The organism is Nostoc sp. MS1, from assembly GCF_019976755.1.
Taxonomy (GTDB): Bacteria; Cyanobacteriota; Cyanobacteriia; order Cyanobacteriales; family Nostocaceae; genus Trichormus.
The window spans coordinates 6,874,916-7,105,601 of sequence record NZ_AP023441.1; the positions used below are offsets into that span (position 1 = coordinate 6,874,916).

Here is a 230,686-nt window from a genome sequence, read left to right on the forward strand (position 1 = left end):
AGTATGGGTTTGCTGAGTGGCTGGTTAGCTTTTATCGTTATTACTGGAGCATTGTTAGTCACGCCCTTCTTTTTAGAACGGGTTAAGGAATATCCCACAGCAAAAGCTGGGTTGCTGTTGGCTGTTTCACCTGTGTTGAGTGGGTTAATAGCTCCGGTTGCGGGGATACTGAGCGATCGCTTTGGCGCTCGTCGTATTAGTATTATTGGGTTGAGTTTGATGATTGGTGGCTGTTTGGCAATCAGTACCTTCGATGCGCAAATTACAGAGTTTGGTTATATCTCGCGTTACTTTATCTACGGTATAGGTTTAGGTTTATTCCAAGCACCCAACAATACAACAGTCTTAGCCTCTGCACCCAGAGAACGTTTAGGCATTGCTTCTGGCTTACTTTCCCTCTCACGCACCTCTGGCGGTACAGTAGGAGTTCCGTTGATGGGTGCAGTGTTTGCGGCAGTTATCGGTAGTGTTGCTGGGGGTGTAGATGCAGCAGTCGCCCCTCCAGCAGCAGTTGTTGTGGGCTTTCAAGTAACATTCCGCCTAGCAGCAATAATTCTATCTGTTGCCGCTATTGCCTCGGTTATTAGGTTACGGAGTAGTGATAAAGACTAGGATGATGCTAAATGGGATTTTCAAATAAACTTAAAGCGAGAACAAAATCCATAATAAAAATTGCTACCCAAGTAGTGACAACAGCAGTTTTTGCTGACTCACCTACTTCTTTAGCTCCTCCTTTTGTAGTTAACCCCCAACTACAACCATTAATAGAAACAATAGCTCCAAAAATTAGACCTTTTAACACAAGAATGTATAAATCAGATGGTTCTAAAAAATCTCTTACTGAGTCTAAAAATACTTCTGGCTCAACATGATAAAGTTGAACCGCGACAAAAAGACCACCCATTATCCCAGTCGTTAAAGCAAAAATTATCATAATGGGCATCATGACACAGCAAGCAATGACTCTAGGTAGTATGAGATAATCAACTGGGTCAGTTTTTAGCATATAAAGCGCATCAATTTGTTCTGTAACTCGCATTGCACCAATTTCAGATGCAAAAGCAGAGCCTACTTGTCCGGCAATAATGCTAGCAGTTAAAATTGGGGCTAACTCTCGGCAAAATGCTACAGCAAAAGCTCCTCCTACAGTATTTACAGCGCCAAATTTTACTAATTCTCTGGCTGTTTGAAGAGTAAAAATCATTCCCGCAAATAGATTAACAAGCAACACGGGAGAAATAGAATTTGGACCTGCGGTTTCCAAGTGTCTTAAAATTTCACGATAGTAAATTTTTCCTTGAACTATATGTACTAAAACTTGTCCCAAGAGGAATATTGATAAAAAACAGCGTACAATCCATGAGTTCTCTAGTTTTCTTTTTGGTTGCAACTTTACTATCCTTAAGGTAAAAGTTTTTGATAATTCTTACCTAAGTTTATTTATATATAAATAAATAGACTTAATCAGCTTTGCATTAACATTAAATCAGAATAATCATGAGAAAATTCTCAAAAAGCCTTAAATAAAACCAGCTTTTAATAAGGATTTATACCATTTCACAAAAAATATGATACAGATTCAAATGTCCAAACCTATGCTAAGTCTGGTTTTATGAATTTTGAATTTTGAATTGGTATTAGATATGACTGGCAAATTAGAAGGTAAAGTTGCATTTGTTACTGGCGCTTCGTCGGGTATTGGTGAAGCAACAGCGATCGCCCTAGCAGCAGAAGGGGCAAAAGTAGCAATTGCCGCTAGACGTAGCGATCGCTTAAATAGTTTAGCAGAACGGATTGCTACTAATGGTGGTCAGGCATTGCCACTGGTAGTTGATGTGACAGATGAAACTCAGGTAAATAGTTCTGTAGAGAAGGCGATCGCCCAATTGGGTGGGTTAGATATTGTCGTGAATAATGCTGGGATTGCCGTTTTGGGCAACATTGACACAGGTAATCCTAGCGAGTGGAGGCGATCGTTTGAAGTCAATGTTTTTGGTGTTATGTATGTCACAAGAGCTACTGTACCTTTCCTTAAACAGCAACAATCAGGGCATATAGTTAATATTTCCTCAGTCGCCGGACGCACCGCACGGGCTGGAGTTGGTGTTTACAACGCTACCAAATGGGGTGTAAATGCCTTTTCTGAAGCTTTGCGTCAGGAAGTGCATAAAGATAACATCCGGGTAACAATTATCGAACCCGGTTTAGTAGATACGGAAATCAACGACCTAATTAGCGACCCCATCGCTAGACAACGCTCAGAAGAACGACGCAAAGCCATCACACCATTGCAAAGCGAAGATATCGCCGCCGCCATCCTTTACGCCGTCACCCAACCCCCGCGTGTGAACGTCAATGAGATTTTGATTAGACCGACTGGACAGGATATTTAATCAGTTGACAGTTGACAGTTGACAGTTATCATTTGTTATTCTCCCCCTACTCCCCCCACTCCCGGTTGGTGAGCGTAGCCGTTCGCTTTAGCGTCTCCGCAGGAGAACCACATCTCCCCTTACTCCCTCATCCCAATGCTACGATCTGGATAGCTTTATACTGACCCTATCTTGAATGGCTTCTGATTTTGCTGCTTCCGTGATTCTTGATACAGCACTTTCTGTATCTGGGTTAACTGATTATCTGCGCTTGCTGTTGGAACAGGATGAACAACTACGGCAGGTTTGGGTAGTGGGGGAAGTTTCTAGTGCTAATAATCATCGCAGTGGGTTATTTTTTACTCTACAAGACCCTGATGGTACAGCAGCAATTAAGTGTGTTGTTTGGGGTGGTCAACTAGCCAAGCTTGCTCAACTGCCCGTTGTAGGTGAACAATTAATCGTGTTGGGTAGTATTCGCCTGTATCCGCAAAGAGGAGAGTATCAATTAACAGTGTGGCAAGCTTTGCCTGCTGGGTTGGGTTTACAGGCGCTACGTTATCAACAACTGAAAAATCGGTTGCTGGCTGAGGGGTTGTTTGATTCCCAAAGAAAGCGATCGCTTCCTATACATCCGCAAACTATCGCCGTTGTCACTTCACCGACGGCTGCGGCTTGGGGTGATATTCAAAAAACTCTTAAACATCGATATCCAGGGTTACACGTTTTATTCTCTCCGGCGACAGTGCAAGGTGAACAAGCACCAGAATCTATTGTCAAGGCGATCGCACGGGTGGAGCGAGATGGACGCGCGGAGGTGTTAATCTTATCAAGGGGTGGCGGTGCGGTTGAGGAATTGGCTTGCTTTAATGATGAACGAGTAGTCCGTGCGGTGGCTGAGTGTTCCATTCCTGTAGTGACGGGGATCGGTCATCAACGAGATGAATCTTTGGTAGATTTGGTGGCGGATGTTTGTGTACATACACCAACAGCCGCCGCCGAAACAGTTGTACCCTCACTAGCAGAGTTATATAATCAACATCGCCAGCGAGTCGCCGCTTTACACGAAGTTTTACTTTATTCCCAAACCACGGCAGAAAATCAACTGCAAACATTACGCCACCGTTTGCAAAATCTGCGCTTAGATAAGCAGTTGCAACAAGAAGCACAAAAATTAAATTGGCAGCGTCAGCAATTGTTACAGTTAACCTTGGGGCGATCGCAACAAGCCAAGCAACACCTAGAACTTTTACGACAAAAATTAATTAGCCTTGACCCGAAAGCTTTACTACAGCGTGGTTATGCAGTGGTAAGAAAAGAAAATGGTGCGATCGCCCGGACTGCTGCTGAACTGGCTGTAGGGGATGAGTTGCTAATTCAATTGGGAGAAGGTGAGATTAAAGTCAAAGTGATATAGAAAATAAATTTAAATTATTTTTATTGACAGAAAATGCCAACTTGGCTCAATTGCACGCGAGAAAATAGTATTCTGTATTGTAAGTAACTGTTTGGTGATTAATTTTTACCGATGAATTAATTTTTGGAGGAGAAATATGGCTATGAATTTTCCAGGTTCTCACTGCAAAAAGCAAAATTAAAAAAGCTGAATATTAAGCAATTTGCTGAGGTTAGCTTTTTTGCTTGATATTAATGAATATTAAATAACTAAATATATAACAGTAAAATACTGACAACAAAAGACCTGTACCTTATTGAAAACCATCATGAGATACAATATTTATTCTTCTCAGTCTAGTTTTCAGAATACAATTACTACTGAACAATTAAATCAGGTAATAGAAGCAATTACTGAAGGTAGATATTCTTGGGCTTGTGTTTTAATTTTGCGATCTGTTGGCTACAATCCTCTCCACTTTATACCCCAACGGACTTATAGTCGCTTATTAAAGGAAAATAAACAAGTCCCAAGCAATCCAGCAAATACAGCAGAATTAAGAATAGCTTGTGGACAGTCCACATCTACCGATATTGGGAGAAATAACTAAAATAATCTAATAGTAATTTGAAAAAAGAATGTAACAGATATTGGGGAGGGATGTACAGATGTACGTCCCTATTTAATGGAAATGTTATCATCCTAGAGCGTAACTGAGCGATCGCTTTACTTGTTCATCATGTGATCGCTTTTCTCATTTGTCGAAAGCGATCGCTTAATGGTATGAGTAGTGGTATGGTGGACTTAATTTATGTATGCCAGCTAAAGATATATTTCATAATACAGTTAAAACAGCCCTCGAAAAAGATAAATGGACAATTACTGACGAGCATCTATTTATTCAAGTAGAGGATATTGATTTTTACATAGACCTAATAGCAGTAGAGATAAAATCTTTTTTAGGAGCTTCAGACGTAACTGAATTTCACCTAGCTCTTGGTCAATGTCTTAACTACCGTTCAGCATTGAGGTTGACCGAACCTGAGCGGATTTTGTATTTAGCCGTTCCAGTAGATGTTTATAATGAGTTTTTTAGTCGCAAGTTTATTCAAAGAATAATTGCTGAATATCAGCTAAAATTACTAATTTTTAATCCAGAGCGAGAGGAGATTGTTATATGGAGAGACTAAATTATCGAGAAATAGTCCAAAACATTCTGAAAAGCCATGCCCAAAATCGCTCAAATAGTCAGACAGAAGTCAAATTATTATTTGATATTGAGCGCGTTGGGCTTTGCCCCGCCGCAGGCATCGCTATCAAGTTATAAATATTGGTTGGCAAGAACTAACGCGAATATTTGGTTGTATTATTTACATCGAAATTAAAGATGGCAAAATTTGGATTGAACGCGATGGGACGGAAATCGGAGTTGCTAATGAATTAGTAGAAGCTGGAGTTCCTAAACAAGATATAGTTTTGGCTTTTAAAGCCCCATACAAACGAAAATTTACTGAGTTTGCTGCTAATTGAAACTTATCTATCAAGCGATCGCACTCTTAGAGACTATTTATAAAGTAAATCTTAAGTAGGGTGCGTTATGGCTTTAGCCTAACGCACCATCTAATATGGCGGTGCGTTAGACGCTTTTATCATATTTTTCATGAGAACCTATAGCTAAAGTCTGCGCCTAACACACCCTACAATAATTTTATTTTTACTGTATAAATGACCTCTTAAAGCTGTATCTTTGAATTTCAGTTGTTGCGTTTCACTTTTCCCTTACTATATGTCGTCGTTGATGCCATTGCCTGCATTTTTTAACGCTAATACAGTGTGGGAGCCAATATATCCGGCTCCACCTGTGACTAGGATGGTTGACATAATTAGGGCTTGCTGAAAAAGTCATTTCAAAGGAAGAGAAAAATTGATTAAGTAGTCAGTCCAGAAAAAAGATAAGTTTTTGTTGTTTAAGGTTTAATGAAATATCAGTTTCGATAATAGAAGAAGTAAAAAAAGACTCAGTTTTGAAAAATAGGCAAAAAAATACACAAAAAAGCCGTAATAGCAGAGTAGAAAGATTCATAACTAAAAAAGTTATGGCAATAGCGGTGAAAGAAGTATGAGGAAGTTTAGCCATAACTCTACCAAGGCTAAATCTTCGTTTACCTTGTCCAAACTTGCCCTCAATACAATTACGAATCCTTTCGTCATAAGCGGCTTGTTTCTTCTTTTCAGGGCTGACATTTTGGGGGGGTCTACCTAGTGGTGGGCCACTAATTCTAATTCCCCTTTCTTGACACCAAGCTCGATTCTCCCTCGTCCGATAAATCTTATCAACATGAACTGATTCAGGATAATATCCGGTGTAGTTTTTGTATGCTTCTACTTGTGATTTTAAGTCTCCTGATTCGTTAAAGTTGTCCCAACTAATATGGTCTAAAAATACATAGCCATCATAGTAACTAGCTGAAAACTTAGCCCCAAACTCTACTGTTCTCCCGGCTTTACCTCGGATAATCGGACGAATGTGTGGTTGGTTTAAACTGACAATGCGGTCTTGTATACTAATTTTTTGATTTTCATATAACCATAACTGTTGACGATAAACTTCTGCTACTACTAGCAACATCTTATATTGACTGTTGCTCAGTTTTAATAGTGACGCACCTAAATTTATTAGCTGCTGAATATGAGTTAAATTTCTGTTGATATATTGCAGTTGCTTTCTGATAGCTTTCCTTCTTTCTTTAACTGTTGGTTTTCTTTTCTTGGCTACTGCTAAATAATCCTTTCTTGCTTTGTTTCTGTAGGTTCTTGGTTTGTTGATATTTCTTACTAATAAGGACTTATATAATGTATCTATGATTGTTTCTGTTTGCTTTCTGGCTTGATTTAATAATCCTAAATCTGTCGGATAACTTATGTCTGCTGGCGCACAACTAGCATCTAATATTAATTTTCCTCTATTGGCTGGCTTACTTTTTGAATCCTCGACCTCTGGCTTTTTTGCTCTTACTTCTACCTCCTGTTTATTTTCTAACATCTTCCTGACTATTTCTTGATTGATTTTATTGACTAATTCTATATCTATCCTTTCTCTAAAATGAACTAGCATTGACGGGTCAAATGCAGATTCATTACTATATGCTGACATTCCTATAAAGTATTGCAGATACGGGTTCTCCCGAATTTGTTCTACTGTCTCTCTGTCACTTATTCCTAATTTTTCTTTAATTATTAATGCTCCCAACGCCATTCTAAATGTTTTGGCTGGCGCTCCCATTCTTGCTGAAAATATTTCTGCGTACTCTGCTTCAAATTTTGACCAAGGTATCATGTTCGCCATGATTACCCATCGGTTATCTGACGCTAGTTTTCCCCCAAAGGGTAGTTCAAAGTTTTCTGCTGCTTTTTCTTGCTTTTGCGCTCTTCGATACATTTTAACGCAACTTGCTACAAGGATTTTTACTTATCTTACCCTTTTTCTTTTCACCTTATTTTTCTTTCCTGACCCTGAAACTCTTCATTCTGCTATCTTTCGCCCTTATTCAGCCAGCCCTAATTAAGGGTTAGTACGTAAGAGTTATAAAAATAAGATGATGCAATGCGAATGCAGGTGGATGCAATGCGAATGCAGGTGGATGCAATGCGAATGCAGGTCGGTGCAATATGAATACAGGCTGATACAATACGAATGCAGACAGATGCAATGTGAATGCAGTAGGTAAGCATTGCTCACCCTACTACCTCAACTACCACGCAGTCGAGATTCACTAAGCAGGGGATAAAGAAGAAAAACTAGTGACTATGGACTATTGACTAAAAACTAACTTCTTTCGTTAAAATAGCGGGACATAGCACTGTCGAGGCAAGGCATAATTTCGCCGCGACTGCTACCAAGGACGCTGTAAATAGGACGGGGAGCAACCCAGCCAAATTCCTGTGCAGGTAAAGTTACCAAACTACTAATACTTACACCAGCTTGTTTTGCTGCTAGTTTAGCTAAATCAGCCCAAGCGATCGCACTTTTGTTAGCTAAATGCCACAAACCGCTTTCACCATCAATTAATAAATCTAAACTAGCATGAACAAGGTCTGGTACATAAGTAGGTGAAACAACCGCATCCTCAGCCGCAACAAAAGTATTCCCAGCACTCAGTTCACGTAAGGCAATAGTGACAAAGTTGTAGTCATCCCACGGGCCAAAAAAGGCGCTGGTGCGAATTACTAAAGATGCGGGGTTAGCTTGTAATACTAATTTTTCTGCCAAAACTTTGCTGCAACCATACACATTGAGCGGGGCAACTGTATCAGTTTCTACATAAGGATTAGTCACAGCACCGTTAAATACTAAATCAGAAGAAAAGGTTAACAAAGCTGCATTATGTTGAGCGCAAGCAGTAGCTAAGATTTCCGCACCTTCAGTATTAATTTTTAAACAAACATCAGGTTCGCGTTCTGCATCATCTACGCGCACGTATCCCGCAGCATTTACAACTCCCCAAGGTTTTAATTGAGCAAGTACCGCATTTACAGAAGCCGCATCAGTAATATCCATTTCTTGGCGTGTCAACAAGCGATAGGTAATACCCCGCAATTCACACAACCGAGCAAAAGCTTTTCCTAATGTACCTCTCGCGCCAATAATTAATAAAGGACGGGGAGTAGGGAGTAGGGAGTAGGAAGTAGGGAGTAGGGAGGATGTACACTTTTCCCCATTCTTTATTCCCCACTCACCACTCCCCTGATTAAAACAACTGACGGCTGGATACTCTAAACGTTCTGGTCGCCGCCACCATCCTGGTATTTCCAGGAGTGGGTGATTGGGTTGACGACCAGCAGCTAAATCAGCAACTAATTTAGAGATCGCAGTTGGTCGGGGATTTGGGGAACGCAAATCAAACACGCCTGCTTCGTAGTAACCAACTGAGCGCGTTAATAAGCTATTCCAATCGTAACTACCTAAAAGCGCCCAAGCTGTGACAGCACGAATATCTACACCATCATTTTGTAATCTTTGAGCAGCATTCCACACCTCATTAAACCAGCGCAGTTGCTCCTCACGGGTACATTGGAGGTGAACTTCGGTGATGGCTAGTGGGAGTTGGTAGCGTTTCCAAGTTTCTTTAAGTAAAGTGTATGCGCCTGCTGTTCCTTCAGCACAAACCCTAACAGCTTCTACATCTGCGTATCTATCTTTGCCATTACCACCATGTGTCCAAGTTGGATACTTTTCTAAATTTTCATCCAGAAAGCGCTCACTTGTTAGGTAATGGTTAATACCAATAATATCTGGTGGACAATAACAATTTTTGGCAGCCGCCTCTAGTTCCGTCTCACTGATACCGCAGTTACACAAATATTCCCAAATAAAATGAGTCTGATTGATGCGACCACACAATAAATCAAAGCTTAACCAACGGCGCTCATTTTCAAACTCTGCTTGATAAGCTAGTTTTGGTGTAGTGTAAGTTTTACCCAAATCCTCTGTTTGCACAAGTTTAGCATCGGGGTTAACTTCGCGGATAGCTTTCATTGCTAGTGCGATCGCTTGACACTCCCCTAACAAAGCCCGAACAAAAGTTAAAGGGTCTCGTCCATGAGGATACCAGTGACCATACATCCCACTAAACCGTGCTGTTGTCAGTGGTTCATTGACAGGCGTGTAATATGTTACCCAAGGATATCGCTCCGCCACCGCACGAGCAAACACAGCTAACTTCTGCGGAAACTCTGGGTCTACCAAACTAGTGTCACGGGGGCCACTACCATGATGCACTAATCCCACAATTGGAGTAATGCCGAGTTCTTTTAACTTCTCTAGCCGTTCATCCGCCCACGACCAATCAGCAGTCTCCAAACCATTAGGTGCTATCTTCTCCCACAACACCGGGTAGCGAATTTTCTTAATCCCCAGTTCGGCAAACAACTCTAAGTCATCCAAACGCCTTTCATGACCGTTGCGCTCTAACTGGTCAAAATACTCATCACCCACACGATTAACGGTACACTCGATACCAGCCCACATCTCTAGAGAATGTTTTGTATTGAGGTCAGAAGTCATAATTTATAATTTATAATAGTCTGCGACAAGGCTTGCGCCTACATAATTCGTAATTAAGAAAGGCTAAGTACATCTAGTACAAAATCTCAATAAAATACTCTGCGTTCCTCCGCGAGAACTCCGCGTCCCTCTGCGTTTAAAAAACCACTTATTAAACCCGCAAAGCAATAATTCATAATTCGCAGTTAGGACTCCTAATTACGAATTACGAATTACGCATTACAAATTACTTAGGCTTTGACAGCAATTTGCTTATACACAGACAAAGCCTGCGCCACACATTGATCCATGTTGTAATATTTGTAAGTTGCCAAGCGTCCTACAAAATATACTCCGGGAGTGCTATCCGCTAAAGTTTTATATTGCTTGTAAACTTCCTGATTTTCAGGACGAGGTACAGGATAATAAGGGTCGCCCTCTGCTTGAGGATATTCGTAAACAATGCTAGTTTTAGCGTGTTCCTGCCCAGTTAAATACTTAAACTCAGTTACACGAGTATATAAGTGTTCATTGGGATAATTAATAACTGGTGCAGGTTGGAATACTTGGGTATTGTGAGTTTCGTGCTTGAACTCCAGTGAGCGATAAGGTAACTTACCATAGCGATATTCAAAGAACTCGTCCACTGGCCCGGTGTAAACCATCTCTCGGCAAGGTATCGCTTTTTCAATTTCCCGATAATCTGTATTCAACATTACCTTGATGTTCGAGTGATTGAGCATACTCTCAAACATCCTGGTAAATCCATGCAGTGGCATTGCTTGGTAAGTATCGGTAAAATAGCGATCGTCCCGATTTGTACGAGTAGGTATTCTAGCAATTACTGACTTATCAAGTTCTGAAGGATCAAGTCCCCATTGCTTCCTTGTGTAATTGCGGAAGAACTTTTCGTATAGAACTCGACCAACTTTGCTAATGACTACATCTTCTGAAGTATTGATGTATTCCTTGGGTTCAGCCAGTGATTTAAAGAACTCCTCCGCCTCAAATGAATTGAGGTTCATCCCATAAAGTTTGTTGATAGTATCCAGGTTGATGGGGATGGGAACCAACTGTCCATCTACGCTGGCAAGGACACGATGTTCATAAGCACGCCATTGGGTGAAGTGGGACAGGTACTCAAAAACATCGCGGGAGTTGGTGTGGAAGATATGCGGCCCGTATTTATGGACGAGAACACCATGTTCATCGTAATGGTCGTAGGCATTACCGCCAATGTGGTTCCGCTTGTCTACAATTAGTACCTTCTTACCATCAGCTGCTAAACGTTCGGCAATTACACTACCAGAAAATCCAGCACCAACAATTAGGTAATCGAAGACAAAATCTCTAGTGATGATATTAGGTGCTTGTTTACCTGTAACTGCACCAGTAGAACCATTTTTATCTTCTTTATTATCAGTTGCGATCGCTGAATCTATCAACTTAATCATTGATGCCAAAGTCCGATCCCAAGAAATCTTTTCTAAAAAGGTATCAACTCGACTCAGCCAACCTGATGCGACATTATCGTCCTGCATTGCCACCTCGGCGGCTGCAACGAACTCATCAACTGTGTCGGCAATACGTACTAACTTCAAATCCCCGTAAGGACGGACTACATCGCGGATGGAAGTAGAAACTACAGGCGTAGCGGCTGCAAGATACTCTGGAGTTTTGGTAGGACTAATATAGCGAGTTGATTCATTACGCGCAAATGGCAACATCGCCAAGTCCCAACCTGATAAATATTTAGGTAGGTCTTTATATTCCTTACTACCAAGATAATGAATATTGTCATTTTGAGGCAGAGTTGCGGGATCAATTTTCACTACTGGCCCAATAATTACTAAATGCCAGTCGGGACGCATTTCAGCAATTCCCCGCAACAGTTCAATGTCCATCCGCTCATCAATGACACCATAGAAACCCAGCCGGGGATGGGGAATATGAGCTTGATCTTCTGGTTCTTGCAGATTTCTGGCTTTGGCAAAGTGCGCTACATCTACGCTGCTGGGGAAAGCATAAACATTGGGATGTTGATTAACTTTACTTTCGTAAAGGCTTTGTCCCCCGGTAAATACTAAGTTGGCACGGCGGAATAACTCTGCTTCGTATGCCTTCAATTTAGGTGATGCACCTTTAAAAGCAGATAACTCATCCATGCAATCATAAACGACAGCTTGGGGTTGCCAATGGCTTGTAAATGCGATCGCCATTGGTGTGTAATACCAGCAGATATAATTGCTAATTTTCTGTTCAGCTAAGAAACCATCAACCAACACCCGCAAATCTGCATTAATTGCTTCTTCGCTCAAACCTTCTGTAAGATGTGGTACAACCACCACTACACCGCTATCATCTTGGCTAATATCTAACCAGCCTAAAGGTTCTTTGCTAAAAATTGGCTCCTCAATAAAATATACTCGTCTTCCTTGAGCGCAACGACTCAGAATGTGTTGTGGTCTTTGGTAAACGAACTTCCATCGTAAATGAGATAGACAAACTATATCAGGTGTCTCTAAAAAACCTTGAGATTTTTGTTGTTTCTTCTGCTCAGAAGATACACTTGAAGATGACAATTGAGATAATTCTGGCACATTAGATTCACTAACTTTTGTAGATATTATGTGCTTGAATCCGTTACCGTTAATGTCAGATTTGCTTTGTGTCATATTGCGTTCGGTTACAAGTATATATTGGGAAAATGAAGTGAAAATTTATCAACAAGTCTGATAAATCAAAAGAAAATTTTTACCTTATTGACAGATTCCGATTTAAAAAAATCGTTAAATCTATTACGATATGATTGATGAGAAGTTACTAACAGTAGATAGTATTGTATATCGCCAGAAAACAGAGCTTTTTGTCTATCAAAAGCATTCTTGCTCATATAATAAATAAGCTGTTTTGCTTATTTATGTATTTGATGTTCTATTCTTTATTGCAAAATTCAATTTTGATATCTGCAATTACACTCTCAAGAATATAGCATAACACTTTTCACGGTATAAAAGTTGCGAGATAATTTAGGGCATAGAAAATTGTTCCCTATCCCCTACTATCAGTGGCTAGGCAAAAAAATCCCTAAGATTAATGAATCTAAATAAATATGCCTAAACGCAACTATATATTGGCTTGCTTTAAATTTAGTTTTCTTCTAGTTCATAAATTAAAAGACTGCAAAAAGTAGCTAAACTGATGCGAATTATCGTTTAAAGAGTAATTTTGTTAAATGACTAACCATTAACCAGATAAGAGAAAATGGTAAGTATAGTGAAAATTGTTGCTCGTTCTCCAGATGATACTTCAAACTGAAAATATCATGGTGCTAGCAATGGAGAAAACGAGCATCTATTCTGACCAAAATTCAAGCAACTTATTAACGAGATTCTGTTCCTTGATTAGGCAGACCAGGTGTTGTCACAGTACCACCAGCCGCTTCAGGTTCAGCACCTTGACGAGTATCAGTACCAGATTCTTGACCAGTCATCCGATATCTTTCATCAAGAGAGGTGTCACCATCTTCTGTAGTTGGCACAGTGGTTTGGGTTCCAGGATTATCTTCTGGGTTATATTTAGCATCATCTTGACGATTATCGGGAGGAGTTTTAGATGTCATAATTATTTAATACCTTTGTAATTCGGTTATTGTATAAGAATAGTTTTTTACTACCTTTAATTTGACTACCCTGAGATAGAAATCTTTCTATAACTTCTTTCACAAAAATCTTTACTGAAGATAATTATCTTAAGTAAATGAAAGCACTAAATAAGTTAATAATTTAATTGCAAGATACCTTGGTAAGAATTTAGCATCCAAAAGTTAGATTGAAAGAAGCAGAAAGTAGTCACGGTGAAACAGATTTCACACCAAGGTATAAAAGAAGAACTAGGATCTTAACTCTTGACGCAGCCTGGCTAAAGACCCCGCCTCCGCTAATAGAACTTTATAAGAGGAAAATAACTGTTGACTATGGACTGTTGACTATGGACTATGGACTAATGGCAACTGACAACTGACTAAAGTGCTAATATCGCTCTACACTAAATATTGTCCTTACTGCAAACCTGCATTAATTCAGAGATACTGTCCATGCTAGTCCTGAAAACAACCGCCCCAGAATTTTACAGCAAATTCCAAGCCTTAGTGAGCGATCGCCGAGAAGCAACGGTTGATGTGAGTGGTACAGTACGCGATATCCTGGCTGATGTGAAAGTGCGGGGTGATGCCGCAGTCAAGGACTACACCAGTCGTTTTGACCATTACAGCCCAGATTCTCACCATTTAAGTGCAGATTTCATTGCTGAACAAGCTGCCAAGTGTTCTGCTGAGGTGAAAGCAGCAATAGAATTAGCAGCAGAACGTATTACATCTTTTCACCAAAAACAACTACCCCAAGATATAGGTTACACAGATGACACAGGTGTAAAATTGGGCTTAAATTGGGTAGCTCTATCTCAGGTAGGAATATACGTCCCTGGAGGACGCGCCAGCTATCCTAGTTCGGTGCTGATGAATGCCTTACCCGCCAAAATTGCCGGGGTAGAACGGATAGTAATGACCGTACCCATGCCTGGAGGAGAAATCAATCCTGCTGTCTTAGCGGCTGCCCAAGTCGCTGGCGTAACAGAAATATATAGTATTGGTGGGGCGCAAGCAGTTGCCGCCTTAGCCTATGGCACACAAACCATTACCCCAGTAGATAAGATTGTCGGCCCTGGTAACGCTTACGTTGCTGAAGCCAAACGCCAAGTATTTGGGACTGTAGGTATTGACAGCATCGCCGGGCCTTCAGAAATTTTAGTTGTCAGCGATCGCCAAAATAATCCAGAATGGATTGCCTGGGATTTATTATCGCAAGCCGAACACGACCCCAGCGCCCAATCTATCCTAATTACCGATGATGAATCCTTTGCCCAAGAAGTAATCGCCGCAGTTGAGCAAATTCTCACTACCCTACCCACCAAACAAGTAGCAACTAGCAGTTGGCAAAATCACGGTGCAGTCATTATCGTTAACGATCTGGCTGAAAGCATCCCCTTACTTAATCAACTAGCCCCAGAACACGTAGAACTATGCGTAGATAATCCCCAATTATTAGCTAGTCAAATTAAATGCGCTGGTAGCCTATTTTTGGGACGCTACACCCCAGAAGCGATCGGCGATTATTTAGGCGGCCCCAATCATGTCCTACCCACTTCCCGTTCTGCCCGTTTTGCTTCCGGCTTAAGCGTTTACGATTTCCTCAAACGCATCACCTACTTGGAATGCAATCAAGCCGCATTGCAGAAAATAGGACAAGCAGCCGTCACCCTAGCCCAAACCGAAGGCTTACCAGCCCACGCAGGTAGCGTTGCCATCAGGTTACAGTCCTAGCTTGTAGTAAGGACTTTAGTCCTTTAAAAAATTTACTCAATACAATCTTTTTTGTACAGAAGTAGAAGGAGAAAGCTAAAAAGTGTAGTTTTTTTCCTTCTACCTTTTTATTTCCGCTCTTTACATCAATTTTTCTTATATATAACTTCAGTTGAAATATAGTTATTAACTATTTCTTAAAGTAAGATAGGTAAATTTACTAACATATCAAATTAGGATAAAAAAGATTGTTAAATATTTCTAAACTGTTTCATTAATTCAAAATATAAAATTAATCCGCCTCTGCAAATGTAAAGAAATATCTTACTAATGGTAGGAATTTATGAATAAACATAATTCGATTGTCAGAGGATAAAATTTCCAGGCTATTGTACTAGTATTTGCAATCACCGTACAAATACCAAATATCGTAGATGAAAATCCTGTTACTTTCTTCCTATTGTTAGATAAGCATCAGGTTTTCTGTAACTTTATGTTTAGTAAGAGGTAATACTTATGACTAGTTACGAGCAGATTTTCAACTCAAAACAAACCCTAGAAGAAACATTAACACCAGAAGAAGCCGTTGCTGCGATCGCAGTTGTTACAGCCTTGGCAGATTCAACCGTTGAACAGATAGATGCTGAGAGTTTAGCTGCTATTTTGTGGCAATTTGAGGTCTTTGCTGAATATTCAGAAGAAGAGATTGTGGAAATAGTTGATGAACTCATCGCCATTTCCCAAGAAGAAAGTATTGGTGCTTTGTTTAACGTAGCAAGTCAAACCCTTTCTGATGAATTAGTTTGGGATGGTTTCGCGGCTGGAGTTATTATTCTCTTAGATGGAGAACAACTAGTGATTCCCCAAGATAAACAGCCTTACCTGAAAAAACTGCAAGCAGCATTAAAATTAGAAGAATCAGAAGCCCAAGAAGTTATTCAAGAGATAACCTCAGCCTTCCAAGATACAGAAGATGAAGATGATTTCGATGAGGAAGGAAATACTCTCATCGTAGAAGATTATAGCGAAGAGGTTTATGAATCACCTCTGGGTAACTTCTCTGTACCCATTCCTGTTGATGCCGAACAAGGAGGGAAAATTCAAAGTCAAGAAGGCGTAGTGGGCTTCTCAGATGACTTTGGAACTCTATTGAGGATTGATTATTATCCCATCCCTCCAGAACAATTAGAAGAACTAGACTCCACAGAAAAACAAGAGTATCTCCGCTCAATTATGGTTGAGAAGTATGTGCCTCAAGCAATTTTACAAAATCTACCAGATGCGACAATTAAACATACAGAATATCAAGAACAAGGGGAATTAGACTATTATTATGCCCTGGTTGATATGCCAAATGGTTCAACAATTTCTCAGCAAGATAACAATGGAACTATTACTAGATTGAATGCCTATCGAGGTTTAATTTCCTTTATTCAAGATGATTTTTTGTATATAATTAGTAGCCAACGTAGCTTTTTTAATGGTGACACTCCCGATTCTATAGAAGAAGAAGCAGAAAACATTAAAGAGAGTATTTTAGAGTTTGTAGAAACGATAGAGTTTAGTTAGTGGCAAAATAAGACTTAATTTAATATATGGAGTTTCCAGTACATTCCCTTGTATTTCAGGGTATGCAGGATATCTACCTTACAAGAATCATCCCTTGATTCAGCAACGCCAGAAATAGAAACAAGGTAGCACAAATAACTGCGCTACCTATTTTTGTTTATATTCTCATTGCAAGAAATCTTTTAGCAGGATGATTCAAATTTGATTGCAAATACTTTTGCACCTATCCCTACTATATACACTGTGGACGGTAAGTTAATTAAATCCGCGCCAACATTGGCTCTGATTTTGCTGTGTTGACACTGTTCGATTCTAAATCAGTGCTGTAGATTTCACAGGAGTTATTAGGACTCTCAATCAACTTGACTTTATAAAGCTTGGCTCCTATTTCTTGAATAGGCGATCGCAGTAAATTACTAATATACAAAGCGATATTCTCAGCCGTCGGCACAACTTCGGCAAAGTAAGGAATATCCTTATTTAAGAATGTGTGGTCGAATGGTTCCACAACATGATCTTCAATCGCCTGATTCAAAGCACCTAAATCAACAATCATCCCGGTGCGTGGATCAATCTCGCCCTTAACAGTCACTTCTAAATGATAGTTGTGTCCGTGACCGTGAGGACGCGCACACTTACCATAAATTTCCGTGTTGTCTTCTTGACTGAGATTGGGATGAGCCAGCCGATGGGCGGCGCTAAAGTGAGTGCTAATAGTGAGGTAAGCTTCCATTCCGTTTCCTAGATAATCTGCCCAAAGTTCAGGATGTTCAAACAACTGTACGCGGACTAGAGGCAAGTGAGGTACTAGTCGCTGCCAGATAACCCGTGCGATATTTTCTGTGGTTGGCAAAGTCTGCCCAAATTCTGCCCAGATATCGTTGAGATAGGAAAAGTCCAGTTGGCTGGTAACTTCTCGCTTGATGACTTGTTTCACATCCGACAAGTTCAACACCATGCCATATTCATCTAATTCTCCAGCTAGGGAGATAAATATGACATAGTTATGTCCATGCCCAGGAAACCGAGAGCAAGCGCCAAATTTCTCAATATTCTCGGCTTCACTCAGTTCTGGCAACCAATAGCGGTGGCTAGCCGAAAACTGAGCGCGGCGATTTACTATACATTGCATGAGTACACTGGGAGCAAATTTTAAATTTTCTTAATCTTTCACTGCTACCAGCATAAACTAATTTTTTAGTCATTAGTCATTCGTCATTAGTCATTTGTGTAGAAATTTTTCGCTATTGACTATAGATGATTGCCGTACTGTTATCTTCCAAAAAATAAAAATAAGGTGTTGTTGAAACTAGCTTTGAAGGTTTCTTAACGATGCCAGAGGTTGCTGGTTGCTAATTGTACTTGACCAAGCGATCGCAAATGTTCGGCTACACTAGGAAAAACAATTAATGACAGGGAATCTTATCTAACCCCTATTGACTACTCACAGAAGCCTGTGCTTCACAGTGCAATCTCGTAGCGATGCGGAATAATTCTTGACCAGTGTGTAAATAGCGATCGTCATAATTTAAGGGAAAATAACCCAACTCTTCCAACCCATCTGCTACTTGATTGAGGCTGTAGTAAAGATGGGCGGCGGCTCTAGCCATACTAGGAGGATTAGGACGGGAACGAAAAATAGTTTGGGCTTGCTTTAAGTCTTCTTTACAAGTGACTAAGTATTCCTGAAAGGTATCTAACAATTCATCATCAAAGGGATCTGCGGCTAGTTCTTCTATTTGTTCTTCTAAGGAACTGAGGATGGTACAAAGTAAGCGGTTGACTGGGTGATAAACCAAGCGTAGCCACTCTTCTACCTGCTCATCTGCATCCTTACCACTTTTGCGCCTTGTTTTGTAATGTTCTTGGGCTGATGTAGCGCGTTGTTGACGCTCACTATTTAATCTCTGTGATTGATCCCGTAGCCCTTGGTCATAATTGAGGCGACTTTGATTGTCGCCTAAAACTTCGTATGCAGCGTTAATGCGAATAATCTGCTCTTTGTCTGCTGTATCCTGATTACTATCGGGATGGAATAATTTCACCAAGCGGCGGTAAGCTTGCTTAATCTCCGCTTGGCTGGCGTTGGGACTGACTTTGAGAGTGTCGTAATGATTTATGTCTTTCTTAGAATCGACCATTCATCCAAATTATTTTTAGCTAATGCTAGCTGTTGCCTTCGCCTCTAGGTCTTGGAACAAAGGTGTACTTAAGTACCTTTCGCCAAAACTAGGTTGAATCAACACAATCAAGCGTCCTTCATTTTCTGGACGTTGAGCGACGCGAATGGCTGCACACAAAGCTGCACCACTGGAAATTCCAGATAGTAAGCCTTCTTCTCTGGCTAAACGCCGACCATAAGCGATCGCTTCTTCATCGGTGACGGTAATCACCTCATCTATTAATTGTAGCTTGAGGACTTGGGGAACAAAACCCGCGCCAATTCCCTGAATTTTGTGTGGGCCTGGTTTACCTCCTGACAATATTGGGCTATTGGCAGGCTCAACTGCGATCGCTTGGAAACTAGGTTTACGCGCTTTCAAAACTTCTGCTACACCTGTGATCGTACCACCAGTACCCACTCCAGCGACAATCATATCTACCAGTCCATCGGTATCTTCCCAGATTTCCTCTGCGGTAGTTTCCCGATGTATTTTCACATTCGCGGGATTGCGGAACTGCTGCAACATATAGGCATAGGGCGTACTGTTCACTATTTCCTGCGCTCGGCGAATGGCTCCACTCATCCCTTCCATTCCCGGAGTCAGTTCCAATTCTGCCCCATAAGCTCGTAACATCGCCCGACGCTCACCACTCATGGTTTCCGGCATCGTTAAAATTAGACGATAACCCTTAGCTGCGGCTGCCATCGCTAAGGCAATGCCTGTATTTCCCGATGTTGGTTCTACCAATACCGTCTTCCCAGGAGAAATCAGTCCCTCCTGTTCCGCCGCATTAATCATACTCACCCCAATTCGGTCTTTCACAGACGAAGATGGGTTCATACTTTCCATCTTCACAAGAATCTGTGCCACACATCCCTCCGCTTGAGGAATGCGGTTCAATTGTACTAAAGGTGTACGACCAACCAATTCTGTAACGTTACGAGCAACCCGCATATTTTTTTCCTAATTTAGTTAATGGTCATTTGTCATTTGTCACTAGTTACTAATCATCTTGGCTGATGCACAGTACCTATTATTTACTCCCAAACTATGGACTAATGACTAATGACTGTTGACTAATGACTAAATGTAATACATTACATCCAAATGCTTGCGAGCATCTCTTTTTTCACAAAGATCCTCAAGGCTATATTTTTTCAAAACAGCATTTGCCGCCTGACGCGCCTCTTGCCAAATTTCTTCTATAACCGAACCATCTAATGTTTGAGACTTGACATTTTCCTCACCAGCAATTGCTTCTAACCCTTCTAAACATTCCAATATATCAAAAATGCTAATTTTTCGGGGTTCACGAGCTAAAAAATAACCTCCCCTTGATCCCCGTTGACTTTTGAGTATACCTCCACGTCTCAAAGTTGCTAATAGTTGTTCTAAATAGCGATCAGGTATATTCTGTTGAGCGGCGATTTGTCTAATTTGCATAGGTTCGCCACTGTGGTGATGTGTTGCCATTTCGATTAAGGCAAGGATGGCGTATTCTGATTTACACGATAGTTCCACAAGCAATTTTTAATAAATAGTGTTTAGTCTTAACTTTCTCCAGTATACTCCGGTTAAGCAGTGGGGTTTGTGTTTCCCCGCTAATCACAGCAAAAAACCCCGTCTAATAGCGGGGTTTTTTGATTTAAAACTTTTTAGTGAGTTATTAACACCTTAGAAGGTGAAGGTAGTTCTCAGGGTTCCAATAAACGCATCGTCATTGTTACCATTCTGGTTCAGGTTAGTAACCCAGATTACACCAGGAGTGATGGAGATGTTATCAGATACGCGATATTTGTAGAAACCTTCAACTTGGTAAGGAACATCATTGTTACCACCAGATGTTCTACCCAAAGAGTATGGTTGAGCGCCTGCGAAGATACCGAGTACGTTTCCTCTCTTACCAAAGTCAGGTAAGGCGATACCAGCACCGTAAGTCCAAGCTTCTCTATCATCACCAGCACCACTACCTACGACATCAATGTAAGATACGAAGCCACTAATTGATAGATTATTGCTGGGTCTAAACGCAGCAGACACACCGTAGGCATTGATAGAGGATGAGTTGGCTAAAGAGTTGGCAAAGGAAGTACCGACTAAGGGTATATTATTTTCACCACCGCCTACGAGATCCCTGCCTGGGCTAAAGAGATTGCTGCCTGCTCCTCTATAACTGTGAACGTAAGTAGCAGCTAACGCTACGCGATCGCCTACACTAAAGTTCAACTGACCTAAAGCGGAGTAATCACCGTTGAATAAACCTGAACCAGTTGTTTGACCATTGATGGGATTAATGCCACTCGGACTATTAGCATCAGATGCCAAGTAACCAACTGTTAAAGAGCTAGGTCTTAAGATACCGCCACCTTGACCAAAGGGTATGTTGAACGCAATACCTGCGCCACCACCAATACGGTAGATGGGGTTTTCGGAAGAGAAGGTGGATAAAGCACCGTTACCGCCGTCGGTTTTGTCAAAGAAATAGGGGTTATTGACAGCAGCATAATGACTATGACGACCACCAGCAGCAGCTAAGTAAACTTGAACTGGGCCGATGGGAGCTTCATAGGTCAATTTGTCTATCTCAACAGTGTTGTTACCTGTGCTATTAACTTGGAAAGTTTGTAGTCCTTCTCCAGTACCAGTAACAGGGTTATTATCTGCCCCTATAATGCTGCTGGCGTTACCAGAAGACAAACGAGTAGTTAAAACATCTCTGCCAGTGAAGCTGGTTTGCAAGCCTAAACGAACTCTGTTTTGGAAAACAGTGTTGTTGTTATCACCTATGTCGCCACCACCAAAAACATCGGTAACAGCAAAGATAGCTTCACCAACTAGTTTGGTGGTGGTGGAGAATTGGTTAGCTTCCAATTCTGCTGTGCGTGCTTCTAATGTATCAACACGACCGCGCAGCGTTGCTAGCTCTGCGGAAAATTCTTCTTGTAAACGTTGTAAAGTGGCTAAATCTTGCTTAGTTACTAGGTCAGCTGTTGCTGTTGCAATCAACTCATTGACGCGATCCAAACAAGCGTTTAAACCGGCAGCAAATTCATAACGGGTTAAAGCACGGTTTCCGCGATATGTACCGTTGGGATAACCAGCGATACAACCATAGCGCTCAACCAAGGATTGCAATGCTTGGAATGCCCAGTCAGTAGGTTGTACATCAGAGAACTGAGAAACTGATGTTACCTGGCTTTGAGTTGTACCTCTACCTTCGCTACCGTAACGGTCAACTTGGTTGATAATCTGGGTTTCGCTGGTTGTTGGGGCTGCTTGAGCCACAATTTCTGGCTGTTGTACTGCTACTTCAGTAGGTACTACTGTGTCAGTTGTTGCTACTTCTGTGGTTGCGTTTGTCGCTGCGATCGCTGTTGACGAAACTAACAGTGTTGCGCCTAAAACAGCTGGGCTAACCACCAGGGATTTCCACAATATATTAGACATTTTGCTTTTCTCCTCACACCTTGTATAGATAATTGTTCTTGTTGCAGCTACTCTCAAAAGTGCGACATCTTATTTGACTCTTTTGATGAGGCATAGTTGCCACTTTTACAATTTTAGTTTTTGCCAAGCTAATAACTAATTAACTTAATCTTAAAAATTAATGCAATCAACTTATGCAAAAACTTACCCATATAGCTGATTATTATAGAGCATTTCAACGGTATGACAAGTTAGGAGCGATCACCTTATTAACTGTCACACTTATTTCTATATATATACCAAAAGAGAGTATTCAATTCCTGACTTCCTATGTATAAAAAATTATGTACTTTTTTATATATTTACTTTGCAGTTTATTAAAAAGCATTAGTTAATTTGTGAAATCTCAGTTGCCAGATCAAAATCCTTTTGTGTCAAACCGCCTGCGTCATGGGTTGTCAGCGTAATTTTGACTTTGTTATAAGACACCTCTATATCTGGATGATGTCCTGCACTTTCTGCTGGTTCTACTAGCTTATTGACAAATGCGATCGCTTCGACAAAATCTTTAAACTTGCGGGTAGTCTCCAACTTGGAACCCTGTCGCCTCCACCCAGAGAGTTTACTGGCTTGTGCTTCAATTTCCGCATCACCTAATAATTGTGCCATTGCCGAAATCTCCTACATTTATTACGCCAGAGCGTGTCAGTTGTTTTTATCTCTTTCTACCACTGATCATCCCTACATAAAACTATCCGCTCTGATTTAGATCAGATAATCTAAGTCAGAGCGGTCTAGCGGGTCTTCAGGTTGCAACCAGACTGCCGGAAGGAACTCCGTGCTTTAGCCTAGCTTTTGGAGCTAACTTAGTCTCAAAAAGACTAAGGCTAACTTTTAGAGAACAGCCCCGGCACACAGCCGGCTAACTGCAACCTGATGACCCATGCTTATACTACTTTCTATCATGGGCATCACCTCCTTGTTGCCTAAACGGTCTTAGTCTCAAAAAGGCAGAGAATTTATCTCTGGGTTTTCACCTTTGACCAATATAACATAAAAAATTAATTAGTCCATAGTTATTAGTCATTAGTCCATAGTCATTGGTCATTAGTTTTTATTTTCATCTCCCTCATCTTCCCCACTCCCCACTTCTCAACAAAAAACCCCCACCTTTCGGCGGAGGCTCTTAACACAATGGCAAGCTATGAATCTTAAATCGTGCTTAGAGGGCATTACCGCGAGGTAATACTTCTTCGGGGAATACAAATTTTTCGTGAGGCTGGTCTTGAGGAGCCATCCAAGCGCGGATACCCTCGTTCAGCAAAATGTTCTTGGTATAGAAGGTTTCAAATTCTGGGTCTTCTGCCGCACGTAACTCTTGGGATACGAAGTCATAAGCCCGGAGGTTCAATGCCAAACCGACAATACCTACAGCACTCATCCATAACCCTGTTACAGGTACGAACAACATGAAGAAGTGTAACCAACGTTTGTTGGAGAAAGCGATCCCGAAAATCTGTGACCAGAATCGGTTAGCTGTCACCATTGAGTAGGTTTCTTCTGATTGGGTGGGGTTGAAGGCGCGGAAGGTGTTTGCCCCTTCGCCGTCTTCAAATAGGGTGTTTTCTACTGTTGCACCGTGGATGGCACAGAGTAGCGCTCCACCGAGTACACCCGCTACGCCCATCATGTGGAAGGGGTTGAGTGTCCAGTTGTGGAAGCCTTGGAGGAATAGTAAGAAACGGAAGATGGCAGCAACACCAAATGAGGGTGCGAAGAACCAGCTTGATTGTCCCAAGGGGTACATCAAAAATACGCTGACGAATACCGCGATGGGTGCTGAGAATGCTAGTGCGTTGTAGGGTCTGATACCTACTAGACGCGCAATCTCAAACTGACGCAGCATGAAGCCAATTAAGCCGAAGGCTCCGTGTAATGCTACGAATGTCCATAAGCCACCTAGCTGACACCAACGGGTGAAGTCGCCTTGGGCTTCAGGTCCCCACAATAACAATAGGGAATGTCCCATGCTGTCTGCGGGGCTGGATACTGCCACTGTTAGGAAGTTTGCTCCTTCTAGGTAGGAGGATGCTAATCCGTGGGTGTACCAGGAGGTAACGAAGGTTGTGCCGGTTAGCCAACCGCCTAGTGCGAGGAAGGCGCAGGGGAATAATAATATTCCTGACCAACCTACGAATACGAAGCGATCGCGCTTTAACCAGTCGTCTAGTACGTCAAACCACCCTCTACTGGGGGCGCGTCCTACTGCGATGGTCATTACAAAAAATCTCCAAAATATTATAAGTTCGGGTTTGTCTGTAGATTGGCTTGGTATTGCCTTCTACAAACAGACAATTAACTAGATTGTCAATCTAGTTTACAATTTTTTACTTACTCTAATAATTCTAGGCGTAAATCACTAATTTTTCCAGTGAATTTTGGAAAAATTTTAATCTTTCGATACATAAAGGGGTGAAAGACAGTTGACAGTTGTTCTCCCCTGCTCCCTCATCTCCCGGTTGGTGAGCGTAGCCGAACTACATCTCCCCCACTCCCTACTCCCCAATCCCCAATCCCCAATCTCATGACGCTAAAATGAGTCCTACAGTTATATGTAATTCCTGCTAAATGTTTACCATCGACTTAACCATCAAAAATACCGCCTTCCCTGTAACAGTACAACGTAAGACAGCAGAGGACGCTGAGGCAGTTTATCAGTTGATTTTGGCTGCTATCCGCTCTGGTAATCCTGATATTGTGGAACTCAAGTGTGAAGGCAAGACAGAAAAGAAAATTGCTGTTCGCGCTAGTGAAATTTCTGGAGTCCAAATTACTCAGAAAGATGGTGTTACTACAAGCAGTGGTAGAGCGCCTGGATTTTTTGCCCTAGCTGGTGAGTAACCCAAGGTGCAAACATGGCGGACATGGGCATTATCGTTAAAGATTTAAGTTTTAGTTGGCCGAGTGGTGAGACAGCAATTCAATCTTGCTCTTTGGAAGTTCCTCAAGGTGAATTTTGGATGCTTCTCGGTACTAATGGCAGTGGCAAATCCACTTTACTCCGTCTCTTAGCAGGGCTTTTGGCTCCTCAAGCTGGTGAAATCGGCATTTTACAACCCGTGGGTTTTGTCTTCCAAAACCCAGATCATCAATTGGTGATGCCAACTGTTGGGGCGGATGTGGCTTTTGGTTTGGTAGAGGAAAAACTGCCAACGGCTGCTGTTAGAGCCAGAGTAGAGGAGGCGTTGGGGGCTGTGAATTTGAGCGCCCTGCAACTACGCCCAATTTATGCCCTCAGTGGAGGACAAAAACAGCGTGTAGCTATTGCCGGAGCGATCGCTCGACGCTGTGAAGTCTTATTATTAGATGAACCTACAGCCCTACTCGATCCAGATAGCCAACTGGACTTGGTGGCCAGTGTCCGCCGCTTAGTCAAAAGCAGGGGACTCACTGCTTTGTGGGTAACACACCGCTTGGATGAGTTGAACTACTGTGATGGCGCTTTTCTATTAGAAAAAGGCCGTTTAGTAGACCAAGGTGAACCCGAACGCCTTAAGCAGCGTCTCATGGAAGCCCATCAAGAGGCTTCTTGAATTGGGGAGCAGAGGAAGATGAGGGAGATGAGGGAGAAATTATTAACTCCTGCCTAATGACTATGGACTGTTGACTAATGACTAATTAATCAATAATTTCTGACAACTGCAACGCGCCATTAGTGGCGCGTTTGTTGTTATTAGAGCTTTTTTCAAAAAAACTTTGCAAACAAATCATATTTTTAGATCATCTGTAACATAGTGTTACAAGCGGTGCTTCAATTACTATAAAAGTTATGAATGGATCTTGTTAACTCTAGAAAATTGTGATTGAAAACCATGCCCCGTTCCCTAATCCCAGCCGTTTTATTAGTAGACGGCTACAATATAATTGGCGCTTGGCCTTGCCTGAAAAAAACCCGTGATAAAGATGGACTAGAAGCGGCTCGCTGGCAACTTGTAGAAGCAATGACAAGTTACAGCTCGTTTGTGGGCTACGATACTCAGGTAGTTTTTGATGCCCACTATCAAAATACTTCTAGTAATAAGGAAATCATTACAGAGCTAGTTTCAGTTTATTACACAGATTTTGGACAAACGGCAGACACATACATCGAAAAGATTTGTGCGTCTTTACGTGCCGAAATTGCACAAGCCCGCATTTCTCGCGTAATTGTTGCCACATCAGACCGCGCACAGCAATTAACGGTACAGGGGTACGGGGCTGAATGGTTGTCAGCAAATCAACTGTGTGGGGAAGTGGAAGCTACAGTTTGTCGGATGCGACATAAGTATCAATCCCGTAAACAATCTAAAAGTAGATTTTTGGCTAGTGCCATTGATCCAAAAGCACGACAGAAACTAGCCGAGTTACGTATGGGCATTTGAATAAATGCTATCACTTATAAACCTCTAGTGTCTGGCTAGAGAGGGTTTTGGCTGAAATTATCTAGACAATTAAGGCATCAGAAAAAATTTTGCAAAAGTACTTGCCATTTCCTATTTGCTGCGCTAAGATTATTAATCGTGAGAGCAACGTTCCTCAGTAGCTCAGTGGTAGAGCGATCGACTGTTAATCGATTGGTCACTGGTTCGAATCCAGTCTGGGGAGTTTTAAAAATAAAAGTATTGATTGTTAAAAATCTTAGTCGCTTGATTAAGGATTTCTTTTGTGCAATCAGGTGTACTATGATGCTTGTGTTAAGGTGATATTGGTAGCATAAGAGAAACTGCGATCGCAAATGCAATAAGCATCCTTGCGACTTTTTGGTATAGAGTGGGAGCCACTGTATAGATAACGCCAGAGCTAAATACTTAAATCTCTAGAATAAAATCAAAGTATACCCAGTTTCATATAAAAACTGATGAAAAGAGAATAAGGCAAAGTTTTGAAGGCTTTCCCTTCTCCTTTGGCTTCTCTTATAATGCTCTGATTGTCATCCTAGAAGTGAATAATTCCAAGCACTCACAGACACTATGGAAATTAAAGAAATCAAAAAACCCTTCAAGCCAAAAACTCAAGACTACGAAACTAAGAACTTTCAACACGTAAAAATACTAGACTGCAACCAACCAGTCAGCAGAGTAATTTTTGAATGTTGGCACTGTAAGCAAGGTTTATTAAGTGAGGTTGAAGGGGTATCTCCTCAAGTTCTAGAAGTAGCTTGTCCTACTTGTGGTAGAACAGCAATTCGATTAATGGCTAACAAGGTAATTTCAACAACTGCTATCCCTTCACCTTGGAACTGAGAATAATTGTAGAAAACTCCCTGATTTTAAAAAGGGGAGTTTTGTATTGGCTGTGGAAGTGGTAAATTATTAAGCTTATTCGTTAATACAAATGAACTATATATTAAATTTTATTTAATGTAACCTGAGTTTATATGGTTATTTTTAGCAGCGTGAAAGCTTTACTTTTTTGACATGGAGAGTTTGAGGGAAAAACAAACTTGATAGACAAAGTATTGTAAAGTTCTCAAGAGATTGTTTACATAAACTAATTATTTGATATTTATCGGTTCAATTAAAATCAGGTAAATATCGTTAATAATTAGTATTTTTTAAACCTTGATGAAAGAAAAAACGAGATGGCAGAGATTATCGACTAAAACTACGGACATTTTCTTTCAGCTTCACAAATCGTCTTATTTTGTTGAAGGTGGAATAGTTCTTCTGTTGGTTTTAGCAACTGTCATCCTCAATTTCCGAATGATTAAGGACGGACTCAATGGTCATGCAGATATCAAATGGCATCTGACTTGGATTCAGCATTTTTCTCGACAATTGGCTGAAGGGATTTGGTATCCTCGATGGCTAGCCGGAACCAATTACGGTTATGGTAGCCCCACTTTTGTCTTTCAGCCGCCTTTGGTTTTTTACCTTGGTTCGTTGCTCAAATTCAGTGGGTTGGATGCTCAAAATACTATTATTTTTCTGTTTTCTCTAGCGCTTTTTCTTTCGGGTTTAACTTTTTATATTTATGGTCGTAAGAAATGGGGGATCTTTGCGTCTCTCGTCGGAGCTTTAGCTTATATGACTGCTCCTTATCTAGCTTTTGATATCAACTGGAGAGGGGGACTTGCATCCATATTTGTACAGGCGTTGATTCCATTAATTTGGCACTCAACAGAACAATCTTTGTCCTATTCAAAATCGAGATTAACTTTGGCGATCGCTTGGACAGCGACAGCTCTAACCCATGTACCTAGCCTATTGCTCTGTGCAGTTGTTTGGCTACCCTATACTTTATTAGCTCTGTTAAAGAAACCCTGGAAATCTGTAGTTTCCACTCTGATAACTGCTGGTATTGGTTTAGGGATGGCATCTATATTCTTATTGCCGGCCGTTGTAGAAAAGTCCTTGATTAATACTGAGTTCATGAAAGGAGAACATGGAGGAATTGCCGAAACTCTAATTGGCGGAGGAATCAAGCTTTTTTCTTCTAACTTAATCGCCTATATTTTTGTTCATCAATCATTGGCGATCGCAATCTTCACTATCATTGCTTTTATTGGCTGCCGTATTGGTGGAGGAAATGGCCGGGAAATTTGGCATTGGCTAATTTTTGCAATAAGTCTAGCATTTCTCACAAGTTCCTTATCCGAACCTATTTGGCAATCTAGCCCAACCTTACAAAATATTATTTTTGCCTGGAGATTGTTAGCAATTTTTTCCTTTGTTGGAGCAGTTTTGTGTGCTGTAACAGTTAGAGAAATTATTAAGCTCCGTCCCAGCCGCAAGCTTGTACTATCTTTGGGAATAGTTGGCGTTCTTTTAATGAACTTTAGATATACATATCAACTATCACGCCAATTTCCTACCCTGCGTAACCCAGGTAGAGCCAATATTGAGCATCTCAAACATATTCAAACAATTATCAACGATCCCTATACAGATAAACTCAGAGATTACAAAGGCTACATTCCTTTACTCAAAAATGGTTCCCCATCTCCTAGCCCAGTCATTGGCGAACCACAAATTTCTATTGTTAACGGTCAAGCCCAAACTCAAATCGAACAGTGGAATAGCTATGAGCGATTATTCAAAATAACAGCAGCAACACCTTCAACTATTAGAGTACGAACATTCTACTACCCAGCTTGGCATCTGTATCTCAATCAAAAGCCTCATCCAATTGTTATGTCTGATGATGGAACTATAAAATTTACACTAGAGCCAGGGTTGTATGAAGTGGTGTTACGTTATCAATGGACTCCTGCTTTTATTGCAGGGGTTATTATTAGCATTTTAAGTGTATTTTTATTGACAGGATTTGTTGTTCTGATAGGTTAATAAAATTACAATTTTCAAGGAAACCCAAGACAAATTTATATATAAACGTATTTACTTTCTTTTTCTCGTTGGAGCTAAAGTTAATTTAGGTGTAGTTAAATGTTTAATAATCGTTACCTTTTTAATTGTAGTGGCGATTATTGGTAAGGTTGTGACAGGTTGGGCTGTGTTTGCTTGACTGTTGGTGTGGGGATGATCCCTAGAGGTGAAGTTGGGTTAGTATTTGCTGGTATTAGTTCAACTAGTGGGGTTTTAGATAAGCCTTTGCAAGCTGCAACCATTATTATGGTGATTTTGAAAACCTTCTTAGCTGCGCCTTTATTACGTTTTGCCTTTAAACAACCTGGAGAGCCAAAAGAATTGGAACAAGCTGATTTACTTAGGTAATTATTAGATGGCAATTACTCATTACCTATTTTCATATGGTTTCCAGTTGGGGTTAGTAAGGCTAGTTAAAATGTGGTCTTGCCATTTGCCATTAATTAATAAATAATCTCTAGCGTAACCTTCTACAACAAAACCCAATCTTTTAAGTACATTACCACTGCGCTGATTGTGGGGCATATAATTGGCCATAACTCGATGCAGATTTAACTCTTGGAATACATAATCAGTAGCGCCTTTTAAAGCTTCTGTCATATACCCTTTACCTTGTTTAGCCTCTGCCAGGCTGTAGCCTACATAGCAAAAATGGGCAGCACCTTTAACAAAGTTACTAAAATTTATAGTGCCAATAATTTCAGTTGGTTGCTTTTTGGGAAATATGAATAACTTTAAAGATTGGTCGTGAATAAACTCTAAAAAATTATTTTCAACTTGATAATTCCAATATTCTACTGTGAAAAAATGTTCAGCCCAAGTAGGGTAATATGGGGTTAAATAAGCTTTATTATCAATAAAGTATTTAAGGATGCTGGGGATATCTTCTTGTATACCTATACGTAATAGTAGGCGATCGCTTGTAATTATCGGTAGTTCTGACTTCATAACCTAGATGGGCAAATGCTATACCTTCATCTATGTTAAGAGTTGCGATCGCTTTCTGGTAAATATTAGAATAGCAAATAAGTAAGTCGTGGAGAAAATTTATAAGTATGTAACAAAGAATTAAGCAGAAGAATAAGAGTTAAATTTTACACGTTGCGTACTGTAGTTTCCCTTTTCTCCTCTATTTTGAACTCCATCAATGACAGCATAGGCAAGGTCTAATTCATCCTCAAAACTTTGAGAAGCTAGTTCATTTTTTTTCAGGTGTTGCCACTCCAATTCAATTGGATTCATCTCTGAGCAATATTTAGGTAAAAAGAAGATGTACAAACCCATCTCTTCCCACTTTGTCCATAATTGCTGAACTTCTTTGCACCGATGTATCGGGCCGTTGTCCTGAACGATGACTCTGATACGACCTGCTTTTTGGGCTTCAAGTGCTTCAAGCTCCATCATTTGAATATAGGATTTGCGTGAAACGCCACCAATCACTAGACCGTACACAAAACTAATTAGGGGTTGAAGAAACCCAATAATACTTAACCTTCGACCCCGACGCTTACTCTGCTCCAGGCGTTTTTGCTGACCTCGGAAGTAGTAACTGTAACTGGGTTCACTCCAGGCACAAAACCCTGATTCATCCATATACTTTAAATCGATTTCTCCAGCAGCAGCAGATAATTCCAACATCTCTAAGTCTGCCTGTTTGATTTGCTGCAATACTTTGTCTTGCTTTCCTTTGTGGCTTTTTCTAGTTCGCTTCCAAATGACCCCCTTTTTTTGAGTACCTGCCTTAACCAGTCAGGACTCAATTTCACGGAGCGTTCTTGCTCTAATTTTTGGGCTAATTGAACACTATTATATGTACGTGGTTCTTGCTCCAAGCATTTTTCTAAGAACGCCATGTCAGCTTCTGCCCACCTTGATTTTCCTCCCCGCCCTGCTTTCTCCCACAGTCCTTCTAGACCTTGTTTTTCCCATCTATGCAAAACTTCTCTTACTGTTTGGGCAGTCCAGTCAAAGTGATCTGCTATCTTCTCTACGTACCAACCATGTGCGCTTAATCTGATCACTTCGGCTCGGTCTTTCACTTTCTGGGGTACATCTGCCGTTCTCAGGTTGAACAAAATTTTATCTTGCTTAGGAGTCAGAAATACCCTTAAACGGCTGCCCATATCCCTGTTACCTTGGTAGACACATTTATGTATTTACTTATCTTTACACACTTTGGTTTTTTCACCTTGTTCTACTTACCTACGATTCATTGACATTGACCTGTTCACAGCCTTGCTCAATTGCTTCGCGCATCAACTGTAAGTCATCAGCAGGAATAGAACCAGCAAAACGCAACAATTCCTGCCCAGGAGTACCCTGGACTGCTTCTTTTCTCAAAGTCCTGGCAAATTCAAGCACCTGCCATTGCTGATGTTGTGGCATCGTTTTTAAATGCTTGATGACTTCATCAATAATGGAAATGTTCATTTTACTCATTCCATATATTCATCAATTTCACATACTCGCTTTCTATTACTCATCTTCTCCCTCTCCTTCTTCTATTTCTACTTCTTCTAGAGACTGCCCATGTTTACTGAGTAAACGCCAAATATCGTTGTAAAAGAAATGATCAATAGTTTGAATATGTTGTGAGAGTAAAGAGTCCGTAAGCATATTTGGTCGAATATCACAGTAATACACACCGTCCAATGGATTTAACCTAATAGTATAAGCTTTAAAATGCCCTGACAAAAAGGTTGTATTAATACCATATCGATTCTCTTGTCTCGTTTTCTTTCTTTGCACATCATTGAGAAAAATGGCAATGTGAGGTATTTCTGTACTAGTTAATTTGTTGTATAAAAACTTATCGACAAAAATCTTGTCAATACGATCCTTGCTTGAGGTTTTCACTGAACCAATAATTTTGAGTTCATCTTCTTTACTTATCAATAAATCGTGTTGATAACTGGTGTGAAATAGGATGTCACCACTATCATCTTTAATTGGAACTTGAACTGTCCCTGCCACGCAATCTATATTTAGTGCAGAAATTATGAGGCGAATTAAACGCTCAAAAAGATCACCATTTATCTTGCGAGCTTGATTAGATTTTCCCGAAGGTAAAGCATCAAGAACAGCACCAATAGATTGCTGAATAGTATAAATGGTAGAAACTAAAACCTGTCTTAATTGATTATTAGGTAATTTTCTATCTTTTAACTGTTCCAGAGTTTCTAAAAACTGAACAGAAATATTTTCAAAGACATCTGCTTCAGACATCAATAAGGTATTAATTGGGCGTGTAATATTGTAGTAGCCATCTTCTTTGTACTGATAAAACTGGTAATAAGTCTCGTTTTGAGAGACTATTTTAGCTTGTAAACCTGTCTCAATAAACTGTAAATATTCTATGCAAAAGTTTATATAATCTTTAATGGTTTGAAAACGTTCTTTATCGATTGCATAATTAACTAAATTCTTTAAGTTCATCGTATAGACTCTCTTCTTTCCGCATTTTTGCGATCAAAAGCAATCCATTCTTCTTTTGTCATGCGCCGAACATTTTCTATGCGTTGAAACGCCCAATCATTGTATTCCATATTCAGATCACAGCCCATCCAACGTCGATTTAATTGTTCGGCGACCACAAGAGTAGTTCCTGAGCCTGAAAATGGATCAATAACTAAATCGCCTTCATTAGAAGAGGCAAGAACCAATTTTCTTAATAGCTCTTCAGGCTTCTGAGTAGGGTGAGGTGTTGTCTCACCCATACCATTACAAGTTGTAGGAATCTCTATCACATCTTTAGGTTTTGCACCTTTTGGATTAGGTAGCCAATTGTCACGCTTTTTTGTTGCGCCTTTTCCGTAAGCACTTGTTTTTGCCTGTGGATGTGAAGGATATTTTAACGTATGCGCTCCATAAGGGATTCTGACATCATCAATGTTTATTTTCACAGTATTAGATTTACGAAAATGTATCAAGCTTTCGTGTGAACGACCCCAATCACTACCTAAATTGGCTTTATTTCTATAGTGCCAGATGAGCCAACGACAACCTTTAAAATACTTTGATGCTGGATGTTTCAGGTCGGCTAAAATTTCCGAAAATCCACAAATATAAAGAGAACCTGTAGATTTTAGAACACGCGAAGCCTCTTTAATCCATTGAAGTGACCACTCAATGTACTGCTCTTGATTTTCAAAGTTATCCCAATCGGCTTTCTTGATGTTGTAAGGTGGATCAGCAAAAATTAAATCGATGCTTTCAGACTCAAGAGATTTCAGCCAATCAATTGAATTACCTTGATATAGTTTTCCATTAATATGCGAATATTGAAGCTGGAACCCTTGGGTTAAAGGTTGTAATACCTGCTTGCTAATTCGTTGTTTGTTAGCCACCACCTCAACAGGTAATTGTGCAAAATTTAAACTTTTATTAGAATCGACCATGTTTGGTTACGTTCAGCCATTGCTATAAACGCCTAAATAGAAGATTATAATATAAACAACCAGCTTCTATTTATCAGAAACTACGAACTAATAATATGAACCTTACTCGCGGCGACTGTGGCTTTCTCCCTGGCTGCTTCCACGTTCTCGGCTTTGGCTAAGGCTACACCCATGCGGCGGTAAGGGTGTGCTGTGGGTTTACCAAATAGTCTGATGTCTACATCTGGTTCGGCTAAGGCTTCGGCTACTCCTGTAAAGGCTACTGCAGCTAATTTTTCTGATGCTAAAATTACGGCACTGGCTGAAGCGCCCAACTGTTCTATTTTGGGAATGGGTAAGCCTAAAATTGCTCGTAAATGTAATTCAAATTCGTTCAAGTTTTGCGAGATTAATGTCACCATTCCCGTATCGTGGGGACGGGGTGATAGTTCGGAAAAGATTACTTCGTCTTTGGTAATGAAAAATTCTACGCCAAATATACCAGCACCACCTAAAGCATCGGTGACTTTTTTGGCTATGTCTTGGGCTTCTATGATTTTATCTTCACTGATGGCGGCTGGTTGCCAAGATTCTTGATAATCGCCTCTTTCTTGGCGGTGTCCGATGGGTGAACAGAAAATTGTGGGATTATCCCATTGTTTAATAGTCAGGAGGGTGATTTCGATTTCAAAGTTGATAAATTCTTCAACGATGACCTTTTGACTGTCACCACGAGAATTAGCGATCGCATAATTCCAAGCTTTCTCTACTTCGTCTTTTGTCCCTACTACCGATTGTCCTTTACCAGAGGAGGACATTACAGGTTTAACTACGTTAGGAAAGCCTATTTTATCAGAAACTGCAATCAATTCTTCTAAGGTGACGGCGTAGCCATATTTCGCCGTTCTAATACCTAATTCCGCATGAGCTAATTCCCTGATGCGATCACGGTTCATTGTATAGTTTGTAGCGGCAGCCGTGGGAATTACAGTGATGCCTCGTGCTTCAAACTCCTGTAATTTCTCGGTTCTTATAGCTTCAATCTCTGGTATAATAAAATTGGGCTGATGCTTAGTTACTACCTCCTCTAGATCATCAGCACTAAGCATCGATATGACTTCACAACAGTCAGCGACCTGCATAGCTGGGGCGTTGGCGTAGCGGTCAACGGCTATGACATAATTTCCCAAACGTTGAGCCGCAATGACAAATTCCTTGCCCAATTCCCCTGACCCCAATAACATTAGTTTCTGGGGTAGCTTAGTCGCCTTAATCATGCACCTATCTCAGCTAAATTCTAGATTCTAATCATCTTCAACCAAATGGTTGAATTTAGCTCCACGTAGTTGTAATTCTTTACGTTGCTGCTTGGTTAAACCATTACCAATACCTAGCTGACATTCTTCCACAAGGGCTTCTAACCAAACAGTTCCGTTGAGGGTTGCGCCTCTTAAATCTGCTTTTCTTAGGTCAGCTTTGGTGAAATTAACAAAAATTAGGTCGGCGTTTAATAGGCTGCTTCCTTGTATGTTTGCTTCTGTTAAGTTACCGCGAATTAAACTGACATCATCTAAGTTTAAATTAGACAAATCAGCCCCAGACAGATTCGGAAATTTCATCTCTTTGGGATTTTGCAGAAAGCGGATTACACAATCAATGTTCTCATCATTCAATCGAATTTTAGACAAGAATTTGAAACGACCTAGACCTAATTCTTGGAGAATTTGCAGGCGTTGCGCTGGACTCTGTTCTAAAAAATGAATGGACTGAGAGCGGAGTTCTTGGTCTTGAGTATGAGGATTGATCATGATCATTGTTTTTGGCACTATATCTAACTATTTGGATGCACGGCTAAAGTTATCAATAGCCCGATGAACAGCAGTAACCTGAAAACCTAGTCCAACTTCCACTCAGACAAAGAGTAACATCTGATTGTAAATAGTAAGGCAAACTTTTGGTAAACTCAGTAGCAGAGTTTTTAAAGAATTGGCTTGCTTTGACAAGTAGAGCATTTTTTAACGCCGTGTGTGGTAGTAGATTCTGCTTTTGAGCTATCATTTTGCTCTCACCCATTCTCGGAAGACTCTATCTCAGCTAATTCCAACCAGCGTTCTGTGGCTGCATCAATTGCCCCTTTGAGCGCTTCAATTTGGTCGTAGAGTTTTTGTACTTGAGTATAATTACCGGGAGAGACTTTAGCTAGTGCTTGCTCGGCTTGGGCTTTTTCGTCCTCTAAGGCGGCAATTTTGCCCTCTAGCTGGTCAAATTCCCGCTTTTCCCAATTGGAAAGTCTACGCTGCTTTTTGGTTTCTATATCTTTAGTTTGCGATGTAACTTTTGTTTCTGGAGAATTTTTTGTCTTTTCTTTAGTGTTGGCTGTTGTTTGTTGAGCTTCTTCGGCTTTTTTGTAATCTAGGTAGACTGAGTAATTACCCGGATATTGTCGCAGGTTGCCACCCTCTTCCAAGGCAAATATTGTATCAACTGTGCGGTCTAAAAAGTAGCGATCGTGAGATACTACAATAACACAACCATTAAAGTCTTCTAAGTAATCTTCCAATACCGCTAGTGTTTGCACATCTAAATCGTTGGTTGGTTCGTCTAAAATTAAGACGTTGGGTGCGCTAATGAGAATACGCAGGAGGAATAAGCGACGTTTTTCACCACCTGATAATTTATGAATTGGCGCGTACTGCTGATTTCCTGGGAATAGGAATCTTTCTAACATTTGGGACGCAGTAATTTTTGTACCATCAGCTATTTGGACAAATTCCCCTTCCTCTTTAATGTAGTCAATCACGCGCTGATTTTCATCTAAAGCTGAGAGTAATTCCTCTGAATGTTGGTCGAAATAACCGATATGAATGGTTGAACCAATGTCTACATTACCGGAATCTGGTTCTACACGCCCAGTAATAATGTTCATTAAGGTGGACTTACCTGCGCCGTTACCGCCAATGATGCCGATGCGGTCTTCTGGGCTAAATTCGTAGGTAAAATCTTTAATTAAGGTGCGTTCATTGTAGGCTTTGGAAATGTTACTGATGTCGATAACTTTCTTGCCAATGCGACGGCCGACTGTGGAAATATCTACTTTACCTTGAGCTTGTTTAAACTGGGTTTCGCGCATGGCGTGGACGCGCTGAATACGGGCTTTTTGTTTGGTACTTCTGGCTTTGGGGCCGCGCTTAAGCCATTCTAATTCTCGCCGCAATACTCCCTGATGTTTGCGTTGCGTACTCACGGCTGATTCTTCGGCTAAGGCTTTCTTTTCCAGGTAGTATGAGTAATTACCTGCGTAGCTGTAAATATCGCCTCTATCGATTTCGATGATACGGTTGGTGACTTTATCTAGGAAGTAGCGATCGTGGGTGATGAGGAATAATGCACCACGAAAGCGGTTAAGATAGCTTTGTAACCACTCTACAGATAAAGCATCAAGATGGTTTGTTGGCTCATCCATGAGTAAAACATCTGGATCAGAAAGCAAAGCTGTTGCTAAGGCGATGCGTTTACGATAGCCACCAGATAAACTCCCAATGAGGGCATCAAAGTCGGTAATTCCTAATTTGCTGAGGATAATTTTAGCGTTGGTTTCTAACTCCCAAGCGCCTGTAGCGTCCATGCGTTGCATGACAACAGAAAGGCGAGACATTAATTGGCTATCTTCTGGGTAGTGAGCGAGTTTATCTGATAGTTCTTCATACTCACGTACTAGGGACATTTGTTCGCCACTGTCTGCGAAAATCTGTTCTAAAACTGTGTGGTTTTCATCTAAGTCTGGTTGTTGGGGAAGGTAAATTATTTTGGAACCGGAGTTAGTGATAATTTGTCCACTATCAACAGGTTCTAGTCCGGCAATCATTTTTAATAAGGTTGATTTACCAGAGCCATTTGTACCTATTAAGCCAACTTTATCGGTAGCATCTAAACTAAAGCTAGCATCTTTTAAAATTTCTTTAATTCCAAAGTCTTTTTTAACTGATTGTAGGGTGATGATGCTCATGATTTTAAAAGATACTTTTTAGCTCACGCAAAGACGCGAAGGCGCAAAGGAAGGTTGAAGAAGGGTTCTAAGTGTTGTGAGGAATATTTGGGGAATAAGAGGTACGTTTATTAGTTTAGCGTACCTCTGATTATGGCTGGGTTTTAAACGAAAAGGTCGAGGGGTAGGTGTCCATACATTTCGTTGATTCCTCCTTCGTAATATGATTGGCATGATACTAGAACACCACGGTGATGTCCGGCGTAGGAATCGAGGTAACACAAGCCATTTTTGCCGTTTAATTTGATGTAAACTGGCCCTTCAACCACAGGTAAATCGATGGGAACTTCATAGCCTAAAGCATGAGAATAGGTTCGCATGGCTAGTAGTCCTTCTTCGGCTGTGTCGGCGCAAATTCCTAATATTTGATAGTCGGAAAGTTTGGTGATGAAAATTAAGGCGCGACGCACTGATTCTTTTTCTGAGGGCTTAAGAATCGGGGCGATATCTAAGCAGTTAAATTTGTTAAGAACTTTTTTTGCGTCGGCAATGGTAAGATTGGGATGGTTAGGAATTGTCATAGATTACTTAATTATGAACTGTGGTTGTGTTTGTGTGCGAGTAGGCAAATTACAACTTAATTTTGGGTGTTTCCCCCCAGATTGAAAATGAAAGGAACATTATTTGGAGATTCTCCACCCATAACTAGCACTCTTGGCATTTGAGCGCCGCCAGTTTTCCAAGCTTCTATGGCTTCTTTTTGCAGCACTAATTGCCCACCTTGAGCTTTGAGCGTTTCTGCTAAAAGTCTTTGGGCTTCTGCTTTTCCTTTGGCTCGATTAATTTCTGCTTGCGCTTCTTGTTCAGCTTCTCGCGCTACATAAACGGCTCTTTGAGCGCGTTGTTCAGCGATTTGTTTTTCTTCTACGGCTCTGGCAAATTCAGGCGAGAAAGTTAAGTCAACCACGCTAGTATCTAATACTATTATTCCATATTTATCTAAGCGATCGCCTAACGCATTATCAAAGTCTTCCTTTAATTCACTACGTTTAGTAATTGCTTCTTCTACTGTTCTTCTCGCAGCAGCAATTTTAAATGCTTCTTGCGTTTGGGGGGCAATAATTTTTGAGACAATATTCTCTAAGGTTCCTTGCTTTCTTCTCACATCAACTACCTGAATGGGATCAAGACGAAAGTTAATGGCAAATCTAGCAGACAAATTTTGCAAGTCTTTAGTAGAACTTTCTGCTGGCACTTCAAATTTCTGTACAGTTAGATCATACACATCAATCACCGAGATGAAAGGCGGTTTCAAGTGAATACCCTCCATTAAAGCACCATCCCTAGCCTTACCTAAGATACTCAGCACCCCCGCTTGTCCTGGGTTGATAATAATAAAGGAATTTAACCCAACAATCACTAAAATTGCCACTAAAATTCCTAACGCAGTAGTTCGCCAATTATCTTTAGTCATTAGTCATTAGTCCATAGTCATTAGTCATTAGTCCATAGTCATTAGTCAACAGTCCACAGTCCATAGTTTTCTCCTCATCTCCCCCCACTCCCCACTCCCTACTCCCTACTCCCCACTCTGTGGTAATATCAGATGCACACAACTTTCAACGGCTGTGGCTATAGCATCTCCACCTGAACGGGTATTAAAAAGGCGTAGACATTCGGTTCATCCCCTCCAGCGCCTATTTGACTACGGACACCAGTATCGTCAACAGATGTGGTTGGCGACTGGTTGCTCGATTTTAAACAAAATTTTTGATTTGGCTCCACCTGCTTTAATTGGTATTGCGGTGGATGTGGTGGTTAAGCAGCAGGATTCTATCATTGCTCAGTTGGGAGTAAAAGATATCCTTGGGCAATTTTTAATTGTGTCACTGCTCACAGTCATCACTTGGATACTAGAGTCATTTTTTGAGTATCGCTATAAACTGTTCTGGCGCAACTTGGCGCAGAATATCCAGCATAACCTACGTTTGGACGCATATAAACACCTTCAGGAGTTGGAGTTAGCTTATTTTGAGGAACGCAGCACAGGTGGTTTAATGTCCATCCTTAGTGATGATGTTAACCAACTAGAACGTTTTTTGGACGTGGGAGCCAATGATATTATTCAGGTCATCACGACTATTGTAGTCGTTGGTGGCGCATTCTTTGTTCTGGCTCCTGGCATAGCTTGGATGGCGATTTTACCCATGCCTTTTATTCTCTGGGGTTCGGTGGCTTTTCAGAAATCTCTAGCACCGCGTTACGCCGATGTGCGGGAAAAGGTGGGGTTATTGAATGGACGTTTATCTAATAACCTGAGTGGTATCACCACAATTAAAAGCTTTACGGCGGAGGAGTATGAGGTAGGACGTTTAGAAATTGATAGTTCCGCTTATCGTCAAAGTAACACAAAAGCGATCGCACTCTCGGCGGCTTTTATTCCTCTCATTCGGATGCTGATTTTAGTCGGCTTTACTTCCCTACTCGTATTTGGGGGTTTGCAAACCGTCGCGGGGAAAATGTCGGTAGGTGCTTATAGTTCGTTGGTATTTTTAGTGCAGTTGCTACTGTGGCCTTTAACTAGGTTAGGTGATACCTTTGACCTTTATCAACGGGCGATGGCTTCTATTAACCGTGTAATGGAGTTGTTGGATACACCTATCACAGCGCACACGGGAAATATTGCTTTACCTGTGGAAGAGGTACGCGGTGAGGTTGAGTTTAAAAATGTGACTTTTGCTTATAAAGATAGATTACCTGTGCTGAAACATCTATCTTTGACGATACCCGCAGGCAATACAATTGCGATCGTGGGTTCGACTGGTTCGGGTAAAAGCACTTTAGTTAAGCTATTGCTGCGATTGTATGACGTGCAGGCAGGGAAAATTACTTTAGATGGGATCAATATAGAAGATTTAAGATTACGTGACTTACGTCGTAGTATTGGTTTGGTGAGTCAGGATGTCTTCTTATTTCACGGCACGGTGGCTGAGAATGTAGCTTATGGTACATTCGATGCAACGCAAGAGGAAATTGTCACCGCCGCGAAGATAGCTGAGGCGCACGAATTTATTACCCGCCTACCCCAAGGTTATGAAACAATTGTCGGGGAAAGGGGACAAAAGTTATCGGGAGGACAGAGACAAAGAATTGCTATTGCACGCGCGGTTTTGAAAAATCCACCAATTTTGATTTTAGATGAAGCGACCTCGGCGGTAGATAATGAAACAGAAGCAGCTATACAGCGATCGCTAGAACGGATTACAGTAAATAGGACGACAATTGCGATCGCTCATCGTCTTTCCACAATTCGTAATGCCAATTGTATCTATGTCATGGAATACGGACAATTAATCGAGTCAGGAAACCATGAAGAGTTGTTAGAGAAGAATGGAGTTTACGCTAGTCTGTGGCGAGTACAGAGTGGGTTGAGGTGAAGTGATGTTAGCGGTAGGCGGCGTGCTGAGTTGTGACTAAGGCGAAAATGACTATTGACTGTTGACTATGGACTAATGACTAATTATGTTTGGTAATACTAAGTCGGAAACAGGGAATAGTAAGTGGCGGAGTGAGTTGGACAGATTTGTTAAAGAAAATCAGTCAGAACTAGCGGCGCTTTTTTGGGCTTTGTGGTTAGAAAATGGTAATAGTCAAGGTACTATTGGCATTGATTTACAGCCAACACCACATTTTGTTTATTGCCCTCAAGAAGCTGTAGAAAAATTAAACGAGAATGTGGAAAATAGACTCCAGGAACTTTTGGGAATTATTGAACATAATCAACCAGAAGTAGAAGTTTTGATGATTGGTATTGGTAAAGGTGAAATTAAGCTAATTCAGTTTGCACCAGAACCAGCACCACAGATTTGTTTTGAACAAACTGGGAAGGATGTTGATAGTTTATTGCAACTACTAGAGCAGCGACTTAGTGAACAGATAAGTTCTGTTTAGTCCAGTATTTGCCAAATATAATAAATTAAAAACCTCGGTTTGTGAACAACCGAGGTTTAAGTATATGCTAGCTAGCTGTTTTGATCAACGTTTTTATCTATGTATTATTAAAATGTGATTTATAATTTCACTCAACTATCTTGGGAAATATAGCTGAGGTGAGACACTCAAACAAGTTCTAGCTATGGATATATAACCATTTGCCATAGCCTCAGATTCTTACTTGACTGGTTTTTCAGCCTCGGTAATTGCCTGCTCTAAAAAAATCTTTGCATCTTCAACCTGACCACTTTGCAAACAACCATAGACAATTTTGTTCCATTCCAGTAGAGCCGAAAGTTTTTGTTGAGAAATTTCGGGTAATTGTGATGGTGCAACTTTGGAATAAAGACGGATATTATTCACCTTGTTATCTCCTTGTGTAATTTAGTTTCCTATCTTTATATTTCATAATTACCTATTTTATCGACATCTTCTTAAGACAGATAGATTAAATTAATAGTTTCTTAATTTTCTATTCATTTGAGAATTGGCAAAAAAAGTTATATATAAATATATACGTAGATTGTTCTATTCCCAATTAGGTAAAAAATATTATTAATCTATGACTATTAAAATAATTAGTAAAAATTTTAGTCTTTAAATATAATCATTTTTTTAGATTTATTATATAAATTAATTGACATTTTTTTTACTCAAGCTAACTCAACATTAAGTGAACAATAGTTAAAGAAGATAAATTGAATCGATGCAGGCAAGTCAGGTACACCACCAATGCGACTTTGACTAATTTTTTCTGCTTATCCTGGCTCTAAGTGTAGCGCGATCGCAGGACAAACGTTCTCTAAAAGTTCGCTTTGATAAGCTGACAAACCTTGTGCTTGGATGAGTGTAATCAGTGGCTCAAGATTCATGCTTAGTTTACCTGTGGCTTCGCTTTGGCAGTAAGCTATTAGTTATAGTCAAGTAAATATTTCTTTTTGAACACGAGGCATCTGCTTCAGAACACAATGGTTCTACATCAAAACAAGAACAGTCTAACTTCAAACGGAAACGTTGTCGTTTAGAACAGAAACATTCTCACTTAAAACGAAAACGTTGTCGTTTAGAACAGAAACGTTCTCACTTCAAACGGAAACGTTGTCGTTTAGAACAAAAACGTTCTCACTTCAAACAAAAACGTTGTCGTTTAGAACTAAAAAAGTCTCATGACAAACAGAAACATTTTGGTTTGGAACATGAAACTTGGAGATGAAAGCTTGATTGATGAGGTTGGGAACTTGAATTTTACTATTGTGAGTTGAGGCGATCACGTACATATACTAAATGGTTACGTACCATAATAGTACGGTGATGATGAACTCCAAACCTTAATTCACAAATCTCTAAAGCCTTTTGAAATAGGGGTTCCACCTCCTTGTATCTGTGTTGAGAGAGATAGAGATCCGCTAAATTGTTGAAGCTACTGGCCAAATCTGGATGTTTGTGTGGGAGCAGGTTTTGCCTTATGTTCAAAGCTTCTAAATGACAAGCCTCTGCTTTTAGATAACAGTTTTGTGATTGATAAACTATAGCTAAATTATTTAAGATAGTAGCAACGTCAGGATGTTTCTGACCCTGAAGGCGTTGTCTCATTTTTAAAGCTTTTAGAAAAATGGACTCAGCATCTGTGTACCGTTTTTGGGAACTATAGAGTAAAGCTATATTGTTCAGGCTAGTAGCAACGTCTTCATGTTCAGTTCCCAGTAGGCCTTGTCTCATTTCTAAGGCACTTATATGAAGGGCTTCAGCTTCGCTATATCTGCCTTGGTAACGGTAGAGTTCCGCTAAGTTGTTGAGACTTTGCGCCACCTGAGTATGTTCTTGACCGAACAGGTATTGCCTGATTTGCAAACTTCTTAAGTACAAAGTTTCAACTTCACTGTATCTCCCTTGAAATTTGTATATTAACGCTAAGTCGTTGAGAATAGAAGCAAAATTAGGATGTTCTTCTGCCAGTCGCTTTTTACTGATTTCTCGACACTGTTCATACCAATGTGCAGCTTGGTCATACAATCCCTGACCATTGTAAAACAAAGCATTTCCGACAAAAGACCAAGCTAAATCATCATTGCTGACATACTCGATGAGATGATTTGCTACTTCAGCGATATGAGGTATGTTTACAGAGATTTTTTGAATTTGCTCACGATTGGGAGTTTTAGGAATATCTTGAGCGACCCCTACCATTATCCTGCAAAGCGCTCTCTTAAACTCCTCCGCCTGCTCTAAATCTTCCAGCTTATCTTTGAAAAACTCCCGCAACAGGGGATGCAGTTGATAAACTCCCTCACCTTTATGCTGGAGTAAATGTAACTGTAACAACTCACGTCTAGCTTTTTTCCAATCTTGAGCCTCATCATTTATTGTTACCCTCTCTACCAACTCCCAAGGAATCGGAGCTAAGGCAAATAAACTCAAAACACAGCCTAAACGTTGAGCATTTTCTCGCAATCGTCGCCAACTCATTTTAAAAGCATCAGCAACACCCCATTCAGTCTTCATTTCTTGTGGAACTTCTTCTAAAGCCTCATGCTTCAAACGCTCATTTTTCAAGTCTTGCAGCATATCCTTTAGGAGTAATCTCTCATCCCCTAACAAATAACGCCCGACTAATTCCAAACCCAAGGGCAAATATCCCAACCGCTTACAAAGTTTTCTCGCCACTAAAGGTTCACGCCGCAGCCTTTCTCTACCCACTATCGATTTTAATAACTTCATTGCCGCTAGTGGTGTCAGCACATCTAAATCTAATCGCACTATCGGCGACTGTAATTTTTCCCGCGTGGTTATCAACTGCTTAAACCGGGAAGGAACAGACTCTAAATAACATCTAACTTCCTCTCTATAGTTAGTGACGTTATCAATTACGAGTAAAACCTCACCCTCATGCCAATTTCTCAGACAGTATTGGACTCTCCCAACTAAATCTAAATCATCTGGGATGCTTAATTTGAGATAAGTACGGGCAAACTGCACCAGTTGCACCCCCAGATCCTGCGGTGCGGACAACCAACAAATTCCACCTTGATAAGTGAGGCGTTGTGAATAGGCATATCGCAAAGCTAGTTCTGTTTTCCCGACTCCACCCATCCCCGCAATAGCTGCAATTATTGCTACCTGTTGATTTTCCTGCAACAGTTTATGGAGGTTTTCCAATTCCGCTTCACGTCCGACAAATTTTTCTCTAGGTACAGCGAGGGGAAGATTATGATGAATTTCCGTTATCGGTCGAGTTTGGGGAACACCGTTATATTTGGCTGTTAGGTAAGCCTTTAATGTTTCTAGCTTTCCGCGTGTAGAGGTGGCTAACTCAGGACAACTTTGAGCAAACTTGTCATACACCTCAGTCATCCGCTTTTTAAAAGCAGCCGCACCAATATTAATCTCACTTGCTAATTTCGCTTCACTCTTACCTGAGTTTTCAACTTTTAACCTAGCTAAAAAGGCTGCTGTTTGCTCTGGGGATAACTCATGAGTAGCAGCTTCTTGTCTTAAAAACTCATCCCATTGCATAGACAGTCTGAAAAAATTTTACTTGATTCTACTTATCTTCTACTTGGTTTCTACTATATCTCTATTTGTCAGGAATTTCCGGTTTTAAGCGCAGAAATACTATGAAATTAGTAAATTTTTCTTAGGTTCACATTATGAATCCTGTTCTCACAAACTCTACCAATTCTCAAGTATCTACACAAACCGCACAGTTAGTTACCACATCTTCCCCAGCAATTGAAAAGCCGTCTGCTTGGATGCGCGAGGGTTACAGTCCCACAGAAATCATCCTCGCCGCAGCAATTTTAACTTCTTTGTTGATGGGAGGAGTTGCAACTGTAATTATGGCAATGACTGGGTTAGTCAAAACTGTAGCCGCAGAAACGGTAAACCAAGCCAGCCGAAAAACAAAATGATTTAGCATTGTAGAGACGTTGTATACAACGTCTCTACATTAACTGTTCAAACATCCTCTAATTTTGTAATGGCAAAACTGCAATTAATTCAGAAAATCTCGTAAAGTCAGTTGTGTTATGAGTGAGTAACTGAGGAATGCCATAAACTAACATTGTGGCAACAATATTAGCATCATGAACTTGTTTACCACCAATAGGAATTTCTTCCATAAGTGCCAATAACCTTTCTGTGACCTGAGAATTATCTTCAGCAATTAGAAAGCGGCTTTGGAAATATTGGATATCCTCAAGCACTGTTGCAATGGGTAGTGCATTAGTAAATTGTTGAGGACGAGTGAGAGTAGCTAAATATTCCCTGATTATTTGTCTGCTAATCCACAACTCAACCCCTGCATCATAAAAACTTTGGATAGTCTCCATAGTCACTTGATGAAACGGGGATTCACTCAGACTAGCATATACTAGGGTATTGGTATCTAAAAAAACAGGTCTACCGTCCCCAATCATCATACATATCCTCACGTCTTAAAGATAAATTCTCAGGCCAAGCACCACAACTATGCACTGGAAAGTTGAGAGGTGGACGCTTTTGTTTACTCTCTACTTTCTCACCTAAAGGTTGTTCATCAATTACTATTACTACCTGATGTTCACCCTCTGGAATATCTAAGGGTAATTGGGCTGTAATCTTACCATCTTTTGTGACTGTGGCGATTGTTTCTATACTTTTCATCTCATTCTCCTAACACTGCTAATACAGATTTTGGTAATAACTTATCTTTAAACCAAATGATTCTTGCGGGGACATTATCTAACTTAACTCCGGCTTTTTCTAAATTCAATCTTTCGGAAATAGCCAGAATCAAATTATCACAACCAGAACGCCGTACTTGCGAGAATTTCTTTTGTAAATATTCTGGTCGCCAATAACCGACAATTTCTAATAAAAAGTCTCGTCCATCAGGATGAACTAAGCGGAAATCCGGTATCATTACACTCCCTGGAATGGGAATTAAATCTACTTCTCTTTCTAATACCCAGTCAGTTTTTAAGGCATCCCATTTATCAGCAAAGGATGCTTCTAGCATACTATCGTAGGGTTTTCCTTTGGAGTAGTGGGATACTAAACCGCATTCGGAATTGAGGGTAAATCTACCTGTTTTCCAGGTATCTGTGTAAATATCACGGGTTTGTAATGTGGCGGCTAGACTCCATTTGGTGACGTGAAGTAATGCGGGGATAAGTTTAGCGATCGCTAACCCATATCTTGTACTAGCATGAAATAAGCTCGTCGGCCCGTCTACGGTAATTGTAAACCCGTGGTCAGCATCTCCTTCAATATAAGCCATTAATTGAAATAACTTCAAATAGCGGAATAATAGTTTATATTCCCCAGGAACATTGCGATGCGCGTTTAATATTAACTTACTGGCTTTATAAAAGATTCCCTGTACCTGAGATAAATTATATCTGTTTAATATATCTACTGCTGTGGGTACATCAAAGTTTGTCAAAATTTTATTTTCGGCTAAGTCGGCATAAAGTCCATCTTGTACTTGCTGGATTAAAACTTCCCGTTCTAATTCTTTGGTTAATTCATCAGCTATTTTGCTCAAAGTTAGTGGTGTTGATTCCCGGCTGGGTGCAGATTTTGCCGCCAAGGAATACACCCTTTCTCTTAATATCTGTGGTTCTAGAGGACTCACCACTTCAAATGTACAGAAGTTGCTTTTGATAATATAAGCCAAACCCCGTTTGACTCGGTAATCTGTTGCGTCTCCTTCTAAATCCAAAAGCTGACTTTCTAAAAAACCTTGAGTTTTGCCTTGTGCTGCTTGGAAACAGGCAATTAATTCATTAGTTAAATCTATAGTTTTCTGGTCAATCTTCAGTCTTTTTGGTATTATTTCTTCGCCGTTTAGTCGGTGGCTTAGTAGTTCCGTTGGTAGCATTTCCCTGGTTGTTCGCTTGTGAATCGACTGTATAATTTATCTCAATTTGTTCGGCAGCTTTAGCTGTTGTTTCTTTACCACTGCCGTAAATAACTTGTAGCTTTCCTTGTCTTTCCTCACCTCGTCTTCGCGCAGAAGTATTTTCTTCGCTGGTGTCTTCTGCTATTACTTCATATAAAATCGCTTGTTTATCTTGAATATTTCCCTTACGTAAAACTCTCCCCAAACGTTGTATATATTCTCTAGTTGAACCTGTGCCAGATAAGATAATAGCAATAGAAGCGGCAGGCACATCAACCCCTTCATTCAAGACATGGGAAGCAACTAAAGTATTATATTCACCTTCGCGGAACTTGGTTAAGATTTCGTGGCGTTCTTTGACTGGTGTTTGATGAGTAATGGCGGGAATGAGTAAATCTTGAGATATTTTATAAACGGTGGCATTATCAGCCGTGAAAATTAATATTCGTTCTGGATAATGTTTGGCGAGTAAATTAGCTAAAATTCTTAACTTACTATCAGTACCTAAAGCGATTTCTTTGGCTTCACGATGCGCTAACATAGCTCTACGTCCAGATTGCGATCGCGCACTCATTTGGACAAACATTTGCCAGCCTTGGATACTTCCCAAGGATATCTTTGCTTGGCGTAAGAAATCGTTGCGGGTTTGAATTAACTCGTTATATCTTTCTCGCTCATGCTGTGATAATTTCACCTTAATTTGCACAATTTCGTGTTCAGCTAACGCCTTCCCCGCCAAATCCTCAGCACGTTTGCGATATACTTCTTGTCCGATGAGGAAATTCAAATCAGCGTGTTTCCCATCGGTACGTTCTGGGGTGGCGGAGAGTCCCAGGCGATAGGGGGCGATCGCATATTCGGCAATCACTTTGTTAAAATCTGTGGGTAGGTGATGACATTCATCAAAGACAACCAAAGCATATTGATTACCCAAAGCTTCGGCGTGAATGGCTGCACTATCGTAGGTAGCTACCAAAATTGGCGACTTATCCCGCGAACCACCACCTAATAACCCCACCTCAGCATCGGGAAACGCCGCTACTAAATGTGCATACCATTGGTGCATCAAATCTAATGTCGGTACAACAATCAGGGTACTACGGGGTGTCGCCTGCATCGCCATCTGCGCCAGATAAGTCTTACCCGCAGCCGTCGGTAATACAACTACTCCTTGCCTTCCCGCCAGTTTCCAAGCTGCTAACGCCTCACTCTGATGGGGGTATGGTTCCATTTCCATACTCGCAACCAAATCTAAGGGGAAGAATTGCTTGGCTTCATCGATAAAGTCTACATCCTCGGCTTGTAGTGCTTCTACCACAGCGCGGTATTTCATGGCGGGGATGCGAAATTTTTCTACCCTATCATCCCATGTAGCAAAGTCCATCCAGGCTTTGCCCCGTGGTGGTGGATGTAAAATGAGTGTACCGCGATCGTAAGTTAAGGTGGGAGTGCGAGGCATTGGGAAATTAGGAACTGGGTATTTTGGATTTTGGATTGAACAATCTAAAATTTAAAATCGTAAATCCAAAATTTGACGGGAGACTGGGGAAGTTATTGTATGTGTGGTAATTTATCTTGAGTAGTTGATAGCCAGTCCTTTGATTACTAATAACCTAAAAAGGGGTGGATTATATAAAGGTTCAGAGAACTGGAAGAAAAATATTTTAATAATAGTATAATTTATTACTAACTACGTAGTTGGACATATTTAAATTTGATGGGCGATATCAATCCTAGAAATGTTTAACTTTTGACAAATCTTTATCCTAATTACAAATTTGAGTCAATTTTTAAATAAAGTTATCAATCATATTTAATTTTTCATATGTACAATAGTCGGCAATTATCTTTATTACTACTTTAGATAGATTCTATATCTAAAAATGTTAGTCCTTGATTTAGCTAAGGCAAAATAAGTTTGGAGCGATCGCATCATTTTGTCAATTTGGGGAAATAGTGCTTTAGCTACAGGTTTCAAAGGAGAAGCCATATTGAAAGGAATACGTCCTTGGGTTGCGCCCTATGCTGTGACATTTTTAGCAGTTAGCGGTGCTTTGTTATTGACTCTATTATTTAAGCCACTACTGACACCAACTATTTTTTTACTATTTTTCGCGGCTGTAGCCGTTAGTTCCTGGTATGGTGGCTTCAAGACGGGGCTGTTTGCTACTTTTCTATCTATTGTATATGTAAGTTTCTTTTTCTTTGAACCAGTATTTTCCCTATCAATAGCCAGTACAGGCAACAAAATACGCTTAGGCTTGTTCATCCTGGTGACAACGTTCATTAATTGGCTAAACTCAGAATTACGTGTTGCCAAGCAGCGTTTAGAACAGACTACTAAGCGGCTACAATCCAGCGATACACGTTTTAGAAGGTTAACCGAGTCCAATATTATTGGCGTAATTGTAGCTGATATAAATGGAGCGATCGCCGAAGCTAATGACGCTTTTTTGCAGATGGTAGGCTACACACGGGAGGATTTACTGGGGGGGTTGATAAGATGGCAAAATATGACACCCCCAGAATATCAAGAAATTAGCGATCGCTCTATTTCTCTACTACAAACTTTAGGTGTATGTCAGCTTTTTGAGAAAGAATACATCCGTAAAGATGGTAGCCGTGTTCCAGTATTGATTGGGAGTGCTTTTTTAGATGAGCGACAGCAACACATAATTGGTTATGTGCTTGATATGAGCCAGCAGAAAGCTGCACTAAAATCGACTCAACAGTTATTAGAAACACTAAGTCAACGAGAAGACGAGCTACGCTTAATTACCGATTCTGTACCAGTTTTAATTTCCTATGTTGATGCCGAACAACGTTACCGTTTTAATAACAAAGGCTATGAAGAATTATTTGGCATTTCTGCATCAGCAACTTATGGCAAACATATCAAAGAAATACTAGGTGAATCTGTTTATCAGCATACTTTGCCTTACATAAAAACAGTCCTGTCAGGAGAAAAAGTAACTTTTGAAAACCAAGTAAAAGATAAATATGGTGTAATTCACGACGTTAGCACTACTTACGTTCCCCGTTTTAGCCAGTCTGGGCAAGTTGAAGGCTTTGTTGTTCTAACTACAGACATTACTGAACGCAAACTAGCAGAAAAAGCCCTCAAAGACAGTGAAGCAAGATTACGGACACTTACAGAAAAAGTCCGAGTGATTCCTTGGGAAGTAGACGCTAATACTGGGAATTTCACTTATGTAGGGCCGCAAAGTGTAGATATTCTAGGCTATCCTGTCACAGATTGGTATACAGATAATTTTTGGTACGAACACATACATCCAGATGATAGGGACTGGGCATTGCAATATTGCTATGAATCCTCCCTAATGGTGGATAATTACGAATTTGAATATAGAATGTTGTCGGCAGATGGCAAAGTGGTTTGGTTGTACGACATTGTAAATGTGGTGCGGGATGGAGAAAAACCACGGCTGCTGCATGGTTTTATGATTGATATTAGCGATCGCAAACAAGTAGAACAAGAGCGCGAACAACTCCTAGCCCGTGAACAAGCCGCCCGTAGCGCCGCAGAAGCCGCCAACCGCATCAAAGACGAGTTTCTCGGTACACTCTCTCACGAACTCCGTACCCCCCTCAACTCCATACTAGGTTGGACACAGCTACTAAAAAACCGCACATTTGATAGCAATACCACCACCCTAGCCTTAGAAACCATTGAGCGTAATAGTAAGTCCTTAGCCCAAATTATTGAAGATATTTTAGATGTCTCCGAAATTATTCGCGGCCAACTCCGTCTCAATACTCAACCAGTAGAATTGATCCCACTGATAGAAGCCACAATTGATAACCTCACATTAGCCGCCCAAGCCAAAGATATTTATTTAGAATCCCAATTCGACTCGACCGTAGGGGTAGTAATGGGTGATGCCAACAGAATACAACAAATTGTTTGGAACTTACTGACCAATGCCGTTAAATTCACACCCGCAGGTGGCAAAGTTACCATACAGTTACAACACCTAGATCACAGTATTCAAATTCGCGTCAGCGACACAGGGTTAGGAATATCGCCCGAATTTCTTCCTTACGTCTTCGAGCGTTTCCGTCAAGCCGATGGTTCCAGCACGCGATCGCACGGCGGACTAGGATTAGGATTAGGATTAGTCCGTCACCTAGTAGAACTACACGGTGGTACAGTCCAAGCCGAAAGCCCAGGAATTGGACAAGGGGCAACTTTTATAGTTAATTTGCCGAGGAAGTCAATAGTCAATAGTCAATAGTCATTAGTCATTAGTCAGTTATCAGTTTTTCTCCCTTACTCCCCCATCTTCCCCCACTCCCTCATCTCTCCCTACTCCCCACTCCCTACAGACGTTAGAAAAGCTTCCACTTCCGCCACTGTGGGTTGAGATGCGATCGCACCTGGTTTAATGGTAGTCAGCGCTCCTACAGCACTAGCATAGGTAACAATGCTTTTTGCTGTCTCTGCATAGTTCAAGCTCTTGATACCATGTTTACTTAGTTGGTGAATAAATCCTGCGAGAAAGCTATCTCCTGCGCCTGTGGTATCTACTACAGGGATGGTAAAAGCGGGTATTTTTCCTTCATTCTCACCTAAACAATAGGCACAACCATTTTCCCCATCAGTTACTAATACTCCTTCGATTGAGCCTAAACGGTAAGTAATAGCGCCTGGGTCTGTTGTATCAAATAACCATTCCGCTTCCTCCTTGGCAAGTTTGAGAAAATCGACGCGCTTGAAAGTTTCCTGAATTTTTTGTCGAGCAGTATTCTCATCATGCCAAAATACAGGCCGCCAGTTAACATCTAGCACAATCTTCAAATCATACTGTTCAGCCAGTTCTAAGGCGCGGTGAATGGCTTTTTCACTCTCCTGGTAGGCTAATTCCAGAGTACCTAAAATGAGGAAATCCGCGTCTCGAAACAATGATTCTGGTATTTGCTTGGCTTGTAAACGAGTATCGGCAAATTCAGAAGTATCATACTCACCGAAACCAGCAAAAGTGCGATCGCCTGCTTCATCCCGCACCACATAAACTTGCCTTGTTGGTGCAGTAGGATGACGCTGTACACCCGTTGTATCTACACCTACCTCTTGTAATAGCGCCAGCAGAGCATTTCCTGGCTCATCTTCACCAACAGCACCAATAAATCCGGCTGGGGTTCCCAACTTCACCAAAGCACAGGCCACATTCGCAGGCGCACCTCCTGGATAGGGTGTCCAAGACTTCACCTCCTCCAGCTTTGACCCTAATTGATCAGCTAAACAATCAAATAGAACTTCGCCGAGGCACAAAACACGGGGATTACTCATCTCATTTTAATTTTTCACGGGGATTGCTCATCTCATTTTAGATTTTTAGCTTTAAATTAGAAATCTTTTATTCAAAATTAAAAAAGCTAGATATTACTAGTGTTTTTGAATACATAACTTTATATAAAATCATCATAGATGTATTTCCATTAAGTATTAGTGCAGAATAGCGAAAACTCCAGCACAATAAAATTAAAAGTTTCTTCTTAAATTCCAGTGACTTACAACTCAACAAATTGTTTTTAGTGTGGTGTGGTTAGTGTTAACCCAAAAACATCAAGAGGTGTCATTATGGATGCACATAAACTCCTAGATTTATATGCAATAGGAGAGAGAAAATTTCATAGAGCAAATCTGCATCAAGCTAACCTTTATGCCGTCGATTTAAGTGGTGCGAACTTTTCCGAGGCTGATTTAAGTGGAGCTAACCTCAGTCAAGCTAATTTGAGTGCTTGCAATCTTAGCCGTGCTAATTTAACTGATGCAGACTTAAGTGGAGCTAATTTGAGTGGTGCAAACTTAAGTGAAGTAAACTTTATCGGTGCAGACTTAATTAGAGCTAACTTGAAAGAAAGTAATCTCAGCCGAGCAGATTTACGAACTGCTATCTTAATTTTAGCCAACCTATCTAATGTCAATCTCAGCGAAGCGGAAATGAGTGGTGCTGATTTAAGTGGTGCTAATCTCAAAGGTGCAAATTTGATTGGTAGCAATGTGATGGAAGCAGAACTAAAAGGTGCTAACTTCTTAGGAGCTACGATTACAGAGCAAGAAATTACTGGTAGAGTCTTGCGTTTAGGTATTTCCCATCGGTGGGTAACATGGGCTGGTTGTCCTTAAAACAGTAGACAGTGGACAGTAGAAATAATCTGATAACTGTCAACTGTCAACTGATAACTTTAGTACACCAAGGGAGTTACATTGCGCATCTGGCGTAAAGAGTTGATACAAGCTGGACAGTCACAACCAAACAATTGAATGGCTATATCGCTCTCTGCTTCATTGAACTCCAACATAGGAGCATCTTCTTGAGTAAACTCTACTTCCTGCTGATAGTTAGGCACTTGAGCTAAAACAGAAGCTCTCATACAGACCAATCCTACCTTATGTTTATTTCTGATACAGGTTAGTTTGTCTGTGTTTTTGACTTCTGGCTCAACAGCCTGTGCTTGATTGACCATAACGGTCATAGATAAAATTGAGGCTATTAAAACGGGGCTAGAAATTAAGGCTAAGATAAATCTGTTCATGGGTTTCCTTGGAAATAAATTCTGACAACTCAGAATAATCCGATTAAATCCTACACTGATACTGATTGTCCATCAGGAGATTATGTTGCCTAATCAGCACTTAATTTTGGGATATGCGAGGAAGATGTAACAAGGTTGTAGTTATTTATTTATCATTAATATAAGCAAATGTATATATTTAGAGAATGTTTGGAAAATTGAAATATATACTAATAACCCCCTCTCCAAACCTCTCCCCGTAGCAGAGAGAGGCTTTAAGACCCCCATTCCCTTGTAGGACATGGGAAGTAGGTGGTTGGTCTTGAAGATTTTGAGGTTAGCAATGATACTTTTCAAAGATCCTCTTAACCTATGATTGTTAGCGATCGCCAAAACTCATCATCAAAGCGTTGAACTAATTACATAAAAAATGCCTGCAAATGCAGACATTGATGAGGCTTTCTGTCACTGTAATCGGCTACAATCATGTTTGAATCATGATGCTTTCATTTTGGCTTAACCCTATTAATAAATCAATCCTAATCACTAACTATTTTAGACATAAATTATGTAATTATATCCTCATATTTTAAGCATTTATTACGAGTGAATTAGGTAAATTGTATTAATAATTGCCTAAGAATAATCATTTTTAAATATGAAAGCTCATCTAACTATTTCATTTCAAAACCTAAATTTTTCATTATTCATATAGACATAAATACTAGATTTAGGTCTACATAAACTTGTTCATCAACATAATTTTTCCATTATAAAAGTAGAGGTGGTCAGGTTAACAGCCCCAGAAATTCCCAGTTCTGGGGTTTTACTTTATTCAAAAAAAACAGAAATACCTATTGCTAAACTGATAATAGATAATGGAGAAAAATAATTACCAATTACCTAAATCTAAAAACAACATAATTGAACTAGTCTATTTATATCGCCGGGGTGTATAGACTGAGATATTACCATCACTACGTTCAATAATCCGAGTTTGCGTAGAACCAACAATGATAACAGTCCGCATATCGGCACTATCTGCTGCTAACTGGTCAAGAGTAATTACTTTAACACTTTGTCCTGGTCTACCAACATTCCTTGCCAATACTACCGGAGTCGTAGGTTTTCTATATTGCAATAATATATTTTTAGCTTCTGTTAATTGCCAAGTGCGATCGCGAGAAACAGGATTATAAAAAGCAATCACAAAATCCGCTTGGGCTGCGGCGGCAATACGTTGTTCAATAATTGACCAAGGCTTTAAGATATCAGACAAAGAAATTGCACAAAAATCATGTCCCAAGGGTGCGCCAATGGTGGCGGCTGCGGCCTGCATGGCGGAAATTCCTGGTGCAACATGAATATCGATACTATCCCATTCTGGTTTGTGGTGATAATCAAGGACTTCAAAGACAGCCGCCGCCATTGCATAGATACCAGGATCACCAGAAGAAACTACAACAACATATCGCCCAGTAGCAGCCAAATCAAGCGCCATTGTCGCCCGTGCAATTTCTTCGCGGTTGTCGGACTCATGACGTTGCTTACCATCAGCTAGAGAACCAACTAAATCTAAATAGGTTTTATAACCTACTAAGTCAGTAGCTGAGGTGAGTATTTCCTTGACTTCAGGCGACATCCACTGTAAACCGCCAGGGCCAGTACCAATAATGGCTAACCTTCCCCTTGGTTGACCGATGGTGTTGGGGTCGATGGGTTGGGGGGAGATGGCGGCGATATGAGATGGGGGAGATGTGGTATGGCTAAACGCCACGCTCCGCGTTGGCGCAGCCTCTCGTAGAGAACGACTAGCGGTAATCGAGCGGAGTCGAGATTCACCAACCGGGGATGAGGGAGAGGGGGGAGAGATTAGTTGACCTTGTGTAGCGGTTAGGGCTATGGCTTCAGGGAGGGTATAACCTTGTGTGAGTAGGCTTTCTAGTTGACTGGGTGTGAAAAAGCGGGTGGGTACGCCGTAGGTATCGGCTATAGCTTGAATTGCTGGACTGGAGGCGATCGCTATAGGCGCAAATACTGCGGCGATAGATGGGGGTGCGAGTTGTGCGTCGGCGAGGAACTGCTGTATTGAGTCTACTGTAACAGATGGGTCGGTGATGGCGATCGCTACAGTTTGCGGATGATACACTAAACAATTCGCGGAAGGCGTAACTAAGCGTTCTGTCACCTGAATGGTTAATTCTCCCTCAGAGTCAATAGGTAACTGACTATCACTTAACCAAGGCGCAGTTCCCAACAACTTCACCCGCGCCCCTGCTAACAAATCTGAGATAAACTTCTTAGCATCGTCTGGGTTGGCTAAATGATATCCAGAGGGAGGCGATAACAACGCCGTGCGGAAACGGATATCACCCGTTGTTGTAATTGCAGGCTTAACCTCAAGTACCTCAGCAATACGCCGCGCTAAATCATTCACCCCATTGAGTCCACCCAACAGAGGCACAACCACACTACCATCCTCCGCCACAGCCAACAATGGCGGTTCTTGACGCTTATCGGAAATTAGCGGTGCTAATGTTCTAATCAAAATACCAGCCGCACAAATACCAATTATCGGCGTTCCCCCTGCAAATAACTCTCGTAGGGTGTCACCAAAATTCGTAAAGCTAACATCCACCCCAGACGTGCGTCCTGCTAAACCGTACAACTTCGCCCCCGGTAAGGCGGTGGTAATTCTTCGGGCTAGTGCTACGCTATTTTGACTCAATACTACAACAGCAGGTGCAACCTTCATCATCATGAGACTTTTTTGATAGTCGATATCTATCAAATCAAAGCATAAATATACATAGATAAACAAACATTATAAATAATGGTAAAAATAGTTACTTACTAGCTGTTCCACATTACCAACAAAATAAAATATTTAGTTAGTGATTAGCCCAAATCTATATTAAACAAACTTATTTTTCCAAAAACTTAATTGCTTTTTTGCGAAACAGGATTGGCATTTTTTTCCCCAAGCAGTCATCTCAACTACTTCATCATCAGTGTATTCTGAAGGTACACCAAACTCAGCTTTAAGTTCGTCTTGTTCTTCGTCACTAACGTAAGGAATAAGAATTTGGCAGAGGAGAAGTTTTTCTTCTTGTAGAACTTCACGCATGGTTTCTTTAATCAATGCTTTTAGTTCTTGAATTTCCAAGCTTATTCCTCTTATTTAGTGTGAAACTTTGTATATTCTACCGAAAATGTATTAACTTAGTTAAAATAAATAATCCCTGAAACCCTTGTAATTAATAAGTCTCAGGGATTAGTTGGCTAACGGGACTGGCGGGACTCGAACCCTCGACCTACCGCTTAGGAGGCGGTCGCTCTATCCAACTGAGCTACAGCCCCAGCTACGAAGCACATACAATGATAGCAGTAGTTTTAACTAGATTGCCAATAATCGTCCCAAGAACCACCACCTATTTCTAAACCACAAAGATAGCTGTGTGCTTTGAGGATAACATAACGGTTCTTGCCTCTGATTTGGCGTAATTCTAGATCCAACTTTCCCTGCATCGTATCCCGACAACAAAATTGTAAACCTTGAGCGGTGGGCGCACGCAGAGGTGTACCGGATAAATTAGTAGTTCCAGTTAATTCCACCTCATAATCTGCATTTGTAGCTTTCATTTCCCACTTACCCCAAGGTTGAATCTTCCATTCTACTTTTGAGTTCCAAGGAACAAACTCATAGAATTTGCCTTGATAATGCACGCCAATCATGGCTACAGACTCCATCCACCACAACACACCGCGCCTACCACCACCAGCAGTTAGGGCTAAGTCAGGTTCGCCATCAAAGCTATTACAGTTAAGCCAAAACCATTTTTGCGGAAAAGCACCACCCCAATTTTTTTCACCATAAGCTGGTGCATTCTGGAATTGGTAGATTTTGCCATTCCAATCAATCCAACCACTAGCCAAACCATGCGCCATTAAAATTTGCCATCCAGGTTCAAATATCTGTAAAAATGACACCCAGCCGGCCGTTGATTGTTGAATACTATCTCGATTTCCCCAACCATATACAGGTTGAATTTCGTACTGCCAACGGCAATAATTACCTGTAGCGGGGTCTTTGATTATACCTTGATTGAGGGTGGCTGTAGCTTGGTAGCCTTGCTGTACATGGTTTTCAAACTCTGCGGGTAGAAGGTAGATGGGTTTGGTGTTGAGGTTAGTTTCACCCCAATGACCTAAAGCAAGAACGTCTGGACTACCCCAAAATTTGTTGACATCAGGGAAAGTCCGACAGATATATTCATCATCAGCACCCAGAATTTGCGCTGCACCGCCACTGTAGGGTTTATCACCAATGGGGTCTTCTATGGAATACATGAAGGCGAAGGTTTGACCGCAGTCTGGTAAAGTTACTCGGTAATACCAACCTTCAAAGAAACGGCGACTACTACCGTCCCAATGATAGCCGCTATGGGGCGTTTGCAAAGTTTTGGACATTGTATTGAGATGATAGATGCTGATGTTGAAATTACTGTAAGATTATCGACTGATCAAAAAGTCGGGAATCTGTTGATTTAACAATAATTGTAGAGATTTTATCCTAAAAAACCTTGTGAGAGTTTAGTTAATATGTAGTTACATAGTTATATTCTTTAGTATCTGCGATGTCTAATGACAAGCCGCGAGATGGTTTACAACTGGATATCAATCATGCTTATGAGATTCTGGGTTTAAAGCCTGGTGCATCGCAGGTAGAAGTAAAGCAAGCCTACCGCAAGTTGGTTAAAACTTGGCATCCCGATCGCTTTGTTGATGTGCAGCAAAAGCAACAAGCCGAGGCAAAAATTAAACAAATCAACGCCGCTTACAACACAGTTAAATCAGTAACTCCAACTGTTGAGAAATCACTATCATCTCCACCTCCACAGCCGCGAAAACAGCCTGCAAAAGCATCTGTGAATCGTTGGGGTGCGGAAACATACTACAACTGGGGTGTTGAGAGTGTAGCAAAAAAGGAGTATGAAGAAGCGATCGCCTACTTTACCCAAGCCATTCGCCTCAACCCTAACTATGTTGAAGCCTATAAATATCGGGGGTTGGTTTGTTCTCAATTAGGTTACGAATATCGAGCTACTGCCGACTTAAACAAAGCTGCACAGTTAGAAGGTAAAATTCCTCAAGCTACTTATACTTACCCGCCAAGATATAAAATCCAGCGTCAGTCTTGGATAGCCAGATTGTGTCAAAGAATTAAAAGATTACTAAAACTGAGATAAATAGGTCACAACTAAAAAAATCAAATTTATTGGTGTAACAAGGCTAAAAATTTGCTTTGGATATGGGTTGAGTCAAGCACAATGCAACTCAATATCAGAAACTATATCTTAGTGTTAGGTTGGCGTAAGCAAACCCAACCTATAGTTCTTTATTACGATATTTATGCAAGACTTAATATCTGTACGTACTCTCAAAGGTCATTCAAGTCAGGTTATGTCTGTTGTATTCAGCCGTGATGGATATATACTGGCTAGCGGTAGTGATGACAAAACTGTGAGAATTTGGAATTTAGCTAATAATGAGTCTGTAATCCTTCAAGGACATGGAGAATCATCTTGGTCTGGAGGGGTTAATTCTGTAGCTTTCAGCCGCAATGGTAGGACTTTAGCTAGTGCTAGTGATGACAAAACTATTAAATTATGGGATGTAATTACAGGAAAAGAAATATCCACTCTAAAAGGACATGAAGGAAAAATTTATTGTGTCGCTTTTAGTCCAGATGGAAAAACTTTAGCAAGTGGTAGCGCAGATAAAACCATCAAACTTTGGTCGCTAGAAACAGGAGATCAGATATATTCTCTTAAAGGACATTCAGATCATGTTTTATCCATAGCCTTTAGTCCAGATGGACAGGTTCTAGCTAGCGGTGGTGCTGGTAATGACAAAAAAATTCAAATTTGGTATCTATCTCAAAATAAAGTTCAGACTATCACTGGACATTCTGAGTGGTTTGGAGGTATTAGTTCTCTTGCATTCAGTCCAGATGGGAAGATTTTAGCTAGTGGTAGTTGGGACAAGACAATTAAATTATGGGAATGGCATAAAAGTCAAGAAATTAGCACTCTGATAGGGCATTCCGATCAAGTTTGCTGTGTTGCTTTCCACCCTAATGGAAAAATTTTAGCTAGTGGTAGTAAAGATAAAACTATTACGTTTTGGCAAGTAGACACTAGAAGTTTAATAAATAGCGTTGCAGCCCATGAAAATTCAGTTTATTCTGTAGCTTTTAGCCCGGATGGAAAAACTTTAGCTAGTGGTGGTGGAGATAAAATTATTACTCTGTTACCTTGTCCTTAAATGTAAATCATAAACAAAGCAAGTAAGCATTTAGTAACCGCATTAAAAGTTTTAGAAGTAGGGTTTGTTGTTGCATAGCGCCAGCACTAAATTGATATTCTAGTCGGTGCGTTAGCCTACGGCTTAACACCCTACGTTTTATTAATCAATAAAATTTAGAGAATGTGTAATGATTTCTCAAAGATTATTTTAAATATGCTTAAAAATAAGCATATATTCATTCTTTCGATGTATCTAAATTTTGTCTGAAGATAGATCCGTTATTTAAAACATAAAAGTTATTCTGATAAATATTCAAACCGAAAACTAACATCAAGTAAGAATTTTGTTTTTACGAAACTTTAACTTGGCAACATTTAAAGTGAGGAAGGAAACTGACAATTATGACTAATCCTAATGAACGCGAACCTTATAACAGAGAAGTTAATCAAGAATCTTACACCGATAGTAATGGTAATACTCAAACTCACATAACAAGAACTACAGAAACATCAAATAATCGGTACGCTAATGGTTATGTCGATGGTCGCCGTCTTGAACAAAACTATCAAGCTGACCGTGATAACGAAAATACAGCTACCGGATTGATTTTTGGTATTGTGCTGACTTCCTTGGTGGGTTTGATTGCTGGCGCATTTTGGTATTTTAATCAGAGCAACACGACCGTTGATAGTACTGTACCTGTAGAGACTCCTTTACCTGCTGCTACTACGAGTCCTAGCATATCGCCTCAACCACAACAAACAACCATTATCGAAAGGACTAGAGAAGTACCTGTTGTTGTTCCCCAACAGCAAGTTACACCATCACCAACCAATTCGCCACCACAGGTTAATATTACTGTTCCACCCCAGCCGTCTGTGAGAGTGACAGTACCACCAGTAGCGCCTAATACACCTGCGCCTACTCGCACCACAACCCCAAGCACGAATACACAAGCTAGTCCTTCGCCCAGCATTACAACTGAAGCCGGGGATCAGTCACCCAGTAATTCTGATGGCAGTGACAATGTGAATCAAAATACTAATTCTGGGCAATAAGTATAAACCATCTAAATTAACAACCTAATCAGTTTCAAAAGAGGGAGATAGCGTCGCTGTCTCCCTTTGTTGCATTGCTACAACAGATACAGGTATCAAGTTTTAAGAAAAATTTCTCAATTGTTGCAGTAAATAAATGGTGTTAAAGTTTAGTAAACAACTATACCACTCAAAAAAAAAGGTGCTACATTAAGAGCAAGGTACAAAAAGGTTAAAAGTTCTTTAAAAAAGCCTTGAAATTAGAGTCTGTACCTCCTCGCTCTAATGTTTTAATTATTCGCAATCCTAAAGTCGTTGGTCGCATCCTCAGTGAAAGTGTTTTCGCCTTGAGTGTAGTGATTTTATGGAGGTGTTGAAATTACAGCCAGAAATACCTGCCTATTGCAATCAAGGATGCACGATTTTAGAGGTCTTTAATTGCGGATATTGTCCACCTTAGTTGAGTTGTTTGATTCTGTTTTTTCCTATCTTCTCTGACAATCTTATATTTACCAAGCCGCCATTAGCTGATGATATTCTCCCATCTTAGCTAGTGGCGGTTAATATTTATGAGTAAATAGTTTACTTAAACTAATTTAAGGTAATTACAGTAACTTCTGGTGGGCAAAATAAACGCCCTGGTCGATAAGTACCCAACCCACGATTAACATATAATTGGTTGTTAGCTACTTGATGAAATCCTTGCGCCCATTCCCAATATCTAACTACTTTGGAACAGTCTCCTAGTAATAATGGAACCCAACGCCGCAGTTTTTTGGGGGCTTTTTTTAACAGCTTTTTATAATGGTAGACCACAGGGCCAAGTCCGGGTAATACAATATGTCCGCCGTGGGTGTGTCCTGACAGTTGCAAGTCTACGCGCCATTGTTCTAATATTTTGGCTGTATCAGGGTTATGAGATAAAACAATCCTGGGTGTAGTGGAGTCGAGTTTGTCCATTACTGATGCAGGCTGAAACTCTTTTGACCAATAGTCAGCTAGTCCTACTATTGGTAATTCCTGTCCAAAAGGGTAAGCAATTTCATTCCACAAGACATGAACGCCGATACTGGTGAAAGCGGTTGTGACTTCCGCTTGGGAATGGCTATGATGGATATCATGGTTCCCTAATACAGCATAAATACCATTGCGACTTTGCAAATATTTAAGTCTTAATGCGAGTTGGTGAATTGGTGTAGGATCATCAGTGACATAATCGCCAGTTAAGACTATCAAATCTGGTTCAGCTTCGTTAGTAGCTGCGATCGCTTCTTCTAGCATTTCTTCTGATAGTCGCAAGCCATCATAATGAAAATCTGACAATTGCACCAACTTCAAACCCCGTAAACTTGGTGAAAGTCCCGCAATCTTAACCGTTATTTTATCTACGCTTAAACGTCCTGTAAACAACCAGTGCATAGTGTGCTAGGAACTCCTCAGACCAGCGCTTACAGCTTATCAAAAATTTAGGTAATAACTGAAAACTTAAAAAAGTTTACCATAAATCTTATTTAAGGATTTTCTAAAAAGGAGTTAGCCTGACTACTCACGTTCCAAGGTAATTACTGTTAATTCAGGAGGACAAAATAAGCGTCCTGGATAATAGGTTCCTAAACCACGATTTACATATAGCTGATTTTTGCCAATGCGATGTAATCCCTGTAGCCATTGAGAATGATGGACTATAAAGTATTCTTTGAAGAAAAATGGTAATAACCGCCGTACTTTTACCGGGATTTTCTGCATGATTTTTCTATGATACGGTAACACAGCCCCAAAACCAGGAATAACAACTTGTCCTCCATGAGTATGGCCGGATAATTGTAAATCAACTCGCCAAGGTTGTAACCTAGCGGCTGTGTCTGGGTTATGACTTAAAACAATACGTGGTGTGGTGGGGTCTAGTTGGTTAAAAAGCAATTCTGGATTAAATTCTCGATAGTAATAATCAACCATTCCGACTATGGGTAATTTGTCTCCCCAAGGGTAAGCAATTTCATTCCACAGAACTTGAATCCCAACTTTCGTTAATGCTTGGGTAATTTCTGTTTTTGAGTTCTTGTGATATAGGTCGTGGTTTCCCAGGATGGCATAAATACCCGCTTGACTTTGAAGTTTTTGCAGACGCAGCGCTAGTTGATGGATGGGTTTTGGGGTAGTAGTGACATAATCACCCGTGAGTAAAACCAAATCTGGCTGTATTTCGTTGTTAAGTGCGATCGCTTCTTCTAACATCGCTTCCGACAATCGCACACCATCATAATGAAAATCGGATAGATGCACCAACTTCTTACCACGTAGCGAAGCAGGTAAGTCTGCAATCTTCACCGTCAATTGTTCTACAGTCAACGGCCCAGATAAAAGTCTGTGCATAAGTTGGGGAGTGGGGAGTGGGGAGTGGGGGAGATGTAGCTTGCTTCCCGTTCGCGGTAGCGTTGCGTAGCAAAGGGTGGGAGAGGGGGAAGATGAGGGAGAAGAACTAATAACTATGGACTAATGACTAATGACTAATAACAATGACTATCTAACCACTTTTCCAAATCTTTTAGCACCTCTTGATAGTTAATGTCTGCTTGTAGGTCGTGGTAGGCTCCTGGGTATTCGATGCGTAATTTGTCTTTGTAAGTTACATTTTGGTAAAATCGTTCTCCGCCTTCGGGTAAAGCAACTGTATCGGCGCTACCGTGAAGAATTAGCAGTGGTATTTGCCATTGAGAAGCATGATTATGAATCCAGGCGACTGTGGCGAAATATTCTGTGGCTAAACGGGCGCTGCCACGGTTATGGCGTAGGGTATCTTGAGTGTAGGCGGCGATAACTTTCTCATCTCGTGAAGCCGCACTTAAGTCAAGACCTGTGCTTAAGGAGAAACGCGGCCAGATTTTTGAGAGGAGATTTCCCAAAAATACCCGGAATTTTGACACGCCGACTTTACCTATAGCTGGTGCAAAAGCGATCGCACCACGTAATTTGGCTGCTTCTTTGGGACAGCGTAGAATGTAGTCACAGACAACAACTGCACCCAAGCTGTGTCCTAAAATAAAAATTGGACATTCCGGCTGTTGGTGTTGAATTAACTCGACAAAAGCAGCCAAATCTGACCGAAACTCCTTCCAAGAGTTGATATAACCACGCTGACCAGGCGATCGCCCATGTCCGCGCAAGTCTAACCCATAAATAGCATATTGTTTGGCTAATAAATGGTTAACTATATTACCGTATTTGTTACTATGTCCTCCCAGCCCGTGTACAATCACTAAAATTGCTTTTACTTCACCTTCTGGATACCAATTTTGATAATAAAGTTCCAGACCATCAACACTTTTAAATACATCTTCTTTATGTTTAATCATAATAATTTAATTAAATTACACCTTAAGAAATAAGCCAAAATTAAGTAGATATTTTCGTTATTCAGTGTATACAATTTAATAAATATTGGCTAATAAAGTGTTTTTCACCAACAAATAAAGTGATATCTAGCGACCAGCCAGAAAATATTACATTAACAGATGCAGGTATTAAACGGGTGCAGGAAGGTGTGGCGGCGGCTGGCGATCGCTCAGTGCGTGAGATAATTGCTAAAACCTTGGCTGGCTTGGAAGCTAGGCATGAAGGGCAAATTGAACCGAGAGTAAATGCGGGAATCAGGCGTTTTGTATTGCGATCGCTCATTCATGCTATCTTTCGGGTACGGGTGGAAAATATTGAAAAAATTCCGCCAACACCAGCAATTCTTGCAGCTAACCATCTCCATCATATTGACCCGTTATTATTATTAGCGGAAATACCTACTCAACCCCATTACTACATTGTGGGCGATGCCCGTACCCTATATAACAAATGGTGGAAGCGCTTCATCTTGGGTTTTGCTGGGGGTGTAATTCCTTTAGCCCGGATATGGAAGGAAGAAGTAGCCGTCATTCAAGCAGCCAAGGCGGGAAGACAAGACCTCGCCCAATTAGCCCAAGCCATTGAAGAAACAGTACCCACCGGAGGGGATATACAAACACTGCGACAAATAGACCGCATTGTTTTAAAAATTTTAGCTACAGGAGATGGAATGATTCTCTTTCCCGAAGGAAGATTGGGGAGTAATGAAGGTCAATTACATCTTCCCCTGAAACGCGGAACTGTGATTTACGCCTTACGGGCTGGCGTACCCATAGTACCGATAGCTTTGATTGGTACTCATGACCTGTATTGGCGGAAAGAATTAACCCTGCGAGTTGGTGAACCGTTAAATTTTGACCAAACCACCAGACCAAACCGTAAAGAAGTAGATATGGCATTAGAAAAGTTACAGGCTGCCATACTAGCTTTGTTACCCACAAATTACCAAGAACCCCCAGGAACAAAATTGCTGCGGCATTTTCTAAACCATATGTTGTGGTAGAACCAATTCAAAAATATTATCTATAGGAGGGGTAATCATGGGACAAGCAAAGAAGCTAGGGCAGATTATCATCCTTAATGGTGCGCCACGCTCAGGTAAATCGAGCATTGTCTTAGCAATCCAAGAAACGTTTGATGGCTTATGGATGAACTTGGGTGTTGATAGATTTATGCAGATGACTCCCGCACAATATTTACCTGGGATTGGTCTGCGACCAGGGGGAGAACGTCAGGACATCGAGCCTCTAGTTCCTATTCTGTACAGCGCCATGTATGAATCTATTGCTGCTCATAGTCGTTTAGGACTCAATGTCGTAGTTGATGTTGGACATCATAACGCATACGCAATCAAACGGAATATTTTGACCGATAGCGCTCGGCGCTTAAAAGGATTCCCTGTCTTGTTCGTAGGCGTTCGTTGCCCTATTGAGATAATCATGGAAAGACGACAAAATACGGGGTGGAAACTAGTCAGCACTGCCGACTCGCCAGTGCCAAATCCGGTTGAGTTATGGCAACGTGAAGTCCACATCCCTGGTATTTATGACCTTGAAGTCGATACTTCGTTATTAAGTCCGGCTGCGTGTGCAGAGATAATACACCAGCACTTGGTCAATATCCCCACACCATCGGCATTTCAACGACTTGCAGCACTATCTGATAACTAAAATCTCCCTATCTACCTCGCAACAGACCTTGCAAAAAGTAAAAAATATTTACTAAGACTTGTTCTACCCAAAGAATCACAGCATCTAACCATTCTAAAATGTATTCTACTAAGTGCTTTTCATAGCCTAATACCGTTGCTGTCGTGTCTATCCAGTCTGGTTTAGCTTCTGCTTGGTTTTGTGGAGAATTTTGCTGTGGGGTATAGGATGCGGCTTGCTTTTTAGCCGCTTTATTAGATATTTGTTTTTGCTGCTTGGCTAAATCAGATGCAGGTTTTTGTTGAGATTCAAACCAGTTTTTGTTCTTAAATAAGCCAGTCGGTTTACTAGCAGGAATATTAGGTTTTGTTTTTGATGACTGCATAATTTTTTCAGTCATTTTTTCCGAATCACCATACAAATCCAGCCAATCTAACCAAGGATCATCCGTGAAATATTCATGTTGTGACTGATAGGTAATATCAAGTAGTTCCTGTTGAGAGAAACTAGAATTTAGTAGTTTATGTTTAGGTACACCAAAAAAGTAATTTATTGCCGCTTCAATTAACTCAGAAATATTTGGTTTTTGATTCTCTAAACCTTGAACATTTTTTACTATTTCTTTTCTAGAGTTTAGTGGTTCTTGCCCATAAAGAAAAATACTTAATTGAGTTTGAGCAACTTGCACCATTTCCAAACTACGTTGCTGTATAGGCAAGATCGCAGTTTCTTCCAACTGAGCGATCGCTGCATCTAGCAAATTGAATATTTTACCCGTATTAAAGCCATTATCTACTAATTTTTTCCTATTTTCCCCTGTCAGCTTCGCCAATATCTGATTTATTTCTGGTATTAGTTGCGCTTGCTGTTCAGCTTCATTTAACTGGCGATAATGCCAATATTCGCCAACTTCATTAATAATTCGTTCTGTTAATTTTGCTTGCTGTTGCTGTGACAGAATATCTAAAATTTGGTTCTCAGTGCTGACAAGTACCAACTGGCGATTAACCAAATCTGAAGCTACTCCTCTTACCATTGGTAGCTGATGTTTGAGTGTGTTGGTTTCTAAAGTTTTGTTGGGTATGGTTAAGGATTGAGAAAACTGTGAGGAGGCGATCGCTATTTCTTCATCTGGTAAATACTGAACTGACTCTAAGACGCGCACAATCGGGCTATCAGTAGTGAGAGGTGCTGATAAATCAGTATCCTGAGCCTGTAAACGTCGCCTAGAAACTGGCTTCTTAGTGTCTAGCTGCTTCACCGATGAATCGGTTGAATGCAACAATAGATACAAAGGATAAAGTAATGCTGCTACACCCCAATTAGTAGCTGCTTGTAAATTGTGGAAGGTAGTCTCCCAACCTTGTCTCAACCGCCGAGATTGCTGGTTGACAAAGTTGAAAAATCTGCTTTGATAACGACCAGAAGAACCAGATGACATGGTAGTAAGTAATTAGTTTGAGCCTTGTTTATTTGTGAGACTCCCGCCAAACAATATAAAGTATTCAGGATTCGGAATGGGTATACCAAACGCTGGAATGGAAAAAGCTAAAAATTCTTAACCCGACTTTTCTTGTTAGGGATAAAGTAAGAAAATCTAGCCTGCCAATAGTTTTACACAAGTTTATTGAAAATTCTGACTACTGACTACTGTTTGAAAAACTCCTTTAATGCTTTAATTTTAGCGAAAATATGACTTCTACCATATCTCAATCTCAAAATAGTTTAATTTCAGACGCAATTACACAATTACGCAGTTGTTGCCAAGTTAATGTCCAGTCTACTTGGTTATACCAGGACTCGGACAGGGAAATTACAGATGTAGCTGCATTTGATTTATCTACTTGGCAGCCTGTAGAGTTAAACTCCAAAGGTAACATCCCTTGGACTGGTGGTCAAAAAGTCCTGTGGTTAGCGCAGAAATTTGTAGTTCCCCAAGATTTACATAATTATCCCTTAGCTGGTTTATCCCTACGGCTATCGTTGTTGTGGTGGGCAGACTCCGCCAAAATATATGTAAATGGGGAATCGGTACTGGAAGGAGATTTATTTGACTGTTCTCCCAGAGTGCTAATTAGTAGGGAAGTAACCCCAGGTGAAGAATTTTTAGTGGCTATTCGCCTAGTTAGTCCTGGTCATTGTGATGGTGCTTTAGTGCGATCGCTCCTGATCTACGAATCCACAGACTATAATCATCCTGACCCCGGCTTCATTGCCGATGAATTATCAATATTACAACTTTATTTAGAAAAATTTGCCCCAGAAAACTTAAATATCCTCACTCAAGCAGTCCAACAAATTACTTCCATCAACCCAGAATCTTTAATTACCCTACGCCAAAATCTAATAAATCATCTATCTATCAACGACCCGAAATTTAAAATCTATTTATTAGGTCACGCCCACTTAGATTTAGCATGGCTATGGCCAGTCAACGAAACCTGGAACGCAGCCCAAAACACCTTTGAGTCAGTCCTCAAACTTCAACAAGATTTTCCTGACTTAATTTTCTGCCATTCCACCCCAGCCCTATATGCTTGGATAGAAGAACATCGCCCAGACTTATTTACAGCCATTCAAAATTCCGTAGCTGCGGGTAAATGGGAAATCGTCGGTGGCTTTTGGGTAGAACCTGACCTCAATTTACTTTCCGGCGAATCTTTAGTCCGTCAGTTATTATATGGTCAACGCTACGTCCAAGAGAAATTCGGCAAACTATCAACAGTAGTTTGGGTTCCAGACACATTTGGTTTTTGTGCAACGCTCCCGCAATTCTTAGCCAGTGCGGGTATTGAGTATTTCGCCACCCAAAAATTACGCTGGAATGACACTACCAAATTTGATTATGGCGCATTTTGGTGGCGATCGCCCGACGGCAGTCAAGTATTCAGTCTCATGTCTGCACTCATAGGCGAAGGCATCGACCCCATAAAAATGGCAAACTATGCCTTAGAATGGCAAGCCCAAACTAACTTAAATCAATCCCTCTGGCTTCCCGGTGTCGGCGACCACGGCGGCGGCCCCACCCGTGATATGTTAGAAACCGCCCAGCGCTGGCGAACCTCCCCTTTCTTTCCAGATTTAGAATTTATCAGTGCTGAAGAGTATTTACAGCAGATTAAAGATGGAGGAGATGAGGAAGTAGGGGGAGTAGGGGGAGAATTATTAAACCTGCGGGAAACAAAAGCCTTATCTCCCTCATCCCCCTCATCTCCCTCATCTTCCCCCACTCCCCACTCCCCACTCCCCACTCCCCAATTCCCCACCTGGGATGACGAACTATACTTAGAGTTCCATCGCGGCTGCTACACTACTCACGCAGACCAGAAACGCTGGAATCGGTATTCTGAAAATTTACTCTATCAAGCGGAACTATTTGCTACCTTAGCGACTGTGATTTGTGGCGTGAGATATCCCCAAGCCGAAATCGAAACAGCATGGAAGCAAGTATTGTTTCACCAGTTCCACGATATTTTACCCGGTTCTTCTATTACCCAAGTATATACAGATGCCTTGAGCGAATGGCAGCGAGTAGAACAAACGGGAACCAAGATATTAGAAGAATCATTAGGAGCGATCGCATCTCACTTTACCCTACCAGAGCCACCGCAAGCTGATAGTTTACCAATTTTCGTTTTCAATTCCCTCAACTGGCAACGCTCCGAAGTAGTATCAGTCACCCTACCCCCATCACTAGCCAAGCAACAGTGGCAAGTTTACGATACAAACGGTGAACAAGTCATTTCCCAGTTAACTGAACCATCAACCCTACTATTTCACGCCCAAGAAATCCCATCCGTAGGTTATCGCCTCTTTTGGCTTTCCCCCACATCCCTGGTTGGTGAGCGTAGTCGTTCGCGGAGCGTCTCGCAGAGAACCACATCTCCCCCATCCCCAGACTACATTCTCGAAAACGAACACCTCCGAGTTAGTGTAGACCCCGATACTGGAGATTTATCAAGTATCTATGACAAAACTCATCAACGAGAAATATTATCTAGTGCAGGAAATCAACTACAAGGCTTTAAAGATAGTGGTCAATATTGGGATGCTTGGAACATCGACCCCAACTATAGCCAGCATCCCTTACCAGCAACCCACCTCAAATCAATCCAATGGTTAGAACAAGGCCCAGTGCAAAGTCGCCTGCGGGTAGTGCGTCAATTGGGTGAGTCAGAATTTTCTCAAGACTATATCTTGCAAGTCGGTTCACCCTTGTTAAAAATCGCCTCTACCGTCAACTGGCAAGAAAATCACGTTTTAGTCAAAGCAGCCTTTCCTCTTAACATTACAGCCGACTTCGCCACCTATGAAATTCCTTGTGGGGCAATTTGTCGCCCAACCCAACCCCAAACCCCAGAAGAAAAAGCCAAATGGGAAGTCCCCGCTTTACGCTGGGCTGATTTAACCCAAGAGAAAGATAAGGGTATTTACGGTATTAGCTTACTAAATGATTGTAAATATGGTTACGACAGCCAACCCCAACAACTCAGGCTGACATTACTCCGTAGCCCCTCCTGGCCTGACCCAGAAGCCGACCGAGGGATACACCAATTTACCTATGCTGTGTATCCTCACGCCAACAGTTGGGAATCAGCCAATACAGTACAAAAGGGATATGAATTAAACATCCCTTTACAAGTAAAACTAAATCCAGCTTCCCCACCCCCAACTCCCAACTCCCCACTCCCTCAAAAAGACAGAGTGAGTTTTTTAAACCTACCAGCCGAAAACCTAGTGTTAATGGCATTAAAGCCATCCGAAGATGACCCGCAACAATTAATTCTCCGATGTTACGAATCGCACGGTGTCACAGCAGAATTATCCTTACACAGTGACTTACACCTTACCTTAAGTGAGCCAGTAGATTTATTAGAACGCCCCACTATCGGATTCTCATCTGAGCAACAAAACTCCACAATTCCACCGTGGAAAATCGCCACTTATAGAGTTTTGTGGGAGTAGGTAAGTTAGTAAACAGTTATCAGTGAACAGTGAACACAATCTGATAACTGTCAACTGTCAACTGTCAACTGCTCTCTAGTCCTCATGATCCTCAAAAGGATCAGCCAACTCCCTGCTTGGAGGGCCAAAAGAGGTGTAAATTCCATAGCCAGTAATGCCAACGACAATGGCTGCTACAGAAATGATAAGAACTATTGCGGGTTCCATAAGTGAGTTATTGATGATGAATGTTATTCTTATAGAATATTACAGAAGATTAAAAAAAGCTTTGGCAACTAATCTTAGGTGAACTATGGCACAACGCACTAGGTTGGGAGATATCCTGCGACCTTTAAATTCCGAATATGGTAAAGTGGCTCCAGGTTGGGGAACTACCCCTTTAATGGCCGTCTTTATGGGACTGTTTTTCGTGTTCCTGCTAATTATTCTGCAACTTTACAACAAATCAATCTTGATTCAAGATGTAAGAGTTGGTTGGTAGCTATTGATACACAATAACTAAGCTGACTAATTAGCGAAATTTTACCCGGTCTATCCGGGTTTTTTTATTCATTGGTCATTAGTCAACAGTCAAACAATTTTAGATTTTGGATTGACGATTTTGGATTGACTGCACCCACAAGGGGATGCAGCTTGGAGATTTTGGATTGACGAAGCAGCGCGATTTGTTCCGCCACGCCACTTCTCTCAAGTCGGGAAACCCGCCCACGAGAGTGGCTCCACCAGGGGCTGGGCTTGAACCAAAAATAATCCAAAATCCAAAATTTAAAATCTAAAATTAGTACGGTCAACAGTTATCAAGACTTGCTATTTTGATAACTGATAACTGATCTATTTGTGGTTATCCTACTCAAAACGTTAATCTTGAGTAGGATAAAAAATTTAATCTCATACCCAGTTCCCATAAACTAGACAGGAGAAGCCGTGTGAATATATTTGGTATCGGTCTGCCGGAAATGGCTGTAATTATGGTAGTGGCATTACTCATCTTTGGGCCAAAGAAACTGCCAGAAATTGGTCGGAGTGTGGGAAAAGCCATTCGTGGTTTTCAAGAAGCTTCTAATGAGTTTCAAAGTGAGTTTAAGCGCGAAGCAGAGCAAATAGAACAAGTTGTGAAAACTACTGCTGAACTTGAACCCAAGCAAATTGAAGCAGTTAAATCGGAACAAGATAGTGCTGGTTCCTCCCCTGCTACCTAAGAAAGTGCAGTGAGTGGTTGATTGTAAATAAGATAGATGACAGAACCTGTAACAAAACCAGTTTTGGTGATTCCCCAGCTAATTGTCGGCTTGGGGAACCCAGAACCTAAATATGACCAAACACGCCATAATATTGGCTTTGCGGCTGTGGATGCGCTGGCTCGTGCTTGGCAGATTCCTTTGGCAGAAAATCGCAAATTTCAGGGAGAATACGGTGAAGGTATCGCCTCTGGAGGTGTAAAAGTTCGCCTATTAAAACCATTAACTTATATGAATCGTTCGGGACAGTCAATACAAGCAGTGACAAACTGGTATAAAGTGCCGAGCGAGTCTGTATTAATAATTTATGATGATTTGGATTTACCTTTAGGTAAAACTCGCCTGCGCTTGTCTGGTTCGGCTGGGGGACACAATGGGATGAAAAGTGCGATCGCTCATCTTAGCACGCAAAATTTCCCCCGCTTACGCATCGGTATAGGTAAACCTAAAAACGCGGCGAATGCCGATAACTCAGACACTGTTGCTCATGTGTTAGGAAAATTTTCTGCCAGCGAAACTCAACTTATGTCCCTTGTCTTACAGTTTGTTGTTGAATGTGTAGAACTAACTCTTAAACAAGGGGTAGAAAAAGCGATGAATCGTTGTAATAGTTATACTGGCGAAATACCTAAATCTTAGAGTGACAGTTGACAGTTGACAGTTGTTTTTTCTCCCCATCTCCCCCATTCCCTACTTTCAAGTCAGGAGGCAAAAGGGAGAACTCTTAAATTTTGTAGCTTGTTTCCCGTAGGGTATTTTGAATTTTGAATTTTGAATTTTGAATTTTGAATTTTGAATTGATATACACACACCCCTATCAGGGGTGCGGCACATCTTGCTTTAATATTGTCAAAATCGTGGCAACTTAATTGTTGCTTGTTTTAGGTCATGTCCTCAAGCAACGCCGCCTACATAAACCACCTAGATTTATTTAAAACGGCGCTTGCGTCTTGCAGCCACTGCCTTACGTTTACGTTTTTCTAACGGTGTTTCAAAATGTCGATGGTACTTTACATCAGCTAAAATTCCAGCTTTAGAAACTTGGCGCTTGAACCGACGTAGCGCTGAATCTATACCTTCGTTTTCTCCTAATACCACTTGGGTCATTCGTTTTCCTCATTGATCAATAGTCTCCATTGTAATAGTAGCCTCAAACTTAGCCAAACTTATTGGTCATTAGTCATTAGTCATTAGTCCATAGTCCATAGTTAGTTTTCCTCATCTCTCTTCACTCGCATTGAGTAGACTGTGCATCTTTACAACTGAACCAATAACAGCGATCGCCGGGGCTTCAAATCCTGTCTTTTCCACTAGTTTTACGATTGTTCCTAACTCGCCAATCAGTTCTTCTTGTTCGGGACGTGTACCCCAACGTATTAAAGCAATCGGAGTTTCTAAACTTATTCCTGCTTGATTTAACTGTTCCACAATATAAGCTAGGTTATGGATGCCCATGTATATGACGATGGTTTCTGCACCGTGGGCGATCGCTTGCCAATTTACCTTCGGTCTATACTTACCAGCAGCCTCATGACCAGTAACAAAAATTACAGATGAGCTATATAAACGATGGGTTAGGGGAATCCCAGCATAAGCTGGCGCAGCAATTCCCGAAGTAATACCTGGCACAACCTCCACTGAAATACCAGCCGCTATCAAGTCAGCCATTTCTTCCCCACCCCGGCCAAAAATAAAGGGATCGCCGCCTTTGAGCCGGACTACAATGGCATGATGTTGAGCTTTTTCGATTAATAATTGGGTTGTTTCATCCTGCAATAATGAATGTCGCCCCATCCGCTTACCAGCGTTAATTTGCTCGGCTTGGGGATTTATCATGGCTAAAATTGCTGGACTAACTAAAGCATCATAGATGACTACATCGGCACATTCTAATATGCCTTTACCCTTAACAGTCATCAGCCCAGGATCACCAGGCCCCGCACCTACTAAATAAACCTTGCCTAAATCTTGTTTCCCCTCGTTGTCTGTGCGGTTCATGCGTAAATTAAATCCCCAATTAAATCGGCTAATTCTCCACTAACTCCTAGAGGTGCGGCTAAGTATAAACTCACCCCAGGAAATTGTAATTTTAGCTCGTTAACAGCTTGGGCGATCGCATCAGTTATGCCACCAGAGAATAAAAAGTATGGCAAAATCGCAATTTCTCGATGACCAGCAGCAATTAATTCTTTAACTCTTGATCCTAAACTAGGTGCTACAGACCAATAAGCAGCAACAGCACCTATATTTGCTGCCATTGTTTCTACTGGCTGCTGAGAACCTGGGCGAAGGCTACCATGTGATAACAATATCCAAGCTTCTACTTTGATAGTAGCAATTTGCTTTTGGAGAAATGTCTGTAAACCTGGATGAATACCCAAGTATGGTTGTAATTCAATCAGGATATCTTGACTTAGCGCCTGTTGTGCCTGTGCTACTTCACCGGGAATATCTGTCATCACATGAACACCAGGAAGTAGAAACAAGGGTACAATTTTCAATTGATGACACCCAAAAGCTACAGCCGTTTGAGCAAAATTTTTAATCTGTTCATGCAACGGTTCAGGAGCCAATTCTAAATATCCTGTCCCCACAAGCTTTTCTGGAAGATGTAGTTTTTCCGCCACTAATATAGCTAATTGCTGCATAGCAACTTCAGGACGCGGATCTCGGCTACCGTGGGATACCAATAAATAAGCAGATGACATGAGTAATAAGTTCTTCGTAGCTATTTTTACTATGCTACAGAAGATTTCAGGACAATTGATAAATTAAAATATGATTATTCAAAAGGCAATTTAGATGACATCTGAAAGGTCGAAAAAAACTAAACTACCACGAACATTTAGTGTTCAAATACAAATCACTACACCAAAGCTTGTGGTCATACCAATTCCTAGTAAAGAACTTGGCTTTGTGAGCATGGTGGAATTTGTAATAATTATAAAAAACAATACATCTTTCTCTTTACCCTTTTCCTTTTGGGGCTGCTTAATTCCCGAAATTACTGCACCAAATGGGCAAGATATTAAACCAAAGGAAGCAATAAATACTTATGATAACGAAAGTCAATTTTTCTTGGGAGTAGGTGATTCAGGAGGGCTTGCTTTACAAGCTCAACTTTATTGGCAAAGTAATTACTTAACATTTAAAATCACACACAATACTAAATATTGGCAACCTTCTAATTTCATTGAGTACTCTTGGACTTTTGAACAAATGGAATTAGGAAAGTACCAATTACGGTGGATTTATCAGCCAATTTCCCACAAAATACTATGCACTAATCCTGATGTTGAACAATCAAATGAATTACTGGAAGCTCACACAGTAGAAACGCCTAACTTAAATTTGTATCTAGTTCAACCTTCAGAGAAATATAATGCAGTCGAGATAGATGGTATTTGTATGAGAACTTTAGCACAGCAGATATTAACTGTGCCGTCAAGAGAATCTATATTCAAAGAATCAATCAAACTGGCTGGTATTCGCATTAGTAACAACACTGCCAAACATTTACATTTCAGCTTTTATAATACTTTGTTTCCAGAAATTATAGATGCTAATGGTTATCCCGTGGAACAAAGCTATGCTAGTGATTGGATTAGTCAACCAAACACATCCGACTTTATTTTGGCTAATCCTGGAAGACACTTAACATTTTTTCCCGGCGGCTCCATAAGTTGGGATTATAATGAAAGACTAACATTACACATAGAAGATTGCATGGGAGGAACTTATTTCTTTTGGCTTCCAAGGTTAGGTAATTTTAGAATTAGATTTAATTACATCAACCATAGAAACTTAGCCAGTGTTTATGATGAGAAAACTGGAAAGAAGAAGCAAATAGAAAATATTTGGACAGGAACAGTAGTCACTCCTTTCGTAGAGTTCAAGCTCAGAGAAAAATGAATTTACTATACTTCTGTGTCAACGCTTTCTCATTGTTCTTGTGCTGTATAAGTGTAAAAGTTATTAAATGCTCCTACGGTTTCAAACTTGTACGAGGGTATGAGATCGCTGATTTTTAATTCAGTACGATAGATGCTGAACAGGAAAAAATCTTGCCGTTCAGTAGTAGCTGAGAGGAGTTGACGCATTTGTGGGTTAGCAGAATCTACAATTTTGTCGCAGTTGTAGTTGATCAACCGTTCTAAGAATCTCGTTGTTTTATTGCAGACATCACTTTTTAAGTAACCTGTCAGCCGTTGCACAGCGTAATCCTCATATTCAGCCTGATTGGGATTAGTTTTCGCCATTGCTACTCCCAACACAGCCGCTAATCCTAATGCTCCTATAGATGCCATGACAGTCAAGGATTTCATACTTCTTAACTCTTATCCACTAAATCAATTTGCATTGCCAAGACTATAAATCAGTAAAATTCATTCTTAGCGACAAAAAATTCTAGACCACTTCACAAAAAAGGTGCTATAATCAAAAATGTCTATGGCGGGCGTAGCCAAGTGGTTAAGGCAGTGGATTGTGGTTCCACCATTCGGGGGTTCAAGTCCCCTCGTTCGCCCTCATTATCGAATAAAACTAACATTAACAGCACAGGATAAATCAACCTGGGGTCATTATTATCCTAGCTGTTTAAGCGGTGCTTTGATGATAATGTCTGCAAATTGTGTTGATTAACTAGGTATTAGTTAATTCAGAGACGATGATTGTGTGATGCTTTTCCTTTTATCGGTAATGACGAGAAGCCCAAAACTCCTATCTTTTAAGTAGGAGTTTTAGTCCTTTACGAAGTGTTCCCGTTCGCTGTAGTGTTGCGTAGCAAAGGGTACGGCAATTTTAATTGCCGAGTCACATAGATTAGGACATTTTCAAAGACTGAATGCTAGGAATAATAGAGCTTTCTCTTTTGCCTTCTGCTATAACAAAGCATGATTTGACAAAGGTTTTTGAGAAAAAAGTAGGGGTGAACAGATGTACGCCCCTACAGATAATGAATGTGTTGTAAAGATTTTTTGAGTTGGTATTAGTTAGAAGAGGTAGAACCAGGTTTAAGTCTTTCTCGCCAAGAAGGTGTGGCTGTAGAAGAACTCGAAGAACTTGAGGAGCCAGAACTATTACTATCTGAGGATGAAGCCCGTCTCGACCGAAGAGGAGATGGAGAATCTGAGTCTACACTTGATCTCAATCGCCGTCTTCTGCGGGGAGTTGCTTCTTCACTCACAGTAGGGGCTGCTTCTTCGCTACGATAGCGTCGTCTTCTTGGTCTATCTTCAGATGATGAGCTATCTTCTGTTTGCTGGTAAGAGCGTCTTCTGCGTCTTGGAGTTGAGTCGTTATCATCTGTTGAGTCGTCGTCATTTGATTCTAGAGAACCGTTAACGATTTTTCCTGGCTTAATGGGTTTGGCTTTAATAGTACCTTTACGCCCTTCAAGCTTGGGTCTTTGGGGGAACTTTTCTACTGGCATTCCCTCAACCGCTTTTTCCATGAACTCATGCCAAGTATAAGCAGCGCTACCGCTACTACCATCAGTAGGACGATTATCATCATTACCTAACCAAACTCCCGCCACTACTTGGGGAATATAACCAATAAACCACAAATCGCGGGCTTCGTCAGATGTACCTGTCTTACCCGCTACAGGGCGATTATCTAATTGGGCTGCTGCACCAGTCCCGTTTTCAACTACGTTACGCAACATCCATGTCATAATGGCGGCGCTATCAGCATCTAGGGCGCGTTTAGAGTTAAATTTGGCTGACCAAATGACTTTTCCATTACGGTTGAGGATGCGGCGGATGCCGTGAGGTTCTGTGTGTAAACCTTTAGTAGCAAAGCTACCGTAGGCACTGGTTAGTTCTAATAAATTGACTTCATTTGAGCCAAGAGCTAAGGAATAATGAGGGTTGAGTTTCGACTTAATCCCCATATCTTGGGCTAGTTTAATTGTTGGCTCAAATCCCACGTCTAACAATACCTTGAGCGCGACCACATTCACCGAACGGGTAAGGGCATCGCGCATGGTCATTGTACCCCGGAAGTTTTCATGGTAGTTTTTGGGTTCGTAGCCATCAACTACAAAGGGGGCATCTATATATGTATCGTAGGGGCTTTTACCTGTGGCGATCGCCGTTGCGTAAACAAATCCCTTAAATGTTGAACCGGGCTGGCGTTGTGCTTGGGTAACGCGGTTAAACTGGTTTTTACCAAAGTCTTTACCCCCTACCATTGCCTTAATTTCACCGTTACGTGGGTCTATAGCCACTAAAGCTGCTTCTTTAAAGTTTTGCCAGCTTCCCTCATTTTTTACGGTTTTGGTGACTGCTGCTTCTGCGGCTTTTTGCCAAGTTGGGTTGAGGCTAGTTTCTACAGTTAAGCCACCAGTTGCTAACACCTGGGGCGAAACATACTTAGGTAATTCTTTTTGAATATAACTGCTAAAGTAGGGCGATTCTACTTGTAGTCGTTTGGGCAAACTGGTTTTTAAGGTGAGTGGTTCTTGAATGGCAGCTTGCCTTTGGGCTGGGGTAATAAAACCCTCTTTTTCCATCCTTAGTAACACCAAGTTACGCCTTTGTTTGGCAGCTTGCGGATTTTTGTCTGGGGAGTACAGGCTAGGCGCGGGTGGTAAACCAGCAATTGTTGCCGCTTCTGAAAGTGTAAGCTGGTCTACTGGTTTACTGAAATAAACCCAGGCTGCATCCGCTACACCGTAAGCCCCACCACCCAAGTAGACCAAATTCAAATAACGCTCTAATATTTGGTCTTTGGATAATTCTTTTTCTATTTTCTGGGCAAGACGGGCTTCCTTGAGTTTGCGCCAAACTGTTCGCTCTTGTTTAAGGAAAAGAATCCGCGCTAATTGTTGAGTGATGGTGCTACCACCTTCTACCACATTTTGCGATCGCAAATTATTTACTACTGCTCTGACAATCCCTTGGGGATCAATCCCATCATGCTCCGCAAATCTGCTATCTTCAGAAGCGATAAAAGCTTTTTTTAAATTATCGGGGATCTGCTGTAGTTTTAGTTGTTCTCTAGTTGCTTCTCCCTGCTGTAGTAAAATACTACCATCGGCAGCTTTGATAGTTATTGTTTGCTCCCGCACACTTGTTTGTAGTTGGGATTTATCAGGTAAACTACTATCTATTTTTCCTAAAAAATAGTTAAAGGCAACGATCCCGCCACCTACACTTAACCCAGCCCAGAACCACAAACGTCGATAAATTGGCTTTTCCCGACTGGTGAATCTATTAACTATCCCAGACGTTACACCACCTATGCGGTTGATTAATTTCTTGGGTCTTACCACTTGGGTTTGTGGTAAGCCATCGGTCGTTGATTCTTCTTGCTCGTAACGATTTGTAGGCGGCAAGCGCAGTTCCCCCTTGTCAGAGTCACTCAATTTTAATGATTTATTGCTTGAACCAGGAGGTTAAGTTTCTCTACAATAGTTCTTCGCAAAAGATTTTGCACTAGCCCTTAAGAAATAACTTAGGGTTTTGTACAATGAGTTTGTGATAGTATAGTATCCCATAAAATAGTCATCACAATTCATCACTACATAAAATAAAAATTTCCTCAGTTTATCTACAGAGATTATTTAAAATAAAAACGTAATTTATTTAATTAATATTCTCAATACAAAAATCTGATAAAATTGAATATATAATACTTGCGGCAGATATTTAACAGATGTTTTGTAGAGCAGATTGACTATTGATAATAACAATATCCTTAGAAAACAAAGTGCGAAATTTACAAAAGGGATGCAGGCAGGTGTGATGCGCTATGCTTGTTCTTGTGTGCGTAACCCTGTGCGAGCAGCGATCGCACTTGGTAGTAATCTGGGTGATTCTTTATCAATATTAGAAGCGGCAACAGCAGAATTAGCAGCTATTCCCGACATTCAGCTACAAGCAAAATCGAGTTGGTACATTACCAAAGCAGTAGGGCCTCCACAACCAGATTATTTAAACGGCTGCATCATCCTCAAGGTAGGTATTGATGCCCAAGAGTTGTTAAAAACTTTACTGGCGATAGAACAAAAATTTGGGCGAGTGCGGCAGGAAAGATGGGGGCCGCGATCGCTAGACTTGGATTTGTTATTGTATGATGACTTAATTATTGATACACCAAATCTCCAAATACCCCATCCGCGAATGCAAGAGCGAGCCTTTGTATTAGTACCTTTAGCAGAGATTGCTCCTGATTGGGTAGAACCAATTTCCGGATTTGTAATTAGAGACTTGGTAAAAAAGGTAGACTGTTCTGATGTACATTTGTTAAAGGGCAGTTAAAACTATTACCCAGAGCAGAAAACGCTGATAGAACAAAAAATTCCAGTGTTTATCTGTGCTACTTAAGACAAAACAATCTTAACTATGCCATTAGGTAGAGAATTACCACAGCTATTAAAGCAACGCCTGTTCTATAAAGGACGCAAGTTTGATTTTGAAGTAAATCGGCTGCGTTTACCCAACAAATCCGAGGGAGAATGGGAGTGCATTCGCCACCCCGGAGGCGCTTTAGCTGTGCCTGTAACACCAGAAGGTAAACTTGTACTTGTTCGCCAATATCGTTTTGCTGTACAAGGGCGGATATTAGAATTTCCTGCAGGAACTTTAGAACCAACAGAAGAACCATTAGAGACAATAAAGCGCGAAATAGAAGAAGAAACAGGTTATAGTGCGCAAAAGTGGGATAAATTAGGCGAATTTTTCCTGGCTCCCGGCTATTCCGATGAAATTATCTATGCTTTCCTGGCGCGAGATTTAGAAAAGCTAGACACACCACCAAAACAAGATGAAGACGAAGATATTGAGACGGTGCTGTTAACCCCCGAAGAACTGGAAAGAGCCATTCTACAAGGAGAACCGATAGATGCTAAATCAATCACCAGCTTTTTCTTAGCAAGGCCATTTTTGGTTTAGTATTAGTTCATAATCCATAGTTAACAGTCAATGACTACTGAAAAAACTCCAACCCTTCGTGGTTGGAGTTTTTTTATGAATTTTGGTGGGTTTTGCGTAAGACCTTCAGCATCAGCTGATAACTAGTATATATATAGAAATCTAGTTTGATTATTGAAAAAGCCCCGTACAAGTTAAATCTTAAGTGTAGAAACAGCTATTTCAAAAATCAAATGGATATCCTATGTAAAAGGTAAAACTCAGTTTTACGGCAATTATTCTTACTCAATTATTAATTCAAAGATTATGTTTAAAAATCTATTAGCAAGTGTTGGTATTGGTGCAGCAAAAGTAGATACAAAGCTTTTTACCAATTCTGTAGTTCCAGGCGAAACCTTAGAAGGTGAAGTCTACATTCGTGGTGGAGATGTTGCCCAAAATATTGATGATATATACATAAAACTAGCTACTGAATATGAACGGGAAACAGAAGACTCCACAGTTACCGAAGAATGCGTACTAATTAACTATAGATTGTCAGAACGCCTTAGTATTGAGCCAAAAGAGGAAGTTGTTATTCCTTTCTCATTGGTTTTACCCCATGAAATGCCCTTAACTCTAGGCCGAACTCCCGTATACATCCGCACAGGATTAGAAATTAAATCAGCGATTAACCCCAGAGATAGAGACTATTTAGAAGTGCGTCCACATCCACTAATGCAACGGGTACTGCAAGCAGTAGAAAACTTAGGCTTTCATTTATATAAAGTCGATTGTGAATACACTCATCATTTTAGTGGCACTTATCCCTTTGTACAGGAGTTTGAGTTTCGTCCTAATGGGAAATATCGCAATACTTTAGATGAATTGGAAATAATTTTCCTTTTAAAGCCAGATTATTTAGAAGTATTGTTAGAACTTGATAAACGCGCTCGTGGTTGGAAAGGTTTATTAGAAGAAGTTTTTGATGTAGATGAGCGATATGCACGCTTGATGGTAAAACAATCAGATTTATATGAATTAGATTTTGAGGCTGTGATTGATGAGACAATTCAACGTCATATTCATTAAATTTTGTGGAATAATTTGATATAGAATTTGTCAAAGGGACGCACAGCTATCTGTACGTCCTAATTTAATATGAATTGTATGTGGCGATCGCCATCACAAACCCATGCTAAAAAAGTAGTTTGATAAATGGTTTCCATTGTGATCAAGGGTGGATGGTTTCATCAGATTCTCGGAAAATCAGCACAGAATGCAGGGTTTGCTTTTATTGCAGTCTTGGGAGATTTGGAAAACGGAACACAAGTAAACACATATCCCAACGTTGACGAAAAGTTTGTGTTTCCTTTGTCAAATTATATTGATGATAAATCCACCGATATTTTATTGATTGATACTGATGTATTTGCAGAACCAGTTAATGAGGTCTGGGTTAGAGCTAGAGTTCCAGCCATATTTGGTTTTAATATATTATTTAGTCAGTTTGTTCCAGATTATAAGTATGGGTTGATAGGGCAAACGTTTATAGCTTGTGAGCAAAAGTCGACGGGAGACTGGGAAGCCTATCTATTTATTTGTGAAGGATATAATCTTTCTGCCAAACTGCGTTTTTATCCAGATGATTCATTAATTGAAACTTATAAAAGCATTGCTAAAGCCTTTTGGGAGTTATTATTGCTTGAACCTGAACATATTTGTACATTCTGCGATGGCTATCTCCACTACAATGAATTTGATGATGAAGAATGGCACAACGTGGTGTTTAATCGTGGTCAAGTCAGTATGGAAACGATATCCCCTGTATTTTGGTAACGCATAAGCTGACGTGATGTAAATAATTCAGCATAGTCTCATAGGGGCGCACAGATAACTGTACGCCCTAACTTAGTGTGAATAGAATTTACGCATGAAAAAGAAAACTCATCGTAATCAAATAAGCCTAAGAATTACCTGCGTTTTAAGGCGGTGAGTGTAAAACCACAAACCATGAAAACGCCAACTAAAGTTGAAGGCTCAGGTACTGGGCTATAAGAAACTGCATTGCTAAAAGATTGAGTCCCAACGGTAAAATTATATCCATCAACAGCGTAATTAATAGCAGGATCAAGTTTATCGCTGAAGAAAAATGACAATCCAAATGGTGAACCACCAGCTACATTTTGAAATACAGCAGGAGCAGGAATAGAACCAAACCCTGGATAATCAATATCATCTTCTGCTGTATAAACAACTCCAGGGTTTACATTGAAACTGAATTGGAGTGATTTAACTGGCGCTAGGGGAATAGATTGGTTAGCAAAAGTTGAATCATCAAAACTAAAATTCCCGCTACCTTGAGTTGTGGGAGTATCTACTCGGAATGAATATCTAATAACTGCTGCGCTTGCAGACTGAGAATTGATAATTGGTAAACTTAAAGCAATACTAAAAGTAGTCAAAGCTAGTGTTGATAATAGTTTCATGTCAGCTTACCTCAAATATGTTTGTGTGAAAATTGACATTAATCAAATTCGAGAGATAGAAAATTTGCTATGGTTTTGAGTGCTTTCCATGCAATCAAAAATCTACCAATCAGGTGTAGTTACAGATAATTCTTGCCAAGGAGTACAATCTGGTTGTTGAGTAGAACTTGGGGTGGAGCTACCATTACAGCCACGAATTTTGAAGTTATATTTGACCATATCCCTAGCTCCTGCATATGTCCAACTACGTGCATTTGCATCGTCAACTTGTGCTATATCTTCTTTTCCATCACCCCAACTAACTTGATAAAAATCATTTTTTTGGCACACATCCCAGGAGATAATTATTCTGCGAACTCTGCTAGTATCAGCAGTTAATTTATAAGGATTTCGAGAGTTGCAAGTAGAGTTGTTGGGTTGATTATTACAGTTGTTGCTACCAGCAGAGCATTGAGCAAAAGTTTTAATTGGACTGATTAAATTTAAAGTAAGACTGGTTAAGAAGAAGGTAATTGTCAGACTATATTGGAATCTACTCATAAGAAACTCCTCTATCTTGGCTATGTTTATTGGCGTTGCTGACAGGCTATAGATTTATCTCGTAGACAAGCGAATAATGTTGTATTTCCGCCTTCAAGCAACGCCAATTTCTCAAATTAAAAGGTGAATGTAGTCCGAATTACTCCGAGTACAGCATCACTATTGCGCTCATCATGATTAGGCGCAGTCAACCAAATTAAGCCAGGAGTAATAGAAATATTGTCGGAAAATGCGTAGGAATAAAAAGCCTCGATGTGAAAAGATGTGTCGCGATCGCTGGCGGAATTGCGATTTTGTGGCTCTACCCTTCTGGGGGAAAATGCCGGGGCGATCGCAGCATCAGCACCAGTCACTTTCGGCTCCATACCCACGATAATGCCTGCCAGATTGCCACGTTTGCCCAAGTCAGGAAAGGCTAATCCTACTGCATAATTCCAGATATCAGCATCTCCTACACCTAAAAGTCTAGTTGTGGCATAACCAACCCAACCATTGATATAAAAACGTGGGTTGACTTGGAAAGATGCTTCTAAGCCATAAGCATTTGTAGAAACCGGACTATCAGTAACTAAGCCCAAGTTCGCCTTTTTACTACCTGTACCGGGAATAGCTAAATCATCATTGAGGTTATCGTAGGCATTGACATAGGTAAATGCAACACTGAGGCGATCGCTAGGACGAAAAACTAGCTGGGCGATCGCACCATAGGAGCCATTGAAGATACCATTTTTACTACTAGGATCGGCTGGTGTATTCGATAGATATCCTAAACTCAACTCCAACTGGTCAGAGAATCGATGTCTAAGTCCAATCCCTGCACCTTGAGGCACGAAATAGTAAACTGAATTGCGACTACCAAATCTAGATAAAGCACCAGTTGCGCCATCATCCCCATCTAAAAAAGGGTTGACTGTATCCATAAAATCATCAACTTCCCCCTCATTAGCAAACAAAGTAACTTCGGTTTTTTGTCCTATGGGGAATCTGTAAAACAGCGTATCTATACCTAGCTCGTTATTTTCTGGCGCATCGTCACCAATTTCGCCGTTAAAAGCCAGGGTTCCTTCTGGCAACCTACTCCTAGTTCCAGCCTTACTAGAATAGTAATTGAGATTGAGAGCTTGCAGGCGCGTTCTCAAAAGGTCTTTACCAGTAAAACTGGTATCCAAATTGAGGCGGACGCGATCGCCAAAAGTAGTAACTTTGGGAATATCTACACCAGTGGAATCTTGCCCAGCTGCAAACCCAGAGACAACAAACAAAGCTTCTTCGTTGAGTTTGGTTGTAGTAGAAAATTGTTGTTGTTCTACCACTGCCAAACGGGGTTCTAAAGCATCAACTCGACCGCGTAAACTCGTTAATTCAGTTGCGAAAGTTTCTTGTAACTTTTGCAGTGTCGCCAAGTCCTCCTTTCTAACTAAATCAGAGGTGGCTGTAGCAATTAGTTGATTAATCCGCTCTAAGCAAGCATTCACACCTGCTGCAAATTCATAACGAGTCATCGCCCGATTACCCCGATAGGTGGCATTAGGATAACCAGCAATACATCCGTAACGTTCTACTAAAGATTGCAATGCGGCAAAAGCCCAATCTGTAGGTTGAACATCAGATAGTTGGGAAACAGAATTAACCTGTGCAAATGTTACATCAGTCTGATCTAAAGATGGCGAATTAATCAACTGTGTGTTCCCCTCTGGCTGAAGGACATTTTCAGCTAAAACTGGCAGTGCCATAATTGCTGATAATATTCCCACAGCTATTGGTGAAATCAACAGCCACTTACTAAACATATCCAACATTATTGCCCTCTCACACCAATTGATATCAAAACAGTTAGTAGTAATTGAAGTTCTGAAAAACAGTCTTAAAGACAGCCGTTTTATCTCAGTCTTGCTGTGTCAGATGGGTTTAAAACTACTCATCTGACATAGCAAAACTTACTTCTTAGCTTCTGTAGAGCGATCGTTTTGACTTAATTGCCAACGCTTGAGAAATTCAGCCCGGTTTCTACGTAAATCATTACCACTGCGTTCTTCTGGGTAGGGAATTTCATCACCTTTAATACCCGCCCAAAGAATTTCGTTAAACTCTTCAGGGTCGAGTTTATCTTCACCGATGAAGTTGAAATCCTTAGTCATACTAGCCCACCAATTTTTGTCACGCAGCATGGGTATAACCGCAGTCTTGGTAACTGTGGAATCTTCACAAGCTGGTACTAATTTTGGATCTACCGGGGCAACACACAAGTTACCTGGCACAATAGCGGTATAAGGTTTAATATCTGGCTCTCTGGTGAAAGCGTCTGACATTGGTTCCGCATTGGCATCAGTTATTCCCAAATAACCAATGTTGAGCAAATCTTCGATTGTGCGTAAGATGCTGGTAGTGTTGTAGTTGGTTTTTATTAAGGAACCCCGTTTTGTGTAAGGCGAGATTACATAGGCTAAAGAACGGTGAGAATCAACGTGATCGGGGCCGTTTTGTGAGTCATCTTCAATGATGAAGATAGCTGTTTCTTTCCATTCCGGCATGTGCGAGATTTTTTCTACCAGCTTGCCTATAGCATAGTCGTTATCTGCCATCTGCAATTGAGGAGTGTTTAACCCTGCCAAAGCAGTGCCAAAGGAACCAAAATGATCGTGAGGTAGACGCACGAGCATGAGATTGGGCAACCCATGTTGCTCAATATCCCTTTCCCACTCTTTATATAAATAAATATCTGGATTGTTCATGTCGAATGACCGGAAGAAAAGATCCGTTTTATCCAACAGAACGTTTTTGGTTACGGGTGCTTGGGGAATTTTATCTAAGAAAGGATTTGGTGAGATGGGGATATACGCTGGGTTGTTTGGATCGGGTTTGGTGGGGTCAGGTAAGCTAGTCGTATAAGGAACACCATTATCCACAAAGAAGCCATAGTTGCGTACAGTCTTACCAGAACGGAGTGCCGCATCCCAAAGATAACCACCAACGGCATTTGACTCTACTTCACCATCACCCTCTGGAGCATTAACATCTCTGGTTCCAGGTAATATGGAAGACTGACCAGAAGGATCTAAAATTCCGGTGATGCGGGTATTGACGGGAGATTGATTAGCACTGGTTTGCGGTAGGGCAAGGCTAATATTGCGGTTGGTACCTTCATAATCGTAGGTCAAACCGTTGAAGCCAGCATTACCGTAAAGGACTGATTGTGTTTTCTCGGTGTAATCTGTAGTCCGGGCAAAAGTAGACCAACTCCAACCCACACCACTAGATTCGCCACTGTCGTAGAAGTTATCAAAGGTGGCAAAATCAAGGGCTAGTTGGTGATGATTAGGACTAATACGTTGTGGGAATAGAGTTAAAGCAGGATCGCCATTACCAATAGGTAAGTCACCTAGCACTTGGTCGTAGGTACGATTTTCTTTAACGATGTAGATGACGTGCTTGATTTTGGTTTGTAAATACTGCATCGTTCGGTCAGGACGGCGATTGTCAAAACCGTTGTTTTTGTCTACCAATGCAGAGAGGCTGGTCAAAGTACCACCACTGGGAACAAGAATAACCGCAATACCAGCTTTTTCTAATGCCCAGTTGTATTCATTTCTAAATGTGGTGTTGCGTGCTAGTCCGGCTGGTGTTGTCCGGCTATTGGAGGGGTTGGGGCCAGAAGTGCTTTTGGCGTTCACAACATACAAGTTGCGACCATCAGCGCTAACACTAACTGAATTAGGATACCAACCTGTGGGAATACGTCCAGCCACTCTCCCGGAGCGTAAATTTACCACAGCGATCGCATTTTCACCGCCCAAAGTTACATACAGTTGGCTACCATCTGGACTCAAAGCCAGAGAGTTGGAGTTTGCACCTTTGTATCTATCTCCAGGTCGAGAAAGGGAGATGTCGGCTACAACTTTATTGCTGTTGGTATCAATAACGGAAACTGAGTCGCTGTTACCGTTAGCGACATAAAGGCGATTTTGATCAGGTGATAGTAATACTTTATTTGGCTGATCACCTACAGGAATTTTGGTAATAGCACCAGAATTGATATTGACAGCCAGCACTTCATTATCTCTTTGGCTAGTGACATAAGCTGTGTCTGCTAAACCATTGCTAGAACTTTTAAGCGCTACATCAAAAGGAAATTCTCCTGTTGCTACTTGCTGTCCTGGTTTAAAGAATTTGATTTCTCGCAATACCTGACGCTTATTAGTATCAACAATCGAGATCGAGTCATTTTCAAAATTAGCCGCTACTAAAGTTTTGCCATCTTTACTGACTCCAAAACCTGCGACAACTGCACCTGTGGCTATAGCTTTAGCTGGGGTGTCTTTGAGTAAACCGCCATCATACTTAGGAAATGGTGCAGTTTGGTTAGAGTTGTGACCTAAAAGGATAAAAGGGGCATCTGGTACATATTGTTTACCACTTAAGGTATATACGTATATGCGATCGTCAATGCCGCCTGATACATAAAAACGTTGACCATCAGGCGACCAAGTTAAACCATTGTAAGTATTGGGGATATTGATTTGTTGGCGTTTAACTAACTTACCGCTACTGACATCAAAAACAAATACCCACTCAGCTTTTGAAGTGCTAACACTGGTTGGTTTACCAGTTGTAGGATCTAAAACAGGGTAAGTAATATTACTACCACTTTCTGTTTTAAAATTTTGGTTATAACCACTAGTAAGCACTAAAAGAGTTTTACCATCAGGGCTAAGAGATGTAGTTACAGCTTCAGCCGCATCAGCGTTATCATCTTTGCGTAAATCAGTCTTTAATGGTGCAAAAGTCGAGCCTGGTGCAGCCGCAGGTGTGATTACCTGGCCCGTAGGTAATAAAGCTGCACCACCTCCCAAATTACCAACAGGGGCATTAGTACGCGCAAATACTGTTGATGTATTTGCACTCATTACTCCTGTTAGTATAAAACATAGGATATAGTCTAACTTTTTATTAGTAGCCATTGTGTACCATATAAAAAATCAATACTTATTATGTTTATGGTTCATGATTATGGTTAAGCTAAGATTTGGTTAATTTTTTCGTATTAAAATTTTGTTAGATTTAGAAACAAATTGTAAGTTTTCTCAGCCTCACATATAATTATTGCAGAAGTATTTTGACTAACTTCATTACATAAATACACAAAAATAGTTTACCTTTAAATAAAGTATAAAACTTTGTTTAGTTATTTGTGATTGCGCTCCATTTAGTTGTAGAAAATGAAGCAAATTGAGAGGTTATTTATCAAGCAAAAATAAAATTACTGTAGTGGCGTGTCTAGGCTAAACTTGTGCATTAGCCAACAATCTAACATCTGCGTTCATCTGCGTTCATCTGCGTTCAATTTTTTCAAATTTATTGCAAAATTTTAGTCTAGACACGCCACTACTTAAGATTTACTTATTAAAATTAGTAAATTTAATTTTTTAGCAGTAGTCTTTATGATATTAGTCTTTCAGTTTCAGTTAAAAATCTAATTAAACTTCTTATACCTACAGTTGGTATTAGATACTTTTCTGGTGCATGTCGTATTAATTTGATAGCTCAAGCGATCGCGGAAGTTGCAAGTAAAATTAAAGACATTACTTTTGGTAGATTAATTTAAAGCTTTTAGCGATCGCTCTTGCATTAAAACTGGTGCTGATTTATGGTTGGCGCTATCATTACAAGTGCGGCATAACCAGTCAAACAATTAATGGTGAGGTGAAATGCTTACAAGAAACGAACACATTTCCCAAATCATAGTGACGGCTGCACAAATGCGCGACATTGAAGCGCGAATATTTGCAGCCGGAATGCCTGTATCTGCTTTAATGGAAAAGGTAGCTGGATTAGTTACTAGACGCATTCAAGATATTTTTCCACAACACAATATTTCTTCTCTATTTTCCTCATCCCCCGAAGTAGGAATCCTCGTCGGCCCTGGACACAATGGTGGTGATGCGTTAGTTGTGGCGAGAGAACTATATTTTAGTGGGTATCGAGTTTGGATTTATTTGCCTTTTGATAAGCTTAAGGAATTAACATCACAGCATTTACAGTATGCTCAAAGTTTAGATATACCTTGTTATCAAGATGTTGAGCAATTACCAAATTGTGATTTTCTAGTTGATGGTTTGTTTGGTTTTGGTTTAGAAAGGGCAATTACTGATCCTATTGCTGCTGTAATTAATCAATTGAATCAATGGAATAAGCCGATTATTAGTATTGATTTACCTTCAGGTTTGCATACTGATACTGGCAAAGTCTTAGGGACGGCCATTCGTGCAACTTATACCTTGTGTTTAGGTTTGTGGAAACAAGGTTTATTGCAAGATCAGGCGTTAGATTATATCGGGAAAGCTGAGTTAATTAATTTTGATATTCCCCTGGCTGATGTGCAAGCTGTATTGGGGGATGTACCTAAAGTTAAACGCATTACATCGGCGACAGCTTTATCTACTTTACCTTTACCTCGTCCGCCAGTGACGCACAAGTATAAAGAAGGACATTTATTATTAATTTGTGGTTCCCGACGTTATGCTGGTGGGGCAATTTTAACAGCTTTGGGTGCAAGGGGTAGCGGTGTAGGAATGTTATCGATTGCTGTACCTGAATCTTTGAAGCATCTTTTAGTATCGCATTTGCCAGAAGCATTGGTGATTGGTTGTCCAGAGACGAAAACGGGAGCCATTGCCCAGTTACAATTACCAGAGAAGACTGAGTTAAGTGACTTTAGTGCGATCGCCATTGGCCCTGGTTTAACTAAAGATGCTACATCTATTGTGCAGGAAGTCTTGAGTTGCGATCGCCCTTTAGTTCTCGATGCCGATGGTTTAAATATTTTGGCACAGTTAGGAACAATACCCACATTACAAAAGCGTCAAGCTGCAACCATACTTACACCCCATACAGGCGAATTCGCTAGATTATTTCCTGACATTACCGATGCTAAACACGATAGAGTGAAAGCCGTGCGGGAAGCTGCCGCTCAAAGCGGTGCAGTGGTATTGTTAAAAGGAGCGAGAACTGCCATATCTAACCCTCAAGGTTCAGTGTGGATTAATCCTGAAAGTACGCCTGCTTTGGCTCGTGGTGGTAGTGGTGATGTGTTAACAGGGTTACTTGGTGGGTTATTAGCGCAGGGTGTTAATAAAAATATAGCTGTAGAGGATATTGTGGCGACTGCTGCATGGTGGCACGCCCAAGCTGGTATTTTAGCAGCTAGTGAGCGTACAGAGTTAGGCGTAGATGCGTTTACATTGTCGCAGTATTTGTTAAGGGTTATTAATTGAATTAATTAATACTCGTTTTCTTTAAGATTATACAAAGCTTAGTTTTTTATTCGCTTAACTATGCAATCTTAATGCAGCCGTTTGCATTGTTAATACAGTGAAATGCAATCTTAGTGCAACCGCTTGCATTGTTAATCCAGTAAAATGCAATCTTAATTCAACCACCTGCATTGTTAATACAGTGAAATGCAATCTTAATGCAATTGCCTGTATTGTTAACGCATTTGCTGGCTTACATAGGGCTGGCTGAATAAGGGCGAAAGATAGCAGAATGAAGAGTTTCAGGGTCAGGAAAGAAAAATAAGGTGAAAAGAAAAAGGGTAAGATAAGTAAAAATCCTTGTAGCAAGTTGCGTTAAAATGTATCGAAGAGCGCAAAAGCAAGAAAAAGCAGCAGAAAACTTTGAACTACCCTTTGGGGGAAAACTAGCGTCAGATAACCGATGGGTAATCATGGCGAACATGATACCTTGGTCAAAATTTGAAGCAGAGTACGCAGAAATATTTTCAGCAAGAATGGGAGCGCCAGCCAAAACATTTAGAATGGCGTTGGGAGCATTAATAATTAAAGAAAAATTAGGAATAAGTGACAGAGAGACAGTAGAACAAATTCGGGAGAACCCGTATCTGCAATACTTTATAGGAATGTCAGCATATAGTAATGAATCTGCATTTGACCCGTCAATGCTAGTTCATTTTAGAGAAAGGATAGATATAGAATTAGTCAATAAAATCAATCAAGAAATAGTCAGGAAGATGTTAGAAAATAAACAGGAGGTAGAAGTAAGAGCAAAAAAGCCAGAGGTCGAGGATTCAAAAAGTAAGCCAGCCAATAGAGGAAAATTAATATTAGATGCTAGTTGTGCGCCAGCAGACATAAGTTATCCGACAGATTTAGGATTATTAAATCAAGCCAGAAAGCAAACAGAAACAATCATAGATACATTATATAAGTCCTTATTAGTAAGAAATATCAACAAACCAAGAACCTACAGAAACAAAGCAAGAAAGGATTATTTAGCAGTAGCCAAGAAAAGAAAACCAACAGTTAAAGAAAGAAGGAAAGCTATCAGAAAGCAACTGCAATATATCAACAGAAATTTAACTCATATTCAGCAGCTAATAAATTTAGGTGCGTCACTATTAAAACTGAGCAACAGTCAATATAAGATGTTGCTAGTAGTAGCAGAAGTTTATCGTCAACAGTTATGGTTATATGAAAATCAAAAAATTAGTATACAAGACCGCATTGTCAGTTTAAACCAACCACACATTCGTCCGATTATCCGAGGTAAAGCCGGGAGAACAGTAGAGTTTGGGGCTAAGTTTTCAGCTAGTTACTATGATGGCTATGTATTTTTAGACCATATTAGTTGGGACAACTTTAACGAATCAGGAGACTTAAAATCACAAGTAGAAGCATACAAAAACTACACCGGATATTATCCTGAATCAGTTCATGTTGATAAGATTTATCGGACGAGGGAGAATCGAGCTTGGTGTCAAGAAAGGGGAATTAGAATTAGTGGCCCACCACTAGGTAGACCCCCCCAAAATGTCAGCCCTGAAAAGAAGAAACAAGCCGCTTATGACGAAAGGATTCGTAATTGTATTGAGGGCAAGTTTGGACAAGGTAAACGAAGATTTAGCCTTGGTAGAGTTATGGCTAAACTTCCTCATACTTCTTTCACCGCTATTGCCATAACTTTTTTAGTTATGAATCTTTCTACTCTGCTATTACGGCTTTTTTGTGTATTTTTTTGCCTATTTTTCAAAACTGAGTCTTTTTTTACTTCTTCTATTATCGAAACTGATATTTCATTAAACCTTAAACAACAAAAACTTATCTTTTTTCTGGACTGACTACTTAATCAATTTTTCTCTTCCTTTGAAATGACTTTTTCAGCAAGCCCTACATATATTTTTGTTTAAATGTGATTTTAATTTAAAAAACTTAATCTTTGCTTTAGCCTTACACGTAAAATTACGTATCTAATTTTAATTTAGCGTTTACGATATCTTTACCTTGTTTGATTAAAACAGAGTGGTGGCTTTAATGCTGCTTTACATTTAGTTTCTGCAATAACTTACAGAAACTAATTTACTGTGTTTGAAAAATATAAAAATGAAAAAACTTAAATTGTTTAAAGCTATACTGCCTATTACTTTACCAGTAGCAGTGTTTGCTTTATTTAATTATGCAGAAAAGCCACTAACTGCTCAAACCTTTAGTGTTCATCTCACAATGGGAAATCCTAGTGGTGCTAATACTAGTTATAGTAATCTGTTATTAAACAAATCTCAATATGCTGTTTCTTATAATTGCTATAGAGGAACACCAAATTGGGTAAGTTGGCAATTAAACACATCTTGGTTAGGAAGCGCACCCCGTCAGGATGATTTTCGTGCAGATACTACATTACCCTCTGGTTGTTATCGAGTTAGTTCAAGTGATTACACTGGTAGCGGCTTTGATAGAGGACACATGGCTCCTTCTGCTGATAGAACAAACACAATAACAAACAATTCTGCTACTTTCTTAATGACAAATATGATTCCCCAAGCACCAGATAATAATCAAGGTGTATGGGCAAATTTAGAAAGTTATTCTCGAAGTTTAGTAACCGGACAAAATAAGGAACTTTATATTATTTCCGGTTCCTATGGTAGTGGTGGAACTGGCTCTAATGGAGCAAGAACCACAATTGCTAATGGTAACGTTACAGTTCCCGCCAGAACTTGGAAAGTTATTGTAGTCTTAGATAGACCAAATAATGGTGCTAGTAGTGTTACTACTAATACAAGAGTAATTGCTGTAGACATACCTAATACACAGGGTGTGAGAAATGCAGATTGGAGAAACTATAGAGTTAGTGTTGACTACATTGAAGGACAGACTGGTTACAATCTGTTATCTAGTGTTTCTTCATCTGTTCAGAGTGTAATTGAAGCTAGAGTTGATAATCAGTAAGCTTTGAGTTGTTAAAATAAATTTTGGTTTTAGCCTGTCTTAAAATAAAGACAGGCTAAAAGCATTTAAATTATGTTTCTACTAATTTTGTAGAGATTCCTGCTAAGTCTCCTGCTAAAGTTGCACCAACAATATAAACATCAATATTGATTGTGCCTAAACGATAAACTTGAATATTTGTGAGATTCTCTTTTAGTGTTTTTACAAGTAATTGAAATTTTGACACGTTTTCTTTTTGTATTTCATCGTGCCATTCCTTTTTTTGAGCGCAATTACGAAAAAAGTAATCTAGTTCTACTGTTTCGATTGAAGTATCTGGAGGATGTCCGGTAAGTTGAAAAAGTTTTTGGTTAGTTAAACTTTCTTGAGATTCACCAGTCCAATAAAATACTTCAAAAGGAGATTCTGATTCACTAACCATTAACAGATTATCAGCAGCTTGTTTTAGCTTGGCGATGATTTCATTAGTCATAATTATTTACGAGTAGTTTAAGTGATATTCAGCACTAGATAAATATTCTGCCTTGTTTACCTAAAATTTTGCTTTACTTTTATCTTTTGTGTGGCAATGGGAACATTAAATATATAGCCTACTACGTATGCGATTATGCCAAACCAAGACACAACGCGCCGTTTGCGCCCATTAACTATTAGTCAAGACGTTAACTCATTCCACGGTTTGCAAACTATAAGCAATTACAATACTAGCCGTGTTGATGCCACAGAGGAAAATTTGCAAAAAGCTTATAAAAATATGTTGGCGCAGCAACAGACGGAAAATGAAAAACTAGCTATGTACCGCGCGGCGGCTGATGCAGCGCGATTAGCCGAGTGGGAATTTCACAATGCGGTGTTAGCTATGAAAGAAGCTGTACGCGGACAATATGGCTCAGATAGTGACCAAGCGCAAGCGGTAGGACTGAAGAAAAAATCAGACCGCAAGCGTCCTACTCGGAAAAAGACAGTAGCGTTGGCGTTAAGCCCAGCGTAGCTGCTCGCTAGTTAATCTATCACAATTTATAAAAAATGGGCGGGCAATATGCCCACCCTACAATAAAAATGTTATTTGCGTTCTTCCATGCCGAAAACGCGGCGCACCATTGACTGCACTAAACTAGGAGTTAATTGATAAGCAGCTTTCCAAAAGTTAGCTGAACCCACCACTACATCAGGACGTTTATCTTTAACTACAGTCCAAATTGATTTAGCTACATCTTCGGGCTTTTCTAATACAGGCATTTGAATGGCTTTACCTACCAATTCTGTACGCGCTTGGGCTGATTCTTCATCTTTACCGCGAAAGATTGCTCTTTCCATAATTTGGGTACTGATGAAACTGGGATAAACGCCGCCTACGTGAATGTTTTTTGGTGCTAACTCTGCGTGGAGGGATCTGGTTAACCCAGTTACGGCGTATTTGCTGGCTGTGTAGGGAACATGGTAAGGAATTGGTTCTATTCCCCCGATAGAACTAACGTTGACGATGGTTCCTTGACCACGTTCTAAAAAATAGGGGAGGATAGTTTTAATTGTATGAATGTAACCCCATAAATTGGTATCGATGATTGTATGCCAATCATCTAAGCTGAAGGTTTCTACAGGGCCTAAGCAAAAAACACCTGCATTATTGATTAAGACATCTACGCGACCAAAATGAGCGATCGCCTTTTGGATCATATCTTGAACTTGGGCTGGATCTCTGACATCGGTGGGAATAGCGATCGCTTCCTGTCCCAGTTCTCTAATTTCGGCGGCTGTCGCTTCTAAACGGTCAACTTGACGGGCTGCCAACACCACTTCATACTGGTGACGGGCAAATAATAATGCTGTAGCTTTGCCAATTCCTTGGGATGCGCCGGTGATAATTACTGTGTTTGTCATAATCTTTTGTTGACTGTTGACTAATTACTGTTGTGCTTTAATTTCTTGTAGTAACTCCTCGTCGGAGTATTCTTTGTCCCATTGGCCTGTTAGCTTTAGCCGCACAGACTGTGCGCCGCCACTGGGAGTACAAACAACCCAATAAGTATTTTCTTCGCCGTCAACTTGGGCTGCTTTTTGCGCTTCTGCAATATTAGAAAGACCGGAAAATGCTTGCAGACAAGTCCATGTGATGCCATCTGTGTCTTTGATTTCTCTTTCCATGTTGAAGTGGGGAGTAGGGAGTAGGGAGTAGGGAGTAGGAAGTGAGGAGTGGAGGGAGATGAGGGGGAAAATAATTAACTCTGCCGCCTGTTTTGCTTTAGCGTAAATTAGGCAAAACTTCTGGCTGATCATCTAAGCTGAGGAGGAAGTTAATTAAATCTGTTTGTTCTTGGGTGGTGTAGTCGGCTTTGGTATCTACCCAAGACGAGGAAATTGGCGGGTACGTCTAAACCTGTGTTTAATAATGTGCCGGCTTTGAATGTGCGATCGCCTATTGTTACATCTTCGTTGAGGGGGATTTGTAGGTTGGTTGTGTGCTTACCAGCTAATTTTGCGATCGCCTGTCCTACGGTAATTAAATTAATCGGCCCATTCAATGCCCCTACTACATCAGTTTGAAAGATTTCATTACCAAAGGTGTCTGAGTAGAAAGCGTCTCGCCCTAGTTTTAATGTTTCTGGGGTGACTGTAAATGCACCGTTTTCTGGTGATAGTTGTTTGCGTCCCTCTTCTGTTTGCAGTAGCTTTGTGGCTTCTGCTTTATTAATGGCGTATCCCAACACATCATAAGAACCAATTTCTTGGGGTGCGGCTTGGGTGATGGGTGTAAATGTTTTGTCTAAGTTGGGAGTTTTGCCTAAAACAATTTCTAATCTGTAGGCGAAGAAGCTAATAATAAAGATTAAAAATAAAAGTACGCTAACAGCCCGCCATCGTTTTTTTTGTGGCTCAATTTTGGGCGTATTAGTATTTATGGTAATACCTGGATCAGTTTTCATAGGATGGTTTTACTCAATGCAATTCCATTGAAGCGGAGCATAAAAGTAAAAGCTTCATCCTTATAGTTGATGTCAGAGGGAGGAAGGGAGAGATTTTAAACGCAGAGGGGCGCAGAGGTTAGCGCGGAGGGGGATGAGGGGGAATAATTATTGTTTGATGACTACACTTGGTAATCCTTCTCCCCCTACTCCCCTATCTCCCCCCACTCCCTCATCTCCCCTAAATCTTATCTATCTGCCAAATTTTAATAGTTTGATCGGCGCTACCACTGGCGAGATGATTATTATCTGGGCTGACGGCTACGGAGTTGACTGTGGCTGAGTGTCCGGTGAGGGTGTGTAGTAGTTCGCCTGTGGAAATGCGCCAAATTTTGATGGTGGTGTCGGCGCTACCACTAAATAAATATTGTCCGTTGGGACTTGTGGCTAGGGATGTGACATCGGCTGTGTGTCCGGTTAATGTATGCAGAACTTGACCTGTAATTAAGTGCCAAATTTTGATGGTGGTGTCGGCGCTACCACTGAATAAAAATTGTCCATCTGGGCTAATGGCGATCGCTTTTACTTCTCCATCATGTTTGTTAAGGGTGCGTATGGGGTCGCCTGTGCGGGGGTTCCACAGTCTGATTTTATTGTCGGAACTACCACTGGCCAGGACTGTACCATCCTTGCTCATGGCGACGGCGTGAACGGCTGAGGAATGCCAAAGGGTGCAAATGCGATCGCCTTTTTGCAGGTTCCAGATTTTAATTTTATTACTTCCACTGGCGAGGAGTTGTCCGTCTGGGCTAATTACTACGACATTGACGGGTTTTTGATGTCCTAAGAGGGTATGCAGGAGTTTACCTGTGGTTAAATGCCACACTTTGACGTTACTTCTAGGATGTACGCCGCTACCCACAGCTAAAAAATTACCGTCGGGACTGATGGCGACGGATGAAACTTCTCCTAAATTTCCCGTGAGGGTGCGGATGAGTTTACCTGTGGGAAAATTCCAGATATTCACAGCCTGTTCAGTACAGCCGCTAACTAAAACTTCACCATCGGGACTAATGGCGATGGATGTGACTTTACCTGAATGTCCGGTGATGGTTTTGCTTAAGTTGGGAGATTCTAGACTGCGTTTGTATTTGAGTGTGGCGATCGCATCTATGAGTTTATCTGTTAATTGTAAACTAGTGCGATCGTCTATTGCGGTGAAATACTTTCTCAGCTTTTGAATATATTCTTCATCCTCTATCTTGACGGCTGACTGCATCGCCTCTAAAGGATGGGTAAACTGCTGTAATGATACTTGACGCAGTTCTAACCATGTGGTGATAGAGTATTCAACCTCAGTTTGCGCCCAAGAACTATCGCTGAGGTGAGATAAACTCTGGGCTAACTGCATAGACAATTCCGGTATCCAGTAAAGCCTTTGTTTTTCTAAAGCTTCATAAACTTGCTTATAGCTTGTGGCAAAAGCTTGCAACGATTGTAAATCAATAGCATCTTTAAGTAAACTGGGCAATAACTCTGGTAAAAGAGGTGGTACATCATAATTAACTAAATGATAAATATCCGCCACCCAACCCGCAACTAAACAATGACAAGTAATTAATACTTGACACAGTTGTTCAATATCCTGCTGATTGATCCGATATTGTAAAGATAGTTTACTAATATCAATACCTTGTGCTTGCCATTTCTCTGCTTTCTCTAAGAGTGCCAAATTAAAGATATTATCTTGACCCAACTGATTAATTTCTTCTACTTCCGCACCTATTTCTAACAATTCATCTCTAATTTGCTTCCACTCTAAAGCCCGCTTTTTCGCTGAGTTCTGCACAATCTCTTTATAAGACAAGCGAGAAATTGTTTTGTAATAATAGGTTCCCTGCCCTAAACCCCAATAAGCAATGCGGAAATTTAGATAATCACCATCATTTTCTGATTCTAAAATTAATATTGGCTCTGTTTTTAACATGCCATATAAAGCTTTAATACTCGATTCGCTATGAAATCTCTTACTATCCCAAGCTCCTGCTAGAAATTCAATAGGTCTAGTAAGATTCTGAAAAGAGTAATTTTTATTAATAAAGTTGCGTAAGCCTTCAGCCAACATTGACTCAATGTCAGCAGCCGTTTCTGTTTTATTGTCGAACTGATCGAACTGAATTTTTGGTGGTGCTATGAAAACTTTTAAGGGTTTATGCCCGTAACTATGATGAGACTCTAAAATTTGGGAAGGATATAATCTTAAAGGCCAATTATCAAGGATTTTATTAACTTCTGGTAATTTTAGTGCTGTATCTCGCTGTTGATTAGCTATTTGAGTTTGCGTTTCTCTTTGGTAAGCAGCTAATTGCTGTTGTAATGTTTCTTTAGCACTGCTTTTTTCAGCATTATTATCATTAAAAGTATATACAGTCTCAATGAATCCTTCAATCAAAGTAGGCAATTGCTCTTTTGTCGTTGCTAGGGCTTCTTCACTCCTCTTATTAAGGATAGTTACAAACACAGGAGCAAATTCTAGGACTAGCTGAATTAATAATTTTAACCCTGGTTCCATAAGGGATTCCTGCTTAATCAATCACATTAACATTACAAAGAAAAACTGTATTCGCTTATCGTCAGGCATTGCCGATACTATACCTCGTGGTTTGGTCAAAGTTACCCTCCTGTGCAGCAATAACTATACATTGTCATCTTACTAATTGTAGATAACTTTATTGTCGTCAGACATAATGAAGTTGAAGAATAATGCAGTAGTTAGAATAATGGAAAAATCTAGAGATAATTTACTCTTTTTCCATTATTATCATAACAAATTCTGGTAAAAGCTGAGTTTTTGCTGTTAAATCTCTATTTATTAAAACCACGGAGACACAGAGACACGGAGAAAATTTTTATTATTGATATATATTCTTTCACTAGTATAAATTTAGTGATTATTCAATTGTTTCTTAATACTAGTACTCAAAATAACTGTTTTTATAGTGTATCCATGTTATTTCTAAAGCAAATGCTTCACTGCTAGCGATAATCCCAATGGATGCAAACTCTCAACCTATTAAACAGACTCATAAACCAAAAATTTTTAATAATTCAGAAAGTTTTATTGAGGGTTGGTATTGGGTAATACCATCTAATAATTTAGAAATAGGTGAAGTTAAATCTATCACTATTTTAGGTAGAAGGTTAGTAATTTATCGTGGACAGGATAAACAAGTAGTAATTTGTGATGCCTATTGCCCACATATGGGCGCTCATCTTGGAGAAGGTACAGTTGAGGATAATGAATTACGCTGTGCTTTGCATCACTGGAAATTTAATTCTTTTGGTGTATGTGTAGAAATTCCTTGTTTAGAAGAACCTCTGCCTTTAAAGTTGAAAACTTGGCCGACTGCGGAGAAATATGGAATCATTTGGATTTGGACTGGCGAAACTCCACAACAACCTCTACCGTTTGTTCCAGAGTTAGAGTTTCTGGAATATGAAAGCTTTCTGGGTTCTGGGCTAGTGATGAATCTTCATCCTCATATTATGATGCTTAATGTTATTGATACCCAGTATTTCCAAGGTGTTCAAGCTTTAGATATTGGCTTTGAAAAGGAAGAATTAAATCCAAATGCCATTATTTTTAGTAAGTATAGAAGGCAAAGCCACGATTTACTAATAAAAAAAATCTTCCGTCCTTTATGCAAAAATCCTATTTATAGTGTCTGCTATTGGTACGGGAGTACATTCACATTAACAGTAGGTACAGATTCACGACGTTGCTATTTTATGTTGGCTACACGCCCAATTGAGAAAGGGCAAGTAGAAATACAATCTATATTTTTTATTAAAAAACGCAAAGGTTTTTATGGTTGGTTGTTCAACCGTTTTATGTTGTGGCTGAGTAATTCGGTGATGGAAGAATTGATTAATAATGATATAAAAATTTTACAGACGATGCAGTTTAATTTAAAGACTCCCATTCACGTAGATCAATCGGTTATGCAGCTAATTAACCATGTGGAGCGACAAAAACCTTTAACTTGGAAGACTTGGTTATTAGCGCGATCGCCTGAAAATGATATAAAGGAAAATCAAACGAAGTGGCGAGACGAGTTGACTAACGATTAAAAAAAGATAAAAAGTAAAAAGTTTCCTTGATGACTTTTTACTTTTCTCCATCAGGCAATTTGCACCCATAAAAAGAAGTGGCAAAGCCACTTCAGATTTCCCAGGTAGAACCTAAACATGAGTATAACGACTAAAAAAAAATAAAATAGTATAAATTGAAACTAATTGATAAGCTAAAGACTCTACTTATATACTAAAGCCATGCCAGTAATTAGCCGGGGTAACAAGTATGGCGACTCATGTATGTACTGTTTGTGGCTATGAATATGACCCAGAAGTAGGTGATCCCGATAGCGGGATACCTGCGGGTACACCTTTTGAAGATATAGCAGAGGATTGGGTGTGTCCTGTTTGCGGTGCAACAAAAGATTTATTTGAACCCGTAGATGGCTAAAAATTTAATTGATTACGAAAGCAACCTACAAAATTCAAAAAGTTTACATAGCAGCTTTTAACGCTAGGCTAAAAGGTAGGTAATCTAAAAGAGAAAGTTGGAAAATTGCTACCTGCGAAAATTGTAGTTGTTGGCGGCGGGGCCGCGGGATTTTTTGGGGCGATCGCTTGTGCTAGAGTGAATCCACAAGCGGAAGTCATGTTAATTGAAGCTAGTCGTCAAATCTTGGCGAAAGTCAGTATTTCTGGCGGTGGACGTTGTAATGTCACCCATGCTTGCTTTGATGCCAAAGAGTTAGTCCAGTATTACCCCAGAGGCGGTAAAGCACTTAGGGGTGCTTTTGCTCGGTTCCAGGCTAAAGATACTGTATCTTGGTTTGCTTCCCAAGGTGTGCCGTTGAAAAAGGAAGCTGATGGGAGGATGTTTCCCATTACAGATACTTCAGAAACTATCGTCAACTGTTTAATTAATGCAGCTAAAGCAGAAGCCGTAGAAATACAAACGGGAATGGCTGTCACCTCTATTAAAAGGATGGGCGATCAGTTTGAGGTTTTTTGCAAGTCTGGGGAGATAATAAAATGCGATCGCCTATTACTCGCTACAGGTAGCAGTCGTATCGGCTATCAACTAGCCCAGGAATTAGGGCATCATATTGAACAGCCGGTACCATCATTATTTACCTTTAATATTCCTGAAGCCAATTTACGGGCGTTAGCTGGCATTAGCGTTAACCCAGCACGGTTGCGGTTATACGTTGGCGATAAAGCACCCCTGGAACAAACTGGGCCATTGTTAATCACCCATTGGGGTATGAGTGGCCCGGCTGTTCTCAAACTTTCGGCTTGGGGTGCAAGATTACTACACGACAATCATTATCAAGCCACTTTATCAGTGAATTGGTTGCCCGATCTCACCCAAGAACAGGTACGGGAAAATATCTTAGCAGTAAAAAATGAATGGGCAAAACGAGCGATCGCCTTACATCGCGGTGTCGATTTACCCCATCGCCTTTGGCAGTACATCATTGCTCGTGTCGGTATTACCGCAGATGACCGTTGGGCAGGATTATCTAATAAAACCTTGAATCTGCTAGTTCAAGAACTAACCCAAGGAAAATATTTAATCAACGGTAAAGGAGCCTTTAAAGAAGAATTTGTCACTTGTGGCGGTGTCAACCTCAAAGAAATTGACTTCAAGACAATGGAAAGTAAACTAGTTCCCAATCTCTACTTTGCCGGTGAGATTTTAGACATAGACGGCGTAACTGGTGGTTTTAACTTCCAAAGCGCCTGGACAACAGGCTATTTGGCAGGGGTAGCTATGGGCATTAGTCAGTTGACAGTTGACAGTTGACAGCGTTGCACTGAGCAGTTCGACAAGCTCACTGTAATACTTGTCGTACCACTCCGTGAAAGCAAGCTACGTGGAGCGTCCCGTAGGGAAAGAAAAGTGTTGACGGTTTTTTCTCCCCTGCACCCCTGCACCTCTGCACCCCTGCTCCTTCACTTCTTCATCTGCAAGAGACAATAAGTAATTTCCGTAGTAATGCACAAAATTGATAAAGTTATAATGAAGTTGATTTAAGTTAATGAATGGAAATTCTTTGTTAGGTAATTGATTTACAAAAGTGAATACTTTTCCGATTGTAAAGTCTTTGTAAAGAGAAGGCTGTTTAAGTGACTTTTACAGCTATAGATACTACCATATACCTGTGTGTTCGTAAGTAAAATAGTATAAAATTTACAACTATTTTGCTGTGTTTTCCCTATTGACTAAATGCAAACTCGTGTAGCCATAGGCTCGCTTAGGGTGTGAGTAATGCGTAAACCAGTTCTGACCATTTTTTATCAGTATAATCCCTGGCAAACTTCCATTGGAGGAATCCAGACATTAATTAATACATTTATTAAGTACGCTCCCAGTGAATTTGAAGTGCGGTTGGTGGGAACAGCCAGTGATTCTAGTCAGACTCTTGGTGAATGGCAAGAAGCAGAATTTGCAGGTAGGGAAATTAGTTTTTTACCAATTCTGAAGATAGAAAATGATAATATCAGAGGCTTAATTCCTACCACAGTTAAATATACGGCTGCATTGTTAGGCCGTTCCTTGTCTTCAGACTTTCTTCACTTTCATCGACTTGAGCCAAGTTTAGCGGCGATGAACTGGCAGGGAGAAAAGACTATTTTTATCCACAATGATATTCATACACAAATGGAAACAGTAGGCGATCGCAAAGCCATACTTTGGCGGAGATTCCCTGCTGCTTACTTTGCGTTAGAGAGTTTATTGATTCGTCAATTTAGTCAAATATTATCTTGCAATACCGATGCTGCACAGTTTTATCGACAACGTTATCCCCAATTACAAGACCGTGTAGCTTTCATTAAAAACTCTTTTGATAACGAGGTGTTTTACTCTTTGAGTCAGTCACAAAGGGAAGCTAATCGACGGGAACTGGCTGTGCAGATGGGATTAGAAGAGGAAACTCGGTTTATTTTATTTGCTGGGAGACTACATCCACAAAAAGACCCAGTGTTATTGATACGTGCCTTCGCCGCTTTAAATCAACCCCAAACTCACCTATTGATTGCAGGGGATGGAGAATTAGCCAACCCAGTGCGCCAGGAAATTGAACAATTAGGACTATCTAGCCGAGTAACAATGTTGGGAGCATTAAAACAACAAGAGTTAGCTAGATTACATCGATTGAGTAGCGCCTTTGTTCTTAGTAGTGCTTTTGAAGGCTTACCTCTGGTCGTCTTAGAAGCGCTAGCTAGTGGCACCCCTGTAGTCACAACCAAATGTGGTGAAACTCCCAAACTACTTAATCCTCATAGTGGGGTCGTGTGTGAGCAGAGAACACCAGATTGCATAGCCGAGGCTTTACGTAAAGTACTGCTGCATCCACAAGATTATCCCAGTGAAACCTGTGTACGCACAGCACAACCCTTTGCGGCGCGTACTGTAATTAGAGATATTTATGGCGATATGTTAAATCGTTGGGAATTAAAAGAGTTCTCAGTCATTAGCTAACGCAGTGGTAGAAGCTTATTCAACTACCACTGATAAGTGTGTTTTCCATATTCAAAATCCAACAACATGACTATGAAAATTGCTGTAATTGGTGCTAAAGGTCTTCCTCCTAAACAGGGTGGCATTGAACATTACTGTGCAGAAGTCTATCCTCGGATAGTTGCACAAGGCCACAGCGTCGACCTATATGCGAGGTCTTCCTATACAGATACTTCTTGGCTAGGAAGTTACGACTTTCAAGGCGTGCGAGTAGTTTCCTTACCTGGGGTAGATGCCAAAGGTGCAGACGCATTCATCACATCTGCATTAGGAGCGATCGCTGCTACTACAGAGAGATATGATATTGTCCACTTCCATGCTCTTGGCCCCTCTCTATTCACCTTCCTACCCAGAATTGCCAACTCTGCGAAAATTGTCGTTACTTGTCAGGGTTTAGATTGGCAACGTGCCAAATGGGGTAGCTTCTCAACTCGCCTCATTCAAGGTGGTGAAAAGGCCGCAGTCCGGTTTGCACATGGGATCGTGGTTGTATCTGATGCTCTAAAAAGCTACTTTAATCAAACTTATGGACGGGAGACAGTTTATATTCCTAATGCTCCTGCTAGCTACGGTGAATCAGACCCCAAATTTACTTACGGTAGAAAACTTGGATTAGAACAGGGACGCTACATGGTATTCGTAGGACGCATAGTTCCAGAAAAGCGTCCCGATTTACTAATTGAAGCCTTCTCGAAATTACAACCATCTGGATGGAAATTAGTATTAGCTGGAGGTGTGAGCGATACCCAATCATATACCAGCCAATTATTAGAAAAAGTTGCCAATAACCCTAATATTATCTTTGCTGGGGAACTGCGCGGTTCTCGTTTATGGGAAATTGTGCGCGGTGCAGGAATGTTTGTTTTACCTTCTGATTTAGAAGGTTTACCATTAGCTATGTTGGAAGCGATGCAGGAAGGTATCCCAGTAGTAGCAAGTGATATTTTGCCACACCAACAATTGATTAATGGAGGTATGGGAACCCTATTTGTGGCAGGTGATGTAGACTCTCTAGTTAGTTCTTTAGACTGGGCAATTCATCACCCGCAACAAATAGCAATTATGGCGAAAAATGCCCAAAGAAACATTCAAGTAAATTACAGTTGGGAACACATAACTGCGGAAAATCTCAGGCTTTATCAAACACTTTTGAACTCATCTCAACCAATAGGCACATCGCAGCCGCAACAAATCAGTTTAGCTAGAGTAGGAGGTAAAAAATAAAATCAGGAGTGGGAGAGACAAAGGAAACTATGAACTAATAACTAATGACAATTGTTTCTTGAAGAAACTAGGACAAGTGTAATGGGAAAAGGCATTTCAACCTTATTAGGAGTTTTGGGACGCAGAGGCTTTCCAGCTATTACTGTTTTCGCTGCTGTCATCGGCGCATCATTCGCCTATTTGAAGGTGACACCACGCTTGTATGAATCATCAGCACGATTAATGCTGGAGGATAAAAAGGCTAGTGTATCTGAATTAGGTCGTGATTTGACGGAGATCAACTCTTCCGGTATAGGGCGCAACCCCTTGGCAGACCAAGCGGAATTTCTTAAATCACAACCTGTATTGCAACTAGCAATTTCTAAACTCAATCGTCAGCAAGGTAATTCAACTCAGAAAAAACTATCGCCTTCAGATATTAAATCAAGGTTGAAGGTGGTGATTGTTCCTGCCACTAATATTTTAGAGTTGCGCTATCAAAGCCCCAATCCACAAGAAACTGCTCAGGTGTTGAATGCTGTCTCTCAGGCAATGGTTGAAGAGAATATCAAAACCATCAATTCCGAAGCAACTAAGGTAAGAGAGTTTTTGTCTTTAAAAGTCCCTGAAGCACGTCAACGTCTACAACAAGCAGAATTAGCAGAAACTAGATATAGGCAACAAAGCGGTGTAGTCGCTGCCGATGACCAAACTAAAAGCTTAGTAGGTAGTTTGGCAGACTTGGAAAATCAAGAGCGTACCTTAGCCGCACAACTGCAAGAAGCGCGATCGCGCGACGCATCTTTACGTCAAGTGACAGATGCGAAAAACATCAATACGGCCTATGTGTCTGTTAGAGAAGGTCAAGATGAACAACTAAAAGCCTTACGTACCAAATTATTTGATATAGAAACCAAACTCATAGAAGCACGTACCAAATTTAAAGAAACTCATCCCACAGTTCTGGATCTAGTCCAACAAAGAGATGAGATTAGAGCTTTATATGGACAGCAAATGGCTAGGGTTTCACCTAGCAATCAAACAGCCAATTTTCAAAATCTGGCTAACGACCAAATCAGTCAAAACCTCATCTCGGAATTAATCACCAACGATATTACACGGGTAGCGGTTGAAAACAAGCTAAATGCTATCCACCAAATGAGAGCCGATATCCAGCGTCGTTTGGCACTCATCCCTATTCAACAGCAACCCTTGACAGTCCTCACTCGCCAAAGGGAAGAAGCCGCCCAATCGCTCAAGTTCCTGCAAAGCAAACTAGAAGAAGCACAGATTGCTGAGGCGCAGAAGGTGAGTAATATTCGGATTCTGGAGACTGCCGTAGCGCCAGACTTACCTTCATCACCCAAACGTAGCGTGATCCTGGTTATGGCTACGTTCTTTGGTAGTATCCTAGCTGTCGGCTTGGTGTTGCTACTAGAACTTATGGACAACACTCTCCACGATGCTGCCGAAGCCGAGGAGTTACTAAAATTACCATTACTGGGAGTTTTACCACGCCTTCCCGCTACCAAACTTAGTCTAGAGCCGGCTGAACAATTTCTTGATGACTTGGGTTTGGTCGAACCTTACAGAATGCTGTTGAAGAATCTAGAGTTTCGCAATGTTGACGATTTGCGAGTGATAGTTGTCAGCAGTCCCCTCTCTGGTGAAGGGAAATCAGTTATTGTCTCTCATCTAGCAGCCGTCTGTGCCATGTTATCTCGACGGACATTAATTATAGATGCAGATTTGCGTAAGCCTTCACAACATACGCTGTTTAATTTACCTCCCAGACCAGGAATTACAGATGTCATTGATGGAAAAAGACCGTTATTGAATGCGGTGCAGTCAACAGCCGTGGATAATCTGTCGGTGTTGACTTGTGGGGAATTACGGGGAAGACCCTCGCAAATACTAGAATCCCCAGCAATGAAGGCTTTAGTAGCTCAAGCGGCAGAGTATTATGATCTGGTGATAATCGATACTCCTCCTTTAAGTGCCTGTGCTGATGCAGCCACCTTAAGTCAAATGAGTGATGGAGTTATCTTAGCCACAAGACCGGGCTTTACACTCAAGGAAGTATTACAAAGAGCAGTATCAGAACTCAACCAAAACCGCATCCCAGTTTTGGGTGTAGTTGTCAATGGTATGACAAACGGCACAGAAAAATACTACCGTTATCCATCCCAGGAATATCCCTCACTCTTATCTAGACCTTTGCAACGTTTAAAATCTCTGGGTAGTAGCGCCAGAAATCCATCTAACGATTCTAGGTCTAACTGAATATGTGGAATTACCAACGCTCAATCAAGTTGTCTGAGTTAGCCATCTGGCTAGTGGTGCTACTTATCGGTGTATTTGCTGGTTTTTCTGCTAGTGCTAGCCCGGTTCTGCCGGGTTTAGCAGTAGTTTCTTTGATAGTACTGGCTTTGTTTTTTAGAAATCTAGAGCAAGCCGTATTAAGTGCTTTGATTATTCGCAGCACTATAGATAGTATTACTTCTCCGCCTCTTCCCTCTGCTTTTGCGATCGGCATTGATATACTGACTTTGCTTTATATACTTGTACTTTTATTTCAAAAACGTACTGTACATACTGACTGGTTTTGGTGGTTCTTTGCTGGTTGGGTGGCTTTTCAAGGAATGTGGGTAATTCTTTTACCCTTGGGCGGACTAGGGTTAGATGCTTCTAATTTGGCAAATAGTGCTAGGGAGTGGGTGCGCTTGTTTTCCTGGCTGATGATTTATTTACTCATCATGCAGCTAAAAGAGCGCATTCACCCAGAAACACTGATAACTTTGTTGTTTTTGTCTTTAGCAATACCCTTAATAGTTGCTTTTTTACAAATGTACTTGCCTGGCGTGTTGCCATACTACTTTTCACCTTCTGCGGGTGAGGGTCTTGAAGAGTCCCGAATTAGAGGCACTATTGGTCATCCTAATGGGTTTGCTACTTTTTTGTTTTTATTTATTGGCTTGACTACTTGGAAGATAACTTATGTCAAGCAACGTTGGCCGTGGTTATTGTTGCTGGTGGTTCTGAGTTTTTTCTATGTAGGAACAAAGGCACTATTTAGCTTAATGATGTTAGGTGTCTTTTTAATCATTTTGATTGCTCCTAGATTAAGCTTTTTAAATCTCATCGGTGCAATTTTATTATTTACTTTAGTAATATTTTTATTTGGTAGTACACCCTTTGGACAAGAACGTTTAAACTCAATATCACAAACACCTCTTTTGAATCCAAATATAGATATATGGCGGGCGATTCTGCTTTCTTATAGCGACAGTAACAGCTTTAACTGGCGAATTGCTCAGTGGTATGAGTTAATTACAGCTTGGCAACAATATCCAATTCTTGGTTACGGTTTAGGAGCAACAAAAAGTATTACTAGTAATGGTTTAGATGCTCATAATGATTATGTTCGCGCGTTAGTAGAAGGTGGCATTATTGGCTTTTGTAGTTTTCTTACTTTCTTTGGTGTGCAGATAGCAAGAATTTTCCAGTTAATCAGGCGATCGCGTTTAAATAAAGCACGTAATCGTCTATGTTTTACTTTGTTAGCGGTGATTATATCGATTCCTGTAGGCATGATTACGGAAAATATTTGGAGCCATACTATGCTCTTTTTTTATTGGTTTAGTTTGCTGGCGATCGCGGGTTGGGATTGGCAACCAAAACCGGACTCAGATCAGGCGATATCCCCATAACAATTACTAAATTTTTATGATCAAGAATAAGCTTTTAGAAGATAAGGAGATTGCGCTTTGACTAGTGACACTATTTGGAAAAACAACCTCTCCAAATATTTGTATTTTATTAGAGGTGTTGCCATAATTCTTGTAGTGATTGGACATATCATCGGCTACAACATTAGCTATGGTATGCGTCAAGTCTATAACTCAGATTTATCTGTATTGGGTTGGATATGTGATTTAATCAATACATTCCACATGCCTACATTTTTTGTAGTATCTGGAATTGCTTTTGCTGCTTTTAGTAAAAAAGATATTAGTTATAAGAAATTCTTTACATCCAAGTTTCACAAGTTATTCATTCCCCTTATTGTTTGGTGTCCTCCTTATTTTATTTTTCAATCATTAACAAGATCAAAACCATTCTCATTTGCAGATATTATTAATTCTGTGATTTATCCTTACGAAATATTTTGGTTTCTACACGTCCTCATATTTTCAACTTTATTTGCTTTTTTATATTTTAAAAATTTCAAATCAATTAAATTATATTTATTTATATCCATTAGCTTATTTGTTATTAGCATCTTACTAAAAGCAAATGGGGTTCAAGATTATTTCTTTTGGAACTTATTCTATGCCTTTGGAGTATTTATTACTAAATATTTGCTCCAGATAGAAACATTAGTTTTAACAAGAAATAATATTCTGACTCAAGCTATTCTCCCCTGCTTGTGTGTAGCTATTATAGTCACTTGTGAAGATTTGCTCCCTAAAGATGCAGATGTTGATTACTTAAGATTAATTACATCAGAGAAAATCCCTTTTTGGTTAACAGTACAGGTTTAGTAATCTGCTTATTAGCTATTATGTTTGGCTGCTTAGTTTTCTCTTTGATTGAAAAACCTCTAATTTTTGTCTTTAAACCGAAGAAAATTGCTAACGCTTAGGTAGTCAATGAAGCTTATTTAACTTTAAAAATGACACAGCAAGTAATTGACTCTACTAACAACTCTTTACCATCACCAACTCAGAAACGTTATCGAGTTGTGTTGGTACATCCCAGCGCAGGCGTAAATTGGAGCGGTGGCTCAGAAATTTTTGCCATAGAATTAGCCAGATATCTCAATTCTTACTTTGATGTAGAACTTTTGAGTGGTGCTGAGTGCGGTAATTTCTCCTCTCCAACAGGTGGGATTTCGCGTACTCAAGCTTTTAACATTGTTCGCCATCCCTTGATTTCTCAACTAGTTAATAAGTTTGCTAGTCACCCAGAAATAGTTATTGAACACCTCAGCAATTTTTTACCCTGTGCTATTCGTCTATTAACTAAACCTGCTGATTTGATATTTCCTTGTAATGATTATGGCGGGTTAGCAATGGCAGCTTTTGTCAGAGCCATCAAAGGAACGCCGATAGTTTTTACTGAACATGTCGGGTTAATGGGGGGAGGTAAATCATTAACACGTAACCTGCGGTTTCATCCTGATCAATTAGTAGCTTTTTCGGAAGAAACAGCAGCTTTTGTGCGTCATCACCAACCCCAACAAAAAGTAAGAATTATTCCCAATGGTGTGGATATTAATAAATTTACACCATTAGGAAATCAGATCGATTTTGGTTTACCAAAACCCATCGTTTTATGTGTCGCTTCCCTCAAGCGTAATAGCCATAAACGTATAGAATTAGCTATGCAGGCAGTAGCACGTTTACCCCAAGCTAGTCTATTATTATGCGGCGATGGTATTGACCGGGATTACTTTCAAGCTAAGGGTGATGATTTACTAGGAAAAGAGCGCTTTCAGATTCAAAGTTTCTCTTATGAACAAATGCCTGAAGTATATCGTAGCGCTGATGTATTTACCTTACCTTCAATGGATGAACCGTTTGGACTAGCTTATGTAGAAGCAATGGCTAGTGGTTTACCTGTAGTCGCTACAGATGACGCAATGCGTCGTTATATTGTTGGTGAAGCTGGAAAACTATGTGATGTAACTAATACAGATATTTATGCTGGGGCTATAGCAGAGATTTTAACCCAAGATTGGCAAGTACGCGCCCGTGAAAATGCTTTGCGTTTCAGTTGGGAAAATATCGCTTTAAGTTATCGTGATTTGATTTTAGAAACTATTCATACTCATCGCCAAACTACTAATTAAATTCAAACACAAAACCTTATGCCCAAAGTTTCTATAGTAATTCCAGCTTACAATGCAATGGCCTACCTACCAACAACGCTGGATAGTGTTTTTGAGCAAACATTTACTGACTTTGAAGTATTAATAGTTAATGATGGTAGCTCTGACAATATTGCTGATTGGGTTGCCAGTCTGACAGATGCCAGAATCCGTTTGATTAATCAAGAGAATCAAGGTTTAACTGGCGCACATAATACAGGTGTCGTCCAAGCACAAGGTGAATATATCGCATTTTTAGATGCTGATGACCTGTGGGAAGCAAGCAAATTAGAAAAACAAGTAAATTGCTTAGATAACAATCCTGAAGTTGGTTTAGTAGATACTTGGGTGATGTTAATTGATGAGGATGGAGTATCTACTGGAACGGTACTGAAAACTAACGCCGAGGGTAACGTCTGGCAACAAATTATTCAATGTCCTACCGTTGTTTGTGGGAGTTCGCCTCTAGTCCGCAAAATTTGCTTTCAAGAATTAGGTTTATTTGATCCACAAATGGGTGGTTCATCCGATTGGGATATGTGGATTCGGATTGCATCTCGTTATAACTTTGCCTTAATAAAGGAACCATTGACTCTGTACAGACAACATCGTAGCAGTATGTCAAAAAACTGCGATCGCGTGTTTCGAGAAAACCAAGCTGTTATCGAAAAAACCTTCAAATCCGTTTCCCCAGAATTGCAAAACCTTAAACAACGTGCCTACGCCTTAGTTTACTTGTACTTAGCGTGGAGAGCCTTAGATAACAGAAACTACGAACAAGCAATTTACTATCGCCAACAAGCTTACATTAACGACCCCAAAGTCATCTACTCCAAATCTGGATTATCCCAGCAATTCGCTATAACTGTCACCCGCTTCTTCGGTTCTTCCGGGTTAGATGGAGTCAGAAATATTAGCCGCACCTTACGCCGAAATATCCTTACTTTAATCTCTTAAAAACTTCACTTGAAAAAGTTAAACACCTATGCCAAAAGTCTCTGTAGTTATCCCCGCCTACAACGCAATGAAATATCTCCCCGCCACCGTGGAGAGTGTCTTACAGCAAACCTTTAGCGACATCGAAGTTCTGATAATCAATGATGGTAGCTCAGATAATATTATCGAATGGACTGCACAAATTACCGACCCAAGAGTAAAAGTAATTTCTCAAGAAAATCAAGGCTTATCAGGAGCAAGAAATGCGGGAATTAATCATGCATCTGGAGAATATATAGCCTTTATCGATGCTGATGATTTATGGCTACCAACCAAAATAGAAAAGCAAGTTCGATGTTTAGATAATACTCCCCAAGCTGGTTTAGTTTACACATGGACAGCTTGGACTGATGAAGCAGGTAAGCCTACAGGTGTGATAGTAGCTGCCGATGTGGAAGGCTATGTTTGGGAACAAATGGTGGTGAATGACAAAATATCTAATGGTAGTTCGGCAATGGTGCGTCGAATTTGTTTTGATCAAGTAGGTTTATTTGACACAGAATTAACCAGTTCTGAAGACCGTGATATGTGGATTAGACTAGCAGCACATTATCACTTTGCGGTGGTCAAAGAACCACTGACACTCTACCGCCGACACTCGCAAAGTATGAGTAAAAATCGTCCAAAAATGCTCAAGAATATCCGTCGTGTTTTTGAGAAAACTTTTGCATCAGTGCCAACTGAATTATTATATTTACGTAATCGTAGTTACGGATGGATAAATCTTTATACAGCTTGGACTTGTATGGATGAGAAAGATTACAAGGAAGCAATAAAATATCGCCGCCAAGCTCTTTTACATTATCCCCAACTTATTTTTACCAATTATTTTTTACGTTTGAGTCTAGCAATTTTGATTATGCAGGTGTTAGGTTCTCAAGGCTATGATAACTTGCGATCGCTCACTCGTAACTTGAGAAGATTAGTTTTAAGAACTGCAACTTAACATAGAAATCTTAAATACTTAAATTATTCCCTTATTGATATCAATTAACTACTAATGCTCATCAAGAAGATCAAAGCACAATTATCAAGTCCATTTATCCGTAACGTTGGTTGGTTAGGAACCGCAGAGTTAGTCAATCGCATTTTCCGCTTAGGAACAACAGTAACTCTAGCACGCACTTTTAGCTCCCAAGATTATGGAGCAATGGCTCTCATCTACACAATTTTTGAATTTGCTAATGTTTTTACTCTTAGGGGTGGTATTGGTTCAAAAATTATTCAAGCAGATGAGAAAGAACTGCCAATGATATGCAACACTTCATTTTGGTTAAACCTAATGTTGTGTACAGCAATTTTCGTATTCCAGTGTGCCGCCGCTTTTCCTATTGCTCAGTTCTATGGTAATCAACAATTAGCCTTACCTATCTGCACTTTAGCTATTGTATATCTTCTCTACCCTGTCTTCATGGTTAATTCGGCTTTAATTGAACGAAATAACCGCCTGAAAATTACAGCAATTTGTAATGCTACTCAAGCATTTGTGGGTAATGCTATTACAGTAATTTTAGCTATTTTAGGCATGGGAATTTGGGCTGTTGTTTTGCCTATAGTTTTTTCGACACCAATTTGGATCTTCATCACCTGGATAAATAATTCTTGGCGACCTCCGAGCAAATTCTCTCTCGAAAGATGGCGTGAAGTTTTTAATTTTGGTAAAAATATGCTCGCTGTGGAGTTTCTTAACAAAATTAGAAATAATTTAGATTATTTAATAGTAGGTAAGTTTCTAGGTCCAGTACAGTTAGGTATTTACTTTTTTGCTTTCAATGGTGGTTCTGGTATTAGCTCGAATGTAATTAATACATTTATGTCCGCTTTATATCCTTATATATGTGCTGTTAGAGAAGACCGTGTAGAGTTTAAAAAAAGATATATTAGTAGTCTCAAGAAGGTGCTTTCATTAGTCATTCCACTTATCTTGACTCAATCCATTTTAGCTCCCATATACGTACCTATTATATTTGGCGAAAAATGGAAGCCTGCTGTACCAATTCTGATAATTATCTGTTTATCAGTCATCCTGAGAGTTTTTGGATGGGCTAATTCACTTCTATTGAATGCTGTAGATAAAACTCATATTAACTTAAATATCAATTTGATATTCACTGTATTGTTTGGTATTACAGTTTTATTAACAGTGCAGTGGGGAATACTTGGGGTAGCTATTGGTATTTTAGTAATTCATATAATATACATACCAATTTCGGTTACCTGGAGCTACAAATATATTTTTGATAAACATAATCACTCCTTAAACCAAGTTAAAACAGTCAAATAATTTAGCTGAATCAAAATTAATGAACTCATTTGCAATCAAGAATAAATATGCCGACAATATCTATTATCATTCCTGCTTATAATGCTGAAAAAACAATTCTAGAAACTATAAATTCTGTTCTAGAGCAAACCTTTTCAGATTTTGAAATCATAGTTGTTAATGATGGTTCAACAGATAAAACACTAGAAGTTCTTCAATCTATTGTTGATAAACGTCTAAAAGTTTTTTGTTATGAAAATAGCGGAGTCTCTAGCGCTCGTAATCGAGGAATTTCTCATGCGGTAGGAGATTATATTAGCTTTCTAGATGCTGATGATTTGTGGACTCCAGACAAACTAGAATTACAACTAGCTACTTTAAAAGCTTATCCAGAAGCTGGTGTTGCCTATAGTTGGGTTTATACAATCAATGAAACAGGGGAAATATTAAAACCTTTCAACTCTGTGTATGAAGGTAACGTCTATACAGATTTGCTAAAAGCAAATTTTTTAACAAGCGGCTCAAATCCCTTAATTACCAGAGCAGCTATGGATTCTGTAGGAGAGTTTGATATTAAATTAGCAGGTGGGGAAGATTGGGATTATTGGTTGCGGTTAGCGGCTAAATGGCATTTTGTGGTAGTCCCAAAATATCAAGTTTTTTATCGTCGTTCCATGTCATCAAATTCTTTCAAATTGCAAAAGATGAGAGAAGATACCTTAATTATGTTAGATAAGGTGATGCAAATGGCTCCACCAGAATTACAATATCTGAGAAAGGAAAGTTTATCTAATATCTACAGATATATAGTAGAGTTATACATAGATAGTTTAAATCAAAATTCCCAAGTTGACATCAGCTTTATAGTTGATAACTTGTGGAAGTATATTATAGCTAAACCAGAGACTTTAAAAGATATATATACATACAAATTAATGATTAAAGTCTTGCTAATCAGCATTATCTCTCCAAAATTGATGAATAATTTGTTGGAGCTTATCAGAAAAAGGAAATCACAAAACAAGTTACAAATGCAACCATAATTTAATTGTAGTAAAACTTAAGCTAAAAATTTTTATAAAAGTTTTGAATGTAAATAATAATCATGACTAAAATATCTGTAATTATTCCAGCGTACAATGCTGAAAAGACAATCTTAGCAACTATAAAATCTGTCTTAAAACAAACATTCACTGATTTTGAAATTATAATTATTAATGATGGTTCAACTGATAAAACATTAGAAATTTTGCAAAATATTCAGGACGATCGCCTAAAGATTTTTTCTTATGAAAATAGTGGAGCATCAAGCGCTCGTAATCGAGGAATTACTCATGCCACAGGCAACTATATCAGCTTTCTTGATGCAGATGATTTGTGGACACCAGATAAACTAGAAGCTCAATATGCTGCTTTACAAGCGCATCCAGAAGCTGGTGTTGCCTATAGTTGGACTTATGTAGTTAATGCAGAAGGAGAATTATTAAGAACTATTGAGCATACCTATGAAGGTAATGTTTACGGAGAAATGTTATTAAGGAGTTTTTTAACTTGCGGTTCAAATCCCTTAATTAGAAGAGGAGCAATAGAATCTGTAGGAGAGTTTGATGTTACATTGAAATCTGGAGACGATTGGGATTATTGGTTACGCTTGGCTTATAAGTGGAATTTTGTTGTAGTCCCAAAACACCAAATTTTTTATCTACGTTCAGTAACATCAAAGTCATTTAAACTAAAGGTAATTAGAGACTCTGCTTTAACTATTCTAGATAAAGCAATAAAATTAGCCCCAGTAGAACTGCAATACTTAAAAAATATTAGTTTATCTAATATTTATGGATATAATGTACAGTTATATCTAGATAGCCTCAGTTTTAATTCTAATACTGATATTAAATATGTTCTTGGTAATTGGTGGAAATATGTTTATTACAACCCAAAAACATTAAAAGATATAGGTACTTATAAATTACTAATTAAAATTTTATTAGCTGCAATCATATCGCCAAAATTGATGAGCAGTCTTTTAGATTCTTTCAGAAAAACTAAACAACCAAAAAATTTGCAAATACAACCTTAAACAACCCAGAAGATAGCTAGGTGCGGGAAAATGCGGGGATTATAGAAAGAGTGCGATCGCGCCTTCCGTAATCCCCGCATTGGCATTTGTAGTTAACAGTGTTATCAGATATAGCAGTTAACTCTGTTGAGGCTAGAACAAAAAATTACGTCTGCATAAAAAACTATAGTTCAACCGTATGTACTTATAGAGGTTCAAAAACCAAAAACCAGGAGATTGATTATGACAAGCTTAACTCAAATCCATACTCACAAAGACTTACTCTATCCCCTCCGCAAATGGTTGGAAGAAATTGAAATTCAAAGTCCTCAACTAGCTCATCTATTATGTAAAGCCATCCCTGCTCAATGTCCGTTTGAAAGAGACGTTAAACTATTTGGTCGTATATTGTTTCATATTCCTCCAATGTGCAAATTAAATCCCTTATACGAAGAAGTAGTAGGTTTACGTTTCAAAGCACTGTGTTACCTTGCTGATAAATGCGGTGAAGATGTGACAGCTTATTGTTAAGAATCTATAGGCTGCAAACTAAGATTGATAGATGAGCAATGAAAATAGTTAACTCATTACAGATTGTCGCTACGCTACGCTAATAGCGAATCAAAATTAATTTATTTAGGAATTTACGGTTGTTACGGAAACAAAAGTATAATAAGCTAACCTAGAACAATAAGAGACTTATACCCACTATTGGCAGTATAAATGCCTATAGTATCAGTATCTAATAGAGTTATCTTTACCCTTTTACTTTTGTTCAATCATGACGCACATCTTGGTGGCTGAAGATGAAGTCAACCTAGCACAATTTTTAGAATTGGAACTGAACTATCAAGGATATCAGGTTAGTGTTGCCTACGATGGACTGACTGCAATGATAGCAACGCAGAAATTGCAGCTAGACTTGATCATTTTAGATTGGATGATACCTGGTTTGTCAGGGTGGGAAATTTGCCACAGCTTGCGGAGTCATGCTAACAATATACCGATAATCTTACTAGGTCACAAAAATCAACTCAGGGATGATTATCTAGATGTTGGTGCAGATGATTACTTGTGTAAACCCTTTGAGGTTGAGGAATTATTAGCTAAAGTCTGGACTCATTTGTCAAAAACACAACAAAATTTTCTCTCAAATAAAGACTAGATACATGAGTTTCTATTCTCATGCAGTCTCAAGCATTTGAGGATGTATGCTGCTGTGTGATTTCGGCTGAAATAGCACCGACATTTGATAATTATGCAGATTCTAACGCAGCCGGTGATTGAGATTGCTTACCGGGTAGAATAAACATGAGTGCTGATTTCATACCCTTAATTATGCGTTGACCTGTGGAAAGTAATCTTTCCCAACTGTCTACTCTGTAATGAGAATGGGTAATTTTTCGCGGGGACATACTAAAATTTATGTAGGGGGAACATTTCCCTACAAGTAGTTATGGCAGAGGATGGAAAAGAAGGTCAGGAAAAATAAAGTTAAAGATTGCCCATGTAGAGAAGGCAATTGATACTGCTAGAACAGCAAGAACTGGAGCCAGAGAAAGATATCTGACGAAATATCCCTTCTGTGCATCTTTTGATTGAGCCATGAAATACCTCTAAAGTCGATTAAAAATGTATCTAGGATGAGATAATTTGTGAAGTAAAATCCAAATTCAAAATATATATCTTGAATTTCATAAATTGCCTCTTTTGACAAATACGAATTTTTTGAACAATCCAAATATTTGCCATGATTAGTTTTGATGATAAAGGCTATTTTTGGTTCAAAAATCTATCAAAGGAGTAGTTAAGAATATCAGGGGTATGAAAAAGATTAAGATTTACAATTGAATTGCAAAATATATTTTGGGTGAGTATTACCCACCCAACAGAAGACAACCTTGGTGTCTTTTGCCTTCTACCTTTTGACCGTACTAATTTTAGATTTTAAATTTTGGATTTTGGATTATTTTTGGTTCAAGCCCAGCCTCTGGTGGGCGGAACAAATCGCGCAATCGTCAATCCAAAATCTCCAAGCTGCATCCCCTTTTGGGTGCAGTCAATCCAAAATCGTCAATCCAAAATCTAAAATTGTTTGACTGTTGACTATGGACTAATGACTATCTACCAACAAATCTACTCATTAACTGCATAGCATCAGTGATATCTACATCACCATCGCTGTCTGCATCTAAGAAAGAATTTAATACAGAATTACCCCCACCTTGAGGATTTTGAGCATTAGCACCAGATTGTAAAAAGTTTAATACTAAAGGTACGATGACTGGCAATAATTGCTGAATTGTACCAGCATCTAATCCTGTGTGTTGGGAAGCTGCCTGTGCCACCTGTTGTTGGATATTAGGAGAAAAAAGGGAATTGACGGCTTGAGGGTTAGATGAAGTTCCTGCATATTGATTAACGAATGTTTGTGCAGCTTCATTACCTTCTGTGGCTTGCTTCTGTTGTAAGGCGGAACGTACATAGTTACCTACCACACCTACCACAGATTGCATTGTGGAAGGATTTGTGCCAGTTGTATTACTTAGCTGATTGACTGTGCTGATGATGTTTCCCAATTGACCTAAACTACCTTGTTGATTGGGATTATTAACAGCGCCGAGAATTTGATCAAACAGTCCCATAAGTATTTTTCTCCCTTGATTGTGCTGTCATAACTGTAGAAAAGTTGTAGTTATTATGAATAAATTTACTTAGCAAAACCAGAAACTTAGGGATGAAAAATAGAAATAGTTAAATTCAAAATTCAAAAATAAGAATTTCTCAGCACTCTCTAATAAAAGAACGATTACGCCCTTGGGCTTTGGCTTGATAAAGGGCTTGATCGGCAGCTTCCAACAAGTCTAAGGGAACTAGCTTAGATGTAGGAATTACCGTGGCAATGCCTATACTTAGGGTGATGCGGTATTCTATAGGCGAGGCGGTGTGAGGAATATTCAATTTTTGGACGGCTTGATGGATTTCTTGAGCAACCAAAGCCGCCCTCTCAATATCAGTATTAGGTAAAATGACTACAAATTCTTCTCCACCATAACGAGCTGCTATATCCGTGGCATGTTTGACAGTTTGTTGCAATGCTTGGGCGACTAGGCGTAAACAATTATCTCCGGCTGCATGACCGTAGGTATCATTGTATTGTTTGAAATAATCAATGTCACACAAAAGTAGTGAGACATAATTTTCTTCTCGCAGGAGTTGTTGCCATAAACAGATCAGCTTGTTATCAAAACAGCGACGATTGGCAATACCTGTAAGTTGATCAACCATTGCCAGATTTTGCAATTCTTGGTTGGCGGTTTGCAATTGATGATAAAGTTCTGATTGTTGGATAGCGATCGCTACTTGTGTTGCCAGTTGTTGTAATAGTTCGCTTTCCCAAGGTTGCCATTCACGAGGGGCGCTACAATGATGAGCAACTAACAGACCCCAGAGGTTATCACCTTGTAAAATAGGTACAACTAACTTGGCTTTGACTTGCATTTGTTCTAGTAATTCGATCTGGTAAGGCACAAGGCCTGCGGTATAAATGTTGGGAGTGACTTTAATCGTACCCTGTTGATAAAATTGCCCTTTGGATTTCACAAAGTATTTATCTGTAATTTCTTGATTTAGCAGTGATTGCCAACCTGGGGCTACAGACTCGGTAACAACTACACCACTCCAATCTGGGTTAAAACGGTAGATAATAACACGATCGCTTTGCAAAAATTCTCTGACTTCGGCAACTGTTGTATTCAATATTTCATCTAAATTTAGGGATTGACGGATATGTTGAGCGATCGCATAAATCATCCGTTCCCTTTGTGCTTGCTGTTGGAGTGCTTGCCCTGCCTGTTTTTGGGCAGTAATATCTGTAAATGATGCAACTACTGCATAGGGTGTTAGTTCATCTGGCTGAAATAATGGTTGGGAGTTAATTGAAATCCAGGTAAGGCTGCCATCAGGTTTTTCTACTCCCATGATGATGTTGTATTGGGGTTGCCCAGTTTGGAGGGTAACAATAGCTGGATGAGTATCGCCTGGGAAGGGTGAACCATCCTCATGAATAGCCTGCCATTGCGGATCGATGGAACATAGCCCCATTATTTGATCAGTTGTTAATCCTAATATTCTTTCTGCACTCTGGTTACAAGCAGTAATGCGTCCATCGGCTTGCTGTAACACAATCCCTTCCGCCATTGTTGTAATCACAGAACGATAGCGTTGTTCACTTTCCCTCAATGCTGTTTCTGCCTCGATGCGTTTCACCATTGCTGCTTGTTGTTCGCTGATATCCCGTGCAAAGGCGAAATTATATTCTTCTCCATTAAATTCTACATAGTTAAGAGTTATCTCCACGGGAATAAGCCGACCATCTTTAGTGCGATGTTGGGAAATAAAGGTCATGTACTTTTGCTCTTTTAGTTCTTGCCAGTGAGAAGCCCATGCCTGTTGAGGAAAATCAGGATCTAACTCATAAACATACATTGACTCCAACTCAGCACGAGAGTAGCCCAGCAATCTACAGGCTGCTTCATTGACGCGCAAAATCTTGGCATTTCGGTCAATCCAAGTTCCAGAAATGCCAATACACTCAAAGGAATAATCTGTTAGCAGGAGGGTTTTTTCTAACTGCTTGCGATCGCTGATGTCTTCAAAAATGTATAGTCTGCCAAAATACTTATCCCTCTCATCCCGAATTTGGCTAGAAAAGCGGCGAATTGTACGTCCATCGACAAATAAAATTTCATCCTCAATCGTGCAACGGTTGTCTTCCGATTGCAACGGTTTACAAGATTCAGCAAATTTCGGCACATCAACAATTAAGGCTGCACAATCAGGAATGATGTCATGATTTTTCAATTCTCCTGAACTCATCCTGGCTTCTAGATGTTCAATTCCCCAAATCTCACAAAAGCGGTGATTGAAGTAGAGAATTTCATCGGTGCGATTATCTACTACAAAAAATGCCAGCAAAGAAGTATCTGTCATGGAACGTAATAAAGCTTCCTGCCAGCGCAACTCCTCCTGGACAAGCTGTTGTTTGGTTTCTTGATTGATATCATCTGTGAGTTGGGTTGTTCCCTCCACCAACATCGCCAGCCGTCCATCTTCTATTTGCACTCCCGAACACATACAGCGAACAGATACAGGTTTCCCTTCTAGATAAAATGTCCAATTTTCAGCGATGGTTTTGCCTTGCTCAAATTGATGTAGATAATTTTGCAATCGAATGCGGGTAGGTTCGGAAATATTGCTAAAGTCGCGCTGAAGTAAATCTTCTCGGCTTTGGGCATTCCAAATATGTAGTGATGCTTTGTTTGCCCACCACATTTGCAAGTTTTGAATGTCATAAATCCAAATTGGTGTTTGTAATCGTTCAAATGCCTTTAGGTCTGCAACTGAAATAATTTGGGTAAATGTATTTTCTTCAGTCAAGATTTTCTGACAGTTTTGCTGTCTACTTTTTTTTGAAAAGTTAAATTGTTGTGTAGTTTGCTCTTGTGGCGACGATGCTAAATTACGAATAGCAATACCAATTTCTGTCGCTACTAATTTTAAAAACTCAATTTCTAAAGCAGTCCATTCACGCGGACTACGGCACTGTTGAGCAATCAACAAACCCCATAGATGAGAAGATGATGAGGTTTGTCCATCAATTACTTGACAATTAATCAAAATTGGTGTTAATAAATTAGCTCGAATTTGCAATTTGGTCAGTAAATCCTCATAACAGAGATCGAGTAGTTTAGCATCAACATCTTCAATTACACAAACTCGTCCGGCTCGATATTGGTCTACACATTTAGACTGAAAACAAGGCTCATAAATTAATTGCCCTTGAATTGATATACATTGACAGCTAACAGATTCTTGCTGAACTAAGCGATCGCCATCGGGTAGAAAACGATAAATCACTACGCGATCGCTTTCTAAAATTTTTCTGGATTCGCTGACAATTATCTTCAAAATCTCATTCAATTGGGATGACTGATGAATTTGTACAGCTAGTAGCATCCTTATTTGATAAAGGATGTGTTCCAGACCAATTCCAGTACTGGATAGGCGATTAAATACCATAAGACTAGTAAAAAACCGAGTTTTATAATCTTACTGAAGAAGCAGTAATTATACATATATTTAATTTGAATATTTATTGATAAAACACAGTAGTTTTAATAAAAAAACAGAGGAGGCAGAGGGCAGTTGACTGTTGTTTTTTCTCTTCTGCTCCCCCATCACTCTCATCACCCGGTTGGTGAGCGTAGCCGTACCACTCCGTGGAAGCAAGCTACGCGGAGCGTGGCGTTTAGCCACACCACATCTCCCCTCATGTCATACTTGCAACTGATGTCAAGATGAGAAAAAGCTGCTGAAATGAATATATAGTTACCCTACCGGAGTAATGACAGACCGCGTATTAATCCTTGGAGGAAGGGGGCGGATTGGTAGCAGTGTTGCCGAAGATATAGCCACCCATACCCAAGCCCAAATTACAATTACAGGACGCTCCCCAGCGACACAGAAGGATATTACCTTACCTTCGGGGGGGCAAGTAGAGTTTCTGGTGCTGGACTTGGCAGAAGTGGACAGGTTGACAGATGCGATCGCCAACTCTGATTTAGTCATCCACTGTGCAGGCCCTTTTCACTACCGGGATGCTAATGTTCTGAAGACTTGTATTGAACAAGGGGTTAACTATTTAGATGTTAGTGATCACCGTTCTTTTACAAGTAAGGCTCTAAAATACCATGAGGAAGCCCATGCTGCTGGTGTAACAGCAATTGTAAATTCTGGCATTTTTCCAGGTATTTCTAATAGCATGGTACGCCATGATGTGGAGCAACTCGACCAAGCAGAAAAAATACATTTAAGTTATTTAGTAGCTGGTTCTGGTGGTGCTGGCATTACAGTTATGCGCACTACCTTTTTAGGATTACAACATCCTTTTGAAGCTTGGTTAGATGGCAGGTGGCAGATAGTTAAACCCTATAGTGAAAGAGAAGTAGTTAACTTTCCTGCTCCCTACAACAAGTGTGGGGTTTATTGGTTTGATATGCCAGAAACCTTTACACTACCTGAAGCTTTCCCTGGTGTAAAAACAGTTATTACAAAGTTTGGTTCAGTTCCCGATTTTTATAATCATCTCACTTGGATTGCTGCTCACATTTTTCCTAAATGGTTAATGCAGCGTCGAGGGATGATTGAATTTTTATCTCATGTCAGCCATTTGATGACAGATGTGACGAATAATTTTAGTGGTATTGGTGTGGCAGTGCGCTCAGAAGTTACGGGAATAAAAAATAGTGAGCAAGCTGTTTACTGCTCGACTTTAGTACATGAAAATACTGCTGTAGCTTCTGGCTGTGGCACTGGTAGTCTGGCTCAATTTCTCCTAGAAGGAAAGTTAAAAAAACCAGGGGTCTGGCCTGTAGAAGAAGCACTATCAACCGATTTGTTTATGGAAGCAATAGCAAGTCGAGGTATGCAGATTAATCATCATTGGTTGTAAAAACTAATTGAAAAATCGTCTGCACTAACTCTTCTGGTTCCACAGGCTTAGAAATATGCTTTTGGAAGCCGACTGCTAAGGCTTGTTGTTGATTGATTTCTCCAGCGTAAGCCGTGAGTGCGATCGCAGGAATTTTTCCCCCTTGTTGCGGCAACCATTGTCTAATTTGTCGCATCAGGGAATAGCCGTCCATTTCTGGCATCCCAATGTCAGATAATAGTAAATCTGGGACTGACTGATTTAAGATAGTTAAAGCCTGCTTTGCTGAGGAAGTCGTGGTGACTTGTGCGCCAACTTGCGTCAAGATAAACTCGGCTAATTCTCGCATATCTGCATCATCATCTACCACCAAGATTTTTACACCTGTGAGGTCTGTTGTACTACTTACTTGTGGATTATTACCAGATAACTCTTGCTTGACAAAGTTTAACGGTAGGCGGACAGTAAAAGTTGCGCCTAAATCCTGTCCGGGACTGCTGGCTTGGACTGTTCCCCCGTGCAGTTCAGTGAAATGACGAACGATCGCCAAGCCTAACCCCAGCCCACCAAACTTCCTTGTCGTCGCCCCATCTTCTTGGCGGAAATATTCAAACACATAAGGTAAAAACTCTGGAACAATACCCTTACCATTATCTTTAACTTGAATTTGGGCATAGTTATCAACCTGTTCCAGTTCCACCTCAATTTTGCCACCAGAGGGGGTGAACTTGACGGAGTTGGCAAGGAGGTTCCAGAAAACTTGTTGTAAACGGTTCTGATCGCCAACAACAGCGCCGACAATGGGGTTGAGTATAGTCTTGATACTGATGTTTTTAGCTTCTGCTGCCAGTTGTACAGTTTCTAATGCCGCCTCAATGGTAGTAGTTAAATTAACTGGGGCGGTATTTAACGTCATTTTACCCTGGAGGATGCGAGACACATCTAATAAATCTTCAATCAGTTGGGCTTGCAGCTTGGCGTTACGTTCGATAGTTTCTAAGGCTATCTCGACTTTTGCTGCATCTAGCCGCTTAGTGCGTAACATTCTTGACCAGCCAAGGATGGGATTGAGGGGCGATCGCAATTCATGGGAAAGTACAGCCAGAAATTCGTCTTTGATGCGGTTGGCGGCTTCGGCTTTGGTGCGATCGCGTTGCGCTTGCCGATACAATTGAGCATTATCAATTGCTAAGGAAGCACGATATGCCAACTCCTGAGCTAGTTGCAAGTAGCTTCTGTCATAGCGTTGTCCAGACTCGGCAAAAATAAAGGAGATAACACCAAGAATCCGCGTTTGGGTTCTTAGTGGTACAGTCATTGCCGATTTAAACCCTACCTGACGTAAAATTTCTAAATGTTCTGGGTCACGGGCTGCTTGCACCAATAACTCATCGGGAATATCAGATAATAAATCTGGCAACCCAGTCCGCAATGTAAATGCTGCACCTCTTGCATCCTTGGGATTGAGAGGATATTTATGTCTAATTTGATCAGCCCATATCAATTTATCAGGGTTAGTGTGAGCTACGGCAATCTGATCGATAGAGCTATCGTCTGCAACTATATGAACTGTACACCAATCTGCTAACTCCGGGACTGCCAGTTGGGCGACTCGTTCTAGGGTGATTTGATAGTCGAGGGAAGAAGCTAACACTTTACTAGCTTCTGAGAGAAAACGTTGACCTTGTTCTAATCGGACTTCTTCGGTGACATCTAAGACGTAAGCTAAAACTTCTTCTACTTGATTATGGGCGTTCTTTGTGGGTAAGTAATAGACATTGTAGTAACCAGGTTGGCGATCGCTCCGTTGAGGTAAATTAATCGGCAATTTGGGTGAGATGAAGCGATTGCCTGTAGTATAAATATCGTGAAATATTTGCACAATTTGAGGATCGGATTGACCAAATATATCAGCAATTGTACGTCCAAAGTGTTGTTCTCTGGATAATCCGTTGATTTGTGCTAAGGCTTCATTAATGGTAACGTATCGCTGTTGATTATCAAATAGAGCAATTCCGATGGGAGAGGTTTCTACAATAGTTGTGAGTTGGCGTTGTGCAGCTTGTGCTGCTGCTAATGCTTGCTGCAAGCGTTCTTCACTTTTTCGCAAAGCCTGCTCAACTTGTTTGTAATCAGTAACATCACGGGCAATACCTACTACTGTGGCGACAGTTCCATCACTGGCAAATTCTGGAGCAAGGTGCGACTGATACCAGCGAATACCTGTATCTGTAGGAAAACTAAATTCGATAGTTTGTTCTTTACCTGTATCAAATACCCGTTGTAAAATCTCATGCCAAAAGTTACACAGTTCTTCTGGCATACCTAAATCAGTATTGGTCTTACCAATAAATTCTTCTGGCGGGATACCTGTAATCAATCCTACAGCCGGGCTGACGTAGAGATGACGAAACTCTCGGTCAATACGGCTAATAATATCTGGGGCAATTTCCACCACCATTTTAAAATCTTGCTCTCGCTGTTGTAGTTCAGATTCTAGTCGTTTACGTTCTGTAACATCTTCAAGCACGACAACAGCTGCCACAATCTGTCCCTGATGATTTAAGATGGGTGCTGAATTGACATTAATAAAAATACACTTCTGGTCTGGCCAACATAGCCGCATTTCTTCGTTAGCAACGACTTCACCATGTGAGAGCGATCGCGGTAGTGGATACTCGTAAGGAGCATATATTGTCCCATCACGGTGAAAAGCATGAAACGGTACAATTGGTTCATATTCTGCCAATTCCATTGACTGTTCAAAGTTATACCCCAGAATTTGTTTAGCTTGTTCGTTAGTCAGAACCAATTTACCCGAAGCAGCATCAGCAATCATCACACCCGTAGGCAGTTGTCGTAATACCGCTTCAAACTGAGTGCGTTCTATTTCCAGTGCTTGTAATAACCTTTCCTTCTCAATTTCCGCCTGTTTACGCTCTGTCACATCACGGAAATAAACTGCTATACCCCCCGCAAACGGGTAAGCATTGACTTCTATCCAACACTGAATCGGTTCTCCAAACTCTTGCCAAGAAACTGGAACTTGTTCGGCTACAGCTCGGTGTAATTCCTCATAAGCCAAACCACCAACTAGTTCAGGAAAAACTTCCTCCCAAACCTGTTTACCAATCAGTTCTGCTGGGGTTTTGTTGAGGATTTTGGCTGCGGCATGGTTTACGTAGGTGTAGCGCCAATGATGATCAAAGGCAACAAAAGCATCTGTAATACTCTCAAGAATTTTTGTGACTCGGCGCTCAGTTTCTTGCTCGGTGACGAGTTGGGTATGCTGTTGTTTTTCAGTTGTATCTCGACTAATGACGATAACTGAGATCGGCGTTCCCGCATCATCCAATTCTGGCACTAACCGAGCTTGATAGAACCGGACACCATAGGGAGTAGCAAATTCAAATTCGATTTCCTGTTCTTGAGCGGTTGTAAATACTAGGCGTAAGTTTTCTTCCCAAAATAGGTAAATGGGGTCTGACATAAATTCAGACATGGATTTGCCCAAAACCTGATCCCGTGAACACCCCAGGATTTGCTCACCCATACGGTTAACATATAGGTAACGGATTTGCTGATCGAAACGAGCGATCGCATCTGGAGCATTTTCGACTATGGCTTCTAACTCCTGCTTTTGCCGTTCCAAGGAGGCAATTACCTGTGCTGTGTCTTCTTGATTTTCCAAGCTCCGGGCGAATTGTTCAATCAACTCTGAGCGCGAAATCCCTCGCCTGTGCGCCTCCTCATCAAGCGATCGCCACGCTGTATCGGTCAGAGAGACACTAAATCGTTGCTTTTTCTCCGAGTCCCAATTACTAACAAACTTACCAGTGGTGTCACGCTTCATGAAGATTCATCCGTATACATACACGGTTTCTTCTATTCAACCTGAGTTACTTGCAGATCAGGATCTTCCTTAAGGCTGAGGTTTTCGCCCAGAAAAAGTTTAACTACCAAGTGTTTGCAGAATTGAGGCAGGTAAATTTACCAAAGCCTTAAATTTCTCACCCTAACATTTTACTAGTATCAATTAAATATGCACATTATTTATGACTACTTTCCTCTAAATCAATGCAATTATCGATATATTCAACATATTGACTTGATAATTTTGTCAGTTATAATGTCGTTTGATTTCTACCACACACTCTTGCACAAGCAACTGACTGATTTTTTCCGAGACTTACACTTACCAGTGATAGATATGAATGCAATAATTATGACAAAAGTCATGGACTTATCTATGACTTTTGTCAGAAGATTTTTTGTAGCAAAGCATTTTTAATAGTTTACATAAAGCAGGAAAGTGAAGCTCAAAGCTATTGCTAGCTAATTGTATTCATCAATTAGAATCTATCTATTTCAGATAAAATAAGACTGAAATATCTCTTGGCTAAGTACTGCAATAACTTATTTAACTACATACGTAGTTAAATAGTTTTGTTAAATTTTCCTGCTTTAGCAAACTTTGTTAGTTATAACCCTTACTGTTTATAATTTTCTAGCTTAAAAAAGGAGAATAAATGAGTTATTACAACTTTAATGACCACTTCTGGTCTCCTAAAACTGTATGTCCGCAAAAATCATTAGTAAAATCTAAAGAAACTGCTAAACAGATAAGAAAAATCAAGATACTTTTATATGTAGTATGTATTGCGATATGCACACCGTTATTATTCGGTATGTACTCAAGACTAACAAGCAAAACCTCTAAAAATCCTCTTGTGAATGTTGATAATAGTAATTGCTTGATACTTACCAGAAATCAAGGAATGCAGCTTTACTGCTCTAGCACACAACCGTAACTAAGTATAAATTAATTCAAAATTCAACTGTCAAAATTAATACAACTACCAAAAAGTGTGGGGTTTTAAACCTAATTTTTTTCATAAATTAGTTAATAAGAAAAGGGTGTTGTTAATCCATATCAAAAAATTATAAAACGCTCTAAGAGGTTATTTATAAAGTAACCATAAAATTCTTGTAAGGTGTGTTAGGCGCAGACTTTGACTATAGGTTCTCATGGAAAATCTGATAGAAGCGCCTAACGCACCGCTAGATTAGATATTGCCTTGTGCTGAAGCCATCAAGCACCGTACTTAAGATTTACTTTATAAATAATCTCTAAGGCAGTTTTTGCTGAAATTTAAGTATCCATAGTAGGGTGAGTAGTGCAGCGCCAAAAAACTTTATCCCCTTGTGGTAGAGTTTTTATTTGCCTGAATTTATCCCAACGACTCCAACAATAATTAAAATCAGAGACATAAACTTAACTAGAGTCATAGACTCACCAAACCAAATCAAACCAATAGTAGCAATTAAAGCAGTACCTAAACCAGACCACACTGAATAAGCAATACTAATGTCAATATTCTTCAGTGATAATGTCTGAAAAGTAAAACAAAGCCCATAAAAAACAAATATCAAAACCGAAGGCATCAATTTATTAAAGCCATCTGACAACTTCATACAGGTTGTACCAGATACTTCAAAAAGGATAGCCACAAGTAAATAAATTAAACTTATTGACATATTGTAGTGTTTTTTTGACAAAACAAAGATTTACTGTCAGCAGAAATACAGCAAGTTTCCAATATGTGAGTTATCCCATAATGAAACTATGCTGCATATAATTGTCTCCGCTTCCTAGCCATCTTAATAATTTATTTTTCACAATTCTGCTAGTTGAACAACAGCTATTAATAGTTTCTCTGTGCCTCTGTGGTAGAAATCGATTTAACCACAGAGACACAGAGTTAAGACATTTTTAGGAAGGGATGTAGGGCTATCCGAACATATAAAATTTGGGTTTACCGTACTTAAGGGTTAACGATTTAATTGTTCGGAAATCATCATTTACTAGGTGATACAAACCGAATTTACTCTAGTTATGTTTCTGAATATGTTGAGAACAAATCAAAGATAAAACATACAGATGATTCCCAAAAGGGACTTTAGAGGAGATAAAAATATGGCAGTTGTACGTTGGAACCCTTGGCAAGATTTAAACGCTTTACAACATCAATTGAATCAGTTATTTGAAGAAGATATGCTACCTGCTACACTCTTAGACAGAACCTTAATCAGAGTTCCGGCTGCTGAACTACACGAAACAGCAGAAGCAGTTCACCTGAAGCTAGAGATTCCTGGAATTGACGCTAAAGATATAGATTTACAAGTCACAGAAAAATCTGTTCATATTAGTGGCGAACGTAAGTCTGAAACCAAGACTGAAGAAAAGGGCGTGGTCAGAAGCGAATTTCAATATGGTAAATTCCAACGTGTAATTCCTTTGCCTGCACGTATTCAAAATACCAATGTCAAAGCAGAATATAAAGATGGTATTTTGAACTTGACACTACCTAAAGCCGAAACAGAAAAGAACAAGGTAGTGAAAATTAATGTAGAGTCTATCGGTTAATTACTTTGTAGGGTAGATAAACTATCTACCCCATATAGCAAACAATAATCCATCCCCATCAGGGTGGATTTTTTGTATATATCGGCGTTTAATCACTTGTATTTTTATTTCTTCCTTGAATACAGCAAATACAGAAATGCTTATGATGTATTTTTTAACTGAAAAATCTTATGAGAAAAAGAAAAGCCTGGATATTAACGATGCTGTTTACAGCAATGTTAGTCATCAGCATTATCACAGGTCATAGTCATTCACTACAAGCAGCATCATCTGTAGGTAAAGATTCGCTGACAATGATTACTTCGCCAGATTATCCCCCTTATGAGTTCTATGATACTAAAGGAGGAAATCGGCAAATCGTTGGCTTTGATGTCGAGATTGCTAATACCCTAGCTCAGAGATTAGGGTTTAAACTTCAGATTATGGAGTCTGATTTTAATGGTTTAATTCCTGCACTGCAAGCAAATCGGGCTGATTTTGTCATGGCTGGGATGACTCCCACACCAGAACGGCGGAAAAATGTCGATTTTTCGATTATTTATTACGAAGCCAAAGATACCATTGTTGCACCCAAAACTAGTAACCTCAGACAGCCGCAAGATTTGGTAGGTAAAACAGTCGGGGTACAGTTGGGAACTATTCAAGAACAAAATGCTAAAAAGATTGCAGCCAAGTTTCCAAGTATTCAACTCAAGCAACTTAATAGAGTTCCAGAGGCCATACAGGAAATCAAATCAGGGCGTATCGATGCGGCTATTGTTGAGGATACCGTTGCTAGGGGATTTGCTCAAGCCAACCCAGAGTTAGAGTTTAACGTGATTCCTTCAGAAGAGGGTAGTGGATCGGCGATCGCATTTCCTAAAGGTTCCCAATTAGTCGCACCATTTAACCAAGTCCTCCAACAAATGCGGGATAACGGCGAACTAGAAAAGTTAGCTACTAAATGGTTCTCCCAAACTACCGCCACCGATGCAGTATCTACACCACCAGCTAAAAGCGGGTTAAATCTCGACTTTAGGCGAATTTTGCCTGACATTCCCTTTATTCTTAAAGGTATCCCTCTCACATTATTGTTTACCCTGTTATCAGTATTTTTAGGGTTAATTTGGGGTACAGTCCTCTCTTTATGTAAAATTACTGGTATTCAGCCCCTCATCTGGGTTGCTAACGCTTATACCTCCGTATTTCGTGGTACACCTTTACTTTTACAGTTGGCGTTGGTTTACTACGCTACACCCCAACTTACAGGCTACGATATCTCAGCCTTAGAAGCAGGAGTATTAACTTTTACTCTCAACTCCGGCGCTTATATGTCCGAAACCATCCGGGGAGGAATACAGGCTGTAGACAAAGGACAAGCCGAGGCGGCGATGTCGATGGGTGTTCCCTACCGATTGATGATGTGGGATATAATTCTGCCTCAAGCCTTAAAAAATATTCTGCCTGCGTTGGTAAATGAGACTATCGGACTATTGAAAGACTCGGCTTTAGTTTCAACAATTGGTGTAGTAGAAATATTACGTAGCGCCCAAATTGTCGGGGCAAACAAGTATATTTACTTTGAACCTCTGCTGTTTGCTGGGTTAATCTACTATGTTTTAGTTATGGGTTTGACCTACAGTGCATCAGTTTTAGAAAGGAGATTGAGACAAAGTGAGTAAGGTAGTTATTCGTACAGAATCTTTGTGTAAATCCTTTGGCAAATTGGATGTACTGAAGAATATTTCGACGGAGATTTATCAAGGGGAAGTTGTCGCCATTCTGGGCCCTTCGGGTTCGGGTAAGTCTACATTTTTACGCTGTATGAATTTACTAGAACGCCCCACTAAAGGTAGAGTCTATTTCCATGATGTAGAAATCACCCATCCCAAGATAAATATTGGTAAGGTGCGTCAGCAGTTGGTAATGGTGTTTCAACACTTTAATTTATTTCCCCATCTGACGGTAATAGAAAATGTTACCTATGCACCTATTAAAGTCAAAAAAGTAGATGCTAAGTTAGCCAAAGACAAAGGCTTGGAGTTATTAGCCAAGGTGGGGTTAGCCGAAAAAGCAGATGTTTACCCATCTAAATTATCAGGGGGACAGAAACAAAGAGTAGCGATCGCCCGTGCTTTGGCGATGGAACCAGAAATGATATTATTTGATGAACCTACATCTGCATTAGATCCAGAAATGGTGAAGGATGTTTTGTTAGTCATGCAGGCTTTAACACAAACAGGCATCACAATGGCTATAGTTACCCATGAAATGGGATTTGCCCGTGAAGTTGCTAGTCGAATTATGTTTCTTGACCAAGGTACTTTAGCTGAGGATACTACCCCTAGCGAGTTTTTCCAAAATCCTCAGTGCGATCGCGCCCAGCAATTTTTAGAAAAAATGCTTTAGTCGTATATTGCTGTGGGAGTGGGGAGTAGGGAATAGGGAGTAGGAATATTATGTCTGAACGCAACTTAGTATTACAAATTAGTGAGGATATTTCCTTTATTCAGAAATAACACTTAATTAGAAAACACTTTCATTACCTTAAATTATAAAGAAGAAAAAATAATTTTATGCACATATACGTAAGTGTTATATATATAACTACATATAATGAACAATAGTCATAGTACTGTTTTATAGTGTGTCCCATAAAAGCTAAATCTTGAAATACAGACGATATAAAGGCTTTTTAGATTTTGCTTGATAAAAAAACGGAAACTCTTAACTGATTGCGGAGATAATAGGTAAAAAGAATACAAAACTTCCGGATTAATTTATGAAGGAGTCGAGAAGTTATACAGCAATATATTGTAATAATGGCTCTTGGCTTATGTATCTTTTGAACATACCCGGCAATCCAACTGTGGCTATTTCTCAAGAAGAATTGCGATCGCTATTAGCACAAATTGAAGTTGAGTTACATCGCAGCCAAGTATATCGTCGTGTTGTCGCTAGGTTGCAAACATTGTTAGGTGTAGCTGGCGAACAAGCCAAAGTTTTATGTAAAGCAGTAGGTAGAGAAGCAATTGGTCTAGCATTTCAGCAATTTGCTCAACAACATGAAATGATTGCACATATTGATCAACCTGCTGATAATAAAGAGACTGCAAGTATAGACACCCCCACCCTGACAGAATTACCCTTGTCAACAACCGCTAAGGAACCATCAACTGACTTGACACAACCAACCTTAGTTAATCAAAACCCAGCAACAACAATAATTGAGTGGTTCAAAGCAGATAAAAAACCATCAAAAACTGAGCTAGCCAAAGAAATGGCAAATAAAGAACGCTTAGAAGTCATGTTGCAAATAGGGCAACAGCTAAAACAAGCCCGTGAGCATCAAAATTTAAGCTTAGGGCAACTCAGCATATATACACATATTTCTATTGAACAAATGGAAGCTGTGGAAAATGCTAATTTTGATTTATTACCCGATGATGTCTATGTGCGTGGATTTATTCGGGTAATGGGAAATGCTTTAGGCATAAATGGCACAATTTTAGCTGCTTCTTTACCCAAGCCACAGGCGAGTAAATCAGTCATACCCTCTTGGTGTCAGAGCAAAAATAGCAGCAAACCATTCAATCTTGAAATACGTCCTATGCACTTATATCTAGGTTATACCGCTCTTGTCGCTGGAGCCGTAGGTGCATTATCTTGTATTTCTCAACAAGCCAATCCCAATAGTTTAGTTGATGCAGACACCATAATTTTACCCACCTCATCCACTTTGCAATCACCACAAAAACCTGAAGCCAGAACCACATCAGGCATTCAATCTACCGATATTGGGGTAAATATTGGTAATAACATTGCGCCACCAGAAGCGTTTTAGTCAATAGTCAATAGTCCATAGTCCATAGACAAAATGCAGTGATTTGGCTACGCGATAATCGAGCGGAGTCGAGATTCACCAACCAGAGGTAGAATTTCCTAATTTTGAATTTTGAATTTTGAATTGATTACTCCCCTACTACTGCTTACTTCCCCAATCTAACCTCTCTCCCCTAGTAGCTAATAACAAGCTGATTTTGTCGCTACTCAAGGCTTTGGAAAATAAGTATCCCTGAGCTTGGTCACATTTTAACAACCGCAATTGTACTAACTGGTTAATTGTTTCCACTCCTTCAGCTACTACACTCATACCTAAGTTGCTGGCTAAAGTGGCGATCGCGCGGACGATTGCCAGTTGTTCACCATCGCTATCAATACGATTAGTAAAGGAACGGTCAATTTTTAAAACATCAATGGGAAAGCAGTGTAAATAAGCTAGAGATGAATAACCTGTACCAAAGTCATCAATACATAAATTTATACCTAAAGTTTTTAATTTTTGCAGAATAATTGCAGCTTGTTCAGGACTGAACATAATCGCACTTTCTGTAATTTCTAGTTTGATGCTGTTAGGTTCAAGCTCAAGTTCTTGCAAGAGTTGTTGAATTTCCTCAACTAAATAGGGTTGGGAAAACTGTCTACCGGACAGGTTGATATTCATACTCAAATGCTGGAACTGAGGAAATTCTCGATGCCATTGTTTTAATTGCAGACAAGACTCGCGCAAGACAAATTGACCAATCTGGGTAATTAGTCCTGTTTCTTCTGCTACAGGAATAAAATCTGCTGGAGAAATTAAGCCTTTCTCTGGGTGTTGCCAGCGAACTAGTGCTTCAAATCCAGTAATTTTGCCTGTGGCTACTGCAACAATTGGTTGGTAAACCACTTGCAATTCTTGTCTAGCGATCGCCCAACGCAAGTCAGTTTCCAATTGCAAAAGGGCTACAGCTCGGTCGTACATAGTGGGATCAAATACTATGTGCCAAGCTTTACCATGCTCTTTTGCACCGTAAAGTGCGGCATCTGCATCTCGCAACACATCAGCAGCTTGAACGTATTGATTTGTACCTAAAGCAATACCAATACTTGCAGATGTAAATACTTCGTACCCACTTAAGTTAAATGGTGATTTAAGTACCTGATGAATTTTTTCGGCTATGCAGGTTGCATCGTCTACAGATTTAATGTGAGAAATTAATATAGTGAACTCATCCCCACCCAAACGAGCAAAAGTATCTTCCGGTTGTAAGCAACTTTGCAGGCGTTGGGCAAAACTTACCAATAGTTGATCACCCACCAAATGACCTAAACTATCATTCACAACTTTAAAACGGTCAAGGTCTAAAAATAAAACGGCAAATGATTCATCTGGATCTTCCTTAATTTTGGCTATGGCTTGCGTCAGCCGCTCCATAAATAAAACACGGTTAGGTAGTCCCGTCAGGTCATCGTAGAAAGCATGGTGAACTAACTTTTCTTCCATGTTCTTCCGTTCAGTAATATCAGTGGCAATACCTTCGATGCGGATGGGTTTACCAACGGTATCGTAAATTACATGGCTGCGGTTACAAATCCAACGTACTTGTCCGTCGGGACGGAAAATTCTGTATTCTAATTCTTGACTACCAGCCAACAGCAAGGGTTCAATTGATTGACTAACTCGTTGTTGGTCTTCTGGATGAATTATATCAAACCATAACTGAGGATTTTCGTAAAATTCACTCATTTCACGCCCATACACTTGAACAACGGCACAATTGAGATAAAAAGTCTCGAAAGTATCTGCGGCAATTGACCAAATAACGACTTCCAAAGAATTTAAAATTCCGTCTAAACGTTTTTGGCTTTCCTGTAATGCTGCTTCTGCTTGTTTGCGTAAACGCAACTCGTCAAGGACATCACTAATGTCAGTTACCATTCCTAATGCACCAACATAGTTTCCTTGGTCATCAAACAACGGCGCACAGGAAATAACTACCCATAAATCTGAGCCATCTTGGCGACGGAATTTAAAATTATGTTTCTCATGTATACCTTGGCGACGGCGAGAAAGGTTCTGTTGAGAAATTTTTATGCCTTCAGCATCCATGAAAGAAAACAAGTTTCTCCCAACCATTTCTTCAACTGTGTAACCTAACATCGCTGCCATCTGTTGGTTAACAAAAGTAGTTTCGTTATCTTGGTTGAGTACCCAAATTCCCTCAGTTGCGGTTTCTACAATTTGACGATATTTTTCTTCTTGCTCTCGTAATTTTTCTTGTGCCTGTAACTGTTGAGTAATATCGTTCTGAACGCCGATAAAATGAGTTAATTGCCCATTACCATCAAACACTGGTGAAATGTAGAGTTCATTCCAAAAGGGTGTACCGTCTTTACGGAAGTTTTTGACGGTGACATGGCATTCTCTCTTTTCTCGCAGGGCAGAACGTAACTCTTCTAAACCTGGCTGGTTTGATTCATTACCTTGTAAGAAACGGCAATTTTTGCCAATCACTTCATCGGCAGAGTAGCCACTAATAGCTTCAAAGCCCGGATTAACATAAATAATGGGATTATCTGGATAATTGGCATCTGTCAACACAATTCCATTACTAGTAGCAGCTAGCGCCCGTTCTATTAGATGTGAAGGGGTTAGAGATTGTTGGGCATCGCTGATCTTAAAAGGAAAATTCGCAGATTTTAGTTGTTTCCAAATCTCTTCTTTCTGGGCGGTGGTTCCCAGGACAGTATCTACATCAGCAAAAATCAGTAAGGCTGCTAGTTTATCTGCATAATTGACTAGCTTACCGGAAATTTTTGCTACAACATTTTCTTTATCGTTACGTTTGATGTCTATCGCTAATTCATCAATAAAATTATTATCTTGTAACTGATTAATTACAGGATTGCATAAATTTGAACTAGCTAAAAAATTAGTAATCAGTTCTTCAACTATAGGGTTTTCTACAAGCTTATTTTTTAATAAAACTTGATGAGTTTCCAAACAAATAATTATGACTGGATATGGGTTGATATCAACTAATAACTTCACCAGTTCTTGTAAATTTGACATTGAATTTTCATAATGCTGAAATTCCTGTCCTAACGGAATATTTTCAGCATTATAAGCACAGAGGTAATCTTCTGTTACTTGGGAAAAGCCCTTATTCTTTTTCTGAAGATGCACCTGATTTTTGTACACTTTCCCACGGGTAAAAACCATTGTCAGACTTTATATAAATAATTGAGGAACTTTTATTAAAAACCCCATTTTTTAACCAGCTCTGACTTTTTAGCCGATAGTGTCTGTACACTTGTACATTAGCAATCTAGGATGACTGTATAAATTAAACTCTTACACTAAAAACGGTTACTGCTTTTAGTGCGAGACAAATGTGAGTATCTAGAAATAATTTAAAACTACATAGTTCTCTGAGGTTAATCATACAGTAATTGCTAAACACTAATTTTTAATTGTCAAAGCAGATTGTTAAACTATTATTAACTTTACTCCTTTTGATAGAGGGAGTCATATTTTTTACTGAAACTTTATATGGGCGTAACATTTCTTCAATAAAACGGCATACCTAAGTAATCTACTACGACAGAGGGTAGCAGAATAAGGCACTTGGTTGTAAGCATTTAAGTCTTAACACTTATAAGGACTAAATGACTATATTAAAATTTTTACAAGACCGTTATCGGTTACTCAATTTGATTAGTGGTGGGGGATGCCTAACCTATCTCGCCGTCGATGAAGGTCAATCTCCGCCAGTTCTTTGTGTAGTCCAGCAGTTGGATGATGCTGTGTTTGAGCAAAAGGTTCAATGTCTAAAGGAAATCAGCAAAAATCCACAGCTACCAACTTTATTAGACTATTTTCCGTACAAAAATCGTTATTACTTAGTAGAAGAATTTATTACAGGTACTAATTTGGCTCAATTGGTAAAGGCAGACGGCGCTTTTCCTGAAACGCGGGTTTGGCAAATATTAACTGATTTATTACCAATTCTCAAATTTATTAGCGATCGCCAAATTATTCACGGTGATATTAAACCGCAAAACATTATCAAACCATCGGCATCAGACACAAAAAATTTATTTTTAGTTGACTTTGCTAATGTGCAAATGATCTCAGAGATTGATAAACGTGCAGTTGGCTCTCCTGAATATGCTGCACCAGAACAAATCAAGGGTAAAGCTGTATTTGCCAGCGACCTTTATAGTTTGGGTGTTACCTGTATTTATTTACTTACCCAGATATCGCCGTTTGATTTGTATGATGTGGCTAACGATTGTTGGGTATGGCAACAATATTTATCTACTAGGATAAGCGATCGCCTCAGTAAAATCCTCAATAAACTTATCCAAAAATCGCTTGATCAACGCTATCAATCGGCTGATGAAGTCATGTTAGCAATGGGTATAGAAGCTAAAATACCTAATTACCCATCCCCTACTGCCCTGTGGAGATGCTTACATACCTTCACAGGAAATTCTGGCAATACCCTAGCCATAAGCCGGGATGGTCAAACACTGGCTAGTAGCGGAGATGACAGAATCATCAAATTGTGGGACTTAAACACGCAAAAAGTAGTGAATAGCATCATGGGACATTCCCAAGCTGTTACATCAATTGCCTTTAGTCCTCAAGCAGAACTGTTGGCTACGGCTAGCGACGATAAAATGATTAAGTTATGGCATCTGCCAAGCTTAGAAGAAATTGCCACCTTAAAGGGACATGCACACGCCGTTAAATCGGTCAGTTTTAGTCCTGATGGAGAAATTCTCGCCAGTGGAGGTTGGGATAAACAAGTCAAACTGTGGGATGTCAGCAACGGTAAAGAAATTTTAACTATAGAAGCACATCAGTTACAAGTGAGTGCAGTAGCCTTTAGCCCCCAAGGAGAGATTTTTGCTACCGCCAGCTTTGACAGAACCATTCGCCTTTGGCAGATAGCGCAAATGCCAAACCGCCCAAGATGTAGTTTAGCAGTAACACTCTGCGGACATACAAGGGCGGTTTTGGCGATCGCTTTTAGTCCAGATGGTAAAATTCTGGCCACAGGTAGCGATGACAATAGTATTAAATTGTGGGATGTCAACACCGGACAGCTAATTAGCACACTTTCAGGCCATTGTTGGTCTGTAGTCGCAGTGGCTTTTAGTGCCGATAACGAAACGCTGATTAGCGCCAGTTGGGACAAGACAATCAAGTTGTGGAAGGTAAGCACAACACAGGAAATTGTGACTCTTGCCAGTCATTTAGACTCGGTGTGTGCTGTTGCTGTTAACCCTGTTGCACAACTGATTGCTAGTGGCAGCAGGGACAAGACCATCAAATTGTGGAAGCTTGTAACACAGCAAATGAATGGGGATGTAAGGGGGTAAGGGTATAAGGGTTTTTAACACCTATATTCCTGTACCCTTCCTTAGCAAAACCTTTGATTTATTGTTTTCGTGTTGCACTAGTTTGATGAAATCAAGCGCTACCTGTAAAGGTAACTTCAGGAAATTTTAACTGAGCTTCTGCCATTGGACGGTTTCTGCCTTCCTCTTGCCAGTAGTTAATCACTTCTGTTGCCTTGTTAAGCAACTCGACGCGATCTAAATCACTGATCCAGTGCTTGGATTCGAGTTCTTTCTTCAACTCCTCCCAAGCGTCATTGCGGGGCCAGAAGAAATACTTAGTCAGAGGACTAGTACCTTTACCTACCACTTGATCAACAGCCAGAGCAACGTTTTCGTCTAGCCACAGTATTTTTAAAATAAACTTGGACAATCACACCTCCGGCCAATATCCGGGTACTAAGTTAACTAAGTTTGCGATCGCCTATTTTAACTCAATATCTCACCAGTTGACCAAATAAAACGCAGGGAGTGGGGGGAGATGAGGGAGATGAGGGAGATGTAGCTTGCTTTTCGTAAGGGTGGGAGTAGGGGGAGAACAACTGACCCTCACGGGTTCGGCAGTTGCTACAAGTCGGGGAACCCGCCCAACGCACTGCCTCACAACTGACAACTAACCACTGACAATTGCATTTTTCTGCATAGGCTTTTGCGTTCGCTTTTCATAAAATAATGGCAGCCTTAATCAGCAGGGATCAAGATATTGTTAGTCAGTTGGGAAATTCTTAAATTTTTGTATATTTATACCACATACAATTAATAGTATGAAATTTTTAATAAAAATGCTTACATGGATGCAAGGTGATGATAATGTAACACAATCTCTTAAAATTATCAAATATAGCAATAATATTCATCAACAAAATAATCAGTATTCATCAGCAGTAAAACAGTTAATTGCAACAATGGATAATGGTATGATTAATGCTGACAAATTAATAGTGAATCAGGATTTGTTAACCAATTCATCTATACTCAAAATTTTAGTAAGTAAGTCGTGGAGAAAATTTATAAGTATGTAACAAAGAATTAAGCAGAAGAATAAGAGTTAAATTTTACACGTTGCGTACTGTAGTTTCCCTTTTCTCCTCTATTTTGAACTCCATCAATGACAGCATAGGCAAGGTCTAATTCATCCTCAAAACTTTGAGAAGCTAGTTCATTTTTTTTCAGGTGTTGCCACTCCAATTCAATTGGATTCATCTCTGAGCAATATTTAGGTAAAAAGAAGATGTACAAACCCATCTCTTCCCACTTTGTCCATAATTGCTGAACTTCTTTGCACCGATGTATCGGGCCGTTGTCCTGAACGATGACTCTGATACGACCTGCTTTTTGGGCTTCAAGTGCTTCAAGCTCCATCATTTGAATATAGGATTTGCGTGAAACGCCACCAATCACTAGACCGTACACAAAACTAATTAGGGGTTGAAGAAACCCAATAATACTTAACCTTCGACCCCGACGCTTACTCTGCTCCAGGCGTTTTTGCTGACCTCGGAAGTAGTAACTGTAACTGGGTTCACTCCAGGCACAAAACCCTGATTCATCCATATACTTTAAATCGATTTCTCCAGCAGCAGCAGATAATTCCAACATCTCTAAGTCTGCCTGTTTGATTTGCTGCAATACTTTGTCTTGCTTTCCTTTGTGGCTTTTTCTAGTTCGCTTCCAAATGACCCCCTTTTTTTGAGTACCTGCCTTAACCAGTCAGGACTCAATTTCACGGAGCGTTCTTGCTCTAATTTTTGGGCTAATTGAACACTATTATATGTACGTGGTTCTTGCTCCAAGCATTTTTCTAAGAACGCCATGTCAGCTTCTGCCCACCTTGATTTTCCTCCCCGCCCTGCTTTCTCCCACAGTCCTTCTAGACCTTGTTTTTCCCATCTATGCAAAACTTCTCTTACTGTTTGGGCAGTCCAGTCAAAGTGATCTGCTATCTTCTCTACGTACCAACCATGTGCGCTTAATCTGATCACTTCGGCTCGGTCTTTCACTTTCTGGGGTACATCTGCCGTTCTCAGGTTGAACAAAATTTTATCTTGCTTAGGAGTCAGAAATACCCTTAAACGGCTGCCCATATCCCTGTTACCTTGGTAGACACATTTATGTATTTACTTATCTTTACACACTTTGGTTTTTTCACCTTGTTCTACTTAATTGATGATCACCAGTTAATTTTAGGTGGCACAATGAAGGTGCTAGAAGCACAATACCCACAAGCAGAGATTGCCAAAGCTGGGACAGCATCGGAAGCGATCGCACAAATTAACAGTGCGGAATTTGATTTAATTGTGATGGATTTGTCGATACCACAGCAAGCGGGAATGTTGGCTCAGATTGAGACTGGTATTAATTTATTACAGCATTTACTGAAGCAGTATCCTCAACAAAATTTTCTAGTACAAAGTAGCTATGTTAAGGCGTTAGTGCGGATAAAACACGAGATTGATGAACATGAAGGGGGATTTGCGATCGCAGATAAAGGATTATCAGAATCAGAAATGTTAATTCGCGTCAATTTGGCGCTACAAGGTGCAACTCATACTAAAGACATTAAAACCGCATTGGAACTGAAACCAGAATGGTTAGAAGTATTAAAACTAGCCTTTGAAAAAGGATTAACAGATAGGCAGATATCTATACAAATGCACAGAGCAGAGCGTTCTGTACGCACATATTGGACTAAAATTCAAGATGTACTTGGTGTTTATCCCGAAGAGGGTAAAAATATGCGTATCCAAACAGAAATTCGCGCTCGTCAAGAAGGTTTAATTGATTAGGAATTGTACACATCTATGTGGTTTACCTGGAGACAAGTTAAACAAGAAATTGCTATTTGGCGACAAGCTGCAATACCGGGGATTACTGTTTTGGGACTCATCATTCTTGCCCGGTTTACAGGATTATTGCAAGGTGTAGAATTAATAGCTTTTGATACTTTATTAAGCTTGAGCCCAAGTGAATCAACAGATGATAAAGTTGTGATTGTTGGGATTGATGAAGAAGATATTAACAGTATCAAAACTTATCCTATTCCTGACAAAGAAATTGCTTTTTTAATCAAAAAAATTCAAACTTACAAACCTAAAGTTATTGGCCTTGATATTGTCAGAAATCTACCTGTTGAACCAGGACATCAGGAACTAAGGCAAGTATTTCAACAATATCAAAATATTATCGCTATTGAAAAGGTATTACGTCCTGGTGAATTTTCCCCATCGCCGACATTACCAAAAGAGCAAGCTGGGTTTTCCGATGTCATAGCAGATGAAGATGGTAACTATCGGCGCTATTTAGTTTGGACACCTAACCCAAAAAATAACCAGGAAGATAAATATTCTTTAGCACTACAGTTAGCAAAAGTTTATTTATATTCTGAAAATATAGATATAGAAACAGGTATCCATGACACTAATACTATTAGATTTGCTAATACAGAATTGCCTCGCATATTACCTGATTCTGGAGGATATCTCACTAAAGATCAAGAAAAAATAGAAGATGGTGGTTTAAAAATATTAGTAAATTTTCGTAGTGGTAAAGAACCATTTCCAACGATATCATTAAATAAAATTAAAAGAGGTGAATTTGAACCTCAATTATTTGCCAATAAAGTAGTAATCATTGGGGTTACAGCTTCGAGTGCTGCTGATTTTTTCAATACTTCAGTTATAAATAATTCAAAGATTGCTGGACAGATTTATGGGGTAGAGTTTCATGCTCATGTTGCTTCACAAATAATTAATGCAGTTACTAATAATAGACCAATGCTCAACGTTTGGTCTAAAGAAGGAGAATATCTATGGATAATATTCTGGGGATTTCTGCCAATTATTGTAGGTAGAATTACTCAAGATATTTGGAAAAATCTTTTAGCTGTTATGGTCTCAGGGTTTGCTTTAACTTATATAGCTTATTTATTAATACTATCAGGTTGGTGGATTCCGGCTGCACCTAGTTTATTAATTTTAGGAATCAATGGTTTAGGATTAAGTGCATTTGCTTTTTATAAATATGACCAAGAACAAAAATCTAAAATTAATGAACGTCAACAGGCAATTGAGCATACATTTACTTTAATTCATAACGGGCCGTTACAAAGTTTGGCTAATATGTTAAGTCAAGCACGCACACAGAACCTATCTAATGATCAGTTAGTATTGAATTTAGAAAGTTTGAACTATGAAATTAGGGCGATCGGTGAATATTTAAGAATTGAAGCTTTAAGCCCAGACGAAAGTTTACGTTTAGGAAGTGGGGTAAAACTGGATTTAAAAAGACCTATTCATGAGCTTTTTTATGAAGTATATACCAGTACAATTGAGAGACAGGATTTAGAACACTTTCATAATATTAATGTTAAAGTGCGTACATTTGACCCTATAAATGATAAATATTTAACTTTAAGAAATAAGCAAGAGCTTTGCTTATTTTTAGAAGAAGCTTTATGTAATGTCGGTAAACACGCTCAGGGTGCTAAACGAGTAGAATCCATTGGTAAACAAGAGCAGAATTTATATAAACTCACCATTAAAGATAATGGTTGTGGATTAACTTCGTTATCAGAAAACAAAGGGACAAGACAACTCAAAAATATTGCTAGTAAGTTAAAAGGAGAATTTAAACGCGAATCTATTTCTCCTAGAGGAACAGTATGTGAAATCATTTGGAAGCTTGAATAATTGTATTTATCTAGGTATTACTCATGACAAAAGAGCAAATATTTAAACAATATAAAATAACCGTAAAGCCTCGTTTTACTACTATCATTATTCTGTGCTTATTACTATTTTTTACATCAATTGCTGTGGCGGATTTTAAGCCGACGAATCGTAAACCAGCAAGTGATTACAGCAGGAGTGGTGGACGCAGAGGATGTGAAACAGAATCAATCGCAACAATACCTCTTACCTTACTTGCTCCTCAAACATATGTGGGATACACTGCTTCTTTACGACCTACTTTTACTGGTTATGTCTCTAGTCCCCAAAAAGTAGAGTTGAGAATTTTTGAATTGATTGCCAATGAAGATCCAAAGCCAATAGGTAACGAAGTTTTAGCAGACGTGAAAGCAGGAATTTTTCAAATAAATTATCCTGATAAATATCCTAATTTAACTGTGGGTAAAACATATCTTTGGCAGTTAAGTAGAACTTGTCTTGAGGTGAAAATAGACGAATCAGCAGAATTTATTGTTGCAGAAATTCCCTCTACAATCAAAAATAAATTGTTGACAACAAATAATAAGTTAGAAAAAGCTAATTTATATGCTGAGGAGGGTTTTTGGTACGAAGCTGTAACTGAGGCTTTGCAGTTAACAAACAATTTAAAACTGGGTAAGCTGGGGACAAACCTAGTCAAAGACTTTGCAAAATACGAGTCTGCTAGAGATCAAAGGGAAGAAGTAGCAGTTAAAGAAAGGGTAAAATATCTACAACAAATTGCTATTCAAGAACAAGATTAAATATCAAATGACATTAGAAATTAAAAACAATTCACAAAGTATTGTGAGTATCTTATAACCAATTGCCAATGAGCATAAATCCTGACCAATAGTATGGATGTGTGTATCTATCATTAATCTCTGGTATTTTTCTGGCATTAATTAGTTTTATTTGTGCTGCTTGTAGAGCTTGTGCTTTGCTCATACCAGAGTTACGCAATTGATGATAAAACTCAGCAATTAAGTCAGCAGTCGATTCATCATATACAGTCCACAAGGAAGCCAAAGCACTTTTAGCGCCAGCTTGTAATGCTACACCTGCTAAACCTAATGTTGCACGCTCATCACCTGTGGCAGTTTCACAAGCTGTTAATGCTAACAAATCCACAGAGTTAGAAATATTGCTTGCTTCACGTAATAACTTTTCTAGGTCGTTAATTGTGAGTTTTTCATTATTACCAGCGACTAAAAACGTATCTTCAGGGATAATCCCAAACTGTGCATGAGTAGATATATGAATAATTGGGTAATCTTGTTTTTTAATTTCTGCTTCTAGATATTTTTTATTAAATTCCTCGTTCTCCAATTTTTTACTATTAACAAATATCTTTTGGATTTCATTAATTTCATTAGGCACTTGATTTAATGCTCTCCAAAATTGATTATCAATTTGAGCCTCTTTACTAACAGCTAAAACTAAAGCGCGATCGCTAGTTTGTAAGTTACCCTTTTTCTGGTTAGTCAACTGTAGACTAGAAGTTGTGGCAACAGCATATTTTTCTATTAAATATTTCTTCTCTTGTTTATCATAAAGCGCCGTCATCGGCACATTACGTAAAAAGCCGTCTTGAACAAATACGAGTGTTTTAATCTTCTGCGCAATTAAATATTTTTCTAGAGGCTTAATAATTAAATCATAAAGATTTTCTGATAGCGCAGTATTGTAAACTATATTCGATGTATTTAATAACTCAGAGCGAAATTCAGCAATATCATTGCTAAACACATCTTTCTCTTTATTTATCCAATTGATATATTCTTCCTGATTTGGTAGACTGATAATAATACCTGTTTTATCATCAAAGATAATTGAGCTTATTACTACTGTATCATTTGTTGTTAATTTATTATTGTTAATATTAGCTAATATACAGTCATTACCGAAATAGTTTTGAATTTCTGCTAACCTGAGAGCGTTTATGGTTGCCAAGGCACTGTTTAATTGTTGTTGCTTTGTTTGAGATTTTTTTATCTGAGATGTAGCTAAATTTAACTGAATTTCTGCCAATTGCCGATAAACTGGTTCAATAACATCGCGGAAATTGAATTGAAAATCTCGGTTGCTAGTTAGGATATCACTGCGTAATTCTTCTAGAGTATTATATGCTCTTTGGTAAAAATCCAACGCCTCATTACTTTTACCTTGTTGTTCTAAGATTCTTCCTGCCTGCCATTCCCATAAGTATAAACTATCTTTGTTTTGCCGTTTCTCATCAGCTAACCAAATTGCTTGATTAGTCAAACTTACAGCTAGTTCCCAATTTTTATTACACTCATAGAAATGGCCAAAAGCTCCTAAAGCATAAGACTGAGAACGTGAAGATTGTAAACTTTGGGCAACTTCTATAGCTAGGTTAAACAGTTGCCTTACTTGTGCTTCTGGCAATCTTCTAAATTTGCAATTTTCGGTTAGTATCCGATTAGTTTCTAAAGCAGGTGCAGGTAAATTAGCTAAATCAATTGCTGCATATACTTTATCAAGAGAATCTGGTAATTGAGGTAATAGTTCTACAGCTTCTTGGATATTTATGTTCACCTGATTGGTATCAAGTGTATTTTTATTTATGCTAATATAAGCAAGCTTAATTAAATTTAAATGACTTTTTAATTCGTTTTTTAGATCATTCTGCTGATGTGCTATTTTAATACTATCTTGAAAATACTCTTTAGCTCTTTTGTAATTATCACTAGCTTTTTGCTGGAAATCACTGGAGCTACGTCTCTTATATTGTTCAGCAGATTTAGTTCTTAGTTGCCAAAGTTGAGCAATACTGGCGTGAGTATTACCTAAACTATTGAAGATAGCGACATTATAAGTTTGATTTTGATATTTTTTAGCAGCTTCTAAAGATGTAATCGCTAAATCATAATTACCTTGGAGACGATAAGCTTCTCCTAAACTACCCAAAGCTGCAATTTTTCCAGATGTATCTTTTTGTTGCTGGGCAATTTTTAGAGCACTGCCATCTAGACAAGTTGATATGTCATCTTTTCCGCATATCAGGCTAACAGCTTTTTTGGTTTGTCCAGAATTAGTATAAACTTGTCCTATCTCAGTTAATACCCTGCCAACTTTTTGCAGGTCGTTTTGAGTGCGATAATAAGCTATCACTTTCTCCCAATAATTTAGGGTTTCTGAAGTTTGCCCTAACTGGTGATAAACTCTGGCTAAATTTTCGTTGAGAATTGCTACATTCTGCCAATCATTATTCTTTTGATATAGATTAATAGCCTTCTTCCAAGGTGCGATCGCGGCGGAAAAATTGCCTTTTTTATAACTAGTGATACCTTGATTGACTAATTGAGTAGTATCAGAGGTTTGAGCGTGAACAGATGATGCTAAATGTACGTTACTTAATAATAGACATAAAAGCAAACTACCGAAAAAGAATATCCTTAGCCAGTAGGTATTGGTTGATTTATAAATTTTATTAAACACGGTGATGTCGATGTTATTTAATTATTAGCTTCTACTCTAGTAACTAAGCGATACTGTGGCAGAGAAATATTGGCAATACATTTTTCTGCAATTAAGTTTGCAGACTTATACATTTTGCCTGTTAAAGATAAATTTTACACTTCCATCATCTTGGTTGCAATGAATTGCACCTCCTGCTATGGTTGCTGCCAATTTTATAATTTTTGCTTAATAGATATTTACATTAACTGCATACATAGAGATAACAATCATGAATTTGCAACGTATTCTGAGAATGGGAAGTTTAGCATTGGCGATCGCTTTTTCTGCCGTCAAGCCAGGGTATAGTTATCAACCCCCTATCAACTTACCGACAAACTCAAATCCTCACTCATCATCATTTACTATCGCCCAACTCACAGAAGCCTATTCGCCTATTTACGGAAAATGGAAATTACAATACAGCGTTAGTGGAATAGTTTATGAAAGTATTTTGGCTATGCGAGGACGTTATGGCAGCATGAGAACCCGGTATTATGATCCTCAAGTACGTAGAACTGTCGCAGTAGATCAAACGATGACTCTGAAATCATCAGCTAACGGACTCATATTATTAGGTTCCAATCCTGTTTATGCAGGCACAAGCACCAGACATCCAACTTACAGTGCAGATAATTTTCTATTTCAAATCCGTCCTGATGGTACATCGGTAGCATTTACGTGTGATTATAACTATCAGTGTTCACCTGTAGATATAGAGGTTGTCCGCTAATCGATACTTTGAGTAACTAGTAAAGTTTGGCATAGATTTAGGTTAATGGCGATCAGCTATGCTGGGCGCAAGCGCCATCGCCGCCAATCAGCTATGCTGTACTTCAGTATATTTACTTAATTTGCAAAAATAGCTATTATTTAACCATACAAATATTAATAGCTAATTATTTAATTACATGAACACTGAATATCAGTTAAATAGATGCTGGCAATGGGTAATTGCGGGTTTAGTGGAAAGTATAGCATTAACTATCTTTCAGTCCAAAACTATTGCCCAAAGTCATATTGTCCCAGATAAGACATTAGGAACAGAATCTACAGAAGTTATAACTAACTTCCGTGATTTGCCAATAGAAGTAATTAATGGTGGTGCAATTCGTGGCATTAATTTGTTTCACAGCTTTCAAGACTTTAATATTAGTGTGGGTAGAGAAGCTTATTTCTTTATCCCTAATGCCAATATTCAAAATATTCTGGCAAGGGTAACAGGTAATAATCGTTCAGAAATTTTAGGAACGCTGGGTATATTTGGAGCATTACAACCCAATTTATATTTGATGAATCCCAATGGAATTATTTTTGGTAGAAATGCCAAATTAGATTTAGGTGGTTCATTTGTTGCCACTACAGCCAATGCAATTCAATTTCCTGGTGGTGCTGAGTTTTCTACAACTTCAGCAGTAGCACCAGAAAACAAATTACTCAGCGTCAATCCTACAGCCTTTTTATTTAATCAAATCGCTAACCAAAGTACAAACTCAATTGAAAATCGTGGTACTTTACAAGTTCCTAATAATAAAACTTTAATTTTACTTGGCGGTAATGTTGCACCTACACCTGACGCTAGTGGGCAGATTTTAATGGATAGTGGCAGGGTGTTTGCATTAGGTGGTAGGGTCGAAATTGGTGGATTAACTGCACCTGGAAGCGTCGAGCTTCAGGTTAATGGTGATAATTTGAGCTTGGCTTTTCCTGATGGTGTGGCAAGAACAGATATTTCATTAAGCAATAATTCTGCCATTTTTACTTTGGGTGCTGGTAGTGGTGATATTATAGTTAATGCTGATAATTTAAGTTTAGTAAATTCTAGTGCTTTTTTTGCCGGAATACTAGCAGATCAAGGAAGCCCTGAAACTAAAGCAGGTGATATTGTCGTTAATGCTACTGGAATTGTCACCCTAGCTAAAGATAGTATAATTGGAAATTCGGCTATAGGAATTGGGGATAGTGGCAATATCAACATTGTTGGTCAATCGCTACAATTGATCAATGGTAGTTCAATTCAGTCACGTGCTACACAAGGTAATTCAGGAATAATTAATATTAAAGTTGATGATAAAGTTTCTCTTTCAGGCAGGGGTTCTGTTCTTACTGATGGAACTTTGTCTACTAGTGGAATTGTTAGTAATGTTTTTCCTAGAGATTTCTCTTTTTCTTCCTTACAACAAAACCTTTTAGGGACACCTACTCGTGGCAGAAGTGGTGGCATTAATATTGAAGCAAAAAATCTTGTACTAGCAGATGATGCTTTTATTAGTGCGACTAGTTTCTTGGCAGATGATTCTGGAAATATTAAAATACAAGCCACTAATTCAATTATTTTGGATTCAGCATCCATATTTTCTACTACTAATGGAAGGGGAAATGCAGGGAATTTATTTATTAATGCTAATTATTTATCTTTAAGTAATTTATCTCAAATATCTACTAGTACATATGGCATTGGTAAAGCAGGTGATATTAGTATTATTGCTCCCAATATTAGTATAGATTACTCTTTTATTAGCGCCAGTGCATTTTCTTTTCCAGGTATTATAGGTAATGTAGGTAATGCAGGAAATATCGATATTGAAACCCAAAGAATTAGTTTAACAAATAGTGGTAATATTACATCTAGTTCTAATGAACCAGAACAAGGAGAAACAATTGGTTCTGGTGGGAGTATTAATATTAAAGCTACTGAACTAATAGAAATAGATACAAAAGGTGCAAGAGAGATAATTACAGGTCTAGTAGCTAGAACTTTAAGTAGTAATCGTGCTGGTGACATAACTTTAAACACAAAGAAATTAATTGTTAGAGATGGTGGCTCTATTAGGGTAGAGGCTGCTAATAATTTAGGAGGTAATGCGGGTAATATTACTATTAACGCATCAGATTCTGTTGAATTGGTTAGCTCCAATGCTAATTTTCGTAGTTTTATAGCTACAGGAGTTGAATCTGCAAAAGAGAATATAATTGCTATAGGTAATGGGGGTGATTTAACAATTAATACTAAAAATTTACAACTAACAAACGGAGCTATAGCAGCCCCAACTTTGGGTAAAGGTAACGCAGGTAATATCAATATATTCAGTCATGATCAAGTGACAATTGACAATGGGGTTATCAATAGCCGAGTTGGTGCTGGTGCAGTTGGAAATGCTGGGGATATTAATATTCAGACACGCCAGCTAACTTTAATTAATGGTGGTAATATTGATACTCTAATTTCTCAATCAAATGGAGTTTTTCCGGCTGGACAAGGTAAAGGCGGAAGAATTTTTATTAATGCTACAGATGCAGTTACTATCTCAGGCGCTAATGCTGATGGTTTAACAAGTGCAATATTAACTGAAACTCAAGCGGGAGCATTTGGTCAAGGCGGAGATATTATTATCAACACAGATTATTTGCTTGTATCAGACAATGGTACTATATCAACAATCACAGAAAATGATAGTAATGCAGGTAATATAACTGTCAATGCCCGTATATTTGAGGCGTTAAATGGTGGTTTTTTGGTGACAGGCAGTTTGAGTAGTGGTAAAGCAGGTGACATTACCATTAGTGCTATAGATAAAATTACTATTTTTAGTAATACTGATTTAAATGGTGTTACTGGTTTGTTTGCAGGTACGAGTTCTAGTGGAGATGGTGGGAATATATCTTTATTTACTACTGACTTTAACTTACTAGCAAATAATTCTAACTTGCCAGTTCCCGCTACTGTTTCCACACGTAGTCAAGGACAAGGTATTGCTGGAAATATTAATATTGTTGCTAAGGGTAATTACAACGCAAATAATGGTTTAGTTAGCGCTAGGGCTGAACAAGTAGGCGGTGGAAATATCGAGATTACCGCTAAAAATATTAACTTGCGTAATAACAGCGACATTCGCACAGATTTATCCAGTGGTAACAGAAAAGGCGGTAATATTGTCCTGACAGCAGATATCATTGTTGCTTTAGAAGATAGCGATATTCTCGCCTTTGCGCCAGAGGGACAAGGCGGGGACATCACATTTAACACCCGCGCTGTATTTAGTGATTCTCTCTATAATCCTAGACAAACAGCAGCAGATAAAAATAGCCTCCAATCACTTATAAATAATGGTCGCTCTGATATTAATGCTAGTGGTTCAATTTCTGGCAATATCATTGGTGTACCTGATATTAGTTTTATTCAAAATAGCCTGACAGAATTACAAAACAATCCCATTGATACTAACGCCCTCATTGCTAATAGTTGCATTGCTCGTAGTTCCAAGCAAGAGGGAACTTTTATTATTAGCGGGACTGGTGGTTTACCAACTCGTCCTGGTGAAGCTGGGACTTCTAGTTATCCTACAGGTGATGTACAGAATGTGACAAATGATAGTGCGGCTAGTACGTGGAAAAAAGGCGATCGCATTGTGGAACCACAAGGAGTGTATAGACTAGCAAATGGTAATTTGGTGATGAGTCGTGAGTGTAGTTAATTTTACAAAAATCTTGATTTTGGGTGAAAATAGCAAGTGGAATGTTCTATTACTGAATTATTGCCATCTGCTATAGGGATTACATTTGATTTATAAAATCTACTTAGGGCGTGTTAGCTTCAGCGTAATGCACCTTGCTGAGAGGTTTTGGTGTATTAGGCATATACTATAACTCACTACATATCATACTGAGATTTTTTCAGAATAAAATAAGATTCCTATATATGTAATATCTTTAACTACGTTATTTATTTGTAGTAATATTTACTATGAAAACCCAAAACTAGAATTATGCAGAGAATAAACTGGCTCGATTGCTGGAAGGGGATTGGTATCTTAACTGTAGTCTTAGGACATATAGTTGACCCTATTCATAAGTATGTTTTCTGGTTTCATATGCCAATATTTTTCTTTATAAGCGGATATTTATACCGTAATAAATACAGTAATTTTGTTTATTTACGGAAAAAGATAATATCTTTATTACTGCCATATTTTTCTTTTTTGATATTATTTAGTACTATTTACCCCTTTTTATATCCGCAAAATTCAACCTCTATAGGATGGCTCAAGTACATATACTATCAATTATATGGTGGTGTTTATTTGATGGGCTGGTTTGGTGTCTTCTGGTTTATTACTTGTCTATTTTTTACACAACAGTTGTACGACTTTATTTTCAAGAGAGTTAAAGCTAATGATTGGCAAATGCTGAAGGTAATAATAGTTTGCTATTCACTCGCTATGCTCAATTTATGGTTTTTAAAATTCAAATTTCCTTTGGGTATCAACGTGCTTGCGTTCGCCATTATTTTTTACTGGTTGGGTAATATAACTGCTAGAAAGTCAATTAAACTTAATTTAATACCTGTAATAGTAGCAATTATTATCTTCGCTACAGCAGTGGTTGCCGATATTTTTGGTTTTATTAACTTTAATTTTGATATGAAATATACCCAATATGGAATTATCGGATTAAACATTGTCTTACCACTTACAGGCATTGTCATCACACAAAAATTAGCTGAAGCAATTCAAAGTACGTTTATAGGTAATGTTTTCGCCTATCTTGGCAAGATTTCTATGGTTGTTATGTACATACATCAGCCAGTGCAATTATTGTTAAACGATTTCTTAATAAGTAATAAATTAATCAGAGTGGTAGTCGCTATTGGTTTTTCTTGTATTATCTATGAAGTAATCAGCAGGAGTTGGTTTACTCGCAAGATGTTGTTAGGAGAAGGTACAGTAATGAGATGAACTATAAAAAGTTCTTTATCGATAGCTAATATGCAGATTTTACTACTATCAAAACTAAAATGCCTGGTATCGCAGAGAAAAGGTAAAACCGTTGTCTTGGAGGGTATCTCCTTTATCATTCACATTTGTTAGGGGAATCCCATAATCTAAACGCAGATTGAGATTGCGACTGGGTTGCCAAAGTAAGCCTAAACCAAAACTGGAAATTGTCTGTGGCTGCGGATTACTATCACGACTGTTCCACACTGTGCCAATATCAAAAAAGGGTGCTATTTGTAAAGTATTGGAATTAGTTAGCAAAGGAGTACGCAGTTCTATAGAAGCTGTAAACCCATTGTCGGCTACGAGTTTGTTTTGAGTGTAGCCACGAACTGTATCAACTCCACCAATACTAAACTTTTCTAGAGAGAGTAATGAGTCTCCTGTAAGTTGCGCGTTAACTCTGGTGAGTAGTAATGTACGTGGTGATATTAACTGCACCCATTGAAATTGACCTAACCAAGAAAAGAAGCGTCCATCAGTACCAGTATCATTGACTGTAGCATCAAATGCCCCAATTCCCAGACTAAATTGAGAACGAGCAGCCAAAACCTTTGTAGAATCACGTTGTACCCAATCTTGGGAAAAACGAATTGCTGTTACTTTTGATTCGCCATTCTCTGCACCAGGGGAAAAGGAAAAGGGGATATTATCTAGTAGATAGGTTTGTGAACGACGTAAATCTAATCCGAAGGTAAAAGCTAACTCTGTTTGGGGTTGACGATATAGGGGGCGGCAATAATTTATAGAATAGGTTTGTGTGTCACTTCTAATCTTCAAGTCACGGAAATCTTCGGTGATGATGCGGCTATCCCCATTATTCAAGCGAAAATTGAGGGTATCATTATTGCCGTTGAGGGGAATTGTATAGTTGATATCGTAGAGGTTGAGTCCTTCGGTAACTGCATATTCAGCCGTTAAGCGATCGCCAAAACCAAGCAAGTTATCATGGTTAATAAATCCTCCTATCTGTGTCGAACCAATACTAGGAGTTTGATTGTTGGCGATGAATACTCCCCCATGAAATGCAGGTGCTTCGGTAATTTGCACCAGTAGGATATTATTACCAGGAGTACTACCTGCTGTTAACTCAGCATTTACCCGCTCAATTATGGGATCGAGTTGTAATAGTTGCAATGCAGCTTCTAAACGTTGCCGATTTAATGGTGTAGCAGTGGCTTTGGCAAGGCGCGATCGCACGTATACTGGTTGCAGACTCCTCAAACCAGTGATTTCTATTTTTTCTAATCCCCCTTCCACAACCTGAATTTTTACCACCCCAGTTGTGAGATTTTGATTGTTGGGCAGAAATGCCCCACTAGTGATGTAGCCACTGTTGATGTAAAGTTGAGTAATATCCGCACGTAATTTGAGTAAGTCTGCAAAAGTAACTTGACTGTTCTCGAAAGGTTTAATTAAATCAGCTATTTCATTCTGGAGGACTGTAGCACCTAAAACTTCCACTTTTCTGACTAAAAAACTTTCATTGCTGGGAGTTGTCTTAAATGGTGCGGGTACAGCAGGAGGAGTCAGAATAGGCGCAGCCGGGTTAGTAGGTGTAGGCGTAGTAGGTGATGGCGTGGGTTGAGGAATAGTTTGGTCAACTGTATTTGGTACATTGGGGGGAATACTAACTCCTGGTGGTGGAACCGATTGAGCAAGAGTAACATTAGGGAGGTTAACCAGGCTGAAAAACAGAGGTAAGCTGGAGCTAGAAAATAGAAATTTTTTTGGTCTAGCCTTCCTGGTAGATATAGTATTTTCCACAATTATGGAGTAAGCATCTAACACTGTGAGTAGTATTACTGATATCGAGTCTAAACTATCACAATTTATGTCTGCTTGCAAGCGTTCTAATAGGGTTATTTTAGGTAAATGGCGATGCCTGCGGCGGGCTGCGCTAACGCACTGCCATTTTCTAAGTCTCCCACACATCCCAATCCTTCTACATTCAAAGAACAAGTTAAAGAGACATCCCAATTACGAGTAATATAATTACCTCTTTGCCATGCCATTTGGCGAACATAAAAATAATTACCGTCAGCAGCATTAACTAATTGGGTAGGAGTAAGTATCAAAATTAAACAGTCCCGCGATGTGCATAATTTAATATTAGCGCTAGCATCATTAAAACCACCCAATATGGCAGAAGTACAACCATATACTTCTCCTTCAAAAGCAATATTACAAGTTGATGGGTATAGTGTTCTGTGATATGTAAAGTTAACTGCTCGTTCGGCTAATGCCGAATTAGTGTTTAAGCTTAATAAGCCTACAGATGTAAGTAAAGATGCAGCGATTTTCTTTAACATGACATTTATCCTCAACAAAAATTGAGAGTTTATTGTATAACTCATCAATTCTGGTGTATTACACAATACACATTAAAATAAGAATAGAAAATATTCGTTCACCATTTCTGCTGATTAAAATGCCAGATTCATCATTGAAGCTTGCAGAAAACTGCATTGTATTTTATCGGCTGTGTTGATATTACAAAGTAGCAGTAAACGCTTTACTAAGACTTATATTAGCCGTATATTTAAATCTGCGCTTATATTTGCTATAGCTTTTAGTGGTATTCTAATTGCTGTGTTTTTATTTGTCTAAAAATTATTTACAAGTAAATAAAAAAGGGATGATTTACACCATCCCTTCTGCCAAAACAAACTTTATATTTTACTAAGAGAATTAAAAAATTCTAAAAGTAAATGGATAACGGAAAGGTTCATCAGGCTGGCTGAGACAATGGAAAATTGCCCAAATTGTTAGTCCCCAGTGCAGCGCAAAACCTAAAGCAACTACCGGGAAGAATAAAATTCCACCGATACCAAAGGTTAGCCAAGATAAAATTCCTAATGGTACGCCAATTACAGTAGCCCAGAACCAAACATTAAAGTGAAAATTAATTGATTCTTTGGCATTACTTTTAACTACTGGGTCATCAGATAATAAATTAATGACAATAGGAACGCCTATAGAAAATAATGTTGTACTAAAGAAAATTGCCCCATGACTCAGCGATGACAGCAATTTGCGTTTATCAGAATCGAATGTTGCCTGCATCCTGGTGGCTCCTCAATTACTTCTTAACTTTAATTTTAGTAGTTAAATTTTATGTTTCATATTAGAGCTTACCGTAATTAACTATGATTGTAAATTCTTCTTAAGATAGAGGCAATTAGGCTCCTAACCACCAAATTCAAGCTATGAGGTTTACCGAACCATGACAATTCATCAGGCGGCATAATACATTATCACCCGTGTTTATCAGCGATCGCCTTACCTGATTGAGCTAATATTGCTTCCAATACCACAATCTTTCTAAAAAGTTGGCTGAACCAACAATGGGTCGAGTTGACCTTGAGTATCTAACTTATAAAGATCATCGCAACCGCCGATATGTTGGTTGTTAATAAAAATTTGTGGGACTGTGCGGCGACCATTGGCGCGTTCTGCCATTTTGGTTCTTGCTGCTTCGTCACCATCAATGTTGTACTCAGTAAATTGTACACCTTATCCACCACAGCAACATTTTGGCACGGATGCAATAAGAGCAAGTTTGCCAAGTGTATATCTCTACGTTAGCTTTGACTTTTTCTGGAGAGCGACCGAAAAGTTGATTGAGTAAGTTCAGCATAATTCTTATTTTATTAGGTTGATTAAAATTATAAAATGGGCAGAAAACTGCGTATAGTATCGGAAGTCAGACTTAAGAAAGTTAGTTAAATTTTGTCTAACTCGATAGTATAAGCATAGTTCTACTAATTATGAAAACGAGCGCGAAGCCACCGTAGACGAGCTTCTAAACGCTCAAGACTTTCTGGATGCTGCTGCCCAATAATAAAATTCCACAAAGCTGTTTGAAAAGTACGCGCTTCAACAAATAAATCTAGCACTTCTTTATCTAACGCTAAACCGTAACCTTTAAGAGCCGAGGCCGCACGTTCAATATCTGTTTCAAAGACATGGCTAGAAGCAATTAAACAAGCAATATCCCAAGCAATGTGTCCGACAAAAGTGTCTTCCCAATCTGTCCATAGCACTCCATGTGTGGTGTTAAGTACATTAGAAAAGTTAGCATCACCATGAAGTAATTGCACAGGTAACTGAAGTTGTTTGAATTTATTTTTGAGGTTGTAGTTAACTGCTTGCAGCATTTGACTATTACTGAGACTGAATGCGCCTTGAGCAATAAGATTAGACAGCAGATTTTCAGATTCGGTTAAAGGATCTAAGACTGTAAGTTCACCAACAAATTCGACTAAAGCTTCATGGCATTCGCGCAATGTACGACCAACAATATTCGCATCTGGCAGTTCATCTATCTCTTGAACAAATTCCCAAAAACTTAAGACCAAACCACCGTGTTGATGTGGCCCTGGTGGAATGAGATTGCTTGGACGAACAATAGGTGCGCCTGCTTGTGCAAGAAAACTCGCTACTGTAAGCTCATTTGCAAACCAAGTATTACCAAATCTTACTGTGCCTGTTGTTGTTGCAATACGTGCAACTACAGGCGCAGGACGCAGATGTATGACTAAATTGCCTCTATCTTGTAGAATGACAGTCTCATCAAATTTCAAATTTTGCTGCCGAGCTACGACACAAGCTGCATTTATTGCAATTTCTAGACGAGACTTGTCAGATTTAGCAGACATATTACTCACAAGCGAGCCTTATATAACTAATTTTTTATCTCAAACATAGTAGATTTTAGAGAAATGTTAACTCTCTGAAAAGCTTGTTAATTAGTGGAGATAAAAAATTACCATGAATTATTTAGAAGTAGAACAATATCTTCATCAGAATATACCAATTTCACACCAAATGGCAGTATCAGTAGTATCCATTGATGAAAAAGGAGTAATTTTAGCCGCTCCGCTATTACCAAATATTAATCATCATGGCACAGTATTTGGCGGCAGTATATCAAATTTAGCAATTTTATCAGCCTGGACATTAATTCATGTTCGACTTCAAGAATTACTAATTACTAGTCGCATTGTGATCAGAAGAAATACTGTTGATTATTTCAAACCGCTTCAAGGAGATTTTCAAGCTCATTGCATAGCTCCAGTTGAAGATAACTGGAGTAGCTTTGTGAGCAACTTAGACGAAAAAGGGAAGGGAAGAATTATTTTAAATGCAGAGATTACATCAAGTGACATTTGTGCTGCTAAATTTCAAGGTGAGTATGTTGCATTGAAAATATAGGTTGTATCAGAGTAACTAGCTTGATAAGGGAAAGGGAGAAGCTAATACCCAACCAAAAAATAACGTACTACCAATAGCATAACCCCAAGAATTATTCAGCGAACTAGAACAAAATGCAAAAATACCCATAAATATAGGAAATAATGGCAACAGAAGATAAATAAAACTTAGTTGTGGTAGAAAATAAATTACCAGAGTATACAGATGAAGAACTAAAACGAATCACCATACTACCAGTAGGCAGTCGGTTGGAACAGGGTGCAAAGTACCTTGACCTCAATGACCCAGAACATCATGAGTTGACAGCAATGGGTGGTATGGAAGCTGGAACCGATAACTTGTATGTACCCAAGACTGAGGTTGAATCAATACAATATGGATATAGACGGACGAGTGCTTTGATAGACAAGCAACTGATATAGCCGTCTTAGAAAAAAACTAAAAATATTCGTCGAGGTGAGTTATGACAAAAGAATATATGGACTCTTTAGAGTTATTGGTTGATCAATTAACATTGTCTGCTGTTTTAGAAATGCTAGAGAGAATCTCTCACAAAAAGGCAGAAAATTTAAGGACTCATTGGCAAGATGAAAACACTGCCAAGCTTTGGGACAAAGCAGCTAGACAGATAGAACAGATAAATATTGATGTTTGACCCAGCAAGAAAATTCTCAAAATTAGTAATCTTTTTTGTTGGTAGTTGAACGAATAGCTTGTTCCAACTCCTGCATCAACTCTTCTTCCATATCACGTTCTTCCTTGAGTTCTCTAACCATTTCTTGGCTCGAACCAATCAGCAAGCCAGAAATGCCACCAATAATGGCATATTTTTGAGCTAAATCTTTATACATTGGACTTGTATAAGGGGAAGGAAGTAAATAAGCAATAATAAAACCAATCCCGACACCTAAGAAGGCAGTTACAATGCCAGAGAAAGCAATAAGTTTGGGGTTCATTTTCTTCGCTCCGATGTTCAATACCTCTTTTAAACCTTGAGGTATACTTCTATTGTCTGAGGACATCTTCAAGTTGAAATTTTCTCTTTAAATCTTTTAACCATCTGTTGTATAAGTTAATTGGGGGCAGATGGAACGACGAACAAAAAAGATGGATGCTGATCGATATCAACGTCCATCCAGATTTTTCATGCTTATGTCAACTGTTGTAATGAGTTAATTACTTAGTCTCATGAGACGCACGATCATCACCAGTCTGCGTTCCAACTACGGCTGATTCTTGGTTAGGATGTGTAGTTGCTTGTTCATCCTGGTGTCGATTATTGCCTCCAGACCGAGTAGAAGATTTGCGTTTGAGGAAACGTTCTTCCAAAGTTTTAATGATGACATACAGCACGGGAACAATCAGTAAACTCAGAATTGTGGAGACAAGTAGTCCTCCAAATAATGCAGTTCCCAGCGACCAGCGTGAGGCGGAGCCTGCTCCAGAGGCGATGACAAGAGGGAAAAATCCCAGCAATGAAGCACTGGAGGTCATGACAATCGGTCTAAATCGCTCTTGCGCCGCAGTTAAAGCTGCTTTGGTAATTGTCATTCCTTCTTCAAAGGCTTGATTGGCAAACTCGACAATTAAAATCGCATTTTTTGAGGCTAGTCCAATCAACATAACTAAAGCTACGTTAGCATAGACATCATTTACCAACCCGCGCCACGATAAAGCACTCAACGCACCCAACAAGGCTAACGGTACAGTTAACAGAATAATTGCCGGGTCAACATAGCTCTCATACTGAGCAGCTAGGGTAAGAAACACCATAATTACCCCGAAACCAAAAATGAGAATCCCTAAACTACCTGCGGCTAATTCTTCACGAGCGGTTCCTGTCCAATCACTACCAACTCCTGGTATTGCTGATGCTGTTACTGCTTGTTGCATTGCTTGGATTGCTTGTCCACTACTGTAACCTTGTGACTCTCTACCTTGGATACTAATCGAGCGAAAGCCGTTATAGTGAGAGATGACGGATGGGCCTGTGATCGGCGTAAGTTTTGCTACCTCGCTCAATCGCACCATTTGGTTATTTACTGAACGCACATAAAGCTGACGGATATCATCTGGAGAGCGTCGGTAATTACCTTCAGCCTGGACATAAACACGATAGCTTTGCTGTCCCAAGGTGAAATCATTAACATACTGCGAACCAATAGCAGCTGATAGAGTATTTACAGCTTGTTGAAAATCAACATTGAGCGCCTCTAGGCGATCGCGGTCAAAGTCAATTTGAAATTGGGGTGTGCTGGCGGTAAACTGTGTAAACACCCCACCAGCTAAAGCTGGCTGTTGATTTGCTTGAGCAATGATGGCTTGAGCATTGGCGAAAAAGTCATCAATTGTTAATCTTCCGTTGGTACGGTCTTCTAGTTGTAACTCAAACCCGCCCAAGGTACTAAAACCTTGTATTGGTGGAGGACTGACTGCGGTGATAATAGCTTCGGGAATTTTTGCAAATGCGCCATTAATTCGCCCTAAAATTGCCGATGAACTTTGCTCAGGTTTGGTGCGTTCTTCCCAAGGCTTCAACTTGGCAAAGAACACACCGCGATTTGAACCACTACCAGCAAAACCAAATCCTGAAGTTGCGAAAACGTTATCAACTTCTGGTTCACTCTGCAAAATTTGTTCAAGTTTTGTAATTACTTGGTCAGTATAAGCCAGGGAAACGCCATCTGGAGCTTGAATAATGCCTAAGACAATTCCCTGGTCTTCAGTGGGTACAAATCCTGTCGGCACATGAGTAAACATAAAATAAGTTGCCGCTAAACCCACGACAAACAAAGCCACGACAGCGTAACGTAGGCGAATCAAAAGATTGACGATCGCCATAAACCGTTCGATGATCCATGCCAAAATCTGGTTAAATTTGTTAAAAAACCAGCCTAATGGGCCGCGTTTGGGTCTTGGCGGACGTAGTAAGATCGCTGCCATACTGGGACTGAATGAAAGTGCGTTAAACGTCGAGATGGCAATAGAGAAGGCAATTACTAACGCGAACTGCTGATACATTTTTCCGGTTGAACCCGGAAAAAATGCTACGGGAATGAACACAGCCATCAACACTAAAGAAGTTGCAACCACTGCTCCAGTCAGTTCTTCCATTGCTTCATAGGAAGCTTGCAATGGTCTGACTCCCTGTTCTATTTTCCGGGCGATCGCTTCTACAACGATAATCGCATCATCAACTACTAACCCCGTCGCTAAGATTAAGCCAAATAATGTCAAATTATTGAGTGAAAATTTAAATACGTAAGCAAATGCTAAAGCACCAATCAAAGAAACGGGAATCGCCACAATGGGAATAATTGTCGCCCGCCAGTCTTGCAGAAACAGAAAAATCACCAAAACCACCAGAGCGATCGCTTCTACTAAAGTCTTGACAACTTCTTCGAGTGATGCTTGCACAAACCCTACAGTGTCGTAAACAATCTGGGTTTTTAATCCAGGCGGAAAGTCTTTCATCAGTTCGTTCATCTGCGCTTCGATGTTTTTGGCCACATCTAGAGCATTACTTCCTGGTGACTGATAAATTGCTAGACCAATCGCCGGCTTACCATTATTTCTGGCATTGCTGGTGTAGGTTTCTGAACCAAGTTCGGCACGCCCGACATCTTTCAGTTTAATTAAATTGCCATCGCTACCTGCCTTAATTACAAGGTTTTCAAACTCCGCCGCATTTTGAAACTGACCATTAACTCTTAAGGGAATTTCGTAGCTTTGCCCAGGAGGTACTGGTGCTTGACCTAATGTTCCGGCTCCGGCAAGAATATTTTGCGATCGCAATGCTGTCGCTACATCGGCTACAGTTAATTGCCGACTGGCCAAAGCATTTGGATCAAGCCACAACCGCATCGCATATCGCTTCTCGCCAAAAATTGTTAGATCGCCGACTCCAGGCGTTCGCAGAATTTGATCTCGTAAATTTAGATCAATATAGTTACTGATGAATAGTGGATCATACTCGTTATTTTCTGCATAAAATGTATAGACTAACAAAATACTTGTAGAAGCCGTCTGTGCTGTCACACCAAGTTGTTGAACACTTGTGGGTAAGCGGGGTGTTGCTCTGGCGATACGATTCTGTACGTTAACTTGAGCAATATTTTTATCAGTTTGTGAACCAAAATATACTGATATTTGGCTACTTCCCGCCGAACTGTTCGATGTCATGTACTGCATACCCTCGACACCGTTAAGCTGTCGCTCAATTGTTGTCGTCACAGCACTTTCAACAGTAGATACATCCGCCCCTGTATAGTTAGCAGACACCTGAACACGAATCGGTGCAATATCTGGTAAGTAATTGAGTGGCAGTAAGGGAATACATATGCCTCCCAAAATGAGAATTAATAAAGTACAAACGGTAGTTAGTACCGGACGCTTGATAAAGTTGTTGGCGATCGACATGAGCGAATGTCCTGGGTTTAAGATTGCGGTTGAATAGGTGTGCCTTCTCTAAGTTTGAGAATGCCGGAAGTAACAATGGTTTCTCCAGGTTTAAGTCCATCAAGAACTTGATAATTTGTGCCTTGAATATCACCCAGGCGCACTAAACGCTGATGCACAATTTGCTGTGGCTTGCCGTTGACAGTGGTATTTTCGGTAACAAAGACAAAACTTTGTCCACCAATCCGAGAAATGGCCACTGTGGGAATTAATATCCCTGGTTGTTGATTCCAAATGATTCGCCCTTGAACGTATTGCCCATCACGCAATCGTCCCTGAGAATTGTTAAAGCGTGCCTTGCTTAAAATCGATTGCTGATTAGAACTGACTGTAGGAGAAATATAGTTAATTGCGCCTGTACCAATCAGTTGTTGAGTAGTGGGGTCTATTAACTGTACAGGTAGTCCAATTCTCAGTTGCTTCAGGCGATTGGAAGGTACACCAAGATTCAGATCGAGTGCATCGTTTTGAATGATTGTTGTGATCGTTTGCCCAGTATTAACATAATCTCCAACTTTGACAGGAAATTCTCCTACTACGCCTGTAATTGGTGCTACCACTCGTTTTTGATTCACATTGACTTGAGCGGCTGCCGTACTGGCTTGCGCGGCGCGGACATTAGCCTGTGCTTGCCGGATTGCTGCTGCTGCTGCCGCAACTTGCTTATCTGCGGCTTGCAAATCCGCGATCGCTGTTTGTAAATTATTTCTAGCTACATCTAACTCTTGTCTAGCCTGTGCGCCTTCACTTACTAATTGTTGGGTACGATTGAATTGAGTGCGTTGCAGTTGCACATTTGCTGCAACCTTAGTACGTTGGGCTTGGGCTTGTTGTAGCTGTGCTTGAGCCGTTGTTAACCCAGCTTGTGCTGCACTGGCTGCGGCAATGGAATTGGCCACATTTGCCTGCGTCTGATCCAAACTCAAAGAGGCGATGGGTGTTCCCTTCTGTACCCTTTGACCACTAGACACCAAAATTGCTTCGATTCGCCCTTGAATTTGCGGTTGTAGAGTAACTTTTTGCTGCGCCTCTAATGCACCAACAAAATTATCACTTTCTTGAGTAGTGTTAGTGCTAACTTGCTGAACTTTTACTGGTAATGCCGAGTTTGCAGCCTTTGATGTGGGCGCGTTTTGTTTAGGGCTATTTGAACGACTAGTTCCATTGGAAAACACACTCATCCCACCAATAGCTAAGACAATACCCAGCCCCAACCCTACTAATAGCCCTTGTTGCCCTGAGAGTCTTTTCAAGGCAAAATTACTGTCTTTAGGAGTTTCCATTATTTGACCCTACTACTGCCCAAACAAAATAAATGTAATAAATGTAATAAATGATACTTTTATTGTTCGGAGTGAACAATAATTGTCAAACTTCACCGAGAAAATGTTCTCATCAAGTTTGGACAGTAAACATTACTTGATTTTTGGTTAAATTTGTCTCAAACTCCAAACTCCCGCTCCTTGTGAAACAATTTAAAGGAAGAGAAAACAGCAAACTTACTGCTAACTCATGATGATAGAACACAGCTATAATTAATTTCTCTTTCATTAGAAAGAAAGGTATATTTTTTGCAAATAAATATTTTAATTTTTCAAGAGATAAAGAAGAGAGAATATTTTAAGTCTCAAGATACTTTTCAATATACCCAAAAGTAAGCATAGCGAACTGGCAAGCGTATTTCCATAGAAACGCTTGCACAAATTAAGTAAGTATAAAAATAATAATTATGAGCTAGAAATAAATATATCTACTATGATTTTAATGATTATCTGACATACATATTGCATAATAATTGGCTACTGTTTTTTGATAGCTCTATTTATTTCTGGCTCAGGTATACCAAAAGCCATAAGGCAAAATGCTCTAGCCCAACCAACACAGCAGTAATACCCACAGCTAGACCAAACAAAATTAAATTGTTTTCATTGCCTGCTTTTAAAGCAAAGCTTAAGGATGTAGCGACAGCCGGAGGGTGCATAACGTCTAACAGAATCATTAAGATGCGTTTGACCTGCCAACTACCCTACGCGAACAGTTGTGAGGTTTTAATCTATATCTACTTTCTTGTTCGCTTTTTTACTCTGGAATGGTTGCAATCTTTGCTCTAATAATTTAGCGCTACACTAACAATAATAGCGTCTACCTAACTAGGGGTAAACGCTATTGGTTTATTAAATCCAGGGATAAAATATAGTTAAATAAAATCCCTGATGTTTACTATAATTAAGAAAGATTTAATTGATTACACAGTACTGCGACGAGTTAACAAGTTCCACAAGAAAACAGCAACAATTGCACCAAGAACCGCTACTGCAATACCGGGAATACTGAGTGTGGGTGCAGCTAATGTCAACGTTCCTGTACTGAAAAATACCCCCAAACTACCACCAACAAAAGCACCGATAATTCCTAATAAAATTGTTCCTAAGATTCCACCACCTTGATGACCAGGGTAAATAGCTTTAGCAATAGCACCAGCAATTAAACCTAATACAATCCAAGCAATAATATTCATTGTTCTTTTGATAAATAGTTTTGATTGACACCTATAAACTTAACAGTTTAACTCTGAACTTCTAATCTCCCAACAGAAATAATTCTTAATTACCTTAAGAAGGAACTGTGACTACTCCTGATGAAATAGTCATCAGGAGAGAAATAAAAAAGCTCCTAGTAGGTCTTGACTAGAAGCTTATTAATTCATTTCTCGGTAATTGCAGTATGGATACTTCTTCTACTGTAAGAATTAAGCTAAGTTCAAATACAACTCAAGGACTTGTGAAATACTGAGTGAAGCGATCACACCTCCATTGCAACATTCCCTCTAAGAAAATAGGCTTTAAATTTTGAAGTGATATTACTAGACTCTGATCCATTTCAATACATCAGGATTTTTGTCATAGCGATAGGTAAAGCCGTCTTTAGCCGAAATAGTCTCTCCTCTGCTGGCCTTACTTCTAATAGTATTAATGGCATAGAATGTTAACTCACTCATTTCTTTATGAGAAAGACCTGCACTAAGAGTTTTCTGCATCAATATTACTGATTTGCTTTGGTATTCATTATTAGGCAAGCTGTCTGTAGTAATGCGAGTATTTTCAGGAGAATTATCGGGAGTTGTTTTTTTGTTGCGATAATCCTGGACAGTCATAAGTTCCCATTGGGAATCTTCTGTAAGTTCCAGAACCCATTGATGATAATCAAATAAACTTTCTCGATGTCCAACACTAATAAAAGTTGTTTTCGTTTCTTGTAACTGTCGATATAAATTACCTTCATTATTTAAATCTAAGGCACTTGTTGCTTCATCTAATATCGTGAACCTGGGATGAGTGACTAAAAGACGCGCGAAAGCCAGACGTTGTTGTTCTCCCAGCGATAGAATATTTTCCCAAGGAACTTCAGTATCAAAACCTTCAACTCGATTGAGCAGGTTTTGCAGGTTGACTTGCTGCAAAACTGATTTCATTTGTTTATCACTCATTTGACGATTTGTTTTCGGGTAAAGCAACTGTTCGCGTAAAGTTCCCAAAATGATATAAGGACGTTGAGGTAAAAATAAGACTTCTTCTAGGGGAGGTCGTACTATACGACCAGTACCCGCATTCCACAAACCCGCGATCGCTCGCAGCAGTGAACTTTTACCTCGACCACTCGGCCCGACAATTAACAAACCTTCCCCTGGTTGAACAGAAACAGATAAGTCATCGACAATCACTTGTTCATAGTTAGGGGTTTTTAAAGTGACATTTTCAAAAGCAAAATGGTTTTCTTCTATTGCTTTAATAGTACTGACATCTTCAGGTTGTTTACTTACTTCTTCTAAAGCGTCAGAAAATTCAGTCAAACGTACAACATAACTAGAAAATGTACCGGAAGTTCCAAACTCAGTGATTAAATCTCCTAAAGCACTAGCAAACATATAGCTAGCTAAAGCGGATTGCTCAACTTGCCCGTAATCAATTTCACCTTTAATATATAAAGGCCCAAGTATTAAAAATGGAAATATTTGGATAGCAGAGCGATATCCTCTAGCGAAAATTTCCCTACCTCTCTCCCAGTTTATCTTGCGTTCAGTATTTTTTATTAAAACATTTAACCGTCGGCTAATTATATTTAATTCCTGTTTTTCACCCTGAAAAAAAGCTATCGATTCAGCGTGATTTCTGATATGAGTTAAGCCATAACTGTAATCGGCTTTAGATTCTAGTTGTTCTTGACTAATTTTATTTAATTCTTGAGTTATGTAAATAGCAATAATATTACCAATAATTGTATAAATAAGCAGAGGAATTGCAATCTGTTGAGAAATTGACCAGACAATTATTAAAAAAGTTATCATTTCCAGCACTTTTTCTAGTAAAGTAGCTGAAAAACTTAAAGCATTACTGGTAACAGGTTCAATCTCTTGAGATAATCGTTGATCTGGGTTATCAATATCAGATTTAAAATTGATTTTATAATAGGCTCGATTATGTAAATATTTATCTAAAATTTGTTGATTTAGCCATTTGTACCAATCAAGAGCGAGTTTTTTTCTAATATCTTTAGTAAATCCTGCTAAGAGCGTTACTAATATGAGTCCAATCGCATAAACCACTATTGTTTTAGTGAACTGAGAAGCGTCTTTTTGTTGAACGATTACATCAATCAAACGCCGATTAGTAAAACTATTAAAAGCATTTACGCCTACAAGGGCAATGATTAAAAATATCAGGGCAATCAGCGTTAGCCATGAACGAATCACTTCTGAAAATGCCCTTTTACCTGACTCTGTTGGATACCAGTAAGGCTGGGCGATTCTGTTGACATCTTGCCAAAATTGGCTAAAAGCTGAAGAATTATTCGTTACGGATCGGTCTTGAAGAACTTGAGTCGCCATATTTGCAAAAAATAATAATTAATGATTTGCTTAAAACAATTGTGATGTCATGTCTGCTTAAATACTTATCATATAGCGGAGGTTGGTAATTGGTAATTGGTAATGGTAGAAAACAATTACCTAAAAGCTCATGTTAAATATTTACGCAAATTTTGGGCTAGTGTTGTACTTTTAAGCAAATTGTAATGGTTTCCGGCAATGATTTGCTCTTCTAGGGAGCTAATCATTTTGTTCCAACCTGAATCTCTCACAGATGTTTCCTCGGACTGCAAGAAAATCGTCCGTCCAGAATAGGGCTGCGGAAAATAACGGAAAAAGGCTTGTCTATTTGCTTGGAAAATTTTAAACCAGGAATGTAGCTGTTGTTCGCTAAATTCTGGTGGTAAAACATGAGCCGTTTTAGCCCAATTTAAAACGTAGATCAGCAATTCTTCTTGTTGGGTATCTCGAAGTTCCTCCTCAGATAAACATATTTCCTGATTGAGGATACCAGCCATATCCTTAACAAAGTAGTAAGCAACCTGATAAGGATCATCAAGTTCTTCTAGTGACGGTATTTGCTGAGTGTCGATAGTCACTGAACTAATCAACTTCGGTACATAACTATCTATTAATGCTAATAAAGCGACTTCATCTGTGTTAGTCAATAGCTGCTGTGCCATCTCAAAAGCAATCACACCACCCATTGACCAACCACCCAAGTAATAAGGCCCGGTAGGTTGAATTGTCTTGATGGCTTCAATGTAAAGGGCAGCCATGTCTTCAATACAGGTTAGGGGTTCCTCTTCATTCAGCCCTATTGCTTGCAGTCCGTAAACAGGTTGTTCATTACCCAAGTTACGGGCTAAATCTGCATAACAAAGAACGTTACCTCCGATTGGGTGGATACAGAAGAAGGGGGGTTTGCTGCCAGTTGACTGAATAGGTACTAAGGGCGACCAAGTTTGTGAAATTGTTTCTTGACGCAGCACTGTTGCTAACTGTTCAACAGTTCCATGTTGGAAAAGGGTAGTCAAAGGTAAATTTTTGCCGAACTGCTGCTGAATACGCGACATCAAACTCACAGCCAGTAGGGAATGTCCACCAAGTTCAAAGAAATTTTCCGTAACTCCAACTTGATTGAGTCCCAAAACTGCCGACCAAATCTGTGCCAATTGTAATTCTACTGTGTCGCGGGGCAGTACTTTTATAGTCTCCTCACTCCTTTGAGTATTTACTTTTCTCAATGCGTGACGGTCTACCTTGCCATTGGGTGTGAGTGGCAGACTTTCCAAGAAGACAAAAGTATTTGGAACCATGTAAAAAGGTAGTTTACTGGTGAGGAACTGACGCAATTGACTGGTTGTGGGTGTGTGCTGTGGATGGGGGACGACGTAGGCAACTAAGCGCCGTTCGCCTGGGTTGTCTTCGCGGGCGATCGCACAACATGATTGCACATCTTCATGTAGACTCAGTACAGCTTCAATTTCTCCCAACTCGATGCGGAAGCCCCGTAATTTCACTTGAGCGTCAATCCGTCCCAGGTACTCAATACTACTATCACTTAAGTAACGGGCTTGATCCCCAGTTTTGTAGAGGCGAGAATTAAGTTGATCGCTGAAGGGATGGGGAATAAATTTTTCATCAGTTAAATCGGGACGGTTGAGGTAGCCCCGCGCCAAACCCACACTAGCAATGTGCAGTTCTCCGGGTACACCAATAGGCACAGGTTGGAGATGGGCATCAAGGATATAAATTTGCGTGTTGTCAATGGGACGACCGATTAGTGGCTGTTCCCCTGGCTGACATTGGGCAACCGTAGCGCAGACAGTCGATTCAGTCGGGCCATAGGCATTCAAGAAACGTCTTCCACTAGCCCATTTTTCCACTAAACTGGCTGGACAAGCTTCTCCGGCAACAATGAGAGATTGCAAAGCTGGCAACTCGGCGAAAGGTAAAGCAGCCAGGGCTGAAGGTACAAGCGTAACGTGTGTAATCTTTTGCTGTTGCAATAACTCCAGCAAAGCAGGCCCTGGTTGCATGGACTCTGGGCTGCCCAAATACAACTTCGCCCCCGCACAAACAGCCATGAAAATTTCCGAGATGGAAGCATCAAAGCTCAAAGAAGCAAATTGCAGAACGCAACTATCAAGAAGGACATCAAATGACTTGATTTGGGCTGTGACTAAGTTACATAATCCGCGATGAGCGATCGCCACTCCTTTGGGTTTGCCAGTTGAGCCTGATGTATAAATTATATAAGCCAAGTTTTCCGGTGTGACATCAGTGATGGGGGAAACGCTTGCACCTGAAAGTTCCAGCGCATCTAAGCAAACTACCCGCCCTTGATGGTTTGGTAAAGAGGCGACATATTTCTCCTGAGTCAAGACAACTGACAACAGGGAATCTGACAATATATAAGCGATGCGCTCTTGGGGATAAGCTGGGTCGATGGGAACGTAAACACCGCCAGCCTTGAGTATAGCTAGCAGTCCCACCATCATCTCTAAACAGCGTTCCACACACAGCCCCACCATTACCTCGGCTTTGACTCCCAGACTCTGCAAGTATTGCGCCAGTTGATTTGCTTGTGCGTCCAACTCGCGGTAGGTGAGCTTCTGCCCTGCAAACACTACGGCTATGGCATCGGGTGTCCTCTCCACCTGCGCCGCAAACAACTCATGAATACATTTATCTTGGGGATATTCTTTGGTAGTGTTGTTCCACTCAACTAATAACTGATGCCGTTCTGTGGAAGTTAATAGTGGTAATTCCGCAATTTTTATTTGGGGATTTGCCACAATTGCTTGGAGTAACGTTTGAAAATGTCCGGCTAGGCGAGTAATTGTTGTAGGCTCGAATAAATCAGTGCTATAACTCCAAATACCTTCCAGACTTCCGCCAACTTCCTGGCAATTTAGTTCTAAGTCAAACCTGACTGTTTCCTCCAGTGGTAAGGGCATATCTTGGATAGTTACACCAGGCAAATTCCAAGAAAACTCAGGGGCATTTTGAAAGGCAAACATCACCTGTACCAGAGGATTCCGGCTCAAATCTCGCTCTGATTGTAGTTTTTCTACTAACATCTCAAAAGGCAAGTCTTGGTGAGCGTAGGCTGATAAAGTTGTTTGCCGCACTTGCGCTAATAACTCAACAAAGCTAGGGTTGTCGGAGAGATTGCCCCTTAATGCTAGGGTGTTAGCAAAGAACCCCATGATTTGCTCAACGCTGTGGTGGTTGCGATTAGCAATTGGCGAGCCGACAACAATATCTGACTGCCCAGTATAACGAGAAAGCAAGACTAAAAAAGCTGCCAGTAGAGTCATGAACAAAGTTGCATCTGACTCCTGACTCAACTTTAACAGGCGTTGTGTCAGGTGGCGATCAAGTTGAAAACGCTCAATGCCTCCTCGGAAGGACTGAACCGGGGGACGTGGTTTATCAGTGGGCAGTTCTAGTACACCAGAGACACCCGCTAACTGTTCTTGCCAGTAGGTCAGTTGGCGTTCTAAAACTTCGCCTGTCAGCCACTGACGCTGCCAAACGGCAAAGTCAACGTATTGGATGGGTAGTTGGGGTAGTGGGTTGGGCAAGCCTTGAATAAAAGCTGTGTATAGCGCAGATAACTCACGGATGAAGATGCTCAAAGACCAGCCATCATAGATGATGTGGTGTATCTTCAACAGCAGCACATATTCCTGCTCACTCAGTTGCAGTAGGATGAACTGGACTAATGGCCCAACAGCTAAATCGAAGGCTTGAGATGCAACAGACTCGGCAATTTGCCGCACCCTGTCAGTTTGCTCCTGGGTGGATAAGCCCTGCAAGTCATAGACAGGCAAAATCAAGGTACTGGGATCGGCAATTAGCTGGACAGGTTTTCCCTCTACCGTAGGAAAAGTAGTTCTTAAGACTTCGTGACGGCGAACGAGTTCATTCAGACTCTGTTCTAGTACAGCTATATTGAGAGAACCATTGAGTCGCAGAGAAACCAGCGCATTGTAAGAGCGACTGTCTGGTGAGAGGTGGTGTAAAAACCAGAGTCGCTGTTGAGCAAAAGACAGTGGTAGTTCAACGTCCCGTGACACCTTGGGAATTGGTGACTGATGAGCAGCTTTCACCTGCTTTGCTTGCTGTAAAAACTGGATAATTTCTGTTTTTCGCCCAGCTATTTCCTGACGCAACGTGGAAGTTAACACCCCTTCAGGCGCATGACAGCGCAAGCGAACCTCTTCCAGAGGCGCTCCGCTAACGCCATCAGTTTCCAGGTTAATATTCAAGTTGCTCAGGTGACACACGAATTCAACGATGCTTTTGCTCATGCTCAAAACTCCACTAGTTCCCCACTCACTTGTGTAACTGATAAATCTTGTGCTACCCAGTCTACAGCCTGGACGTAGGAGGCTATTCCGGCTACAGTGGGAGACTCAAACATCAACTGTATAGATAAGCTAAGTCCAAAAACCGAGTTAATTCGGGACACAACTTGAGTAGCTAACAGGGAATGACCACCAAGTTCAAAGAAATTGTCATTCACCCCAATACGTTCAACGCCCAAAACTTCACTCCAGATTTGCGCTAGTTGCGCTTCAATGGGTGTACGCGGTAATACAAACCCAGTAGATAGATTTCGCGTCGCTGTATCAGGTGTAGGTAAGGCGCGGCGGTCTACCTTACCATTGGGTGTCAAGGGCAAGGCATTGAGGAGAACAAAAGCAGCAGGAACCATGTAATCAGGTAGCTTTTGCTGCAAATAGGAGCGTACCAACGGTACAAGCTTTTGGACTAATTTACCTTGTAAGGGGTTATTTGTGTAGTCAGTCCAAGATTTCGTGGTGATAGTGGCACTATCCCAGAAAGCAACTGCCGAAGTTATTTCCGCATCATGGCGGCAAAAAACTACGTCATAGCAACCATCCTGGCTACTCTCCCACCAACTGGGGTAAACATCGTATCCCAGTTGTTGACCCAACTGGTAAAACTCCTCTGGGGAAACTCCTGCTTTGGGCTGTTGTGCTAATAATTGCCGCAGTTGTCCAACTGTCTCTACATCCGGGGGATTTTCCAACCAATGATAAATAGAGAGCGGTTGTTGCAAGCGTTGGTTAGGTACGCGCCTAATACCTAACAGTGGCGGTTGCTGTTGTAATTGATGTTGAATTTGTGTCAACGAGAGTTTATCTAGTTGCCAATTTAACCAAGGAACTGTGGTTTCCTTAACTTGAGTTCCAATGTGCAGAGTCACATCATAACGGAATTGGGTTAATTCATTTTCAGCATTGCCGCGTTTAGGCTGAATTTCTACCCTACCAATAGCAGGAAAGCGGTTTTGCAGGGCAATGAAAAACCTGGGGTCAATCACCAACTCTTCTTCAATTGCCGCACTAGAATTTACTTGCTGCTGCCATTGCTCAACTGTTCTTTCTTCAGAGGCTTGGAACAACTGCACTGCGGCATGGTATGGTTCGAGCAGAGGTAAGGAACGTACATCACCGATAAATAAGCTTCCTTGATTGCCAATAGCGGCGATCGCGCCTTCAATCACTTGTAACAAATATTCCACACTGGGGAAATACTGCACAACTGAGTTGATAACCACAGTATCGAAAGCACCTTTGGGGATATCTGTAAAGTCATCCGCCATTCTGTGCAGCAGGCGCACATTGTCGAAACCTGGCAATGTTTGACATATTTGCTCAACATGAGCGATCGCCGCGCGAGAATAATCACATCCCCAATACTCAAGGCATTGCTGGGCAACACGGGATAATAGTAAACCTGTACCACAACCAATTTCTAACACTCGTTGCGGTGATAAAGCGAGGATGCGGCTAACAGTATTTTCCACCCACTCCCGCATTTCCGGCTCTGGAATGGCTTGCTTGGTGTATGAACTGTTCCAACCAGATATATTAAATGTGGGGTCATCTATAGATAGTTGAGGCTGTCCATAAGCTTGTTCATAGAGACGTTGCCAGTCACTGACATATTCACTCTGCCATTGTGCCAACTCTTCGGGTAAGACTTGATTTTTCAGTGCTGGGACTAAGTAAGCTACCAGTTGTTGATCCCCATTGACAGTTCTGGCGGTGACGACACTTTCTTGTACCAAGGGGTGTTGAGTTAACACATCTTCAATTTCACCCAACTCGATACGGAAACCCCGAATCTTGACTTGGTTATCGATGCGTCCCAGGTATTCGATCCTGCCATCACTTAAATAACGTGCCAAGTCTCCTGTTTTGTACAGCCTAGCCCCGGACTCATCGCTAAAAGGATGAGGGATGAATTTTTGTTCGGTTAAATCTGGTCGATGGAGATAGCCTCTAGCTAATCCCGCACCGCCAATATGCAGTTCACCGGGTACACCAATCGGGACTGGTTGTAATTGCTCATCTAAAATGTAGACTTGGGTATTAGCTATGGGACGACCGATAGTTACTTTTGCGTCTTGGGGAGTGCATTTGGCTATTGTGGCGCAAACGCTGGCTTCTGTCGGACCATAAGCGTTAAAGAAGTCTCTCCCCCTAGACCAAAGTTTTACCAATTCCAGAGGACAAGCCTCACCAGCAACAATGATTGTTTGCAGTTTGGGCAATTCTTCATGAGGCAAGACTGCCAAGGCTGATGGTGGTAAGGTGATATGAGTAATGCCATAGTCGCGTAATCGCTCAATTAACGGCGCACCGGGCATGATTGAGTCTTTTGTTGCCAAATATAATGTAGCGCCTGACCCAACAGCCATCAAAATTTCTGATATGCAGGCATCAAAACTCAAAGAGGCAAACTGGAGAACGCGACTATCACTATCCACAGCAAAAGCTTGAATCTGTGCCAGCGCCAGGTTAACTAATCCCCGATGCTCAACCATCACCCCTTTCGGTTTGCCTGTGGAACCACTCGTATAAATTACATTCGCTAGATGAGCAGATGTAACTTCGGTCACAGGGTTTTGGTGATTGTTCGGGTCAAGTTGTGACTCTATTTCATCGATTAAGACCAGTTTTGCCACAGTTGTGGGTAGTTTCTCTAACAGTGGTGCTTGCGTCAGTAGTACCGATACTTGCGTATCATCTAGCATCCAGCCCAGACGTTCAAGAGGATAGTCACTGTCAAGGGGTACATAAGCGCCACCTGCCTTAAGAATCGCTAACAGTCCGATAATCATTAACGGACTACGCTCTACACATAACCCCACTAGTACATCTGCACCCACACCTAGAGAACGTAAATATTGGGCTAACACATTGGCGCGGCTATTCAACTGCTGATAGGTGAGTTGTTCATTGGCAAAGACTACAGCCACCGCATCAGGAGTTTTTGCTGCCTGTTCCTCAAATAACTGATGAATACATTTATCTTGAGGATAATCTAGGATTGTATCGTTCCACTCCTTTAATAATTGATGGCGTTCTGGTTGAGTGAGTAAGGGCAGTAATGTTACTGGCTGCTGGGAATTAACAACAATTGCCTCTAACAACGTTACATAATGCTGCATCATCCGGGCGATCGTTGTGCCATCAAATAAATCTCTGTTGTAACAGACAACACCATCAATTCCCGATGTTGTTTCCCATAAGTGAACTTCTAGGTCAACCCGAACTGTTTCATAGCACCAAGGTAGATCCTCGACTTCTAAACCTGGCAAATTCCAACCAGAGGAGGGCGCATTCTGGAGAGCAAAGGCTACCTGCACCAATGGGTTACGATCCAGGTTGCGCTCTGGTTGCAACTCTTCGACTAACATCTCGAAGGGCAAATCTTGATGGTCGTAAGCATCTTTAGTTACCTGCCGCACCTGTGCCAACAATGCTTCAAAGTTCGGTTGACCAGATAAATCAAATCTCAAGGCTAGAGTATTGACAAAAAAGCCAATTAACCCTTCTATTTCTTTGCGGTTGCGGTTGGCGATGGGTGGGCCGATGACTAAATCTGTTTGCCTACTGTAGCGCGACATCAACACCAAAAAACCCGCCAGCAGCGTCATAAACAGAGTGCTTCCCGACTCTTGCGATCGCTTTCTCAGTTGACTGATCAGGTTTTGATTGATTTTAAATAGCTCTACACCAGCTTTAAAAGTTTGTACGGGTGGGCGGGGTCTATCTGTGGGTAGTTCTAATAGCGGTGGCGCTCCTGCTAGCTGTTGCTTCCAGTAATTTATTTGTCTAGCTAACACATCCCCAGTTAACCACTGTTTCTGCCATACGGCGAAGTCGGCATACTGAATAGGTAATTCTGGTAGAGGTGAGGGTTCTCCCATACAGAAGTCCGCATACAGCATGGACAACTCACGGGTGAAGATGCCAATTGACCAGCCATCAGCCGCAATGTGGTGGATATTTATGATCAAAATATGCTTTTGTGGTTGCAATCTTAATAAAGTTACCCGTAGTACAGGGCTTTGGGAAAGGTCAAAGGGTGTTTGTCCCTCTATGTGAACTAGCCTACGTGCTTCTGTTTCTGGTTCACTAAACTGTTGCAAATCAATTATTGGTAAGTCCCATTGAGGATGCGGATCAATTACTTGTATAGGTACACCATCTACCTCCCGAAAACAAGTCCGCAGGACTTCATGGCGCTGTAAAATTTCTCCTATTGCTTGTTTGAGGGCATCTACGTTCAAGGAGCCTTTGAGTGCTAGCGCCCCTGTCATATTATATGTGGCAGTTGCACCTTCCAATTTGTAAAGAAACCACAGTCTTGCTTGGGCAAATGAGAGGGGTAAATTTTCCTCTCTTGAGATGGGAGTAATAGCTGATTCAACAGAGTTAGCAGAGGTTTTAGCTTTTTGGAAAAAAGTGATGATTTCTGTTTTTCTTGCTGCTATCTCTTGCTTAATTTCTGTTGTCATTGCTCCCTTGGGAGACTGATATCTGAGCTTATCCTCTTCTAGCCAAAGTTTGATATCTAAACTATTTAAGTAAGATAAAAATTCTACTAAATTCATTTGCTAATTACTTCCTAAAGTTGTTTAATTATGTATAAATTATGCGGTTTGCTATTGGATAAAGATTTTCTCAGTCTCCCAGTTAATTGGGTTTATGTATTTCATTTAAGTTATTTGAAAAATCCTTAATGAGATACATATAGCGGTTTTCAAGTCAGTGAGGTACAGGAAAAATAATTGAACGCAGATGAACGCAGATGAATCTGTATTTTATCCGGTTGCAATCCGCTATAAATTTATTTGTGTAGTTAGTTTTTCATAGTTCTCCTTCTTCGTAATCTGCTTGTGTATCTGTGATGGATGGTTGACCATCTTGTACTGAACCAATGACTTCAATCAGTTGTGCTAAGTTAGCGATCGCTGGATATTCAAAGAAGTTTTGTAAGGACAATTCCACAGAGAAAATATTTCGCAGGCGCGATATAACTTGAGTCGCTAACAGGGAATGACCACCAAGTTCAAAGAAGTTGTCATTCACACCGATGCGTTCAATACCCAAGACTTCACTCCAGATTTGTGCTAGTTGCGCTTCAATGGGTGTACGCGGCAGGACAAAGCCAGTCGAAAGATTGCGCGTAGCTGTATCAGGTGTAGGTAAGGCGCGGCGGTCTACTTTGCCATTGGGTGTCAAAGGCAGGGCATTGAGGAGAACAAAAGCACTTGGAACCATGTAATCAGGTAGCTTTTGCTGCACATAGGAACGTACTAACGGTACAAGTTTCTGGACTAATTTACCTTGTAAGGGGTTATTGGTGTAGTCAGCCCAAGATTTAGTGGTGATCGCGGCACTATCCCAGAAAGTAATTGCCGTTGTGTTAACATCATGGCGGCAGAAAACTACGTCATAGCAACCATCTTGGCTACTCTCCCACCAACTGGGGTAAACATCATAGCCCAGTTGTTGACCCAACTGGTAAAACTCCTCTGGCGAAACCCCAACTTTGGGCTGTTGTGCTAATAATTGCCGCAGTTGTCCGACTGTCTCCACATCCGGGGGATTTTCTAACCAATGATAAATCAAGAGTGGTTGTTCTACCCGTTGATTAGGTACGCGCCTAATACCTAACAGTGGCGGTTGCTGTTGCAGTTGATGTTGAATTTGTGTCAACGAGAGTTGATCTAGTTGCCAATTGAACCAAGGAACTGTGGTTTCCTTAACTTGAGTGCCGATGTGCAGAGTTACATCATAGCGGAATTGGGTTAATTCATTTTCCGCACTGCCGCGTTTAGGCTGAATTTCTACCCAAGTGATTTGCGGAAAGCGGCTTTGTAGGGCAATGAAAAACCTGGGGTCAATCACCAACTCTTCTTCAATTGCCACACTATAATCTACTTGCTGCTGCCATTGCTCAACTGTTCTTTCTTCAGAGGCTTGAAACAACTGCACTGCTGCATGGTATGGTTCGAGCAGAGGTAAGGAACGCACATCACCGATAAATAAGCTTCCTTGATTGCCAATAGCGGCGATCGCACCTTCAATCACCTGTAACAAATATTCCACACTGGGGAAATACTGCACAATTGAGTTCAAAACTACGGTGTCGAACTCGCCTTGAGGAATACCTGTAAAGTTATCTGCCGTTTGATGCCGCAACTGCACATGATCTAAACCCTCAACCGTACTACATACCTGCTGAACGTACTTGATGACGGCGAGGGAATAATCAGTTCCCCAATACTGAGGGCATTTCTTGGCAATGCGCGATAGCAGTAACCCTGTACCACAACCAATTTCTAATACACTCTGTGGCAAATTAGCTTGAATGCGGTTCGTTGTATTCTCTACCCACTCCTGCATTTCCCAATCTGGAATGGGTTGTTTGGTGTAGGAACTGTTCCAACCAGCAAGATTCAATGTCAAGTCATCTGTGGCTGCTGCATCTTGGCTGTAGATTTGTTCATAGATCGTTAACCAGTCATTGACATACTCACTTTGCCATTGTGCAACCTGTTCTTGTGATGTTTGACTGTGCAAGGCTGGTACTAAGTAACCTACCAGACGTTTACTTCCAGGGGAATCTTCCCTGACTACGACAACAGACTCTTGTACCAAGGGGTGTTGGCTTAAAACTGCTTCAATTTCTTCTAGTTCGATGCGAAAACCGCGAATCTTGACTTGATTATCGATGCGACCGAGAAATTGAATATTGCCATCACTCAAATAACGGACTTTATCACCAGTTTTATATAACTTGGAATTGTTAAAAGGATGAGGAACAAATTTTTCTTGGGTTAACTCGTGGCGGTTGAGGTATTCTTTTGCTAAACCATCTCCCCCGATGTAAAGTTCTCCCGGTACACCTACACCTACAGGTTGGACTTGCTCATCTAACACATAGATTTGCGTGTTAGAAATTGGTCGTCCAATGGGAATAGTTGTCGCTTCTTCGCTGACTTCCTCCACCAAGTACCAGGATGTAAATGTGGTATTCTCTGTCGGGCCGTAAACATGGAGTAGTCGTTGCGGCGCACCATGTTTGATGACTTCTCTCACCCATTTCGGGTCTACTGCTTCACCACCAAACAGAAGATGTTTCAGTTCACTGAAGGCTGAGGGGACTTCTTGGGCAATTTGATTAAATAAGGCAGTTGTCAAGAATAATACGCTGATACCTTGCCCTCGCATAAACGCGGCAAAGTTTCTCGGTGACAATGCGACATCTTTACTCACCCCTACCAACCGCGCACCGTTGAGTAATGCGCCCCAAATTTCAAAGGTGGCTGCATCAAAGGCGCAATTTGCCGCTTGGGCGATCGCATCTGTTGGTTCTATATTGATATAGTTGGTGTTGATCACTAAGCGGTTGACTGCTTTGTGAGTTACAGCTACGCCTTTGGGTTTGCCTGTGGAGCCGGAAGTATAGATGACATAAGCTAAATCCTCTGATGTCGCTGCGGCTTTGGGGTTTTCGTGACTGGAGCGGGCGTTAGCGGCGCTTAACGTTCGCGTAGCGTCTCGCAGAGAAGTTATCGCTTCCCCATCGGTATCAAAACACACCACTTTAGCTTGATGTGCGGGAATCTTCTCGGCTAATTTATCTGTGGTTAACAGTACCGTTATCTGGGTATCATCGATGATGAAACTTAAACGTTCTTGAGGATAATCGGTATCCAAAGGCACATAAGCCCCGCCAGCCTTGAGAATTGCCAACATTCCCACAACCAGAGATACAGACCTTTCTACACATATACCCACCAGCACCCCTGGTTTTACTCCCAGTTTTTGCAGATAATGTGCTAGTTGATTTGCCTGAGTATTTAACTGGTGATATGTGAGTTGTTGGTTGCCAAAGACTACCGCAACTGCATCTGGAGTTTTTTCTACTTGGGCGGCAAACAAATCATGAATACATTGGTGACTGGGATAATTACTAGAGGTATTGTTCCACTCTACTAACAATTGCTGTTTTTCTTGTGCTGTCAGTAGGGGCAGTTTGTTGATTGGTTGCGCTGGGTTGGTAACAATGGTTGTTAACAAATTTATATAATGCTGCATCATGCGGGCGATCGTTGCCCCATCAAATAAATCAGTACTGTAATAACAATAACCTTCCAGACCTCCGGCAACTTCCCAGAGGTGAACTTCTAGGTCAAATCGCACTGCATCCAAATCCCAAGGCATCTGTTCGACGTTTACACCAGCCAGATCCCAAGGGTAAGTTGCCGCATTCTGAAGCGCAAACATCACTTGCACTAGGGGGTTGCGATCCAAGTTTCGTTCCAACTGCAACTGTTCAACCAACATCTCAAAGGGTAAATCTTGATGCTCATAGGCATCTTCAGTCACCTGTTGCACCTGTAACAGTAGAGCTTCAAAGCTGAGTGCTAGGGATAAATCAAATCTCAATGCTAGGGTATTGACAAAAAAGCCAATTAACCCTTCGATTTCTTTACGGTTGCGATTGGCGATGGGGGAGCCAACCACAAGATCCGTTTGCCCACTGTAGCGAGAGAGTAAGACGACAAAACCCGCCAGTAGGGTCATATACAGAGTGCTGCCTGACTCTTGGCTGAGTTGTTTCAGCCTAGCAGTCAGCTTGCTATCGAGTTGAAAGCGTTCTGTTCCTCCCCGAAAGCTCTGTATAACTGGGCGCTTGCGGTCTGTAGGTAACTCTAATAAAGGTGGCGCTCCTGCTAGCTGTTGCTTCCAGTAGCCTAGTTGCGCTGCTAAATTATCACCGCTTAACCACTGCCTCTGCCATACGGCGAAATCCGCATACTGAATGGGTAGTTCTGATAGGGGCGCTGGTTTACCCATACAGAAAGCTGTATACAGGATGGACAACTCCCGGATGAAGATGCCAATTGACCAGCCATCAGCCGCAATGTGGTGGATATTTACTAACAACACGTGCTTTTGCGGCTGCAATTTCAATACAGTCAGCCGCATTAAGGGGCTTTGCGACAGGTCAAATGGTGTTTGTGCGTCTTGGACGGCTAGCCTTTGGGCTGCTTGTTCTGGTTCACTTTCCTGTTGCAAGTCAACTATTGGTAAATCCCATTGAGGATGCGGATCAATTACTTGTGCAGGAACACCATCCACCTCACAAAAACGAGTCCGCAGGGCTTCATGGCGCTGTAAGATTTCTCCCATTGCTTGTTTGAGAGCATCTACGTTGAGAGAACCGCTCAGTGCAAATGCCCCAGCTATGTTATATGTGGCAGTTGCACCTTCCAATTGGTAAAGAAACCAGAGTCTTGCTTGGGCAAATGATAGGGGTAAGTGAGTATTGCGGGGAACGGGAACAAGCGGCTGGGCGACAGATTCGGCTTGGAGATTAATCTTTTGCAGAAAATTAATAATTTCGGCTTTGCGAGTTTGCAGTTGCTCACGAATCTCTGCTGTGAGTACACCTTGGGGGGCATTACAGCGTAGGCGGTCGCCTTCTAGGGTCAGCTTGATGTCGAGACTGATTAACTCAGACAAAAAAGTTTCAATAGCTTTCATAGGTCAATTTCCTCCCGGTTATCTAATGACTCACTCACAGACTCTTGTAGTTTTTGCATGGTGGAGCGAATTTCTTCCACACTCACAGCCAACTGGGCTACTGTGGGTTGTTTCAACAGTCGGCGCTGAGGAAACTCTAGAGAGAATGTTTCTCGCAACCGAGAGATGACCTGAGTGGCTTTGAGGGAGTTACCGCCCATTTCAAAGAAGTTGTCATTGATGCCAACCTTTTCCACTTGTAGGACTTGGGCGAAAATATCTGCGATCGCCGCTTCTGTAGAATTACTTGGTGCAACATAACTGACTGAACGGCTCAGTTCTAGGTCAGGTAATGGTAGGGCGCGGCGGTCTACTTTGCCGTTCGCTGTCAGTGGTAACGACTCCAAGATGACAAAAGCATTGGGAATCATATACTCTGGTAACTTGGCTTTGAGGAATTGCCGCAGTTCGTTAATATTCGCCTTCTGCTGTGCTACTACATAAGCGACCAAAAATTTATCACCAGGATTTTTTTCCTGGGTAATTACACAACATACCTGCACATCATCATGTTGACTGAGTACGGCTTCAATTTCTCCCAACTCGATACGGAAGCCCCGCACCTTAACTTGGTTGTCAATTCGTCCCAAGTATTGAATATTACCATCAATTAAATAACGGACTAAATCTCCAGTTTTGTAAAGTCGGGCATCGGGTGCATCACTCCAGGGATGGGGAATGAATTTCTCCTTTGTCAATTCCCTACGGTTGAGATATCCTCTTGCCAATCCCGCACCCCCAATGTGCAGTTCTCCGGGTACACCGACAGGAACGGGTTGTAAGTGCTTGTCTAAAATGTAAACTTGTGTATTACCAATGGGGCGACCAATGGGGATGGACTCTGTAGTTGCATCAATCTCTCTAGGGATGGGGTGACAACAGGTAAAAGTTGTGCTCTCCGTCGGCCCATATCCATTAATGATTTGTGTTTCTGGTAAAGCTTGTAAAGCTCTCTGGACATGAGCAACCGAAAGGGCTTCCCCACCAACGAGTAGTTGTTTAATTCCCAAGAGAGCCTTTTCATCATCATCAATAATCGAGTTAAACAAAGCCGCCGTCAGCCATAAAATGGTAACGCCATGTTTTTTGATTTCATTGCCCAGAGTTGGCGATGTGGGGATAGTTCCAGGGAAGAGAACGCATTTCGCCCCATGCAGCAAAGCGCCCCAAATTTCTAATGTGGAAGCATCAAAAGAAATCGGCGCTAGTTGCAAAAATACTTGTGTAGCATCGAAATCAGCGTAATTTACACCAAACAATAGACGATTAATCCCACGGTGAACAACTTCAACGCCTTTCGGTTGACCTGTAGACCCTGATGTATACATCACATAAGCCAAGTTACTCGGTTGCACATCAGCAATCAAGTTATCTTGACTATATTTAGCAATTAAGTGAACGTCAGCATCCAAACAAACAAGCTTGGCATGATGTTGAGGTAGTCTCGCCAAAAGTGACTGTTGGGTGAGCAAGACGGAAACTTGAGCATCTTCTAGCATCAAGCTCAAACGTTCTTGGGGATATTCAGGGTCAAGTGGAACATAAGCACCACCCGCCTTGAGAATCCCTAACAATCCGACAATCATTTCTATGGAGCGTTCCACACATAACCCAACCAGCATATCTGCGCCCACACCTAAAGATTTGAGGTAGTTTGCCAACTGGTTAGCGCGGCAGTTTAATTGATGGTAGGTGATTTGTTGATTGGCAAACACCAATGCTACTGCATCGGGATGGCGCTGGACTTGTTGCTCAAACAACTCATGGATGCACTTATCCTCTGGATAATCTGTTTGAGTATCATTCCACTCGACTAATAACTGATGACTTTGGGCAGGAGTTAGTAGGGGTAATGAGCGCAGATGTTGTTTTGGCTCGCTCACAACTGCTTGCAGCAGAGTTTGAAAATGACTCAACCAACGCCCAATGGTGTCTGCATCGAATAGGGTTGTATTATAGTCACATTCAAGTATGAGTTCCCCGGCTATTTCTATCACATTTAAATGCAGATCCCGATCCTTAAAGCTCACAGTTTGCCGGAATAAACTAATCTCCAGTTGCGACATTTGTGGCAGAGAAATCGGTGGCTCTAAATTAAAGCTCACGTCAATCAAAGGAGAGCGACTGTTGTCTCTTGGGAGATTCAGTTGATTGAGCAATTGGGCAAAAGGATAATCTTGATGCTCATAAGCCGTAAATAAATTATCCCGCATCTGTTGGAGATATTCGGCAAATGTAGGATTACCCGACAATTGACTGCGTATCGGTAGGAAATGGGCGCAGTAACCAACCATCGCCTCACTGCCTAAAAGCGTTCTCCCAGATGTGGGAACCCCGACAATAATATCGTCCTGTCCTGTCAGGCGATGAATTAATGTGGTGTAAATCGATAGCAGGGTCATCAGCAAGGTGCAGCCCTGTTGACGACTGAACAGTTTCAGGTTTTTGGTGACTTGAGCATCCAGCTTGATGCTTGTCCGACTGGCGTGATAAGTTTTGATGGCTGGGCGAGTGCGATCGCTTGGCAAATCTAGAATAGGCGGTGCAGCCAATTTCTGCGACCAGTAGGATTGGTGTGTTTTACTTTCCTCGCTCTGGTGTTGCTGATTTTGCCACTCGACAAATTCCCGGTATTGTTTGGGGGGCTTGAGTTGGGAAATGGTTCCTTGAGACTTAGCCGAATACACAACCCCCAATTCTCGCAGAATCACACCTAATGACCAGCCATCAACTACGATGTGATGGGCAGTTAAAACCAATAAATGCTGTTCTGGCTCTAATTTGAGCAGATGCAGCCGGATCAGACAACCACCAGCAAGGTCGAAGGGTTTTTGGCTTTCTTGCTTGAGCCACTGGGCGGCGTGATTCTTAGCGTCTTCTACACCAGTAAAATCTATGACAGGGCAATCTACTTTAAAAGTAGGTAATATTTCCTGCACATCCCCCTGGGAACTGATTTTTGTCCGCAGTGCCTCGTGACGGTCAACAACTTGCTGTAGCGCCTTAGTCATGGCGCTGGCGTTCACAGGCCCTTGTAATTGCAGCGTTACAGATTCGTTATAGGCAACTGAGCCATCATCGCCTAACTGGGCTAACATCCAGAGTTGCTTTTGGGCTTCAGTTAGGGGAATGGTGTCATTGGGCTTTGGTTGTGAATATAACTCTTTGAGAGCGTTGAGGTGGGGTAAATTCTCCAAAACCGCCCCTTCATCTACACCGAAGTCGATAAAGCAGGCGATTTCATCAACCCCCACAGCCCGCAAATTATCAACCACCTTGGCACAAGAGGCGGGAGTGCCAATCAAAGCACTGGTTTGCACATAACGTTCATAAGCCGAGGATAATAGAAAGTCCTGGTCTTCTGGGGAAAGTTGGTCAAAATCGATTTGCAGACCTTGGCTTTTCATCATATTCTGCAACAGCCCCAGGGAAGATTTCAAATAATTGAAGAAGGGCTGTTTGGCTTGCTGGCGGGTTTGCTCTAAGTCACTGCCAACGAAAGTATGTAGTAATAGGGTGACAGTTCCCGATGCTGGCGGATAACCATTTTTTGCCAATGATTCACGGTACAGGGCGATATTTTGGGCTAAATCTTCTACGCTTTGTCCCATGAGATTTGTTAAAATGCCTGCACCAATTTCGCCGGCGCGAATGTAAGTATCTGGATTGTTGACAACTGTAATCCAAATGGGTAGTTGGGATTGCATAGGCATGGGGAAGGTTTTCACCCTAACCTTTTTCCCCAACCCATCGACTGCTTCGATAGATTCCCCTTGCCAAAGTTGCTGCACAGTGGCAATTTCTTGGAACATCAGTTCCCGATGTTGACCAAAATTTTGGGGTGCGAGGACAAAATCATGGGAATGCCAACCGGAGGCAAAAGAAATACCTACTCTACCTTGGGAGAGGTTGTCAACTACTGCCCATTCTTCGGCAATACGAATGGGGTGATGCAAGGGTAGCACCACACTTCCTGAGCGTAACTGAATCTGCTGAGTTTCCCGCGCTAGGGCAGCAGCAATCACTGAGGGATTGGGTGAAAAACCGCCGAAGGCATGAAAGTGTCGTTCGGGAATCCAGATGGCGGTGAAGCCGTGGCGATCGCCAAACTCTGCGCCTTTAAATAACAGGTTATACTTGTCTGTGCTAAATTCTGCGTCGTAGCTACCAAAATAGTACAAGCTGAATTGCACGGGTTTTTGCTCTGGGGAACTAACTTTTAGGTCTAAGTTAGTTGGTGCAGACCGATGTCGCTCCCAAAATCCTTTGGCTGGGGTGGTGGCGCTGTTTTCTGTCTCACGAGAGGCTGGAGACATCAACTGCTTTTTTGCGCTTAAAAAACCTCCTGCCCGCAGTTCCTTGATAGTATCTTTGACGGCTTGAATTATATGGTCAATATCTGCATCGGTATGTGCTGTAGAAAGATAACATCTGCGTCCTTCCCAGATGTAAACACCTTTGTCAATTAAATGATAAAAAAATAAATCTAGATTTTGGGAGAAAGTAAACCGAAACTGCGAACCAAAATGCACAACGCGGATAGGTACATCTTCGGCTTCAAAGTAAGAGTTAAGTGTTTGTGCAAACTGGGAAGTGCGTTGATTTAACTGCTCCTGAAGCGCAGGGCCTTGTTGTTGGAGATGCTTCAGCACTGCCAAGGCAGCAACCATACTTGTATGATTTTTATTAAAAGTGCCGGCGAAAAATATTCTTTCCGCCTCTGGATAAGAAGCATCTCCATAGTTCCACATACCACCATCGAGAGCATTCATGTACTGGGCTTTCCCAGCGATCGCTCCTATGGGAGTCCCACCGCCCACAATCTTGCCATAGGTGACGATATCTGCTTGAATGCCAAACCAAGCCTGCGCTCCCCCTGGGTGGATGCGAAAACCTACAAGCACTTCATCAAAAATTAGTACCGTTCCTGATGCTTGTGTTAATTGCCGCAATTGATGTAAAAACTCTTTGGGCTGCAAATCTGGTTTCAGTCCCTGCACAGGCTCAACCAGTACAGCCGCTAATTCCTGAGCATGGGCTTGCAAAATCTCAATAGATTTTGGCTCGCCATAATCCAGTACGAGAACATCTTCCACGAATTTATGAGATACTCCTGAGTCTAGGGGTATAGCAGCAACCTGATTGTTGCTGGTGGCTAAGACTCCATCAAAATGACCATGATAGGAATTAGTAAATAGAGCCACCTTAGCCCGACCTGTTGCCGAACGTGCTAGCCGCAGGGCTGTCATAACTGCTTCTGTTCCTGAGTTACAAAAAGTAACTCGCTCCATACCCGTCAGTTCGCTAATTAACTGGGCAACTTCTCCCGCTAATTTAGACTGGGGGCCTATTTGTAAACCTTGTTGCAGGTGCTTTTGCAGGGCGGTGGTAATAAACTGGGGGGCGTGACCAAAAAGCAGCACCCCAAAGCCCATAGTAATATCTACATATTCATTCCCGTCTACATCCCACAGCCTGGAACCTTGTGCGCGATCGCCGACAATGGGATAAAGCATCTCTTTCATGGAGGGGCGAAAGCCAGTGATAGCTCTACCATCGGCTAGTACCGGACGATAAGTTTGTGCCATTTGTTTTGATTTTTGATGGCGCTGGTTGTAGCGATCGCTGAATTCTTTGAGATGCTGCTGTTGTTTTCCTGTAACATCTGCAATAAGAGCAGGAAGAGGTGGGGATGATTGCTTGATCTGCGGTTGGGTGGGAGTGATGGGGTTTTGTGGCTCTGGGCGGGGCGCATCAACGGCTGGCGTGATGCTTGGTGTTGATTGCATCTGTCCCTGGGATAAAATTATCTTTGCACCACCACCGCGTAAAACATCTAATTGCTGAGACATTAAATCAGCTAAGATTTGCGACTGCTGAGACACAACTTGGAGTTGCTGTGTCATAATTTTTTCCAAAGCAGTCTGTGGTAATACTGTTTCTTGCTGTGGCAAATTCTGTGTATGCTCAAAGCTCGGTTCAGGAACTGTTTCTCGGCGTTGAAAACTCTGTATACTATGAACCGTGGGAGTAAATATGGGTGGTTCTGGCGGCTGTGGTTCTACCTGAATTTGCGGTACATCTGGCTCGACCAATTCCGGTGATAAATTCTCGTCTATATACGTAGCTAAGGCATCAATAGTCTTCAAATCCTCAAATAACTGACGGATGGCGATTTTGATCCCATAGGTACTTTCAATCCGACGCACAGCTTCAACTAGCACAATTGAATCTGCACCCATTTCCAAAAACAGACTATGAATGTTAACATCTGCTGGCGGGATTTGCAGCAAATTCCCGACTAAGGCTTGCAATGTGGCTAAAATTTCTCCTCGTCTGCGAGGTTTGGGAGTAGCATCTACTTTTGATGGCGGTTTTTTGCCATTTACAGCCAAGTCTTTTTCATTCATGGTTTGTGGAATCCAATATTGCTGTTTTTGAAACGGATAAGTAGGTAATGGGACTTTGGAATGGGGGTAGTCTTGCTCAAACCCCAACCAGTCAACTTTGGCTCCAACTACGTATAACTGTGCCAAACTAGAGAGCAACTGTTGCCAAGGTGATATTCCAGAACGCAAGGAAGGTAGCCATAAACCTTGGTCATCTGGCAGACATTGACGACCCATAGCCAATAAAATCGGTTTGGGGCCGATTTCTAAAAAGACTTTATACCCTTGCTGATCCAATGTCTGCATACTATTGGCAAACCGCACTACTTGGCATACATGACTCACCCAGTAGTCGGCTGTGGCAATTTGCTCATCAGCTAGTTTTCCAGTAACGTTTGATACTATTGGTATTTGGGGCTGCTGGTACGTAATTTGATTGGCGACTGTGGCAAATTTCGCCAACATTGGTGTCATCAAAGGAGAATGGCAGGCATGGGAAATTGGTAAACGTTTGGTTTTGATTCCCTGGGCTTCTAATTTGTGACAAATAGCACCAATATCTTCACTGAGTCCAGAAATCACCACACTTTCAGGGCCATTGATGGCGGCAATCGCTACTGTCTGCTGATAAGCTGCTATGATTTCCCTTACCTGTTCCACCGATGCCATCAGCGAAACCATCTCGCCATCATCGGGCAACTGCTGCATTAACTGTCCCCGATGAGCAATTAGTTTGAGTCCATCTTCTAGGCTAAAAACTCCGGCGATAGTTGCCGCTACATATTCGCCTACGCTATGCCCCATGACGACATCTGGCTCAATTCCCCAGGATTTCCACAGTTGATATAAGGCATATTCAAAGGCATACAGTGCTGGTTGAGTATAAGCCGTTTGATCGAGCAAGGATGAAACATTGTCTCCTGTCTGAGTAGGATACAGCACCTCTATTAGGGAATGCTCCAGATAAGGGCGGAGAATTTCATCGCATTGCTCTAGAGTTTGCCGGAAAATGGGCTGAGTCTGGTAGAGTTGATAGCCCATCCGCATATATTGGGAGCCTTGTCCAGTACATAAAAAGGCTATCTTCGGCGGCTTTTTGCCTGCTTGATTTGCGATTAATCTGGTCGTGTCTTTACCATCGGCAAAAGCAGCTAGTTCTTCGACCAACTGCTGCTTGGAGTCAATGACAACAGCGAGACGGTGCTGAAAATGCGATCGCCCTGTATTCGCACTCAGACAAATATCTGCGAGGGATATATCAGGATGAGAGTTGAGGTAATCTTGATAAAGCCTGACCAGTTCTGGCACAGCCGACTCAGTTTTGGCACTGAGGGTAAGTAAGTGGCAAGGACGCTCATCGGTTGGTAATTGGGCATCTGGGCTTGCTGGTGCTTCCTCTAAAATTACGTGTACATTAGTGCCACTCATACCAAAGGAACTCACTCCAGCCAGTCGGGGGTTTTGTTTTGCTGTCCAGGGAGTTGCTACAGTAGCAACATCGATTGGCAGTTGTTGCCAAGGAATGTACGGATTTGGTTGTTGCAGATGTAAACTAGGTGGGATTAACTTGTGTTGGAGAGCCAGCACAACCTTGATGAGACTGGCGATCCCAGATGCTGCTTCTAAATGACCAATATTAGTTTTTACCGAACCAATAGTCAGGCGATCGCTGGCTGAACGTCCTTGACTTAATACCTTGCCCAAGGCTAAAACTTCAATGGGATCGCCTAAAGGTGTGCCTGTTCCATGCGCTTCTACATATTGGATCTGGTTTGGTTCTACTTGAGCATTAGCCAATGCTTGACGAATTACCGCTTCTTGTGTCGCACCGTTGGGGGCGGTGAGTCCATTACTTTGACCATCGTGATTTACTGCCGAACCTTTAACTAAAGCTAGGATGCGATCGCCATCTTTGATGGCATCACTCAGGCGTTTCAACACTATGATGCCACATCCTTCTCCCCGGACATAGCCATCAGCGCTAGCATCAAAGCTTTTACAGCGTCCGTCACTACTTAAAGCTTTGAGTTTGCACAAGCCAATTGTAGTTGTAGGCGAGAGCATCAAGTTTACACCACCTGAGATCGCCAAATTACACTCTCTGGAACGCAAACTAGAACAAGCCAGATGAACCGACAATAGTGAAGAAGAACAACTAGTATCTAACTGCATAGTCGGGCCGCGTAGACCTAATACATAAGACAACCGACCTACAGCAATACTTTGAATATTACCTAATAAACTGTAACCATCAATATCTATATTTGATTGTGAATAGTCATCTATACCAACGCCAATAAATACTCCTGTCTGACTTTCTTTCAAATCTTCTATAGGAATTAAAGCGTTTTCCAATGCTTCCCAAGTTACTTCTAAAAGTAGCCTTTGTTGGGGATTCATACTTTTAGCTTCTCTGGGAGAAATACCAAAGAATTGCGGATCAAACTTGTCTATCTCGTTTAAAAATCCACCATACCGCGTGTACATTTTTCCTGGTACATCAGGATCTGGATCATAGTAAGCATCAATAGCCCAACGATTTGACGGCACTTGTTGAGTTGCTTGTTTACCCTCACGCAACAAATCCCAAAATGCTTGCGGATTATTTGCCCCCCCAGGAAATCGGCATCCCATACCGACGATAGCAATTGCCTCTGAACTTGCTTGCTTCATGCCATCAAGTTCACCACGCATATCTCTTATTTGTAAATATGCGTTTTTCAACAAAAGTCGATAATCTATATCTTGTGAATTAGCCGTCATATCACTTTTTTTGTGTAGTAATTCCTTAGCATTCTTCCGAGGGTTTGCCAGCTTGATTATTAAGATTTTCTCTTTTGATTCACTGCTATTTCTTCACTGAGTAATTTAGCTAGTTCTTCTACAGACATTTCGTCTATATTTGTAGGGATTTCTGCAAGCGTAGTCATGTTTTTTTCACTACTCAACTCTGGTTGCTGTAAATCTACTGGAGAAGTTTGTTTTGATTTATTGAGTTCTGCAACTATGTGATTGGTTAAAGCTTCCGGTGTGGTAAAGTTCCAAGCAACCGTAGCGTCGATCTGGATAGCTTGTCCTAGCCACTGTTCCAACTCCTGCGATAAATCCACTACCATCACAGAATCCATGCCATACTCAGCAAAGGATTGATTCAATTTCACCGATTGAGTATTGATGTTTAATTTTTTGCTTAACCAATTTTCTATCCAGTTCTCAATCGTTTCTACTGTATGGATAGGAAAACTTGATGGCAACTGAGCATTAACTTCCACCTCATCTGATATTCTGCTGGAATGTTCCCAAGAGGCTATCACCTTCAAGCTTTTTTCCAGAAAAGCACTTCGACAAGCACTGCGCTGAATCTTACCACTGGAAGTTTTGGGAATGCTGCCGGGATCGACAAGGACTATTGCATAAATGTGTAACTCGTGTTCTTCGGCAACAGCTTTACGGATAGCTCTTGCTACTATCTCTATATCTAACTTCTGCCGCCAAGTGCGCTCTACTTCCCCAACAACTACCAACTGCTCTTCACCATTCACTTCTACTGTAAAAGCTGCTTCACAACTAGGTCGCAGTGCTGGGTGACTCTCGGCGACTGTCCATTCAATGTCTTGAGGATAATGGTTTTGACCCCGGATAATGATGACATCTTTGAGTCGTCCTGTAACGAATAATTCGCCATCTTTGATAAATCCTAAATCCCCTGTCCGCAAAAACGGCCCTTCTTTGGTGTCTGTTAAATAAGCACCAAAGGTTTTGTTAGTTTCCTCGGTGCGCTGCCAATATCCTTGTGCAACGCTAGGGCCAGCAACCCAAATTTCGCCGACTTCTTGGGCGGCACATTGGGTTAATAATTCGGGATGAACGATGACGACTTTACTATCAATTGCTGGCTGTCCGTGTCCTACCAGAGTCTGGACTTTCTCCTGGCTTTTGCCCTCTATTACTTGATTTTGTGCCAGTGCTTCGGCTTGAACTGTATAGAAGTTCGGTAACTTTTGGTTCCGTACCCCAGCTACTACTAGGGTTGCTTCTGCTAAACCGTAGCCAGGGCAAACGGTGGATGGTGCAAAACCGTATGGTTTGAAGGTGGCGTTAAACCTGTTGATGGTGTCTGCTCTGACTGGTTCAGCCCCGTTTAAGGTCATGTGCCAACTACTTAAATCGAGGCTGGCGCGTTGTTCGGGTGTGGTTTTGAGGAGGCAGAGTTCGTAGGCGAAGTTAGGAGCGCCGCTATGGGTGGCTTTGTAACGGGAAATTGCCTCTAGCCATCGGATCGGTTTTTGAATAAAGGTGACAGGAGCCATCATGTAGCAGGGAAAACCTTGATACAGAGGTTGGAGAACTCCATAAATTAATCCCATGTCATGGAAAACAGGCAACCAAGTCACCATGACGCTTTGGGAATTGTACTCCCATATCTGTTGTGTATATTGGGAGTTGTGCAGCAGGTTGCCATGACTTACCATTACACCCTTGGGCTTGCCTGTTGAGCCGGAAGTGTATTGGAGAAAAGCTAGGGTATCTCGATTTATTGGCATTGGTTGCCAGTTGGCTGCTTCATCAACGGCGATGCTATCGGTAGCCAATAAGGGCATATTGGCAAACTCTGGATCTTGGGCAAATTGGCTTTGGATCTGGGTGAGAGTATCGCTGACTGTCAGGGCAATGGTGGTTTGTGCATCTGATGCGATCGCCCGTAATCTTGATACACTTTGGTTGCGTTTGGGGGGGTACACGGGAACCGCTACAACACCAGCATATAAACAGCCGAAGAAGGCAGCAATAAACTCTAGACCCGGTGGATACAATAGCAGAACGCGATCACCTACAGTGGGCGGAACGCCATCGCCAACCGTTTTGAGAGATTGCAAGTGGGCTGCGATCGCTCTGGCCTTTTGGTCTAATTGAGAGTAAGTCAAGCTGGCTTCTTCAGTTTCACCATCTCGCAAAAAAGTGTAAGCCCTTTGTTCTGACTGAATTTGCGCTCTGTAGCTAAGTAGTTCTACTAAAGTAGAAATTTTCTCTAGAGAATCCGGTAAATTACTTAAACAAACTGTCATATATTTATTTTTTACATATAAGTATTACAAACAATAATGTAATTTATACTTAGAAAAACATATTGTTAAAGTATAAAAACCACTATTTGATATCTCAAACCCAATTTCTATAATTGCTTTGGGTCATTTCTAGTCCGATAGTTTGTCCTCAAAATTACTAGTAGCCAGACAGGTAAAAAACCCTTAGAAGCCGCGCAAAAATAACTTGAACAGTTTTGATTTGGAAGTAAAGCTCACTGCTTATTACAGATTAAACTTGTAGAACTTACTTTTACCTAACGCCTTAATTAAGCCTTTGAGTAATTTTGTTGGTTAGCATAATTTATATTTTTATCAATGAGTAAGTCGGTGAGAAAAAATATAACTATGTTACGAGAGATTCAGCTAAAATCGTATTCCCTTCTGCCTCCTGCCTTATCCTGACGATAAATATTCACAACGACTTCCTTATACTAGGAGTAACAATGTTGCATCTACATTTGTGTATTTTCTAAAAATTTTGATGAATACACAAGGACAGTTAAGACAGTTAAGGAAATTCATGGAGACAGTTAAGCTCTACTTTATCCATTTTTGATTCAATCAAGCCACGTAAACAGCAATATCTCTCAAACGCTCAAATAAAAGACGAAATTCATTTCTTGCACCAACAGTATCCACACGTACAAGCTAGATAAAACAGCGTTCAAGTTTAACAGCAGGTGAATAGAATCAAACAAGTAGATTTTGTCTCAAAAAGAACTTAACCGATGTGATAAATACAGAGGATGCTAGGTACAGGTAGAATCCTCGTGTCTTGAGATCGGAGAGTGTCAAAAAAGTTGCTCTTGAACTGGAAAAACTTATGATTGCTTAAAGCTTTTTATAGATGATTTGCATATAGTTAAGTTCCATGTTACACAGCAAATAGCATAATATTTGCCAGTATTAAATTTATGAATAAAGCTATGGCTAGTGATGATGTGCAATTGCGGTATCAGTCTTCTGCATTAAATGCTTTATTTGAGTCTGTTTCTAAAAAATTTAGTATGGCAGTAGTTTTAATCGGTAGTGTTGTAATTATAGGCTGGATAAAAGATATTTCTTTATACCTTTTTTTGATGCGAGGAGTTAACTGTCCACTAACTTGTGTAAATCTAAAGGTCTGTCAATAAACTCTCTAGGATAGGAACTATAGTATCGATGTTGCTATAGTTTCTTATCGTCCTTGAGAAAGATATGAATCATCAATACTGCTCCCTACACCCAGCCTCAACACATAACCTTGGTTAAAACAGTAAAATTACTCCATGCTTGGTTTCTCGTCAAACTGCACCATCATCAAGATAGCTGGCTCATCACCTACCGTTCCAGACAGATGACCTTTATGCCCTTGTGCATCCTCTTTCGTTCCTTGGTCTCCTCCAAATGAAATTTCCCCAGGCCCCATCTCTACGCGCTGTCCGTCCATAGTCTCCACAAACCAGCGTCCCGACAGAGGAACAATCCACTGAGGCTTGGGGTTCTCATGCCATTTTCCTACCCATCCTATAGGTAAAACGGTGTAAGTAATTGTAGCTCCAGGCTGCTTTAAGTTAGCCATCCACTGAGGAGCCGTGTCCGGTGCTATACCTCTCTGAGTGAAGTCTTCAATTTGACGGCGGGATTGATGGCTTACACCGTCTTTATCAGTCCAGACATCCCAGTAATGAATTGTTGGTTGATATGATTGGTTATTCTGCATAAAATTAATGGTATTTGGCAGAGGCTAATACTAATTCGTCATTACCAAACTTAATAGTGGAAATTTTTCTAATCAACTGCAACTGTATAATTATGATCTTCCCATTTGTTAGTACCAATCCAGAAAAAAGTAAAGCTAATTGGCTCTTGCTGATGCTTATCAACAGATATATCTACAAAACTTACTCCTAATTTTGTGGAAGTAGAAGGCGTATCTTTAACAGTTTGCCAATTATCATCTGACCAGTGTAATTGAAAAGATGCTAAAGCATGAATCCGCAATGTATAACCTTTTTTAACTTTGTTGATTTGCCGATTAAACTTCCAGATTTCCAACGATTTACACTGCTTTCTTTCACCCAAATATCTATCTGCTACCTCTGGAATTAAATCAAACACTCGACCTTCATGAGTTGACCGCAGCAACTTGATATATTCAGCGTGCGCCCACATTAAAGGCATGGCTGAACCTGTGGGTTTTCCTAAGTACATATGCACATCAGGTTTATCTGCTTCATCCCAAACCTGTTCCGGTAACAAACAAGTGTCTGAAGCAAATCCTTCCATCGCTTTGATATATGTTTTGACATCGCCGCCAGCCGCTAATTCATAATGTCCGCGTTCTCCTGTCAAGAGAGGCCAAGCCCGTCCCTTACCCCAACCTGTATAGGGGCTTCCATCTGCTTGCTGTCCGTAGCCGTCGTGATTGTAACGATGCCAACAAGGCCCAACAGATGTATCTACTTTCAAAACGGCATCAATGACTTTGACAGAATCAACAATAATTGGGTCATCAGGTTTACGAATCCCATAACGCACCAGTTGCAGAAAACCAGCATCGACAATTTCCTTGGCAAGAAATTTTGTTGGTTCTCCAGGTGGCTGACTACTGATAAAAATAGTTCCTTGATTGGGGTTTTCGTTGGGTTGAGGATTATTAATATCTGTGGGATTAATGCGGATATAATGCCGTTTGATGCCAGGAACTAAGGTTCCTTCAGTCGTTACTGTCCAGTCTTCAATGTGAGATTCTAAAAAATCTGCGTACTCTTCTATAAATTGTGCTGTTGCCTCATCCCCATTTTCACGCACAAATTGAGCAGCACAGATTAAGCCAGCAATATTGGCGGCGAGGGTTGATGGTGAATAACCACTGTTTTCTTCCCAGCGTTCTTGTTGAGTAGCAGGGCCGTGACGAATGAGATAACCAGCCGCCCGTAAAATCATGGGATAAATATCAAAGTGCAGTGGTACTTTTTCCTGGTGTAAAAGCCATGCTAGGAGAATGGGGAATGCTACTTCATCTAGTTGAATACCTTTCCAGTAGGGTTCGCCATTAATCCAGAAGTTTTGAGCAAATCCTCCGTCTTCCTGCTGACTAGTAGCAAGATAAATGAGCGATCGCACGGCTGTATCTGTTTCGCCTGCCGCCACTAAACCTGCTACACTACCTACCATGTCCCTTGTCCAAACAAGGTGATAGCCTCCTTGGTCTTGGTCGTCTTTAGCTTCGCCCCAAGGAATAGCCATAGATGCAATTAAAGCACCAGGATAAGTTTTATCTTCATGTGCCAACAACAAACTAACGCTGTTGTGATACAAATTACCCTCGTCATAGGTAACATTTTCTAATGGTTTGATGTCATCGTGCGATCGCTTCCACTGTTCAATATAGTGTTGCTTTTGCTGTGAAAAAGCAACATTCAGCGATTGAAACAGTGTAGAAATTGCATTATGCAGGGTTGTGCCGAATGCCAATCCTAAAGTAAACTCATCACTCTGCTCTAAATTTAGTTTTCCAGTCAGAGCTAAGTTACCATCTAACGCACTATCAAACTGCCAATCCATTTGGAAGTCATGGGCTAAATCTGTCCAACCATCACTTTGACCAACATAGCCGCAGGAAAGGCGAGTAAACGGGACGGTTGCGCCTAATGCTAACCAAGTTCCTCCTTTTTCTGCTACAAGAAGATTCTGTCCAGCAACTTCTACTGTGTAACCATTATTATCTCTACCACAAACTTCCAAATGCGGCGCACACAAAGCATATAACTGGAGTTGAGAGATAAAATCGCGCTCTCCTGTGATTTTTGTATGTTGTAAGATACAGGATAAATGGGGATCAGCAATTATTTCCTTAATTACCGTATATCGCCCTTGTGGATCGGAATTAGTAATACGGTATCCTAAACCGTGAGTCCACATAAACTCTACTTTTGATTGCAGATGGCGTTTTTCTTCGTGGAAAAAGCTTTTTCCATCAGAAATGAGGTATTGCAAATCTCGAATTTGCGGTCGGTCTACTGTCGGATAGTAAACTTCAGTAACAACACCATTCCAGATAGTAAACCAAACGCGACTTGAGGTAGAGTAAGCTGTTCCTACTCCATCCTTATTAGCATGAGTCCATCGTGGAGTAATGCCCGGTGAGCCAAAAGCCTGACGTTGACTAAGAATTTTCATATCGAATGAATACCCTCAGATATCGATGAGGGAGTAGGGGGAGATGAGAGAGTAGGGAGAGATGGGGGAGAAATCTTACTCAGCACTTATTACTCAACACTTGTAATTCGCCATTAAGATGGGTGACTTGCCATTGGGTTTGTTCTCCTTTGCGCCAAAAACGCAATGATACATTGGCATCTCCCACACTCAGATTTATCAGTTCCAATTCTGGCAGGGATTCTGGTAGATTTGGCTGTACTTTTAACTTGCGTTGTGGTGCATCGGCTTCAAGTCCTAATATGCTGCGAATGAGTAAGAAAATTGCACCAGCCGCCCAGGCTTGAGGTATATTTGCATCTGGATAAGGGACGGGAAAGTTATCCTCTTGGCGTTCAATTCCGGCGAACAATTCAGGCATTCTTCCAGCTTGAAAGTAACTAGCAGCAGCAAAAATTCCTTCAGCGATGTGGTTAGCTTCTTGGTGATAGCCGTAACGCTTCAATCCAGCCGCAATAATCGAGTTATCGTGAGGCCAAACACCACCACGTTGATAGCTAATAGGGTTATACCCTTTATTTTCAGATGAAAGAGTCCGTATACCCCAACCACACCAGATATCTTTCTGAAAAAGTCGTCCGGCAACTTTTTTCGCCCTTTCTTGGGGTACAATCCCAGACCATAATAGATGACCGGGATTAGAGGCGATAGACTTAATTTGTTGCTTGTTGTTATCTAAACCAAGACAGTAAAAGCCTTCCTCTTCCATCCAAAAGCGATCATTAAAGCGTTGATAAAGTGCTTGGGCTTTTTGCCGTAGCTTTTGCGCTTGTTCTTGTTCTCCCCACACCTCATAAATTAAAGCTGCCTTTAGCCAAGCATCGTAAACGTAACCTTGCACCTCACACAAAGCAATTGGGGGTTCAACTAACTTGCCATCAGGGTAAACCATTGATTCACCCGAATCTTTCCAGCCTTGATTGCGTAAACCATGACTAGAATGTGTGAGATATTCAACAAACCCATCACCGTCAAAATCGCCGTACTTATCAATCCAAGTTAATGCTTTTTCTAAAGGCGATCGACACTCATTCAGCATCCCCACATCGGCGTTCCAGCTATAAGTCTCAGCTAGAGTAATAATCCAAAGAATAGTAGTATCTACCGTTCCATAATAAGGATTGTATGGGAGTTGATTGAGTTTTGTTAATTCGTCACTCCGCAATTCATGTAACATCTTGCCGGGTTGAGCATCATGCCAATCATCTAACTCAGTTGCTTGTAGTTGAGCTAATCTGATCAAAGTACCACGGGCAAATTCGTGGTAAACCGCCATCGTTTGTAAGCTAGTGATTACTGAGTCACGCCCAAAGACAGCCATAAACCAGGGAATACCAGCAGCCGGCATCCAAAAATGATGCCCATTATCTTCTACCCTAATCCGCAGTGCTGCCATATCTATGAGAGCTTGTTGATAGAATCCGCTAATCTCGGCATTAGGCGATCGCAACTTTGTCGCCTGATTGAGAAATTCATCCCTGACTTTTCCAGCTTCTGTAGCATGAGATACAGCACAAGTCTGTTGAGCTTTGAGAACGTCCCCATTGGCTAAGACTGTAAAGTTAATACAGGTGTGCCATGTTTTGCCAGGGGAAAGATCAACATTAAACATCAAACGACCATTGCCATAGATTGCTTCTGAAGTCGAGCAAGCTGGCTCAGTCACGATCCCTCGGACAAAAGAACCACTGTGATACTTGGTACTGAGGATACCGTCTTTCCATACAGTCTCAGTATTACCTCGAATAATGATTTTCTTGGCTCGCACCTCAAAGATATCCGCAAAATCAGAACGAATGGCCAGCATTAGTTGCAACTCAACTGGTTCTGAATGATAGTTGGTAATGTCGATATCTTCGTGCATCCCTCCCACAATGTCACGCCGGATGGTGATAAACAAACTACCAGAAGGCAAATCTCCTTTAACCGTGGGGAGTTGTGGATTAGTAAATTGATAAAGCGCACTATGATGGTTGAGATTGCTAGAAGCTAACAGCACCAGTCGGTAACGATTAAGAGAAATTTCGTAGTAAGAAATTAGACGGGTGTCACGCACAAAAAAACCTTGTGCTTGATTATCATCAATGGAACCATCACTAGCGGTTACAAGAAATGAGGAACCATCGTTAATTGTGATTAAACCAGGGTTGACAGTAACTTGTGTTGGCATAATAAGTAGGGGGAGTAGGAGAGGAAGAATTTCATCATGATATTGACCCCAACCCATTGAATAATTTATTTTCTAGTCGTCCCTCAAAGATTTTCATTGTTTCCTTATACCCTTTCACCTTTTTCCAGTCCCCAATCCCTTTTTTAACCATTCTCTGTAAAACCTGGGTATAAAGTCATGCCACCATCTACAAACAGAGTTGTACCGTTAACATAATCAGAATCATCCGAAGCTAACCACACGGCTGCTTTGGCAATGTCTTCTACATCACCTACCCGTTTTGCGGGAATCAATTGTAATAACTTCGCCTCGGCTTGTGGAGTATCCCAAGCTGATTTATTGATGGGTGTTTTAATAGCACCAGGGGCGATACTATTCACACGAATTTTTGATGGTGCTAGTTCTTGGGCAATACTCTGCATCATCATATGAATACCGCCTTTACTAGCAGCATAATTAACATGACCAGCCCAAGGAATTACTTCATGCACTGAACTGATACAGATAATTTTGCCTGCGGCGCAAGAGATATGAGGTTGCACACCCCGGCGCAAAAACTCCTTTGCCGCCTCCCGCGCACATAAGAATTGTCCTGTGAGATTAATCCCAATGACTGCATTCCAATGGTCAAGGCTCATGTCTACAAAAGCTGAGTCTTTTTGAATACCTGCATTATTTACCAGGATATCAATAGTGCCAAACTGCTCAATTGCTTGCTGAAACATCGCTTTTACCTGGTCTTCCTTGCTGACATCAGCTTGAATGGCAAAAGCTTCTCCATTATTGGCTTGAATATCATCGACAATTTTTTGGGCTTCTTGGGCTTCGGAATGGTAGTTAATAGCTACTGCTGCACCTGATAAAGCCAAATAGCGAGCTATAGCTTCACCAATGCCAGAACTCGCACCCGTGACAAGTGCTTTTTGACCTTTGAGCAGGTAAGGGGAATAGCTCATAATGTTTCCTTAAAAAATAGAGCTTTAGTTTTGCTAATACTGGGAAATTACATTTCTTATTGTTAACTACTAATGCAATTCAGTCTTTAATAACTGAGTCAAAAACTATCATTGTTGAGTTTTATTTTTACTAAAACAGTATCAAAAAGTAGTTAATCATATACTTAATTTCACTAGTTACTAATTTGATTCTGGCCTTAATTTAGGAGTTTGCAGTACCAATCGCCTCTAACCATTGGAATAATAAATACCTCTACCCCAAGATATATAGAAATTTCATTTAAATTTCATAATTGTATGAAATCTTCAAAAGTTGAAGGTACTAAGACTGTTTTACAATGTTTATTAATATTTATTTGGGTTTTTCAAGAGTTAAAAATGCAGTTAATAAGCATAAATATTTTTGCTAATCAATCACTCTTGAGATAGTAGTTTTTGGTTTATTTGTAAGATAAGAATTACTAAGAATAGTTTTGTGGAAATAAATTGAAAAATTTAAAAGCCAATAATAGATTGTGTATTTATTAAACTTAACTGAACATTAAAGCATCAGGCGATCGCTAGGAGAAAGCAATGTTCTCTCTGCCTCTAAATAGTCAAAATCTCCCATACCCCGACCCCATTCACCCGATAGTGGTGCATTTCGTAATTGCAATGGTGCTTTTCTCCTTTGTTTGCGATGTATTAGGTTATTTCACTCATAACACACGCTTGTTTGAAGTTGGTTTTTGGAATATATTTGTCGCGGCGATCGCAATTTTTGTCGCCATAATTTTTGGACAGTTTGAAGCAGGGTTAGCGCAAGTATATCCAGCCGTCCAGCCTACACTGAATTTTCACACAGTCATGGGTTGGTCACTAGGGGCGATCGTTGCGATTGTTACAGCTTGGCGGTTTGTGATTCGCAATCGCCACCCCCACAAAGTTCCGCCTGCTTATCTTGGTACAGCAACGTTCTTGGTATGTCTAGTGTTATTGCAAGTATATTTAGGCAGCAAGCTGTTTTGGGTATATGGCTTGCACGTTGAGCCAGTGGTTGAAGCGATGAAGCAGAGGATATCACCATGAACTCGCAACTAATTGACCAATTAAGACTGAGATTAGGCATTAACGGATTACCCTACGAAATTCCTATGCACCCTAAACTGGTGCATTTGACATTAGGCTTATTTATTCTTGCCATCTTATTTGACATAGCAGGAGCGATTTTTCCTATAGAAAGACCCATCTTCAAATTCTTGGGTGTGTCTGCTATCCGTTCTGGCTTCTTCGATGTTGGCTGGTACAACCTGATAGGGGCATCAGTTATCACTTTTTTTACTGTCGCCTTTGGTTTTTTCGAGCTAATACTGGCAAACCCACCAACTGATCAAATAAGTGCTTGGGGGTTAAATGCCTCTATGACAATGGTTTTGCATGGTTTGGGTGGCATTTTGTTGTTAGGAGCGATCGTTGCTATGACCGTGTGGAGAGGTTTACAGCGCTACCACTGGCGCAAGAATGAATCTAGACAGGTGCAATGGGGTTACTTGTTAGTAGGTGTAGCAATGTTCGGAATTTTATTTGTCCACGGAACTTTAGGAGGACAATTAGGCTCAGAATTTGGGATTCACGTTACGGCTGCTAAGTTAATCCAACAGGGAGCAAACCCAAGCTTACTACCCAAATAAAGGAAAGTATTCTAAGTTTATGCCAAGATTTTTAGAATATTTATTGATAGCTGGTTATATTGCCGTGCTGCTCGTTGTCAGTCATTGGATTGGGCAATGTGCTTATAATTGGATGCCTGTGGAAGCTACAGCAGAAGCACAAAAGGTAGATAGCTTGTTTAGCTTCTTAACCTCAATTGGTTCGTTTATTATCCTTGGGCTTGTAGGAATGATGGTGTACTCGGTACTCTTCTTTCGCGCACCCAAAAATGACTACAGCGAGGGACACCCATCTAGAGGAGATATTAAGCTAGAGATTTTATGGACGGCGACTCCAACCTTACTAGTTTTGTGGATTGCTTTCCAAGGCTTCAATATTTATCAGCAATTAAATATTCTAGGTTTAGGGCAAATCGTACATTTGCATACACCGCTAGAATTAGAAGCACCAGCTTATGCCAGTGAAGAACAACCGAAACCTGCTGCGGAAACCATAGATGTTTTTGTCAAACAGTGGGATTGGTCTTTTCGGTATCCCAATAATGTTACTAGTAAGGAATTGCACCTGCCTGTAAATCTTCGTACTCGCCTAAATCTGCACGCCAAGGAAGTCCTCCACAGTTTTTACGTCCCTGAGTTCCGCTTACAACAATATATTGTCCCTGGACGAGAAATTGAGCTTGTAGTTACACCCACTCGGATCGGTCAGTATAAACTTAAAGACGCTTTATTTAGCGGTACTTATTTTGCGTTGATGGAAGCCAATGTTCATATTGAGTCACCCCAGCAATATAGCCAGTGGCTAAGTCAAGCCCAAAGCGAATCAGCAAGTATGGAAAATCAGGCGGTGGCTGAGTATATGCAGCCGCCAAGAACAATGTTGAAGAGTAATTGGTACACCGTCGTACCAGAACAAAGCGCGATCGCGCGAAGCGCAACGCCAAAGACGAACGCTAACGAAAGGAAAGTAATGAATGATACATAATCCTAGCGAAAATCTTGCCCAGAATAGAGAACCTGAAACCGACTCCGAGAATAACTGGCGACAATACTTCAGCTTCAGCACTGACCATAAAGTGATCGGTGTTCAGTACATGGTGACGACGTTCATTTTTTTCCTGATTGGCGGACTGTTGGCAATGCTCATCCGTGCTGAACTGATTACGCCTGCCTCAAATGTAGTTGATCGTCCCCTGTATAACGGCTTGTTTACCTTGCATGGGACAATCATGATTTTTTTATGGATTATCCCCTTTAATGCAGGTATATCTAACTACCTAGTACCCCTGATGATTGGTGCGCGGGATATGGCGTTTCCCCTGCTCAATGCCATCTCTTTCTGGATGATTCCCCCAAGTGGGCTTTTATTAATATCGAGCTTCTTTTTACCCAATGGTACGGCACAATCCGGCTGGTGGTCTTATCCACCAATTAGTCTGCAAATTCCTCCTGGTCAACCGATTAACGGCGAATTTATTTGGATTGTCAGTATAGTCCTGATTGGCATCTCCTCAATTATGGGGGCAGTTAACTTTGTCACCACTATTTTTTGGATGCGGGCCCCAGGAATGACATTCTTCCGAATGCCTGTGTTTGTTTGGTCAGTTCTCAGCGCCCAACTGTTGCAGTTAATTAATTTGCCTTCCCTCACAGCTGCATTAATCTTGCTGTTATTTGACCTCAGTTTTGGCACACAATTCTTCAAACCTTTAGAGAATGGCGACCCAATTATTTATCAGCATTTATTCTGGTTCTACTCCCACCCCGCAGTTTACATCATGGCGCTGCCAGCCTTTGGTATTTTTGCCGAGGTTCTACCAGCTTTTTCCCGTAACCCCCTATTTGGCTATCGTTCATTAGCTGTTGCTTCTTTAGGCATCGCTTTTGTCAGCATCTTTGTTTGGGTGCATCATATGTTTACCAGCGCCACCCCAAGCTGGATGCGGATGTTATTTATGGTGACATCAATGTTGGTTTCTGTACCTACTGGTGTTAAGGCATTTGGTTGGACTGCCACGATTTGGAGGAGTAAGCTGCACTTAGAAACACCCATGCTATTCGCTATGGGGGGCGCAGCCATGTTTCTGCTTGGCGGTGTCACTGGTGTAATGTTGGCAGCAGTACCGTTTGATATTCACGTCCACAATACCTACTTTATAGTGGGACACTTCCACTACATTGTCTTTAACACCATTACGATGGCAATTTTTGCTGCCATTTACTTTTGGTTTCCTAAGATTACTGGACGGATGTATGCTGAAGGTTGGGGGAAATTACATTTCTGGTTAACCTTTATAGGTGCTAACCTGACTTTCTTCCCCATGCTGCCACTAGGTTTACAGGGAATGGTACGCCGTATTTCCTCCTACGACCCACGCTATCAGGGATGGAATATCGTTGCTAGTCTAGGCGGCTTCTTGCTAGGAGTATCTATACTACCTTTTATTGCCAATATGGTGGGTTCTTGCCTATACGGTCAAAAAGCAAGTGATAATCCCTGGTTCGCTACTGGGTTGGAATGGACAACAACCTCACCACCACCACGCGATAACTTTGCAGAAATTCCAGTTGTAAAAAGACCACCCTACGATTATGGCGATCCTAAATATTCGGTGATTGAACCTCCCGACTATCACCAGCAAGAACATTAAAACCAAGCGCCAACGCTTAGGCAACTAGGAGTTTTAAGTTAGTCCCAATTCCCAAAATTTATGAACCGTGGCGTTATTCATGTAGATGAAAGTCCCGTACCTTTAGAACGGTGGCGGCAATACCTACCAAATTGGCTCAAACGTTTTTTACCAATTCGTGGTGGACGTTCTCAAGACCATCATGGCAAGGGTATGTTTGGGTTTACTGTGTTTCTGTTATCAGAAAGCATCGTTTTTTTTAGTTTGATTTTTACCTACGTTGCTCTACGATTAACACACTCACAAAATTGGCTACCGCCTCATATTTCGGGGCCAAAATTATCTACTTTTGTTATTATTAATACAATAATATTACTCTCCAGCAGCTTTGTTATTCAAACGGCTGAAAACTTCCTTAAGCGTAGTCAGCTAAATAAGTTCCGTTGGCTCTGGCTGATAACAATTTGTATGGGAACTTATTTTTTGATTGGGCAAGGAATTGAATGGAGTAACCTTGATTTTGGGTTAAGTACAGGATTAGTTGGTTCTACATTCTATGTTTTAACTGGGTTCCACGGTTTACACGTTCTTAGTGGGGTGATTCTCCAGATAATTATGCTTGTTCGTTCTTTCATTCCAGGGAATTACAATAAGACTCATTTTGGTACAAGTGCAACTACTCTCTTTTGGCATTTCGTTGATATAGTTTGGGTTTTATTATTCTCAGTAGTTTATCTTTGGCGAGCGTAAAAATATTCAAGGATTAGTAGTATTTTTAGGAGTAATTTTATGAAATTTCTAGCACAAGAATTACCATCCCCCAGAGCAATTCAAGAAGCTCCTACCCCTGGACAAACTCAAGACCCATTAATTGCCAAAGGTTTACAGAAAGGACAGTATGTAGGAATTATTGGACTAGCGATCGCCCTAGTCGCGGCTGTAGGCTTTTTTAGTCGCAGATTTGAATACGCTCTTATCTTCGCCTTTTTTGTTAGCGCTATTCTCATCGCTTTCTTCTTATTTGTTTAGAAGAGTCATTGGTCATTGGTCATTAGTCATTAGTCATTAGTCATTAGTCAAAAGGCAGCAGGCAGTAATAATTATCTCCCTCATCTCCCCCCACTCCCCACACTCCCCACTCCCTTCCTATGAACAACCCTGTTTATCAAACTGTGATTCTCGGCGGTGGTTTTACCGGACTCTTTACCGCCTTACACTTAGCTCATGAACATTATCCTCGCTCGGTGATTTTAATTGATAAAAATGAGCGATTTTGTTTTAAGCCATTGCTTTACGAATACTTCGATGGCGAGATGGATACCTTGCAAGTAGTACCACGTTTTTCGGAATTACTGAAAGGTAGTGGTGTTATCTTTGTGCAAGATACCGTACAAACGGTAGACTTACATCAAAAGGAAGTCAAATTAGCTTCTGGTAACTCCTACAATTACAGCAATTTAGTATTAGCTTTAGGTAGCGTTACTGGTTATCATCATGTTGATGGTGCAAAAGAAAATGCGTTTCCTTTTTGGACGCAAGCAGATGCGATCGCCCTTGACAAACATTTACGTGACTGCTTACAAAAAGCCATCCAAACCGATGATGCAGAACAACGTCGCCAACTATTAACAGTAGTTGTAGTTGGTGGTGGTGCTTCTGGTGTGGAAATGGCAGCGACTTTAGCAGATTTTCTCCCACATTGGTATGAAGGTTTAAGGGGTAATGCTGCGGAAATTCGTATAGTTCTGCTCAATCATGGTCAAGAAATTCTTGATGGTGATATTAACAATCCGTTGCGTCCCATTGCCCAGAAAGAGTTACAAAAACGAACTATTCCGATTGAAATCCTCACAGGAGCAGAAGCCACTGCTGTACGTCCCCATGCAATTGAATATAAAAGCAATGATGAAATTAAGACCTTAGCAACCCACACCACAATCTGGACGGCTGGCACTTCTAACCATCCCCTAATTCAAGAGTTACCCATTCCTCAAGAACATAGGGATCATCATGGTCGTCCTCTAGTTACGCCTACAATGCAATTACTTGATTTCCCAGAGGTATTTGTTGGTGGGGATTGTGCAGCAGTTCAAAATAATTCACTACCAGCTACAGCCCAGGTGGCTTATCAGCAAGGAGCAACTATTGGGCGGAATTTGAAGGCACTAGCTTTAGGTGAACCTCTCAAGCCTGTTAAGGTTAACATCCGGGGAACTTTATTAAAATTGGGGTTAAATGATGCTGCTGCCAACTTATTCAATGTTTTTGAAGTTGCAGGTGAACCCGCGCACTTAATTCGTCAAGGCACTTATTTAACCCTATTACCAAGTCCAATTCACGACTTTAAAGCGACTACAGAATGGTTAGATGAAGAGCTATTTCATCAACATCTTGATCCGCAGGATGTAGGTAAAAAAGTTGTGCAGGCGGTGGAATTAGTTGGGGCTGGAGTTGTGGGCGTTTTAGTTGCCAGGAAGTTATTACAAATGTTGGGTGATGAGGAGAAAAAATAGGGTGTAAAGATAATTTTTTGATAAAAAGGAAATTTATTGATGACTACGCCTAGTCAAACTGATATACAGGTGCAAAGAGTTAGAGCTATTGGTTTAACGGTAACAAACTGCCTTCGCTCTTTGAATTTCTATACACAAGCACTTGGTTTTGAATTAGTTTCTGATATCACAGTTGCAGGCGAAGAATACAGCAATATAGTAGGTGTACCTGGGGCAGAAATTCGCATTGTCACCTTGCGTTTAGGTGATGAAATCATCGAATTGATGGAATATCTCAACATTGACTCTCAACCCATTCCCAGCGATTCCCAAAGTAATGACCTATGGTTTCAACATTTGGCGATTGTGGTGAGTGATATGGATAGAGCTTATGCTCATCTGTGTGCATTTCCTATTCAACCCATATCTACAGCACCGCAAACAATACCACCTGGAAATGAAGCGTCTGGTGGTGTCCGCGCTTTTAAATTTAAAGACCCTGATGGACACGATTTAGAGCTAATTTGGTTTCCGCCTGATAAGGGACAAGATAAGTGGCATCAAAACCAGGATCGCTTATTTTTAGGAATTGATCATAGTGCGATGGCTATTTCTCACACCGAGCAGAGTCTACACTTTTACCGTGACCTCTTGGGAATGGAAGTTGACAGCCGTAGCCTTAACTGGCGTGCAACCCAAGCTCGGATGGATAATTTACCAGGAGCCGAAGTTAAAATTACAGCACTGCGACCAGTTCAAGACGGGGTAGGAATTGAACTGCTAGATTATCTTGTGCCAGGTAAAGGTCGTCCCATACCAAGCAATTGGAAAAGTTGCGATATTGCACACATGCAAATTCAGATGGTTGTCAATAATCTTGAGCAGTTAGTAGAGAAGCTACGACGTAATGGTGTTGAGTTTGTATCACCACAGATTATACAGCTTAGAGATAGCTCATTTGCTTATCGGCAAGCTTGCTTAGTAAAAGATCCTGATGGACACGCTTTATTGCTAATTGCAGAATGATATGCAAACAATTTAAGAATATACAATGCTGCGTAAGCATAATTAACATAAAATATTTGTGAACAAACCATGCCATATCATGGTTTCTCAAAAAACCTGAATTAGTAACACTATAGTTACCCTTCTTAATAAATATTTATAATTAAACCTTACTATTCTCAGTCTTTAGCTAGAGATTCACTTATGGTCTTTTTATATTAAACTTTTATAATTCAATCTAATCTGTTCTATAGTGTTAGTGTCCTATATTTATATAGTATAAAATTCAATTTAACATCAAGTTGATTTAATTAATTAAAAAATCTTGTAACAGCCCATCGGCTCAGTTCGCGCTAAGAAATTACTCAACTTATCTTAGTAGCGAATACTATTATTAAAAATAATTTAAACAGTTGGGAATAAAATTATGTTAAATAAAAGTGATAATTAAAAATGGCAGATTCTAGAGATGGAGACAATGGAAACTTTCAGCTAACTCGTGGTGCGCCGTTTGCGGTAATACTGGCAACAATACTTTACATCTTATACCAACTTTTACCAGTATTGGAACTAATAGCTATTGCAGCATTAATTGCTTTAGTTTTAAGAACATTGTTACGCTTTTTGCAAAAGTTGGTAAAGTCACAGGATATTGCGGTTGTACTATTAATTGGATTAATAGTTGGTTTTGGTGTATTGATGACTACTGTAGTTATACCTAGTGCCATATCTGAGGTTCAAAATTTACTAGTCACACTGCCAACTTATCTCAACACATTGACAGGAGATGTAGAGCAACTGCGGAGTAAATTTCCCTTTATTCCTGACATTTCCCAATCAATAATACAATTGCGGAACTTTATTAATCAATTACTGGGCGGTGTTCCTATTTTCTTGGGTCAAGCTTTTAATTTCACGCTGGAGTTAGTAGCAACAGTGATTTTGGCGCTGTATATGGCTTACGATCCTAAAACTTTGGTGAAGGGTATTTTACGGTTAATACCTCGCCGACATCACCAACGGTTTACACGAGTCCTCAAGGCTTGCCAGTTGAGACTACGTGGTTGGATTTTTGGTACAGGGATTGCCATGTTATTTCTCGGTGTGGGCGCTGGCTTAGGACTGTGGATTTTAGGGATTCCGTCAGCTTTCGCCTTTGGCATTATTGCAGGTTTATTGGAGATTATTCCTTACTTTGGTTCCATTGTTGGTACTTTTTTACCAGCATTAGTAGCTCTGAGCATTTCACCCATCAAGTTAGTATTTGTTCTGATACTATTTTTGGTTCTAAATCAGCTAGATGCTCATATTGTTCAACCCTTGGTTATGGGACAGCAAGTTAATGTACATCCTGTAATGGTGATTGTGACGTTTCTCGTCATGGGTAAGCTATTTGGATTTATTGGGGTCTTGCTTGCGGTTCCAGCCGCCGCTATCTTTGTCACAATCATTGATGAGTTCACACTTAAGGAGTCGGAAACGGAACTACCTCCAGCATGAGTTATGTCATCAGAGTTTAGCGTCCGAAAATCGCCGCATCTATTGAATAAGCACCAGGGCCTAAAACTGCGATCGCAATCAGCATCACGCAGTACATCAACGCTTTTTCCCAATTTGGCGGTTCACCTTTTCCTAGAGGGCCTTTATACTGGTCTTCGGGAATTAAGTAAGGATCTGTGGCGACAAAGGGCAGACCTTGCATCAGATGTAACAATATGGCAAATAACATAGAAGCCAGAATCGGTAAAGTTGCCAAAAGTGTCAGTAAGCCAATAATTAAGAACAATCCACCACCCAACATCGACCATGCAGAGATAATGCAGAGAAAAACAGGTGTATTGATAGATTCAGCCCACCGCCGAACATGCAGCACCTTGGGGTAGCCGTGGATTAAAAACAATCCGCCAACAGTAACTCTCAGTAATAGTAGTGCTAATCCTGCCAGTCCACCGGGATAGGCATAAACCAGAGAACTCACCAAATGCGGCCCCAGGAATGGATAATTAACTACAGCTAATCCAAAAACCATTACCTTTGGTATTACCCAAACAGCGATCGCTACACCCAGCACAAATTGATAAATCATAGCTGCACACCACGGGTATTGAGGTTGATAGCGTATAAAGATTTGCCTGCGGTGATAAATAGACAATCGCCTTCCTTACCACCTAAAGTTAGATTGGCGCAGGTTTCCGGTACGAGAATCTTCCCTAACCGAGTTCCGTCAGAGGTATATATTTGCACACTATCTTGAGAACTGGTAAAAACATTGCCATATTTATCAACTCGCAAGCCATCAGGTTGTCCCGGCGAGATTTCTGCAAATACACGCCCATTCTTTGCCCATCGACCATCTACAACCTCGTACACACGAATATGATGAGGCCCGTCTGGAATATTAAAGGCGGCTGTATCAGAAACATACAGCAGACTTTCATCGGGATGGAAAGCCAGTCCGTTGGGGCGCACCATGTCCGTAACTACAGGATAAATCTCCCTTGTTGCTGGGTCGAAGCGATATACGTAACTTCCAGGCTGTTCTTGTTCGCCACCGTATCCTTGATTTGGCTCGGTGATGCCGTAAGGTGGGTCAGTAAACCAAATTGTGCCGTCGCTTTTGACTACTAAATCATTGGGACTGTTGAGGCGTTTACCATCGTAGCCATCTACTAAAACCTGCCATTGCCCATCATGTTCGCGGCGGATAATGGCACGCAGACCAGAAGAACAGGCAACTATACGACCCTCTAAGTCCCGGTAATTACCACTTTGGTAATCAGAGGGGTCACGTAAAACAGTTACATTGTCAGTGGGACTCCACCGCAGCAGGCGATTACCGTGAGCATCACTCCACACAACGCTGTTATCTTCTTGGATGTATACAGGGCCTTCGCTGTGAACGGCTCCGTTAGCCAGCTTTTGCAGTGAAGCATCGGTCGATAAGATAGCAAGTAGGCGATCGTCATAAATCTCTATGGCTTTAGCCATAAGAAACTCCTGATTATTTAACTTAGTAGCTGATAATAAATGACAGGTTTAATTTAATACAAATTTGATGTAAAAATACAGTAATATTCATCTAAGTAACTGTTATTTTTATAATGCTAATTATTATTTTAACATTTTACATTCACCTCAAACTTTAGACATATATTCTGCTAACAACTTATTTATATTAACAAGTAACTATTAATTGACGATTAAATTTAGTAGACATCCAAATAAAACTATATAGATAAAAAATGAAATTAAAATGAAATTTTAACCTATCCTTGGTTTGAGAAAATACTAATTCTTAAGATGGAAGCAACATAAACATCAAAGTTATAGTCTTAGTGAATGAATCTATCCCTAGAGTTATGCAAACTTTACAGAAGAAGAATTAACTAATGGTTTGAAATTCTTGCCAAATTACTTTAAACAAAACGGTAGGAAGAGACTTATTTACTCGTAATAAACATAAAAATATGACGAGCATTACCGAACATTACGACATTATTATTATCGGCACAGGAGCAGGTGGAGGTACATTAACTAATCGCCTTGCACCTACAGGTAAAAAGATTTTAGTTTTGGAAAGGGGTGACTTTTTACCGAGAGAAAAAGAGAATTGGAATCCACAAGAAGTTTATCAAAAACATCGCTATCACACCGATGAAGAATGGTACAACAAGGATGGTAAAGCCTTTAAACCCCAGACTGGTTATTGGGTTGGCGGTAATACTAAACTTTATGGTGCAGCTTTAATAAGATTTCGGGAGCGAGATTTTGAAAAGGTAATTCATAAAGGAGGAATTTCTCCCGAATGGCCTTTGAAATATCAAGACTTTGAGCCTTATTATACCCAGGCAGAAAAGCTATACGATGTGCATGGAAAAGCAGGAGAAGACCCCACAGAACCACCCCGTAGTGAGCCTTATCCTTATGCGCCTGTAAGTCATGAGCCGGATATGCAGTCCCTAGTTGATGGTATCCGTGAACTTGGGTATTACCCATTTCATTTACCCATCGGATTAAAGCTGAATGAAAGCGATCGCCTCAACAGCCCCTGCATTCGCTGCGATACTTTTGATGGATACCCCTGTCTAGTCCACGCCAAAGCCGATGCTGATGTCAATGCTATTCGTCCGGCTCAGGAAAAGTATGCTAATGTTACCCTCCTGACCAATGCTAAGGTATTGCGCCTACATACCAGTGAGTCGGGAAAAGAAGTGAGGAAGGTAGAGGTGGAAATTGCTGGGGAGCCTCACTACTTCCAGGGTGATATTGTGGTGGTTGCTTGTGGTTCTGTCAACTCCCCGGCTTTGTTGTTAAGGTCTGCGAACGATAAACATCCCAATGGCTTGGCAAACAGTTCCGCTCAGGTAGGGCGGAATTTTATGAAGCAGTTGGAAACAGCGATCGTTTCCATCCACCTAGAAATAAATCACGCCAAGTTTCAAAAAACGATCGCTGTGAATGATTTTTACTGGGGAGAGCCGGATTTTCCTTATCCAATGGGCATGGTACAGAATACGGGCAATGTCCTAGCTGATATGATTCCCGCAGAAGCACCGCCACTGATGGCTCCGTTTATCAAGTTGATTCCACATTTTGAGAGGCATTTGTTAGCCCAAAGGTCAGTTGGTTGGTGGTTGCAAACAGAAGATTTACCAGACCCAAATAATCGGATTCGTGTAGTGGGTGACAAGATACATATTGACTATACCCTCAACAATACCGAAGCAGGCGATCGCTTAATTCATCGTTGGACATCTGTACTTAAATCAATCCCCGGCTCTGCTAAACACGTCCTACCATTTAGTATTTATCCCCGCACTCATCTACCAGAACAAGCGGTAGCCCATCAATGCGGTAGCTGTCGATTTGGCACAGACCCTCAAACTTCAGTCCTTGACCTCAATTGCCGTACTCATGATGTTGATAATCTTTATGTGGTCGATAGTAGTTTCTTTCCCTCAAATTCCGGCGCTAACCCCACACTCACAATTATGGCTAATGCGTTGCGCGTAGGCGACCATCTAGCTGAACGATTGCAGTAAATCAAATAAAACTTTTGCCGAGAAATGCTAACAAATCTAATTATTTATGGGATAGAAAAATGACACAAGACAAACAGCCTGATTTAGCCGCACAAAACCAAACTTCCCTGGAAGCATCTGTCAATGCTCATCCAACTGATTCAGAAAACTCTCCAGAAATATCCTCTCATACTCACCCTTTAGCAACGGGATTGGGAGCCGTAGGGGGTGGGATTGCTGGAGCCGCATTAGGTCGTTCAATTGGTGGTAAACTAGGGGCTGCCCTTGGTGGAGTTACGGGAGCAATTACTGGCACAGTTGCAGCTAATAAATTAGCAGAGTATGCCGAGGATTTTATTGAGGAACTCCAACCAACTATTAGCTTGGGATTAGGTGCTGATCACAAACCAATTGAATTACCCCGTCATTATAGTTGGGAAGAATTACAAGCACTATCAAAACCACAAGGTGGAGTAATTCAACACCAATAGCTAACATCAAATCAAGGTCAAAGAGCCTGCCTTTGCAGGCTTTGTTTGTGTAGCCTCAATGTTAATCGTTATACCATTAAAGTCTCGCAAAACAGTTTCACCCAGAATCATCGTTAGGTACATGGTGGCTGCCCAAAGGGTAATGAAACAGCTTTCTAGGGGAAATTCCATTCCTTCTCTACGTAGCATGGCATCTGCTTTTAAGCCAAAAAAGACAGAACCAATGGTCATGCCAATAAAAGCAACCCACAGCCAAAATTGAATCATATTAAGTAGCTCAGTGTTAAAGATTATCGCTATGGCAAGGCAGGAGGCAGAAGGCAGGAGGCAGGAGAGAAGAGGGTTATAGCCTTGTTTACCTTTCTTAACTTAGCTTTGTTTTTTCCCACCGACTTACTTATTATCAACCAAATATTTTTTGAGGCAACTATGTTATTGATAGTTGTGAAAATAGTTTAGAAAATAACTGTAGTGGTTGCTTCATACTATTGAAATAACCATTATTTATATCTCAAGAAGCACAAGAATTTCATGTTGATTTCATTTTTTTATAAAACCAAAAACTAGGCAATCAACAAAGTTTCTATCTTAAGTAGAATAAAAGTTTCACTTTAGTTTCATTATTTTGGTAAAAGCTATAAATTAAGTAAGTCGGTGGAAAAAAACAAAACTAAGTTAAGAAAGGTAAATAAAGTTATAACCCTCTTCCCTCCTGCCTTGTCTTCGACACGCTCCGCGAACTGCCTCCTGCCTCCTGCCTTGCTATAGCGATAATTTTTAACACTGAGCTACTTAAGTGAAAGGTAAAACATAGGAGAAATTGATTCAACCGCTACTACTAAAAAATGATTGCCAAAAATATGTTAGCTAAGAGTAAAATTCTTGGGTTGAGGTTTCTTCGTCAGTTGCTACGACCTAAGCGATTGGCTTTTGTTGAAGCCTGCGTGATTGGTTTGGTTTCTGGATTTGCAGCCGTTATTTTGGGGCAGGCGGTAGACTGGGCGGGGGGATGGCGAGTACATCTGTCTTACTTGTGGCCAGTCTACTTGGTTTTACCCGGTATTGGATTGTTAGGCGGAATGTTGGCAGGTTGGTTGGTAGAGCGCTTCGCACCGGAAGCATCAGGTAGTGGGATGTCTGAGGTTAAGGCTGTATTGGCTCGTGTGCCGATGCCTTTAAATCTGCGGATTGCGTTGGTAAAGCTGGTCAGTGCTACTTTAGTGTTGGGTTCGGGAATGCCTTTAGGAAGGGAAGGGCCAACGGTACAGATTGGGGCAGCTTTGGCAAATCAGTTGAGTAATTGGGTTCCAACTTCCCCAGAACATCGTCGTCAACTGATTGCGGCTGGAGCCGGGGCTGGGTTAGCTGCGGCTTTTAATGCACCGATCGCTGGTGTACTGTTTGTAGTGGAAGAATTATTACAAGATGTATCAGGCATTACCCTTGGTACTGCCATTTTAGCCTCGTTTATTGCTGCGGTAATTTCCCGACTCTACGGCAGTCATAGCTTAGATTTAAAATTAAATTTAGCAGTTACTAATACTACCTTCTTCGCTCAGGAAATTCCTTTTTACTTGATTTTGGGAGTTTTGGCTGGGTTAGTAGGTATTTTATTTAATAAAAGTATTATTGCTAGTTTAAAAATCAACCGTCGAGTATTAAATTTCAGTTTACCTTGGCGATTGGGAATTGTTGGCTTAGTTACTGGTGTCATGATCGCTCTATTGCCTGTGACTTTTCGCAACAATGCCGGGTTGAGAGAACTTTTACTTGTAGGTACTGGTGATTGGTCATTTGCGGCGATCGCTCTTGTAGTTCAGTTTACCTTAATTATTTTTACCTACGGTTCGGGAGCGCCAGGGGGTTTACTGGTTCCCTCCTTGGTATTAGGAGCAGCCCTTGGCTATTTAGTAGGGGCTGTAGAACATAGTCTGCTGGGTCTGAGTGCTGCAACCACCTATGCTCATGTAGGCATGGCGGCGATGTTTAGCGCCGTCTCCAAAGTGCCAATTACGGCAGTTATCATTGTGTTCGAGATGACCACAGACTTTAATCTAGTGTTACCACTGATGATTGTGTCTGTAGTGGCTTATTTAGTAGCAGAAAAGATTGACAAAAGGTCAATCTATGACCTCCTACTGGAGTGGAAAGGCATTCACATCACCAAAGAACCGAGCATAGAGGGAATTTTAGGACAATTAAATGCCGCAGATGTCATGCAAGGACGTGTGGAAACTCTATCTAGCCAAATGAGCATTGAGGAAGCACTACAGGCATTTTCCAACTCTGCGCATCACAATTTCCCAGTTTTAGAGAATGGGAAAATTGTCGGCATTGTGACCCAAAAAGATTTAGTTAATACTGGTTCGCAACACTTAGGTAAAGATACACTGATTAGAGACATCATGACACCGGAGCCAATGAAAGTTAGCCCAGCAACTTCATTGGCTTACGTACTGCATGTACTCAATCGTTATAACCTCAGTTGCTTACCTGTGGCAGAGGGGCGAAAATTAGTCGGAATTATTACTCGCAGTGATATTATTCGGGTAGAAGCAGAGCGCTTAAATGGTAACAACCCACAAATACAAGCAAAATCAGCACCTTCTTACATCATTCACCAAACTCGCGCTCCGGCTACAGGTAAAGGCAGGTTACTAGTACCACTTTCACACCCACAGACAGCGCAAACTTTACTAGAGATGGCAGCTGCGATCGCCAAAGCTCACAACTACGAAATAGAATGCTTACAAGTAATTATTGTCCCACCTAACCGCATCCCATCTCAAACACCAGTGGAAACGGACAGAAGCCTGGGACTGTTGCAGCAAGCAATCATATTAGGTGAGGATTGGCGGATTCCTATTCACACCCAAATCCGAGTTGCCCATAATGTAGCTACGGCAATTTTGGAGGTAGTGAAAGCGCAACAAATTGACTTAGTGCTGATGGGATGGAAAGGAACTACATCAACTCCTGGGAGAGTTTTTAGCCGAGTAGTAGATACTCTAATTCGCCAAGCTCCTTGTGATGTCATCTTAGCTAAATTAAGTGAGAAAAGGGTCTTTGACCGTTGGTTACTACCAATGGCTGGGGGGCCTAACTCTAAACAAGCAATTAAATTATTACCTGCCCTTGCTTGTCTGAGTACATCACCGCAAATCAAGCTATGCCAAGTTTTCCAATTGAATGAGTCAATTCCTGACACCACATTATTAGAAAAATCTGTGCGCTTTCTTCGCAGCCGAGTTAAAGGTAAGGTGTTGGCTACTTCAGTCAAGGCTAATTCCATTTCTGACGCTGTACTTGAATGCGCCCAAGCAGACAACAGTGATGTAATTGTTCTGGGAGCCAGTCGTGAAAGTTTACTTAGGCAAGTAATGCAGGGGAATATTCCAGAGAATATCTCTCGCAAGAGCGATTGCACAGTGATTATGGTCAAAACTTAATCAAAAGTACAGGATGAGACACTGTAGTTTAAATAGGCATTACTAACTGTCAACTGTCAACTAAGTGTGAATTATGCGACTGATATTAGTTGAGGATGAAGAGGATTTAGGTGCAGCAATTAAACAAGTCCTTAGTCATGAGGCGTATGTGGTTGATTGGTTTTTAGATGGGACTCAAGCATGGCAATATCTAGAAACCGGATGGACTGAGTACAACTTAGCGATTTTTGATTGGATGTTACCAGGAGCTTCTGGGGTAGAGTTGTGTAGATGGTTGCGCGATCGCCAATTCACTTTACCCGTGTTGATGCTAACTGCTAAATACAGGATGGAAGAAAAGATTATCGGACTAGATAGCGGTGCAGATGATTATCTAGTTAAACCCTTTGATATGGCTGAACTGTTGGCCAGATTGCGAGCATTACAACGGCGAGCCTCTTACGTAGGCGCAATGCTGACACCCCAACAGCAACCCCGACGCTTACAAGTAGGTTGTCTGACACTCAATTACAGCACTCATGAACTAACTCGCCAGTATAATAACGGTGAAAAGCAAGTATTTTCTTTAACTGCTAAAGAATTTCAATTGTTGGAATATTTCCTGCGTCATCCTAACCAGATTATCAACCGCGACCAAATTATTAATCAGCTTTGGGAAATTGGGGCTGAACCTGTTAGTAATGTAGTTGCAGCACAAATTCGCTTATTGAGACGCAAATTAGGAGAAGACAGCGAATCTTTAATAGAGACTATTTATGGTGTCGGCTATCGTCTCAACACTCAGGCTGGCTTACTTTGAGCAACGGTTGAGAAATATGAAACGCAATCCCATTTTCCATGAAACTCGGTTGCGGTTAGCAGCTTGGTACGCCCTTGTGATGGGTGGTATTTTGGGCTTATCTGGCTTGGGCGTTTATAGTGTGGTTGCCCATGCTTACTATGAAACTATAGACCAGGGATTGCAATCAGTAGCAAAGGCACTTCATAACAGTCTTGAACCTGCTTGGCAGCAACCTGGACATTTAGAACATATTGCTAGAGAATTTTCCTTAGAATTATGTATAACTCATACAAATTGTTTACATCAAACTTCCACTATTAAACAACCAATAGTGGATGCGGCTAACTCGGTTAATTACTATATACGTTTATTAGATAGTTCGGGAAAAGTATTTGCTAGTACAGGTATACAATTTGACAGGTTAAAAATTACCTCATCATCACAGCACTGGCAAATCCTCACTGATGCTTCTGGCACTAGATACCGCCAAATTAGTTTACCTTTGTACACTCATAACCAGCTTTCTGGTTATCTACAAGTGGCAAGAAGTATCACTGATTTAGAACAACATCTTGCTTACTTAAAATTAACTTTGATTTTGGGATTGCCTGTTGCTATGATGTTTGTTGCTTTGTCTAGTTGGTGGTTAGCCGGAAGAGCAATGCAACCTGTATATCATTCCTACCAACAGATGCAGCAATTTACTGCTGATGCTGCCCATGAGTTTCGCACACCGTTAGCAGCTATGCACTCTACTATTGAAGCTGCTATTAAATTACAACAAGAACCAAAATCGAATGATGGAGTTTTAGATGTACTCAAACGTCAAAATCGTCGCCTATCACAATTGGTAGGGGATTTGTTGCTGTTAACAAATATAGACCAAAAAGAAATTACAACAGAATATCAGCTTTGTTGTGTGAATGATTTAATTAGTGATTTAATTGAGGAATTAGCCTTTTTAGCAGTAGAGCATCAAGTACATCTTTCTGGTCAGATTCAGGTTGCCAAAAAAGTTTATGTCAGGGGAAATGAAGAACAGCTTTATCGTTTAATTTCTAACTTAATTGTCAATGCAATTCAAGCAACTCCTAATGGGGGAAAAGTTACAGTTTTGTTAGAAGAGAGTGAGCTTCATGCTATTATCAAAGTTCAAGATACAGGAGTTGGTATTGCATTAGAACATCAAAGGCGAATTTTTGATCGGTTCTATCGAGTAGACCGTAACCGCTCTCGTGCTTCTGGTGGTTCTGGTTTGGGTTTAGCCATTGTAATGGCAATTGTTCAAGCACATAAAGGAACTATTTACGTTCAAAGTCAACCAGGACAGGGGAGTACATTTACAGTCAGGCTTCCTCTGTAAAAGAGATTTTATTTTTTAAGTTTCAGCACAAAGTGGTTTCCACAATTAATTACCCTGCAAGGAGACTGAAACAATAACTATATTTTCAGTATTGCCAAATGCGATCGCAAATGGGACTTGGGAAACCCTATTGTTCTTCAAGTGCAACTTTCCTCACCCAAGTTGCTAGTTATGGTCAGATGACATCAGGTTATGCTATGTAGGTATCTTGCTAGTGCTAAAAACTTTTCTAAAAAGGTAGTAAATTATGGGTCGCTTAAATCCCTATACGCTGCAAATGCAGATTACTCGGATGTTTGAGCAAGGTCAGTCATTTTTTGCCACGATGAAAGTGCAAGAATGGTTGAAAGAACGTAACCAAAACCCTCTGGATTATGACATCATTTTCCACCAAAAACCTGCACCTCCTGGTTCCAAGGAAGTAATAGCAATAGATATTGAATTGCGTCGTAAGGATGGACAGCCTGTAGATCCTTGGTTACAGGAACAAGCTAACCTTCATGCTTGAGATGATGTGAGGGCGATCGCTCACGGCTGGGTATAGGCGATCGCCATCTAACCTTCTGGTTTTGGCTGCTGTTGGCTTTCGGTTGGAGGTAATTTATGAAATAATTGCGGCGGTGTTGCTTGTCGGAATGCTCCGCAATAGTGCATCGTCATCACTGCTTTAAAAGCCCAATGATTTTCAGGTACATCACTAAAAGGATTAGGTAGAGTCTCTGCTCTATTTTGCAGACAAGCATCAATCACTTGTGATGATTTTTTTGGCTCATTATTTGTAGGCTCTTGAGCATTCACCGCATTAAATATTCCAGTGGTAGCTATTACTATCACGGTTGCTAAAATTTTGTTATTCATAAGATATTCTTATTTTTTTACTTAAGATATTCTTATTCTTCTACTATAGTGGTTTATACCAAGCTGAGAGCGTATCTCCACACGAAAAAATATAATACAGTTGGTTATTTAACACTAGTCGTTAAAGCGCAAAGTGGTTAAAATTAGTTTTAAATTAAGCCAAGTATTGTGGACAGTAACCCAATCCTTTTATCACATCTGTTCGGAAAACCTCAATCTCATCGTATTGAGGAACCCCATGAGAAACTATAGAAACGTGATATCGGCGCATCACTTCAGTCATTGTTGCGCCTGACTCCAATCTCATCAGCACTGAATTAATTAACTTGGATGGGGTGTAAACTACTCCTAGTTCATTGAACACAGCTTGAATATCTTTTTCCTGTTGCGGCTCGATAGTGGATTTTATTTGCATGTTAACTATCCACCCATCTATTTGACTAATAACTGTCACAATGTTAGGAGAAATATAAGAACAGTTAGCTAAATAATTAACTAGGCACAGTGTCAAACTAGCATTTTCTAAATGATAGAGATATTGCTTATCTTTATTTAAACAGGTGCGGTTATAACCTAGTAGGGAAGTAAGTTTTTGCGAGAAATTACTATTTTTGTTACTCATAATCTTAAATTATTTTGTAAATTCTACTTTTTAAGGAAAAGTAATTAGTTGTTATGCCCATTTGAGATAGATAACATAAATTTATATAACAGCATTAGGTTGAAGTTATATTAGATCAAGTTTTCTACCTTGTATATAGGACTCATACTTGATTTTTGAAATATACGTTGGGGAGCCACTGCGTTGGGCGGGTTTCCCGACATAAAGCAAGTGGCGTTGGGAATTGCCCACAGGCTCATGGTTTTGCCGATGCACTGCCCACCCTACAGATACTGAGAATTTCATAGATACGCTCCCAGCGATACAGAAATCAAATCGGATTCCTATAGTTATAGCAAACTCTCAAAAGGTATTGGCAAGATTGATATCAGTTAAATGTTAATTTATTCATGATGTCTATTATTACAAAAACCACAATAAAATACAGCTTACTTTCGATAGACTAATAGTTTGAGGCTTGAGGAATAGGTATATTTCTATATATCTATACTTTTCTACATAATTAGCTACAACAACCTCTGTTTAATCTATTCGATGATTCAATACTTGTCCACCTTGACTTAAATCTGCTTTAGTAAAAGGAGTTCCTAAAACAGTAAAATTTAAGCTGTTTATTGTGAATTGTCAACTCAATATTTTGGCTGGATTATCAATAATCAACATTTCAAAGCTTTTACCGACTATGATGATCAGGATGCTAAACGAGCGCTATCAAGTAATCCGCACGCTGGGGGCTGGGGGGTTTGGCGAAACCTATCTTGCAGAAGATACTTATATGCCTTCTAAGCGGCGGTGTGTAGTAAAACAGCTCAGACTAATTCAAAATAATCCTCAAATCTACCAGCTAGCACAGGAAAGATTCCAACGAGAAGCGGCGATTTTAGAAGCATTGGGTGGTTCATCAGACCAAATTCCCGCATTGTATGCTTATTTTGCTAGCAATGACCAATTTTACTTAGTTCAAGAATGGATTGAGGGGGATACACTCACGGCCAGGCTACAACAGGGGTTATTGTCGGAAAGTGCGGTGCAAGAGATTTTGGTAAATTTGTTACCAATTCTGGAATATGTGCATTCTCAACACATTATTCATCGAGATATTAAACCAGACAACATTATTCTACGTCATCGTGATGGTAAACCAGTGTTGATTGATTTTGGAGCGGTACGGGAAGCAATGGGAACAGTTTTAAATTCCCAAGGTCATCCTACCAGTTCAATTGTCATTGGCACACCCGGATATATGCCAAGCGAACAAGCAGCCGGAAGACCAGTTTATTCTAGTGATTTGTATAGTTTAGGTCTGACGGCAATTTATCTATTAACTGGCAGACAGCCACAACAATTGGAGATAGACTCTCAGACTGGGGAAATTATGTGGCGACAGTACGCCAGCCATATTAGTCAGGTTTTAGCTAGTGTACTAGATCGAGCGATCGCCTATCATCCCCGCGATCGCTATCCCACCGCTAGGGCTATGTTAAATGATCTACAAACTATCAGTCATCCAATTTCCGCCACACAACCATATTATCCGCGATCGCCAGTAGTATCTACACCACCACAGCCTACTATTGCACCGCCAACAGTACCCATACCAACACCAAACGTTTCTGTAGCGCCTGATGCTAATGTTGGCAATAATCATCAAAAAGGTCTTCTCTTTGGTAGTTTAATTGCAGTCGGCTTAATTGGTGCATCAGTAATTATTGGTTTAGGACTGACAAAATCTTTTCAAACTGAGGTCGTCAAAAATACCCCAACCCCAACAACATCACCATCTACTACACCCATAGGAAACCAAAATCCTATTACTTCTCCACAACAAGCGAGTCCTACACCAACTATTAAACCAATTCCTACACCAACTATTAAATCAATTCCTACCTTAAATAATCCACCCACTACTGGAACTTGTACTATTGTAGTAGCTGATCCTCAAGACCCAACTTTAAATGTGCGCTCTGGCCCAGGAGTGAATTATATAAAAATTGGGGAATTAACTAATGGCACACCTCTATCTATTGTTGGGCAAAAACAAGGCTGGTACTTAATTGCTGCACCGCTCAAAGGTTGGTTGGCTACCAATCGTACTCAACGAGTTTGTAGTTAGTAAAAATATTTACTTCCTATTAATATGTCTCAATAGCCTGATATAATTTTACCTGACTCAAACAACGCTATATTAATAATTAAAATATAAACAATATTATATTTTATCAATGAAGAACAGTTACTATTTAGGAATATTCGTACTTTTATTTATAGCAAGTTGTCATCATAGTAGTAATGAATTGCAGGTGAATAAAAAAGCTTTGAGTACAGCAGATGTAAATTCACCTAAAGCTATACCTGATAATAGTACAAATAACTCAAATATAAATCCTGTAAGCAATGATGATACTCAGTTAGTTGATATTCAAACAGTTAATAAAGATATAGTAATTGATATTCGCTATGCTACAACTAATAATTTTCTCAAGCAAAAAGTATATCCAGAAGCAAGATGTGTACTTAGATATGGAGTAGCGAAGAAACTATCACAAATACAACAAGATTTGAGTAGAAAACAGTTAGGTTTAAAAGTATATGATTGTTACAGACCATTGTCTGTACAAAAACTTATGTGGCGTGTAATACCAGATGAGAGATATGTTGCGAACCCAGCACAAGGTTCTCGACATAATCGTGGTGCAGCCGTAGACTTAACGTTAATTGACAACAATGGTAAAGAGTTAGAAATGCCCAGTAAATTCGATTCTTTTACCCCAGCTTCCCATAGAAATTATAATGGAGGGAGCGCTCAGGCTCGAAAGAATCGTCAGTTACTAGAAGATACAATGCAGAAACAGGGGTTTTCTGGTCTTTCAACAGAATGGTGGCACTTTGATGCTTCTGATTGGCAAAATTTTCCAGTGATGGATGTGCCATTTAATGACATTCCGAAAGTAAGTAACAAGATTTAGACAAAAATTCAGCCCGAATGTAATTTAATCTGGGCGTAACTGAATCATAGTATGAAAAGGTAAGAGCCTTACCACCAGAAAAAGGAGCTAAGATAAAAGCGATCGCCTTAACTGCCTATGCTGGTGAAATAAACGAAAAACACAACGGCACATTTCCGAGCCAGTAGAACCAGTTGATTTAGTTAAAATCATTAGTCAGTTGACAGATTAAGTTCACTGTCCATTGTCCATTCCCTTTACCCACCTTAATGAATGCCCATGACATATTGCTGCGGCCTGCCCAACAAACAGATGCTTGGATGCTGAGTGCTATTCATATTGCCGCAATTAAAGCTTTACCCACAACATTGTATACTCACGAAGAACTGTTAGCATGGCGGAATTATCGTGAAAAACCTGATGCTGCTAATATTTTGAAGCATCTGCAATTAGAAACTTTATGGGTTGCAGTTAAGGGTGATAATGTTTTAGGTTTTACTAGTTATATTATTGATGAATTAATTGCCTTATATGTGCATCCTCGTTACCAAGGTAGAGGAATTGGTAGAGCTTTGGTGGAGCATTTTTGTGAGCAAGCAAGGCAACAAAGGCTAGATAAAGTCATTACAACTGCTAGTCTTTACGCTGAAGGTTTTTATTTACGGCTGGGATTTATTCCTATACAAAGAGCGCCTCATCAATTGGGTAAAAAAATTATAGTTCCAGTTATCAAGATGAGTAAAGAATTAACTGCGGTGCAAAAGTGAAATTTGCGATCGCTAAAATTATCAATACAAGTAATTAACCCTACCGCTAATCAACCACAGGCGATCGCATCTTTACAAACCCAAACGTTGCATATCGCCCATATCCTCCTACTCCGGTATACTCTTTAAAATCTCCCGTACTACCTTAGCCCAATATTCATTCTGATACTCAACATATATTTCCAACGCTGTCTGCAAATTAGTCCTAGCCTCTGCATAATTTTCCTCAGCTTGTGCAATCGTTCCCAATTGTCCGTAACTGCTAGCACAGTTATAGCGATCGCCAAATTCGATCAATATCTCCAGAGCTTGTTGATAATAATCTTTTGCCTGGTCGTATTGGCGCAACTTTTGGGCAACGATTCCCAAGTTGTGGTAAGTGCTAGCACAGTTATAGCGATCGCCAAATTCTGTAAAAATTTCCAGAGCTTGTTGGTAATAATGCCGTGCCTGGTCGTATTCCTGCAACTGTTGGGCAACTATTCCCAACTGCTGGTAGGTGCTAGCACACTCATAGCGATAGCCAAATTCGATAAAAATTTCCAGAGCTTGTTGATAATAATCCCTTGCCTGGTAGTATTCTCGCAAATCTTCGGCAAAATTTCCAAACTGGTGGTAAGTGATAGCACAGTTATAGCGATCACCAAATTCGCTTAATATTTCCAGAGCTTGTTGATAATAATGCCGTGCCTGGTCGTATTCCCGCAATTCTTGGGCAACTATTCCTAAATGGTAGTAAATTCTAGCACAGTTATAGCGATCACCAAATTCAATTGTTATTTCCAGAGCTTGTTGGTAATAATGCCGTGCCTGGTCGTATTCCCGCAATTCTTGGGCAACGATTCCCAACTGGTGGTAACTTCTAGCACAAGAATAGCGATCATCATCACTATATATTTCCAGAGCTTGTTGATAATAATGCCGTGCCTGATCGTATTCGTGCAACTTTTGGGCAACCATTCCCAACTGGTGGTAACTGCTAGCACAATTATAGTGATCGCCAAATTCGATTGTGATTTCCAGGGCTTGTTGGTAATAATGCCGTGCCTGGTCGTATTCCCGCAACAGTTGAGCAACCATTCCCAAATTGTGGTAACTGCTAGCACAGCTATAGCGATCGCCAAATTCTATGAATATTTCCAGGGCTTGTTGATAATAATCCCTTGCTTGGTCGTATTCCCGCAATTTTTGAGCAACGGTTCCCAAATTGTGGTAACTGCTAGCACAGCTATAGCGATCGCCAAATTCTATGAATATTTCCAGGGATTGTTGATAATAATCCCTTGCTTGGTCGTATTCCCGCAAATCTTGGGCAACCATTCCCAACTGGTGGTAGGTGCTAGCACAGCTATAGCGATCGCCAAATTCGATTGTGATTTCCAGGGATTGTTGATAATAATCCCTTGCTTGGTGGAACTGTTGCATCTCCAAAGAGAGATTACCTAAATAAAACAAGGAATTAGCGACAGCATGAAGATTTTTCTGCTTTTTAGCAATATCTAAAGCTTGTTGATGATAGCTGTTTGCACTCTCAAACTCTCGTTGCTGCTGATAGCTTTTACCCAACTGATTGACAATTTCGATTTGTAGAGAATAATCAGGAAGTGTCTGAATAATTTTCCAAGCTTTTTCTAAACACTCTCTAGCTTGAATTGGTTTGTGCTGACTTAAATATATTTTGCTCAATTCATTTAAAATATTACTGTAATTGCGGAGATTTTCTTGGCTGGGTATTTCTCCAGTTGGTTTATATTCCATCAATAAGCGATGTAATAAATCAATACGCTCTTGTTGTTCTGGTGTTGGTAGGCGTTCTATATTTGTATCTGCATCTAGAGTATTGGCAATTGCCCTATCTCTAGTCGATTCTGTGGTTTTAAAGCGAAATAAACCTGACTTCCAAGCCCAAAAATCAGGAGCAAATTTTGCTAACCGCGAAATCGCATAATCTGGCAAGATAAATAAAATCGGATGGGGTACGCTTTGACGATAGGAATCGCGGACGAAGTTTAAATCCTGTAAAACTGGAGGATAATCTCCAAATACACCAATTGATTTTTCTAAATTGCGAATTAATAAAACAAGTTTTTTATGTGTCTCTTTGGGAATTTTAGCTAATTGCTGTAACAATTCATCCCGCAGAAACCGCAAATTTGCATCAGGAAAATCTAAAACCACAAATTGAATTTCTTGACATTGAGGATTTTGTTGCAATCCAGCAATTAATAAATCTATATCGGGACGAAAGTTAATTTCAATAAAACCTAATGTAAATTTTTCTGCAAAATCGACAAATGTCACCAATTCAGCAAATTCGTCCTGATTATAGGCAATAAATTTACCTATTTCGGCTTGAATTTCACGGTTGTTGTGCTGATTGGAGAGCTTGTTGGAAGAACTCATTTCGTTTCACCACCGGATTTGGATAATTCCATCGTTTATCGCCGTTATATTCCAACACGGAAGTATTAAATAACATTAATTGTCCAATTTCGTCTTTACTAACATCTTTAGTTAAACAAACCTGAGCCAAATGAGTATAATGCTCTTCAGGAATAAACCGCTCAAAACTAAATTGTTGCTGTTTAACTGCATAATCTACATCTTCGGACATAATTTTTTGATGTTTTTTAGTACTCGCTGTTTGACAAGCAGAGCGCATCATTTGCATTAACTGACGCACATGGCCACCACTTGCTTTTGCTAGTTCTAATAATTGATGACGGCTCTCAAAAATTGCATCAACATCAACCCGCTTTTCAATTACACTTGCCATCGCATCTAAGCCCGTCTGATTATAATCTAAATCACATTTATGCCGTTCAAATTCATAGATATTAATCATCGGCACAATATGAGGATTACCATCAAATTGATTCAGGGGATTTTTCGGCGAACAAAGGATGGAAATCGGTACTGTATAAATAATTGTACAATTTAATTCCTGCATCTGTGCCGCATAATCAAAGAATAAATGTTCTGCTACCACAGGAGGAACCCTATCCAAATTATCGAAGATAATTAATAAACCTTTGCAATTAGGAAATTTTTGTCGCAGTTTTGTGTAAGCGTCGCTTAATAACAGGTTAGTATCAGATTTGAGGCGAGATAAATCTTTTTCTAGAGTTTGGCGAATAGTTGTCTTTTGCTTATCCGAGCCTTTAATTTGCGCCAGTAATTTGACCATTAGTTTCGCCAGAAATGGCGCTGTAGGGCTAAGAGTTGCTTCTGCTTCAACGTTGACTGATTTTTCGACACTTTGCTCGTTTTCTTGAGTAATATCTTTAAACCAAGATTCAAAACTTTTTAATAGCCTTTCATCAAAAGTTAAACCTAACTTTCGTAATTCAAATTCAACTTGCTTAATTACAATTAAATATAAATCTGTATACCGGGCATCATTAATATCTGTCTCTTCATTCGCTTCTAAATAAATAACCCGATAATTGTTTTCCCAAAGACTTTGGATTTTTTTTAACTCTGTACTTTTACCACAACCGCGATGTCCGGTAAATAAAATTGTTGTAAAATCACCTGCTTCTTGAAAATCTAAAATCGTACTGACATTATCAATAGCCGAAGTTTTCCGCACCCTCGACAGATCGACATAATATCGTTCCATTTCTGCTGGTTCAAGCGGCTCAACATTACAAGCCAAAAAAGCCGCTTTCAGAGTATTTGCACGTTGAAAACTTGACTGAGACATTCTTTTGGGAAGATAGAAATCACCAATCTCTAAATTTTAAGCGATCGCCTATCAAATTTAACAAGTACAGCTAGTTATACATTATAATAACCCACCTCACGCTCCTCATCTGTTTGGGCAATCGTGTAAAGGTGTAAGGGTTTTGAACACCTATACCCCTATACCCAGTTTCACAGACAAACTTGATGCGTAAATCCTGTGGATATTAATCTCCCACAACAAGATAATGTATAAACAACGATAAATATATCGGCAAAGTGTATATTATATTTTAATCACACATAAGTCTATCGAAAAACCGTATATTATTAAAACAGTATTAAACCCAATAGCAATAAAAAGCGGATTCAAAGCAATAAGTTTTGGGATTCGCTAATAACTGATGTTTTTTAGTGAATAGCTGCATAAGGCTTATTCAGAAGCTTTTTTACTGCCTAGAAATGATTAATTTACAACCAGGAG

176 protein-coding genes, 3 tRNA genes and 4 pseudogenes (1 of these 183 only partly in view) are annotated in these 230,686 nt (G+C 40.4%); 92 read left to right on the forward strand and 91 right to left on the reverse strand.

Annotated elements, in window-relative coordinates:
• A protein-coding gene (locus NSMS1_RS29795; protein ID WP_224088674.1) for a DHA2 family efflux MFS transporter permease subunit crosses the window boundary here: on the forward strand, positions 1-612 show its 3' end. 810 nt of this gene lie to the left of the window's left edge; only the last 612 of its 1,422 coding nucleotides appear in the window; its start codon lies off the left edge, out of view; the stop codon is at positions 610-612.
• A gap of 7 nt (positions 613-619) precedes the next feature.
• On the opposite strand, the gene NSMS1_RS29800 is transcribed toward NSMS1_RS29795, so the two are convergent.
• Complete coding sequence (locus tag NSMS1_RS29800; protein ID WP_224088675.1) at positions 620-1,390, reverse strand: MlaE family ABC transporter permease; 771 nt, start codon at positions 1,388-1,390, stop codon at positions 620-622.
• A 253-nt stretch (positions 1,391-1,643) separates the two neighbouring features.
• On the opposite strand from NSMS1_RS29800, the gene NSMS1_RS29805 reads away from it, so the two are divergent.
• The 6 genes from NSMS1_RS29805 to NSMS1_RS29825 all read left to right on the forward strand — a co-directional run bounded on the left by NSMS1_RS29805 (position 1,644) and on the right by NSMS1_RS29825 (position 5,298).
• A complete protein-coding gene (locus tag NSMS1_RS29805; protein ID WP_224088678.1) occupies positions 1,644-2,393 on the forward strand; it encodes an SDR family NAD(P)-dependent oxidoreductase in 750 nt (249 codons plus the stop codon).
• 175 nt (positions 2,394-2,568) lie between these two features.
• The gene (gene xseA, locus NSMS1_RS29810) at positions 2,569-3,789 is read left to right on the forward strand and encodes an exodeoxyribonuclease VII large subunit (protein WP_224088680.1); all 1,221 of its coding nucleotides are present in this window, start codon (positions 2,569-2,571) and stop codon (positions 3,787-3,789) included.
• Positions 3,790-4,096: 307 nt separating this feature from the next.
• The gene (locus NSMS1_RS29815; RefSeq protein ID WP_224088682.1) at positions 4,097-4,378 is read left to right on the forward strand and encodes a HetP family heterocyst commitment protein; all 282 of its coding nucleotides are present in this window, start codon (positions 4,097-4,099) and stop codon (positions 4,376-4,378) included.
• A 205-nt stretch (positions 4,379-4,583) separates the two neighbouring features.
• The gene (locus NSMS1_RS29820; protein ID WP_224088684.1) at positions 4,584-4,958 is read left to right on the forward strand and encodes a XisH family protein; all 375 of its coding nucleotides are present in this window, start codon (positions 4,584-4,586) and stop codon (positions 4,956-4,958) included.
• On the forward strand, positions 4,946-5,095 hold the full coding sequence (locus NSMS1_RS35375; RefSeq protein ID WP_317986557.1) for a hypothetical protein: 150 nt from the start codon (positions 4,946-4,948) through the stop codon (positions 5,093-5,095). The genes NSMS1_RS29820 and NSMS1_RS35375 overlap by 13 nt, the downstream gene beginning before the upstream one ends.
• On the forward strand, positions 5,062-5,298 hold the full coding sequence (locus tag NSMS1_RS29825; protein ID WP_317986558.1) for a XisI protein: 237 nt from the start codon (positions 5,062-5,064) through the stop codon (positions 5,296-5,298). Before NSMS1_RS35375 ends, NSMS1_RS29825 begins: the two co-directional genes overlap by 34 nt.
• 276 nt (positions 5,299-5,574) lie before the next feature.
• Here the strand turns inward: NSMS1_RS29825 and NSMS1_RS29830 are convergent.
• The 5 genes and pseudogenes from NSMS1_RS29830 to NSMS1_RS29850 form a co-directional block, all read right to left on the reverse strand.
• Positions 5,575-5,649, reverse strand: a pseudogene (locus NSMS1_RS29830) (NAD-dependent epimerase/dehydratase family protein); the annotation flags it as partial.
• 55 nt (positions 5,650-5,704) lie between these two features.
• Positions 5,705-7,207, reverse strand: coding sequence for an IS5 family transposase (locus NSMS1_RS29835; protein WP_224085439.1), 1,503 nt, complete (start codon positions 7,205-7,207; stop codon positions 5,705-5,707).
• Between the two features lie 387 nt (positions 7,208-7,594).
• Positions 7,595-9,832, reverse strand: a complete 2,238-nt coding sequence (locus tag NSMS1_RS29840) for a family 1 glycosylhydrolase (protein ID WP_224088686.1) — start codon at positions 9,830-9,832, stop codon at positions 7,595-7,597.
• A gap of 230 nt (positions 9,833-10,062) precedes the next feature.
• On the reverse strand, positions 10,063-12,486 hold the full coding sequence (gene glf / locus NSMS1_RS29845; protein ID WP_224088688.1) for a UDP-galactopyranose mutase: 2,424 nt from the start codon (positions 12,484-12,486) through the stop codon (positions 10,063-10,065).
• 707 nt (positions 12,487-13,193) lie between these two features.
• Positions 13,194-13,433 carry a hypothetical protein gene (locus tag NSMS1_RS29850; RefSeq protein WP_224088690.1) on the reverse strand — a complete coding sequence of 80 codons (240 nt, stop codon included), beginning with the start codon at positions 13,431-13,433 and terminating at the stop codon, positions 13,194-13,196.
• A 474-nt stretch (positions 13,434-13,907) separates the two neighbouring features.
• Between NSMS1_RS29850 and hisD the strand changes: the two genes are divergently transcribed.
• Together hisD and NSMS1_RS29860 are read left to right on the forward strand one after the other, a co-directional pair.
• Positions 13,908-15,191: a histidinol dehydrogenase gene (hisD, locus tag NSMS1_RS29855; protein WP_224088692.1), complete on the forward strand. Its 1,284-nt coding sequence runs from the start codon at positions 13,908-13,910 to the stop codon at positions 15,189-15,191.
• Between the two features lie 495 nt (positions 15,192-15,686).
• Positions 15,687-16,739, forward strand: a complete 1,053-nt coding sequence (locus NSMS1_RS29860) for a hypothetical protein (protein ID WP_224088694.1) — start codon at positions 15,687-15,689, stop codon at positions 16,737-16,739.
• A 259-nt stretch (positions 16,740-16,998) separates the two neighbouring features.
• On the opposite strand, the gene NSMS1_RS29865 is transcribed toward NSMS1_RS29860, so the two are convergent.
• The 7 genes from NSMS1_RS29865 to psbD all read right to left on the reverse strand — a co-directional run bounded on the left by NSMS1_RS29865 (position 16,999) and on the right by psbD (position 24,608).
• On the reverse strand, positions 16,999-17,871 hold the full coding sequence (locus tag NSMS1_RS29865; protein ID WP_224088696.1) for a 6-carboxytetrahydropterin synthase: 873 nt from the start codon (positions 17,869-17,871) through the stop codon (positions 16,999-17,001).
• Positions 17,872-18,172: 301 nt separating this feature from the next.
• Complete coding sequence (locus tag NSMS1_RS29870; protein WP_224088698.1) at positions 18,173-18,880, reverse strand: J domain-containing protein; 708 nt, start codon at positions 18,878-18,880, stop codon at positions 18,173-18,175.
• Positions 18,881-18,895: 15 nt separating this feature from the next.
• Positions 18,896-19,858, reverse strand: coding sequence for a cysteine synthase A (gene cysK / locus NSMS1_RS29875; protein ID WP_224088700.1), 963 nt, complete (start codon positions 19,856-19,858; stop codon positions 18,896-18,898).
• A 129-nt stretch (positions 19,859-19,987) separates the two neighbouring features.
• Positions 19,988-20,425 carry an RrF2 family transcriptional regulator gene (locus NSMS1_RS29880; RefSeq protein WP_224088708.1) on the reverse strand — a complete coding sequence of 146 codons (438 nt, stop codon included), beginning with the start codon at positions 20,423-20,425 and terminating at the stop codon, positions 19,988-19,990.
• A 153-nt stretch (positions 20,426-20,578) separates the two neighbouring features.
• Complete coding sequence (locus NSMS1_RS29885; RefSeq protein WP_224088710.1) at positions 20,579-22,351, reverse strand: iron uptake porin; 1,773 nt, start codon at positions 22,349-22,351, stop codon at positions 20,579-20,581.
• A 366-nt stretch (positions 22,352-22,717) separates the two neighbouring features.
• A complete protein-coding gene (locus NSMS1_RS29890; protein WP_224088712.1) occupies positions 22,718-22,999 on the reverse strand; it encodes a 4a-hydroxytetrahydrobiopterin dehydratase in 282 nt (93 codons plus the stop codon).
• 553 nt (positions 23,000-23,552) lie between these two features.
• A complete protein-coding gene (gene psbD / locus NSMS1_RS29895) occupies positions 23,553-24,608 on the reverse strand; it encodes a photosystem II D2 protein (photosystem q(a) protein) (protein ID WP_067765766.1) in 1,056 nt (351 codons plus the stop codon).
• A 350-nt stretch (positions 24,609-24,958) separates the two neighbouring features.
• Here psbD and NSMS1_RS29900 point away from each other — a divergent pair, with 350 nt between their 5' ends.
• The 7 genes and pseudogenes from NSMS1_RS29900 to NSMS1_RS29930 all read left to right on the forward strand — a co-directional run.
• The gene (locus NSMS1_RS29900; protein WP_067769993.1) at positions 24,959-25,231 is read left to right on the forward strand and encodes a hypothetical protein; all 273 of its coding nucleotides are present in this window, start codon (positions 24,959-24,961) and stop codon (positions 25,229-25,231) included.
• Positions 25,232-25,353: 122 nt separating this feature from the next.
• Positions 25,354-25,923 (forward strand): annotated as a pseudogene (locus tag NSMS1_RS29905) (energy-coupling factor ABC transporter ATP-binding protein); the annotation flags it as partial.
• A 279-nt stretch (positions 25,924-26,202) separates the two neighbouring features.
• The gene (locus NSMS1_RS29910; RefSeq protein WP_224088716.1) at positions 26,203-26,751 is read left to right on the forward strand and encodes an NYN domain-containing protein; all 549 of its coding nucleotides are present in this window, start codon (positions 26,203-26,205) and stop codon (positions 26,749-26,751) included.
• 151 nt (positions 26,752-26,902) lie between these two features.
• Positions 26,903-26,974, forward strand: a tRNA-Asn gene (locus tag NSMS1_RS29915).
• 365 nt (positions 26,975-27,339) lie between these two features.
• Entirely contained in the window at positions 27,340-27,612 is a 273-nt protein-coding gene (locus NSMS1_RS29920) for a flavodoxin-dependent (E)-4-hydroxy-3-methylbut-2-enyl-diphosphate synthase (RefSeq protein WP_224088718.1), read from the forward strand.
• Between the two features lie 321 nt (positions 27,613-27,933).
• Positions 27,934-29,655, forward strand: coding sequence for a 6-pyruvoyl-tetrahydropterin synthase-related protein (locus tag NSMS1_RS29925; RefSeq protein ID WP_224088728.1), 1,722 nt, complete (start codon positions 27,934-27,936; stop codon positions 29,653-29,655).
• 55 nt (positions 29,656-29,710) lie between these two features.
• Positions 29,711-30,042: pseudogene (locus NSMS1_RS29930) on the forward strand (cation:proton antiporter); the annotation flags it as partial.
• 21 nt (positions 30,043-30,063) lie between these two features.
• On the opposite strand, the gene NSMS1_RS29935 reads toward NSMS1_RS29930, so the two are convergent.
• The 10 genes from NSMS1_RS29935 to NSMS1_RS29980 all read right to left on the reverse strand — a co-directional run bounded on the left by NSMS1_RS29935 (position 30,064) and on the right by NSMS1_RS29980 (position 39,529).
• Entirely contained in the window at positions 30,064-30,642 is a 579-nt protein-coding gene (locus NSMS1_RS29935; RefSeq protein WP_224088730.1) for a GNAT family N-acetyltransferase, read from the reverse strand.
• Positions 30,643-30,762: 120 nt separating this feature from the next.
• Positions 30,763-31,817 (reverse strand): IS630 family transposase gene (locus NSMS1_RS29940; RefSeq protein WP_224085966.1). Its coding sequence is split into 2 segments (ribosomal slippage): positions 30,763-31,422 and positions 31,425-31,817, totalling 1,053 coding nucleotides; the frame shifts between segments, so codons are not numbered across the junction.
• Positions 31,818-31,896: 79 nt separating this feature from the next.
• Positions 31,897-32,124: a hypothetical protein gene (locus tag NSMS1_RS29945; protein ID WP_224088732.1), complete on the reverse strand. Its 228-nt coding sequence runs from the start codon at positions 32,122-32,124 to the stop codon at positions 31,897-31,899.
• Between the two features lie 45 nt (positions 32,125-32,169).
• A complete protein-coding gene (locus tag NSMS1_RS29950; protein ID WP_224088734.1) occupies positions 32,170-33,129 on the reverse strand; it encodes a hypothetical protein in 960 nt (319 codons plus the stop codon).
• The gene (locus NSMS1_RS29955; RefSeq protein ID WP_224088736.1) at positions 33,126-34,091 is read right to left on the reverse strand and encodes a DNA-methyltransferase; all 966 of its coding nucleotides are present in this window, start codon (positions 34,089-34,091) and stop codon (positions 33,126-33,128) included. The genes NSMS1_RS29950 and NSMS1_RS29955 overlap by 4 nt, the downstream gene beginning before the upstream one ends.
• Positions 34,092-34,171: 80 nt before the next feature.
• A complete protein-coding gene (gene purT, locus NSMS1_RS29960; RefSeq protein WP_224088745.1) occupies positions 34,172-35,347 on the reverse strand; it encodes a formate-dependent phosphoribosylglycinamide formyltransferase in 1,176 nt (391 codons plus the stop codon).
• Positions 35,348-35,374: 27 nt separating this feature from the next.
• A complete protein-coding gene (locus NSMS1_RS29965) occupies positions 35,375-35,884 on the reverse strand; it encodes a pentapeptide repeat-containing protein (RefSeq protein WP_224088747.1) in 510 nt (169 codons plus the stop codon).
• Positions 35,885-36,135: 251 nt separating this feature from the next.
• Complete coding sequence (locus tag NSMS1_RS29970) at positions 36,136-38,076, reverse strand: ABC-F family ATP-binding cassette domain-containing protein (protein ID WP_224088749.1); 1,941 nt, start codon at positions 38,074-38,076, stop codon at positions 36,136-36,138.
• Between the two features lie 143 nt (positions 38,077-38,219).
• Positions 38,220-38,636, reverse strand: coding sequence for a DUF1824 family protein (locus tag NSMS1_RS29975; protein ID WP_224088751.1), 417 nt, complete (start codon positions 38,634-38,636; stop codon positions 38,220-38,222).
• A 56-nt stretch (positions 38,637-38,692) separates the two neighbouring features.
• Positions 38,693-39,529, reverse strand: a complete 837-nt coding sequence (locus NSMS1_RS29980) for a prohibitin family protein (RefSeq protein ID WP_224088753.1) — start codon at positions 39,527-39,529, stop codon at positions 38,693-38,695.
• Positions 39,530-39,683: 154 nt separating this feature from the next.
• On the opposite strand from NSMS1_RS29980, the gene NSMS1_RS29985 reads away from it, so the two are divergent.
• Positions 39,684-41,492 carry an ABC transporter ATP-binding protein gene (locus tag NSMS1_RS29985; RefSeq protein ID WP_224088762.1) on the forward strand — a complete coding sequence of 603 codons (1,809 nt, stop codon included), beginning with the start codon at positions 39,684-39,686 and terminating at the stop codon, positions 41,490-41,492.
• 82 nt (positions 41,493-41,574) lie between these two features.
• A complete protein-coding gene (locus tag NSMS1_RS29990; RefSeq protein ID WP_224095394.1) occupies positions 41,575-42,006 on the forward strand; it encodes a hypothetical protein in 432 nt (143 codons plus the stop codon).
• Positions 42,007-42,225: 219 nt separating this feature from the next.
• On the opposite strand, the gene NSMS1_RS29995 is transcribed toward NSMS1_RS29990, so the two are convergent.
• A complete protein-coding gene (locus NSMS1_RS29995) occupies positions 42,226-42,411 on the reverse strand; it encodes a hypothetical protein (RefSeq protein WP_224088764.1) in 186 nt (61 codons plus the stop codon).
• An 885-nt stretch (positions 42,412-43,296) separates the two neighbouring features.
• Positions 43,297-45,561: a tetratricopeptide repeat protein gene (locus NSMS1_RS30000; RefSeq protein WP_224088766.1), complete on the reverse strand. Its 2,265-nt coding sequence runs from the start codon at positions 45,559-45,561 to the stop codon at positions 43,297-43,299.
• 134 nt (positions 45,562-45,695) lie between these two features.
• Here NSMS1_RS30000 and NSMS1_RS30005 point away from each other — a divergent pair, with 134 nt between their 5' ends.
• Positions 45,696-45,956 (forward strand): hypothetical protein, encoded by a 261-nt coding sequence (locus tag NSMS1_RS30005; protein ID WP_224088768.1) that lies wholly within the window; start codon positions 45,696-45,698, stop codon positions 45,954-45,956.
• A 57-nt stretch (positions 45,957-46,013) separates the two neighbouring features.
• Here NSMS1_RS30005 and NSMS1_RS30010 read toward each other — a convergent pair whose 3' ends face one another.
• Genes NSMS1_RS30010 through NSMS1_RS30025 form a run of 4 tightly spaced genes read right to left on the reverse strand, consistent with a single transcriptional unit; the run spans position 46,014 to position 49,388 of the window.
• On the reverse strand, positions 46,014-46,466 hold the full coding sequence (locus NSMS1_RS30010) for a type II toxin-antitoxin system VapC family toxin (protein WP_224088770.1): 453 nt from the start codon (positions 46,464-46,466) through the stop codon (positions 46,014-46,016).
• Positions 46,447-46,689, reverse strand: a complete 243-nt coding sequence (locus NSMS1_RS30015) for a hypothetical protein (RefSeq protein WP_224088772.1) — start codon at positions 46,687-46,689, stop codon at positions 46,447-46,449. Before NSMS1_RS30015 ends, NSMS1_RS30010 begins: the two co-directional genes overlap by 20 nt.
• 1 nt (position 46,690) lies before the next feature.
• Positions 46,691-47,908 carry a DUF790 family protein gene (locus NSMS1_RS30020; protein ID WP_224088775.1) on the reverse strand — a complete coding sequence of 406 codons (1,218 nt, stop codon included), beginning with the start codon at positions 47,906-47,908 and terminating at the stop codon, positions 46,691-46,693.
• Entirely contained in the window at positions 47,838-49,388 is a 1,551-nt protein-coding gene (locus tag NSMS1_RS30025; protein WP_224088777.1) for a DEAD/DEAH box helicase family protein, read from the reverse strand. The genes NSMS1_RS30020 and NSMS1_RS30025 overlap by 71 nt, the downstream gene beginning before the upstream one ends.
• 532 nt (positions 49,389-49,920) lie before the next feature.
• Between NSMS1_RS30025 and NSMS1_RS30030 the strand changes: the two genes are divergently transcribed.
• Positions 49,921-52,185, forward strand: coding sequence for a PAS domain S-box protein (locus NSMS1_RS30030; RefSeq protein ID WP_224088787.1), 2,265 nt, complete (start codon positions 49,921-49,923; stop codon positions 52,183-52,185).
• Positions 52,186-52,256: 71 nt separating this feature from the next.
• Here the strand turns inward: NSMS1_RS30030 and NSMS1_RS30035 are convergent, their stop codons facing one another.
• Positions 52,257-53,240, reverse strand: coding sequence for a carbohydrate kinase family protein (locus NSMS1_RS30035; RefSeq protein WP_224088790.1), 984 nt, complete (start codon positions 53,238-53,240; stop codon positions 52,257-52,259).
• A 291-nt stretch (positions 53,241-53,531) separates the two neighbouring features.
• On the opposite strand from NSMS1_RS30035, the gene NSMS1_RS30040 reads away from it, so the two are divergent.
• The gene (locus tag NSMS1_RS30040) at positions 53,532-54,080 is read left to right on the forward strand and encodes a pentapeptide repeat-containing protein (protein WP_224088792.1); all 549 of its coding nucleotides are present in this window, start codon (positions 53,532-53,534) and stop codon (positions 54,078-54,080) included.
• A 59-nt stretch (positions 54,081-54,139) separates the two neighbouring features.
• Here the strand turns inward: NSMS1_RS30040 and NSMS1_RS30045 are convergent, their stop codons facing one another.
• From NSMS1_RS30045 to NSMS1_RS30065, 5 genes are all read right to left on the reverse strand, one after another.
• Entirely contained in the window at positions 54,140-54,490 is a 351-nt protein-coding gene (locus NSMS1_RS30045; RefSeq protein ID WP_224088794.1) for a hypothetical protein, read from the reverse strand.
• 913 nt (positions 54,491-55,403) lie between these two features.
• On the reverse strand, positions 55,404-57,227 hold the full coding sequence (gene cobJ, locus NSMS1_RS30050; protein ID WP_224095395.1) for a precorrin-3B C(17)-methyltransferase: 1,824 nt from the start codon (positions 57,225-57,227) through the stop codon (positions 55,404-55,406).
• 156 nt (positions 57,228-57,383) lie between these two features.
• Positions 57,384-57,635: a hypothetical protein gene (locus NSMS1_RS30055; RefSeq protein WP_224088796.1), complete on the reverse strand. Its 252-nt coding sequence runs from the start codon at positions 57,633-57,635 to the stop codon at positions 57,384-57,386.
• A gap of 120 nt (positions 57,636-57,755) precedes the next feature.
• Positions 57,756-57,829 (reverse strand) — tRNA-Arg (locus NSMS1_RS30060).
• Positions 57,830-57,862: 33 nt separating this feature from the next.
• Positions 57,863-58,939, reverse strand: a complete 1,077-nt coding sequence (locus NSMS1_RS30065) for a tocopherol cyclase family protein (RefSeq protein WP_224088798.1) — start codon at positions 58,937-58,939, stop codon at positions 57,863-57,865.
• A 167-nt stretch (positions 58,940-59,106) separates the two neighbouring features.
• On the opposite strand from NSMS1_RS30065, the gene NSMS1_RS30070 reads away from it, so the two are divergent.
• From NSMS1_RS30070 to NSMS1_RS30080, 3 genes are all read left to right on the forward strand, one after another.
• Positions 59,107-59,718, forward strand: a complete 612-nt coding sequence (locus NSMS1_RS30070) for a J domain-containing protein (protein ID WP_224088800.1) — start codon at positions 59,107-59,109, stop codon at positions 59,716-59,718.
• 163 nt (positions 59,719-59,881) lie between these two features.
• Positions 59,882-60,796 carry a WD40 repeat domain-containing protein gene (locus NSMS1_RS30075; RefSeq protein WP_224088803.1) on the forward strand — a complete coding sequence of 305 codons (915 nt, stop codon included), beginning with the start codon at positions 59,882-59,884 and terminating at the stop codon, positions 60,794-60,796.
• 383 nt (positions 60,797-61,179) lie between these two features.
• Positions 61,180-61,836, forward strand: coding sequence for a hypothetical protein (locus NSMS1_RS30080; protein ID WP_224088805.1), 657 nt, complete (start codon positions 61,180-61,182; stop codon positions 61,834-61,836).
• Positions 61,837-62,406: 570 nt separating this feature from the next.
• Here the strand turns inward: NSMS1_RS30080 and NSMS1_RS30085 are convergent.
• The 3 genes from NSMS1_RS30085 to NSMS1_RS30095 all read right to left on the reverse strand — a co-directional run bounded on the left by NSMS1_RS30085 (position 62,407) and on the right by NSMS1_RS30095 (position 65,168).
• Complete coding sequence (locus NSMS1_RS30085) at positions 62,407-63,234, reverse strand: metallophosphoesterase (RefSeq protein ID WP_224088807.1); 828 nt, start codon at positions 63,232-63,234, stop codon at positions 62,407-62,409.
• Between the two features lie 123 nt (positions 63,235-63,357).
• Positions 63,358-64,188 (reverse strand): metallophosphoesterase, encoded by an 831-nt coding sequence (locus NSMS1_RS30090; RefSeq protein ID WP_224088809.1) that lies wholly within the window; start codon positions 64,186-64,188, stop codon positions 63,358-63,360.
• A 134-nt stretch (positions 64,189-64,322) separates the two neighbouring features.
• Positions 64,323-65,168, reverse strand: coding sequence for an alpha/beta hydrolase (locus NSMS1_RS30095; protein ID WP_224088811.1), 846 nt, complete (start codon positions 65,166-65,168; stop codon positions 64,323-64,325).
• A gap of 119 nt (positions 65,169-65,287) precedes the next feature.
• Here NSMS1_RS30095 and NSMS1_RS30100 point away from each other — a divergent pair, with 119 nt between their 5' ends.
• Both NSMS1_RS30100 and NSMS1_RS30105 read left to right on the forward strand, forming a co-directional pair.
• Complete coding sequence (locus NSMS1_RS30100) at positions 65,288-66,211, forward strand: lysophospholipid acyltransferase family protein (RefSeq protein WP_224088822.1); 924 nt, start codon at positions 65,288-65,290, stop codon at positions 66,209-66,211.
• Positions 66,212-66,248: 37 nt separating this feature from the next.
• Positions 66,249-66,878: a chloramphenicol phosphotransferase CPT family protein gene (locus tag NSMS1_RS30105; RefSeq protein WP_224088824.1), complete on the forward strand. Its 630-nt coding sequence runs from the start codon at positions 66,249-66,251 to the stop codon at positions 66,876-66,878.
• Between the two features lie 7 nt (positions 66,879-66,885).
• On the opposite strand, the gene NSMS1_RS30110 is transcribed toward NSMS1_RS30105, so the two are convergent.
• On the reverse strand, positions 66,886-68,298 hold the full coding sequence (locus tag NSMS1_RS30110; protein WP_224088826.1) for a hypothetical protein: 1,413 nt from the start codon (positions 68,296-68,298) through the stop codon (positions 66,886-66,888).
• A 251-nt stretch (positions 68,299-68,549) separates the two neighbouring features.
• Between NSMS1_RS30110 and NSMS1_RS30115 the strand changes: the two genes are divergently transcribed.
• A complete protein-coding gene (locus NSMS1_RS30115; RefSeq protein ID WP_224088828.1) occupies positions 68,550-71,822 on the forward strand; it encodes an alpha-mannosidase in 3,273 nt (1,090 codons plus the stop codon).
• A gap of 75 nt (positions 71,823-71,897) precedes the next feature.
• Here NSMS1_RS30115 and psbN read toward each other — a convergent pair whose 3' ends face one another.
• Positions 71,898-72,029 carry a photosystem II reaction center protein PsbN gene (gene psbN, locus NSMS1_RS30120; protein ID WP_224088829.1) on the reverse strand — a complete coding sequence of 44 codons (132 nt, stop codon included), beginning with the start codon at positions 72,027-72,029 and terminating at the stop codon, positions 71,898-71,900.
• An 85-nt stretch (positions 72,030-72,114) separates the two neighbouring features.
• On the opposite strand from psbN, the gene psbH reads away from it, so the two are divergent.
• From psbH to pth, 4 genes are all read left to right on the forward strand, one after another.
• Positions 72,115-72,303: a photosystem II reaction center phosphoprotein PsbH gene (gene psbH, locus NSMS1_RS30125; RefSeq protein ID WP_190406200.1), complete on the forward strand. Its 189-nt coding sequence runs from the start codon at positions 72,115-72,117 to the stop codon at positions 72,301-72,303.
• A gap of 145 nt (positions 72,304-72,448) precedes the next feature.
• On the forward strand, positions 72,449-72,598 hold the full coding sequence (locus tag NSMS1_RS30130; protein ID WP_224085496.1) for a hypothetical protein: 150 nt from the start codon (positions 72,449-72,451) through the stop codon (positions 72,596-72,598).
• A 150-nt stretch (positions 72,599-72,748) separates the two neighbouring features.
• Complete coding sequence (locus tag NSMS1_RS30135) at positions 72,749-73,021, forward strand: TatA/E family twin arginine-targeting protein translocase (protein WP_224088831.1); 273 nt, start codon at positions 72,749-72,751, stop codon at positions 73,019-73,021.
• Between the two features lie 36 nt (positions 73,022-73,057).
• Positions 73,058-73,699, forward strand: a complete 642-nt coding sequence (gene pth, locus NSMS1_RS30140) for an aminoacyl-tRNA hydrolase (RefSeq protein ID WP_224088833.1) — start codon at positions 73,058-73,060, stop codon at positions 73,697-73,699.
• 288 nt (positions 73,700-73,987) lie between these two features.
• On the opposite strand, the gene rpsU is transcribed toward pth, so the two are convergent.
• The 3 genes from rpsU to NSMS1_RS30155 all read right to left on the reverse strand — a co-directional run bounded on the left by rpsU (position 73,988) and on the right by NSMS1_RS30155 (position 75,768).
• Positions 73,988-74,167 carry a 30S ribosomal protein S21 gene (gene rpsU, locus NSMS1_RS30145; protein ID WP_008226419.1) on the reverse strand — a complete coding sequence of 60 codons (180 nt, stop codon included), beginning with the start codon at positions 74,165-74,167 and terminating at the stop codon, positions 73,988-73,990.
• Positions 74,168-74,278: 111 nt separating this feature from the next.
• Positions 74,279-75,058 carry a uroporphyrinogen-III C-methyltransferase gene (cobA, locus tag NSMS1_RS30150; protein ID WP_224088836.1) on the reverse strand — a complete coding sequence of 260 codons (780 nt, stop codon included), beginning with the start codon at positions 75,056-75,058 and terminating at the stop codon, positions 74,279-74,281.
• Positions 75,055-75,768: a sirohydrochlorin chelatase gene (locus NSMS1_RS30155; RefSeq protein WP_224088837.1), complete on the reverse strand. Its 714-nt coding sequence runs from the start codon at positions 75,766-75,768 to the stop codon at positions 75,055-75,057. The genes cobA and NSMS1_RS30155 overlap by 4 nt, the downstream gene beginning before the upstream one ends.
• Positions 75,769-75,862: 94 nt before the next feature.
• On the opposite strand from NSMS1_RS30155, the gene NSMS1_RS30160 reads away from it, so the two are divergent.
• Entirely contained in the window at positions 75,863-76,972 is a 1,110-nt protein-coding gene (locus NSMS1_RS30160; protein ID WP_224088839.1) for a hypothetical protein, read from the forward strand.
• A gap of 29 nt (positions 76,973-77,001) precedes the next feature.
• Here the strand turns inward: NSMS1_RS30160 and NSMS1_RS30165 are convergent, their stop codons facing one another.
• Entirely contained in the window at positions 77,002-77,385 is a 384-nt protein-coding gene (locus NSMS1_RS30165) for a DUF4359 domain-containing protein (RefSeq protein WP_224088841.1), read from the reverse strand.
• 127 nt (positions 77,386-77,512) lie between these two features.
• On the opposite strand from NSMS1_RS30165, the gene NSMS1_RS30170 reads away from it, so the two are divergent.
• A tRNA-His gene (locus NSMS1_RS30170) sits at positions 77,513-77,585 on the forward strand.
• 462 nt (positions 77,586-78,047) lie between these two features.
• On the opposite strand, the gene NSMS1_RS30175 is transcribed toward NSMS1_RS30170, so the two are convergent.
• Positions 78,048-80,399: a transglycosylase domain-containing protein gene (locus NSMS1_RS30175; protein WP_224095396.1), complete on the reverse strand. Its 2,352-nt coding sequence runs from the start codon at positions 80,397-80,399 to the stop codon at positions 78,048-78,050.
• A gap of 409 nt (positions 80,400-80,808) precedes the next feature.
• Here NSMS1_RS30175 and folK point away from each other — a divergent pair, with 409 nt between their 5' ends.
• The 4 genes from folK (at position 80,809) to NSMS1_RS30195 (ending at position 83,754) form a co-directional block, all read left to right on the forward strand.
• Positions 80,809-81,324, forward strand: coding sequence for a 2-amino-4-hydroxy-6-hydroxymethyldihydropteridine diphosphokinase (gene folK, locus NSMS1_RS30180; RefSeq protein WP_224095397.1), 516 nt, complete (start codon positions 80,809-80,811; stop codon positions 81,322-81,324).
• A gap of 84 nt (positions 81,325-81,408) precedes the next feature.
• Positions 81,409-81,957 carry an NUDIX hydrolase gene (locus NSMS1_RS30185; RefSeq protein ID WP_224088843.1) on the forward strand — a complete coding sequence of 183 codons (549 nt, stop codon included), beginning with the start codon at positions 81,409-81,411 and terminating at the stop codon, positions 81,955-81,957.
• Between the two features lie 285 nt (positions 81,958-82,242).
• A complete protein-coding gene (locus tag NSMS1_RS30190) occupies positions 82,243-83,007 on the forward strand; it encodes a sporulation protein (protein ID WP_224088845.1) in 765 nt (254 codons plus the stop codon).
• Between the two features lie 126 nt (positions 83,008-83,133).
• On the forward strand, positions 83,134-83,754 hold the full coding sequence (locus tag NSMS1_RS30195) for a hypothetical protein (RefSeq protein WP_224088847.1): 621 nt from the start codon (positions 83,134-83,136) through the stop codon (positions 83,752-83,754).
• A gap of 134 nt (positions 83,755-83,888) precedes the next feature.
• Here the strand turns inward: NSMS1_RS30195 and NSMS1_RS30200 are convergent, their stop codons facing one another.
• The 4 genes from NSMS1_RS30200 to NSMS1_RS30215 form a co-directional block, all read right to left on the reverse strand.
• The gene (locus NSMS1_RS30200; RefSeq protein WP_224088872.1) at positions 83,889-84,404 is read right to left on the reverse strand and encodes a PEP-CTERM sorting domain-containing protein; all 516 of its coding nucleotides are present in this window, start codon (positions 84,402-84,404) and stop codon (positions 83,889-83,891) included.
• Positions 84,405-84,506: 102 nt separating this feature from the next.
• The gene (locus NSMS1_RS30205; RefSeq protein WP_224088873.1) at positions 84,507-84,944 is read right to left on the reverse strand and encodes a hypothetical protein; all 438 of its coding nucleotides are present in this window, start codon (positions 84,942-84,944) and stop codon (positions 84,507-84,509) included.
• A gap of 116 nt (positions 84,945-85,060) precedes the next feature.
• Entirely contained in the window at positions 85,061-86,743 is a 1,683-nt protein-coding gene (locus NSMS1_RS30210; RefSeq protein ID WP_224088875.1) for an iron uptake porin, read from the reverse strand.
• Positions 86,744-86,881: 138 nt separating this feature from the next.
• Entirely contained in the window at positions 86,882-89,848 is a 2,967-nt protein-coding gene (locus NSMS1_RS30215) for a bifunctional YncE family protein/alkaline phosphatase family protein (protein ID WP_224088877.1), read from the reverse strand.
• An 801-nt stretch (positions 89,849-90,649) separates the two neighbouring features.
• Here NSMS1_RS30215 and NSMS1_RS30220 point away from each other — a divergent pair.
• From NSMS1_RS30220 to NSMS1_RS30230, 3 genes are all read left to right on the forward strand, one after another.
• Positions 90,650-92,215, forward strand: a complete 1,566-nt coding sequence (locus NSMS1_RS30220) for an NAD(P)H-hydrate dehydratase (RefSeq protein WP_224088879.1) — start codon at positions 90,650-90,652, stop codon at positions 92,213-92,215.
• A 359-nt stretch (positions 92,216-92,574) separates the two neighbouring features.
• Positions 92,575-94,077 (forward strand): IS5 family transposase, encoded by a 1,503-nt coding sequence (locus tag NSMS1_RS30225; RefSeq protein ID WP_224085439.1) that lies wholly within the window; start codon positions 92,575-92,577, stop codon positions 94,075-94,077.
• Between the two features lie 262 nt (positions 94,078-94,339).
• Positions 94,340-95,185: a DNA/RNA non-specific endonuclease gene (locus tag NSMS1_RS30230; protein ID WP_224088881.1), complete on the forward strand. Its 846-nt coding sequence runs from the start codon at positions 94,340-94,342 to the stop codon at positions 95,183-95,185.
• A 70-nt stretch (positions 95,186-95,255) separates the two neighbouring features.
• Here the strand turns inward: NSMS1_RS30230 and NSMS1_RS30235 are convergent, their stop codons facing one another.
• A complete protein-coding gene (locus NSMS1_RS30235) occupies positions 95,256-95,657 on the reverse strand; it encodes a nuclease A inhibitor family protein (protein ID WP_224088883.1) in 402 nt (133 codons plus the stop codon).
• Positions 95,658-95,792: 135 nt separating this feature from the next.
• On the opposite strand from NSMS1_RS30235, the gene NSMS1_RS30240 reads away from it, so the two are divergent.
• Positions 95,793-96,176 (forward strand): hypothetical protein, encoded by a 384-nt coding sequence (locus NSMS1_RS30240; RefSeq protein ID WP_224088892.1) that lies wholly within the window; start codon positions 95,793-95,795, stop codon positions 96,174-96,176.
• A gap of 71 nt (positions 96,177-96,247) precedes the next feature.
• Here NSMS1_RS30240 and NSMS1_RS30245 read toward each other — a convergent pair whose 3' ends face one another.
• The 4 genes from NSMS1_RS30245 to NSMS1_RS30260 form a co-directional block, all read right to left on the reverse strand.
• On the reverse strand, positions 96,248-97,066 hold the full coding sequence (locus NSMS1_RS30245) for an SDR family NAD(P)-dependent oxidoreductase (RefSeq protein ID WP_224088894.1): 819 nt from the start codon (positions 97,064-97,066) through the stop codon (positions 96,248-96,250).
• A gap of 24 nt (positions 97,067-97,090) precedes the next feature.
• On the reverse strand, positions 97,091-97,462 hold the full coding sequence (locus NSMS1_RS30250) for a hypothetical protein (RefSeq protein ID WP_224088896.1): 372 nt from the start codon (positions 97,460-97,462) through the stop codon (positions 97,091-97,093).
• A gap of 17 nt (positions 97,463-97,479) precedes the next feature.
• On the reverse strand, positions 97,480-98,109 hold the full coding sequence (locus tag NSMS1_RS30255; RefSeq protein ID WP_224088906.1) for a hypothetical protein: 630 nt from the start codon (positions 98,107-98,109) through the stop codon (positions 97,480-97,482).
• 220 nt (positions 98,110-98,329) lie between these two features.
• Entirely contained in the window at positions 98,330-100,660 is a 2,331-nt protein-coding gene (locus tag NSMS1_RS30260; RefSeq protein WP_224088908.1) for a WD40 repeat domain-containing protein, read from the reverse strand.
• Between the two features lie 479 nt (positions 100,661-101,139).
• Here NSMS1_RS30260 and NSMS1_RS30265 point away from each other — a divergent pair, with 479 nt between their 5' ends.
• The 16 genes from NSMS1_RS30265 to NSMS1_RS30340 all read left to right on the forward strand — a co-directional run bounded on the left by NSMS1_RS30265 (position 101,140) and on the right by NSMS1_RS30340 (position 119,243).
• Complete coding sequence (locus tag NSMS1_RS30265) at positions 101,140-102,219, forward strand: aromatic ring-hydroxylating oxygenase subunit alpha (RefSeq protein ID WP_224088910.1); 1,080 nt, start codon at positions 101,140-101,142, stop codon at positions 102,217-102,219.
• Positions 102,220-102,448: 229 nt separating this feature from the next.
• Positions 102,449-102,613 (forward strand): rubredoxin, encoded by a 165-nt coding sequence (rd, locus tag NSMS1_RS30270; RefSeq protein ID WP_224088912.1) that lies wholly within the window; start codon positions 102,449-102,451, stop codon positions 102,611-102,613.
• A 105-nt stretch (positions 102,614-102,718) separates the two neighbouring features.
• Positions 102,719-103,966 (forward strand): NAD(P)/FAD-dependent oxidoreductase, encoded by a 1,248-nt coding sequence (locus NSMS1_RS30275; protein WP_224088914.1) that lies wholly within the window; start codon positions 102,719-102,721, stop codon positions 103,964-103,966.
• Between the two features lie 465 nt (positions 103,967-104,431).
• Entirely contained in the window at positions 104,432-105,646 is a 1,215-nt protein-coding gene (locus NSMS1_RS30280) for a glycosyltransferase (protein ID WP_224088925.1), read from the forward strand.
• A gap of 72 nt (positions 105,647-105,718) precedes the next feature.
• On the forward strand, positions 105,719-106,909 hold the full coding sequence (locus NSMS1_RS30285) for a glycosyltransferase family 4 protein (RefSeq protein ID WP_224095398.1): 1,191 nt from the start codon (positions 105,719-105,721) through the stop codon (positions 106,907-106,909).
• Between the two features lie 81 nt (positions 106,910-106,990).
• Entirely contained in the window at positions 106,991-109,171 is a 2,181-nt protein-coding gene (locus NSMS1_RS30290; protein WP_224088927.1) for a GumC family protein, read from the forward strand.
• Between the two features lie 2 nt (positions 109,172-109,173).
• Positions 109,174-110,598, forward strand: a complete 1,425-nt coding sequence (locus tag NSMS1_RS30295; RefSeq protein ID WP_224088929.1) for an O-antigen ligase family protein — start codon at positions 109,174-109,176, stop codon at positions 110,596-110,598.
• A 57-nt stretch (positions 110,599-110,655) separates the two neighbouring features.
• Entirely contained in the window at positions 110,656-111,432 is a 777-nt protein-coding gene (locus NSMS1_RS30300) for an acyltransferase family protein (protein WP_224088931.1), read from the forward strand.
• A 131-nt stretch (positions 111,433-111,563) separates the two neighbouring features.
• Positions 111,564-112,742, forward strand: coding sequence for a glycosyltransferase (locus NSMS1_RS30305; RefSeq protein WP_224088933.1), 1,179 nt, complete (start codon positions 111,564-111,566; stop codon positions 112,740-112,742).
• An 18-nt stretch (positions 112,743-112,760) separates the two neighbouring features.
• Positions 112,761-113,717 carry a glycosyltransferase family 2 protein gene (locus NSMS1_RS30310; RefSeq protein ID WP_224088935.1) on the forward strand — a complete coding sequence of 319 codons (957 nt, stop codon included), beginning with the start codon at positions 112,761-112,763 and terminating at the stop codon, positions 113,715-113,717.
• Between the two features lie 28 nt (positions 113,718-113,745).
• Positions 113,746-114,702, forward strand: a complete 957-nt coding sequence (locus NSMS1_RS30315; protein ID WP_224088944.1) for a glycosyltransferase family 2 protein — start codon at positions 113,746-113,748, stop codon at positions 114,700-114,702.
• Positions 114,703-114,756: 54 nt separating this feature from the next.
• A complete protein-coding gene (locus NSMS1_RS30320; protein WP_224088954.1) occupies positions 114,757-116,040 on the forward strand; it encodes a lipopolysaccharide biosynthesis protein in 1,284 nt (427 codons plus the stop codon).
• A 47-nt stretch (positions 116,041-116,087) separates the two neighbouring features.
• Positions 116,088-117,062: a glycosyltransferase family 2 protein gene (locus NSMS1_RS30325; protein ID WP_224088956.1), complete on the forward strand. Its 975-nt coding sequence runs from the start codon at positions 116,088-116,090 to the stop codon at positions 117,060-117,062.
• Positions 117,063-117,124: 62 nt separating this feature from the next.
• Positions 117,125-118,099 carry a glycosyltransferase family 2 protein gene (locus tag NSMS1_RS30330; protein ID WP_224088958.1) on the forward strand — a complete coding sequence of 325 codons (975 nt, stop codon included), beginning with the start codon at positions 117,125-117,127 and terminating at the stop codon, positions 118,097-118,099.
• Between the two features lie 222 nt (positions 118,100-118,321).
• The gene (locus tag NSMS1_RS30335; RefSeq protein ID WP_224088960.1) at positions 118,322-118,609 is read left to right on the forward strand and encodes a Mo-dependent nitrogenase C-terminal domain-containing protein; all 288 of its coding nucleotides are present in this window, start codon (positions 118,322-118,324) and stop codon (positions 118,607-118,609) included.
• Positions 118,610-118,859: 250 nt separating this feature from the next.
• On the forward strand, positions 118,860-119,243 hold the full coding sequence (locus NSMS1_RS30340; RefSeq protein ID WP_224088962.1) for a response regulator transcription factor: 384 nt from the start codon (positions 118,860-118,862) through the stop codon (positions 119,241-119,243).
• 289 nt (positions 119,244-119,532) lie between these two features.
• Here NSMS1_RS30340 and NSMS1_RS30345 read toward each other — a convergent pair whose 3' ends face one another.
• The 3 genes from NSMS1_RS30345 to NSMS1_RS30355 form a co-directional block, all read right to left on the reverse strand.
• The gene (locus NSMS1_RS30345) at positions 119,533-119,685 is read right to left on the reverse strand and encodes a PsaJ protein (RefSeq protein WP_224088963.1); all 153 of its coding nucleotides are present in this window, start codon (positions 119,683-119,685) and stop codon (positions 119,533-119,535) included.
• 513 nt (positions 119,686-120,198) lie between these two features.
• Positions 120,199-120,723 carry a DUF937 domain-containing protein gene (locus NSMS1_RS30350; RefSeq protein ID WP_224088965.1) on the reverse strand — a complete coding sequence of 175 codons (525 nt, stop codon included), beginning with the start codon at positions 120,721-120,723 and terminating at the stop codon, positions 120,199-120,201.
• Positions 120,724-120,862: 139 nt separating this feature from the next.
• Complete coding sequence (locus NSMS1_RS30355) at positions 120,863-124,096, reverse strand: diguanylate cyclase domain-containing protein (RefSeq protein WP_224088996.1); 3,234 nt, start codon at positions 124,094-124,096, stop codon at positions 120,863-120,865.
• 388 nt (positions 124,097-124,484) lie between these two features.
• Between NSMS1_RS30355 and NSMS1_RS30360 the strand changes: the two genes are divergently transcribed.
• The gene (locus tag NSMS1_RS30360; protein ID WP_224088998.1) at positions 124,485-125,591 is read left to right on the forward strand and encodes a saccharopine dehydrogenase family protein; all 1,107 of its coding nucleotides are present in this window, start codon (positions 124,485-124,487) and stop codon (positions 125,589-125,591) included.
• On the opposite strand, the gene NSMS1_RS30365 is transcribed toward NSMS1_RS30360, so the two are convergent.
• Both NSMS1_RS30365 and NSMS1_RS30370 read right to left on the reverse strand, forming a co-directional pair.
• Positions 125,572-129,423: a PAS domain-containing protein gene (locus NSMS1_RS30365; protein ID WP_224089000.1), complete on the reverse strand. Its 3,852-nt coding sequence runs from the start codon at positions 129,421-129,423 to the stop codon at positions 125,572-125,574. The genes NSMS1_RS30360 and NSMS1_RS30365 overlap by 20 nt on opposite strands.
• A gap of 1,364 nt (positions 129,424-130,787) precedes the next feature.
• Complete coding sequence (locus tag NSMS1_RS30370) at positions 130,788-131,108, reverse strand: DMT family transporter (RefSeq protein WP_224089003.1); 321 nt, start codon at positions 131,106-131,108, stop codon at positions 130,788-130,790.
• Between the two features lie 439 nt (positions 131,109-131,547).
• Between NSMS1_RS30370 and NSMS1_RS30375 the strand changes: the two genes are divergently transcribed.
• The 4 genes from NSMS1_RS30375 (at position 131,548) to NSMS1_RS30390 (ending at position 135,820) form a co-directional block, all read left to right on the forward strand.
• A complete protein-coding gene (locus tag NSMS1_RS30375; RefSeq protein ID WP_224089005.1) occupies positions 131,548-131,997 on the forward strand; it encodes an Hsp20/alpha crystallin family protein in 450 nt (149 codons plus the stop codon).
• 170 nt (positions 131,998-132,167) lie between these two features.
• Positions 132,168-133,658, forward strand: coding sequence for an ABC transporter permease subunit (locus NSMS1_RS30380; protein ID WP_224089007.1), 1,491 nt, complete (start codon positions 132,168-132,170; stop codon positions 133,656-133,658).
• A complete protein-coding gene (locus NSMS1_RS30385; protein WP_224089009.1) occupies positions 133,651-134,385 on the forward strand; it encodes an amino acid ABC transporter ATP-binding protein in 735 nt (244 codons plus the stop codon). The genes NSMS1_RS30380 and NSMS1_RS30385 overlap by 8 nt, the downstream gene beginning before the upstream one ends.
• Before the next feature lie 427 nt (positions 134,386-134,812).
• The gene (locus tag NSMS1_RS30390; protein WP_224089010.1) at positions 134,813-135,820 is read left to right on the forward strand and encodes a helix-turn-helix domain-containing protein; all 1,008 of its coding nucleotides are present in this window, start codon (positions 134,813-134,815) and stop codon (positions 135,818-135,820) included.
• 138 nt (positions 135,821-135,958) lie between these two features.
• On the opposite strand, the gene NSMS1_RS30395 is transcribed toward NSMS1_RS30390, so the two are convergent.
• A complete protein-coding gene (locus NSMS1_RS30395) occupies positions 135,959-139,021 on the reverse strand; it encodes an EAL domain-containing protein (protein ID WP_224089011.1) in 3,063 nt (1,020 codons plus the stop codon).
• Between the two features lie 446 nt (positions 139,022-139,467).
• Between NSMS1_RS30395 and NSMS1_RS30400 the strand changes: the two genes are divergently transcribed.
• On the forward strand, positions 139,468-141,189 hold the full coding sequence (locus tag NSMS1_RS30400; protein ID WP_224089012.1) for a serine/threonine-protein kinase: 1,722 nt from the start codon (positions 139,468-139,470) through the stop codon (positions 141,187-141,189).
• Positions 141,190-141,280: 91 nt separating this feature from the next.
• Here NSMS1_RS30400 and NSMS1_RS30405 read toward each other — a convergent pair whose 3' ends face one another.
• Positions 141,281-141,580, reverse strand: a complete 300-nt coding sequence (locus NSMS1_RS30405) for a 30S ribosomal protein PSRP-3 (RefSeq protein ID WP_011320561.1) — start codon at positions 141,578-141,580, stop codon at positions 141,281-141,283.
• Between the two features lie 391 nt (positions 141,581-141,971).
• Here NSMS1_RS30405 and NSMS1_RS30410 point away from each other — a divergent pair, with 391 nt between their 5' ends.
• Positions 141,972-142,229: a hypothetical protein gene (locus NSMS1_RS30410; RefSeq protein ID WP_224089014.1), complete on the forward strand. Its 258-nt coding sequence runs from the start codon at positions 141,972-141,974 to the stop codon at positions 142,227-142,229.
• A gap of 7 nt (positions 142,230-142,236) precedes the next feature.
• On the opposite strand, the gene NSMS1_RS30415 is transcribed toward NSMS1_RS30410, so the two are convergent.
• Positions 142,237-143,291 (reverse strand): IS630 family transposase gene (locus tag NSMS1_RS30415; RefSeq protein ID WP_224085966.1). Its coding sequence is split into 2 segments (ribosomal slippage): positions 142,237-142,896 and positions 142,899-143,291, totalling 1,053 coding nucleotides; the frame shifts between segments, so codons are not numbered across the junction.
• A 27-nt stretch (positions 143,292-143,318) separates the two neighbouring features.
• Here NSMS1_RS30415 and NSMS1_RS30420 point away from each other — a divergent pair.
• The 3 genes from NSMS1_RS30420 to NSMS1_RS30430 are packed head-to-tail and all read left to right on the forward strand — an operon-like array spanning position 143,319 to position 146,677.
• Positions 143,319-143,993, forward strand: coding sequence for a DNA-binding response regulator (locus NSMS1_RS30420; protein ID WP_224089016.1), 675 nt, complete (start codon positions 143,319-143,321; stop codon positions 143,991-143,993).
• A 15-nt stretch (positions 143,994-144,008) separates the two neighbouring features.
• A complete protein-coding gene (locus NSMS1_RS30425) occupies positions 144,009-145,895 on the forward strand; it encodes a CHASE2 domain-containing protein (protein ID WP_224089018.1) in 1,887 nt (628 codons plus the stop codon).
• A gap of 23 nt (positions 145,896-145,918) precedes the next feature.
• A complete protein-coding gene (locus NSMS1_RS30430; protein ID WP_224089020.1) occupies positions 145,919-146,677 on the forward strand; it encodes a DUF928 domain-containing protein in 759 nt (252 codons plus the stop codon).
• A gap of 52 nt (positions 146,678-146,729) precedes the next feature.
• Here NSMS1_RS30430 and NSMS1_RS30435 read toward each other — a convergent pair whose 3' ends face one another.
• Positions 146,730-149,375: a CHAT domain-containing protein gene (locus NSMS1_RS30435; RefSeq protein WP_224089021.1), complete on the reverse strand. Its 2,646-nt coding sequence runs from the start codon at positions 149,373-149,375 to the stop codon at positions 146,730-146,732.
• Positions 149,376-149,625: 250 nt separating this feature from the next.
• On the opposite strand from NSMS1_RS30435, the gene NSMS1_RS30440 reads away from it, so the two are divergent.
• The 3 genes from NSMS1_RS30440 (at position 149,626) to NSMS1_RS30450 (ending at position 155,128) form a co-directional block, all read left to right on the forward strand.
• Entirely contained in the window at positions 149,626-150,126 is a 501-nt protein-coding gene (locus NSMS1_RS30440; RefSeq protein WP_224089024.1) for a hypothetical protein, read from the forward strand.
• Between the two features lie 178 nt (positions 150,127-150,304).
• Positions 150,305-153,868 (forward strand): filamentous hemagglutinin N-terminal domain-containing protein, encoded by a 3,564-nt coding sequence (locus NSMS1_RS30445; RefSeq protein ID WP_224089027.1) that lies wholly within the window; start codon positions 150,305-150,307, stop codon positions 153,866-153,868.
• A gap of 291 nt (positions 153,869-154,159) precedes the next feature.
• Complete coding sequence (locus NSMS1_RS30450) at positions 154,160-155,128, forward strand: acyltransferase family protein (protein ID WP_224089029.1); 969 nt, start codon at positions 154,160-154,162, stop codon at positions 155,126-155,128.
• A 54-nt stretch (positions 155,129-155,182) separates the two neighbouring features.
• Here NSMS1_RS30450 and NSMS1_RS30455 read toward each other — a convergent pair whose 3' ends face one another.
• From NSMS1_RS30455 to NSMS1_RS30475, 5 genes and pseudogenes are all read right to left on the reverse strand, one after another.
• Positions 155,183-157,102, reverse strand: a complete 1,920-nt coding sequence (locus NSMS1_RS30455; RefSeq protein WP_317986559.1) for a ShlB/FhaC/HecB family hemolysin secretion/activation protein — start codon at positions 157,100-157,102, stop codon at positions 155,183-155,185.
• Positions 157,030-157,479 carry a hypothetical protein gene (locus NSMS1_RS30460; RefSeq protein ID WP_224089032.1) on the reverse strand — a complete coding sequence of 150 codons (450 nt, stop codon included), beginning with the start codon at positions 157,477-157,479 and terminating at the stop codon, positions 157,030-157,032. The genes NSMS1_RS30455 and NSMS1_RS30460 overlap by 73 nt, the downstream gene beginning before the upstream one ends.
• A gap of 379 nt (positions 157,480-157,858) precedes the next feature.
• Complete coding sequence (locus NSMS1_RS30465; protein WP_224089048.1) at positions 157,859-158,233, reverse strand: DUF4870 domain-containing protein; 375 nt, start codon at positions 158,231-158,233, stop codon at positions 157,859-157,861.
• Positions 158,234-158,491: 258 nt separating this feature from the next.
• Positions 158,492-158,807 (reverse strand): annotated as a pseudogene (grxC, locus tag NSMS1_RS30470) (glutaredoxin 3).
• 124 nt (positions 158,808-158,931) lie between these two features.
• Complete coding sequence (locus NSMS1_RS30475; protein ID WP_224089050.1) at positions 158,932-159,828, reverse strand: phosphotransferase; 897 nt, start codon at positions 159,826-159,828, stop codon at positions 158,932-158,934.
• A 112-nt stretch (positions 159,829-159,940) separates the two neighbouring features.
• Here NSMS1_RS30475 and NSMS1_RS30480 point away from each other — a divergent pair, with 112 nt between their 5' ends.
• The 3 genes from NSMS1_RS30480 to NSMS1_RS30490 all read left to right on the forward strand — a co-directional run bounded on the left by NSMS1_RS30480 (position 159,941) and on the right by NSMS1_RS30490 (position 161,039).
• Positions 159,941-160,384 (forward strand): thioesterase domain-containing protein, encoded by a 444-nt coding sequence (locus NSMS1_RS30480; protein ID WP_224089053.1) that lies wholly within the window; start codon positions 159,941-159,943, stop codon positions 160,382-160,384.
• Positions 160,385-160,557: 173 nt separating this feature from the next.
• A complete protein-coding gene (locus NSMS1_RS30485; RefSeq protein ID WP_224089056.1) occupies positions 160,558-160,806 on the forward strand; it encodes a hypothetical protein in 249 nt (82 codons plus the stop codon).
• A gap of 41 nt (positions 160,807-160,847) precedes the next feature.
• Positions 160,848-161,039 (forward strand): hypothetical protein, encoded by a 192-nt coding sequence (locus NSMS1_RS30490; protein ID WP_224089059.1) that lies wholly within the window; start codon positions 160,848-160,850, stop codon positions 161,037-161,039.
• A 22-nt stretch (positions 161,040-161,061) separates the two neighbouring features.
• Here the strand turns inward: NSMS1_RS30490 and NSMS1_RS30495 are convergent, their stop codons facing one another.
• The 11 genes from NSMS1_RS30495 to NSMS1_RS30545 form a co-directional block, all read right to left on the reverse strand.
• On the reverse strand, positions 161,062-161,406 hold the full coding sequence (locus NSMS1_RS30495; protein WP_224089074.1) for a hypothetical protein: 345 nt from the start codon (positions 161,404-161,406) through the stop codon (positions 161,062-161,064).
• 154 nt (positions 161,407-161,560) lie between these two features.
• A complete protein-coding gene (locus NSMS1_RS30500) occupies positions 161,561-164,803 on the reverse strand; it encodes an efflux RND transporter permease subunit (RefSeq protein WP_224089077.1) in 3,243 nt (1,080 codons plus the stop codon).
• Positions 164,804-164,820: 17 nt separating this feature from the next.
• On the reverse strand, positions 164,821-166,125 hold the full coding sequence (locus NSMS1_RS30505; RefSeq protein ID WP_224089080.1) for an efflux RND transporter periplasmic adaptor subunit: 1,305 nt from the start codon (positions 166,123-166,125) through the stop codon (positions 164,821-164,823).
• A gap of 539 nt (positions 166,126-166,664) precedes the next feature.
• The gene (locus tag NSMS1_RS30510) at positions 166,665-166,841 is read right to left on the reverse strand and encodes a hypothetical protein (RefSeq protein WP_224089083.1); all 177 of its coding nucleotides are present in this window, start codon (positions 166,839-166,841) and stop codon (positions 166,665-166,667) included.
• A 246-nt stretch (positions 166,842-167,087) separates the two neighbouring features.
• Positions 167,088-167,360 (reverse strand): GlsB/YeaQ/YmgE family stress response membrane protein, encoded by a 273-nt coding sequence (locus NSMS1_RS30515; protein ID WP_224089085.1) that lies wholly within the window; start codon positions 167,358-167,360, stop codon positions 167,088-167,090.
• Between the two features lie 345 nt (positions 167,361-167,705).
• Positions 167,706-169,727: an ABC transporter ATP-binding protein/permease gene (locus tag NSMS1_RS30520; protein ID WP_224089087.1), complete on the reverse strand. Its 2,022-nt coding sequence runs from the start codon at positions 169,725-169,727 to the stop codon at positions 167,706-167,708.
• Positions 169,728-169,855: 128 nt separating this feature from the next.
• Positions 169,856-174,028 carry an amino acid adenylation domain-containing protein gene (locus NSMS1_RS30525; protein WP_224089089.1) on the reverse strand — a complete coding sequence of 1,391 codons (4,173 nt, stop codon included), beginning with the start codon at positions 174,026-174,028 and terminating at the stop codon, positions 169,856-169,858.
• Positions 174,029-174,030: 2 nt separating this feature from the next.
• The gene (locus NSMS1_RS30530) at positions 174,031-178,653 is read right to left on the reverse strand and encodes a non-ribosomal peptide synthetase (RefSeq protein WP_224089118.1); all 4,623 of its coding nucleotides are present in this window, start codon (positions 178,651-178,653) and stop codon (positions 174,031-174,033) included.
• A gap of 256 nt (positions 178,654-178,909) precedes the next feature.
• Positions 178,910-183,601, reverse strand: coding sequence for a non-ribosomal peptide synthetase (locus NSMS1_RS30535; protein ID WP_224089121.1), 4,692 nt, complete (start codon positions 183,599-183,601; stop codon positions 178,910-178,912).
• Positions 183,598-192,792, reverse strand: a complete 9,195-nt coding sequence (locus tag NSMS1_RS30540) for a non-ribosomal peptide synthetase/type I polyketide synthase (protein ID WP_224089140.1) — start codon at positions 192,790-192,792, stop codon at positions 183,598-183,600. Before NSMS1_RS30540 ends, NSMS1_RS30535 begins: the two co-directional genes overlap by 4 nt.
• A gap of 59 nt (positions 192,793-192,851) precedes the next feature.
• The gene (locus tag NSMS1_RS30545; RefSeq protein WP_224089143.1) at positions 192,852-195,095 is read right to left on the reverse strand and encodes an AMP-binding protein; all 2,244 of its coding nucleotides are present in this window, start codon (positions 195,093-195,095) and stop codon (positions 192,852-192,854) included.
• Positions 195,096-196,030: 935 nt separating this feature from the next.
• Between NSMS1_RS30545 and NSMS1_RS30550 the strand changes: the two genes are divergently transcribed.
• Positions 196,031-196,249, forward strand: coding sequence for a hypothetical protein (locus NSMS1_RS30550; RefSeq protein ID WP_224089145.1), 219 nt, complete (start codon positions 196,031-196,033; stop codon positions 196,247-196,249).
• A gap of 128 nt (positions 196,250-196,377) precedes the next feature.
• On the opposite strand, the gene NSMS1_RS30555 is transcribed toward NSMS1_RS30550, so the two are convergent.
• The 4 genes from NSMS1_RS30555 to NSMS1_RS30570 all read right to left on the reverse strand — a co-directional run bounded on the left by NSMS1_RS30555 (position 196,378) and on the right by NSMS1_RS30570 (position 202,445).
• A complete protein-coding gene (locus NSMS1_RS30555) occupies positions 196,378-196,818 on the reverse strand; it encodes a cupin domain-containing protein (protein ID WP_224089147.1) in 441 nt (146 codons plus the stop codon).
• A 68-nt stretch (positions 196,819-196,886) separates the two neighbouring features.
• Positions 196,887-199,280 (reverse strand): glycoside hydrolase family 15 protein, encoded by a 2,394-nt coding sequence (locus NSMS1_RS30560; RefSeq protein ID WP_224089149.1) that lies wholly within the window; start codon positions 199,278-199,280, stop codon positions 196,887-196,889.
• 79 nt (positions 199,281-199,359) lie between these two features.
• Positions 199,360-201,489: a glycogen debranching N-terminal domain-containing protein gene (locus NSMS1_RS30565; RefSeq protein ID WP_224089152.1), complete on the reverse strand. Its 2,130-nt coding sequence runs from the start codon at positions 201,487-201,489 to the stop codon at positions 199,360-199,362.
• A 143-nt stretch (positions 201,490-201,632) separates the two neighbouring features.
• Positions 201,633-202,445, reverse strand: a complete 813-nt coding sequence (locus NSMS1_RS30570; protein ID WP_224089155.1) for an SDR family oxidoreductase — start codon at positions 202,443-202,445, stop codon at positions 201,633-201,635.
• A gap of 654 nt (positions 202,446-203,099) precedes the next feature.
• Between NSMS1_RS30570 and NSMS1_RS30575 the strand changes: the two genes are divergently transcribed.
• From NSMS1_RS30575 to NSMS1_RS30615, 9 genes are all read left to right on the forward strand, one after another.
• Entirely contained in the window at positions 203,100-203,513 is a 414-nt protein-coding gene (locus NSMS1_RS30575; RefSeq protein WP_224089158.1) for a DUF2231 domain-containing protein, read from the forward strand.
• Positions 203,510-204,115: a DUF2231 domain-containing protein gene (locus tag NSMS1_RS30580; RefSeq protein ID WP_224089160.1), complete on the forward strand. Its 606-nt coding sequence runs from the start codon at positions 203,510-203,512 to the stop codon at positions 204,113-204,115. The genes NSMS1_RS30575 and NSMS1_RS30580 overlap by 4 nt, the downstream gene beginning before the upstream one ends.
• Before the next feature lie 19 nt (positions 204,116-204,134).
• Complete coding sequence (locus NSMS1_RS30585; RefSeq protein ID WP_224089163.1) at positions 204,135-205,079, forward strand: cytochrome c oxidase subunit II; 945 nt, start codon at positions 204,135-204,137, stop codon at positions 205,077-205,079.
• On the forward strand, positions 205,069-206,745 hold the full coding sequence (locus NSMS1_RS30590) for a cbb3-type cytochrome c oxidase subunit I (protein WP_224089177.1): 1,677 nt from the start codon (positions 205,069-205,071) through the stop codon (positions 206,743-206,745). Before NSMS1_RS30585 ends, NSMS1_RS30590 begins: the two co-directional genes overlap by 11 nt.
• A 60-nt stretch (positions 206,746-206,805) precedes the next feature.
• Positions 206,806-207,474: a heme-copper oxidase subunit III gene (locus NSMS1_RS30595; protein ID WP_224089179.1), complete on the forward strand. Its 669-nt coding sequence runs from the start codon at positions 206,806-206,808 to the stop codon at positions 207,472-207,474.
• A 39-nt stretch (positions 207,475-207,513) separates the two neighbouring features.
• On the forward strand, positions 207,514-207,753 hold the full coding sequence (locus tag NSMS1_RS30600) for a hypothetical protein (protein WP_224089182.1): 240 nt from the start codon (positions 207,514-207,516) through the stop codon (positions 207,751-207,753).
• 119 nt (positions 207,754-207,872) lie between these two features.
• Positions 207,873-209,237, forward strand: a complete 1,365-nt coding sequence (locus NSMS1_RS30605) for an NAD(P)/FAD-dependent oxidoreductase (RefSeq protein ID WP_224089185.1) — start codon at positions 207,873-207,875, stop codon at positions 209,235-209,237.
• Between the two features lie 39 nt (positions 209,238-209,276).
• Positions 209,277-210,242: a VOC family protein gene (locus NSMS1_RS30610; protein WP_224089188.1), complete on the forward strand. Its 966-nt coding sequence runs from the start codon at positions 209,277-209,279 to the stop codon at positions 210,240-210,242.
• 432 nt (positions 210,243-210,674) lie between these two features.
• The gene (locus tag NSMS1_RS30615; protein WP_224089190.1) at positions 210,675-211,721 is read left to right on the forward strand and encodes an AI-2E family transporter; all 1,047 of its coding nucleotides are present in this window, start codon (positions 210,675-210,677) and stop codon (positions 211,719-211,721) included.
• 16 nt (positions 211,722-211,737) lie between these two features.
• Here the strand turns inward: NSMS1_RS30615 and NSMS1_RS30620 are convergent, their stop codons facing one another.
• Positions 211,738-212,307: a DoxX family protein gene (locus NSMS1_RS30620; protein ID WP_224089207.1), complete on the reverse strand. Its 570-nt coding sequence runs from the start codon at positions 212,305-212,307 to the stop codon at positions 211,738-211,740.
• Positions 212,304-213,209: an SMP-30/gluconolactonase/LRE family protein gene (locus tag NSMS1_RS30625; protein ID WP_224089211.1), complete on the reverse strand. Its 906-nt coding sequence runs from the start codon at positions 213,207-213,209 to the stop codon at positions 212,304-212,306. Before NSMS1_RS30625 ends, NSMS1_RS30620 begins: the two co-directional genes overlap by 4 nt.
• 479 nt (positions 213,210-213,688) lie before the next feature.
• Between NSMS1_RS30625 and NSMS1_RS30630 the strand changes: the two genes are divergently transcribed.
• Both NSMS1_RS30630 and NSMS1_RS30635 read left to right on the forward strand, forming a co-directional pair.
• Entirely contained in the window at positions 213,689-215,263 is a 1,575-nt protein-coding gene (locus NSMS1_RS30630; RefSeq protein ID WP_224089214.1) for a GMC oxidoreductase, read from the forward strand.
• A gap of 59 nt (positions 215,264-215,322) precedes the next feature.
• The gene (locus NSMS1_RS30635; RefSeq protein ID WP_224089227.1) at positions 215,323-215,733 is read left to right on the forward strand and encodes a hypothetical protein; all 411 of its coding nucleotides are present in this window, start codon (positions 215,323-215,325) and stop codon (positions 215,731-215,733) included.
• A gap of 6 nt (positions 215,734-215,739) precedes the next feature.
• Here the strand turns inward: NSMS1_RS30635 and NSMS1_RS30640 are convergent, their stop codons facing one another.
• A complete protein-coding gene (locus tag NSMS1_RS30640; protein WP_224089230.1) occupies positions 215,740-216,000 on the reverse strand; it encodes a bacteriorhodopsin in 261 nt (86 codons plus the stop codon).
• Positions 216,001-216,593: 593 nt separating this feature from the next.
• Here NSMS1_RS30640 and NSMS1_RS30645 point away from each other — a divergent pair.
• The 4 genes from NSMS1_RS30645 to NSMS1_RS30660 all read left to right on the forward strand — a co-directional run bounded on the left by NSMS1_RS30645 (position 216,594) and on the right by NSMS1_RS30660 (position 221,834).
• A complete protein-coding gene (locus NSMS1_RS30645) occupies positions 216,594-219,182 on the forward strand; it encodes a chloride channel protein (protein ID WP_224095400.1) in 2,589 nt (862 codons plus the stop codon).
• A gap of 73 nt (positions 219,183-219,255) precedes the next feature.
• On the forward strand, positions 219,256-219,981 hold the full coding sequence (rppA, locus tag NSMS1_RS30650; protein WP_224089233.1) for a two-component system response regulator RppA: 726 nt from the start codon (positions 219,256-219,258) through the stop codon (positions 219,979-219,981).
• A complete protein-coding gene (rppB, locus tag NSMS1_RS30655; protein ID WP_317986560.1) occupies positions 219,938-221,326 on the forward strand; it encodes a two-component system sensor histidine kinase RppB in 1,389 nt (462 codons plus the stop codon). The genes rppA and rppB overlap by 44 nt, the downstream gene beginning before the upstream one ends.
• A gap of 247 nt (positions 221,327-221,573) precedes the next feature.
• Positions 221,574-221,834 carry a hypothetical protein gene (locus tag NSMS1_RS30660; protein WP_224089236.1) on the forward strand — a complete coding sequence of 87 codons (261 nt, stop codon included), beginning with the start codon at positions 221,574-221,576 and terminating at the stop codon, positions 221,832-221,834.
• A 47-nt stretch (positions 221,835-221,881) separates the two neighbouring features.
• On the opposite strand, the gene NSMS1_RS30665 is transcribed toward NSMS1_RS30660, so the two are convergent.
• The 3 genes from NSMS1_RS30665 to NSMS1_RS30675 form a co-directional block, all read right to left on the reverse strand.
• Positions 221,882-222,184 carry an S-layer protein gene (locus NSMS1_RS30665; RefSeq protein WP_224089239.1) on the reverse strand — a complete coding sequence of 101 codons (303 nt, stop codon included), beginning with the start codon at positions 222,182-222,184 and terminating at the stop codon, positions 221,882-221,884.
• A 154-nt stretch (positions 222,185-222,338) separates the two neighbouring features.
• Complete coding sequence (locus NSMS1_RS30670; protein WP_224089242.1) at positions 222,339-222,806, reverse strand: hypothetical protein; 468 nt, start codon at positions 222,804-222,806, stop codon at positions 222,339-222,341.
• A gap of 105 nt (positions 222,807-222,911) precedes the next feature.
• Entirely contained in the window at positions 222,912-223,091 is a 180-nt protein-coding gene (locus NSMS1_RS30675) for a hypothetical protein (RefSeq protein ID WP_224089245.1), read from the reverse strand.
• 397 nt (positions 223,092-223,488) lie between these two features.
• Between NSMS1_RS30675 and NSMS1_RS30680 the strand changes: the two genes are divergently transcribed.
• The 3 genes from NSMS1_RS30680 to NSMS1_RS30690 all read left to right on the forward strand — a co-directional run bounded on the left by NSMS1_RS30680 (position 223,489) and on the right by NSMS1_RS30690 (position 226,518).
• Positions 223,489-224,919 (forward strand): serine/threonine protein kinase, encoded by a 1,431-nt coding sequence (locus NSMS1_RS30680; RefSeq protein ID WP_224089248.1) that lies wholly within the window; start codon positions 223,489-223,491, stop codon positions 224,917-224,919.
• Between the two features lie 109 nt (positions 224,920-225,028).
• Complete coding sequence (locus tag NSMS1_RS30685) at positions 225,029-225,772, forward strand: M15 family metallopeptidase (RefSeq protein WP_224089251.1); 744 nt, start codon at positions 225,029-225,031, stop codon at positions 225,770-225,772.
• 248 nt (positions 225,773-226,020) lie between these two features.
• Complete coding sequence (locus NSMS1_RS30690; RefSeq protein ID WP_224089254.1) at positions 226,021-226,518, forward strand: GNAT family N-acetyltransferase; 498 nt, start codon at positions 226,021-226,023, stop codon at positions 226,516-226,518.
• A 108-nt stretch (positions 226,519-226,626) separates the two neighbouring features.
• On the opposite strand, the gene NSMS1_RS30695 is transcribed toward NSMS1_RS30690, so the two are convergent.
• Positions 226,627-228,921, reverse strand: coding sequence for a tetratricopeptide repeat protein (locus NSMS1_RS30695; protein WP_224089257.1), 2,295 nt, complete (start codon positions 228,919-228,921; stop codon positions 226,627-226,629).
• A complete protein-coding gene (locus NSMS1_RS30700) occupies positions 228,878-230,224 on the reverse strand; it encodes a P-loop NTPase fold protein (RefSeq protein WP_224089260.1) in 1,347 nt (448 codons plus the stop codon). Before NSMS1_RS30700 ends, NSMS1_RS30695 begins: the two co-directional genes overlap by 44 nt.
• Positions 230,225-230,686 lie beyond the last annotated feature (462 nt).

What these genes read in the sequence shown, in the direction of transcription:
- NSMS1_RS29850 (WP_224088690.1), bottom strand. Translation starts at nt 13,433, where the DNA reads ATGACATCTAAAACTCCTCCCGATAATCGTCAAGATGATGCTAAATAT.
- NSMS1_RS30450 (WP_224089029.1), top strand. Translation starts at nt 154,160, where the DNA reads ATGCAGAGAATAAACTGGCTCGATTGCTGGAAGGGGATTGGTATCTTA.
- NSMS1_RS30370 (WP_224089003.1), bottom strand. Translation starts at nt 131,108, where the DNA reads ATGTCAATAAGTTTAATTTATTTACTTGTGGCTATCCTTTTTGAAGTA.
- NSMS1_RS30695 (WP_224089257.1), bottom strand. Translation starts at nt 228,921, where the DNA reads ATGAGTTCTTCCAACAAGCTCTCCAATCAGCACAACAACCGTGAAATT.
- NSMS1_RS30410 (WP_224089014.1), top strand. Translation starts at nt 141,972, where the DNA reads ATGAAATTTTTAATAAAAATGCTTACATGGATGCAAGGTGATGATAAT.
- NSMS1_RS30295 (WP_224088929.1), top strand. Translation starts at nt 109,174, where the DNA reads ATGTGGAATTACCAACGCTCAATCAAGTTGTCTGAGTTAGCCATCTGG.
- NSMS1_RS30430 (WP_224089020.1), top strand. Translation starts at nt 145,919, where the DNA reads ATGACAAAAGAGCAAATATTTAAACAATATAAAATAACCGTAAAGCCT.
- NSMS1_RS30305 (WP_224088933.1), top strand. Translation starts at nt 111,564, where the DNA reads ATGACACAGCAAGTAATTGACTCTACTAACAACTCTTTACCATCACCA.
- NSMS1_RS30555 (WP_224089147.1), bottom strand. Translation starts at nt 196,818, where the DNA reads ATGCAGAATAACCAATCATATCAACCAACAATTCATTACTGGGATGTC.
- NSMS1_RS30155 (WP_224088837.1), bottom strand. Translation starts at nt 75,768, where the DNA reads ATGTCATCTGCTTATTTATTGGTATCCCACGGTAGCCGAGATCCGCGT.
- NSMS1_RS29935 (WP_224088730.1), bottom strand. Translation starts at nt 30,642, where the DNA reads ATGAAGTCAGAACTACCGATAATTACAAGCGATCGCCTACTATTACGT.
- NSMS1_RS30670 (WP_224089242.1), bottom strand. Translation starts at nt 222,806, where the DNA reads ATGAGTAACAAAAATAGTAATTTCTCGCAAAAACTTACTTCCCTACTA.
- NSMS1_RS30540 (WP_224089140.1), bottom strand. Translation starts at nt 192,792, where the DNA reads ATGACGGCTAATTCACAAGATATAGATTATCGACTTTTGTTGAAAAAC.
- NSMS1_RS30505 (WP_224089080.1), bottom strand. Translation starts at nt 166,125, where the DNA reads ATGGAAACTCCTAAAGACAGTAATTTTGCCTTGAAAAGACTCTCAGGG.
- cobA (WP_224088836.1), bottom strand. Translation starts at nt 75,058, where the DNA reads ATGAACCGCACAGACAACGAGGGGAAACAAGATTTAGGCAAGGTTTAT.
- NSMS1_RS30645 (WP_224095400.1), top strand. Translation starts at nt 216,594, where the DNA reads ATGTTAGCTAAGAGTAAAATTCTTGGGTTGAGGTTTCTTCGTCAGTTG.
- NSMS1_RS29910 (WP_224088716.1), top strand. Translation starts at nt 26,203, where the DNA reads ATGCCCCGTTCCCTAATCCCAGCCGTTTTATTAGTAGACGGCTACAAT.
- NSMS1_RS29920 (WP_224088718.1), top strand. Translation starts at nt 27,340, where the DNA reads ATGGAAATTAAAGAAATCAAAAAACCCTTCAAGCCAAAAACTCAAGAC.
- NSMS1_RS30600 (WP_224089182.1), top strand. Translation starts at nt 207,514, where the DNA reads ATGAAATTTCTAGCACAAGAATTACCATCCCCCAGAGCAATTCAAGAA.
- NSMS1_RS30475 (WP_224089050.1), bottom strand. Translation starts at nt 159,828, where the DNA reads ATGTCTGCTAAATCTGACAAGTCTCGTCTAGAAATTGCAATAAATGCA.
- NSMS1_RS30510 (WP_224089083.1), bottom strand. Translation starts at nt 166,841, where the DNA reads ATGATTCTGTTAGACGTTATGCACCCTCCGGCTGTCGCTACATCCTTA.
- NSMS1_RS30250 (WP_224088896.1), bottom strand. Translation starts at nt 97,462, where the DNA reads ATGATCAGCCAGAAGTTTTGCCTAATTTACGCTAAAGCAAAACAGGCG.
- NSMS1_RS30085 (WP_224088807.1), bottom strand. Translation starts at nt 63,234, where the DNA reads ATGCACTGGTTGTTTACAGGACGTTTAAGCGTAGATAAAATAACGGTT.
- NSMS1_RS30290 (WP_224088927.1), top strand. Translation starts at nt 106,991, where the DNA reads ATGGGAAAAGGCATTTCAACCTTATTAGGAGTTTTGGGACGCAGAGGC.
- NSMS1_RS30545 (WP_224089143.1), bottom strand. Translation starts at nt 195,095, where the DNA reads ATGACAGTTTGTTTAAGTAATTTACCGGATTCTCTAGAGAAAATTTCT.
- NSMS1_RS30525 (WP_224089089.1), bottom strand. Translation starts at nt 174,028, where the DNA reads ATGAGCAAAAGCATCGTTGAATTCGTGTGTCACCTGAGCAACTTGAAT.
- NSMS1_RS30225 (WP_224085439.1), top strand. Translation starts at nt 92,575, where the DNA reads ATGTATCGAAGAGCGCAAAAGCAAGAAAAAGCAGCAGAAAACTTTGAA.
- NSMS1_RS29925 (WP_224088728.1), top strand. Translation starts at nt 27,934, where the DNA reads ATGAAAGAAAAAACGAGATGGCAGAGATTATCGACTAAAACTACGGAC.
- NSMS1_RS30115 (WP_224088828.1), top strand. Translation starts at nt 68,550, where the DNA reads ATGACTTCTACCATATCTCAATCTCAAAATAGTTTAATTTCAGACGCA.
- NSMS1_RS30260 (WP_224088908.1), bottom strand. Translation starts at nt 100,660, where the DNA reads ATGGAACCAGGGTTAAAATTATTAATTCAGCTAGTCCTAGAATTTGCT.
- NSMS1_RS30205 (WP_224088873.1), bottom strand. Translation starts at nt 84,944, where the DNA reads ATGAGTAGATTCCAATATAGTCTGACAATTACCTTCTTCTTAACCAGT.
- NSMS1_RS30615 (WP_224089190.1), top strand. Translation starts at nt 210,675, where the DNA reads ATGGCAGATTCTAGAGATGGAGACAATGGAAACTTTCAGCTAACTCGT.
- NSMS1_RS30035 (WP_224088790.1), bottom strand. Translation starts at nt 53,240, where the DNA reads ATGAGTAATCCCCGTGTTTTGTGCCTCGGCGAAGTTCTATTTGATTGT.
- NSMS1_RS30595 (WP_224089179.1), top strand. Translation starts at nt 206,806, where the DNA reads ATGAACCGTGGCGTTATTCATGTAGATGAAAGTCCCGTACCTTTAGAA.
- NSMS1_RS30065 (WP_224088798.1), bottom strand. Translation starts at nt 58,939, where the DNA reads ATGTCCAAAACTTTGCAAACGCCCCATAGCGGCTATCATTGGGACGGT.
- NSMS1_RS30440 (WP_224089024.1), top strand. Translation starts at nt 149,626, where the DNA reads ATGAATTTGCAACGTATTCTGAGAATGGGAAGTTTAGCATTGGCGATC.
- NSMS1_RS30425 (WP_224089018.1), top strand. Translation starts at nt 144,009, where the DNA reads ATGTGGTTTACCTGGAGACAAGTTAAACAAGAAATTGCTATTTGGCGA.
- NSMS1_RS30530 (WP_224089118.1), bottom strand. Translation starts at nt 178,653, where the DNA reads ATGAATTTAGTAGAATTTTTATCTTACTTAAATAGTTTAGATATCAAA.
- NSMS1_RS30005 (WP_224088768.1), top strand. Translation starts at nt 45,696, where the DNA reads ATGAATCCTGTTCTCACAAACTCTACCAATTCTCAAGTATCTACACAA.
- NSMS1_RS29970 (WP_224088749.1), bottom strand. Translation starts at nt 38,076, where the DNA reads ATGAGCATCATCACCCTACAATCAGTTAAAAAAGACTTTGGAATTAAA.
- NSMS1_RS30160 (WP_224088839.1), top strand. Translation starts at nt 75,863, where the DNA reads ATGACATCTGAAAGGTCGAAAAAAACTAAACTACCACGAACATTTAGT.
- NSMS1_RS30460 (WP_224089032.1), bottom strand. Translation starts at nt 157,479, where the DNA reads ATGTTAAAGAAAATCGCTGCATCTTTACTTACATCTGTAGGCTTATTA.
- NSMS1_RS30685 (WP_224089251.1), top strand. Translation starts at nt 225,029, where the DNA reads ATGAAGAACAGTTACTATTTAGGAATATTCGTACTTTTATTTATAGCA.
- NSMS1_RS29900 (WP_067769993.1), top strand. Translation starts at nt 24,959, where the DNA reads ATGTTTACCATCGACTTAACCATCAAAAATACCGCCTTCCCTGTAACA.
- NSMS1_RS30660 (WP_224089236.1), top strand. Translation starts at nt 221,574, where the DNA reads ATGGGTCGCTTAAATCCCTATACGCTGCAAATGCAGATTACTCGGATG.
- psbH (WP_190406200.1), top strand. Translation starts at nt 72,115, where the DNA reads ATGGCACAACGCACTAGGTTGGGAGATATCCTGCGACCTTTAAATTCC.
- NSMS1_RS30010 (WP_224088770.1), bottom strand. Translation starts at nt 46,466, where the DNA reads ATGATGATTGGGGACGGTAGACCTGTTTTTTTAGATACCAATACCCTA.
- NSMS1_RS30550 (WP_224089145.1), top strand. Translation starts at nt 196,031, where the DNA reads ATGAATAAAGCTATGGCTAGTGATGATGTGCAATTGCGGTATCAGTCT.
- NSMS1_RS30245 (WP_224088894.1), bottom strand. Translation starts at nt 97,066, where the DNA reads ATGACAAACACAGTAATTATCACCGGCGCATCCCAAGGAATTGGCAAA.
- NSMS1_RS30015 (WP_224088772.1), bottom strand. Translation starts at nt 46,689, where the DNA reads ATGAAAAGTATAGAAACAATCGCCACAGTCACAAAAGATGGTAAGATT.
- NSMS1_RS30565 (WP_224089152.1), bottom strand. Translation starts at nt 201,489, where the DNA reads ATGCCAACACAAGTTACTGTCAACCCTGGTTTAATCACAATTAACGAT.
- NSMS1_RS30640 (WP_224089230.1), bottom strand. Translation starts at nt 216,000, where the DNA reads ATGATTCAATTTTGGCTGTGGGTTGCTTTTATTGGCATGACCATTGGT.
- glf (WP_224088688.1), bottom strand. Translation starts at nt 12,486, where the DNA reads ATGACACAAAGCAAATCTGACATTAACGGTAACGGATTCAAGCACATA.
- NSMS1_RS30360 (WP_224088998.1), top strand. Translation starts at nt 124,485, where the DNA reads ATGACAGACCGCGTATTAATCCTTGGAGGAAGGGGGCGGATTGGTAGC.
- xseA (WP_224088680.1), top strand. Translation starts at nt 2,569, where the DNA reads ATGGCTTCTGATTTTGCTGCTTCCGTGATTCTTGATACAGCACTTTCT.
- NSMS1_RS30240 (WP_224088892.1), top strand. Translation starts at nt 95,793, where the DNA reads ATGCCAAACCAAGACACAACGCGCCGTTTGCGCCCATTAACTATTAGT.
- NSMS1_RS29870 (WP_224088698.1), bottom strand. Translation starts at nt 18,880, where the DNA reads ATGGTCGATTCTAAGAAAGACATAAATCATTACGACACTCTCAAAGTC.
- NSMS1_RS30335 (WP_224088960.1), top strand. Translation starts at nt 118,322, where the DNA reads ATGACAAGCTTAACTCAAATCCATACTCACAAAGACTTACTCTATCCC.
- NSMS1_RS30095 (WP_224088811.1), bottom strand. Translation starts at nt 65,168, where the DNA reads ATGATTAAACATAAAGAAGATGTATTTAAAAGTGTTGATGGTCTGGAA.
- NSMS1_RS30200 (WP_224088872.1), bottom strand. Translation starts at nt 84,404, where the DNA reads ATGAAACTATTATCAACACTAGCTTTGACTACTTTTAGTATTGCTTTA.
- NSMS1_RS30495 (WP_224089074.1), bottom strand. Translation starts at nt 161,406, where the DNA reads ATGTCCTCAGACAATAGAAGTATACCTCAAGGTTTAAAAGAGGTATTG.
- NSMS1_RS30020 (WP_224088775.1), bottom strand. Translation starts at nt 47,908, where the DNA reads ATGCTACCAACGGAACTACTAAGCCACCGACTAAACGGCGAAGAAATA.
- NSMS1_RS30320 (WP_224088954.1), top strand. Translation starts at nt 114,757, where the DNA reads ATGCTCATCAAGAAGATCAAAGCACAATTATCAAGTCCATTTATCCGT.
- NSMS1_RS30215 (WP_224088877.1), bottom strand. Translation starts at nt 89,848, where the DNA reads ATGAGTGCAAATACATCAACAGTATTTGCGCGTACTAATGCCCCTGTT.
- NSMS1_RS30535 (WP_224089121.1), bottom strand. Translation starts at nt 183,601, where the DNA reads ATGAAAGCTATTGAAACTTTTTTGTCTGAGTTAATCAGTCTCGACATC.
- NSMS1_RS30315 (WP_224088944.1), top strand. Translation starts at nt 113,746, where the DNA reads ATGCCAAAAGTCTCTGTAGTTATCCCCGCCTACAACGCAATGAAATAT.
- NSMS1_RS30340 (WP_224088962.1), top strand. Translation starts at nt 118,860, where the DNA reads ATGACGCACATCTTGGTGGCTGAAGATGAAGTCAACCTAGCACAATTT.
- hisD (WP_224088692.1), top strand. Translation starts at nt 13,908, where the DNA reads ATGCTAGTCCTGAAAACAACCGCCCCAGAATTTTACAGCAAATTCCAA.
- NSMS1_RS30480 (WP_224089053.1), top strand. Translation starts at nt 159,941, where the DNA reads ATGAATTATTTAGAAGTAGAACAATATCTTCATCAGAATATACCAATT.
- NSMS1_RS30080 (WP_224088805.1), top strand. Translation starts at nt 61,180, where the DNA reads ATGACTAATCCTAATGAACGCGAACCTTATAACAGAGAAGTTAATCAA.
- NSMS1_RS30105 (WP_224088824.1), top strand. Translation starts at nt 66,249, where the DNA reads ATGGGACAAGCAAAGAAGCTAGGGCAGATTATCATCCTTAATGGTGCG.
- NSMS1_RS30500 (WP_224089077.1), bottom strand. Translation starts at nt 164,803, where the DNA reads ATGTCGATCGCCAACAACTTTATCAAGCGTCCGGTACTAACTACCGTT.
- NSMS1_RS30515 (WP_224089085.1), bottom strand. Translation starts at nt 167,360, where the DNA reads ATGAATATTATTGCTTGGATTGTATTAGGTTTAATTGCTGGTGCTATT.
- NSMS1_RS29965 (WP_224088747.1), bottom strand. Translation starts at nt 35,884, where the DNA reads ATGATCATGATCAATCCTCATACTCAAGACCAAGAACTCCGCTCTCAG.
- NSMS1_RS30575 (WP_224089158.1), top strand. Translation starts at nt 203,100, where the DNA reads ATGGTGCTTTTCTCCTTTGTTTGCGATGTATTAGGTTATTTCACTCAT.
- NSMS1_RS30355 (WP_224088996.1), bottom strand. Translation starts at nt 124,096, where the DNA reads ATGCTACTAGCTGTACAAATTCATCAGTCATCCCAATTGAATGAGATT.
- NSMS1_RS30255 (WP_224088906.1), bottom strand. Translation starts at nt 98,109, where the DNA reads ATGAAAACTGATCCAGGTATTACCATAAATACTAATACGCCCAAAATT.
- folK (WP_224095397.1), top strand. Translation starts at nt 80,809, where the DNA reads ATGCGCTATGCTTGTTCTTGTGTGCGTAACCCTGTGCGAGCAGCGATC.
- NSMS1_RS30620 (WP_224089207.1), bottom strand. Translation starts at nt 212,307, where the DNA reads ATGATTTATCAATTTGTGCTGGGTGTAGCGATCGCTGTTTGGGTAATA.
- NSMS1_RS30445 (WP_224089027.1), top strand. Translation starts at nt 150,305, where the DNA reads ATGAACACTGAATATCAGTTAAATAGATGCTGGCAATGGGTAATTGCG.
- NSMS1_RS30375 (WP_224089005.1), top strand. Translation starts at nt 131,548, where the DNA reads ATGGCAGTTGTACGTTGGAACCCTTGGCAAGATTTAAACGCTTTACAA.
- NSMS1_RS29815 (WP_224088682.1), top strand. Translation starts at nt 4,097, where the DNA reads ATGAGATACAATATTTATTCTTCTCAGTCTAGTTTTCAGAATACAATT.
- NSMS1_RS30090 (WP_224088809.1), bottom strand. Translation starts at nt 64,188, where the DNA reads ATGCACAGACTTTTATCTGGGCCGTTGACTGTAGAACAATTGACGGTG.
- rd (WP_224088912.1), top strand. Translation starts at nt 102,449, where the DNA reads ATGGCGACTCATGTATGTACTGTTTGTGGCTATGAATATGACCCAGAA.
- NSMS1_RS30040 (WP_224088792.1), top strand. Translation starts at nt 53,532, where the DNA reads ATGGATGCACATAAACTCCTAGATTTATATGCAATAGGAGAGAGAAAA.
- NSMS1_RS30570 (WP_224089155.1), bottom strand. Translation starts at nt 202,445, where the DNA reads ATGAGCTATTCCCCTTACCTGCTCAAAGGTCAAAAAGCACTTGTCACG.
- NSMS1_RS30285 (WP_224095398.1), top strand. Translation starts at nt 105,719, where the DNA reads ATGAAAATTGCTGTAATTGGTGCTAAAGGTCTTCCTCCTAAACAGGGT.
- NSMS1_RS29950 (WP_224088734.1), bottom strand. Translation starts at nt 33,129, where the DNA reads ATGAACTTAAAGAATTTAGTTAATTATGCAATCGATAAAGAACGTTTT.
- NSMS1_RS29840 (WP_224088686.1), bottom strand. Translation starts at nt 9,832, where the DNA reads ATGACTTCTGACCTCAATACAAAACATTCTCTAGAGATGTGGGCTGGT.
- NSMS1_RS29945 (WP_224088732.1), bottom strand. Translation starts at nt 32,124, where the DNA reads ATGAACATTTCCATTATTGATGAAGTCATCAAGCATTTAAAAACGATG.
- cobJ (WP_224095395.1), bottom strand. Translation starts at nt 57,227, where the DNA reads ATGATGAAGGTTGCACCTGCTGTTGTAGTATTGAGTCAAAATAGCGTA.
- NSMS1_RS30400 (WP_224089012.1), top strand. Translation starts at nt 139,468, where the DNA reads ATGACTATATTAAAATTTTTACAAGACCGTTATCGGTTACTCAATTTG.
- NSMS1_RS30680 (WP_224089248.1), top strand. Translation starts at nt 223,489, where the DNA reads ATGATGATCAGGATGCTAAACGAGCGCTATCAAGTAATCCGCACGCTG.
- NSMS1_RS30390 (WP_224089010.1), top strand. Translation starts at nt 134,813, where the DNA reads ATGTATCTTTTGAACATACCCGGCAATCCAACTGTGGCTATTTCTCAA.
- NSMS1_RS30210 (WP_224088875.1), bottom strand. Translation starts at nt 86,743, where the DNA reads ATGTTGGATATGTTTAGTAAGTGGCTGTTGATTTCACCAATAGCTGTG.
- NSMS1_RS30310 (WP_224088935.1), top strand. Translation starts at nt 112,761, where the DNA reads ATGCCCAAAGTTTCTATAGTAATTCCAGCTTACAATGCAATGGCCTAC.
- NSMS1_RS30665 (WP_224089239.1), bottom strand. Translation starts at nt 222,184, where the DNA reads ATGAATAACAAAATTTTAGCAACCGTGATAGTAATAGCTACCACTGGA.
- NSMS1_RS30690 (WP_224089254.1), top strand. Translation starts at nt 226,021, where the DNA reads ATGAATGCCCATGACATATTGCTGCGGCCTGCCCAACAAACAGATGCT.
- NSMS1_RS30675 (WP_224089245.1), bottom strand. Translation starts at nt 223,091, where the DNA reads ATGAAATTCTCAGTATCTGTAGGGTGGGCAGTGCATCGGCAAAACCAT.
- NSMS1_RS30195 (WP_224088847.1), top strand. Translation starts at nt 83,134, where the DNA reads ATGGTTTCCATTGTGATCAAGGGTGGATGGTTTCATCAGATTCTCGGA.
- NSMS1_RS30380 (WP_224089007.1), top strand. Translation starts at nt 132,168, where the DNA reads ATGAGAAAAAGAAAAGCCTGGATATTAACGATGCTGTTTACAGCAATG.
- NSMS1_RS30520 (WP_224089087.1), bottom strand. Translation starts at nt 169,727, where the DNA reads ATGGCGACTCAAGTTCTTCAAGACCGATCCGTAACGAATAATTCTTCA.
- NSMS1_RS30585 (WP_224089163.1), top strand. Translation starts at nt 204,135, where the DNA reads ATGCCAAGATTTTTAGAATATTTATTGATAGCTGGTTATATTGCCGTG.
- NSMS1_RS30455 (WP_317986559.1), bottom strand. Translation starts at nt 157,102, where the DNA reads ATGTGTGGGAGACTTAGAAAATGGCAGTGCGTTAGCGCAGCCCGCCGC.
- NSMS1_RS30395 (WP_224089011.1), bottom strand. Translation starts at nt 139,021, where the DNA reads ATGGTTTTTACCCGTGGGAAAGTGTACAAAAATCAGGTGCATCTTCAG.
- NSMS1_RS30635 (WP_224089227.1), top strand. Translation starts at nt 215,323, where the DNA reads ATGACACAAGACAAACAGCCTGATTTAGCCGCACAAAACCAAACTTCC.
- NSMS1_RS30220 (WP_224088879.1), top strand. Translation starts at nt 90,650, where the DNA reads ATGCTTACAAGAAACGAACACATTTCCCAAATCATAGTGACGGCTGCA.
- NSMS1_RS30230 (WP_224088881.1), top strand. Translation starts at nt 94,340, where the DNA reads ATGAAAAAACTTAAATTGTTTAAAGCTATACTGCCTATTACTTTACCA.
- NSMS1_RS29835 (WP_224085439.1), bottom strand. Translation starts at nt 7,207, where the DNA reads ATGTATCGAAGAGCGCAAAAGCAAGAAAAAGCAGCAGAAAACTTTGAA.
- NSMS1_RS30185 (WP_224088843.1), top strand. Translation starts at nt 81,409, where the DNA reads ATGCCATTAGGTAGAGAATTACCACAGCTATTAAAGCAACGCCTGTTC.
- NSMS1_RS30045 (WP_224088794.1), bottom strand. Translation starts at nt 54,490, where the DNA reads ATGAACAGATTTATCTTAGCCTTAATTTCTAGCCCCGTTTTAATAGCC.
- NSMS1_RS30235 (WP_224088883.1), bottom strand. Translation starts at nt 95,657, where the DNA reads ATGACTAATGAAATCATCGCCAAGCTAAAACAAGCTGCTGATAATCTG.
- NSMS1_RS30605 (WP_224089185.1), top strand. Translation starts at nt 207,873, where the DNA reads ATGAACAACCCTGTTTATCAAACTGTGATTCTCGGCGGTGGTTTTACC.
- rppA (WP_224089233.1), top strand. Translation starts at nt 219,256, where the DNA reads ATGCGACTGATATTAGTTGAGGATGAAGAGGATTTAGGTGCAGCAATT.
- NSMS1_RS30330 (WP_224088958.1), top strand. Translation starts at nt 117,125, where the DNA reads ATGACTAAAATATCTGTAATTATTCCAGCGTACAATGCTGAAAAGACA.
- NSMS1_RS29820 (WP_224088684.1), top strand. Translation starts at nt 4,584, where the DNA reads ATGCCAGCTAAAGATATATTTCATAATACAGTTAAAACAGCCCTCGAA.
- NSMS1_RS30610 (WP_224089188.1), top strand. Translation starts at nt 209,277, where the DNA reads ATGACTACGCCTAGTCAAACTGATATACAGGTGCAAAGAGTTAGAGCT.
- NSMS1_RS30365 (WP_224089000.1), bottom strand. Translation starts at nt 129,423, where the DNA reads ATGAAGCGTGACACCACTGGTAAGTTTGTTAGTAATTGGGACTCGGAG.
- cysK (WP_224088700.1), bottom strand. Translation starts at nt 19,858, where the DNA reads ATGCGGGTTGCTCGTAACGTTACAGAATTGGTTGGTCGTACACCTTTA.
- NSMS1_RS29890 (WP_224088712.1), bottom strand. Translation starts at nt 22,999, where the DNA reads ATGGCACAATTATTAGGTGATGCGGAAATTGAAGCACAAGCCAGTAAA.
- NSMS1_RS35375 (WP_317986557.1), top strand. Translation starts at nt 4,946, where the DNA reads ATGGAGAGACTAAATTATCGAGAAATAGTCCAAAACATTCTGAAAAGC.
- NSMS1_RS30490 (WP_224089059.1), top strand. Translation starts at nt 160,848, where the DNA reads ATGACAAAAGAATATATGGACTCTTTAGAGTTATTGGTTGATCAATTA.
- NSMS1_RS30465 (WP_224089048.1), bottom strand. Translation starts at nt 158,233, where the DNA reads ATGCAGGCAACATTCGATTCTGATAAACGCAAATTGCTGTCATCGCTG.
- NSMS1_RS30350 (WP_224088965.1), bottom strand. Translation starts at nt 120,723, where the DNA reads ATGGGACTGTTTGATCAAATTCTCGGCGCTGTTAATAATCCCAATCAA.
- NSMS1_RS30345 (WP_224088963.1), bottom strand. Translation starts at nt 119,685, where the DNA reads ATGGCTCAATCAAAAGATGCACAGAAGGGATATTTCGTCAGATATCTT.
- rpsU (WP_008226419.1), bottom strand. Translation starts at nt 74,167, where the DNA reads ATGACCCAAGTGGTATTAGGAGAAAACGAAGGTATAGATTCAGCGCTA.
- NSMS1_RS30280 (WP_224088925.1), top strand. Translation starts at nt 104,432, where the DNA reads ATGCGTAAACCAGTTCTGACCATTTTTTATCAGTATAATCCCTGGCAA.
- pth (WP_224088833.1), top strand. Translation starts at nt 73,058, where the DNA reads ATGACAGAACCTGTAACAAAACCAGTTTTGGTGATTCCCCAGCTAATT.
- NSMS1_RS30590 (WP_224089177.1), top strand. Translation starts at nt 205,069, where the DNA reads ATGATACATAATCCTAGCGAAAATCTTGCCCAGAATAGAGAACCTGAA.
- NSMS1_RS29865 (WP_224088696.1), bottom strand. Translation starts at nt 17,871, where the DNA reads ATGCAATGTATAGTAAATCGCCGCGCTCAGTTTTCGGCTAGCCACCGC.
- NSMS1_RS30165 (WP_224088841.1), bottom strand. Translation starts at nt 77,385, where the DNA reads ATGAAATCCTTGACTGTCATGGCATCTATAGGAGCATTAGGATTAGCG.
- NSMS1_RS30420 (WP_224089016.1), top strand. Translation starts at nt 143,319, where the DNA reads ATGTATTTACTTATCTTTACACACTTTGGTTTTTTCACCTTGTTCTAC.
- NSMS1_RS29980 (WP_224088753.1), bottom strand. Translation starts at nt 39,529, where the DNA reads ATGACTAAAGATAATTGGCGAACTACTGCGTTAGGAATTTTAGTGGCA.
- NSMS1_RS30000 (WP_224088766.1), bottom strand. Translation starts at nt 45,561, where the DNA reads ATGCAATGGGATGAGTTTTTAAGACAAGAAGCTGCTACTCATGAGTTA.
- NSMS1_RS30265 (WP_224088910.1), top strand. Translation starts at nt 101,140, where the DNA reads ATGGATGCAAACTCTCAACCTATTAAACAGACTCATAAACCAAAAATT.
- psbD (WP_067765766.1), bottom strand. Translation starts at nt 24,608, where the DNA reads ATGACCATCGCAGTAGGACGCGCCCCCAGTAGAGGGTGGTTTGACGTA.
- NSMS1_RS30110 (WP_224088826.1), bottom strand. Translation starts at nt 68,298, where the DNA reads ATGTCATCTGGTTCTTCTGGTCGTTATCAAAGCAGATTTTTCAACTTT.
- NSMS1_RS30075 (WP_224088803.1), top strand. Translation starts at nt 59,882, where the DNA reads ATGCAAGACTTAATATCTGTACGTACTCTCAAAGGTCATTCAAGTCAG.
- NSMS1_RS30700 (WP_224089260.1), bottom strand. Translation starts at nt 230,224, where the DNA reads ATGTCTCAGTCAAGTTTTCAACGTGCAAATACTCTGAAAGCGGCTTTT.
- purT (WP_224088745.1), bottom strand. Translation starts at nt 35,347, where the DNA reads ATGATTAAGGCGACTAAGCTACCCCAGAAACTAATGTTATTGGGGTCA.
- NSMS1_RS30580 (WP_224089160.1), top strand. Translation starts at nt 203,510, where the DNA reads ATGAACTCGCAACTAATTGACCAATTAAGACTGAGATTAGGCATTAAC.
- NSMS1_RS30560 (WP_224089149.1), bottom strand. Translation starts at nt 199,280, where the DNA reads ATGAAAATTCTTAGTCAACGTCAGGCTTTTGGCTCACCGGGCATTACT.
- NSMS1_RS30070 (WP_224088800.1), top strand. Translation starts at nt 59,107, where the DNA reads ATGTCTAATGACAAGCCGCGAGATGGTTTACAACTGGATATCAATCAT.
- NSMS1_RS29860 (WP_224088694.1), top strand. Translation starts at nt 15,687, where the DNA reads ATGACTAGTTACGAGCAGATTTTCAACTCAAAACAAACCCTAGAAGAA.
- NSMS1_RS29955 (WP_224088736.1), bottom strand. Translation starts at nt 34,091, where the DNA reads ATGGTCGATTCTAATAAAAGTTTAAATTTTGCACAATTACCTGTTGAG.
- NSMS1_RS30190 (WP_224088845.1), top strand. Translation starts at nt 82,243, where the DNA reads ATGTTTAAAAATCTATTAGCAAGTGTTGGTATTGGTGCAGCAAAAGTA.
- NSMS1_RS30630 (WP_224089214.1), top strand. Translation starts at nt 213,689, where the DNA reads ATGACGAGCATTACCGAACATTACGACATTATTATTATCGGCACAGGA.
- NSMS1_RS30025 (WP_224088777.1), bottom strand. Translation starts at nt 49,388, where the DNA reads ATGCCTCGCACTCCCACCTTAACTTACGATCGCGGTACACTCATTTTA.
- NSMS1_RS30625 (WP_224089211.1), bottom strand. Translation starts at nt 213,209, where the DNA reads ATGGCTAAAGCCATAGAGATTTATGACGATCGCCTACTTGCTATCTTA.
- NSMS1_RS29885 (WP_224088710.1), bottom strand. Translation starts at nt 22,351, where the DNA reads ATGTCTAATATATTGTGGAAATCCCTGGTGGTTAGCCCAGCTGTTTTA.
- NSMS1_RS29805 (WP_224088678.1), top strand. Translation starts at nt 1,644, where the DNA reads ATGACTGGCAAATTAGAAGGTAAAGTTGCATTTGTTACTGGCGCTTCG.
- rppB (WP_317986560.1), top strand. Translation starts at nt 219,938, where the DNA reads ATGGTGTCGGCTATCGTCTCAACACTCAGGCTGGCTTACTTTGAGCAA.
- psbN (WP_224088829.1), bottom strand. Translation starts at nt 72,029, where the DNA reads ATGGAACCCGCAATAGTTCTTATCATTTCTGTAGCAGCCATTGTCGTT.
- NSMS1_RS29975 (WP_224088751.1), bottom strand. Translation starts at nt 38,636, where the DNA reads ATGACAATTCCTAACCATCCCAATCTTACCATTGCCGACGCAAAAAAA.
- NSMS1_RS30325 (WP_224088956.1), top strand. Translation starts at nt 116,088, where the DNA reads ATGCCGACAATATCTATTATCATTCCTGCTTATAATGCTGAAAAAACA.
- NSMS1_RS30130 (WP_224085496.1), top strand. Translation starts at nt 72,449, where the DNA reads ATGCAGCTTGGAGATTTTGGATTGACGAAGCAGCGCGATTTGTTCCGC.